Source organism: Paraburkholderia fungorum (assembly GCF_900099835.1).
Classification (GTDB): domain Bacteria; phylum Pseudomonadota; class Gammaproteobacteria; order Burkholderiales; family Burkholderiaceae; genus Paraburkholderia; species Paraburkholderia fungorum_A.
Map to the genome: position 1 here is coordinate 2,420,775 of NZ_FNKP01000001.1, position 230,686 is coordinate 2,651,460.

Annotated in this window: 192 protein-coding genes, 8 tRNA genes, 2 pseudogenes and 1 riboswitch (2 of these 203 only partly in view); of the genes and pseudogenes, 72 read left to right on the top strand and 130 right to left on the bottom strand. The window is 62.2% G+C overall.

Going from position 1 to position 230,686, the window contains the following annotated elements:
• The 4 genes in view from BLS41_RS10590 to tsaB are tightly spaced (each overlapping or abutting the next) and all read right to left on the bottom strand, a layout consistent with a single transcriptional unit that may run on beyond the window.
• On the bottom strand, positions 1–489 hold the 5' end (the start) of the coding sequence (locus BLS41_RS10590; RefSeq protein WP_074764267.1) for a DUF1853 family protein. Its footprint begins 570 nt before the window's first position; 489 of the gene's 1,059 nt are visible here — the first part of the coding sequence; the start codon lies at positions 487–489; its stop codon lies beyond the left edge, outside the window.
• On the bottom strand, positions 489–1,709 hold the full coding sequence (locus tag BLS41_RS10595) for a uracil-DNA glycosylase (RefSeq protein WP_074764268.1): 1,221 nt from the start codon (positions 1,707–1,709) through the stop codon (positions 489–491). Before BLS41_RS10595 ends, BLS41_RS10590 begins: the two co-directional genes overlap by 1 nt.
• On the bottom strand, positions 1,696–2,190 hold the full coding sequence (rimI, locus tag BLS41_RS10600; RefSeq protein WP_074764269.1) for a ribosomal protein S18-alanine N-acetyltransferase: 495 nt from the start codon (positions 2,188–2,190) through the stop codon (positions 1,696–1,698). Before rimI ends, BLS41_RS10595 begins: the two co-directional genes overlap by 14 nt.
• Entirely contained in the window at positions 2,187–3,089 is a 903-nt protein-coding gene (gene tsaB, locus BLS41_RS10605; RefSeq protein ID WP_083379956.1) for a tRNA (adenosine(37)-N6)-threonylcarbamoyltransferase complex dimerization subunit type 1 TsaB, read from the bottom strand. The genes rimI and tsaB overlap by 4 nt, the downstream gene beginning before the upstream one ends.
• A gap of 182 nt (positions 3,090–3,271) precedes the next feature.
• Here tsaB and BLS41_RS10610 point away from each other — a divergent pair, with 182 nt between their 5' ends.
• From BLS41_RS10610 to BLS41_RS38990, 4 genes are all read left to right on the top strand, one after another.
• Positions 3,272–3,541 carry an acyl-CoA-binding protein gene (locus BLS41_RS10610; RefSeq protein WP_074764270.1) on the top strand — a complete coding sequence of 90 codons (270 nt, stop codon included), beginning with the start codon at positions 3,272–3,274 and terminating at the stop codon, positions 3,539–3,541.
• 497 nt (positions 3,542–4,038) lie between these two features.
• Positions 4,039–5,682 carry a DEAD/DEAH box helicase gene (locus BLS41_RS10615; RefSeq protein WP_074764271.1) on the top strand — a complete coding sequence of 548 codons (1,644 nt, stop codon included), beginning with the start codon at positions 4,039–4,041 and terminating at the stop codon, positions 5,680–5,682.
• A 465-nt stretch (positions 5,683–6,147) separates the two neighbouring features.
• Positions 6,148–7,458 (top strand): isocitrate lyase, encoded by a 1,311-nt coding sequence (gene aceA / locus BLS41_RS10620; protein ID WP_074764272.1) that lies wholly within the window; start codon positions 6,148–6,150, stop codon positions 7,456–7,458.
• Between the two features lie 92 nt (positions 7,459–7,550).
• On the top strand, positions 7,551–7,712 hold the full coding sequence (locus tag BLS41_RS38990) for a hypothetical protein (RefSeq protein ID WP_171910219.1): 162 nt from the start codon (positions 7,551–7,553) through the stop codon (positions 7,710–7,712).
• Positions 7,713–7,718: 6 nt separating this feature from the next.
• Here BLS41_RS38990 and BLS41_RS10625 read toward each other — a convergent pair whose 3' ends face one another.
• Both BLS41_RS10625 and BLS41_RS10630 read right to left on the bottom strand, forming a co-directional pair.
• Positions 7,719–8,153: a universal stress protein gene (locus tag BLS41_RS10625; RefSeq protein ID WP_074764273.1), complete on the bottom strand. Its 435-nt coding sequence runs from the start codon at positions 8,151–8,153 to the stop codon at positions 7,719–7,721.
• A gap of 174 nt (positions 8,154–8,327) precedes the next feature.
• Positions 8,328–9,230, bottom strand: a complete 903-nt coding sequence (locus tag BLS41_RS10630; protein WP_074764274.1) for a LysR family transcriptional regulator — start codon at positions 9,228–9,230, stop codon at positions 8,328–8,330.
• Positions 9,231–9,371: 141 nt separating this feature from the next.
• Between BLS41_RS10630 and BLS41_RS10635 the strand changes: the two genes are divergently transcribed.
• Positions 9,372–10,232 (top strand): (S)-2-haloacid dehalogenase, encoded by an 861-nt coding sequence (locus BLS41_RS10635; RefSeq protein WP_074764275.1) that lies wholly within the window; start codon positions 9,372–9,374, stop codon positions 10,230–10,232.
• Between the two features lie 103 nt (positions 10,233–10,335).
• Entirely contained in the window at positions 10,336–11,949 is a 1,614-nt protein-coding gene (aceB, locus tag BLS41_RS10640; RefSeq protein ID WP_074764276.1) for a malate synthase A, read from the top strand.
• Positions 11,950–12,105: 156 nt separating this feature from the next.
• On the opposite strand, the gene BLS41_RS10645 is transcribed toward aceB, so the two are convergent.
• Complete coding sequence (locus tag BLS41_RS10645; RefSeq protein ID WP_074764277.1) at positions 12,106–12,507, bottom strand: gamma-glutamylcyclotransferase family protein; 402 nt, start codon at positions 12,505–12,507, stop codon at positions 12,106–12,108.
• 67 nt (positions 12,508–12,574) lie between these two features.
• Positions 12,575–13,069 (bottom strand): ribonuclease E activity regulator RraA, encoded by a 495-nt coding sequence (gene rraA / locus BLS41_RS10650; protein ID WP_074764278.1) that lies wholly within the window; start codon positions 13,067–13,069, stop codon positions 12,575–12,577.
• A gap of 188 nt (positions 13,070–13,257) precedes the next feature.
• Between rraA and BLS41_RS10655 the strand changes: the two genes are divergently transcribed.
• On the top strand, positions 13,258–14,124 hold the full coding sequence (locus BLS41_RS10655; RefSeq protein ID WP_074764279.1) for an AraC family transcriptional regulator: 867 nt from the start codon (positions 13,258–13,260) through the stop codon (positions 14,122–14,124).
• Positions 14,125–14,162: 38 nt separating this feature from the next.
• Here BLS41_RS10655 and BLS41_RS10660 read toward each other — a convergent pair whose 3' ends face one another.
• The 7 genes from BLS41_RS10660 to gltX form a co-directional block, all read right to left on the bottom strand.
• Entirely contained in the window at positions 14,163–14,627 is a 465-nt protein-coding gene (locus BLS41_RS10660) for a GNAT family N-acetyltransferase (protein WP_074764280.1), read from the bottom strand.
• A gap of 177 nt (positions 14,628–14,804) precedes the next feature.
• A tRNA-Asp gene (locus tag BLS41_RS10665) sits at positions 14,805–14,881 on the bottom strand.
• Positions 14,882–14,973: 92 nt separating this feature from the next.
• Positions 14,974–15,049, bottom strand: a tRNA-Glu gene (locus tag BLS41_RS10670).
• A gap of 61 nt (positions 15,050–15,110) precedes the next feature.
• Positions 15,111–15,187, bottom strand: a tRNA-Asp gene (locus tag BLS41_RS10675).
• A 99-nt stretch (positions 15,188–15,286) separates the two neighbouring features.
• Positions 15,287–15,362, bottom strand: a tRNA-Glu gene (locus tag BLS41_RS10680).
• A gap of 181 nt (positions 15,363–15,543) precedes the next feature.
• Positions 15,544–15,619, bottom strand: a tRNA-Ala gene (locus BLS41_RS10685).
• A gap of 124 nt (positions 15,620–15,743) precedes the next feature.
• Positions 15,744–17,153, bottom strand: coding sequence for a glutamate--tRNA ligase (gltX, locus tag BLS41_RS10690; protein ID WP_074764281.1), 1,410 nt, complete (start codon positions 17,151–17,153; stop codon positions 15,744–15,746).
• Positions 17,154–17,634: 481 nt separating this feature from the next.
• Here gltX and BLS41_RS10695 point away from each other — a divergent pair, with 481 nt between their 5' ends.
• Positions 17,635–18,582 (top strand): patatin-like phospholipase family protein, encoded by a 948-nt coding sequence (locus BLS41_RS10695; protein WP_074764282.1) that lies wholly within the window; start codon positions 17,635–17,637, stop codon positions 18,580–18,582.
• A gap of 178 nt (positions 18,583–18,760) precedes the next feature.
• Here the strand turns inward: BLS41_RS10695 and BLS41_RS10700 are convergent, their stop codons facing one another.
• The 5 genes from BLS41_RS10700 to BLS41_RS10720 all read right to left on the bottom strand — a co-directional run bounded on the left by BLS41_RS10700 (position 18,761) and on the right by BLS41_RS10720 (position 25,352).
• Positions 18,761–19,426 (bottom strand): C40 family peptidase, encoded by a 666-nt coding sequence (locus tag BLS41_RS10700; RefSeq protein ID WP_074764283.1) that lies wholly within the window; start codon positions 19,424–19,426, stop codon positions 18,761–18,763.
• 137 nt (positions 19,427–19,563) lie between these two features.
• Entirely contained in the window at positions 19,564–21,204 is a 1,641-nt protein-coding gene (locus tag BLS41_RS10705) for an ABC transporter ATP-binding protein (protein WP_074764284.1), read from the bottom strand.
• Entirely contained in the window at positions 21,201–22,307 is a 1,107-nt protein-coding gene (locus tag BLS41_RS10710; RefSeq protein WP_074764285.1) for an ABC transporter permease, read from the bottom strand. The genes BLS41_RS10705 and BLS41_RS10710 overlap by 4 nt, the downstream gene beginning before the upstream one ends.
• Positions 22,307–23,344: a microcin C ABC transporter permease YejB gene (locus BLS41_RS10715; protein WP_074764286.1), complete on the bottom strand. Its 1,038-nt coding sequence runs from the start codon at positions 23,342–23,344 to the stop codon at positions 22,307–22,309. The genes BLS41_RS10710 and BLS41_RS10715 overlap by 1 nt, the downstream gene beginning before the upstream one ends.
• 40 nt (positions 23,345–23,384) lie before the next feature.
• Positions 23,385–25,352 carry an extracellular solute-binding protein gene (locus BLS41_RS10720; RefSeq protein ID WP_083379957.1) on the bottom strand — a complete coding sequence of 656 codons (1,968 nt, stop codon included), beginning with the start codon at positions 25,350–25,352 and terminating at the stop codon, positions 23,385–23,387.
• A 123-nt stretch (positions 25,353–25,475) separates the two neighbouring features.
• Between BLS41_RS10720 and BLS41_RS39545 the strand changes: the two are divergent.
• Positions 25,476–25,730, top strand: a pseudogene (locus BLS41_RS39545) (SDR family oxidoreductase); the annotation flags it as partial.
• A 76-nt stretch (positions 25,731–25,806) separates the two neighbouring features.
• On the opposite strand, the gene BLS41_RS10730 reads toward BLS41_RS39545, so the two are convergent.
• A complete protein-coding gene (locus BLS41_RS10730; RefSeq protein WP_074764287.1) occupies positions 25,807–26,154 on the bottom strand; it encodes a hypothetical protein in 348 nt (115 codons plus the stop codon).
• A gap of 653 nt (positions 26,155–26,807) precedes the next feature.
• Between BLS41_RS10730 and BLS41_RS10735 the strand changes: the two genes are divergently transcribed.
• From BLS41_RS10735 to BLS41_RS10745, 3 genes are all read left to right on the top strand, one after another.
• Positions 26,808–28,097, top strand: a complete 1,290-nt coding sequence (locus tag BLS41_RS10735) for an MFS transporter (protein WP_074764288.1) — start codon at positions 26,808–26,810, stop codon at positions 28,095–28,097.
• A gap of 19 nt (positions 28,098–28,116) precedes the next feature.
• Positions 28,117–30,537 carry a glycoside hydrolase family 31 protein gene (locus BLS41_RS10740; RefSeq protein ID WP_074764289.1) on the top strand — a complete coding sequence of 807 codons (2,421 nt, stop codon included), beginning with the start codon at positions 28,117–28,119 and terminating at the stop codon, positions 30,535–30,537.
• A 68-nt stretch (positions 30,538–30,605) separates the two neighbouring features.
• Entirely contained in the window at positions 30,606–31,793 is a 1,188-nt protein-coding gene (locus BLS41_RS10745) for a porin (RefSeq protein WP_074764290.1), read from the top strand.
• Positions 31,794–32,824: 1,031 nt separating this feature from the next.
• On the opposite strand, the gene BLS41_RS10750 is transcribed toward BLS41_RS10745, so the two are convergent.
• The 6 genes from BLS41_RS10750 to cysS all read right to left on the bottom strand — a co-directional run bounded on the left by BLS41_RS10750 (position 32,825) and on the right by cysS (position 39,857).
• Positions 32,825–32,918, bottom strand: a tRNA-Ser gene (locus BLS41_RS10750).
• Between the two features lie 179 nt (positions 32,919–33,097).
• Positions 33,098–34,348, bottom strand: a complete 1,251-nt coding sequence (locus BLS41_RS10755) for an aspartate kinase (protein WP_074764291.1) — start codon at positions 34,346–34,348, stop codon at positions 33,098–33,100.
• A 387-nt stretch (positions 34,349–34,735) separates the two neighbouring features.
• Positions 34,736–36,205, bottom strand: a complete 1,470-nt coding sequence (tilS, locus tag BLS41_RS10760) for a tRNA lysidine(34) synthetase TilS (protein ID WP_074764292.1) — start codon at positions 36,203–36,205, stop codon at positions 34,736–34,738.
• 48 nt (positions 36,206–36,253) lie between these two features.
• On the bottom strand, positions 36,254–37,225 hold the full coding sequence (locus BLS41_RS10765) for an acetyl-CoA carboxylase carboxyltransferase subunit alpha (protein ID WP_074764293.1): 972 nt from the start codon (positions 37,223–37,225) through the stop codon (positions 36,254–36,256).
• A 125-nt stretch (positions 37,226–37,350) separates the two neighbouring features.
• Positions 37,351–38,412, bottom strand: a complete 1,062-nt coding sequence (locus BLS41_RS10770; protein ID WP_074764294.1) for a DNA-3-methyladenine glycosylase family protein — start codon at positions 38,410–38,412, stop codon at positions 37,351–37,353.
• A 47-nt stretch (positions 38,413–38,459) separates the two neighbouring features.
• Positions 38,460–39,857, bottom strand: a complete 1,398-nt coding sequence (gene cysS / locus BLS41_RS10775; protein ID WP_074764295.1) for a cysteine--tRNA ligase — start codon at positions 39,855–39,857, stop codon at positions 38,460–38,462.
• 247 nt (positions 39,858–40,104) lie between these two features.
• Between cysS and BLS41_RS10780 the strand changes: the two genes are divergently transcribed.
• From BLS41_RS10780 to BLS41_RS10795, 4 genes are all read left to right on the top strand, one after another.
• Positions 40,105–40,908, top strand: coding sequence for a tetratricopeptide repeat protein (locus BLS41_RS10780; RefSeq protein WP_074764296.1), 804 nt, complete (start codon positions 40,105–40,107; stop codon positions 40,906–40,908).
• 112 nt (positions 40,909–41,020) lie between these two features.
• Entirely contained in the window at positions 41,021–41,602 is a 582-nt protein-coding gene (locus BLS41_RS10785; protein ID WP_074764297.1) for a peptidylprolyl isomerase, read from the top strand.
• Positions 41,603–41,780: 178 nt separating this feature from the next.
• Positions 41,781–42,275, top strand: coding sequence for a peptidylprolyl isomerase (locus BLS41_RS10790; RefSeq protein WP_074764298.1), 495 nt, complete (start codon positions 41,781–41,783; stop codon positions 42,273–42,275).
• A gap of 47 nt (positions 42,276–42,322) precedes the next feature.
• The gene (locus tag BLS41_RS10795; RefSeq protein ID WP_074764299.1) at positions 42,323–43,120 is read left to right on the top strand and encodes a UDP-2,3-diacylglucosamine diphosphatase; all 798 of its coding nucleotides are present in this window, start codon (positions 42,323–42,325) and stop codon (positions 43,118–43,120) included.
• 266 nt (positions 43,121–43,386) lie between these two features.
• Here the strand turns inward: BLS41_RS10795 and cysE are convergent, their stop codons facing one another.
• Both cysE and BLS41_RS10805 read right to left on the bottom strand, forming a co-directional pair.
• Positions 43,387–44,235 carry a serine O-acetyltransferase gene (cysE, locus tag BLS41_RS10800; protein ID WP_074764300.1) on the bottom strand — a complete coding sequence of 283 codons (849 nt, stop codon included), beginning with the start codon at positions 44,233–44,235 and terminating at the stop codon, positions 43,387–43,389.
• A gap of 192 nt (positions 44,236–44,427) precedes the next feature.
• Positions 44,428–45,264 carry an RNA methyltransferase gene (locus tag BLS41_RS10805; protein WP_074764301.1) on the bottom strand — a complete coding sequence of 279 codons (837 nt, stop codon included), beginning with the start codon at positions 45,262–45,264 and terminating at the stop codon, positions 44,428–44,430.
• Positions 45,265–45,748: 484 nt separating this feature from the next.
• Between BLS41_RS10805 and BLS41_RS10810 the strand changes: the two genes are divergently transcribed.
• The 4 genes from BLS41_RS10810 to BLS41_RS10830 all read left to right on the top strand — a co-directional run bounded on the left by BLS41_RS10810 (position 45,749) and on the right by BLS41_RS10830 (position 52,317).
• Positions 45,749–46,552 carry an inositol monophosphatase family protein gene (locus BLS41_RS10810; protein ID WP_074764302.1) on the top strand — a complete coding sequence of 268 codons (804 nt, stop codon included), beginning with the start codon at positions 45,749–45,751 and terminating at the stop codon, positions 46,550–46,552.
• Between the two features lie 280 nt (positions 46,553–46,832).
• Positions 46,833–48,131 carry a lysophospholipid transporter LplT gene (gene lplT, locus BLS41_RS10820; protein WP_074764306.1) on the top strand — a complete coding sequence of 433 codons (1,299 nt, stop codon included), beginning with the start codon at positions 46,833–46,835 and terminating at the stop codon, positions 48,129–48,131.
• A 147-nt stretch (positions 48,132–48,278) separates the two neighbouring features.
• Entirely contained in the window at positions 48,279–50,960 is a 2,682-nt protein-coding gene (gene mutS, locus BLS41_RS10825; protein ID WP_074764308.1) for a DNA mismatch repair protein MutS, read from the top strand.
• Positions 50,947–52,317, top strand: coding sequence for a hypothetical protein (locus tag BLS41_RS10830; protein ID WP_074764310.1), 1,371 nt, complete (start codon positions 50,947–50,949; stop codon positions 52,315–52,317). The genes mutS and BLS41_RS10830 overlap by 14 nt, the downstream gene beginning before the upstream one ends.
• On the opposite strand, the gene BLS41_RS10835 is transcribed toward BLS41_RS10830, so the two are convergent.
• Complete coding sequence (locus BLS41_RS10835; protein ID WP_074764312.1) at positions 52,297–52,839, bottom strand: FKBP-type peptidyl-prolyl cis-trans isomerase; 543 nt, start codon at positions 52,837–52,839, stop codon at positions 52,297–52,299. The two genes, BLS41_RS10830 and BLS41_RS10835, sit on opposite strands and share 21 nt — an antisense overlap.
• Positions 52,840–52,871: 32 nt before the next feature.
• Between BLS41_RS10835 and BLS41_RS10840 the strand changes: the two genes are divergently transcribed.
• Entirely contained in the window at positions 52,872–54,113 is a 1,242-nt protein-coding gene (locus tag BLS41_RS10840; RefSeq protein WP_074764314.1) for a cupin domain-containing protein, read from the top strand.
• Between the two features lie 244 nt (positions 54,114–54,357).
• Complete coding sequence (locus tag BLS41_RS39550) at positions 54,358–54,633, top strand: hypothetical protein (protein ID WP_074764316.1); 276 nt, start codon at positions 54,358–54,360, stop codon at positions 54,631–54,633.
• Between the two features lie 194 nt (positions 54,634–54,827).
• Here BLS41_RS39550 and BLS41_RS10855 read toward each other — a convergent pair whose 3' ends face one another.
• From BLS41_RS10855 to BLS41_RS10865, 3 genes are all read right to left on the bottom strand, one after another.
• The gene (locus BLS41_RS10855) at positions 54,828–57,089 is read right to left on the bottom strand and encodes a DNA repair helicase YoaA (RefSeq protein ID WP_074766458.1); all 2,262 of its coding nucleotides are present in this window, start codon (positions 57,087–57,089) and stop codon (positions 54,828–54,830) included.
• A 64-nt stretch (positions 57,090–57,153) separates the two neighbouring features.
• A complete protein-coding gene (locus BLS41_RS10860) occupies positions 57,154–57,372 on the bottom strand; it encodes a DUF465 domain-containing protein (protein ID WP_074764318.1) in 219 nt (72 codons plus the stop codon).
• A 127-nt stretch (positions 57,373–57,499) separates the two neighbouring features.
• Positions 57,500–58,363, bottom strand: coding sequence for a hypothetical protein (locus BLS41_RS10865; RefSeq protein WP_074764320.1), 864 nt, complete (start codon positions 58,361–58,363; stop codon positions 57,500–57,502).
• Positions 58,364–58,800: 437 nt separating this feature from the next.
• Between BLS41_RS10865 and BLS41_RS10875 the strand changes: the two genes are divergently transcribed.
• The gene (locus tag BLS41_RS10875; protein ID WP_074764324.1) at positions 58,801–61,155 is read left to right on the top strand and encodes a Tex family protein; all 2,355 of its coding nucleotides are present in this window, start codon (positions 58,801–58,803) and stop codon (positions 61,153–61,155) included.
• 129 nt (positions 61,156–61,284) lie between these two features.
• Here BLS41_RS10875 and BLS41_RS10880 read toward each other — a convergent pair whose 3' ends face one another.
• The 10 genes from BLS41_RS10880 to der all read right to left on the bottom strand — a co-directional run bounded on the left by BLS41_RS10880 (position 61,285) and on the right by der (position 72,533).
• Positions 61,285–63,171: a potassium transporter Kup gene (locus BLS41_RS10880; protein WP_074764326.1), complete on the bottom strand. Its 1,887-nt coding sequence runs from the start codon at positions 63,169–63,171 to the stop codon at positions 61,285–61,287.
• 298 nt (positions 63,172–63,469) lie between these two features.
• Entirely contained in the window at positions 63,470–64,060 is a 591-nt protein-coding gene (locus BLS41_RS10890; RefSeq protein ID WP_074764330.1) for a phosphoribosyltransferase, read from the bottom strand.
• Positions 64,061–64,063: 3 nt separating this feature from the next.
• Entirely contained in the window at positions 64,064–65,410 is a 1,347-nt protein-coding gene (locus BLS41_RS10895) for an adenylosuccinate synthase (RefSeq protein ID WP_074764332.1), read from the bottom strand.
• A gap of 224 nt (positions 65,411–65,634) precedes the next feature.
• Positions 65,635–66,786 (bottom strand): ATP phosphoribosyltransferase regulatory subunit, encoded by a 1,152-nt coding sequence (locus tag BLS41_RS10900; protein ID WP_074764334.1) that lies wholly within the window; start codon positions 66,784–66,786, stop codon positions 65,635–65,637.
• 190 nt (positions 66,787–66,976) lie between these two features.
• Positions 66,977–67,168, bottom strand: coding sequence for a DUF2065 domain-containing protein (locus BLS41_RS10905; protein WP_074764336.1), 192 nt, complete (start codon positions 67,166–67,168; stop codon positions 66,977–66,979).
• Between the two features lie 43 nt (positions 67,169–67,211).
• Complete coding sequence (gene hflC, locus BLS41_RS10910) at positions 67,212–68,114, bottom strand: protease modulator HflC (protein ID WP_074764338.1); 903 nt, start codon at positions 68,112–68,114, stop codon at positions 67,212–67,214.
• 12 nt (positions 68,115–68,126) lie between these two features.
• Positions 68,127–69,521 carry an FtsH protease activity modulator HflK gene (gene hflK, locus BLS41_RS10915; RefSeq protein WP_074764340.1) on the bottom strand — a complete coding sequence of 465 codons (1,395 nt, stop codon included), beginning with the start codon at positions 69,519–69,521 and terminating at the stop codon, positions 68,127–68,129.
• A 49-nt stretch (positions 69,522–69,570) separates the two neighbouring features.
• Positions 69,571–70,785 (bottom strand): GTPase HflX, encoded by a 1,215-nt coding sequence (gene hflX / locus BLS41_RS10920; RefSeq protein WP_074764342.1) that lies wholly within the window; start codon positions 70,783–70,785, stop codon positions 69,571–69,573.
• Positions 70,786–70,815: 30 nt separating this feature from the next.
• Positions 70,816–71,052, bottom strand: coding sequence for an RNA chaperone Hfq (gene hfq, locus BLS41_RS10925; RefSeq protein WP_006051315.1), 237 nt, complete (start codon positions 71,050–71,052; stop codon positions 70,816–70,818).
• 143 nt (positions 71,053–71,195) lie between these two features.
• Complete coding sequence (gene der / locus BLS41_RS10930; protein WP_074764344.1) at positions 71,196–72,533, bottom strand: ribosome biogenesis GTPase Der; 1,338 nt, start codon at positions 72,531–72,533, stop codon at positions 71,196–71,198.
• An 80-nt stretch (positions 72,534–72,613) separates the two neighbouring features.
• On the opposite strand from der, the gene BLS41_RS38325 reads away from it, so the two are divergent.
• Positions 72,614–72,970: a hypothetical protein gene (locus BLS41_RS38325; RefSeq protein ID WP_143026242.1), complete on the top strand. Its 357-nt coding sequence runs from the start codon at positions 72,614–72,616 to the stop codon at positions 72,968–72,970.
• 19 nt (positions 72,971–72,989) lie between these two features.
• Here the strand turns inward: BLS41_RS38325 and bamB are convergent, their stop codons facing one another.
• From bamB to ndk, 7 genes are all read right to left on the bottom strand, one after another.
• On the bottom strand, positions 72,990–74,135 hold the full coding sequence (bamB, locus tag BLS41_RS10935) for an outer membrane protein assembly factor BamB (protein WP_074766460.1): 1,146 nt from the start codon (positions 74,133–74,135) through the stop codon (positions 72,990–72,992).
• A 98-nt stretch (positions 74,136–74,233) separates the two neighbouring features.
• Positions 74,234–74,863, bottom strand: coding sequence for a YfgM family protein (locus BLS41_RS10940; RefSeq protein ID WP_074764346.1), 630 nt, complete (start codon positions 74,861–74,863; stop codon positions 74,234–74,236).
• A gap of 66 nt (positions 74,864–74,929) precedes the next feature.
• Positions 74,930–76,270, bottom strand: a complete 1,341-nt coding sequence (hisS, locus tag BLS41_RS10945) for a histidine--tRNA ligase (RefSeq protein WP_074764349.1) — start codon at positions 76,268–76,270, stop codon at positions 74,930–74,932.
• A 21-nt stretch (positions 76,271–76,291) separates the two neighbouring features.
• Positions 76,292–77,608 (bottom strand): flavodoxin-dependent (E)-4-hydroxy-3-methylbut-2-enyl-diphosphate synthase, encoded by a 1,317-nt coding sequence (ispG, locus tag BLS41_RS10950; RefSeq protein ID WP_074764351.1) that lies wholly within the window; start codon positions 77,606–77,608, stop codon positions 76,292–76,294.
• Positions 77,609–77,694: 86 nt separating this feature from the next.
• Positions 77,695–78,807 (bottom strand): helix-turn-helix domain-containing protein, encoded by a 1,113-nt coding sequence (locus BLS41_RS10955; RefSeq protein ID WP_074764353.1) that lies wholly within the window; start codon positions 78,805–78,807, stop codon positions 77,695–77,697.
• A gap of 209 nt (positions 78,808–79,016) precedes the next feature.
• Positions 79,017–80,168, bottom strand: a complete 1,152-nt coding sequence (rlmN, locus tag BLS41_RS10960) for a dual-specificity RNA methyltransferase RlmN (RefSeq protein ID WP_074766462.1) — start codon at positions 80,166–80,168, stop codon at positions 79,017–79,019.
• A 160-nt stretch (positions 80,169–80,328) separates the two neighbouring features.
• The gene (ndk, locus tag BLS41_RS10965) at positions 80,329–80,754 is read right to left on the bottom strand and encodes a nucleoside-diphosphate kinase (protein ID WP_074764355.1); all 426 of its coding nucleotides are present in this window, start codon (positions 80,752–80,754) and stop codon (positions 80,329–80,331) included.
• A 302-nt stretch (positions 80,755–81,056) separates the two neighbouring features.
• On the opposite strand from ndk, the gene BLS41_RS10970 reads away from it, so the two are divergent.
• On the top strand, positions 81,057–81,755 hold the full coding sequence (locus BLS41_RS10970) for a Bax inhibitor-1/YccA family protein (protein ID WP_074764357.1): 699 nt from the start codon (positions 81,057–81,059) through the stop codon (positions 81,753–81,755).
• Between the two features lie 122 nt (positions 81,756–81,877).
• Here BLS41_RS10970 and BLS41_RS10975 read toward each other — a convergent pair whose 3' ends face one another.
• The 10 genes from BLS41_RS10975 to BLS41_RS11020 all read right to left on the bottom strand — a co-directional run bounded on the left by BLS41_RS10975 (position 81,878) and on the right by BLS41_RS11020 (position 91,083).
• On the bottom strand, positions 81,878–82,651 hold the full coding sequence (locus BLS41_RS10975) for an MBL fold metallo-hydrolase (protein ID WP_074764360.1): 774 nt from the start codon (positions 82,649–82,651) through the stop codon (positions 81,878–81,880).
• Between the two features lie 7 nt (positions 82,652–82,658).
• A complete protein-coding gene (gene bamC, locus BLS41_RS10980) occupies positions 82,659–83,798 on the bottom strand; it encodes an outer membrane protein assembly factor BamC (protein ID WP_074764362.1) in 1,140 nt (379 codons plus the stop codon).
• A gap of 129 nt (positions 83,799–83,927) precedes the next feature.
• The gene (dapA, locus tag BLS41_RS10985) at positions 83,928–84,845 is read right to left on the bottom strand and encodes a 4-hydroxy-tetrahydrodipicolinate synthase (protein WP_074764364.1); all 918 of its coding nucleotides are present in this window, start codon (positions 84,843–84,845) and stop codon (positions 83,928–83,930) included.
• Positions 84,846–84,888: 43 nt separating this feature from the next.
• Positions 84,889–85,491 (bottom strand): class I SAM-dependent methyltransferase, encoded by a 603-nt coding sequence (locus tag BLS41_RS10990; protein WP_074764366.1) that lies wholly within the window; start codon positions 85,489–85,491, stop codon positions 84,889–84,891.
• Positions 85,492–85,511: 20 nt separating this feature from the next.
• Positions 85,512–86,714: a tryptophan--tRNA ligase gene (locus BLS41_RS10995; protein WP_074764368.1), complete on the bottom strand. Its 1,203-nt coding sequence runs from the start codon at positions 86,712–86,714 to the stop codon at positions 85,512–85,514.
• Positions 86,715–86,719: 5 nt separating this feature from the next.
• On the bottom strand, positions 86,720–87,382 hold the full coding sequence (locus BLS41_RS11000) for a site-2 protease family protein (protein WP_074764370.1): 663 nt from the start codon (positions 87,380–87,382) through the stop codon (positions 86,720–86,722).
• Positions 87,383–87,429: 47 nt separating this feature from the next.
• Complete coding sequence (locus BLS41_RS11005; protein ID WP_074764372.1) at positions 87,430–88,065, bottom strand: L-threonylcarbamoyladenylate synthase; 636 nt, start codon at positions 88,063–88,065, stop codon at positions 87,430–87,432.
• Between the two features lie 203 nt (positions 88,066–88,268).
• Positions 88,269–89,099: a 3',5'-nucleoside bisphosphate phosphatase gene (locus tag BLS41_RS11010; RefSeq protein ID WP_074764374.1), complete on the bottom strand. Its 831-nt coding sequence runs from the start codon at positions 89,097–89,099 to the stop codon at positions 88,269–88,271.
• A gap of 110 nt (positions 89,100–89,209) precedes the next feature.
• On the bottom strand, positions 89,210–90,094 hold the full coding sequence (locus BLS41_RS11015) for an alpha/beta fold hydrolase (protein WP_074764376.1): 885 nt from the start codon (positions 90,092–90,094) through the stop codon (positions 89,210–89,212).
• Between the two features lie 95 nt (positions 90,095–90,189).
• Entirely contained in the window at positions 90,190–91,083 is an 894-nt protein-coding gene (locus tag BLS41_RS11020) for a ferritin-like domain-containing protein (protein ID WP_074764378.1), read from the bottom strand.
• A 432-nt stretch (positions 91,084–91,515) separates the two neighbouring features.
• On the opposite strand from BLS41_RS11020, the gene BLS41_RS11025 reads away from it, so the two are divergent.
• The 3 genes from BLS41_RS11025 (at position 91,516) to BLS41_RS11035 (ending at position 93,699) form a co-directional block, all read left to right on the top strand.
• Complete coding sequence (locus BLS41_RS11025; protein ID WP_074764380.1) at positions 91,516–92,040, top strand: gamma carbonic anhydrase family protein; 525 nt, start codon at positions 91,516–91,518, stop codon at positions 92,038–92,040.
• 62 nt (positions 92,041–92,102) lie between these two features.
• Entirely contained in the window at positions 92,103–93,053 is a 951-nt protein-coding gene (gene hslO, locus BLS41_RS11030; RefSeq protein WP_074764382.1) for an Hsp33 family molecular chaperone HslO, read from the top strand.
• Between the two features lie 241 nt (positions 93,054–93,294).
• Positions 93,295–93,699 carry a hypothetical protein gene (locus tag BLS41_RS11035; protein ID WP_074764384.1) on the top strand — a complete coding sequence of 135 codons (405 nt, stop codon included), beginning with the start codon at positions 93,295–93,297 and terminating at the stop codon, positions 93,697–93,699.
• Between the two features lie 148 nt (positions 93,700–93,847).
• Here the strand turns inward: BLS41_RS11035 and ftsB are convergent, their stop codons facing one another.
• The 10 genes from ftsB to BLS41_RS11085 all read right to left on the bottom strand — a co-directional run bounded on the left by ftsB (position 93,848) and on the right by BLS41_RS11085 (position 106,063).
• On the bottom strand, positions 93,848–94,285 hold the full coding sequence (gene ftsB, locus BLS41_RS11040; protein ID WP_074764386.1) for a cell division protein FtsB: 438 nt from the start codon (positions 94,283–94,285) through the stop codon (positions 93,848–93,850).
• A gap of 107 nt (positions 94,286–94,392) precedes the next feature.
• The gene (eno, locus tag BLS41_RS11045) at positions 94,393–95,676 is read right to left on the bottom strand and encodes a phosphopyruvate hydratase (RefSeq protein ID WP_074764388.1); all 1,284 of its coding nucleotides are present in this window, start codon (positions 95,674–95,676) and stop codon (positions 94,393–94,395) included.
• A 224-nt stretch (positions 95,677–95,900) separates the two neighbouring features.
• On the bottom strand, positions 95,901–96,755 hold the full coding sequence (gene kdsA / locus BLS41_RS11050; RefSeq protein ID WP_074764390.1) for a 3-deoxy-8-phosphooctulonate synthase: 855 nt from the start codon (positions 96,753–96,755) through the stop codon (positions 95,901–95,903).
• Positions 96,752–98,425, bottom strand: coding sequence for a CTP synthase (locus BLS41_RS11055; RefSeq protein WP_074766464.1), 1,674 nt, complete (start codon positions 98,423–98,425; stop codon positions 96,752–96,754). The genes kdsA and BLS41_RS11055 overlap by 4 nt, the downstream gene beginning before the upstream one ends.
• Before the next feature lie 311 nt (positions 98,426–98,736).
• Positions 98,737–99,540: an alpha/beta fold hydrolase gene (locus BLS41_RS11060; protein WP_074764392.1), complete on the bottom strand. Its 804-nt coding sequence runs from the start codon at positions 99,538–99,540 to the stop codon at positions 98,737–98,739.
• Positions 99,541–99,735: 195 nt separating this feature from the next.
• A complete protein-coding gene (locus BLS41_RS11065; protein ID WP_074764394.1) occupies positions 99,736–102,489 on the bottom strand; it encodes a DNA internalization-related competence protein ComEC/Rec2 in 2,754 nt (917 codons plus the stop codon).
• A gap of 111 nt (positions 102,490–102,600) precedes the next feature.
• The gene (locus BLS41_RS11070) at positions 102,601–103,389 is read right to left on the bottom strand and encodes a TatD family hydrolase (protein ID WP_074764396.1); all 789 of its coding nucleotides are present in this window, start codon (positions 103,387–103,389) and stop codon (positions 102,601–102,603) included.
• Positions 103,390–103,425: 36 nt separating this feature from the next.
• Positions 103,426–104,169 carry a lipoprotein-releasing ABC transporter ATP-binding protein LolD gene (lolD, locus tag BLS41_RS11075; protein ID WP_074764398.1) on the bottom strand — a complete coding sequence of 248 codons (744 nt, stop codon included), beginning with the start codon at positions 104,167–104,169 and terminating at the stop codon, positions 103,426–103,428.
• Positions 104,162–105,415, bottom strand: a complete 1,254-nt coding sequence (locus BLS41_RS11080; protein WP_074764400.1) for a lipoprotein-releasing ABC transporter permease subunit — start codon at positions 105,413–105,415, stop codon at positions 104,162–104,164. The genes lolD and BLS41_RS11080 overlap by 8 nt, the downstream gene beginning before the upstream one ends.
• A 402-nt stretch (positions 105,416–105,817) precedes the next feature.
• The gene (locus BLS41_RS11085) at positions 105,818–106,063 is read right to left on the bottom strand and encodes a hypothetical protein (protein WP_074764402.1); all 246 of its coding nucleotides are present in this window, start codon (positions 106,061–106,063) and stop codon (positions 105,818–105,820) included.
• Positions 106,064–106,218: 155 nt separating this feature from the next.
• Here BLS41_RS11085 and BLS41_RS11090 point away from each other — a divergent pair, with 155 nt between their 5' ends.
• From BLS41_RS11090 to BLS41_RS11110, 5 genes are all read left to right on the top strand, one after another.
• Positions 106,219–107,367, top strand: coding sequence for a regulator (locus tag BLS41_RS11090; RefSeq protein WP_074764404.1), 1,149 nt, complete (start codon positions 106,219–106,221; stop codon positions 107,365–107,367).
• Between the two features lie 7 nt (positions 107,368–107,374).
• The gene (recJ, locus tag BLS41_RS11095) at positions 107,375–109,081 is read left to right on the top strand and encodes a single-stranded-DNA-specific exonuclease RecJ (RefSeq protein WP_074764406.1); all 1,707 of its coding nucleotides are present in this window, start codon (positions 107,375–107,377) and stop codon (positions 109,079–109,081) included.
• 186 nt (positions 109,082–109,267) lie between these two features.
• Positions 109,268–110,372, top strand: a protein-coding gene (gene prfB / locus BLS41_RS11100) for a peptide chain release factor 2 (RefSeq protein ID WP_143026243.1) whose coding sequence is annotated in 2 segments (ribosomal slippage) — positions 109,268–109,348 and positions 109,350–110,372 — 1,104 coding nt in all. Because the reading frame shifts where the segments join, the coding sequence is not laid out codon by codon here.
• A gap of 156 nt (positions 110,373–110,528) precedes the next feature.
• Positions 110,529–112,085, top strand: a complete 1,557-nt coding sequence (gene lysS / locus BLS41_RS11105) for a lysine--tRNA ligase (protein ID WP_074764408.1) — start codon at positions 110,529–110,531, stop codon at positions 112,083–112,085.
• A 312-nt stretch (positions 112,086–112,397) separates the two neighbouring features.
• Positions 112,398–113,108, top strand: coding sequence for a glycine zipper 2TM domain-containing protein (locus BLS41_RS11110; RefSeq protein ID WP_074764410.1), 711 nt, complete (start codon positions 112,398–112,400; stop codon positions 113,106–113,108).
• A gap of 147 nt (positions 113,109–113,255) precedes the next feature.
• Here the strand turns inward: BLS41_RS11110 and iscX are convergent, their stop codons facing one another.
• From iscX to BLS41_RS11160, 10 genes are all read right to left on the bottom strand, one after another.
• Complete coding sequence (gene iscX, locus BLS41_RS11115) at positions 113,256–113,453, bottom strand: Fe-S cluster assembly protein IscX (RefSeq protein ID WP_074764412.1); 198 nt, start codon at positions 113,451–113,453, stop codon at positions 113,256–113,258.
• A gap of 18 nt (positions 113,454–113,471) precedes the next feature.
• Positions 113,472–113,813 carry an ISC system 2Fe-2S type ferredoxin gene (fdx, locus tag BLS41_RS11120; protein ID WP_074764414.1) on the bottom strand — a complete coding sequence of 114 codons (342 nt, stop codon included), beginning with the start codon at positions 113,811–113,813 and terminating at the stop codon, positions 113,472–113,474.
• A 150-nt stretch (positions 113,814–113,963) separates the two neighbouring features.
• The gene (hscA, locus tag BLS41_RS11125) at positions 113,964–115,835 is read right to left on the bottom strand and encodes a Fe-S protein assembly chaperone HscA (protein ID WP_074764416.1); all 1,872 of its coding nucleotides are present in this window, start codon (positions 115,833–115,835) and stop codon (positions 113,964–113,966) included.
• Between the two features lie 132 nt (positions 115,836–115,967).
• Complete coding sequence (gene hscB, locus BLS41_RS11130) at positions 115,968–116,495, bottom strand: Fe-S protein assembly co-chaperone HscB (RefSeq protein WP_074764418.1); 528 nt, start codon at positions 116,493–116,495, stop codon at positions 115,968–115,970.
• Positions 116,496–116,613: 118 nt separating this feature from the next.
• Positions 116,614–116,937: an iron-sulfur cluster assembly protein IscA gene (gene iscA / locus BLS41_RS11135; protein ID WP_074764420.1), complete on the bottom strand. Its 324-nt coding sequence runs from the start codon at positions 116,935–116,937 to the stop codon at positions 116,614–116,616.
• Between the two features lie 199 nt (positions 116,938–117,136).
• Positions 117,137–117,550, bottom strand: a complete 414-nt coding sequence (gene iscU, locus BLS41_RS11140; RefSeq protein WP_028199493.1) for a Fe-S cluster assembly scaffold IscU — start codon at positions 117,548–117,550, stop codon at positions 117,137–117,139.
• Between the two features lie 70 nt (positions 117,551–117,620).
• Positions 117,621–118,844, bottom strand: coding sequence for an IscS subfamily cysteine desulfurase (locus tag BLS41_RS11145; protein WP_074764422.1), 1,224 nt, complete (start codon positions 118,842–118,844; stop codon positions 117,621–117,623).
• 91 nt (positions 118,845–118,935) lie between these two features.
• Positions 118,936–119,466, bottom strand: a complete 531-nt coding sequence (gene iscR / locus BLS41_RS11150; RefSeq protein WP_074764424.1) for a Fe-S cluster assembly transcriptional regulator IscR — start codon at positions 119,464–119,466, stop codon at positions 118,936–118,938.
• Positions 119,467–119,608: 142 nt separating this feature from the next.
• Positions 119,609–120,106: a low molecular weight protein-tyrosine-phosphatase gene (locus BLS41_RS11155; RefSeq protein ID WP_074764426.1), complete on the bottom strand. Its 498-nt coding sequence runs from the start codon at positions 120,104–120,106 to the stop codon at positions 119,609–119,611.
• A gap of 235 nt (positions 120,107–120,341) precedes the next feature.
• The gene (locus BLS41_RS11160; protein ID WP_074764428.1) at positions 120,342–120,581 is read right to left on the bottom strand and encodes a hypothetical protein; all 240 of its coding nucleotides are present in this window, start codon (positions 120,579–120,581) and stop codon (positions 120,342–120,344) included.
• 251 nt (positions 120,582–120,832) lie between these two features.
• Between BLS41_RS11160 and BLS41_RS11165 the strand changes: the two genes are divergently transcribed.
• Positions 120,833–121,375, top strand: coding sequence for a hypothetical protein (locus BLS41_RS11165; protein ID WP_074764430.1), 543 nt, complete (start codon positions 120,833–120,835; stop codon positions 121,373–121,375).
• 239 nt (positions 121,376–121,614) lie between these two features.
• Here BLS41_RS11165 and BLS41_RS11170 read toward each other — a convergent pair whose 3' ends face one another.
• Together BLS41_RS11170 and BLS41_RS11175 are read right to left on the bottom strand one after the other, a co-directional pair.
• Positions 121,615–123,030 (bottom strand): lactate utilization protein B, encoded by a 1,416-nt coding sequence (locus tag BLS41_RS11170; protein WP_074764432.1) that lies wholly within the window; start codon positions 123,028–123,030, stop codon positions 121,615–121,617.
• A 142-nt stretch (positions 123,031–123,172) separates the two neighbouring features.
• Complete coding sequence (locus tag BLS41_RS11175; protein ID WP_074764434.1) at positions 123,173–123,895, bottom strand: (Fe-S)-binding protein; 723 nt, start codon at positions 123,893–123,895, stop codon at positions 123,173–123,175.
• A 178-nt stretch (positions 123,896–124,073) separates the two neighbouring features.
• On the opposite strand from BLS41_RS11175, the gene BLS41_RS11180 reads away from it, so the two are divergent.
• Positions 124,074–124,889 (top strand): IclR family transcriptional regulator, encoded by an 816-nt coding sequence (locus BLS41_RS11180; RefSeq protein ID WP_074764436.1) that lies wholly within the window; start codon positions 124,074–124,076, stop codon positions 124,887–124,889.
• A gap of 118 nt (positions 124,890–125,007) precedes the next feature.
• Here BLS41_RS11180 and pbpG read toward each other — a convergent pair whose 3' ends face one another.
• Entirely contained in the window at positions 125,008–126,192 is a 1,185-nt protein-coding gene (gene pbpG / locus BLS41_RS11185) for a D-alanyl-D-alanine endopeptidase (protein ID WP_074764438.1), read from the bottom strand.
• A gap of 781 nt (positions 126,193–126,973) precedes the next feature.
• On the opposite strand from pbpG, the gene BLS41_RS11190 reads away from it, so the two are divergent.
• The gene (locus BLS41_RS11190; protein ID WP_074764440.1) at positions 126,974–127,546 is read left to right on the top strand and encodes a phasin family protein; all 573 of its coding nucleotides are present in this window, start codon (positions 126,974–126,976) and stop codon (positions 127,544–127,546) included.
• Between the two features lie 375 nt (positions 127,547–127,921).
• Here BLS41_RS11190 and lpdA read toward each other — a convergent pair whose 3' ends face one another.
• The 3 genes from lpdA to aceE all read right to left on the bottom strand — a co-directional run bounded on the left by lpdA (position 127,922) and on the right by aceE (position 134,413).
• A complete protein-coding gene (gene lpdA, locus BLS41_RS11195) occupies positions 127,922–129,709 on the bottom strand; it encodes a dihydrolipoyl dehydrogenase (protein WP_074764442.1) in 1,788 nt (595 codons plus the stop codon).
• Positions 129,710–129,964: 255 nt separating this feature from the next.
• Positions 129,965–131,632 carry a dihydrolipoyllysine-residue acetyltransferase gene (gene aceF / locus BLS41_RS11200; protein ID WP_074764444.1) on the bottom strand — a complete coding sequence of 556 codons (1,668 nt, stop codon included), beginning with the start codon at positions 131,630–131,632 and terminating at the stop codon, positions 129,965–129,967.
• A gap of 84 nt (positions 131,633–131,716) precedes the next feature.
• Entirely contained in the window at positions 131,717–134,413 is a 2,697-nt protein-coding gene (gene aceE / locus BLS41_RS11205; RefSeq protein ID WP_074764446.1) for a pyruvate dehydrogenase (acetyl-transferring), homodimeric type, read from the bottom strand.
• A gap of 276 nt (positions 134,414–134,689) precedes the next feature.
• Here aceE and fixL point away from each other — a divergent pair, with 276 nt between their 5' ends.
• The 3 genes from fixL to folD all read left to right on the top strand — a co-directional run bounded on the left by fixL (position 134,690) and on the right by folD (position 139,095).
• Positions 134,690–137,206, top strand: a complete 2,517-nt coding sequence (gene fixL / locus BLS41_RS11210; RefSeq protein WP_074764448.1) for an oxygen sensor histidine kinase FixL — start codon at positions 134,690–134,692, stop codon at positions 137,204–137,206.
• Entirely contained in the window at positions 137,203–137,847 is a 645-nt protein-coding gene (gene fixJ, locus BLS41_RS11215) for an oxygen response regulator transcription factor FixJ (protein ID WP_074764450.1), read from the top strand. The genes fixL and fixJ overlap by 4 nt, the downstream gene beginning before the upstream one ends.
• Before the next feature lie 387 nt (positions 137,848–138,234).
• A complete protein-coding gene (gene folD, locus BLS41_RS11220) occupies positions 138,235–139,095 on the top strand; it encodes a bifunctional methylenetetrahydrofolate dehydrogenase/methenyltetrahydrofolate cyclohydrolase FolD (RefSeq protein ID WP_074764452.1) in 861 nt (286 codons plus the stop codon).
• A gap of 234 nt (positions 139,096–139,329) precedes the next feature.
• On the opposite strand, the gene BLS41_RS11225 is transcribed toward folD, so the two are convergent.
• Positions 139,330–140,463 carry an acyltransferase family protein gene (locus BLS41_RS11225; protein ID WP_074766466.1) on the bottom strand — a complete coding sequence of 378 codons (1,134 nt, stop codon included), beginning with the start codon at positions 140,461–140,463 and terminating at the stop codon, positions 139,330–139,332.
• Positions 140,464–140,867: 404 nt separating this feature from the next.
• Here BLS41_RS11225 and BLS41_RS11230 point away from each other — a divergent pair, with 404 nt between their 5' ends.
• On the top strand, positions 140,868–142,976 hold the full coding sequence (locus tag BLS41_RS11230; protein WP_074764454.1) for a M3 family metallopeptidase: 2,109 nt from the start codon (positions 140,868–140,870) through the stop codon (positions 142,974–142,976).
• A 130-nt stretch (positions 142,977–143,106) separates the two neighbouring features.
• Here the strand turns inward: BLS41_RS11230 and BLS41_RS11235 are convergent, their stop codons facing one another.
• Positions 143,107–144,426 carry an amidohydrolase family protein gene (locus tag BLS41_RS11235; RefSeq protein ID WP_074764456.1) on the bottom strand — a complete coding sequence of 440 codons (1,320 nt, stop codon included), beginning with the start codon at positions 144,424–144,426 and terminating at the stop codon, positions 143,107–143,109.
• 229 nt (positions 144,427–144,655) lie between these two features.
• Between BLS41_RS11235 and BLS41_RS11240 the strand changes: the two genes are divergently transcribed.
• Positions 144,656–145,354, top strand: coding sequence for an aspartate/glutamate racemase family protein (locus BLS41_RS11240; RefSeq protein ID WP_074764458.1), 699 nt, complete (start codon positions 144,656–144,658; stop codon positions 145,352–145,354).
• 143 nt (positions 145,355–145,497) lie between these two features.
• Here the strand turns inward: BLS41_RS11240 and BLS41_RS11245 are convergent.
• Positions 145,498–145,574 (bottom strand) — tRNA-Met (locus BLS41_RS11245).
• Between the two features lie 93 nt (positions 145,575–145,667).
• The gene (locus tag BLS41_RS11250) at positions 145,668–145,955 is read right to left on the bottom strand and encodes a hypothetical protein (protein WP_074764460.1); all 288 of its coding nucleotides are present in this window, start codon (positions 145,953–145,955) and stop codon (positions 145,668–145,670) included.
• A 329-nt stretch (positions 145,956–146,284) separates the two neighbouring features.
• Here BLS41_RS11250 and xth point away from each other — a divergent pair, with 329 nt between their 5' ends.
• A complete protein-coding gene (xth, locus tag BLS41_RS11255) occupies positions 146,285–147,061 on the top strand; it encodes an exodeoxyribonuclease III (protein ID WP_074764462.1) in 777 nt (258 codons plus the stop codon).
• Between the two features lie 67 nt (positions 147,062–147,128).
• On the opposite strand, the gene BLS41_RS11260 is transcribed toward xth, so the two are convergent.
• The 4 genes from BLS41_RS11260 to glnA form a co-directional block, all read right to left on the bottom strand.
• Complete coding sequence (locus BLS41_RS11260) at positions 147,129–149,246, bottom strand: prolyl oligopeptidase family serine peptidase (protein WP_074764464.1); 2,118 nt, start codon at positions 149,244–149,246, stop codon at positions 147,129–147,131.
• 149 nt (positions 149,247–149,395) lie between these two features.
• On the bottom strand, positions 149,396–150,913 hold the full coding sequence (gene ntrC, locus BLS41_RS11265) for a nitrogen regulation protein NR(I) (protein WP_074764466.1): 1,518 nt from the start codon (positions 150,911–150,913) through the stop codon (positions 149,396–149,398).
• A gap of 35 nt (positions 150,914–150,948) precedes the next feature.
• Positions 150,949–152,091 (bottom strand): nitrogen regulation protein NR(II), encoded by a 1,143-nt coding sequence (glnL, locus tag BLS41_RS11270; protein ID WP_074764468.1) that lies wholly within the window; start codon positions 152,089–152,091, stop codon positions 150,949–150,951.
• 231 nt (positions 152,092–152,322) lie between these two features.
• Positions 152,323–153,738, bottom strand: coding sequence for a type I glutamate--ammonia ligase (gene glnA / locus BLS41_RS11275; protein WP_074764470.1), 1,416 nt, complete (start codon positions 153,736–153,738; stop codon positions 152,323–152,325).
• Between the two features lie 439 nt (positions 153,739–154,177).
• Here glnA and BLS41_RS11280 point away from each other — a divergent pair, with 439 nt between their 5' ends.
• On the top strand, positions 154,178–154,642 hold the full coding sequence (locus tag BLS41_RS11280; RefSeq protein ID WP_074764472.1) for a rhodanese-like domain-containing protein: 465 nt from the start codon (positions 154,178–154,180) through the stop codon (positions 154,640–154,642).
• A gap of 216 nt (positions 154,643–154,858) precedes the next feature.
• On the opposite strand, the gene BLS41_RS11285 is transcribed toward BLS41_RS11280, so the two are convergent.
• From BLS41_RS11285 to BLS41_RS11305, 5 genes are all read right to left on the bottom strand, one after another.
• The gene (locus BLS41_RS11285; protein WP_074764474.1) at positions 154,859–157,804 is read right to left on the bottom strand and encodes a GH92 family glycosyl hydrolase; all 2,946 of its coding nucleotides are present in this window, start codon (positions 157,802–157,804) and stop codon (positions 154,859–154,861) included.
• Between the two features lie 448 nt (positions 157,805–158,252).
• The gene (locus tag BLS41_RS11290; RefSeq protein ID WP_074764476.1) at positions 158,253–159,098 is read right to left on the bottom strand and encodes a competence/damage-inducible protein A; all 846 of its coding nucleotides are present in this window, start codon (positions 159,096–159,098) and stop codon (positions 158,253–158,255) included.
• Between the two features lie 25 nt (positions 159,099–159,123).
• Positions 159,124–159,957 carry an EI24 domain-containing protein gene (locus tag BLS41_RS11295; RefSeq protein WP_074764478.1) on the bottom strand — a complete coding sequence of 278 codons (834 nt, stop codon included), beginning with the start codon at positions 159,955–159,957 and terminating at the stop codon, positions 159,124–159,126.
• A 159-nt stretch (positions 159,958–160,116) separates the two neighbouring features.
• Complete coding sequence (locus BLS41_RS11300; RefSeq protein WP_074764480.1) at positions 160,117–161,124, bottom strand: sterol desaturase family protein; 1,008 nt, start codon at positions 161,122–161,124, stop codon at positions 160,117–160,119.
• Between the two features lie 60 nt (positions 161,125–161,184).
• A complete protein-coding gene (locus BLS41_RS11305; protein WP_074764482.1) occupies positions 161,185–162,201 on the bottom strand; it encodes a YVTN family beta-propeller repeat protein in 1,017 nt (338 codons plus the stop codon).
• Between the two features lie 585 nt (positions 162,202–162,786).
• On the opposite strand from BLS41_RS11305, the pseudogene BLS41_RS40285 reads away from it, so the two are divergent.
• Positions 162,787–164,359 (top strand): annotated as a pseudogene (locus BLS41_RS40285) (YadA family autotransporter adhesin).
• Between the two features lie 82 nt (positions 164,360–164,441).
• Here the strand turns inward: BLS41_RS40285 and BLS41_RS38345 are convergent.
• Together BLS41_RS38345 and hrpA are read right to left on the bottom strand one after the other, a co-directional pair.
• The gene (locus BLS41_RS38345) at positions 164,442–164,744 is read right to left on the bottom strand and encodes a hypothetical protein (RefSeq protein ID WP_143026246.1); all 303 of its coding nucleotides are present in this window, start codon (positions 164,742–164,744) and stop codon (positions 164,442–164,444) included.
• 55 nt (positions 164,745–164,799) lie between these two features.
• Complete coding sequence (gene hrpA, locus BLS41_RS11325) at positions 164,800–169,275, bottom strand: ATP-dependent RNA helicase HrpA (protein WP_074764489.1); 4,476 nt, start codon at positions 169,273–169,275, stop codon at positions 164,800–164,802.
• Positions 169,276–169,298: 23 nt separating this feature from the next.
• Here hrpA and argA point away from each other — a divergent pair, with 23 nt between their 5' ends.
• From argA to proP, 3 genes are all read left to right on the top strand, one after another.
• Positions 169,299–170,687 (top strand): amino-acid N-acetyltransferase, encoded by a 1,389-nt coding sequence (gene argA, locus BLS41_RS11330; protein ID WP_074764491.1) that lies wholly within the window; start codon positions 169,299–169,301, stop codon positions 170,685–170,687.
• 57 nt (positions 170,688–170,744) lie between these two features.
• A complete protein-coding gene (locus BLS41_RS11335) occupies positions 170,745–171,017 on the top strand; it encodes an oxidative damage protection protein (protein WP_007181244.1) in 273 nt (90 codons plus the stop codon).
• 902 nt (positions 171,018–171,919) lie between these two features.
• On the top strand, positions 171,920–173,422 hold the full coding sequence (proP, locus tag BLS41_RS11340) for a glycine betaine/L-proline transporter ProP (protein ID WP_253189676.1): 1,503 nt from the start codon (positions 171,920–171,922) through the stop codon (positions 173,420–173,422).
• 166 nt (positions 173,423–173,588) lie between these two features.
• Here proP and BLS41_RS11345 read toward each other — a convergent pair whose 3' ends face one another.
• The 7 genes from BLS41_RS11345 to BLS41_RS11380 all read right to left on the bottom strand — a co-directional run bounded on the left by BLS41_RS11345 (position 173,589) and on the right by BLS41_RS11380 (position 180,929).
• Positions 173,589–174,077, bottom strand: a complete 489-nt coding sequence (locus BLS41_RS11345; protein WP_074766470.1) for a metallophosphoesterase family protein — start codon at positions 174,075–174,077, stop codon at positions 173,589–173,591.
• 91 nt (positions 174,078–174,168) lie between these two features.
• Entirely contained in the window at positions 174,169–174,744 is a 576-nt protein-coding gene (locus BLS41_RS11350) for a TMEM175 family protein (RefSeq protein WP_074764493.1), read from the bottom strand.
• A 160-nt stretch (positions 174,745–174,904) separates the two neighbouring features.
• Positions 174,905–175,258, bottom strand: a complete 354-nt coding sequence (locus tag BLS41_RS11355; RefSeq protein WP_083379988.1) for a cupin domain-containing protein — start codon at positions 175,256–175,258, stop codon at positions 174,905–174,907.
• A 20-nt stretch (positions 175,259–175,278) separates the two neighbouring features.
• The gene (locus tag BLS41_RS11360; protein WP_074764497.1) at positions 175,279–176,679 is read right to left on the bottom strand and encodes an FAD-containing oxidoreductase; all 1,401 of its coding nucleotides are present in this window, start codon (positions 176,677–176,679) and stop codon (positions 175,279–175,281) included.
• 132 nt (positions 176,680–176,811) lie between these two features.
• On the bottom strand, positions 176,812–177,000 hold the full coding sequence (locus tag BLS41_RS11365) for a hypothetical protein (RefSeq protein WP_074764499.1): 189 nt from the start codon (positions 176,998–177,000) through the stop codon (positions 176,812–176,814).
• A gap of 254 nt (positions 177,001–177,254) precedes the next feature.
• Positions 177,255–179,576, bottom strand: a complete 2,322-nt coding sequence (locus BLS41_RS11370) for a putative bifunctional diguanylate cyclase/phosphodiesterase (RefSeq protein WP_074764501.1) — start codon at positions 179,574–179,576, stop codon at positions 177,255–177,257.
• Between the two features lie 507 nt (positions 179,577–180,083).
• Complete coding sequence (locus BLS41_RS11380) at positions 180,084–180,929, bottom strand: SH3 domain-containing protein (protein WP_074764506.1); 846 nt, start codon at positions 180,927–180,929, stop codon at positions 180,084–180,086.
• Between the two features lie 337 nt (positions 180,930–181,266).
• Between BLS41_RS11380 and BLS41_RS11385 the strand changes: the two genes are divergently transcribed.
• The gene (locus BLS41_RS11385; protein WP_074764509.1) at positions 181,267–181,881 is read left to right on the top strand and encodes a lysozyme inhibitor LprI family protein; all 615 of its coding nucleotides are present in this window, start codon (positions 181,267–181,269) and stop codon (positions 181,879–181,881) included.
• Positions 181,882–182,141: 260 nt separating this feature from the next.
• Here the strand turns inward: BLS41_RS11385 and BLS41_RS11390 are convergent, their stop codons facing one another.
• Together BLS41_RS11390 and BLS41_RS11395 are read right to left on the bottom strand one after the other, a co-directional pair.
• Positions 182,142–182,690 carry a nucleoside deaminase gene (locus tag BLS41_RS11390; RefSeq protein ID WP_074764511.1) on the bottom strand — a complete coding sequence of 183 codons (549 nt, stop codon included), beginning with the start codon at positions 182,688–182,690 and terminating at the stop codon, positions 182,142–182,144.
• Between the two features lie 41 nt (positions 182,691–182,731).
• Positions 182,732–183,874 (bottom strand): BMP family ABC transporter substrate-binding protein, encoded by a 1,143-nt coding sequence (locus BLS41_RS11395; protein WP_074764513.1) that lies wholly within the window; start codon positions 183,872–183,874, stop codon positions 182,732–182,734.
• A gap of 287 nt (positions 183,875–184,161) precedes the next feature.
• Here BLS41_RS11395 and BLS41_RS11400 point away from each other — a divergent pair, with 287 nt between their 5' ends.
• Positions 184,162–184,911, top strand: a complete 750-nt coding sequence (locus BLS41_RS11400; protein ID WP_074764515.1) for an SDR family oxidoreductase — start codon at positions 184,162–184,164, stop codon at positions 184,909–184,911.
• Between the two features lie 72 nt (positions 184,912–184,983).
• Here BLS41_RS11400 and BLS41_RS11405 read toward each other — a convergent pair whose 3' ends face one another.
• Together BLS41_RS11405 and BLS41_RS11410 are read right to left on the bottom strand one after the other, a co-directional pair.
• Positions 184,984–185,292, bottom strand: coding sequence for a helix-turn-helix domain-containing protein (locus BLS41_RS11405; protein WP_074764517.1), 309 nt, complete (start codon positions 185,290–185,292; stop codon positions 184,984–184,986).
• A gap of 46 nt (positions 185,293–185,338) precedes the next feature.
• Positions 185,339–186,775, bottom strand: coding sequence for an aminotransferase-like domain-containing protein (locus BLS41_RS11410; protein ID WP_074764519.1), 1,437 nt, complete (start codon positions 186,773–186,775; stop codon positions 185,339–185,341).
• A gap of 168 nt (positions 186,776–186,943) precedes the next feature.
• On the opposite strand from BLS41_RS11410, the gene BLS41_RS11415 reads away from it, so the two are divergent.
• Entirely contained in the window at positions 186,944–189,265 is a 2,322-nt protein-coding gene (locus BLS41_RS11415; protein WP_074764521.1) for an FdhF/YdeP family oxidoreductase, read from the top strand.
• A gap of 49 nt (positions 189,266–189,314) precedes the next feature.
• Here the strand turns inward: BLS41_RS11415 and BLS41_RS11420 are convergent, their stop codons facing one another.
• The 3 genes from BLS41_RS11420 to BLS41_RS11430 all read right to left on the bottom strand — a co-directional run bounded on the left by BLS41_RS11420 (position 189,315) and on the right by BLS41_RS11430 (position 190,753).
• Positions 189,315–189,818: a M48 metallopeptidase family protein gene (locus tag BLS41_RS11420; RefSeq protein WP_074764523.1), complete on the bottom strand. Its 504-nt coding sequence runs from the start codon at positions 189,816–189,818 to the stop codon at positions 189,315–189,317.
• Between the two features lie 2 nt (positions 189,819–189,820).
• Positions 189,821–190,471: a hypothetical protein gene (locus BLS41_RS11425; protein ID WP_074764525.1), complete on the bottom strand. Its 651-nt coding sequence runs from the start codon at positions 190,469–190,471 to the stop codon at positions 189,821–189,823.
• Positions 190,472–190,668: 197 nt separating this feature from the next.
• Positions 190,669–190,753, bottom strand: a tRNA-Leu gene (locus BLS41_RS11430).
• 194 nt (positions 190,754–190,947) lie between these two features.
• Here BLS41_RS11430 and BLS41_RS11435 point away from each other — a divergent pair.
• The 6 genes from BLS41_RS11435 to BLS41_RS11460 all read left to right on the top strand — a co-directional run bounded on the left by BLS41_RS11435 (position 190,948) and on the right by BLS41_RS11460 (position 196,891).
• Entirely contained in the window at positions 190,948–192,030 is a 1,083-nt protein-coding gene (locus BLS41_RS11435; RefSeq protein ID WP_074764527.1) for a LacI family DNA-binding transcriptional regulator, read from the top strand.
• A 72-nt stretch (positions 192,031–192,102) separates the two neighbouring features.
• Positions 192,103–193,173 (top strand): ABC transporter substrate-binding protein, encoded by a 1,071-nt coding sequence (locus BLS41_RS11440; RefSeq protein WP_074764529.1) that lies wholly within the window; start codon positions 192,103–192,105, stop codon positions 193,171–193,173.
• Complete coding sequence (locus tag BLS41_RS11445; RefSeq protein WP_074764531.1) at positions 193,170–193,994, top strand: ABC transporter permease; 825 nt, start codon at positions 193,170–193,172, stop codon at positions 193,992–193,994. The genes BLS41_RS11440 and BLS41_RS11445 overlap by 4 nt, the downstream gene beginning before the upstream one ends.
• A 52-nt stretch (positions 193,995–194,046) precedes the next feature.
• Positions 194,047–194,952, top strand: coding sequence for an ABC transporter permease (locus BLS41_RS11450; RefSeq protein WP_074766472.1), 906 nt, complete (start codon positions 194,047–194,049; stop codon positions 194,950–194,952).
• Positions 194,949–196,019 (top strand): ABC transporter ATP-binding protein, encoded by a 1,071-nt coding sequence (locus tag BLS41_RS11455; protein WP_074764533.1) that lies wholly within the window; start codon positions 194,949–194,951, stop codon positions 196,017–196,019. Before BLS41_RS11450 ends, BLS41_RS11455 begins: the two co-directional genes overlap by 4 nt.
• Before the next feature lie 44 nt (positions 196,020–196,063).
• The gene (locus tag BLS41_RS11460) at positions 196,064–196,891 is read left to right on the top strand and encodes a phosphodiesterase (RefSeq protein ID WP_074764535.1); all 828 of its coding nucleotides are present in this window, start codon (positions 196,064–196,066) and stop codon (positions 196,889–196,891) included.
• A 16-nt stretch (positions 196,892–196,907) separates the two neighbouring features.
• Here BLS41_RS11460 and BLS41_RS11465 read toward each other — a convergent pair whose 3' ends face one another.
• Entirely contained in the window at positions 196,908–197,393 is a 486-nt protein-coding gene (locus BLS41_RS11465) for a DUF2569 domain-containing protein (protein ID WP_074764537.1), read from the bottom strand.
• 322 nt (positions 197,394–197,715) lie between these two features.
• On the opposite strand from BLS41_RS11465, the gene BLS41_RS11475 reads away from it, so the two are divergent.
• The gene (locus tag BLS41_RS11475) at positions 197,716–198,918 is read left to right on the top strand and encodes an MFS transporter (protein ID WP_074764541.1); all 1,203 of its coding nucleotides are present in this window, start codon (positions 197,716–197,718) and stop codon (positions 198,916–198,918) included.
• 151 nt (positions 198,919–199,069) lie between these two features.
• On the opposite strand, the gene BLS41_RS11480 is transcribed toward BLS41_RS11475, so the two are convergent.
• The 5 genes from BLS41_RS11480 to BLS41_RS11500 all read right to left on the bottom strand — a co-directional run bounded on the left by BLS41_RS11480 (position 199,070) and on the right by BLS41_RS11500 (position 201,394).
• Entirely contained in the window at positions 199,070–199,498 is a 429-nt protein-coding gene (locus BLS41_RS11480) for a response regulator (RefSeq protein WP_074766474.1), read from the bottom strand.
• 20 nt (positions 199,499–199,518) lie between these two features.
• Positions 199,519–200,151, bottom strand: a complete 633-nt coding sequence (locus tag BLS41_RS11485) for a response regulator (RefSeq protein WP_074764543.1) — start codon at positions 200,149–200,151, stop codon at positions 199,519–199,521.
• Positions 200,152–200,317: 166 nt separating this feature from the next.
• A complete protein-coding gene (locus tag BLS41_RS11490) occupies positions 200,318–200,863 on the bottom strand; it encodes a ferritin-like domain-containing protein (RefSeq protein WP_074764545.1) in 546 nt (181 codons plus the stop codon).
• Positions 200,864–200,960: 97 nt separating this feature from the next.
• Positions 200,961–201,122, bottom strand: coding sequence for a DUF1328 domain-containing protein (locus tag BLS41_RS11495; RefSeq protein ID WP_006052455.1), 162 nt, complete (start codon positions 201,120–201,122; stop codon positions 200,961–200,963).
• Between the two features lie 95 nt (positions 201,123–201,217).
• A complete protein-coding gene (locus tag BLS41_RS11500; RefSeq protein ID WP_074764547.1) occupies positions 201,218–201,394 on the bottom strand; it encodes a DUF1328 domain-containing protein in 177 nt (58 codons plus the stop codon).
• A gap of 227 nt (positions 201,395–201,621) precedes the next feature.
• Here BLS41_RS11500 and BLS41_RS11505 point away from each other — a divergent pair, with 227 nt between their 5' ends.
• Positions 201,622–203,091, top strand: coding sequence for a sensor histidine kinase (locus tag BLS41_RS11505; RefSeq protein ID WP_074764549.1), 1,470 nt, complete (start codon positions 201,622–201,624; stop codon positions 203,089–203,091).
• 244 nt (positions 203,092–203,335) lie between these two features.
• Positions 203,336–203,470 carry an entericidin A/B family lipoprotein gene (locus tag BLS41_RS11510; protein WP_074764551.1) on the top strand — a complete coding sequence of 45 codons (135 nt, stop codon included), beginning with the start codon at positions 203,336–203,338 and terminating at the stop codon, positions 203,468–203,470.
• A 221-nt stretch (positions 203,471–203,691) separates the two neighbouring features.
• Here the strand turns inward: BLS41_RS11510 and BLS41_RS11515 are convergent, their stop codons facing one another.
• Complete coding sequence (locus tag BLS41_RS11515; RefSeq protein ID WP_074764554.1) at positions 203,692–204,486, bottom strand: DUF4397 domain-containing protein; 795 nt, start codon at positions 204,484–204,486, stop codon at positions 203,692–203,694.
• A 328-nt stretch (positions 204,487–204,814) separates the two neighbouring features.
• On the opposite strand from BLS41_RS11515, the gene BLS41_RS11520 reads away from it, so the two are divergent.
• Positions 204,815–206,848, top strand: coding sequence for an NADPH-dependent 2,4-dienoyl-CoA reductase (locus BLS41_RS11520; RefSeq protein ID WP_074764556.1), 2,034 nt, complete (start codon positions 204,815–204,817; stop codon positions 206,846–206,848).
• Between the two features lie 68 nt (positions 206,849–206,916).
• Here BLS41_RS11520 and BLS41_RS11525 read toward each other — a convergent pair whose 3' ends face one another.
• Positions 206,917–207,846, bottom strand: coding sequence for an EamA family transporter (locus BLS41_RS11525; RefSeq protein ID WP_074764558.1), 930 nt, complete (start codon positions 207,844–207,846; stop codon positions 206,917–206,919).
• Positions 207,847–208,397: 551 nt separating this feature from the next.
• A complete protein-coding gene (locus BLS41_RS11530; RefSeq protein ID WP_074764561.1) occupies positions 208,398–208,859 on the bottom strand; it encodes a hypothetical protein in 462 nt (153 codons plus the stop codon).
• 528 nt (positions 208,860–209,387) lie between these two features.
• Here BLS41_RS11530 and BLS41_RS11535 point away from each other — a divergent pair.
• The 6 genes from BLS41_RS11535 (at position 209,388) to BLS41_RS11560 (ending at position 216,566) form a co-directional block, all read left to right on the top strand.
• The gene (locus BLS41_RS11535; RefSeq protein ID WP_171910222.1) at positions 209,388–209,798 is read left to right on the top strand and encodes a GreA/GreB family elongation factor; all 411 of its coding nucleotides are present in this window, start codon (positions 209,388–209,390) and stop codon (positions 209,796–209,798) included.
• A gap of 254 nt (positions 209,799–210,052) precedes the next feature.
• Positions 210,053–210,171: riboswitch (TPP riboswitch) on the top strand.
• A gap of 138 nt (positions 210,172–210,309) precedes the next feature.
• Positions 210,310–212,241, top strand: a complete 1,932-nt coding sequence (gene thiC, locus BLS41_RS11540) for a phosphomethylpyrimidine synthase ThiC (RefSeq protein ID WP_074764565.1) — start codon at positions 210,310–210,312, stop codon at positions 212,239–212,241.
• 278 nt (positions 212,242–212,519) lie between these two features.
• Entirely contained in the window at positions 212,520–212,732 is a 213-nt protein-coding gene (locus tag BLS41_RS11545; protein WP_074764567.1) for a glycine zipper 2TM domain-containing protein, read from the top strand.
• Positions 212,733–212,906: 174 nt separating this feature from the next.
• Complete coding sequence (locus BLS41_RS11550; RefSeq protein ID WP_074764569.1) at positions 212,907–213,401, top strand: hypothetical protein; 495 nt, start codon at positions 212,907–212,909, stop codon at positions 213,399–213,401.
• 311 nt (positions 213,402–213,712) lie between these two features.
• Positions 213,713–215,311 (top strand): L-lactate permease, encoded by a 1,599-nt coding sequence (locus BLS41_RS11555; protein WP_074764571.1) that lies wholly within the window; start codon positions 213,713–213,715, stop codon positions 215,309–215,311.
• A gap of 328 nt (positions 215,312–215,639) precedes the next feature.
• Complete coding sequence (locus BLS41_RS11560) at positions 215,640–216,566, top strand: DMT family transporter (RefSeq protein ID WP_074764573.1); 927 nt, start codon at positions 215,640–215,642, stop codon at positions 216,564–216,566.
• A gap of 558 nt (positions 216,567–217,124) precedes the next feature.
• Here BLS41_RS11560 and BLS41_RS39000 read toward each other — a convergent pair.
• Together BLS41_RS39000 and bamC (BLS41_RS11565) are read right to left on the bottom strand one after the other, a co-directional pair.
• Complete coding sequence (locus tag BLS41_RS39000) at positions 217,125–217,292, bottom strand: hypothetical protein (RefSeq protein ID WP_171910223.1); 168 nt, start codon at positions 217,290–217,292, stop codon at positions 217,125–217,127.
• A 186-nt stretch (positions 217,293–217,478) separates the two neighbouring features.
• A complete protein-coding gene (bamC, locus tag BLS41_RS11565) occupies positions 217,479–218,708 on the bottom strand; it encodes an outer membrane protein assembly factor BamC (protein WP_074764575.1) in 1,230 nt (409 codons plus the stop codon).
• Positions 218,709–219,155: 447 nt separating this feature from the next.
• On the opposite strand from bamC (BLS41_RS11565), the gene BLS41_RS11570 reads away from it, so the two are divergent.
• The 3 genes from BLS41_RS11570 (at position 219,156) to BLS41_RS11580 (ending at position 223,015) form a co-directional block, all read left to right on the top strand.
• Positions 219,156–219,668 carry a DUF2844 domain-containing protein gene (locus BLS41_RS11570; protein ID WP_074764577.1) on the top strand — a complete coding sequence of 171 codons (513 nt, stop codon included), beginning with the start codon at positions 219,156–219,158 and terminating at the stop codon, positions 219,666–219,668.
• Positions 219,669–219,696: 28 nt separating this feature from the next.
• Positions 219,697–221,013 (top strand): DUF3443 domain-containing protein, encoded by a 1,317-nt coding sequence (locus tag BLS41_RS11575; protein ID WP_074764579.1) that lies wholly within the window; start codon positions 219,697–219,699, stop codon positions 221,011–221,013.
• 136 nt (positions 221,014–221,149) lie between these two features.
• The gene (locus BLS41_RS11580) at positions 221,150–223,015 is read left to right on the top strand and encodes a glycosyl transferase family 1 (RefSeq protein ID WP_074764581.1); all 1,866 of its coding nucleotides are present in this window, start codon (positions 221,150–221,152) and stop codon (positions 223,013–223,015) included.
• A 252-nt stretch (positions 223,016–223,267) separates the two neighbouring features.
• Here BLS41_RS11580 and BLS41_RS11585 read toward each other — a convergent pair whose 3' ends face one another.
• Positions 223,268–223,801: a hypothetical protein gene (locus BLS41_RS11585; protein WP_074764583.1), complete on the bottom strand. Its 534-nt coding sequence runs from the start codon at positions 223,799–223,801 to the stop codon at positions 223,268–223,270.
• A 319-nt stretch (positions 223,802–224,120) separates the two neighbouring features.
• Between BLS41_RS11585 and BLS41_RS11590 the strand changes: the two genes are divergently transcribed.
• Entirely contained in the window at positions 224,121–224,762 is a 642-nt protein-coding gene (locus BLS41_RS11590) for a cadmium resistance transporter (RefSeq protein WP_074764585.1), read from the top strand.
• Between the two features lie 113 nt (positions 224,763–224,875).
• Here the strand turns inward: BLS41_RS11590 and BLS41_RS11595 are convergent, their stop codons facing one another.
• Positions 224,876–225,208 carry a hypothetical protein gene (locus tag BLS41_RS11595; protein ID WP_074764587.1) on the bottom strand — a complete coding sequence of 111 codons (333 nt, stop codon included), beginning with the start codon at positions 225,206–225,208 and terminating at the stop codon, positions 224,876–224,878.
• Positions 225,209–225,524: 316 nt separating this feature from the next.
• On the opposite strand from BLS41_RS11595, the gene BLS41_RS11600 reads away from it, so the two are divergent.
• Positions 225,525–226,424, top strand: coding sequence for a class I SAM-dependent methyltransferase (locus BLS41_RS11600; RefSeq protein ID WP_074764589.1), 900 nt, complete (start codon positions 225,525–225,527; stop codon positions 226,422–226,424).
• Positions 226,425–226,681: 257 nt separating this feature from the next.
• On the top strand, positions 226,682–228,400 hold the full coding sequence (leuA, locus tag BLS41_RS11605) for a 2-isopropylmalate synthase (protein ID WP_074766476.1): 1,719 nt from the start codon (positions 226,682–226,684) through the stop codon (positions 228,398–228,400).
• A 160-nt stretch (positions 228,401–228,560) separates the two neighbouring features.
• Here the strand turns inward: leuA and BLS41_RS11610 are convergent, their stop codons facing one another.
• A complete protein-coding gene (locus BLS41_RS11610) occupies positions 228,561–229,343 on the bottom strand; it encodes an amino acid ABC transporter substrate-binding protein (protein WP_074764591.1) in 783 nt (260 codons plus the stop codon).
• Positions 229,344–229,530: 187 nt separating this feature from the next.
• Positions 229,531–230,686 carry the 3' portion of a dihydropyrimidinase gene (hydA, locus tag BLS41_RS11615; RefSeq protein ID WP_074764593.1) on the bottom strand. 296 nt of this gene lie beyond the right edge of the window, so only the last 1,156 of its 1,452 coding nucleotides appear in the window; its start codon lies beyond the right edge, outside the window; its stop codon occupies positions 229,531–229,533.

Below are 230,686 nucleotides of genomic sequence, written 5' to 3' on the forward strand. Positions count from 1 at the left end.
CGCATCGCCCGCGTGCAGATAGCACTTCACCGCCAGCTCCCAATGCAAGCGCGCGCCCTGTTGCGTCTGCAGAAGGAAATCGCATTCGCCGAGCGTGACGCCCGCGCGCCGCAACGGCACACCGGCCGCGATCAGCCGCGCCGCCGGGCCATGTTGCAGAAACCAGCCGAGCAGCCACTCGGCATAGCGGCCAAGACGGGTCATGCGGGTCGCCGCCAGATCGCGATGCAACGCGTGCGGCGCGGCGTCGAGAGTGCGTAGCCAGTCGGCGGTGGCGTGAAGTTGCTGGGGTGTTTCAGATGCACTCGCGAGTGCGCCAGTCGGCGGTTGCGGACGCAACAGGTCGGCGCTGAGAAGCAGCCACGCGAGATCGCGTACGACCTTATCGCGCAACCTGGCAAGCAGCGTATCAAGCAGCGCGCCCGGATAAGCGGACGTGGCGGGCGTATCGACACCCGCCGCCTCAGTTCTGGTCCCGCCGCCGCTCATCACTCTGACTGGTTCGACGCTTCGCCGCCCGCTGCGCGCCATGTATCGCGGGCGAGACACAGGTCGGCCCATGCCTTGGCCTTGTCGGGCAGACTGCGCAGCAGATACGCCGGGTGATAAGTGACGATCACCGGGACGCCTTCATACTCGTGCACACGGCCGCGCAGCGACGAAATGCTGGCGGTGGTCTTCAGCAGACTCTGCGCGGCAAAACGGCCGAGCGCGACGATCAGCTTCGGCTTGACCAGCGACACCTGGCGTTGCAGATACGGCTCGCAACGCGCGACCTCATCGGGCTCGGGATTGCGGTTGCCGGGCGGCCGGCACTTGATCACGTTTGCGATGTACACGTTGGTGTCGCGCGCGAGGGTCAGCGAACGCAACATGCTGTCGAGCAGCTTGCCCGCCTGGCCGACGAACGGCTCACCCTGACGATCCTCGTTTTCGCCCGGCGCTTCGCCGATCAGCATCCAGTCGGCACCACGATCGCCTACGCCGAACACGGTGTTCGTGCGCTTTTCGCACAGACGGCAAAGCTGGCAGTTTGCGACACGCTCGCTCAACGCATCCCAGTCGAGGGTCTGGATGGCGGGCAGCGCCGGCTTTTCGGCTCGCGCTTCCGACTGCGGATGGGCGGGGAGATCGTCGAACCACGCGAAATCGTCGTCCGGCGGAGCGTCGAAGGATGACGGTTCGGGCTCGGGTGAACGGGATTGCGGTGCTGGCTGCGACGAGGTTTGCGACGGCGAAGCGGCTCGCTGCTGCTGAATGGTTTGCGGCTCGGGAACTGCCTGACGTGGTGCTGCGGGTTGAACCTGTTGCTGCGCCTGGGTGGATTCCGCTTCCGGTCGAGATTCGCGTGCGGGCTGAGACTCGGGTGCAGGCGAATGTTGAACCGGTTGCGCAACTTGGTGTTCAGACTCCGACGGCAGAGGACGCCCGGACACAGTGCGATGCTCAGCGGACGTCTGAATGTCGGACGCAGCCTGAATCCGCTGCGCGGGTTGCTGCATCGGCTGCGACCCGGCAGCTTGCACCTGCCGCACGTTACCGGGCGCCTGCGTCACCGCACGCTCAACTCCAGCGTCGTCAGCCTGCGCCACCTGAGCGGCTACGGCGCCCTCTCCGGCTTCGTCGCCCGCCTGCTGCGCAGCCATCCCGCGACGCACCCACAGCGGGGCCAGCCCGAACTCTTCCAGTACCGATTCATGCAGCGCCATCTGCGCCCTCCGTGGCAAACGAGAAACGCATCACGATGGCGTCCTCCCGGCTGCGATGCCGCGCCGGATAGTAGTTCTTGCGCCGGCCGATCGATGCAAAGCCAAAGCGCTCATAAAGCCGGATCGCCCGATGATTGGACGGCCGCACTTCCAGCAGCAGCCCTTCGAGTTTTTCCGCGCGCGTGATGCGCACCGCCTCACGCAGCAGCGTAAGCCCCGCGCCCGCCCCCTGCGCATGCGGCGCCACGCACAGATTCAGCAGATGCATTTCATCGACGACCGGCATCAACACGCAATAGCCGATCAGGCTCCCCGTGACGTGTCGCAGACAGACGCCGAAATAGCCGTTGCGCAGCGAATCGCCGAAATTGCCGCGGCTCCACGGAAACTCATAAGCGATTTTTTCGATGGCCGCGACCTCGTCCAGATCGCCTTCGGTCATCGGCGACATGTAGCGGTCGGCGAGCAGCACGCCGCTCATTGCCCGCCCTCGCCGCCCGGTGCCACATGCGATGCCCCTTGAGATGCCGCCTGCGGCGCTTCATGAGGTACACGGTGATCCGGCGCGCGAGGTGCAGTTTGGGGCGCTTCCTGGACCGATCCGGCAGCCAGCGCGGCCTGTTCAGCCTTGGCGGCTTTGTCCGCCATCCGCTCCGCCGTGGTTTGCGCGACTTTGTCGCGCACATACTCGGGCGCCGCCTGATGGGCCGGGACCGTGCGGCCGGCGCGAAACGCGCGCAGCGCGGCGTGCGCGAGCGGCAGCGCATGCGGCAACGCCTCGGCATCGACCGTTCGCGCGGCGGCGACCGCCGGCAAACGCGCGCCGAAAGCCGCCGCCGCGTTGCCGGCCAGCGTAAAGGGCACGCCGGGCAATACCAGCTTGTCAGGTGCATCGAGGGAGGCCGATTGAACCGTCCGCCATTCGCGTTGGGTGGCGTCCCATTCGTAGTCGGCCCAATAGATTTCGTCCATGCGCGCATCGAGCGCGGCAAGCACGCGCGTCGCGGACGGATCGCGCAGGCGGGCGCTCTCCGCACAAGCCAGCAGCGTGCTGACCGGCACCACCGGCAGATTCAGGCCGAACGCGAGGCCCTGAGCGACACCCGTTGCCGTCCGCAAGCCGGTAAACGAGCCGGGACCGGAACCGAAAGCGATCGCATCGCAATCGGCCAAGGCAAGGCCGGCTTCGTCGAACAGTTCGCGGGTGGCGGGCAGCAGGCGCGTGCTGGAGACTGCGCCGGTCCGCTCGTGACGAACCCAGATGCGAGGTTCGGCGGAAGTCACGCCGGCAGCGTCGGCGTTGGCGGCAGTGACGGACAGAAGCGCCACCGAACAGAATTCGGTCGACGTATCGAGGGCAAGGAGCACAGTTTGAGTCATGGACGATATTGTAATCGGCACGGCGCGTGCAAATGTGGTTTGGCTCGCCCTCGCGTTGAAACCCGGCGGCCGATGTCTGGCGATGTTTGGAATAGGCTCTCGGCCCGCCAGCGGCGTCCAGTTGTTATGATCGTCAACCCGATCTCAACCAACCCGATCCCGCCCGGCGGGCGAAAACGACAATGACAGACATCGATACCCAGTTCGCAAAAGCCCACGAAGAAGTCCAGCAATTGCCGGAGCGTCCGGGCAACCTCACGTTGCTGCGCCTGTACGCGCTCTACAAACAGTCCACCAAGGGCGACGTGCATGGCGACAAGCCGGGCTTTACCGACATCGTCGGCAAATACAAGTACGACGCGTGGGCCGCCCTCAAGGGCACCGATCAGGACGCCGCGAAGCAGCAATACGTCGAACTCGTCGAATCGCTGAAAAGCGGTACCGCAGCCTGAGCAGGCCCAAGCCTGATTAGTGCCGGCACGCTCGCCGCGGCAGCCGCCGCGAGCGTGCGACCAGCTGACGCAGCTGTCCGCCCAGGCACCCGCCCCGCTGGCAGCCGCCGCGCCACCCTATATGTCTTTTTCGTTAAGAAAACTCCTAAGAGTGGCGCAGTGCAACAAAAGCCTATACAATGCTGCCTGCGCTTCACTGCTTTGCCCCGCTTTCTTTAGCGGCCTTTGCGGCGCAGCGCCTCGTAGCGTTTAGCTCCAATCCAGTTTAGAACCTGTCCCCTCCTGCCTAGCCCCCTACGGGCGATCATGTCCCAGGCTGGCGGCACGCCGTGTTGGCATGTCGCATCCGATACAGCTTCTAACAAAAAGCTCGCCTTCATTGTCGCGAGCTGCCCCCGTTTTTCGATTTGCTCGCTGCTTCTTTGCTCGCTGAATCCGACGACTTGGGTATGCCGATTGGCGCCGACGTTTTAATTCCCTGTGTACCAAGGATTCTCATGACTTCGAGCAACACCTCCAGCCCGTTGAACGCCATCGCCGATCAGGCACTCGGTCTCGCCGACGCTCCCGAACAAGCAGCAGCCGCTGCTGTCGCTCCGGAAGCCGTTGTCGCTGAAGCCGCAGTCCCGACCGGCCCGACGTTCGCGTCGCTTGGTCTCTCCGCGGATGTCGTCTCCGCGCTGACCGCAGCTGGTTACCAGAACCCGACGCCGGTTCAGCAACGCGCTATCCCGGCTGGTATCGCCGGCCGCGATCTGCTGGTGTCGAGCCCGACTGGTTCGGGTAAGACCGCTGCGTTCATGCTGCCCGCTATCGAACGTTTCTCGCAACTGCAAAAGGCGCAAGCCAGCCAGCCGCGCGAGCCGCGTCCGGCCGACGGCGCCCGCAACACTCGCCGTCCGCAACCGGTTGCACGTCCGACCATGCTGGTTCTGACGCCGACCCGCGAACTCGCGATGCAGGTCACGACCGCTGCTGCCACGTACGGCAAGCACCTCAAGCGCCTGCGCACCGTCAGCATTCTGGGCGGCGTCGCTTACGGTCAACAGCTGATGCTGCTGGCGAAGAACCCGGAAATCCTGGTTGCTACGCCGGGCCGTCTGATCGACCACCTCGAACGTGGCCGTATCGACCTGTCGCAACTGCAGATTCTCGTGCTCGACGAAGCTGACCGCATGCTCGACATGGGCTTCATCGAAGACATCGAAACGATCGTCGCCGCTACGCCGGCTACCCGTCAAACGATGCTGTTCTCGGCCACGCTCGACGGCAAGATCGGTTCGCTGACGGGCCGTCTGCTGAAAGATCCGGAACGTATCGAGATCGTTCAACGCCTCGAACAACGTACCAACATCGCGCAAACCGTTCACTACGTTGACGACCGCGATCACAAGGATCGTCTGCTCGACCATCTGCTGCGTGACGAAGGCCTCGACCAGGCTATCGTCTTCACGGCAACCAAGATGGACGCCGACCAACTGGCAGGCCGTCTTGCCGACGCCGGTTTCGAATCGGCTGCCCTGCACGGCGATCTGCCGCAAGGCGCGCGTAACCGCACCATCAAGGCACTGCGCGAGCGTCGCGTTCGCGTGCTGGTCGCAACGGACGTCGCGGCTCGTGGTATCGACATTCCGGGCATCACGCACGTGTTCAACTACGACCTGCCGAAGTTCGCTGAAGACTACGTGCACCGTATCGGCCGTACCGGCCGTGCTGGCCGCTCGGGTATCGCAGTGAGCCTCGTGCATCACGCCGAGCAAGGCGCGCTCAAGCGCATCGAGCGTTTCGTGCGTACCCCGTTGCCGGTCAACGTCGTTGAAGGCTTCGAGCCGCGCAAGTCGGCTCCGTCGGGTAATGGCCGTCCTGGCTTTGGCGGCCGCGGCCGTCCGGGCGGTGGCAATGGCGGTGGCCGTCGCTTCGGTAGCGGTTCGGGCAAGCCGGCTGGTAACGGCGGCGGTGCGCGCAGCGGTAGCGGCGGTGGCAATGGCGGCGGCTGGGCTGGCAAGTCGGCTGGCGGCGGTTCGCGTGAAGGCGGCGGCGGCTTCGGCGGCGGTTCGCGTGAAGGTTACGGCGGTTCGCGTGACGGCGGCTACGGCGCACGCCGCAGCGACGGCCCGCGTACGGCTCGTCGCGGCAGCTAAGTGACGTAGATGGCACGCATGCCCTCGCGGCGTGCGGCATGTTGCGTAGCAGTACAGCAATCAGCCAGAAAATGACCCGGACGGCCTCTTCGCCGTCCGTCAGTCGGAAGAAACCGGTGCTCAGGCGCCGGTTTTTTTTCGTCTGTACTCGCCGTCGCGCCGGCCAACCGTGAAATTTCACGATGTGGAAAATTTTTTTGCGTCGTAAAAAATCGTGCTGCACGGCACAAGACGACCTATTGCAAGATGGAAAAAGTCGTTTCTTAATGCGAAATGATATCCGCAAACCATTGATTTAAAACATAAATAAATATTATAAAAGCGCGTTCCCGCGACTATTGCGCACACCTCTATTTGCCTAGACTCTTATACAAGACTTCACGAAACGAAACGCCAAACCGGCCGGCAGCTTCGACGAAGATTACCGAGTCACCTATCCATTTCAGGCAAATCAAGGAGAACAACATGACTGCATCCCGTCAGGAACAAGCCAGGCAACTCCAGCAGCAATGGGACACCGATCCGCGCTGGAAGGGCATCAAGCGCAGCTACTCGGCGGAAGACGTGATCCGTCTGCGCGGCTCGGTGCAGGTCGAGCACACGCTCGCGAAGCGCGGCGCGGAAAAGCTGTGGGCCAGCGTGAACAGCGAGCCGTTCGTCAACTCGCTTGGCGCGCTGACCGGCAATCAGGCGATGCAGCAGGTGAAGGCCGGCCTCAAGGCGATCTATCTGTCGGGCTGGCAGGTGGCGGGTGACGCGAACGTCGCCGGTGAAATGTACCCGGACCAGTCGCTGTATCCGGCGAACTCGGTGCCGCTCGTCGTCAAGCGCATCAACAACACGCTGACGCGCGCCGACCAGATCCAGTGGTCGGAAGGCAAGAATCCGGGCGACGAAGGCTACGTGGACTACTTCCAGCCGATCGTCGCCGACGCGGAAGCCGGTTTCGGCGGCGTGCTGAACGCGTTCGAACTGATGAAAGCCATGATTGAAGCCGGCGCTGCGGGCGTCCACTTCGAAGACCAACTCGCTTCGGTGAAGAAATGCGGTCACATGGGCGGCAAGGTGCTCGTGCCGACGCGTGAAAACATCGCCAAGCTGACGGCCGCGCGCCTGGCCGCTGACGTCTCCGGTACGCCGACCGTGCTGCTGGCCCGCACCGACGCGGAAGCCGCCGACCTCGTCACGTCCGACATCGACGATAACGACAAGCCGTTCCTGACCGGCGAGCGCACGGTGGAAGGTTTCTATCGCACGAAGCCGGGCATCGAGCAGGCCATTTCGCGGGGTCTCGCCTACGCGCCGTACGCCGACATGATCTGGTGCGAAACCGGCAAGCCGGACCTCGAGTTCGCGAAGAAATTCGCCGACGCGATCCACAAGGAATTCCCGGATCAACTGCTGTCGTACAACTGCTCGCCGTCGTTTAACTGGAAGAAGAATCTGGACGACGCGACGATCGCCAAGTTCCAGCGAGAACTCGGCGCGATGGGCTACAAGTTCCAGTTCATCACGCTGGCCGGTTTCCACGCGCTGAACTACTCGATGTTCAACCTGGCGCACGGTTATGCCCGCAACCAGATGACAGCCTTCGTCGAAATGCAGCAAGCCGAATTCGCGGCTGCGGACAAGGGTTTCACCGCGGTCAAGCATCAACGCGAAGTCGGCACCGGCTACTTCGACGCCGTGACGCAAACGGTCGAACGCGAAGCATCGACGACCGCGCTGCACGGCTCGACGGAAGACGAACAGTTCTTCGACAAGAAAGTCGCGTAACTGGCCGCAACCGGCCCCGTGGCCTGAGCGAACGACGACGCAGAAGACGAAAAAGCGGCTCCGTCAGAGAGCCGCCGTCACAGGGAGGAGCCGTGCCGCTGGAATCGATGTGCGCAATCTGTTTTGCGGACAATCGACCCGGCGGCCGGAATCCGGTAGAAAAAATCGCAGCAGCGGAGAAAGAACCGGCACAGCGGATCGCGCCGGTTAATCAGGGACGCGGCGGACTTAAAATCCGCCGCGTTTTTTCATGATGCCGCTCAGCGATACACGATCACTGGGATCTTCGTATGTGTGAGCACGCGTTGCGTTTCGCTGCCGATCAGCAGGCTGCCCAATCCGCGCCGCCCGTGCGAAGCCATGAAAATGACGTCGCAGCCACCCCGCTCCGCCGCTTCGATAATCCCGAGATAAGGCGCGGGATGCACGCTGGTGTGACTCTCGACAACCACGCCTACCCGCCGCCCCGCCATTTCCACTTCCCGCAGATGCACCCGCGCCTCGCGCTCGCTGCGTTGCAGGAACTCGGACGGCGGTTCGACCACCACGTCGGAGAAAGGCGAATACGGATATTGAGGCAGGCACGCGTAAGCCGTGACGCGCGCGCCGACGGCCTGCGCCAGATCGATCGCGCCGTTTATCGCCTTGCGCGACAGCTCGGAACCATCGGTCGGAACCAGGATGTGCGTGAACATAAGGCCCTCCGTCGCCGGCTATGCACGAGCGGGCGTGCGCACCTGCGCTCAGCATCGAATGTGGACTGGCGTGCCAGCCGCTCAAACGATTGTAGTTCGCACAAGTACAGGTTTGGAGAGCTTGAAGGGTCTGTCCGCATATCGGAAACCCCGGGTCGACAACCCGTTCGACGTTTAGCCCCAGTAACCGGGATGGCTATACGTATGCTTGAGAAAATCCAGAAACAGCCGCACCCGCAACGGCAAATGGCGACGCTGCGGGAACACCGCGTGGATGCCGATCGGCGGCGCAGCGAATTCGTCGAGCACCGTGACGAGCCGCCCCGCTGCGATCTCCGCGCCAACCTCCCACCACGAGCGCCAGGCAAGACCGTGGCCTTCGAGACACCACTCGTGCAGCACCGCGCCGTCCGAACATTCCATCGTGCCGGACACCTTGATCGACACGACCTTGTCGCCCTGCTGGAACATCCAGCCGCGTTGCTGGTTGGCGCTCGCGCCGAGCGCGAGGCAATTGTGATGCGCGAGATCGGCGAGGTTGTGCGGCGCACCGCGTCGGCTCAGATACGCGGGCGACGCCACGCACACGCGCCGGTTTTCGCCGAGCCGGAGCGACACCAGCGACGAATCCGGCAACTCGCCAAGACGCACTGCGCAATCAAAACCTTCGTTGACCAGATCGACCAGGCGGTCGGACAGGTCGAGCGTGATCGATACGTCGGGATGCGCGACCGTGAAAGCCGGGACCAGCGGTGCGACGTGCCGGCGGCCAAAACCCGCCGGGGCGGACAGCCTCAAATGGCCGCTCGCTTTTACGCCACCCGCCGACACACTGGCTTCGGCGTTCTGCATGTCGTGAATGACGCGCTGGCAGTCTTCGAGAAACGCCGAGCCTTCGAACGTCAGCGTGATCTTGCGGGTTGTGCGCACCAGCAGTTTGACGCCGAGGCGCTCTTCCAGTGCGTCGATACGGCGGCCGATGATCGCGGGCGCGACGCCCTCCGCCATGGCCGCCGCAGACAGACTGCCCTTGGCCGCGACGGTGACGAAAGTCTCGATCTGCTTGAATCGGTCCATGAACGAGATGGGGAGAGTGAAGGTTCGAAGCGGGCAAGATTAGGTGGATAAAAGTAAAAGATCAAGTGATGTTTAGCCTCTTTTTTAACGTCAATCATCACTAATACAATTCATCCTGACCTCTGACTGGAGTGCACGGCAATGTCGGCCATAACGACACTTCCCCCTAAAGCAGTGATTTTCGACGCATACGGCACGCTTTTCGACGTGCATTCGGTGATCGCTGCCGCGGAGCAGCTGTTCCCCACACACGGCGACGCGCTGTCGTATTTGTGGCGTCAGAAGCAGATCGAATACACGCAACTGCGCACGCTGGCCGCTCCATCGGACGCACCTGGCGCGCATTACCGTCCGTTCTGGGACATCACGCTCGATGCACTGCGTTTCGCCGCGAAAAAAATCCAGCTGACGCTGGGGCGCGCGGCCGAGAAACGTCTGATGGACGAATACGCGTGCCTGTCCGCGTTTCCTGATGCAGTGCCGGCGCTGCGCGCGCTGCGCGATGCGGGTGTCAATGCGACGGCAAGCGCTCAATCCAGCAGCAAAAAAGCTTCTGCGTCAGGCGAAAAAGTTCATCGCCTCAATCTCGCGATCCTTTCGAACGGCAATCCGCAAATGCTCGACATCGCCGTGAAAAGCGCGGGCATGAACGGCCTGTTCGACCACGTTCTTTCCGTCGACACCGTGCGCGCCTACAAGCCCTCGCCGGCCGCGTATTCCCTCGGCACGCAGGCGTTCGGCGCGCAGCCGCGCGAACTTGTCTTCGTGTCGTCGAATGGATGGGACGTGGCGGGCGCGACGTGGTTCGGCTTCACCACTTTCTGGCTCAACCGGCAAAACGCACCAGCCGAAGAACTGGGCGTCGCGCCACATGGCACCGGCGAAGACATGAACGATCTGCTCGTTTTCCTGCAGACGCTCGCTTCGCCCGGCCGCAGCAGCACACCGGGAAGCTCCGGCAAGTCCGCTGGCAACCGTACGCGCCACAGCCCTGGCGCATGACGGCAATCAACGGACCCGCAATACGCATGCATTACACACGCCGCACACGTTCATCGCTCAACAACATTTGCATCATTGCAATCTGACCGACCAAGGAGAAACCATGGCGAATTCGCTGTCATCGTCGTCGCTGCCGCAGGGCATGGAAATTTCGGCTGAGATCAAGCCGGGCTACGAAGCAATCCTCACGCGCGAAGCGCTCGAACTCGTCGCCGCGCTGCATCGCACCTTCGAACCGCGCCGTCAGCAGTTGTTGCAGGCGCGCGTGGAACGCACGAAGCGGCTCGATGCCGGCGAGCGTCCCGATTTCCTCGCGGAGACGAAGCACGTCCGTGAAGGCGACTGGAAAATTGCGCCGCTGCCGCAGGATCTGCAATGCCGCCGCGTGGAAATCACCGGCCCGGTCGAGCGCAAGATGATCATCAACGCGCTGAATTCGGGCGCGGATTCGTACATGACCGACTTCGAGGATTCGAACGCACCGAGCTGGGATAACCAGATCGGCGGCCATATCAATCTGAAGGACGCGGTGCGCCGCACGATTTCGCTCGAGCAGAACGGCAAGTCCTACAAGCTGAACGACAAGGTCGCCACGCTGATCGTGCGTCCGCGCGGCTGGCATCTGGATGAGAAGCACGTGAAGGTGGACGGCAAGCGCGTGTCGGGCGGTATTTTCGACTTCGCGCTGTTCATGGTGCACAACGCGAAGGAACTGGTCGCGCGCGGTTCGGGCCCGTACTTTTATCTGCCGAAGATGGAGAGCCATCTGGAAGCGCGTCTGTGGAACGACATTTTCCTCGCGGCGCAGGAAGCCGTCGGCGTGCCACGCGGCACGATTCGCGCAACCGTGCTGATCGAAACGATCGTGGCCGCGTTCGAGATGGACGAAATCCTGTACGAACTGCGCGAACATAGCTCGGGACTGAACGCGGGCCGCTGGGACTACATCTTCTCGGCGATCAAGAAGTTCAAGGCCGATCGCGACTTCTGTCTCGCCGACCGCTCGCAGATCACGATGACCTCGCCGTTCATGCGCGCGTATGCGCTGTTGCTGCTGAAGACTTGCCATCGACGCAACGCGCCCGCGATTGGCGGCATGAGCGCGCTGATCCCTATCAAGAACGATCCGGCGGCGAACGACAAGGCCATGGGCGGCGTGCGTTCGGACAAGGCACGCGATGCGGGCGACGGCTACGACGGCGGTTGGGTCGCTCACCCGGGCCTCGTGCCGATCGCGATGGAAGAATTCGTCAAGGTGCTCGGCGACAAGCCGAACCAGATCGGCAAGCAACGCGACGACGTGCTCGTGACGGCCGCCGATCTGACGGACTTCCGTCCCGAGGCGCCGATTACCGAAGGCGGTTTGCGCAACAACATCAACGTCGGCATTCACTACCTGGGTTCGTGGCTCGCGGGCAATGGCTGCGTGCCGATTCACAACCTGATGGAAGACGCGGCGACGGCGGAAATTTCGCGCTCGCAAGTGTGGCAGTGGATTCGCTCGCCGAAGGGCAAGCTCGAGGATGGCCGCAAGGTGACGGTCGAACTCGTGCGCGAGTTGTCGGCGCAGGAGTTGGCGAAGGTGAAGCAGGCGGTGGGCGGTACGGCTGGCGCGGATACGAAGCCGTATGAACGGGCCGCGCAGATCTTCGAGGAAATGTCGACGTCGGAGCAGTTCACCGACTTTCTGACGCTGCCGCTGTATGAAGAGATTTGAGGCTGAGCTTTTTTATGCGTCGTGAAGTCGGCCCCATGAAGCCTGCCGGGACGGCACACGTCGTATGAAAACAGCCTGACTCGCAAGACTGACCGACCGGATGGCCCGACAGGTGTATGCCTGCCGGGCCATTTTTTTGTGCGGGTTTTCGAGTGGTCAGCGAGTGCTGCGATAACCGACCCAATCGCCCGATTTGATTTCGGGTAGCCCCTTCACTGCACTGGGCGCGACCGGATAGAAGCGGCAATTCACCACGTTGCCGTCCACTTTCAGCATCACCTCGCGCGCAAGAAAACGATCTTCGACGCCCGGATAAACCGCTTCGATTTCATCGAGCACCGCGACGAGCGCGTCGTCGATTTCGTAGACGTCGCCGATCACGTCGATACCCGCTTCGTCGACCACCAGCCCCGGGTACAAACCGAAGTCGAACAGATGACCGCGCACCGTGGCCGTGCCAAGCCGGTTCGGCTCGGCGATCTCGTTACGCGCCGCTGCTTCGTGGATGTCGTTCACTTCACCGGCGCGCAATGTGCCGTAAATAAAGACGGTCTGCATCGTCGTTTGCTCTCCTGGAAAATAAGGAATGGGTGGCTTCGGTTCGAGCCGGGGTTCCGCTGACGCTTCAAGTCAGTGCGGTGTTCGCGACGAGGACGCCGTCAAGGTCCGCGTAGATCCAGTCGCCGGGACGCACTAATGCGCCGGGTAACTGCACGGGGACATCACGCTCGCCGGCGCCGAGCTTCGGCGAGCGTCGCGGACAGGTTGCCAGCGCCGCCACGCCAACATTGGCGTCGTTCAATTCGAGCGTATCACGCACGCAGCCGTTGATAACCACGCCCGCCCAGCCGTTCTGCTCCGCGATTTGCGCGAGATTTCCGCCCAATAGCGCGCAACGCAGACTGCCGCCGCCGTCGATCACCAGCACCCGGTTTTCGCCTTGCTCTTCGAGCGTGGCACGCACGAGCGCATTGTCTTCGAACACTTTCAGCGTCACCGCCGCGCCGCTGAAACACTCGGGGCGGCTGAACAGATGGAAGACCGGTTCGAGCACGCGCAGCGTACCGAGCGCCAACTGGTCTTCATGTGCATCGCACAAATCCGCTGTAGCAAAGCTCATGGGATTCTCCTCGGGACCGGACAATCGGGACATTATGCACGCCGTATCGCGGTCAACCTCTACAATGAGAGGCCGACTGCGGTTTGGGGCTTTGAATCCGCGCGGTTTTTCGACTCACGACTCAAGCCTTTGGCGCGTGAACATGACAGCCCCACCTGCGGCATTCGCTCTCTGGATCGCTCTTCGCCATGACTTCGTCCGCCGACTCAGACCTGTTGAGCTTCGTACGCTTCGCCGACATTCCGCCCGAGCATCAACCCACGAACGAACATCCGATTCGTGTGCGCTCGCGGCCCATGCCGATGGGTTCGCGCATCGCCAGGCATCGGCATGCGTGGGCACAAGTGGCTTACGCGTCGCGCGGCGTGCTGCGAATCGCAACGACCGGCACTACGTGGATGGTGCCGCCGTCGCGCGCAATCTGGGTGCCTCCGCATGTGACGCACGAAGTGGTCGCCGTCGAGGATGCGTTTCTGCGCACGCTGTACATCACCGAGAATACGGTGCCGGCCGGACTGGATACGCCGCGGGTGGTGGAGGTCTCGGATCTGCTGCGGGAAGTGATTGCCGCGCTCGACACGCCCGGCATTTCCGTCACGCGCGAACAGCTACTCGGCGCGCTCGCACTCGACGAATTGACGCGTTCGGAGCCTTTGCCGCTTTCAGTGCCGATGCCTAACGAGAAGCGCCTGCGTGCGCTTTGCGAAGCCGTGATCGAAGATCCGACGCATGGCGAATCGCTCGAACAATGGGCGTCGAGCGTCGGCGCGAGTACCCGTACGATCGCGCGGCTGTTTCGGCAGGAATTAGGGGTGAGTTTTTCGCAGTGGCGTCAGCAGGCGATTCTGGCTCGTGCCATTCCGCTGTTGAGTCAGGGGCGGCCGCTTTCGCATGTGGCGCAAGAGCTTGGCTACCAGAGCCAGAGTGCGTTTTCCGCGATGTTCCGGCGTGCGTTCGGCGAGAGTCCGCGTGCGTTTATCGAGCGCGGTTCGGAGCATCGTCCGGAAAATCATGTCGCGCGTTCACAGGATGATGAAACGGCGCGGGAAGTGTAGGCGTATCGGGCAGCAACGACCGCTGGGCCTCGCTCTCATCAGACCCGTCGCGCCAGATGACGGATCGCGCCAAGCTGGGCGAGACGCGGTCCCGCCAGTTTGTAGCCTTTACGTTGATAGAGCCGCGCGGCAGGATTGTCGACGAACACACGCAATTGCAATTCGCGCAGCCCGCGCTCCCGCGCCCACTGATGCGACGTATCCAGCAGATACGTGCCCGCTCCCAACCGCCGATGTCCCTCGGCAATCTGCACGTCGCGGATATGCAGCGAATCGCCCTCTTCCGTGATGCGCAGCACGCCGATCGGCTTGCCATCCACCTCAAGAATAAAATTCTCCGATTCGCGCCAACTGCCGAGAAAAAGATCACCGCGCCAAACCAGGTGATGCCGGTGATAGTAGCCACCCATGTTGTTGCGAGTCAGCGCCTCGGCGAACTCGAAATCGTCCATGCTGGCAATGCGCAAATGAAACGGTGAGGTAGCTTCGGTTGGATCGAACATGGCGAAACGACGAAGATAGGTGACGCAGATGAGCGACGAGAATGAGTGGGGTCAACGGTAAAACAGGGGAAGCCTGCTGGCAATGGCTGTTTGTCCCGAGCATACCCAGGCGAGCTACGTTGCTGAGCAGCGGAAATAAAAAAAGCCCACTTCTTTCGAAGTGGGCTTTCTAAAATCTGGCGGAGCGGACGGGACTCGAACCCGCGACCCCCGGCGTGACAGGCCGGTATTCTAACCAACTGAACTACCGCTCCAGATTTTGCACCGCTGGCTTATGAGCTACGCTCACTTACCTTCAGCAACCTACTGCACCGTTCAAACTTCCAACCGAACGACGCCGACGTTTTGGCGTCCCCTAGGGGATTCGAACCCCTGTACTCACCGTGAAAGGGTGATGTCCTAGGCCTCTAGACGAAGGGGACAACGTACTGCTTACAACTTTAATGAAAAAGCCCGTTCATGTTCGTGCGAACGGGCTTTAACTGGCGGAGCGGACGGGACTCGAACCCGCGACCCCCGGCGTGACAGGCCGGTATTCTAACCAACTGAACTACCGCTCCAGTTTTCCACCTACTTGCGAGCGTTGGTTTTTCTCTGCAAGCTGCGCTGCTTTACTGCCAATCGAGCATTAACTCGAACACTAAAGCGACGCTTATGTTTGGCGTCCCCTAGGGGATTCGAACCCCTGTACTCACCGTGAAAGGGTGATGTCCTAGGCCTCTAGACGAAGGGGACATAATCTTTTCAGATCTGTCTTTAACTCGCTGCCAACTCGCCGGTAACTGGTGCTATCTCGTTACTTCGTTTCATCAACTGCGAAGACCGCTACTATAACAACGTTTCGGTCATTTGTGAAGTCTTTTTTACTACAACTTGCTGACTTCTCAACAACTTTCTACTACTCGCTCTGCTGTGTTGGTGGAGGTAAGCGGGATCGAACCGCTGACCTCTTGCATGCCATGCAAGCGCTCTCCCAGCTGAGCTATACCCCCGCGGCACATCAGAGAAACGAGATTCTAGAGGCCAATTTGCGTCTTGTAAATACCCTTTGAGCAATTGCATGCGACTTTTTTCGCAAGTCGCATGCAAACCCTCTCAACGCAGGCGCGAACGCGCTTAAGCAAGCGCCTTTTCAATGCGGCCGACAACGACATCGCGACCGAACAACATCAAAACGCTGTCGATAGACGGCGTATGTGTCGTACCTGCCACCAGCAACCGCACCGGCATCGCCAGTTGCGGCATCTTCAGCTTGTGCGCGCCTAACGTCGCCTTCAATGTGGCGGCGATTGCTTCCTTGGTCCACTCGACCGTCTTGAGCGCGGCGGCGAGATCGGCCAGCGCCGGACGCACCGCGTCCGTCACGTGTTGCGCCAGGGACTCCGCATCAGGCGCAGGTACGCGATAGAACATCGCGGCGTTTTCAGCGATTTCCTTCACCGTCGACGCACGATCCTTCAACAAACCCACCACCGCCGTCAGATCAGCGCCTTGAGCGAGTGCGGCTTCATCAACACCCAACTCCGCGAAGAACGGCTTAGCCAGTTCGGCGAGGCGCGCGTTATCCGCTTCCTTGATGTAGTGAGCGTTCAGCCAGTTCAGCTTGTCGTGGTCATATTGAGCCGGCGACTTGCCGAGGTGATCCAGATCGAACCATTCGACGAACTGCTCGCGCGTGAACACTTCCGCGTCGCCATGTGACCAGCCGAGTCGCGCCAGATAGTTGACCACCGCTTCCGGCAGATAACCGGCGTCGCGGTAACCCACCACGCTCATCGCGCCGTGGCGCTTGCTCATCTTCTCGCCCTGCTCGTTCAGCACGGTCGGCAAGTGCGCGTACACCGGCGGCTCGCCACCCAGCGCACGCAGAATGTTGATCTGACGCGGCGTGTTGTTCACGTGATCGTCGCCGCGAATCACGTGGGTGATCTTCATGTCGAGATCGTCGACGACCACGCAGAAGTTGTACGTCGGCGTGCCGTCCGGGCGCGCGATCACGAGGTCGTCGAGTTCTTCGTTCGAGATCTCGATACGCCCCTTCACCGCGTCGTCCCAGGCGACCACGCCGGTCAGCGGATTGCGGAAGCGCAGCACCGGTTGCACGCCCTCGGGCGGCTGCGGCAGGACCTTGCCGGGTTCCGGGCGCCACGTGCCGTCATAGCGCGGCTTTTCGCCGGCTTCGCGTTGACGCTCACGCAACGCATCCAGTTCTTCCGTCGACATGTAGCACGGGTACACGAGGCCGGCGTCCTGCATCTGCTTGAGCACTTCGCGGTAACGGTCCATGCGCTGCATCTGATAGAACGGACCTTCGTCGAAATCGAGGCCGAGCCAGTCCATGCCTTCGAGAATGGCGTCGACGGATTCGCTCGTGGAGCGCTCGACGTCGGTGTCTTCGATCCGCAGCACGAAGGTCCCTTTCATCTTGCGCGCGAACGCCCACGGATAAAGCGCGGAGCGAATGTTGCCCAGGTGGATAAAGCCGGTGGGACTCGGTGCAAAACGGGTACGAACGGAGGTGGTCATTAGCGGTTACTCGGAAGACAGGCGCCGGCGCCCCGGCAGACTTCAACCGTCGGGCGCGGCAGCGGAACGCGCTCATGCGGCAGACAACGCCGTGCACGAGCACGAAGGAATTAAATACGAGAGCCGAATTATACCTTCCGTAGGTGTATCGCCAGGCCTCGGCCGAATGGCCAGGGCTGGCGTTCAGGGCGCATGCGCGCGGCTGAAGGGCAGGTTTCCTTCGACGTTAGCGAGGCTCGCCCGATAGCCGCATTTGTGCTCAGGCTCCCCCACGAACCTCTTCCGGAAAATCCCCTGAGCCACTCTCTGCAACGTTTCATTACCAGGCCGCCGCGCGCCCGATCCTTTGATTTATGATGTGCGCGCGCTGCGGCAAGAGTCGGATCCACAGCGTGGAAAATGCCTGTCCGTCTGACTATGCGCCTGATCGCGGCCTGTAGCGACGCTGATTGCGTCGTCCGCGCCGTTGCTGGAGAACTCGTTGAAATCGTCATCGCCCCGCCTCGCCCGCCGCAACTTCTCATTGGCAGCCGCCTCCGCTGTGCTTGCCGCCTGCACCACAACTGGCGGCAGAATCGATAACGCGCCGATCGCCGCGACGCCCGCCGTCAAGCCGCCGCCCGTCGACAAAACCGAACGGCCGATCCGGGTCGCACTGGCGCTAGGCGGCGGCGCCGCGCGCGGGTTCGCGCACATCGGCGTGATCAAGGCGCTCGAGGCGCGCAATATTCAGGTCGATCTGGTGGCCGGCACCAGCGCCGGCTCGGTGGTTGCCGCGCTTTATGCGTCGGGCATGAACGGCTTCGCGCTGAACAAGCTCGCGCTCACCATGGACGAAGCGTCGATCAGCGACTGGGCTATGCCGTTCCGCACGCGCGGCTTCCTGCAAGGCGTCGCGCTGCAGAACTACCTGAACACGACCCTCAACAACCGTCCGATCGAAAAGATGGTGAAGCCGCTCGGCGTGGTCGCCACCGATCTGAAGACGGGTCAGCCGATTCTGTTCCAGCGCGGCAACACGGGCATCGCCGTGCGCGCATCGTGCAGCGTGCCGTCGATTTTCGAGCCGGTGAAGATTGGCGGCCATGAATATGTAGACGGCGGCCTGGTGAGTCCGGTGCCGGCATCGTTCGCACACAAGATGGGCGCGGATTTCGTGATCGCCGTGGATATCTCGCAGCGCCCGGAAACCGGCCTGACTTCAAGCTCGTTCGACGTGTTGATGCAAACCTTCACGATCATGGGCCAGACGATCAAGGCTTATGAACTCGACAAATATGCCGACGTGGTGATTCGTCCGAATCTTGCCGCCATGAGCGGCAGCGATTTTTCGCAGCGCAACGCGGCGATCCTTGCGGGCGAGGAAGCGGTCGCGAAGATGATGCCGGAGTTGCAGCGCAAACTGGCGGCGAGCCGCGCTGCGGCGTAAGACGACGCCAATCGCGCATTGATATAGCGCAGGCGCCTGGATAAGTCGTTCAGGCGTCCACTGGTACCTTAACCGTCAGGCATTCCGCTGAGCGATCGCTCAAACGCAAAAAAGCCTGCTTCGTTCGAAGCAGGCTTTTTTATAACTCGACAACCGCCGATCGGCGATTCAGGCAGGATTAATTGTTCCCGCCCATCGTCGCATTCACGCGTTTGCGCAGATCTTCGCCTTCCTGATACGACGTCTCGATCCGGCGAGCGCCCGTGAAACGCTTTTCCCAGTAACCGTCGTCCATATCGTCAACGCGGATCGTGCTGCCTGTGGAAGGCGAATGCACGAATTTGTTGTCGCCAATATAGATGCCGACGTGCGAGAACGTGCGACGCATCGTATTGAAGAACACCAGATCGCCCGGCTTCAGGTCGCTAACGCGAACCTTCTCGCCGACCCGGCTCATTTCTTCAGCACGACGCGGCAGCGCCATACCGAGCGTGTCCTGGAACACGTAGCGGACGAATCCGCTGCAATCGAGCCCGGAATCGGGTGTATTTCCACCCCAACGGTAGCGAACGCCGATCATGTTCAACGCGCCGACGACCACGTCGCCCGCTTTTCCAGCCATGCCGGAAAGGAACGATTTGGCGCCGCCGTCGCTATTCGAAGCAGCCGGTTGCGAATTGGAGAGGGACAAAGGATTCGACCCGGTGGAGGTCGAATATGAGGCATTCTGATTGAAACTGCTTACTTCGTCGGCGAAAGCGCCGGGAGCTGCTGCCATCAAGACGCCAATGAACATCCCGGCGACGACGCGCGTGCAAGCCTGGGTTAGGTTTCTGTGCTGCATTGGTCGGTAGTTTTTGCCTAGAAATCAGTGGTCTACGGAAAAAAGTTTGGTCGATACTAACCAGTAGGTATTCATGTGTCAAAACAAATAGAAAAATTCAATCGAGATACGCACCCAATTGGTGAAAGGGTGAAAAATCAATGGTCAAGCGCTGCTTTCAGCAGCTTTCGCGTGTAAGGATGAGACGGCTTCGCAAAAATCTGCTCAACGTCACCGCTTTCAACGATCGAACCGTTTTGCATCACCGCGACACGGTGCGCCATTGCCCCGATAACGGCCAGATCGTGACTGATGAAAACGAAGCCGAGGTTGTACTTCTGTTGCAACCCGGCGAGTAATTTCAGCACTTGCTGTTGAATCGAAACGTCGAGCGCGCTGGTTGGTTCGTCGAGGATCAGGATGCGCGGCTCCAATACCAGCGCGCGAGCAATCGCAATCCGTTGCCGCTGGCCGCCGGAAAATTCATGCGGATAACGATAAAGCGCCGTCCGGTCGATACCGACCTCGCGCAGCACCGAAATCACTTTGTCGCGGCGAGCCTGTTCGTTCATTTGCGGACGATGCAGCGCCAGCCCCTCGCCGACGATCCGCTCAATGGTCTGACGCGGCGAAAGCGAACTGAACGGATCCTGAAAGACAACCTGCATATTCGACCGTAAGGTGGTCTGTTCGGCGCCGCGATAGCTGCCGAGCGCCCTGCCCTGAAACTCGATCTCGCCGTGCACGGTGCGTTGCAGACCGAGCAGCGCCATCGCAAGCGTCGACTTGCCCGAACCCGACTCGCCGACAATGCCCAGCGTCTCGCCCTGCCGCACCGAGACATTCGCCTCAGCGACCGCGCGAAAACGCCCGGCGCGGAACCAGCCGTTGAAGCCCGGCAGCTTCGTTTTGAAATCGACGGAGACTTCACGGGCTTCGAGCAGCACCGGCGAGATCGGCAGAACCGGAACCACCGTGCGCTCAGGGCGGCTCGCCAGCAGCCGCTGCGTGTACGGATGCTGCGGCGACTCGAACACCTGCTCGACGGTCCCGCTTTCCACCAGCACGCCCTTTTCCATCACCGCGACGCGCTGCGCGAAGTGACGCACCAGATTCAGATCGTGCGTGATCAGCAGCACGGCCATGCCGCGCTTTTCCGCTTCGTCGCGCTGCAATTCCAGCAGCAGCTCGACGATCTGCGCGCGGATCGTCACGTCGAGCGCGGTGGTCGGTTCGTCGGCGAGCAGCAAACGCGGGCGGCACGCGAGCGCCATCGCAATCATCGCGCGCTGCCGTTGCCCGCCCGACAGTTGATGCGGATAGCGGTTCACGCGCTTGCCCGGCTCGGCGATGCCTGTGCGCCCCAGCAAAGCGACCGCGCGTTTGCGGGCCTCGTTCGCCGACACGCCGTCATGCACGACGATAGTCTCCGCGATCTGGTCGCCAACCGTGTAGAGCGGATTGAGCGCGGTCATCGGCTCCTGGAAGATCATCGCGATATCGGAGCCACGCAGGCCGCGCATCTCGCGCTCGCTTTTCGCGAGCAGATCTTCGCCGTCGAAACGGACCGAACCGCTGATGTGCGCATCGCTCAAGAGCCGCAGGATCGACAGTGCGGTCACGCTCTTGCCCGAGCCCGATTCGCCGACCAGCGCCACGCGCTCGCCGCGCTGAATCGCGAGCGTCACGTCGCTCACGGCAACCGTGTCGCCGAACGTCACCTGCAAATGATCAAGCTCCAGCAGCGGCCCCGACGACCCGTCACCCTGCCCCGCGTTTTTCCCCAACGTCGCGCTCATTGATTGCCCCCGGCGCGCATCGCATCGGAGATACGGGTGTCGAGCGCGTTGCGCAGCGCGTCGCCCATGAAAGTCAGCAGCAACAGCATCGCGACCAGCACGCCGAAGGTAGACAACGAAATCCACCACGCGTCGAGATTCGCCTTGCCTTGCGCGAGCAGTTCGCCAAGGCTCGGTGTCGGCGACGGCACGCCAAGGCCAAGAAAATCGAGGCTCGTCAGCGCGAGAATGGCGCCGCTCATTCTGAACGGCAGGAACGTGATCACCGGCGTCAGGCTGTTCGGCAACACGTGCCGCCACATGATCTGCCAGTTCGACAAACCCATCGCGCGCGCCGCCCGCACGTAGTCCTGGGTACGATTGCGCAGAAACTCGGCGCGTACGTAGTCGGACAAACCGATCCAGCCAAACAGCGACAGCAGCACAATCAGCAGAATGAACCCCGGCTCGAAGATCGACGAGAAGATGATCAGCAGATAAAGCTCGGGCATCGCACTCCAGATTTCGATCAGCCGCTGTCCGACTATGTCGGTGCGTCCGCCGAAATACCCTTGCACCGCGCCCGCCGCGATGCCGAGCACCGTGCCGATCAAGGTCAGCACGAGCCCGAATTCCACCGACACACGAAAGCCGTAAAGCAGCCTCGCGAACAGGTCGCGGCCGCGATCGTCGGTGCCGAGCCAGTTATCGCGCGACGGCGGCGCCGGGTTCGGCAACTTCGAGAAGTAGTTCAGCGTGTCGTAGTAATAGCGGTTCGGCGGATACACGGCGAAGTTGCCGGGCGCGTCGAAGCGATGCGCCACATACGGATCGAGATAGTCGGCCGGCGTGGGAAAGTCGCCGCCGAACGTAGTCTCGGCGTACGTCTTGAACAGCGGGAAATAGAACTGGCCGTCGTAGCGCACTACCAACGGCTTGTCGTTCGACCACAGCGGCCCGGCGAGACTCGCCGCGAACGCGACGACGAACACGATCAGGCTCCAGTACCCGAGACGCTGCCGGCGAAACCGCTGCCACACGCGACGCGCGGGCGAAGGCGAAACGAACGCGCGAGCCGGTTCGGTACGCGCCGATGCATCGGCGGAAAGGCGGGCTCGATTCATCAGCGCTCCAGTTGTTCGAATTGGATGCGGGGATCGACCCACACATAGCAGAGGTCGGAAATCAGCTTGGTGGCGAGACCGATCAGCGTGAACAGATACAGCGTGCCGAGCACGACCGGATAGTCGCGCCTGACCACGGATTCATACGACAGCAGCCCGAGCCCGTCGAGCGAAAACAGCGTTTCGATCAACAGACTGCCGGTGAAAAACGCGCCGATGAACGCAGCCGGAAAACCGACGATCAGCGGCAGCATCGCGTTGCGAAACACGTGCTTCCACAGCACACGTCTCTCGGACAACCCTTTCGCGCGCGCAGTCAACACGTATTGCTTGCGGATTTCGTCGAGGAACGCGTTCTTGGTCAGCATCGTGACGACCGCGAAACTGCCGACCACCGACGCCGTGATCGGCAACGTGATGTGCCACAGATAGTCGACGATTTTGCCGCCGAAACTCAACTGCGCCCAGTTATCCGACGTGAGATTGCGCAGCGGGAACAGTTGCAGGAACGAGCCGCCGCCGAACAGCACGAGCAGCAGCACGCCGAGCACGAAGCCAGGAATCGCGTAACCGATCAGTACAACAAGGCTCGTGACCAGATCGAAGCGCGAGCCGTTGCGCACCGCTTTCGCTATCCCTAAAGGCACCGATATCAGATACGTCAGGAAGAAGGTCCACAGCCCGATGCTGATCGACACCGGCAGCTTCGAGACGATCAGCGACCACACGCTCTGATGGCGGAAATAGCTCTGACCCAGATCGAACGTGGAGAAACGCTTGAGCATCAGCACGTAGCGTTCGAGCGGCGGTTTGTCGAAGCCATACAGCTGCTTGAGTTGCGCGATCTGCTGCGCGTCGACCCCGCTATGCGCACGCAGACCGAACGGCGCGCCGTTCTCCGCGCCCTTGCGCAGTTCGTGCTGCATCTGCTCGACCGGTCCGCCGGGCACGAACTGGATCACGACGAAGGTCAGCGTCAATACGCCGAGCAAGGTCGGAATCATCAGCAACAGACGTTTGACGATGTAGCTCCACATAAGCGGCGTTCCGGTGCTAAGGCGGTGAATGAATGACGTGTCAGTGCGAAGACGAAGGCGGCTGCTTGTGCGTCGGCTCCTGCCACCATGTCGAGGTGATCCAGCCTTCCGCGCCATAGTACAGGGGCAGGGTTTTCGGCCACGCCAGGCCGCGCCTGAACGCCACCCGATGCGTGCCGCTGTACCACTGCGGCACGACATAGTAGCCATGCATCAGCAGACGGTCGAGCGCATGCGTCGCGTCGACCAGTTGCTCGCGCGTTTGCGCATGCACGAGCGCGTTCAGCACGGCATCGACGACAGGCGACTTCACACCGATAGCGTTGTCCGAGCCTTGCGTATCCGCCGCCTTGCTGCCGAACCGCTCGATCTGCTCCGAACCCGGCACCTGCACGTCGGGCATGCGGATCGTCGTGACGTCGAACTCGAAAGCGTCCAGACGCTTCTGATAGACGGCGAAATCCGACACACGAAACGTCGCGGTAATACCCAGCTTCTGCAGATTGCGGATGAAGGTAGCGACGATCGGCTCCATCGCCGCCGCCGAGCCGGAGTCGTCGAGAATCTCGAACTGGAACGGCTCGCCCTTTGCGTTACGCAACGCGCCGTCGCGATAGGTCCAGCCCGCTTCCTGCAACAACGCGCGCGCCTGCAACAGGTTGGCTCGCAACGAGCCGGGCGGATCGGTATCGGGCTGCTTCGGCGGCGGACCGAACACCGCCGGATCGAGTTGCGCGCGCCACGGTTCGAGCAGCGCAAGCTCACCCGGGGACGGCAGCCCCTTCGCCTGCAAATCCGTATTGGCAAAGAAGCTGTCGATACGCGTGTACTGGTTGAAGAACAGTTGCCGGTTCAGCCACTGAAAGTCGAGCGCGAGATCGAGCGCCTTACGCACGCGCACGTCCTGGAACAATGGCCGCCGCGTATTCAGCACGAAGCCCTGCATGCCGGTGCCGTTATGTTGCGGGAATTCACGCTTGATCAGCTCGCCGTTATCGAATTTCTTGCCGACATCGCGCCTCACCCAGTTGCGCGCCACGTACTCGACCAGCGCGTCGTACTCGCCCGCCTTGAATGCTTCGAGCCGCGCGGTGGCATCCGAATACAGCTTATAGACGATGTGATCGAAGTTGTTCGTGCCGACCCGCACCGGCAACGCCGCGCCCCAATAGTTTGGGTCGCGCCGATACGTGATGGTTCGGCCGTTATCGTACGAATCGATCAGATAGGGACCGCTCGCAATCGGCTTTTCGAACGCCAGTTGGTCGAACGGAATGCGGGTGCCGTCCGGCTTCAAGCCCCACTTGCGCGAGAACACCGGCATGCCGCCCGCAAGCAGCGGCAATTCGCGATTGCGCTGATGGAACTCGAAGCGGATCGTGCTCGGATCGACCACGACCGCGCGCGTGATCTCGCCGAAAATCGACGCGAATTGCGGCGCGGCTTGTGGGCTTTTCAACGTGTCGAGCGAGAACTTGACGTCTTCCGCCGTGACCGGATCGCCGTTCGAAAAACGTGCTTTCGGGTTGATGTGGAAAGTGACCGACAAGCCGTCAGGTGCGATCGCGATGTCGTCGGCGAGCAATCCGTACGCGGATGCCACTTCGTCGCTGCTGCCGGTGGTCAGGCTTTCGAACATCAGGTCGACGCCGGGTGCCGTATTACCGCGCAGCGTGAACGGATTGAATTTATCGAAGCTCGTGAGACGGCTCGGATTCGCCAGCACCAGCGTGCCGCCTTTGGGCGCATCAGGATTGACGTAGTCGAAGTGCTTGAAATCCGCCGGATATTTCGGCTCGCCGTATTGCGCGATCGCGTAGACCGCTTGCGCTTGCGGCGCTGCAAGCAAAGCGGCCACGGCGACCAGACCGCCCAGCAGCGACGCACACGCCGAACGCCACGGCCGCACGATTCGCGGCACAACCGCCTGACCGACACGCGAGGGTCTATGAATCACGCTGCATTCAAGTGCACGAGGCGTTTGATCCCGTCGCGAGCCAGATGTCATAGGGGCCTTGTTGGTCAGTGGGCAAGATTCGATGTTGGGGAATTCTACCGAATAAAGCTGTGCTCTCCGCGCGGTCGTCACGCGCAATGTGCGGGTGGATTTCTAGCTGCGCGGCGCACGAACCCGATCGGGAAACTGGCCGCAGGCGGCTTTCAAGGCTTCGGAACAATTCCCGATTTCGTCGAGCAGATGCGTCCTCTCAGACGCAACGTGACGATCAAGCCGATGGGCAACACCGCAACGTTTCTGTTGTCGGATCTGGCGGCAAGGGTGACGGCGGCAATCGTGCACGCCGATAGTGGATTCAGTGCGGTGGTGGGCGGAATGGCACCCGTGGGCGGAGTCAATATCCACCCAGCGTTTCGCTCGATGGAATAAAAAAACCGCCTTTTTCAAGGCGGTTTTTTGAACCTGCTGAATGAGCTCAGCGATGAACTCATCGACGCATCACAGCTTAGTGCCAGCCGCGGTGATTGTCGTAGTGGTCGCGGCCGTAGTCGGCGCGGCCCGGGGGATGATGACGATACCAGTCGTCACGCGCCCAGTAGCGGCGGCCGTCCCAGTAGCGGTCGCCATGCCAGCCAATCACGATGGCCGGGCCGCCGTAATACACCGGAGCCGGTTGATAAACGACCGGCGGCGGGGGCGGCGGAGGCGGTGCGTAGACCGGCGCGGGTGCAACGTAGACCGGCGCGGGAATACCGATATTGACCCCGACGTTGAGACCCGAGGCCATTGCTGCGCCTGATGCACCCAACGTCAAAACCCCGATAAGCAGTGGAACAAGACGAGCGGACTTCATCGATCACCCTTTGGAAGAACCTGTTGTGGCCGAAATATAGCGCAAGGGATTCCCTCGCGTATTTCAACTTTGTAATAACTGATGCATAACATCGCGCACCTGCCCAGTGGGTAACTTCTGGTTACATCGGACAAGGTTTCGGCGAAAAAGCAGCGGGATTGTAACTGAGCTGTCTGTCGGCCTGCCTTGCACATCACTCACGATCCGGGCATTGGGATAGCGTCGCAATGTGTGCTCGTGAGATCCGACTGTGCCGCCCTCTTCTTTTGTCCATCTCGCCCCCTCTTCTACGCAAGGCGCGCACGGCGGCTGGGGACGGCTGTCGGCGGCACAAGTCCGTCGCGACGGACGCACATACGAAAACAGCACCCCCGGATAACCACAAAAACGAACATTCAACGTTCGAAAGAACATTTAATCAAAATTGACGATGTGCGCCGTCGTCAGATGACCTCTCAAACCATTACGCAAATTTAATAATATTTGCTCATGAAACAGGCATTTTTTTCAAATGACCCATGGTTTTCCCTAGTGTTTAGCAGCCATCCAGGTGATACGATGACTGACGCTGAAAATCTGAAAAATGTTCGAATTCGCGCATGGACCTCTGAGCAGCATCGAAGCGGCGGACCCATGAGCCACGGAGACCGATTTTGAAAACAATCGCTGGACTGCGCTGGTGGATCATCGCGCTCGTATGCGCGGGAACGATCGTCAATTACCTGTCGCGCAACTCGCTCGGCGTGATGGCGCCGCAGTTGATGACGCTGTTGCACATGAGCACGCAGCAGTATTCATACGTAGTCGGCGCTTTCCAGATCGGCTACACGGTGATGCAGCCGGTCTGCGGCGTGATCATCGATCTGATCGGTTTGCGTTTGGGCTTCGCGCTATTCGCGTGCCTGTGGTCGATGACCGGCGTATTCCACGGTTTCGCGAGCGGCTGGCTGTCGCTCGCCGCGTTGCGCGGGCTGATGGGGTTGAGCGAAGCCGTCGCGATTCCGGCCGGTATGAAGGTGGTCGCCGAATGGTTTCCCGATCGCGAAAAATCCGTGGCCGTCGGCTATTTCAATGCGGGCACGTCGCTTGGTTCGCTGCTCGCGCCGCCGCTGGTCGTGTTTCTGTCGCTGCGCTATGGATGGCAAAGCGCCTTCGCGGTAACCGGCGCGCTCGGCTTCGTATGGGCCGCCGCATGGTACGTGCTGTACCGCTCGCCGGCTGAGCACAAGCTGATCGGCAACGCCGAGCGCGAGACGATCACGAGCGGGCAGGCACCGGCCGCCACGCACCGCCGCAGTATCCGCGAAGTGCTGCGCACGCGCCGTTTCTGGGCGATCGCGCAGGCACGCTTCTTCGCCGAACCCGCGTGGCAAACCTTCAGTTTCTGGATTCCGCTTTACCTCGCCACACAGCGTCACATGGATCTGAAGCAGATCGCGCTGTTCGCGTGGCTGCCGTTTCTCGCGGCCGACCTCGGCGGACTGTTCGGCGGTTACCTGTCGCCGTTCCTGATGAAACACCTGCGCGTGCCGCTGGTGTGGTCGCGTATCTCGGGTGTGGTGCTCGGCGCACTGATGATGCTCGGACCGGCTTGCATCGGCCTCGTCGCGTCGCCGTATCAGGCGATTGCCCTCTTCTGCGTCGGCGGCTTTGCGCACCAGATGATTTCCGCACTCGTGAACACCCTCGCCGCCGACGTATTCGACCCGAGCGAAGTCGGCACGGTAGCCGGTTTTGCGGGCATGGCCGCGTGGGTCGGCGGCCTCGGCTTCTCGCTAACGGTCGGCGCGCTCGCCGACTCGATCGGCTACACCCCGCTATTCGGCGCCCTCGGCGCTTTCGACATCATCGGCGCGACGCTGCTGATCATCCTGATGCGCGGCGTGCCGCCCGACGGCCGTCCGCGTCAGGTCGCCAGCCACGGCGCAAGCTTCCCTGCGTGACCTCATTCGAAGACCCATCATGCGCTCACTGAATCTGAAACATCCGCCCCGTTTTGCGTTGTCGTCGCAAGCCGACAACCACCTCGTTCTGACCGCGCAGGAAAACTGCCGGATCGAACTGTTCGTTCTCGCCGAGGACATCATCCGCGTGCTGGTGCTGCCCGACGGCGAAACGCACGGCCCGCGCACCTGGGCGATTGCGCCCGGCGCCGAAGATGTCGCGCTCGAAGGGCGTGAGCGTCGCGATATGAGCGGCTTCGTGCCGCCGCCGTTCAAGCTATCGAACGGCGCGGATCAGGTCGTGATCGAAACGGCGCGCGTGCGTCTGACCGTGACGCTCGAAGGCGGCTTCTGTGCGTGGGACATCCTGCACGACGGCACCTGGCATCGCGTGATGAGCGACCGCAAGACGCAGGCGTACAACTTCGGCTGGTGGGACAAGCGCGCGTATCACTACATCGAGCGTCGTAAAGACGAGATGTATGTCGGTCTCGGCGAGCGCGCGGGTTCGCTGGATCGCGCGCATCAGAGCTACGAGATGCGCAATATCGACGCGATGGGTTACAGCGCACGCACCACCGATCCGCTCTACAAGCACATCCCCTTCTACGTGACGTGGCAGCCGGAGACGTCGACGGGCTTCGGCCTGTTCTACGACACGCTCGCCGATTGCCGCTTCGACATGGGCCGCGAGCTGGACAACTACCACGGCCACTACCGGCATTTCGTCGCCGAGCATGGCGACCTGGATTACTACTTCATCGCGTCCGCTGCCACGCCGCTGAATGCCGTGCGCCGCTTCACGTGGCTCACCGGCCGCCCTGCGTGGATGCCGAAGTGGGGCCTCGGCTATTCCGGCTCGACGATGAGCTACACCGACGCGCCCGACGCGCAGCAGCGCATGGGCGAATTCATCGACAAGTGCCGTGAGCACGACATGCTGTGCGACTCGTTCCATCTGTCGTCGGGTTATACGTCGATTGGTCCGAAGCGTTACGTGTTCAACTGGAATCACGAGAAGTTTCCCGATATCGACGGCTTCGTGCAGGGCTACCTCGAACACGGCGTGCGCCTGTGCGCGAACATCAAGCCGTGTCTGCTGCAGGACCACCCCGCGTTCGACGAAGTCGCGAAGGCCGGCCTGCTGATCGAATCGAAAGACGGCGACCCGGCGTGGGTTCAGTACTGGGACGAAGTGGGCGCGTACCTGGACTTCACGAACCCCGACACCATCGACTGGTGGAAGGCGCGCGTGAAAGACGCGCTGCTGAAGTACGGCATCGCGGCGACCTGGAACGACAACAACGAGTTCGAGATCTGGTCGCCGGACGCGATCGCTCACGGCTTCGGCAAAGCGTTCCCGGCGCTCCAGGCGAAGGTATTGCAAACGCATCTGATGATGCAGGCGTCGCACAGCGCGCAGCGCGAGCACTCGCCTGAGAAGCGCCCGTTCCTCGTGTCGCGCTCGGGCGGCGTCGGCATGCATCGTTACGTGCAGACGTGGTCGGGCGACAACTACACGTCGTGGGAAACGCTGCGCTTCAATCTGAAAATGGGCCTTGGGCTCGCGATGTCGGGCGTGTCGAACAGCGGCCACGACATCGGCGGCTTCTCGGGTCCGGCGCCGGGCCCGGAACTGTTCGCTCGCTGGGTCGCGTTCGGCATCTTCCTGCCGCGCTTCAGCATTCACTCGTGGAACGACGACGGCACCGTCAACGAGCCGTGGATGTACCCGGAAGTCACGCAGCAGGTAGCCGACCTGATCAAGCTGCGCTACCGGTTGATCCCGTATCTGTACGAATTGCTGTGGCAGTCGCACAGCGCGTACGAGCCTGTGTTGCGTCCGCTGTTCGCCGAGTTCCCGCACGACCCGCGCTGTCTCGTCGACGGCGACGACATGATGCTCGGCTCGTCGATGCTGGTCGCGCCGGTGGTCGACGCGGGCCAGTCGACCCGCGACGTCTACCTGCCGGCAGGCACGCGCTGGGTCTCGTACTGGAGCGGCGAAGCATTCGACGGCGGTCAGACGGTGACGTTGCCCGCACCGTACGAGCGCCCGGTGTTCCTGCTCCGCGAAGGCAGCGTGGTGCCGTTGAACATCGCCGAACAGCACTTCTGCCGTCCCGCCGACGAGCGCGCATTCATCGCGGTGCCGCCGGGCGGCGTGGGCAGCGCGCACGGCACCTGTGTCGAGGACGACGGCGAAAGCCAGGCGTGGCGCAACGGCGAACAAGGCCGCTGGAACGTCACGCTCAGCGGCGACACAAACACGTTGAGCGTGTCGGTCGAACGCGAAGGTTGGGTCCAGCAACCGCAGACGCAAGTTCGCGTCTATGTGCCGATGCATGAGACACGCAACGTGGAATGCACGAACGGCACGCTCGCATCCGACCAGACCGCCGATGGCTGGCGCTGCCTGACGATCAATCTGGCGCAGTAAAAAACACGCAGCAACACCGGCCTGAACGATCGCTTCAGGCCGGCAATTCAATCCGGAGACCAGTACCCATGAACGCATTCAAGCGCGCGCGGACTCGCGCGTTCGTCCTCTCCTGCCTGCCGCTCGCAGGCGCAGCATTGTCGGCCAATGCGTCGGCGCAAAGCAGCGTCACGCTGTACGGCGTCGTCGATAACGCGCTGACCTACGCCAGCAACCAGAAAGGAAGTTCGAACGTCTACATGAGCCAGGGCAACCTGCAGGCGAGCAAGTTCGGCCTGCTCGGCTCGGAAGATCTCGGCGGCGGCACGAAGGCGATCTTCCGCCTCGAAAGCGGTTTCAACTCGCTGACCGGCGCGCAAAGCAGCGCGGGCTACATGTTCAACCGGCAAGCGTACGTCGGACTCAGCAACGACCGCTACGGCACGCTGACGCTTGGCCGTCAGTACACGCCGTACTTCCAGATGGTCGGCGCACTCGGACCGACCGGCGTGCTCACGGGCGCGACCGGCGCACATCCGGGCGATATCGACGCACTCGACACCACGCTGCGTTTCAACAATTCGATCACCTACTTGTCGCCGACCATTTCCGGCTTGCAGATGAGCGCGCAATACGGTCTGGGTGGCGTGCCGGGCAGCGTTGCAAACGGTAGCCATTTCAGCGCGGCACTCCGCTACGACTACAAGCCGTTCGCGATCGCCGTGGGTTACGTGAAGCTGAAGGACATTGCGACGAGCGCAGCGCTCGGCAGCTTCGCGATCAACTCACCGGTGAACAGCGGCTATGCGACCGCGCGCAGCGCGCAGTTGTTCGCGGCGGCGGCCCGCTATAACTGGCAGGATCTGATGGTCGGCGTCAACTATTCGAACGTGCAGTACGCGCCGGGACACGACTCGCTGTTCGCGAGCCAGGCCGTGTTCAACACGTATGGGCTGATCTCGACTTATCGCGTGACGCCTAGCGTGATTGTGGGCGGTGGTTATAGCTATACGCAGGCCAGCAAGGCGAATGGGATCAGCGATCCGGCGCGCTATCACCAGATTTCTCTGGAGCAGACGTACAACCTTTCGCAGCGTACGACGGTGTATCTGCTGGAAGCGTATCAGCACGCAAGCGGCAAGACGCTGGTGAGCAGCGGCACGGGCACGACGGCGATTACCGATGCGGTGGCGGTGGTCGGTGACTCGCAGAACACGACGCCGTCGTCGGGACCTTCGCAGTTTGTCGGCATGGTGGGGTTGCGGCACGCGTTTTGAAGTGAGCGCGGCTGATTGAACCGAAGGGGACGTGCCCGCGTTCCGACTTAAAAGTAGTGGCGAGCCGTGCGATTTGAGCGGCTCGCCTTGGTGATCACAATGGGCGTAACGGTATGGCTTTGCAGACTTTTGTCGTCTGCGGAGCCATACCGTTTTTGTTTTTGCGGCAGGCGAATGAGCGTGTGCGCATCGATTGGCGGAATGCGCCACCTTGTTCGCTCGCGATGAAACTATCCGAGTGCTCCTACGAGTTGCGGCGAGGTCTGCGGGTAGCATCGGCGGGACAAATTTGCTTCGGCTTTTGCTTATGGCTTTTGCCACTTATCAATTATCTGGTTGGGCGAGTGGTAGCTATCCGCCGAACCTTTCTCCCCCGTTCCTCATCATCTAATTGCGCGCCGCCGCTTCGCGCGCTGTCTTCCGGAGGCTTTAATCCGCATGCCCGTGATTCTGTATGGCCGCCTGGTTTATAGCTATGCAGTTTCAGGCGCATTCGCAAAGATTGGCGACCAGGCGTTCTCTTATCGTGGCCCGGTTCACCCGAGCGAGAAGCCGGGCGCGGTCGCGTTCACTCTTCAGCGAGTGGAGGGGCATCTGTCAATAACGCAGCAGACTGAGCCGCCTGACCGATGGCTGATGATAAGGGTTCATGGCTGTAGTGCTTGAGAACAGCGTGTGGGGCGTTTTCGACGCTCTGAGACTGATCTGACTGTGTGTGATGTCGCGTTTTTCTCGGGCAGCATGAGGTCATGCTTGTAGCACTCCGCCTACTTCCCTCACCTCAATCCACCTCACGTGCTCATAAAATCAGGCTGATTCAATCGCACTTTTTCACAAGTCAAATATTCACTGAAGCTCGTGGTGTGGCGCTTCTTCTTTGTCCCAACCTGTTTGTATCTGCGGTAAGTTCTCTTGCACCTTGCCTCTCGCGAATCACAGCGACGAAGCCGCTTGCTGCTACAGATAAAGTGGAGCCGCAAAAACAAAAACCCCGCAGAGCCTAGACTCTGCGGGGTTCTCTCTACCACTTCTGGCGGAGACGGAGGGATTCGAACCCTCGATCCAGGTTTTGGCCCAGATGCTCCCTTAGCAGGGGAGTGCCTTCGACCTCTCGGCCACGTCTCCCAAACTTTCTGTTGCACAGGGAGTCAGTGCAACGAAGCCAAGATAATAGCGGGCCAAACTGCGAAGGTCAATGTCTAACGAACATTTTTTGTGCCAACTTTGTCTCTGGCGACGCAATTTGTTCACATTGCATGCAAAAAAAAACGGGGCGCTCTTGAGCGCCCCGTGATTCAGCAGAATTACGCCTGGTCCAGCTCGAATGCTTTATGCAGCGCGCGTACCGCGAGCTCCATATACTTCTCGTCGATCAGCACCGAAATCTTGATTTCGGAGGTCGAGATCATCTGGATGTTGATACCCTCTTCCGACAGCGTGCGGAACATCGTGCTAGCGATACCCACATGCGAACGCATGCCGACGCCGACCACGGAAACCTTCGACACCTTCGGATCGCCCAGCACCTTTTCGGCCTGCACGTGACCTTGCACCTGGCCCGTGAGGATGTCCATTGCGCGCTGGTAATCGCCACGGCCAACCGTGAACGTGAATGCCGTTTTGCCTTCGACGCTCTGGTTCTGGATGATCATGTCGACGTCGATATTCGCGTCCGCCACCGGGCCGAGAATCTGATACGCAATGCCCGGCTTGTCGGGCACACCCATCACGGCGATACGAGCTTCGTCGCGCTGGAACGCGATGCCCGAGATGACTGCTTTTTCCATGGTCTCGTCTTCTTCAAAAGTAATCAGGGTGCCCGACTTCATTTCAGTCTCGAGCGGGATGAGCGGATCGGTCAGGCTCGACAGCACGCGCGTCTTGACCTGATATTTGCCGGCAAATTCCACCGAGCGGATCTGCAACACCTTCGAACCCAGGCTGGCCATTTCCAGCATTTCTTCGAACGTCACGCGATCGAGGCGACGGGCCTCTTCGACCACGCGCGGGTCGGTCGTGTACACGCCGTCGACGTCGGTATAAATCAGGCACTCATCGGCCTTCAGCGCGGCAGCGACCGCAACCGCCGACGTATCGGAACCGCCACGGCCGAGCGTGGTGATGTGGCCTTCCGGATCGACACCCTGGAAGCCGGTGATCACCACCACCTTGCCCGCGTCGAGGTCGCGCAACACGCGCTCGCCGTCGATTTCGCTGATGCGCGCTTTCGTGAACGCGCTGTCCGTCTTGATCGGCACTTGCCAGCCGGCATAGCTGACCGCGTCGACACCTGCGTCCTGCAGCGCGATGGCCAGCAGGCCCGAGCTCGCCTGTTCGCCGGTGGCAGCGATCATGTCGAGTTCGCGCGGGCTCGGCTGGGAAGTGATTTCTTTCGCGAGACCGAGCAGGCGGTTGGTTTCGCCGGACATCGCCGACGGCACGACGACCATCTTGTGGCCGGCCTTGTGCCATTTCGCGACGCGCTTGGCGACGTTCTTGATGCGCTCGACCGAGCCCATCGAGGTGCCGCCGTATTTATGTACGATGAGTGCCATTGTCGTTCTGAACTGGAAGAGAAACCGCGCTGGCGCGCTGGTGACGACCGCACAAAAGCACAGGAGCGCAACGTCTTGTGAACGGCGGCAAAGTGTGTGGCGGCGTAAATGCAGCACGCGTGCAGCACGCGCGGATTTGCCCGGAAATGATCGCTAATGGCTAAACGGGGAAACGACGGATCACGCTCGCAAACCGGCGACAGCGACAAAAGCGATTGGAGAAATCGGGTCGGGCAAACAAGTTAACGTACCCGATCGGGCGCAAAAAGACAAGCCGAAAGGACCAAAGAAATGCGCGGAATCGCGGCTGGAAAGGCTTATTGCGTGCGGCTTTGCGCCCTTTTTACGGTCTTTGCGGCGACGCAGGCCGGATAGCCGAACGGCCGGTCAGGCGATCAGCAGATCCTCGCGCCACGAGATCCTGACGCGCGGTTCGCTCGAACTCGCCGATGCGGCCGCCGTTGCGCGATTCACGCCGAGCAAGGGCACGAACAGCAGTTCATCGCCGATAAAAAGCAACGGGACGTCGCGCTTCCACGCGGGAACGCCGCGCTCCTGGAACAGGTTCTTCAACGTACGGGCCGGTGCGTCGGGGGAAGCGGAGGTGCGCATCCGTTCGCCGCCGCTACGCGATCGCGCGCTTAGCAATGCGCGCTTCAGGACGCTGAGGGATACTGTATCGAGGTCAAGCGTGTCATCAGAAGCCGCATCACCCTCGCTGCCCGCAATCGCAGCCACCTCAGCAAACACGAACGTCCCGCGCCATTGCGGCAAGCGCCATACTGGTTCGCCCTGCCACGCAAGCTCGCTGATTTCACGCGAAGCGAGCGCGGTTTCGTCGGCGGGGTCGCTACTAGCTCCCGCTTCCCAATACACCAGGCCGCGATAACTACGAAGCGCCTGCCCCGCATGATTGATTCGCAGACGATGCCCGTCCCCGGTAGCCCCCACCTCGCGCAACTGACGCAACGCATCGGTCAGCCGCGCGCTCGACGCCGCGACCAGGCCAGCACCTCGCATCCAGTAACGCAGCAGATTCAGCGCGCGATCGTCGTCGAGTGCGAGCAGCGCCTCGTGCGCCAACGCTCGCCCTTCGTCTCGCGACACGGCTGCCATATCGATACGCGCCAGTTCGTCGAGCAAACGCTGCGCCGACGCCGCGTGCGCCGCCGTCCGCGCAAGTGCGTCGCGAAAACCCGGAAAGTGGACCGCCAAGGCCGGCGTCACCTCATGGCGCAACGCATTGCGCGCGTAGCGTGTATCAGCGTTCGAATCGTCGTCGATCCAGCTCAGGTTGCGCGCGCTCGCGTACTGCTCGAGTTGCGCACGCAACACCTGAAGCAACGGCCTGACGCGCGTCGTCGCCGAACCCGCCGGCACATATTCGGGCGCCATCGCCGCGAGCCCAGCGAGCCCGGCGCCACGAAGCAATTGCAGCAGCACGGTCTCCGCCTGGTCGTCCGCATGTTGCGCGAGCCACAGCGTGCGAATGCCGCGCGCCGCACTCATCGCGTCCAACGCGCGATAGCGCGCGTCACGCGCCGCCGCCTCGACGCTCACGCCCGCCGCGCGCGACACGTCGACGCGCACGGCGTCGAACTCGACCCCACGCTCCTGCGCAAAAGACCGGCAGTGCGCGAGCCACGCGTCGGCGTGAGGACTCAGCCCATGATGCACATGCAGCGCGACACAACGCGAGGCGTCCACCACTCGCACCACGGCATCGAGCAGCACGCTCGAATCGACGCCGCCGCTGAACGCCACGGCAATACGCTCATGCGCAGGAACAGCGGACAGCGCCAAGCCGAGCGCCTCGATAACGAGGCGCTCGGCTGGCGATTCTGCGGAAGTGGTCACGTCGCTAGCGCGTGGTGCGCCGATGGACGAAAGAGAACGCGCGCGGGCTTACGCACCCGGCGTCGTTTCCTTGAACTTGCCGTACGACATCAACCGGTCGAAGCGGCGTTGACGCAGGTCGTTGATGCTCATGCCCTGGAACTGACGCAGCGAATCGGCGAGTGCACGGCGCAGCATGGCGGCCATGCCCTTCGGATCGCGATGCGCGCCGCCAAGCGGCTCGTTGACGATCTTGTCGATCAGACCCAACGCCTTCAGACGATGCGCGGTCAGCCCGAGCGCTTCCGCTGCTTCAGGCGCTTTCGCGGCGCTCTTCCACAGAATCGACGCGCAGCCTTCCGGCGAAATCACCGAATAGGTCGAGAATTGCAGCATCAGCACGCTGTCGCCGACAGCGATGGCGAGCGCACCGCCCGAGCCGCCTTCACCGATGATCGTCGCGATCAGCGGCGTCTTCAGCTCGGCCATCACGTACAGATTGCGACCGATCGCTTCCGACTGACCGCGCTCTTCAGCACCGATGCCAGGATAAGCACCCGGCGTATCGATGAACGTGAAGATCGGCAGGCTGAATTTCTCGGCGAGACGCATGAGGCGCTCGGCCTTGCGATAGCCTTCCGGGCGCGGCATGCCGAAGTTGCGCAGCGCGCGCTCCTTCGTGTCGCGGCCCTTCTGATGGCCGATCACCATGCAAGCCTGGCCGTTAAAACGCGCGAGGCCGCCGACGATCGACAGGTCGTCCGCATAGTTGCGGTCGCCGTGCAGTTCGTGGAAATCGGTGAACAGCTCGCTCACGTAGTCGAACGTGTACGGGCGTTGCGGATGACGGGCGATTTGCGAAACCTGCCACGGGGAGAGGTTCGCGTACAGGTCTTTAGTGAGCTGTTGGCTCTTCTTGGACAGCCGCTCGATCTCTTCCGAAATATCGACGGCCGAATCGTCCTGCACGAAGCGCAATTCTTCGATCTTCGCTTCGAGTTCAGCGATCGGCTGTTCGAAATCCAGAAAGGTGGTCTTCATTGGTTGGAATCCTTGGACTTACCGGCAGCGCGTATTCTAACCGCGCTCGCCGATGTCAAAACCATTTCTCAACTATCGAATCGAGAAAATCGATAGTTTTTCAATGGAATCGCTTTCTTTTTCTTTCAGTAGTCGACCGGCAACGGATCAAGACTACGCCACATGTACCAGGTCGCGACAGTACGCCACGGCTCCCAGTTCGCGGCCACCTCACGCGCTTCGCTGCGCGTTACCGGCTCACCGCTGAAATAGTTGACGCTGATCGCACGGATCAGGCCGAGGTCGTCGAGCGGCAGAACGTCGGGGCGCGACAGATTGAAGATCAGGAACATCTCCGCGGTCCAGCGGCCAATGCCGCGAATCTGCGTGAGTTCGGCGATCACCGCCTCGTCTTCCATCGACGTCCATTTACCGACGTGCAACGCCCCCGACACGAAATGCTCGGCAAGGTCGAGCACGTACTCGGCCTTGCGTTTGGACAGGCCGCACGCGGTGAGCTTTTCCTGACCGAGCTTGATGAACTGCTGGGGCACGAGTTTCGGGCACGCGGCCTCGACCTTCGCCCACACGGCCTGCGCGGACGCGACCGAAATCTGCTGCCCGACCACCGAGCGCGCGAGCGTGACGAACGGATCGCCACGGCTCAGCAAATGCACGGGGCCGAATTTCGGAATCAGCTTCTTGAGGATGCGATCACGCTTGACGAGGTCGGCGCACGCTTTGTCCCAGTAGTCGGGACGCGTGACTTCGGGCGTCAGGCCGGCAATCTGCACCGGCACCGCGACTTCGCTCGAACTGGAGCCTTCGCCGCCCGCACCTGCCGACGCGCGCGTCTTGCGCACGACTTCGCCCTGCCCTTCGCGTGCCAGTTCCTGCACGTCGCCGGCCAGGTCGGCGGACAACGCACCATTACCATTGGCCTTCACACGCGACGCTTTGACGCGCTTCGCAACCGGAGCAGGCGCGTGCGCAGACGCGCCGTTGAGCGCGCGCTTCACGGTGGTCTTCGCGGGGGCCTTCTTCGCTGCGCCCGCTGCGGTCTTGGCCGCCACCCCGGCAGCTTTCGACGATGCTTTCTTCACCCCGCTGCTGCCAGTGCGAGCCGACGTTCGTGTCGACTTTGCTGCGGCAGCCGCGTTTGTTTGAGACGTGGCTCGTTTAGCCGGCGTCTTCGTGGCCGTTGCCATCCTGCCTCCTGCCTGGCGAGTCGATCAAAGGGAATTGCGAGGTGCGCTCACACGCGCCGCCACTCGGTCAACCCGCCGGGTTTGTCTTCAAGTGCAACGCCGGCCTCGAGCAATTCGGCCCGGATCCGGTCTGCTGCCGCATAGTCCTTCGCCTGCTTGGCCGCCACGCGCGCTGCGATCTTCGCTTCGATCGCGGCGGGCTCGAGCGCGCCTTGTGCTGCGCTGCCCGCGGCCTGCTGCAGATACGCACGCGGCTCGCGGCCGAGCAGTCCGAGCACCGCGCCCAGCGAGCGCAACTGACGGGCCAGCGCGGGGTCGCGCGTGCGGTTCACTTCTGTTGCCAACTCGAACAGCACCGACACTGCAACCGGCGTGTTGAAGTCGTCATTCATCGCTGCCTGGAAACGCTGCGCATGCGCTTCGTTCCAGTCGAGTTCCGCGGTGTCCGGCGTGACGTCTTTCAACGCCGTGTACAGACGCGCGAGTGCATTGCGGGCATCGTCGATATGCACGTCGCTGTAATTCAGCGGCGAGCGGTAATGCGCACGTGCGATGAAAAACCGCACGACCTCGGCATCGTACTGCGCCAATACTTCGCGGATCGTAAAGAAGTTGTTCAACGACTTCGACATCTTCTCATTGTCGATCTGCACGTAGCCGTTGTGCATCCAGTAATTGACGAAGGTTTGACCGGTAGCGGCTTCACTTTGCGCAATTTCGTTTTCGTGGTGCGGAAACTGCAGGTCCTGCCCGCCGCCATGAATGTCGAAATGTTCGCCGAGCAGCGAGCAGCCCATCGCCGAACATTCGATATGCCAGCCCGGACGGCCGCGACCGTACTTCGATTCCCAGCCGGTGTCAGCCGGTTCTTCGGGCTTGGCTTTTTTCCATAGCACGAAGTCGAGCGGATCCTGCTTCGCGTCGTTCGCCGCGACGCGTTCGCCCGCACGCAGATCTTCGAGCGACTTGCCCGACAGCTTGCCGTAGCCCGCGAACTTGCGGACCGCGTAGTTCACGTCGCCGTCGGTGGCCTGGTATGCATAGCCGTTCGATTCCAGCGTCTCGATCATGCCGAGCATCTGAGGAATGAAATCGGTGGCGCGCGGCTCGAGGTCGGGACGCTCGATACCGAGCGCGTCCGCGTCTTCATGCAGCGCGTCGATGAAGCGGTCGGTCAGCGACTTGATCGTCTCTCCGTTCTCGACGGCGCGACGAATGATCTTGTCGTCGATATCGGTGATGTTGCGCACGTAGGTCACGTCGTAGCCGAGCGTGCGCAACCAGCGCTGCACGATGTCGAACACGACCATCACCCGCGCATGACCGACGTGGCAATAGTCGTATACGGTCATGCCACAGACGTACATCCGCACAACACCCTCTTGCAGCGGCACGAAAGTTTGCTTGTCACGCGCGAGCGTGTTGTAGATGCGCAGTGATTCCATAGAGAACGGTGCGTGGGCCGAAAGAAATCCGCAATGTGTTTCATGCGCGCCGCCCCGCCGATCACAACAGGACAGCGGGTGCATTGCATGCAGCAGAACCGGTGCAGCTGGTGCGGCGCTCAGGCTGCGCTCAGTCTGCAATCAAGGCGGAGACGACCACGAGTGGCGAAAAGACAGTTTGCGGTTCGACGGAACGCGCAGACCTTTTGTTAGAATGGGTCGGAGTATAACATCCAGACCTGAGCCTATGAAACCTTCCAGCGGCCGCGCGCGCAGCGCTGCGACCCTCACCGCGACGGCCTTCGACGGTGTTGCCCACGGCATCACGCGCGGCGCTTCCTCCCGTGTTGCCCGCGCGCTCGCGTTGCGCGTCACCATGGCCGTCGCCCTTGCGGCACTGCCGGTTGCGGGCGCCTACGCACAGAAGGCCGCGGTCATGCCGCAGGGTCCGGCAACACGCGACAACACGCCGGACATCGACACTGCGATCACGCAGAAAAACTGGCAGTCGTCGCTCGCGCAGCTCGACGAGCGCATCGCGTCGAATCCGCGTGACGCCCAGGCTCGGTTCAAGCGCGGCACCGTGCTTGCCCACCTGAATCGCGACGACGAAGCGATTGCCGCCTTCGTCGAACTCACGCAGATGTACCCCGAATTGCCCGAGCCGTATAACAACCTCGCCGCGCTGTACGCGAAACAGGGTCACCTGGTCGAAGCACGCGCCGCGCTCGAAACGGCTATCAAGGTGAATCCGAACTACGGTCTCGCGTTCGAGAATCTCGGCGACGTGTATCTGCGGATGGCCGACCAGGCGTACCGTCGCGCGCAGAGCCTCGGCAAGGCGAGCGCCACGACCACGCAACGTATCGCGGACATCCAGAAGATCGTCTCGCCGTCCAAAGCGCCGGCGGCTCCGGCAAAGCAGGCTGTCGCGCCAACCGACAACTACACGGCTCGCGCCACGTCGAACATGACGCAGTCACCGAGCTTCCAGTTCGGCGGTGCGAACGGCTCGCTCGCCATGCCGCCTTACATGGCGCCGTCGAACTGAAGCACGCGGCGCGCTGTCATGACGTCCGGCGCGCACGCACGCTTGTTACGCTCGGTCCACGCACAGTCATCACGATTCCGGCACCCGGTTTTTTCCACCCCTGAGGATCTTCATGAAATGGTTGATGTTGGCGCTCGGCAGCGCCGCCCTGATCGCAAACGCACCCGCCTTTGCCCAGTCCGGTTCGCAAGCCACGCATCCGTCCGTCCTCCTCAAGACATCGGAAGGCGACATCCGCGTCGAGTTGTATCCTGAGAAAGCGCCGAAGACGGTCGCCAATTTCCTCGACTACGTGAAGTCCGGCCAGTACAGCGGCACGATTTTCCATCGCGTGATTCCCGGGTTCATGATTCAGGGCGGCGGCTACACGCAGAGCTTCGCCGAGAAGCCGACGCGCGCGCCGATTCCGCTTGAAAGCCGCAACGGTCTGAAGAACGCTGCTGGCACGCTCGCGATGGCGCGCACCAGCGATCCGAATTCGGCCACCGCGCAATTCTTCATCAACACGGTGGACAATACCGGTCTCGACTATCCGAATCCGGACGGCAACGGCTACGCGGTGTTCGGCAAGGTCACGAGCGGCATGGACGTCGTGAAGAAGATCGAAGGTACGCCCACCACGTCGCGCGGTCCGATGAGCGACGTGCCGCAAAAGTCGATCGTGATCGAGTCGGCCACGGTGGTCGGCAAGTAACCAGGCGAACGCAGATGCGCACGGCTCCCGAAGCGCAACCTGCTGCCTGAACATGCATTAAAGAAGCCGCGCGCCCCACCGCGCGCGAGCGCAAAATCCACGCCCCGGCGCGGCCCGCCGTCGCTTCATGACGACTCGCCGCGCTTTTTACCCACCCCGTTCATCAAAGGATTCCATCATGGTTGAACTGCACACAAACCACGGCGTCATCAAACTCGAACTGGACGCTGAGAAAGCGCCGAAGTCGGTTGAGAACTTCCTCAACTACGTGAAGGCCGGTCACTACGACAACACGGTGTTTCACCGCGTGATCGACGGCTTCATGATTCAGGGCGGCGGTTTCGAACCCGGCATGAAGCAGAAGCCGACGGCCGAGCCGATCACCAACGAAGCGAACAACGGCCTGAAGAACGTCAACGGCTCGGTTGCAATGGCTCGCACGAACGACCCGCACTCGGCTACGGCACAATTCTTCATCAACGTGAACGACAACGACTTCCTGAACCACTCGTCGCCGACGCCGCAGGGCTGGGGCTACGCCGTGTTCGGCAAAGTCGTCGAAGGTCTGGACATCGTCGAGAAGATCAAGAAGGTCAAGACGGGTTCGAAGGGCTTCCATCAGGACGTGCCGGCTGACGACGTCGTGATCGAAAAGGCTGTGATCGTCGACTAGGTTCGCGCTTCATGCCGACTGGCTTCAACTGATATCAGGCACCTTCAATGCTGCAAGAAACGCCGCTGCGAAGCGTCGCCGCGGGCGTGCCTGGCGAGGGCAAACGCCCGCACGCCGCACGCCCGTTTTTTTTCCTCTCCGACATTCATTTGAGCGAGGCGATTCCGCACACGGTCGCCGCGTTCGAACACTTCATTCGCGTCACCGCCGACCAGGCTGATTCGGTTTTCATTCTCGGCGACCTGTTCGAATACTGGGTCGGCGACGACATGCTCGTCGAGCCATTCGTCGCGCGCATGGCGGCGTTGCTGCACACGCTGACGGAGCGCGGCATTGCGCTTTACATCATGCACGGCAATCGCGACTTTCTGCTCGGCAAGCGCTTCACGAAAGCGGCCGGCGCGATCTGGCTGCCCGATCCGTTCGTGATCACCGCATTCGGCACGCGCATTGCGCTCGCGCACGGCGACGGCTTGTGTACCGCCGATCGCGGTTATCAGATTTTCCGGCGATTTGCCCGCATCCGTTTCGCGCAGATGCTGTTTCTGGCGTCGCCGTTCCGCTGGCGGCGCAAGCTCGCGGAGAACATGCGCTCGAAGAGCGAGCACGGCCGCATGCGGCCCGTTTCGATGAAATACGATGTGACGCCAAAGGCGGTCGCTGCACTGTTCAAGAAGTCGAAAGCGGCAACGATTATTCACGGGCACACACATCGGCCCGCGCGGCACCGCGAGCCGGGCGGCACGCGTTGGGTTCTGCCGGATTGGGATCTCGATCACGGCGAGCCGCGAGGCGGCTATCTGCGGATCGATGCCGAAGGGATTCGGGCCTTGCCGTTGGGGTAACGTACCCAGGACGGCGTGACGCTGCGGGCGTCACACCGACATTCGAGCCCAATAGCTGTGATTGAAGCAACTGGATTCAGAGCGACCAGTCCGGCGAAGCTACGTCGAAGCCGCAATGGCCGGGAATTCAGAGAAGCGATGAATCTCCAGACTGACGGGCTTCGATCTGATGCGAGCGACTTCGAAACTGCGGCGCCCCTCGATTCAAGCGTACCGCGTACGTCGATCGCCATTCACCGCCCGCCGACCGACACGCGCTTCAAACCTCAACGCTCCGCCGCCGCCCCTTCCACTTTCCCCGCAATCGCTGCCGACAAGCGTCGCAGATCGAGCAACGCGGCATCCGCGCCTTGCAGGCCTTCGAGGCTCGTGCCCAACCGCTCCAGCGCACCGACGATTTCATCGATGCGCTTTGATTGCGTGGCCGCATGATCGATCAAACCGTGAATAGCCAGCGACACCGGGTCATCGGCATTCGGCGTGATGCCGTACGCGCAGAACGCGCTGCTTTCCGTCGAACATTTCGTGTCGCGCGTGGTGCCGCCCGAGCCGACGTTGGCGCCAGCCGGAACCGTCGCCGTCGAAGCCACGGCCGACGCTGCCGGCACGATGATCCGAGCCGGATTGCCGACCGCCGTGCCCCGCGCGGGCACCGGCTTGGTCACCACGGCATTCGAGCCGATCTTCGCTTCCATGCCGATCGTGAAGCCGCCGAGCACCTTCGCGCCCGCACCGACGATCACCCCGCGCTCGAGCGTCGGGTGCCGCTTTGCGCCGCGCGTGAGCGACGTGCCGCCGAGCGTCACGCCCTGGTAGATCGTGCAGTCGTCGCCGATCTGCGCGGTTTCGCCGATCACCACACCCATGCCGTGGTCGATGAACACGCGCCGCCCGACCGTCGCGCCCGGATGGATTTCGATGCCGGTAAGAAACCGCGCCATCTGCGAAACGAAGCGCGCGAGCCAGCGTCGCTTTGCCTGCCAGCACGCGTGCGCGAGCCGGTGCAGCACAAGCGAGTGCAAACCGGGATAACACGTGATGACTTCCCATGCGCTGCGGGCGGCGGGGTCGCGCTCGCGGATGGTGGCGATATCTTCGCGAAGTCTCGTGAACATGGCAGGGTCTGGACTGTGTCGTGGGAAAAAGCCGCCCGCGTTTCAGGCCGCAAGGGCCACGCGTGACGGCATCGCTGCCGCATAGCACGGCGGCAGCTTTGCTTAGAACGTTTCGAGGATTGTAGGGCGATTGCGCGAAAACTGCCGGAAGTCCACGCTGCCCGCAAGGTCGTCAGAGGAATGCGCGCGGATTCAGGACGCGTCGCTACCCGGATGCTTCGCCTTCAGCAAAATGTGCTTGGCGATGCCGCGTACGATGTTCACTTCCTCGCGCTCCAGGCCCGAACGGGCAAAGAGCCGTCGCAGGCGCGACATCAGCTTTTTCGGATTGGCGGGGTCGAGAAACTCCAATGCGACCAGCGCGCTTTCGAGGTGCGCGAACATGCTCTCGATTTCGTCGCTCGCCGCACGCGGACCGGCCGGCTCGCTCAGCCCTGCTCCAGCGGAAGCGGCGAGCGCTGCGGCACCGGCCTGGTCGTCCGCCGACAGATACCGCGTGCGTAACTCGTAAGCCAGCACCTGCACGGCCTGCGCGAGATTCAGCGAGCTATAAGCGGGATTCGCCGGAATATGCGCGAGCGCACTGCACCGTTCGACGTCCTCATTCGACAAACCCGTGCGCTCGTTGCCGAACACCAGTGCAATTTCGCCATGCACCGCCTGATCGTGCGCGACATTAGCGGCGGCACGCGGCGTCCATTGTGGCGGCCCGTATTCACGCAGACGCGCGGTCAGCGCGATCGACCAGTGCACGCCGGTCAACGCGTCGGCAAGCGTCGGGACAACGTGCGCGGAAGCCAGCACGTCGTCTGCGCCGGAGGCCATCGCAATCGCTTCCGGGTCGCTCTGCACATGTGGCACGCGCGGCGACACCAGCACGAGCCGCGAAAAACCCATGGTTTTCAGCGCGCGCGCCGCCGCGCCGACATTACCGGGATGGCTCGGCTCGACGAGCACGAAGCGGGTCGACGTGAAGCCGCCGCGCACGTCGGCCACGGCCGGATCGGAGGAATTGTGGGGGTGGTCCACGATGAAAATCCTGCAAGCTAAAGACGCGTATGGTAGCGCCAACCCTCGACGGGTTCAGAATTTTGAGTAAGGCCGAGGCGCCGGGACCGGACATGAAAGCGCTGAATACGCTGAAGGCGTGCGCACGGCGTAAAGTTTCGTCTCGAGGTCCAGGGCTTGCGAACCGTCGCCTGCCCGCCCTCCGATGCGCGTCCCATGGCGCAAAAGCCTAACCCGCCGCACGAACGCTGCCAGGCCGCCCGGACTCAGGTAAAATACCGATATTCGCGACCGGTTTTTCTTCCAGGCCAAGCCGGGCGCCTCGTTCTTATTCAATTCGTCTCCGTCGGCGGAATGCGCACTGGTTTATTGCCAGGCGGGCGTTCCGTGCTGTTTCCGCGCCTCTTCGGGGCGCCAGTTAGCGCAGGTGTAGCGCGCTCGTTTGCGCCTCGTTTGCACATTTACCGGCCAGCAGCCGTGCTGCCCCGGCACAAGGATCCGTCTCATGCATCCCATGCTCAATATCGCTGTGAAGGCCGCGCGCCGCGCAGCACAGATCATCAACCGCGCGTCGCTCGACCTCGATCTGATCCAGGTCAGCAAAAAACAGCACAACGATTTCGTCACGGAGGTCGACAAAGCGTCTGAAGCGGCGATCATCGACACGCTGAAGACCGCCTACCCCGATCACGCGATCCTCGCCGAAGAATCCGGCAAGTCGGACAACGAGTCCGAATACCAGTGGATCATCGATCCGCTCGACGGCACCACCAATTTCATTCACGGCTTCCCGTACTACTGCGTGTCGATCGCGCTCGCCCACAAGGGCATCGTGACGCAAGCCGTGGTCTACGATCCGACCCGCAACGACCTGTTCACCGCTTCGCGCGGCCGCGGTGCGTTCCTGAACGATCGCCGTATCCGCGTGGCCAAGCGTGACCGCCTGGCAGACGGCCTGATCGGCACGGGCTTCCCGTTCCGCGAAAAAGACGGTCTCGAAGCGTACGGACGCCTGTTCGCCGAAATGACCGAAGCCTGCGCGGGCCTGCGCCGTCCGGGCGCGGCTGCGCTCGATCTGGCGAACGTCGCCGCCGGCCGCATGGACGGCTTCTTCGAACAGGGTCTGAATCCGTGGGACGTCGCTGCGGGCAGCCTGCTGATCACCGAGGCCGGTGGCCTGGTGGGTAATTACACGGGCGACTCGGACTTCCTGCACGTCGGCGAAATCGTCGCGGGCAACCCGAAGATCTACGCACAGATGATTCCGGTTCTGTCGCGCTACAGCCGCACCCGTCAGCAGGCCGACTAAGCCCGACGGAGCCTGCCTCGGCCGGATGCCGTCTCGCGTTGCTTCGGCATCGAGTTCGGCGAGCGGCTTTCCTCGCGGCAAATAAAATGCAAAAAAAAGCGGCTTCGGCCGCTTTTTCGTTGGCGGCCCTGCATCTCACGGGCGTTCGTGCTACAAAGCAAAATGCCGCGCCGGTGGCGTTGCGACATCTTGCAACGCGTCGCTTCACCGGCTGCGTTTCGCGCGTTTTTTCTGCGCCCTGCTTGCCGCCGGATCTGGCGCGCAGCTTCCAATCCGCTTCATGAAAAAAGGCTTCTACACAATCATTGCGGCGCAGTTCATTTCGTCGCTCGCGGACAATGCACTGCTGATCGCCGCCATCGCGTTGCTCTCGGTGATTCGCTCCGCCGCCTGGGTCACGCCGCTGTTGCAGATTTTCTTCACCGTCTCCTACGTGCTGCTTGCGCCGTTCGTCGGCGCGTTTGCCGACTCGATGCAAAAGCGCCACGTGATGTTCATCTCCAACGCGTTGAAGGCAAGCGGCTGCCTGATGATGATCGCGGGCGTTCATCCGATGATTGCCTACGGCGTGGTCGGTTTCGGCGCGGCGGCGTATTCGCCGGCCAAGTACGGCATCTTGACCGAACTGCTGCCCGCCGACAAACTCGTCAAGGCGAACGCGTGGCTCGAATCGGCAACGGTTCTGTCGACGATTGTCGGCACGATGGTCGGCGGTGCGCTGATCAGCACGCTGGCCGACCGCTTCGTCGCGCACGCTCATTTGCCGCTGATCCGCTCCGCCGCCGATCTCGCGATGTTCGCCGTGATGATCACGTACGCGATTGCCGCCGCGATCAACATCTTCATTCCCGACACCGGCGCGCGGTATGAAAGCCGGCTGAACGAACCGAAAAAACTGATCGGCGACTTTTATCACTGCTTTAACGTGCTGTGGGCCGACAAACTCGCGCAGATCGCGTTGTGGGTCACGACGCTGCTGTGGGGCGGCGCAGTCACACTGCAACTGCTGGTGCTGAAATGGGCGAATGTGAATCTCGGGCTATCGCTGTCTAAAGCGGCGGTCATGCAAGGCGTCACCGGGCTGGGCATTGCCGTGGGCGCGTCGGCGGCGGCTGCGCTGATTCCGTTGCGCAAATCGCTGCGCGTGCTGCCGGTCGGCATTCTGATGGGCCTGGTGGCGATCGCGGTGGCCTTCTACAACAAGGACCTGTTCCCTGCGGGCGCGGGCATTCGAATTGGCTCGTTCGTCGCACCGCTCTACATCCTGCTCGCCTATCCGCTAATGATCCTGCTCGGCGCGTTATCGGGCTTTTTCATCGTGCCGATGAACGCCATTCTTCAGCATCGCGGCGCGACGCTACTGTCGGCGGGACACTCGATCGCCGTGCAGAATTTCAACCAGAATCTGGCCGTGCTGCTGATGCTTGGTGTGTACGCGCTGCTGCTCACCGCAAAAATGCCTGCGCAATGGATCATTGTGGTGTTCGGCAGTTTCATTACGTTCATGATGTGGCTCGCAAAACGGCGTAGCGCAGTGAACGAGCGTACGGTGGATATGCGGGCGATGGTGGAGGAGTAATCCTCCAGACGGCCCGCATTGGCTTCGATTACCCGAACGCGGGCGGATGCGACCTGCTGCAAGGATTGGCCATCCGGCCAGGGTCCGTTCGACACGCTGGCGGGTTAAACTCACGCCCTGAACAGCTTACGCAAGAGAACACCAAGGATGGGCATTCAAACCGCAGCGGCCAACGACGTCGCACAACATACTCCCATGATGCAGCAGTACCTGCGCATTAAAGCGGAGCATCCCGGCACGCTGGTGTTCTACCGGATGGGCGACTTCTACGAACTCTTTTTCGACGATGCGGAAAAAGCCGCGCGTCTGCTCGACCTGACGCTTACGCAGCGTGGCGCGTCGGGCGGCAATCCGATCAAGATGGCGGGCGTACCGCATCACGCGGCGGAACAGTATCTGGCGAAGCTGGTGAAGCTCGGCGAATCCGTCGCGATTTGCGAACAGATCGGCGACCCGGCTACATCGAAGGGACCGGTCGAGCGCAAAGTGGTCCGCGTGGTCACGCCGGGCACGCTGACCGACGCCGCGCTGCTGTCCGATAAAAACGATGTGTACCTGCTGTCGCTGTGCGTGGCGCACAACCGCCGCGGCGTAGCGACGAGCGTCGGCCTCGCGTGGCTGAATCTGGCGAGCGGCGCGCTGCGCCTTGCCGAAGTCGCACCCGACCAGGTCGCCGCCGCCCTCGAACGAATTCGCCCCGCTGAAATTCTGGTTGCCGATACGCTCGCCGAATCGGCCGGCTGGACACCGCCCGTCAATGCAGGCGCGCTCACCCGTGTTCCGAGCTGGCATTTCGATATCGCGTCGGGCACCCAGCGTCTTTGCGACCAGCTCGAAGTGGCCGGTCTCGACGGTTTCGGCGCGCATTCGCTGACCTGCGCGTGCGGCGCTGCCGGCGCATTGCTGCTGTATGCAGCGGCGACCCAAGGCCAGCAACTGCGCCATGTGCGCAGCCTGAAGGTCGAGTACGAGTCCGAATATATCGGCCTCGACCCCGCTACGCGCCGCAATCTCGAACTGACGGAAACGCTGCGCGGCACCGAGTCGCCTACGCTGTGTTCGTTGCTCGACACCTGCTGCACGACGATGGGCAGCCGCTTGCTGCGCCACTGGCTGCATCATCCGCCGCGTGAATCTGCGGTCGCGCAGGCGCGTCAGCAGGCTATCGGCGCGCTGCTCGACGCGCCGCCGGCTGCGAGCGTCGACGCATTGCGTGGCTCGTTGCGGCAGATTTCAGACATCGAACGGATTACAGGGCGCCTCGCGCTGTTGTCGGCACGTCCGCGCGATCTGTCCAGCCTGCGCGACACGTTCATCGCGCTGCCCGAACTGCGCGCGCAGATCGCCGCTGTGTCGTCGAATGCGGATTCGCTCGCGCGCATCGATGCGTCAATGGAACCGCCTCAAGCCTGCGTCGAATTGCTTACCCGTGCTATCGCTCAGGAACCCGCCGCGATGGTGCGCGATGGCGGCGTGATCGCGCGAGGCTACGATGCGGACCTCGACGAACTGCGCGATATTTCGGAGAACTGCGGGCAGTTCCTGATCGATCTCGAAACACGCGAACGTGCGCGCACTGGCATTAACAACCTGCGCGTCGAGTACAACAAGGTGCACGGCTTCTATATCGAAGTCACGCGTGGCCAGACCGACAAGGTGCCCGACGATTACCGCCGCCGTCAGACGCTGAAGAACGCCGAGCGCTACATCACGCCGGAACTGAAAACGTTCGAAGACAAGGCGCTGTCTGCACAGGAACGTGCGCTCGCCCGCGAACGCGCGCTTTACGACACGTTGCTGCAGGCGCTGCTACCGTTTATTCCAGATTGCCAGCGGGTCGCGTCCGCACTGGCCGAACTCGATCTGCTGGCCGCTTTCGCCGAACGCGCCCGCGCGCTCGACTGGGTCGCGCCGACGTTCTCGCCCGACACCGGCATCGAGATCGAACAGGGTCGGCACCCGGTCGTCGAGGCGCAGGTCGAGCAGTTCATCGCCAACGACTGCACACTCACGCCCGAACGCAAATTGCTGTTGATCACCGGCCCGAACATGGGCGGTAAATCAACTTTCATGCGGCAAACCGCGCTGATCGCCCTGCTCGCCTACGTGGGCAGCTATGTGCCGGCACGGCGCGCGACGTTCGGACCGATCGACCGCATCTTCACGCGAATCGGTGCAGCGGACGATCTGGCCGGCGGCCGCTCGACCTTCATGGTCGAGATGACCGAAGCCGCTGCGATCCTGAACGACGCGACACCGCAAAGTCTCGTGCTGATGGATGAAATCGGCCGTGGCACCTCGACCTTCGACGGCCTTGCGCTGGCTTGGGCGATCGCGCGTCATCTGCTCGCGCACAACGGCTGTCATACGCTGTTTGCCACGCATTACTTCGAATTGACGCAGTTGCCCGCGGAATTTCCGCAGGCGGCCAACGTGCACCTGTCGGCGGTCGAACACGGCCATGGCATTGTGTTCCTGCACGCGGTCAACGAGGGTCCGGCCAATCAGAGCTACGGTTTGCAGGTCGCGCAACTCGCGGGCGTGCCAAATGCGGTGATTCGCGCGGCGCGCAAGCATCTCGCACACCTGGAACAGCAATCCGCCGCGCAACCCGCGCCGCAGCTCGACCTGTTTGCTTCGCCTCCACCGATGCTGGCCGAAGACGCAGACGACGAGCGCGATGCTCAGGCGCAGGTATCGTCGCCGTCCGTGCAGGAACTCGTCGAGCGTTTGCGCGGCATCGATCCGAACGATCTGCGTCCGCGCGAAGCACTCGACCTGCTGTACGAACTGCACGAACTGGCCGCCGCGCCGGATGCGGATCATTGACGCATACAAGCCCCCGCAGCGTCCGCGCCCCTTTCGCGCGGCGCTGAGCCTTGCATTCACACGTGGTCTGATAGCGGTTCTGGCGGCGTCGGCGGCCCTCAGCACCAGCGAGGCTTACGCCGACACGCCGCGTTTTTCATTCGCAGTGATCGGCGACACGATGCGCGGCCCCGCCGACGAGCCCGCAGCGCAACGGCTAATCGATGCGATCGGCCGCGAACGCGACATCTCGTTCATCGTCTATAACGGCAACCTGAAGGGTGCGAAAGAGGCGTGTCGGGACGGGCTGTATGAACGACGCCATGCAGTGCTCGAAGCTTCGCGGCCGGCTTTATTCTTTATTCCCGGCCAGCATGACTGGATCGATTGCAGCACCACCGAGGCAGGCAGCTTCGATCCGGTCGAACGGCTCGACCAATTGCGTCAAACCATATTCGCCGATGCTACGTCGATGGGTCAGAACCCGATTGCGCTGACGCGGGAGAGCGAAGTCTCACGGTTTCGGCCGTATCGGGAAAACGTTCGATGGATGGTCGGCGATACGGTATTTGTCGGCCTGAACGCGCCGAGTCCGAACAATCACTATCTGATTGCCGGGGGCCGCAACGGGGAATTCGAAGACCGCGTGATTGCCAATGCATTCTGGCTGGAGCATGCCGGCGAATATGCGAAACGTCGCGACGCGCGCGCGATAGTCATCATCATTCAGGGCGATCCCGATCCAGAACGTTACGAGCGGCCCGACCGTTTTGCGTGGCTGCGCTTCGCGCACAGCACACGCCGCGACGGTTTTCTGGAGTTCAAACGCAGCCTCGTCAAACTCGCGGAGATTTTTCGCGGGCCCGTGCTGGTCATTCATCACGACGACGAACGCGCGAACGGCGGCTTCGTGATCGATCAGCCGCTACGCAATGACAAGGGGATGCTGGTGACGAATCTCACGCGGGTCGCATTAGCGCCGCATGACCGTCTTAACCAGTGGGTACAGTTCGATGTGAATCCCGGCAGGAAACCGCCGTTCCGCGTGAGCCTGCGCGATGTGCCGAAGCAAATGCCGATGCCCGCCATGCAAACCGTGGTGCCGCGCGACGAACCGTCAGCTTCGATGCCAGCGGTGCCGGCGTTAGGGCCGGCCTCGGAATTGCCGCCGCTGTTGCCAATTCCCGGCGAGTCACAGTCAGCCTCGCAGCCAGGTACGCAGCTCAATCAGCAACCGCACATACCCGCCGACCAGGGCGGTGGTGAATACGGGCCGGCCACTTCGATACCGCCCGCATCGGCAGTACAGCCGCATATGCCGGGCGCCGCCTCAGGCGCGCCCGGCACTCCGGCAAGTTCAGTGCAGGGTGGGTCCTGACTTGCTGTCGTCTTCCTCGTCATCGTCCTCATCGAGAACTTCGAGGCCGTCGGCACCGTGCGCATGTTCGTGCTGGATTTCGTCTTCGGTAGCAGGACGCACGTCTTTCACCGTCAGCGCAAAACGCAAGGCCATACCCGCGAGCGGGTGATTGCCGTCGAGCACCACCTTATCTTCCGCTACGTCGGTCACGACGTAGACGAGCGAGTCGAGATCCTCGTCGCCCTCTTCCGGCGTACCCTCGAATTGCATGCCGACTTCGAGCGGTTCCGGGAAACGATCGCGCGGCTCGATCTTCACGAGATCGGGGTCGTACTCGCCGAACGCATCTTGCGGCTCGAGCTGAATCGATGTCTCGAAGCCGGCCTCGTGGCCGTCGAGCTCTTCCTCGATCTTGGGGAACGTGCCATCATAGCCGCCGTGCAGATAGACCATCGGCTCGTCGCTTTCTTCAATCAGATTGCCCTGCGCATCCGATAGCTTATAAGCGACCGACACGACGGTGTTCTTTGCGATTTTCATTCGATTCTCCAGAATACAACTCACATTATACGATGCCCAAACGGCCAACTGACCACCCGGCCGACGCAGCTTCGGCACGGAATTCGTCGCCGGCTTCCACGCCGGTTCTTCCGCCCTCGCCCGATACCCCGATCGCGTTGCTCGGCAATCTGTCGCCGTCGCAATTCATGCGCCGCTACTGGCAAAAGAAGCCATTGCTGATTCGCCAGGCCATTCCGAACATCGAAGCGCCGTTGTCGCGCGACGAATTTTTCGAGCTGGCCGATCAGGACGAAGTCGAAGCGCGTCTGATCACGCATTTCCGCAACAAGTGGCAACTCGAACACGGCCCGTTCGCGCCCGACGAACTGCCGTCGGTCAGGCAGCGCGCATGGACGCTGCTCGTGCAGGGCGTCGATCTTCACGACGACCGCGCACGCGCGTTGCTCGACCGCTTCCGCTTCGTGCCGGACGCGCGTCTCGACGACCTGATGATCTCGTATGCAAGTGACGGTGGCGGCGTTGGCCCCCACTTCGATTCCTACGATGTGTTTCTTTTGCAAGTAAAAGGCAAGCGCCGCTGGCGTATCAGCGCGCAGAAAGATCTGACACTGCAGCCCGGTTTGCCTTTGAAAGTTTTACAGAACTTCCAGTCCGAAGAGGAATGGGTGCTCGAACCAGGCGACATGCTTTACCTGCCGCCGCACATCGCCCACGACGGGATTGCCGAAGGCGAGTGCATGACGTGCTCCATCGGTTTTCGCGCGCCCTCCACCGATGAGCTGACCGCACAGTTTCTCTACCATCTGGCCGAGCGCGGCGAGTCGACGGGCCGCACCGGCAGCCTTTATCGCGACCCGCGCCAACCGGCTGTGGACCGTCCGGCGGAGTTGCCCACGGCGCTCGTCGAGCGAGTGGGTGCGATCCTTGCTCAGATCAAATGGAAAGAGCAGGATATTGCGTCGTTCCTTGGCACGTATCTCAGCGAACCGAAGCCGAGTGTCGTCTTTGATCCGCCGCAAAAGCCGCTCAATGAAGCGCGTTTTATCGATCAGGCATCGAAGTCCGGTGTCCGGCTGCACCGCAAGACCAATCTGTTGTACAACCGCCGTTTTTTCTTCCTAAATGGAGAAGAAACGCCATTTGATGGCGCAAAAAAGTGGCTGACTGACCTCGCGAATCACAGGTCCATGAGTGGGAAACGCTTTGTAACACTATCACACGATTCGTCGGTGACAGCACTGCTGCACGAGTGGTATTGTGCGGGCTGGATAGAAGTGGGCGAGTCTGCGTGACTGTTTGCGTAACTCTGCCTACCTGCTATACCGTACAGTGAAATTTTGTATGAGAAAGACAACGTATTGACCCCGGATTTATCGACTGTCAGTACGAAAGTGCATATAATTTCCGCCCAAGCCGTAGGGAAGATTCCAGCTCGTCATAAGAGCGTCTCCACCAGCGGCCCAGGTCGGTGTTGGAGCACATTACCGGTTTTATTTTGCGCTGTTGCTTACCTTTAAACCATAAAAGGACGTGATCATGAAGAAATCCCTCCTCGTAGCATCCCTGTTGGCAGCTGTGGCACTGGCTGCATGCAACAAGAGCAACGATCAAGCCGCTGCACCGGCTAGCGACGCAGCTGCCGCTTCGGCACCTGCTGCTGCAGCTTCGGATTCGGCTACGGCTGCTTCGGGTGCTGCTGCTGCTGCGAGCGATGCTGCTGCTTCGGCTACGGCTGCTGCTTCGGACGCAGGCGCTGCTGCTTCGGACGCTGCTGCTTCGGCTGCAGCTCCGGCTTCGGGCGCAAGCCAGTAAGCTGTCGCATAGGGTTCGCCTCTGGGCGAAAACTGCATCGGGAAATCATTGCGATTTCCCGGGCAGTAAAGCAAAACGCCACGAATTCACATTCGTGGCGTTTTGTCATTTACGCGCCCTTTTTTACAACGACGCCATTTTATTAGCGTCGCTTTTTACAGCATTATTCGCGACGCATTCAATCAACCGGCATATCACGCCGGTGTCGCGTTCTCTTCGAAAAATTCACGCACCACTTCTATTTCACGTGTGCGCTTGAACGGCGGCAGGCTTTGCCAGATACGACGTCCATACGGTTTGTCGACGAGACGGGTATCGCAGATCATCAGCACGCCACGATCGGTCTCAGCACGAATCAGACGGCCTGCGCCCTGCTTCAGTGTGATTACGGCCTGAGGCAACTGGTGGACCGCAAACGGACTCAAGCCCTTCTTCGTGAGCGCATCCAGCCGCGCCGACAGAACCGGGTCGTCGGGCGGCGCAAATGGCAGCTTGTCGATCACCACCAGCGACAGCGCATCGCCGCGTACGTCCACCCCTTCCCAGAAGCTCTGACTACCCACCAGGATCGCGTTGCCATACGAGCGGAAACGGTCGAGCAATTCGGTGCGGCTCGCATCGCCCTGCACGAGCAGCGGATAGTCCCAGCCACGCGCGTCGATCACGTCGCGCAATTTGGACGAGATGCGGTCCACTGCGCGCAGCGTCGTGCACAACATGAACACGCCGCCACCGGACGCTTCGATCGCGGGCAAAGCGGCGTCGAAGACAGCGTCGGTGAACATCGGCGACGATGGTTGCGGCAAATTGCGCGGCACATACAGCAGACCTTGCGTCGGATAGTCGAACGGGCTGGGCAAGGTCATCGAGCGCTTCGCGTTCAGGCCCATTTGCGCGGCGTAGTGTGTGAAGTCGCCACGCACCGACAACGTCGCCGACGTGAAAATCCACGCGCGTGGCACACCGGCGCGCTGCTTCGCGAAAATCGGCGCGACCGAAAGCGGCGTTTCGTGCAACTGCACCGTATGCGAGAAGACTTCGATCCAGCGCACCTTTTCATTCGGATCGGCGCGCTCGGCCTTGCCATCGGCGGAAGCGGTTTGAGCGATGTCGGCGGCGTTGCGCTCGGTTTCGGTAGGCGGCGTGGTCCAGCCACCGAGCACGCCCTGCAATTCGCGCGCGCGCCGCAAACATGCGCCGATCGACTCGGCACGCTCCGCCTGGCCAGCCAATGCCGTGGCCAACGCGTCGAGTTCAGTTTCGAGCGTTTCCAGAGCGGGGAACAGCGGATGGTCATCCGGCAACTGGCCGATCGACAGGCGCACCGAATCTTCCTTGAATGCGAGCCGCACGTCGCGCGCCGCACGTTCCAGCGTTGCGCCGAGCTTGACCCAATCGACGGTCTCACGCGCGTGGCTCAGACCTTCGGCGACCGAATCGCGTGCCAGTTCGAGAAACTGCGTGGTAGACAGCGTTTCGCCGAAAAACAGCGTGGCGGTTTCAGGCAGTTGATGCGCTTCGTCGAAGATCACCGTATTCGCCGTGGGCAGCAGTTCGGCCATGCCCGTGTCGCGCAGCATGATGTCGGCGAAGAAGAGGTGGTGATTGACCACCACGATATCGGCCTGCTGCGCTTCGCGACGCGCCTGCATGACGAAGCATTCCTTGTACTGCGGGCACTCCTGGCCAAGACAGTTTTCGCGCGTGGACGTCACCATAGACCACACCGCCGCTGTCTCCGGCACGCTCGCGAGTTCGGCCTTATCGCCGGTGCGCGTGATCTTCGCGAAACGAATGATGTCCTGCAGATACGACGTTTCCTGACGGGACGGCAAGCGGCCGTTATCTGCGGTGCGTTGCAAGTAGTAGTGGCACAGGTAATTGGCGCGGCCCTTGAGCATCGCTACCGACACCGGTACGGCGAGCGCATCGCGAACGGTCGGAATATCGCGCTGAAAAAGCTGATCCTGCAGGTGCTTCGTGCCGGTGGAGACGATCACCTTTCCGCCCCACAACATGGCCGGCACGAGGTACGCATAGGTCTTGCCGGTGCCCGTACCCGCTTCGACGATCAGCGTGTTTTCGCTACCGTCGAGTCCGCCCGATTCGGCGCTTTCTGCGGCGTCCGCAGCGGCATCGCCACCGGGTGACTGCAGGCGCCGCGCCGGACGCTTCTGCGCTTCAAACATCGCGGGCTCGGGCATCGCGCGGCCGGACGCTTCCATCGCGGCTGCGACGGCGCGCGACATCTCGATCTGCGACGCCCGCGAACGATAGCCGTCGATCTGACGGGCCAGCAGGCCGTTGTCGGCGAAGATTTCGTCCAGTTCGGCAACGCGCCGGGGATTCAGCGACGCGCTCAACGCAGACGCGGCAGGCCGCGTCGCCGGCACGCCGGTCGCGGAGGTGTCGTCGCCCGAGGGAGCGCGGGAAGAGGTTTCAAGCGGTGAATTCAAGGCAAGCGTTTCCTGCAAAGTCCGGCTCGCGCGATGCGCGCCCGGCGCCCGCCAGGCCGCGAACTCAGGCGCGTGCGTCCGGTTCGAGCTGCAATTGCAGCAAGATGATGGTGTCCTTGACCTTGAGTTTGCGCTTTTTCAGGCGCTGCAACTCGAAGTCGTCGATGCCGGGTTCGTCCGACATTTTATCGATCAACCGGTCGAGCCCGCTGTGCTCCGATTCCAGTTGCAGAATGCGGTCGCGCAGAGTGTCCGCGGTGATGACGTGGTGTTGATCGCGCATGCTCGCCTCCTCTCGTCTACGGCGCGGGCTGCGTGCGCAGTTCGTGCCGGAGGTTGCTGTACGGCTTAAAACGCGTTACGGCGACTACGGCCCTGGCCAGAACCCGCCAGGGCCCACTACAGCACACTTACTGTTGCTGCTGTTGCTGTTTTTGCTGCTCTTCGAGTTGCTGCTGCTTCAGCGCGTCCTGCCGCTTCTGCTCGGCTTTTTCGGCCGCCTGCTTCTGACGCGCTTCCACGTCGGCCTTGTGCTGCTCGGCAGTGGCCTGCTTCCGCTCGAAGGTTTCCTGCTTTTCGACGCGTTCCTGAGCCTTTTGTGCGCCCTGCTGACGCGCTTCGTCGAGCTTGCGCTGGAAGTCGCCCTGTTTCTGGTCATACGCCTGCTGGTTGGCCGCTGCCTGCGACGGGATGACGCCGCGCTGCGCCTGATCCAGCGTGTGCTGGCGCTGTTTGTCCTGGTAGGCTTGCGCGTTGGCGGCTCGTTGCGGCGCCTCGGCGGCACGCTGCGTCTGATCGAGTTGATGCTGACGCTGCTTGTCCTGATAAGCCTGCTCGTTACGCGCGTCTTCAGCGGCGCGTTGCGGCGCGTTCGCGTCGTCCTGCGCGCGACGGAGCGCTGTCCGCTCGTCGCGATCGCGGGCGCGCTGCACGCGCTGTTCGCCGTCGAGCGCGAGCTGTTCCTTGCGGATGTCCGCCTGCACCGCGCGCATCTTGTCGCGGGCCCGGTTCAGGCAGTAATTGACGAAGAAGCGGCTGTAGCAGTTGTGCTGGGCAACGGCGTAGTTGTAGTTGTTCTCGTCGCTGCGCTGGTTGAGCACGCGTTGCCGATCGTCGAACGACTGGTCCCGCGTGGCTGCATCGCTGGCGCTGGTGGCGTTGGCCGTATTTGCGCCAACTGTTTCGTCGAGTTTCTCCGCCGATGCCGCGACCGGCGCGGACGCCACCGGCGTTTGCGCCGCGGCCGTTCCGGAAAACGCCAGCGCCGCAGCCATCACACATGACGCACACGATGCGGCGATGATCCGGCTGGCAATTCGACCGCAGGCCGACGCGAGGTCAGACGACACTCCGGCTGACGGGCTGAAAGGCGAAACAGACGACGAAATATGCGACCAGCGAAGTGACCGACGCGATGACAGGCGAGAGACCAAGCGGGAGCCCAGAGGGTTGAGGGACAAGGAGGTTGGCAACGTCGTAGAGGGTCAACGGAAGATGCCCGAAATTCTATCACCCTGCGGTTGAGCCCTTTGGCATTTATGGCAAAATGCCCCGCTCTAGCCACCTGGTCGCAGCGCGCACGCCCGGCGTGCCCTCGTGCCCCGACGTGCCCTAACGTGCTCCACGTATTTCACGCGCTTCGCGTGCACATTTACCTCACGAGCCGTTAGCGCGCGGCCCCTGACCGAGTCCGCAGGAACACCAAGACCTTATGACGGAAACCGTAGCACTCAAGATCGTACAGCGCATCGCCGCCGAACTGTCCGTCCAGCCGCGCCAGGTCGCGGCCGCGGTGCAACTACTCGACGAAGGAGCGACTGTTCCGTTCATCGCCCGCTACCGTAAGGAAGTGACCGACAATCTCGACGACACGCAACTGCGTAATCTCGAGGAACGCCTGCTGTATCTGCGCGAGCTGGAAGACCGGCGCGCGACGATCATTGCGAGCATCGACGAACAGGGCAAGCTCACCGACGAGCTGCGCACCGCGATCGAAGGCGCAGACAGCAAGCAGGTGCTGGAAGACCTGTATCTCCCGTACAAGCCGAAGCGCCGCACGCGCGCGCAGATCGCCCGTGAGGCCGGTTTGCAGCCGCTCGCCGACGCGCTGCTCGGCAACCCGCTGCTCGACCCGCAAACCGAAGCCGCCGCCTATGTGGACGCCGAAAAGGGCGTCGCCGACGTGAAGGCCGCGCTCGACGGCGCGCGTGACATCCTCTCGGAACAGTTCGGCGAAACAGCCGATCTGCTCGGCAAGCTGCGCGACTACCTGTTCAACCAGGGCGTGGTGTCGTCGAAAGTGGTCGAGGGCAAGGAAAACGCGGAAGAAGAGAAATTCCGCGATTACTACGACTACGCGGAAACCATCCGCACCGTGCCGTCGCATCGCGCGCTGGCGCTGTTCCGCGGCCGCAACGCGGGCGTGCTGATGGTCAAGCTCGGCCTCGGCGAAGAACTCGACGCGCAGGTGCCGCATCCGGGCGAAGCGCTGATCGCGCGCCATTTCGGCATCGCCAATCAGAACCGTCCTGCCGATAAATGGCTCTCCGACGTGTGCCGCTGGTGCTGGCGCGTGAAGGTGCAACCGCACATCGAAAACGAACTGCTGACCAATCTGCGCGACGAAGCCGAACACGAAGCAATTCGCGTGTTCGCGCGCAATCTGAAGGATTTGCTGCTGGCGGCTCCCGCAGGCCCGAAGGCCGTGATCGGTCTCGATCCTGGCATGCGTACCGGCGTGAAGGTGGCTGTGGTCGACCGGACCGGCAAGGTGCTCGCCACCGACGTGATCTATCCGCACGAACCGCGCCGCGACTGGGACGGCTCGATCGCGAAACTCGCGCGTATTTGCGCGCAGACGCAGGCTGAGTTGATCAGTATCGGCAACGGCACGGCGTCGCGTGAAACGGACAAGCTCGCAAGCGAACTGATCGCGCGGCACCCGGAATTCAAGTTGCAGAAGATCGTCGTGTCCGAAGCAGGCGCGTCGGTGTACTCGGCGTCCGAACTCGCGGCGAAGGAATTCCCGGACATGGACGTGTCGTTGCGCGGCGCGGTATCGATTGCGCGTCGTCTGCAAGATCCGCTCGCCGAACTCGTGAAGATCGAGCCGAAGGCGATCGGCGTCGGTCAGTATCAGCACGACGTGAATCAGCGTGAACTGGCCCGCTCGCTCGACGCAGTGGTAGAAGACTGCGTGAACGCGGTCGGCGTGGACGCGAACACCGCGTCGGTCGCGTTGCTCGCTCGCGTGTCGGGTCTGAACGCAACGCTCGCGCGCAATATCGTCGACTATCGCGATGCAAACGGCCCGTTCCCGTCGCGCGAACATTTGCGCAAGGTGCCGCGTCTCGGCGACAAAACCTTCGAGCAGGCCGCCGGTTTCCTGCGTATCAACAATGGCGAGAACCCGCTCGACCGCTCGTCGGTTCACCCGGAAGCGTATCCGGTCGTCGAACGGATGCTTGCGAAGATCAGCAAGCATGTCGGCGAAGTGCTCGGCAATCGTGAGGCGCTGCGCGGTCTGTCGCCAACGGAATTCGTCGACGACCGTTTCGGCCTGCCGACCGTGCGCGACATTCTGCTCGAACTCGAAAAGCCGGGCCGCGATCCGCGCCCCGAATTCAAGACGGCGACATTCCGCGAAGGCGTCGAAAAGGTCAGCGATCTGACGCCGGGCATGGTGCTCGAAGGCGTCGTGACGAACGTGGCCGCGTTTGGCGCGTTCATCGACGTAGGCGTGCATCAGGATGGTCTGGTGCACGTGTCGGCCCTGTCGACGAAGTTCATCAAGGACCCGCACGAAGTGGTCAAGGCCGGCCAGATCGTCAAGGTGAAGGTGCTGGAAGTCGACGTGAAGCGCCAACGTATCGCGCTGACCATGCGCATGGACGACGAAGTCGGCGCGGCCGGTGTGCGTAGCGGTGGTGGCGCGCAGCAGGATCGCGGCGGCTCTGGCGGTGGACGTTCGGGCGGCGGTGGTAATCGTGGCGGTCAGCAGCGTTCGCGCGAGCCGGAAGCCGGTGGTGCAATGGCTGCCGCGTTTGCGAAGCTCAAGCAGAAATAAGCCGGGTTCGCGAGGGTCGGCGCGCGTTAGCTCGAACACCGCCCCTCGCTGCACGGCCTCAACGCCCAACAAAAAGCCCACGCAATGCGTGGGCTTTTTGTTGGCTAGCGCCCGACTACGGCGCCAGGATCAGATCTCGATCTTGGTCCCCAACTCCACCACCCGGTTAGCCGGGATGCTGAAGAAGTCGGTCGGCTTCGCGGCGTTCTGGTGCATCCATGCGAACACGCGTTCGCGCCATACGGACATGCCTGGCAGCTGTGTCGGCACCACCGTTTCGCGCGCGAGGAAAAACGACGTGTCCATCAACTCGAACGTCATGTCCTGCGTGCGTCCCACCTCCAGCAGAACCGCCTTCACGTCCGGCGTTTCGTTAAACCCGTACGCGGCTTTCACGAGATACAAACCACCGTCGATATCCTTCACCGTCACGCGCTCGGCGTCTTTCACGTAAGGAATGTCGCGGGTCACGAAGGTCAGGAAGATGGTGCGCTCGTGCAGCACCTTGTTGTGCTTGAGGTTGTGCAGCAGGCTCACCGGCACCAGCGAATCGCTGCCGGTCAGATAGATCGCCGTACCCGACACCCGGTGCGGCGGATGTGCGAGCAGGCCCTGCAGGAATGGCATCAGCGGAATACCGTCGGCGGCGGTACGTTCCTTGACGATCATCCGCCCCTTGAACCATGTCATCAGCAGGAAGAACAGCAGCGCGCCGATGCCGAGCGGCAGCCAGCCACCCTCCTCGACCTTCAGCAGATTGGCGCCGAAAAAGCCTAGATCGACCGTCATGAACACGCCGATGATCAACGCCACCAGCAGCTTGTTCCAGTTCCACACCTTCACCATCACGACGCACGCGAGGATCGTGGTAATGACCATCGTGGCCGTCACCGCGATACCGTAAGCGGCGGCGAGATTATCCGAACTCTTGAACGCGATCACGATGCACAAAATGATGAACAGCAGCATCCAGTTCACGACCGGCACGTAGATCTGGCCGATCGCCAGCTCGGACGTATGCAGGATCTTCATACGCGGCACATAGCCGAGCTGGATCGCCTGGCTCGTCAGCGAATATGCGCCCGAAATCACTGCTTGCGACGCGATCACCGTCGCCACCGTCGACAGCACGACCAGCGGCAGCAACGCCCAGTCGGGCGCGAGCAGGAAGAACGGATTTTCGATGGCCTTCGCGTCGTGCATCAGCAGCGCGCCCTGGCCAAAATAATTTAACACCAGCGACGGCATGACCAGGATGTACCACGCCATCCGGATCGGCTTCGCGCCGAAGTGGCCCATATCGGCATACAACGCCTCTGCGCCAGTCAGCACCAGCACGACCGAGCCGAGTACGACATAAGCCTGCAACACGTGCGCGGCCATGAAGGTGTACGCGTAGTACGGGTTCAGCGCGCGGATCACGGTAGGCGCCTGCACGATGTGCCACAGACCGAGCGCGGCGAGCACCACGAACCACAACACCATGATCGGACCGAACAGGCGGCCGACCATCGCCGTGCCATGCCGCTGGATCCAGAAGAGCAGGATCAGGATGACGATAGTCAGCGGCAGGACCAGATGCGACAGGTGTGGCGCGGCGATTTCCAGCCCTTCGACCGCCGAGATCACGGAGATGGCCGGCGTGATCACCGCGTCGCCATAAAACATGCAGGCGCCGAAGATGCCGAGCATCACCAGCAGGCCGGCGAATTTCGATTTTTCTTCGAGCGAGCGCAGCGCCAATGCCATCAGTGCGAGCACACCGCCCTCGCCGTTATTGTCCGCGCGCATCACGAACAGCACGTACTTGACGCCGACCACGATCACGATTGCCCAGAACAGCAGCGAGATCACGCCGAGAATCGATTGTTCAGTCAGCGGAATGCCATGTGACGGACTGAAAGCCTCTTTCAGCGAATACAACGGGCTCGTGCCGATATCGCCGAAGACCACTCCGATCGCGGCAATCGCGAGGGAAGGCAGTGGCTGTTTGTGCACGTGATTGTTATCTGTCATAGACGCGAGGAGATCTGTTCCCTGAGCGGAAAAAACGACCGCTATTCTAAACTGCCCGTCTGACGCCGCCAGGCCTGTTGTGGATAAGCCACGTGGATTGTCCGCGCAGTGTAGCACTGCGATTTGGGCGCGTCTGCCAGGTTGGCTGGATCGTCGGCATGGGTGTTGCACGGCTTGCAAAGCGCGTCGACGGCGCCGTCGAACACGGTGCGCGGGCAAAAAAAACGGAGCCCAAAGGGCTCCGTTTCACGGGCACTGCGATGATTACGACGCGATGTGTAAAGCGCCGAAGTCAGCATCACTCCCCCGACGACTCCTGCGCCTGCGCGATACCGCGCTTGATCCACGCACCGAGGTTATGTGGACGAACCGTGTCCCACTCCTCGAACGGCTGGTGAATCCACGGATTGGTCGGCAGGTATTGCACGTGGTAGTCGGGCTTCACCTTCGAGCAGCCCTTGTACCAGAGCACCGCCGAACGCACCGCCGTGATGGCCGGATAGCGGTCTTTCAGATGCTGCTGAACGCGCGCCAGCGTGACGCCCGAATCGACCAGGTCGTCGACCAGCAGCACGTTGCCGTGCAGCTCGCCGCGCGTCATCGTGATGTATTGCGCGATGTCGAGTTCGCCCTGCTCCGTGCCGGCTGCTTCGCGGTACGAACTCGTGGCGAGAATTGCCAGCGGCAGATCGTAAATACGCGAAAGCTGATCGCCGACGCGCAGGCCGCCTCGCGCGAGACACAGAATCTGGTCGAACTTCCAGCCCGAGTCGTGCACGCCCAACGCCAGCAGTTCGATCAGACGGTGATACTCGTCCCAACCGACCCACAGGTTTTTCTCATCATTACGCGGATCTTTCATCGCGATCATGGGTACACCTTGAACCATGGCTTAAACCTTGAACGGATGACGAAGAAGAATGGTTTCGTCACGATCCGGACCGGTCGACACCATGTCGATCGGAATGCCCGCAACTTCCTGCACGCGCGACAGATACGCACGCGCATTGGCCGGCAGCTTGTCCCATTCCTTGATGCCGACGGTGCTTTCCTTCCAGCCCGGGAAGGTTTCGTACACCGGCACGCAACGCGCGACTTCCGACGAACCGCGCGGCAGCAGATCGATGCTCTGACCGTCGACCGTGTAGCCGACGCACAGCTTCACTTCTTCGAGGCCGTCGAGCACGTCGAGCTTGGTCATGCAAAGACCCGACACGCCGTTGATCTGGATCGAGCGACGCAGAGCAGCCACGTCGAGCCAGCCGGTGCGGCGCGGACGGCCGGTGACCGAGCCGAATTCCTTGCCGACCGTAGCCAGTTCAAGGCCGATCGGCTCCTGACGAGCAGCGTTGTCCGCGTCGTACAGCTCGCTCGGGAACGGACCCGAACCAACGCGCGTGCAATACGCCTTCGTGATGCCGAGAATGTAGTTCAGCTTTTGCGGACCCACGCCCGCGCCTGCCGTTGCCGCACCCGCCACGCAGTTGCTCGACGTGACGTACGGATACGTGCCGTGGTCGATGTCGAGCAGCGTGCCTTGAGCGCCTTCGAACAGCAGGTTGCTGCCCGCAGCGTTCGCGTCGTACAGACGGCGCGACACGTCGGTAACCATCGGCTTCAGACGGTCGGCGTAGCTGAGCATCGTGTCGAGCGTTTGCTGGAAGTCGACAGCGGCGACGCCCAGGTATTGCGTGAGCACGAAGTTGTGGTAATCGAGGTTTTCGCGCAGACGTGCGGCGAAAGTTTCCGGCTCGAACAGATCCTGCACGCGCAGACCGCGGCGTGCGACCTTATCTTCGTAAGCCGGGCCGATACCGCGGCCGGTCGTACCGATCTTGCCCGCGCCACGGCGCGCTTCACGGCCCTGGTCGATCGCAATGTGGTACGGCAGGATCAGCGTGGTGGCTTCGGAAATGAACAGGCGGTTCTGGACATCGACGCCTGCGGCTTCGAGTTCGCCGATTTCCTTGAACAACGCTTCCGGCGACAACACGACGCCATTGCCGATATAGCATGCGACGCCCGGATGCATGATGCCCGACGGGATCAGACGCAAGATGGTTTTCTTGCCACCGATGATAAGCGTGTGGCCGGCATTGTGACCGCCCTGGAAGCGAACGACGCCTTGAGCGTGGTCCGTCAGCCAGTCGACGATCTTGCCCTTGCCCTCATCACCCCATTGGGTTCCCACGACGACGACGTTGCGTCCGGGGTTCACATTCACTGCGCTGGCAGACATGTTGTTTCGTAAGCTGGTTAAAAACGTATTCTACCTATGTTCGCGGAACCTTCCGAATTTTTCCGTTTCCGCTCAACGGTATGCACGTTATGGTGAGTATGAAAAGGATGGCGCGGCAGTTGGCCGCGCCGTGTCCTGCGAGACTTCGGCGATAGATTCGTGACACTCTCGTCGCCGTATGACAGGTGCGAGGGGAAGCCCCTTGCAGGTCGGCAGGAACGCGCTCAGGAGCGCGGTTCGACGACCCATGCACCGTTGCGCTCGACCAACACGCGGTCGAACGCGAATTCATCCAGGCTGTGTTCGTGACCCGGCAGCGCCTGGATCACTACTTCGCCGGCATCGCGCAATGCGGCCACGCTGACGCGCAACGCGTCGTCGTGTTGCCACGGCGCGAGAATCGCGCTGCTGCGCGCTTCGACCGGCGAGATACGCGCCACTTCACGCAGATCCAGCGAAAAGCCGGTTGCCGCGCGAGCCCGGCCATAGGCCTGGCCGACATGGTCGTAACGGCCGCCGCGCGCCACCGCATTCGGCACGCCGTCGACATAGGCCGAAAACATCACGCCGCTGTGGTAAGCATAGCCGCGCAGGTCGGCAAGGTCGATCATCACTTCGGCGCCGTCGACCTGGCTCGCGAGAAACGCGAGATCGTCGAGTGCGCGGGCGATGGCCGGCGTATTCGGCAAACGTGCGCGGGCTTCTTCGAGCACCGACGCGTCGCCATAAAGCGAAGGCAGCGCGCGCAACGCATCGCGGATGACCGGCGTGAGTCCTTCGGTGAGTTCCGCGAGACGCGGCACATCTTTGCCCGCCAGCGCGTCGTAGAGCGACTGACCATGGTCTGCGGCGGCCGGTTCGGATTCGATCAACGCAGCGAGCACACCCGCGTGACAGAGGTCGAGACGAACCTTGGAAAGACCCGCCAGACGCAGTGCGTCGAGCATCAGTTGCTGGATTTCCAGGTCGGCTTCGAGGCCAGCATGACCATAGATTTCCGCGCCGATCTGGATCTGCTCACGCGTGGCGTGCAAACCGCGCGGACGCGTGTGCGCAACATTGCCCGCATAGCAAAGACGCGTCACGCCCTGACGGTTCAGCAAATGCGCATCGATACGCGCGACCTGCGGCGTCATGTCGGCGCGCAGACCGAGCGTACGACCGGACATCTGGTCGACGAGCTTGAAGGTGCGCAGATTCAGATCGTGACCGCCACCGGTCAGCAGCGACTCGAGGTATTCGAGCAGCGGCGGCATCACCATCTCGTAGCCATACGAGCGGAAACGGTCCAGCAGACGGCGCCGCAATTCTTCGATCTTGCGGGCTTCCGACGGCAGCACGTCGGCGATATTTTCGGGGAGTAACCAGGTCGACATCGATACAGTCCTACGACGTTGAACACGGCGGCTGGGGCGCCGGTGAGTGAGTTTTAATGGCGGGCGGCGACTCGATTCTGGCGGCTATCGCAGACGCCCTGACGCCCGTGCACCTCATGCCGGCTCGCGTCGGCAGACATCAGCAGCACAGACACCACAGGCGAGGCATCTACGGCCCGAGCCGGACCCGTCAGGTCACGATAAACAGCAGAATCAGTCCGAGCGCCATCACGATCAACCCGCCAATGCGGATCTGATGCGCGGGACGTTCCGCAATTTTACGGAACGTGTCGCGCCAGGCCGCCGGAAAAACGAAGGGAAACATCCCTTCGATAATCAGCATCAATGCGATCGCGAGCAGTAACGAGCCGGCTATATCCATGCGATGAAAAGCCGCGATGCGAATGCCGCGGCGGTTCCGGTTATCAGTGTTTGCGCGGTGCCGCGGGAGCGTCCGGGGCAGCGCCGCCGGTCGGGCTACGCATGAAGCGGAAGAACTCGTTATTCGAGTCGACGACAACGATGTCGCCCGGCTTGAAGGTGTTCCGGTATGCCTGCATGCTTTGATAAAACTGATAGAACTGCGGGTCTTTGCCGAAAGCGTCTGCAGCAATGGCCGCAGCCTTCGCATCGCCGTCGCCACGAATGCCCTGCGCCTGACGATAGCCGTCGGCGAGAATCTCCTGCTGCTTCGCGATGGCATCGGCCTTGATCTGGTCAGCCTCGGCCGCGCCCTTGGCGCGTTCGTCGGCGGCAACCTGGTTGCGCTCGGCAATCATCCGCTTGAAGACCGAATCGGTCATCGCTGCGGGGAAATCGACGCGCGTCAATTGCATACCGACCACCGACACGCCCAGCGACGCCGCCGCCTTGTCCATCGAGTCGCGCGCTTCGTCCGCGACAGCCTGCTGTTTGGCAAGCGCGTCGGACAACGTGACCTTGCCAAACGCGTCGCTAAGCGCGGTGCGCGACAGCAGAGCCAGCCGGTCCGGCAGGCTCTGGACATCACCCTTTGTTTCAGCGAGCAATTTCAGCGGATCGGTGACGCGGAACCGGACGACCGGATTCACCAGTAACTCGGTTTTGTCCGACGTGACGTAATGATCTTCGTCTGGCGCGTCGAGCGACTGCACGCGGTTATCCACCAGCGTGACGGTTTGCAACGGCGGCGGCAGTTTGACGTGCAGCCCCGGCCCGAGCAACGTGGACGGCGAGTCGCCACGCGACGACAGCACGGCCATATGCCGCTGATCGACGACGAACACCGTCGACGACGCGGCGAACAGCACGATGACAATAGCCACGACGAGCGCAATGATCTTGTTCATGTTGTGCGCTCCTTATTGAACGTCGTCTTCACGCATGCGATTGCGGAAGGCGTCGCGTGAACGGAGCGAGTCGCTGCTTGCCGCGGCCTGGCTGGCCGGCGTGCTGACGGCGGCCGGTGCCGAAGCCACGACTCCCGGTACAGCGGCAGCCGCGTTGTCGGAAGCCGCCGGAGCCGCTGCACCGCTCGCCGCTTGCGGAGCTGCAGCTGCCGAAGCGCCCGACGGGCTCACGCCTGCTTCCGCGAGCCGCTGACGATTCTGTTCGATCAGCTTGTCGAGCGGCAGATACATCACGTTATTGCCGTTCTTGTTGTCCACAAACACCTTGGTCGCCGTCGAATAGATGTGCTGCATGGTTTCCATGTACATGCGCGTGCGGACCACAGCGGGCGCTTTCGAGTACTGCTCGTAGACCTGATTGAAGCGCTCAGCGTCGCCCTGCGCCTGAGCCACGGTCTTGTCGCTGTACGTTTTCGCGTCGGCGATCTGGCGTGCCACATCGGCTTGCGCATGCGGCAGCAAATCTGCGACGTAGGCCTGCGCGTCGTGCTTCGCGCGTTCGTTTTCCTGGCGTACTTTTGCGGCGTCGTCGAAGGCGGCCTGCACCTGGTCGGGCACCTGCACCCCTTGCATCGTCACCCCGGTCACAACGAGACCGGACTGGTTCGCGTCGAGGGTCTGCTGGATCGATTCCATCAGCTGCTGACGAATTGTTTCGCGATCCTGATCGAGAACATCGCTGGTGCTGCGCGTGCCGACGATGCTGCGCACCGCCGCCTGAGCGGCCTGCATCACGCTTTGATCGGGATCGACGCTGCGGAACAGATAATCGGTCGGCTTGCGCACCTGGTATTGCACCGCGAAACGCACGTCGACGATGTCCGCATTCTGCGTGAGCATCGACGCGTCTTTCACGTTCGCGAGACGCACGACGTTATTGCGGCCGATCTCCACCTGGCGGATCTGCCCGATATTGACGACTTCATGCGCTTCGAACGGATACGGCAGACGCCAGTGCACACCCTGCCCCGCGGTGTAACGATATTTGCCGAACTGCATCACGACCGCCGCCTGACCATCCTGCACGACGAACACGCCGCTGCCGAGATAGATAGCGATCAGCACGCCGATCACGATGCCCACGCCGATGCGCGCGCCGCGTCCGTTATCGGGTTTGCCGCCACCGACACCACCGCCCTTGCGTCCAAAAATCCGGCTCAGGCGACGATTGAAATCACGCCACATCTCGTCGAGATCGGGCGGCCCTTCACCGTCTTTGGGTGGGCGCTTGGGATCGTTCGGCCGTTGCCGGTCTCCATTGCCATCGCCCCGGCCCCAGCGCGGATCGTTCAGTGACAGCATGGCGCGCATGCGCAGCCAGATACTCCGCTCGTTGTAATCGTTCACCTGTGTTCGTTCACCAGAGTAGACAGCGGGTCAGTGCAATTGGGACGGGTCAGTGCCCGAGTTCTGGGACCTTGCGGTCGTCGTGCGGTGCTGCCGTTCCGTTTTCTTCCGACGGCTCGATCAGCACGTCGCCAAGAGGTTCGGCAGTAGCGATTTCAGCGATGGCAGCGCGCAATGTATCCAGCCCTTGCCCGGTGCGCGCGCTCAAAAAGACGCGCGAAATATTACCATACTCATCCCGCTCAACCGCGTCCCCACGGGCCGCCAACTCGGGCACCGCGTCGATCTTGTTGAATACCAGCACCTGCCGGATCGTGTCCGCGCCGATAGCGTGCAACACCTCGTTCACCTGATCGATCTGATCGAGGCGCACTGCGCTCGATGCGTCGACCACATGCAGCAGCAGATCGGCGTGAATGGTTTCTTCGAGCGTGGCACGGAATGCCGCGACCAGCTGGTGAGGCAACTCGCGGATGAACCCGACCGTATCGGACACCACCACCTGCCCCGCTTCGTCGCCGAGATACACGCGGCGCGACGTTGTGTCGAGCGTCGCGAACAGTTGGTCGGCAGCATACGCCTGAGCTTTAGTGAGTGCATTGAACAGCGTGGATTTGCCCGCGTTCGTATAGCCGACCAGCGACACCGACATCGTCTGATTCCGGCTGCGCGCGCGACGCTGCGTGCCATGCTGACGACGCAGCTTCTCAAGCCGCGTCTTGAGCGCCTTGATGCGCTCGCCGATCAGGCGGCGGTCGGTTTCGAGCTGCGTTTCACCAGGACCGCGCAAACCGATACCGCCCTTCTGACGCTCGAGGTGAGTCCACGCACGAATCAGCCGGGTCGACAGATACTGCAACTGCGCGAGCTCCACCTGCAGCTTGCCTTCGTGGCTGCGGGCGCGTTGCGCAAAAATATCGAGGATGAGACTGGTGCGATCAATCACACGGCGATTAAGCGCCTGCTCCAGATTGCGCTGCTGCGCAGGTGCCAGAGCGTGATTGAAAATGACGAGTTCGATGTCGTTCGCCTCACACGCAAGACGCAATTCTTCGGCCTTGCCGCTGCCGACGAACATCTTCGCGTCGGGGCTGGACCGGCGTCCGGTGAGGGTAACTAACGGATTGGCACCCGCGCTTTGCGCGAGCAGGCTGAGTTCTTCGAGACTGGCTTCGAAATCGATCTTACCGAAGTCGATGCCGACAAGCGCTGCATTGATCAAATTGGAGGGTATCAAGATAAGGCGGCCGGGAGTAATCGCCAACGGGCGACGCTACGCCGGCCGCGACAGGGGTTAGGACTGTTCAGAATCCGGGTGGAAATTCACCGGACGGGCTGGCACGACTGTCGAGATTGCGTGCTTGTAGACCATCTGGGTGACCGTATTCCGGAGCAACACGACGTACTGGTCGAACGATTCGATGTTCCCTTGAAGCTTGATGCCGTTGACCAGGTAGATCGACACCGGCACATGCTCTTTACGCAGTGCGTTCAAAAACGGGTCTTGTAACAATTGCCCTTTGTTGCTCATAGCAAACTCCGTATTTTTTTGCAGGTTGACTAAATTGACGACGAAGGAAAAAGAGATCCGCCATCAACCGCTACACTATAGCCGATTTTCGTTTTTGCGCGAGGGCATGGCCTAAGCGGCCAAACCCAGCACACACGCGGGTTTCAGCCTTTATCCGCGTAAGGGTTCGTCGATGATCTGAACTCTATGCGCAATGGAGTCCCAACCAGCTTGAAAGTTTCCCGGAAGCGGTTTTCGAGGTAGCGTTTATACGTTTCGGTGATTGCATCAAGTGCGTTGCCGTGAATCACGATGACCGGCGGATTCTGTCCACCCTGGTGGGCATAACGCAGTTTCGGGCGCACCGGACCACGTCGGCGCGGCTGCTGGAATTCAACAGCGTCGATCAATGCGCGCGTCAGCTTCGGCGTCGGCAGCTTGGCCATTGCCGCTGCGTACGCGTCGTCGACCGAGCGCATCAGCGGCCCAATCCCGCTCTTTTCCTGTGCGGAAATGAAATGGAATTTGGCAAAGTCCAGAAATTTTAGTTTGCGCTCGAGGTCGGCTTTGGTGCGGTCGCGCACATGCGAATCAAGACCGTCCCATTTGTTCACGCCAACGACCAGCGCGCGCCCTTGTTCCACGACGAAACCGGCAATGTGCGCGTCCTGTTCCGAAATGTCCTGGCGCGCGTCGAGCAGCAGGATCACGACGTTCGCGTCGGAGATCGACTGCAGCGTTTTCACCACCGAAAATTTCTCGATCGCTTCGAACACCTTGCCGCGACGGCGCAAACCAGCCGTGTCGATCAACGTGTACGGTTTGCCTTGACGCTCGAAGTCGACGTAGATCGAATCGCGCGTAGTGCCTGGCATGTCGAACGCGATCACGCGTTCTTCGCCGACCAGCGCATTAATCAGCGTCGACTTACCAACGTTCGGACGACCGACGATCGCGATCTTCACGCCACGCGCTTCTTTCTCGTCGTCGCTCTCTTCCGGCTGACCGGCGTAGGCAACACCGAGCGCCTCGTTGATCATTTCCGTGACGCCGTCGCCGTGCGCTGCCGAAATCGCGCGCGGGTCGCCGAGACCAAGTTCGTAGAAGTCGGCGGCGACATTCGAGTACTTCATGCCCTCCGCCTTGTTGACGACCAGGAAAATCGGCCGGCCGACCTTGCGCAGATAATCGGCGATGGTCTTATCTTGCGGCGCGAGCCCATTGCGACCGTCGACGATGAACACGACGATGTCGGATTCCTCGACCGCCTGGCGGGTTTGACGCGCCATCTCGTGCAGGATGCCTTCTTTGGCGACCGGCTCGAAACCACCGGTGTCGACGACCAGATACGGCCTGTCGCCAGCGCGTCCTTCGCCGTAGTGGCGATCGCGCGTGAGACCGGGCAAGTCGGCAACCAGCGCATCACGCGAACGTGTGAGACGGTTGAATAGCGTGGATTTCCCCACATTGGGGCGCCCAACAAGGGCAATAACGGGTTTCATCAGATGTTGTTCACGGTGAAACGCGGGATCGAAATCGACCGCCCGCGTAGCGACGCCATGCGGCCGCTACACGGCAGCGTTTGACGAAAATTATCACGAATTCGACCGGCCCCGGATGTGCTGTCGATATGCGCAACCGGGCGGACGGGGGTTTGGCTGTATGGGCGGCGCCTGAGGGCCGCCAGATTCAGTCTTTCTTGCTCGACGGCTTGCAGGCCAGTTCGATTGCAGATTCTCTGCGTGCCGCCGACGGTGGCGCCGCAAGCAGCCACCGGTGGCCACGTGGGCCGTTCCTGATCCGACTTGCCGGACCAGCCAGTCCGGCGGAATTTCTCTACTCTTTGCTCTGCGTGACTAAGGAAGCTCTACAAAAACTCGACTCAAAACTAAAACCAGCAAAAACGCGCGCGGCCGGCGAAGCCGGCCTGCGCGCCTGACAACGATCAACCTGCGCGATTAGCGCGGGCGGAAACCGTACAGACCACCGTCGCTCGTTTGCACGACGAGCGTGTCACCGGCCAGTACCGGAGCTGACGTGATCGCGCTGCCATCGGTCTTCATGCGTGCGACCAGCGCGCCATCTTCGGCCGACAGGAAGTGCACGAAGCCCTGGTAGTCACCGAGAACAGCCGCACGGCCCAACAGGAACGGCACGCCGAGTGCGCGGTTCTTCAGCTTGTCGTTTTTCCACAATTGCGAACCGGTGTTCACGTCGAATGCCGACACGACCGACCAGTCGTCAGCCGCCACGGCAACGCGGTCGTCCTGAGCCAGACCACTCGAACTCGAGAAAGCCTTTTCCCACAACGCACGACCCGAATTAGCATCGAAACAGCCAATCTGGCCCTGGAACGTCACCGCGCAAGTTTGCGAACCGACCAGCGTAGGCGGACCGGTCACGTCGTTGATGCGCTCCACTTCCGTCACGCCCTTCGGATACGACACCGGGGTCTGCCAGTAGCTGTCGCCCGTTTGCAGGTTGATCGCGGCAAACGCGCCGCCCGGGAAACCGGCCAGCACAGCGGCATCGCCCGCGAACGTCATGCCCGACGACACACGCAGATTGAGCGGCACCGCGCGGTTACGGTAGTTCCACTTCTGCTCGCCCGTTTGTGCATTGAACGCGACGATCTGGCCGTCGACGGTACGCACGACCACCAGGCCGTTGCCGACCAGCGGCGGCGAAATGATTTCGCCCGGCGCCTTTGCGGTCCAGAGCTGCTTGCCGTCCGCGCCGAGCACGTAGACATCGCCCTTCAGGCCGCCGACTGCGGTGAGCGTGCCGTCGCTGCCGACGCCTGCCGACAGGTCGTCGCGCAGCTTGACGCGCCAGATGTCTTTACCGGTTTGTGCGTCGATCTTCGCAACCGAGCCGTTTGCGCCCGCTGCGTACACCGCGTTGCCGACCGCAACCGGCGAGAACAGATAACGACCCGACTTGCCGATGCTCGCCGTCCACGATTGCTGCACGTCGAGCACGGGTTTGAACTCGGTGAGCGGCGTTGGCTCGCGGCGCTCGTCTTTCGTGGATGAGCAAGCCGCCATGGTAAGGACGGTCATCGCACAGATAACGGGCACAGCGTAACGTTTCAGCAGATTCATCGGTGGACGAAGCATTCAGGAATTAGTTAAAAGAGACCGGTTGATCGTTGCGCGAAACGTCGCACGCAGCACTGCATGCGACGCATTGCAAGTCACGATTAGCCGCCCAGCGCGTCGAGTTTGAACTGAATCAGCTGACGTGCCGAGCTATCGTTTTTCGACAGCGAATCGAGCGCGAACTTGTAAGCACCGCGTGCGTCGTCGCGCTTGCCCTGGGCGGCAAGCAGGTCGCCACGGGCATTCGCCACGATGCCCTTGAACGCGTCGGATTGCGGTTCGGCGAGCAATGCGAGACCCTGGTCGTAAGCCTTGTCGTCGAGCAGCAGCGAGGCCATGCGCAATTTGGCGATCTGCTTGAACTCGTCGTCCTTCGCGTGATCGATCGTCCATTGCAACTGGGCCTTCGCGCCTGCTTCGTCGCCCGCGCCGTACAGCGCCTTGGCGGCGCTCAGCGCGGTCATCTGCGCGTAGGCGGTGCGGCTGAACCTGTCTTCCATGTCGGTGGCGACGCGCGTGACTTTCGCTTTGTCACCCGACGCCACGGCCTGCTGCACCTGGTCATACAGCACAGCGGCTTCTGCCGCCTGACGCCGCTGCCAGAAATTCCAGCCGTTCCAGCCGGCTGCTGCAACCAATGCCACCAGCACGATCCATGTGGTCGCATTGCCCCACTGCGCCCACCATGCCTTCAGACCTTCAATCGATTCTTGTTCGTCGTGGTAACTCATTGCCCGGCGATTTCCTCTTTCTTGCTATATGTGCAGGTCGAGCCAACCGGCCCGACGACATCGCGATCAGTCGTCGCCGTCTTCGGCGGTTGCAACCATCGCATTGATTAGAAATTCGGTCAAGTCTTCAGCGGGCACGTTATGTTGCTCGCTTTTACCACCGTTAGAATTTGTATCGCGCAACGGCTTCACGCCCACCGTGCCGTTGGCGATTTCGTCTTCGCCGAGCACCACCGCAAATGCCGCACCGCTTGCGTCAGCGCGTTTCATCTGCGACTTGAAGCTGGCGGCCTGGCCGTCGGCGCTGCAATGCAGGATCACGTCGAGACCCGTATCGCGCAGACGTTCGGCGATGATGAAAGCCTGCTCGCGCGCCGCGTCGCCCTGATGGACCACGTACACGTCACAGCCTTCGGCTTCCGGCACGAGTTGCTCTTCCTTTAGCAATTCGAGAATACGTTCGACGCCCATTGCCCAGCCACAGGCTGCCGTTGCCTTACCGCCGAGCTGTTCGATCAGCGGATCGTAACGGCCGCCCGCAGCGACGGTGCCCTGTGCGCCGAGCTTGTCCGTCACCCATTCGAACACGGTCAGATTGTAATAATCGAGACCGCGCACAAGACGCGGATTGATCGTGAACGGAATGTTGTTCGACTTCAGGATGCGCTGCAAACCTTCGAAGTGCGCACGCGACACGTCGCCGAGAAAATCGATCAGCTTCGGTGCGTTCTGCGCGACTTCCTGCATGGCCGGATTCTTCGTATCCAGCACGCGCAGCGGGTTCGTGTAGAGACGGCGCTTCGCTTCTTCGTCGAGCACGTCCATGTGCTTTTCGAGGTACGCGATCAGTTCGACGCGATGCGCCGCACGCTCTTCCGCGAGACCCAGCGAATTGATTTCGAGCTTGATACCCATCAGGCCGAGGTCGTCCCACAGCCGCTGGCACATCATGATGATTTCAGCGTCGGCGTCCGGACCCGAAAAGCCCAGCGCTTCCACGCCAACCTGATGGAATTGACGATAACGCCCGCGTTGCGGACGCTCGTGACGGAACATCGGGCCGATGTACCACAGGCGCTTCGGGCCGTCGTACAGCATGTTGTGCTCGATCGCCGCGCGCACCACGGCCGCCGTGTTTTCCGGGCGCATGGTCAGGTTTTCACCGTTCAACGCGTCGGTGAAGCTGTACATCTCTTTTTCGACGATGTCGGTCACTTCGCCGATACCGCGCTTGAACAGCTGCGTATGCTCGACGATCGGCGTACGAATATTCTGGTATCCGTACGAACGCAGCATCGACTTGACGGTGGTTTCGAAAAATTCCCACAGCCCGGCTTCCTGCGGAAGGATGTCATTCATGCCCTTCACACCGGACAGCTTTTCGAGCTTTTTCTTCTGTTCAGTCATCTGTCTTTCGATAGCCGATGTTTAGTTGAGCGCGTCAGCGCGACCATAGGTGCGCTCGACATAGTCACTCACGATTTGCTGAAATTCTTGCGCAATGTTCTCGCCGCGCAGCGTCTTGACCTTCTCGCCGTCGATAAACACCGGCGCTGCCGGGTTCTCGCCCGAACCCGGCAAGCTGATGCCGATGTTCGCCTGCTTCGATTCGCCCGGACCGTTGACGATGCAGCCCATCACCGCGACGTGCATTTTCTCGACGCCAGGATACTGGTCGCGCCACACCGGCATTTGCGTGCGCAGATAGGTCTGGATTTGCGACGCGAGCTCCTGGAACAGCGTGCTGGTGGTACGGCCGCAACCCGGACACGCGATCACCATCGGCGTGAACGAACGCAGGCCCATGGTCTGCAGAATTTCCTGACCGACGATCACTTCGCCGGTACGCGACGCGCCCGGTTCCGGTGTCAGCGAAATACGGATCGTGTCGCCGATCCCCTGTTGCAACAGAACGGACAACGCCGCCGTCGACGCCACGATGCCCTTCGAACCCATGCCCGCTTCGGTCAAACCGAGGTGCAGCGCAAAGTCGCAACGGCGCGCGAGTTCGCGGTACACGGCGATCAGATCCTGCACGCCGCTCACCTTGCACGACAGAATGATCTTGTCGCGCCCGAGGCCGAGTTCGACAGCGCGTTCCGCCGAGCCGATAGCCGACTGGATCAGCGCTTCGTACATCACGCTTTGCGCTTCCCAAGGCGTGGAACGCGCCGCGTTCTCGTCCATCATCTTCGCGAGCAGGTCCTGATCGAGACTGCCCCAGTTGACGCCGATACGCACCGGCTTGTCGTACTTCGCCGCCGCTTCGATCATCTGCGCGAACTGCGTGTCGCGCTTTGCACCGTGGCCGACGTTGCCCGGATTGATCCGGTACTTCGACAGCGATTCCGCGCAGGCCGGGTAGTCGCGCAACAGCAAATGGCCGTTGTAATGAAAATCGCCGACCAGCGGCACCGACACGCCCATGCGGTCGAGTTGCTCGCGCACAGCCGGCACGGCCGCAGCCGCTTCCGGCGTGTTCACCGTGATACGCACCAGCTCCGAACCGGCTTGCGCCAGCTCCTTGATCTGGATCGCGGTGCCGATCGCGTCCGCAGTGTCGGTGTTGGTCATCGACTGGATGCGTACTGGCGAGTCGCCGCCAATGGTGACGAGCTGGCCGCCCCATCGGACGTCGACCGCGTGCGACTTGCGTCGCGCAGCCTGGCCGCCGAACACCGGCTCGTTAGAAACGATCTTGCTACTGGATTGGGATTGAGCTTCGGATTGCATCGAAAAACCCATTTACGCCGCATGCGCCACACAAAAGACGTCGCGCCTGAATTGAAAAAGCGCCGCGGCCCGGTAGGCCGCGGCGCATACCATATCTGTCAGGGCAGCGCGAAACGCGCCACATTACCCTTGGCCGCCGAATATTTCGACGGATCGACCGGTTGACCGTCGAGTGTCAACGATTCGAGACCAGCCTTATTGCCGAGCGTGACCTTGAAAGGCGCCGTACCCGTCACTTCTTTGGTATCGCCCGCGTGGACGAGGCCGGAAAACACTTCCTTGCCGCTTTTATCCCGCACGCTGAACCAGCTATCCTGCGTGACGCGCACCGCGACGATTGCCTCGCCCGCGTCAGGCGCCGCTGTGACCGCTGCAGAAGCTGCTGCCGCTACGGCAGGCGCACTCACGCTTTGTGCCGCCGCAGCCTGCGAGCCCGCCTTGGGCGTTACCGCCGTCATTGCCGTCACCGCAGGCGCCGACGAAGGCGCGCTATCCGTACCCAGCGGCGCCGGCATCGGCACGGCCGAAGCCGGGCTGCCCTCTGCCGCCTGCGTATCAGGAGCCGATGCACCTTCCTGAGCCACCACTGCGTCGGAAGCTGCCGGTTGCCCCTGAACCACCGCGCCCGATGCAGCGGTCGCACTACCCGCCGCCCCGTTTGCGCTCGCCTTCAAACGTGCCAGCCACGCCGACGAATCGCCGCCGTTGGTATGCCACATGGCGAGCGCGATCACAGCAACCACGACCGCCGCCACGCCCCACAGCCACGAACGGCTTTTCTGACCACTACCGCCGAGCGACAACGACACCTTGCCACGCGGCAAATCTTTACCCGACGACGCCGGCATCGACAGATCCGGTGCAGGTACGCCCTTCTCGCGACGCAACGCCTGAGTGAACGGCGCGGGATCGGCGCCGAGCATCTTCGCATAGCTGCGCACCACGCCGAGCGCGAACGTCGTGTCCGGCAAATGGCTGATGTCGCCCGACTCGAGCGCGCGCAACTTGACGACCGATACTTTCAGGCGCGCCGATACATCTTCGATCGTCCAGCCCTTCGATTCACGCAACTGGGTCAAGCGCGCGCCAACTGCCGCCAACGAATCCATACCCGGCTGCACAACAGGCTGCACCACCGCCCGCGCGACCGGCGCCGGATGGCCTTCGTGTGTCTCTGTGTCCTGCGGCTGCGGGTGCTGCGGCTCACTCATCCCAAATCCTTTCGCGTCGATTCTTCTTTACGTGCAACCCGGACGGACTAAAGCCTCGCGCCCGAATCGCAGACCGTTTATAACAAAATGTGCGGCCTTGTGTGCCGCTTCCGATCGCTTCTGCAAACTTTCTTTTCAATCGACGCAGGCATGAAGGGCTTTTGCGCGCCCGTGAAGTCATCACGACCGCCCCCTTCCATACCGCGCGATTACACGGCGCGAACCTCGATAACCTTCGCTGCCTTCCCGGTGCGTTCAGCAAGGCGTGTGCGGTCTTGCACCGCACCAGCCAGCTGACCGCAGGCAGCGTCGATATCATCGCCGCGTGTTTTACGCACTGTGGTGACGACGCCCGCGTCCATCAGCACCTGCGCAAACCGCTTGATCTGTTCGTTCTTCGAGCGGAGAAGGCCCGACTCGGGGAACGGATTAAACGGGATCAGATTGAATTTGCACGGCACGTCGCGTGTAACGGCCAGCAGTTCGCGCGCTTGCGCTTCGCTGTCGTTCACGCCGTCGAGCATGCAATATTCAAACGTAATGAAATCGCGTGGCGCAACTTTGAGATAGCGCTGACACGCCGCCATCAATTCACGCAACGGATACTTCTTGTTCAGCGGCACCAGCATGTCGCGCAGCGGATCGGTAGGCGCATGCAGCGAAACCGCAAGCGCTACCGGCAGATCTGCGCCAAGACGATCCATCATCGGCACGACACCCGATGTGGACAGCGTGACGCGCCGGCGCGACAGGCCGTACGCGTTGTCGTCGAGCATCAGTCGCATGGCCGGCACGACCGCGTCGTAATTGAGCAGCGGCTCGCCCATGCCCATCATCACGACGTTCGTGACGACACGCTCACCCTTGCCGTCGCCGCCATTGGCGCGACCGCCCGCCAGACCGCGCGACGCACGCAGCGCAAATTCGGCCATGCGCAATTGGCCAATGATTTCGCCAGTGCTGAGATTACGGGAGAAGCCCTGCTTGCCGGTGGAACAGAAACGGCAATTGACCGCACACCCCGCCTGCGACGACACGCACAACGTACCGCGCGTTTCTTCGGGGATGTAAACGGTTTCAACCGCGTTACTGTTACCGACGTCGACCAGCCACTTGCGTGTGCCGTCGGAAGAAATATTGTCGCTGACAATACCCGGCATCGAGATCGTGGCGCGCCCCTTGAGCTTTTCGCGCAAGGACTTCGCGAGATCGGTCATGCCGTCGAAGTCGGCAGCGTTGTACTGGTGAATCCAGCGCTGCAATTGCTTGGCGCGAAACGGCTTCTCGCCCAGGCTGTCGCAGTAGGCGACAAGCCCTTGGGCGTCGAGGTCGAGAAGGTTGACGGTTGGACTGCTCGTCATATCGAATCCTGCCATTTCAGTGCGAGACTACGTTCATGCAACAAGCTGCATGAACGCAATGCCGTTCGCGCCCATTCCTGCTGCTTTTACCTTACTACTTTGCCAGGCGATTCGTGCGATAAAACGACTCGGCTACACGAACCGCCGGGCAAAAAACGGCTTAACGCGAGTAGACGTTCACTTCCGGGAAGAAGAACGCGATTTCGACTGCTGCCGTTTCCGCTGCGTCCGAACCGTGAACAGCGTTTGCATCGATGCTGTCGGCGAAGTCAGCGCGGATCGTGCCCTTTTCCGCCTTCTTCGGGTCGGTTGCACCCATCAGGTCGCGGTGCTTCAGGATTGCGTTTTCGCCTTCCAGAGCCTGAATGACGACCGGGCCCGAGATCATGAATTCGACGAGGTCCTTGAAGAACGGACGTGCAGCGTGCACAGCGTAGAACTTCTCTGCGTCAGCGCGCGACAGTTGAACCATGCGCGATGCCACGATCTTCAGACCAGCGTTTTCGAAACGGCTGTAGATCTGGCCGATCACATTCTTGGCCACTGCGTCCGGCTTGATAATCGACAGGGTGCGTTCGATCGCCATAAAAACTCCAAAAAATTAAGAGGTTACAGATTCAAATGAATCCGCTATTGTAGCATGTTCCCGTGTATGATTGCGATTGAACCCTTTCAATAATGAAAGGTGTCCAGCACGAGTTTCAAAATACTGGTAGCGTAGGCCTTGTAGACATTTTCAGGGTATTGAAACTCCCTGCTTCCGCACTAATCTTAGGTTTGAACGGCCCGCGCCTTGCGGCGCAAGATTCCGGCCAACGCTACACAAAAATGCTGCACAAGTCGCTGTACCACTGTCACGCAACACGCTTCCTGAGGTAAGGAGAAACCATGAACGATCATCCGTACAGCTTTGGCCGCAATGGCGCGGTCAGCACGGCCGAAACGCGCAACCGTGTGCTACGGAACACCTACTGGCTGCTCGCACTGTCGATGATTCCGACGGTACTCGGCGCATGGGTCGGCCTTGCCACGGGCTTCTCGCTGTTCGCTGCCACCAGCCCGGCAATGAGCATGCTGGCGTTCTTCGCCATCGCTTTCGGTTTCATGTTCGCAATTCAGAAAACCAAAGACAGCTCCGCCGGCGTCTTCGTGCTGCTTGGCTTCACGTTCTTCATGGGCCTGATGCTGTCGCGCATCCTGAGCTTCGTGCTCGGTTTTTCGAACGGCCCATCGCTGATCATGCTCGCGTTCGGTGGCACTGGTGTGATCTTCGCGTCGATGGCAACCATTGCAACGGTCAGCAAGCGCGACTTTTCAGGTCTCGCCAAGTGGCTGTTCATGGGCGTGATCGTGCTGATCCTCGCGTCGGTTGCGAATATCTTCCTGCAATTGCCGGCGCTGATGCTCACCGTGTCGGTCATGGCGATCGTGATTTTCTCGGCGTACATCCTGTTCGACGTCCAGCGCGTCGTGAACGGCGGCGAGACAAATTACATCACCGCGACGCTCGCGATTTATCTGGATCTGTATAACGTGTTCGTCAACCTGCTCGCGCTGCTCGGCATTTTCGGCGGCAACCGCAACTAAGTTTTATCCGGCGTGGCGCGCAATGCGCCAGCCAGCCGAAAAAAAGCCCATAACGATTGCTCGTTATGGGCTTTTTTTATGTCGCTCACGCTCGCGGCATAGACACACCGATCAGCCGATTTCTACACGCTCAGCCACGCAAACCCGTCATCCTGCGATGCGATCACGACCTCAGTGGGCGCGGCGCCCAGCACTCCCGCCATTGCAGCCTGCGCCAGTTCCGGCAGATTGTTCTGCTGACTCAAATGCGCCGCAACCAGATGACGCAATCGCGAACGATCGAGCGAAGCCAGAATTTCAGCGGCAGCTTCGTTGTTCAGATGCCCATGATTACCGCCAATGCGCGCCTTCAACGATTGCGGATAACGGCTGCCGGCCAGCATCCGCACATCGTGATTGCACTCGAGCACCAACGCGTCGCAACCGCTCAACACTGTGCTGATATGTGGCGTGGACGTGCCGACGTCGGTCAACACGCCGAGCCGGCTCGCACCATTCGAAAACACGTATTGCAACGGTTCGCGGGCGTCGTGAGGGACGGTGTAGGGAAGAATGCTGAGGTCGCCGATCGACACCGCCTCGTCGCCCCACAGCACTTGCAGATCGACATCGGCTTCGTCGGCACCCACCGCGCGGGCGGTGCCCCAGCTCATGTAAAGCGGAATCGACCACTTGCGCGCCAGCGTCAGCGCGCTGCCAATGTGGTCGCTATGTTCATGCGTGATCAGAATAGCGTCGAGACCTTCGACGCTCGTGCCGAGCCGCGCAAGGCGCCGCTCGACTTCTTTGCCCGAAAACCCGCAATCGAGCAGAACGCGCGTGGTGGTCGCGCCGCTTTGCGCTTCCACCAGCAAAGCATTACCTTCACTGCCGCTGCCGAGACTGGCGAACCGCACGGCTCGCTTAGTTCAGTTGAGCGTGAAGCAACGACACGATGCGCTGCGCGTCGGACGAATTATCGACCTGACCGTTCGCGTCGAGCACCGCCACCTGCGTCACAGCGTCGCCCTTGGAGCGCACGTTGACGAGGAATTCCTGAGCCGGCTTCTTCGCCGTATTGCCGCTGTAGAACAGCTTGCCGAACAGGCCTTCCTTCTTCAGTTCCTGCATGGAATCGGCGTAGCGCACGTAATAGATGCCCTTCGCGCGATCGCGGTTGTCCACCGTGAAGTTGGTGCGGTCGAGCGCGAGGCCAACACGCAGCCACGCACGGTCAAACGACTCCTGCAGATCGAGCGTCGACGTACCCGCGCTCTGGTCGATCGTGGCCGGAGCGGCAGCCGGATGCGCATCCGTCAGCAGTTGCTTCGATTGCGTTTCGGTCAGACCGAACTTTTCCATCAGCTTGGCGAGGAACAGGGCTTCAAGCGCCGGATCGCGCGGACGCTCTTCCCACTTCGACGACGTCTTGTCCTGGCCCGTCAGCATTTCTTCCATCGCGCTGTGCGTGATGGAGATGTCGGTCGTGCCGGCCGCGCCGCGCGACACCAGCGTGCGGAAGCTGTCTCGCGTGCCCGACGAATACGCAAAGTCGATCACCTTGCCTACCGTGCGGCGGAACCAGTCGTCCGGAATGTTCGCGCGGTTTTCAGCCCAGTCGGTCGTCATGATGCCGGTAGCCGGCGCATCGGTTTTCAGCGCAAAGCCGTTCTCCTGCCAGAACTCCTGCAGTTGCGGCCAGAGTTGTTCCGGCGTACGGCCGTCGACCACCAGCCAACGGCGATCGCCGTCACGCTCGACGTGCATGCCGAGCGGGTCCTGCGCATTCGGCTGACCTTCGGTCGCATTGCCGGCGGCCGTGACGGCACGGGTGGGCGCGCCGCCCAATGCCAGATTGGCCGGCGGTGCGACGTAGCGCTGGTCGGTCGGGCTCGTGCTCAGGTCGTTCGGAACAGCGAGCGGCGGAGCGCTGCCCGCGCCCTTGTAGTTGACGCGATCCGACGCAAACCAGTCGTTCAGCGTGTCACAGCCGGCGAGCGTCGTCAGGGCAAGCGCCAGCGCCGCCATGCGGGTTGCGTGGAGGGAAAGTGCGGAACGTTTCATGAGGTCCTTCGTGATGCTGGAACGCGGTGCCTGGTTCTGTGTGCCGGGAACGTGGGCTGGATCGACGTCGGTTAAGGGAATGCCGGTGGCAGGCTATCGTAGTGCTGGAATGTGTCGCGGTGAATCCGCTTAACCCAGCAGACCCGCTTCGCGCAGCGCGCCGCGCACCACTTCGTGGTATTTCGCGTCGAGCGGCGTGAGCGGCAGGCGGATTCCGCCCTGCACACGACCCAGTTGCTGCAATGCCCATTTCGCCGGAATCGGGTTCGATTCGATGAACAGGTTCTTATGCAGCGACAGGAGTTTCAGATGAATCTCACGCGCGGTCTTTGCGTCTGCGGCAAGGGCTGCCTTGCACAGATCGCTCATCGCGCGCGGTGCGACGTTTGCGGTGACCGAGATGTTGCCGTGGCCGCCGAGCAGCATCAGCGCGATCGCAGTGGGATCGTCGCCGCTGTAGATGCCGAAATGCGCGGGCGCCGACTTGATCAGATGCGCGGCGCGGTCGATGTTGCCCGTCGCTTCCTTCACGCCGACGATGCCCGGCACCTGCGCGCAACGCAGGATGGTTTCGTTGCTCATGTCGGCAACGGTGCGGCCCGGCACGTTGTACAGAATGACCGGCAGGTCGACCGTTTCGGCGATCTTCGCGAAATGGCGATAGATGCCTTCCTGGGTCGGCTTGTTGTAGTAAGGCACAACCTGCAGCGTCGCGTCTGCGCCGACGTCTTTCGCCTGCTGCGTGAGCTCGATGGCTTCGGTGGTGGAATTGCCGCCCGAGCCCGCGATCACCGGAATCCGGCCCGCTGTGTGCTCGACTGCGGTCTTGACCATCAGCACGTGTTCCTCGACCGACAACGTGGCCGACTCGCCGCTCGTGCCGACCACGACCAGCGCGTTCGTGCCTTCGTCGATATGCCAGTCGATCAGTTTGCGGAACGCCGGCAGATCGAGGCTGCCGTCTTCGAGCATCGGGGTGATGATGGCAGGAATGCTGCCGCGAATCTGAACGCCGTCAGTGGTGCTGCTTTGGTTGCCGTTAGTCATGAAACGCCATGAATTTGATCAGGTAAACCGCGATTGTAGCGGATTAGCCAGCCAACTCGTAACAAGGCAAAGGGAGTGCCTGTAGAGGGTCGTCTGGGTGCTCCGCCTCCCGAATGGCGCAGATCCGCTGGACGTAGGCCGGGCGCGGCTGCGCGAGAAAACCATCCTGAAATGCGACCACCCGAAGCTGGCCGCGGACCCGGTCGAGAAGCTCGCCGGGAGCGAGTAAAAACGAGGGATTGGAAGGTTTGCCGACTCTTTCGTTTCCTTGCGCGAAGGTCTCGTAAACCAGTACGCCGCCGGGGGCGAGCGAGCGCAAAAGACGAGGAAAGAGCGGGCGGTGCAAGTAGTTCGTCACGATGACCGCGGCGAAGCGAGCGTCGCCGGCGAGCGGCCATGCGGCGCCTTCGAGATCGGCGGCAAGCGTGGCGATGAGCGGCTCGTCGCGCAGCGTGTCGAGCGCAGCCGCGTCGCGGTCGAGCGCGGTCACCGGATGCCCCCGCGACGCAAAAAAGCGTGCATGCCGCCCCGCTCCCGACGCGACATCCAGCACCGCGCCGCCCGCCGCGACGAGATGCGCCCATTGGCGCACCCACGGCGAAGGCTCGCCCAATCCATGCATGGCGGCGGCAACAGTCGTATTCATTGCAGACACAGGACGCCGCCTCAGGTGTACGACAGGCCCATGGCCTCGCGGACGTCGCGCATCGTTTCCATCGCGAACCGGCGGGCCTTGTCGCAGCCGTCCGCGACGATCGCGCGTAAAAGCGACGGGTCGTCCATGTACTTCTGCGCGCGTTCAAGCATCGGCTGCTGTTCGCGCAGAATGCCCTCGATCACGGGCTGCTTGCAGTCGAGGCAACCAATGCCCGCCGTGCGGCAGCCCTTCTCGACCCATTCATGGGTCGCTTCGTTCGTATAGACCTGGTGAAGCTGCCAGACCGGGCACTTGTCCGGATCGCCCGGATCGGTGCGGCGCACGCGGGCCGGGTCAGTCGGCATGGTGCGCACCTTCTTCGTGATGGTTTCCGCGTCTTCGCGCAGGCCGATGGTATTGCCGTACGACTTCGACATTTTCTGGCCGTCGAGGCCTGGCATGCGCGACGCCTGCGTCAGCATCGCCTGCGGCTCGACCAGAATGATTTTGCGCGAGCCTTCGAGGTAGCCGAACAGACGCTCGCGGTCGTTCATCGACAGGCTCTGCGATTCCTGCAACATCGCGCGCGCCTGCTCGAGCGCTTCGTCGTCGCCTTCCTGCTGATAGGCGTTGCGCAGTTCGTGGTAAAGCTTCGAGCGCTTGCCGCCGAGCTTCTTTGCGGCGTCGTTCGCTTTCTGTTCGAAGCCTGGTTCCCGGCCGTACAGATAGTTGAAACGGCGGGCGATTTCACGCGTCATTTCGACGTGCGGCACCTGATCTTCGCCGACCGGCACGAGCGAGCCGCGATACAGCAGAATGTCCGCCGCCATCAGCACCGGATAGCCGAGAAAACCGTACGTGGACAGGTCCTTGTCCTTCAGCTTTTCCTGCTGCTCCTTGTAGGTCGGCACGCGTTCGAGCCAGCCGAGCGGCGTACTCATGCCGAGCAGCAGCGCCAGTTCCGCGTGCTCAGGCACCTTGCTCTGGATGAACAGCGTTGCCTGCGCCGGATCGATGCCCGACGCGAGCCAGTCGATCAGCACGTCCCACACGTTCTTTTCGATCAATTCGGGCGTTTCGTAGTGCGTCGTCAGTGCGTGCCAGTCGACCACACAGAAAAAACACGGATATTCCGACTGCAAACGCACCCAGTTCTTCAGCACGCCGTGATAGTGGCCGAGGTGCAGCGAGCCGGTAGGCCGCATGCCGGAAACGATACGATCAGGGAACATGGTTGTCAGAAAAGCGAAACGAGAGGAGTCAGCACGGCAGTAATCGCGCCGTAGCCGAGCGTCACGAGCGGATTGAGCCAATAGCGCGTCAGCGTCCCCGTCATGACCAGCGCCATCACGATGAAAAAGCCGTATGGCTCGAGACGCGACAGCGCGATCGACTGCTTCGGCGGCAACAGCGCCATCAGCACACGGCCGCCGTCGAGCGGCGGCAGCGGAAACAGGTTCAGCACGCCGAGCACGAGGTTCACACCCACGCCTGCCGCAGCCATTCGCGTGAAAAACGGTTCCTCGACGCCGAGTACCGCAAGCGCCACGCCGAACACACCCCAGATCAGCGCCTGAATGAAATTACACGCCGGACCGGCGGCAGCGACCCACAAGCTGCCCCAACGCGGATTGCGAAGATTGCCGAACGCCACCGGCACCGGCTTTGCGTAACCGAACATGAACGCGCCGCTGGTCGCGAAGTACAACAGCAGCGGAATGGCGATCGTGCCGAGCGGGTCGATGTGCCGCATCGGATTGATCGACACGCGGCCGAGCACATAAGCGGTGTTGTCGCCCAGCCAGCGCGCGACATAGCCATGAGCGGCTTCGTGCAACGTGATCGCGAAAATCACCGGCAGCGCGTACACCGCAATGGTTTGTATCAGGGAAGAATCCATAGCTCACTATTGTAACAACGCGGTTGCGGGCGTCTGTCCGCTTCCGCTCATGCCGTCTCTTCGAGACCAAAGGGCGCGAGAGAACCGCGCCCTGCCCGCACCAGCACCGGCTCCGCGCCGGTCAGATCGATCACGGTGGACGGTTCGCACACACAGGCACCGCCGTCGATCACCAGATCCAGTTGCTTCTCCAGCCGCTCGCGAATCTCTTCGGGGTCGTTCAGCGGTTGCGTTTCGCCCGGCATGATCAGCGTGGAGCCGAGCAGCGGCTGACCCAGTTCCTCGAGAATCGCCAGCGTGATCGCGTGATCCGGCACCCGCAGGCCGATGGTCTTGCGCGACGGATGCGACAGGCGCCGCGGCACTTCCTTGGTGGCCTGCAGCACGAACACATAGGGCCCCGGTGTCACCGATTTGATCAGCCGGTATTGCCGGTTATCCACCATAGCGAAGTTCGACAGTTCGGACAGATCGCGCACCAGCAGCGACAGCAGTTGCTTTTCGTCGAGCCCGCGAATGCGCCGCAGACGCTCCACCGCGTCCTTGTCGTCGAGCTGACAGGCTAGCGCATAGCTCGAATCGGTTGGCAGCGCGACCACGCCGCCGTCCTTGATGATCTGCACCGCCTGCTTGACGAGGCGCGGCTGCGGGTTGTCAGGGTGAAGCCGAAAGTATTGGGACATGATGTCTAACAATGGCTACAGATGAACGGCGACGGAACAACGAAACGCGTTGCGATACTTGCGATATGCAACGGAGCGGAAGACCGGACGAAAAGTCCGATCGCGAGGAAACGAGAAATCAGAGGTGCAGCAGGACGAAAAACCGCACGCGGCGTGCCCGAACGGCTCTCGCGCGCAACGTGCCGGCGTGGCACGGCGCGCGATCACAGCCAGCGTTCCCAGACGGGCTTGAGATCGGAAGGCAGCGGCGGCAGCGTGCCGAGGTCGACGCGGCCTTCGCCGGGTGCGTGGAAATCGGAGCCGCGCGACGCTTCGAAACCGAAGCGGCGCGCGACGTCCGCGTATTCGCGGTACTGATCGGGCGTGTGGCTGCCTGTGACGACTTCGATCGCCTTGCCGCCGAGATCGATGAATTCGGCGAAAAATGCATCGAATTCGACCGGCGAGTATGCGTAACGGCCCGGGTGCGCGACGATCGCTTCACCGCCCGACTGCTGGATCCAGCCGACCGCGTCGGCCAGTTTGGACCAGCGGTGCGCGATAAAACCGGGTTTGCCGTCGCCGAGATAGCGGTTGAACACATCTTGCGTGGAACTGCAGTGACCGCTTTCGACCATGAAGCGCGCGAAGTGCGTACGCGAAATCATGTCGGGATTCGACACGTATTGGAGTGCGCCTTCGTAAGCGCCGGGGATGCCGAGCGTGGCCAGCTGCTCGCCGATCGCCTCGGCGCGCGCCGCGCGGCCGTCGCGTGTGCGAGCGAGGCCGTCGATCAGGATCGGGTTGGTCGGGTCGATGCCCAGACCGACGATGTGCACCGTACGCGAAGCCCACGTCACCGAAATTTCGACGCCGCTCAGGTAGCGCATGCCGAGTTCCTCGGCAGTGCGGCGCGCTTCGAGCTGGCCGCCCACTTCATCGTGATCGGTCAATGCCCAAAGGGTCACGCCGCCCGCATGTGCGCGGCGTGCGACGTCGGCGGGAGAAAACTGGCCGTCGGAAACAGTGGAATGGCAGTGCAGGTCGGCGTTCATCGTGGTCGCAAAAAGGTTCTGTACTCATTTTACTGCAACGCAGTAAGCGACCCCAGAGCTATCTCGCGTCCACGTCCGGCGAAGCGCGCCGTTTCCGGTAGGCCGAACACTCACGCGCAAAACCCTTCGATCAGCGCTGCGATCTGCTCGGGCTGGTCGTGATGCACCATATGTCCCGCTTCGTCGATGATCTTCTCGCGCCAGTTCGGGAACGCCTCAAAACGCGCCTTGAACTCGGCCAACGGAATTTCGCCTGCGATAGCCGCAAGCGTCGGCGAATTAGCGGCTTCCACATGCAGCACTTTCGCGCTCACCTTGCCCCACACGGCCATCACCTCGTCCAGACGATACAGCGTCGGTCCGCGCACCTTGTGGGCCGGATCGGCCAGCAGCATGTAGCGCCCTTCGCCGTCGGGCTTCGACCAGTGCTGCGCGAGAAACTGCGCACGCTGCGGAGCGAGGCGCGGATTGGTCTTGATCAGACGCGCGGCGACCGCTTCGAGCGACACATAGCGCTTCAACTGCGGCGGGTCGCGCAATTCGTCGAGCCACGTGAGCAGGCGCCGGGGCGCTTGAGCCGCGTGCGCCGGGGCGAGACCAAATCCTTCCAGATCGACCACCCGGCGCACCCGTTCGGGCCGCACGCCCGCGTACAGACAGGCGATGTTCGCGCCCATGCTATGCCCGACCAGATTCACCTGGCCGCCCGGCGCGTAGTGATCAAGTAGCACGTCGAGATCGGCCAGATAGTCCTGCATCCAGTAATTGCCGCCGCCCCGCTCGGCCACCGGCCAGTCCGACAAACCGAACCCGCGCATGTCCGGCGCGATGATCTGCCAGTCGCCGCCGAGCGAATCGACGACAAACTGGAACGACGCCGAGACGTCCATCCAGCCGTGCAGCATGAACAGCGCGGGCGCATCCGGATTGCCCCAACGCCGCACATGCAGACGGATGCCGCGCACGGCGATGAAGTCAGATTGGGAAGTGTTCATGAACGCGCGCCCCGAAAAAAGAATGGTCGTTCGATTATAACGAGATAGCCGGACGATGCGAGGGGCCAGATCGTGGAATCAGGTCTCGGCCGGCTTCAGTCGCTGCGGGCCGGCGGGACCGCTTGCTGGAGATCGAGACCGGCCAGCGCAGCCAGTTCGGCCTCGTCGAAACCGGCGTCACGGCGCGCTTCGAAATTGAACGGCCCGCGCAATTTCGGCGCGTGATACTGATCGGCGAGACGGGTGTAGGTCGTGTGCGGATCGAGGCCGTTCTTGTTGCATAGGTGACGAAACCAGTGGTTGCCGATCAGCACGTGGCCGATCTCGTCGCGCAAGATTACGTCGAGAATCGCTGCGGACGCGTGGTCGCCGGCCTGTTGCAGTCGCGCGCGGATCGGCGGCGAGGCGTCGAGTCCGCGCGCTTCGAGCGTGCGCGGCACCAGCGCCATACGCGCCAGCACGTCGCCGCGGGTGCGCTCGCACATGTCCCACAGGCCGTCGTGCGCGGGGAAATCGCCGTATACGTGGCCGTATTCCGCGAGCCGGGCGGTGAGCAGCGAGAAGTGATACGCCTCTTCGGCCGCGACTTTGAGCCAGTCGGCGTAGAACGCGGCAGGCATCGCGGGAAAGCGCCAGACGGCGTCGAGCGCAAGGTTGATCGCGTTGAATTCGATGTGCGCGAGCGCGTGCAGCAGCACCGCGCGGCCTTCGGGCGATTGCATGCCGCGCCGCTTTAACAGACGCGGATCGACCAGTTCCGGCTGCGCAGGACGGCCCGGCAGGTTGGGCGGCTCGTCGAGTTCGGCGTCGGCGGAACAGGTCATCTGCGCGTCGAGCACGGCGGCGTAGAGCGAGCGGGCTGCCGCCGCTTTGGTCACTGGATCGCTCTCGCGCAACGCGGCAAGCGCGGCAGTTCGCGCGCAGTCGGGGGAGCTGCGGTTGGCGGCGACAGGGGCGGCAGACAGGTTGGACGAAGCGGCGAACGTCATGGCAAGCGGGCTGGTAATGGCAGCGATGCTGGGAACGGGTTTCAGGTAGGACAAGGAGTAAGCGGGAGCAGGCGCGGCAAAGGAGCGAGCCGCAGGCGCCGCACAGGGCGCAACGGTGCTCAGTTCGGCGATACGCTTGCACCCGCCCATTCGCTCAGCGGCCACCGCCCGATTGCAACCCGCCCGCCCCTCGCAGAACGGTGCTCGCGCTGCACGCGCCTCGATAGCAGGCAGGAGATCAAACCCGCACCGACCGCCGCTACACCAGGAGCCCCAACCACACAACCGTTTACAATACCCGATTCGACCATCCGGCGCGCCGATCGCGCCGGCCAGGCGGCACATCCCGCGGCAACCCCGGCCACGCTTCATCTGCCGGGCCATTCCCCGCCCCATTTCAGCGTCAGCAGCGACTGATCAAGAGGAGACATTGTGACGATTTACAAGCTTGGCGAAGCCGCCCCGACCATTCACGAGAGCGTGTTCATCGCGGATACGGCGACTATCATCGGCAATGTGACGATCGAGGAAAACGCGAGCGTCTGGTTCGGCGCGACGATTCGCGGCGACAACGAGGCGATCACCGTCGGCGCGGGCAGCAACGTGCAGGAAAGCGCCGTGCTGCACACCGACCCCGGTTTTCCTCTGACGATCGAGCCGAACGTGACGATTGGCCACCAGGTCATGCTGCACGGCTGCACGATCAAGGAAGGTTCACTGGTCGGAATTCAGGCCGTGGTCTTGAATGGAGCGGTAATCGGCCGCAACTGTCTGGTCGGAGCGGGCGCCATCGTCACTGAAGGCAAGGTGTTTCCCGACAATTCGCTGATTCTCGGCGCGCCCGCCAAAGTGGTGCGCGAGTTGACCGAGACGGATATCGCCAATATGCAGCGCGGCACGGCAAGTTATGCCGAGCGCCGCGAATATTTCAAGGCGCAGCTCGTACGCATCGGCTAACCGCCGACGCGCGGGGCGCGCAAGGCGCGGCATCAGCCGCGTCATTCCACCGAGGAAAAGTTGTGAGCGACCAGTTGCAAAAATTCATGTTCAGCGCGGCGCCAGTGCGCGGCGAGATCGTTTCGCTGCGCAATACGTGGCAGGAAGTGCTGACGCGCCGCGATTATCCGGCGCCTGTGCGGACGATTCTGGGCGAAATGATGGCCGCGTGCGCACTGCTGTCGGCGAATCTCAAGTTCGACGGCACGCTCGTCATGCAGATTTTCGGCGACGGCCCGGTCAAGATGCTGGTGGTCCAGTGCAGCTCCGATCTGTCGATGCGCGCCACCGCCAAGCTTTCCGGCGACACGGCCAATACCATCGGCGACACGGCTTCGATGATCGAATTGCTGAACGCGAGCGGTCACGGCCGCTGCGTGATCACGCTCGATCCAGCCGACAAGCATCCGGGCCAACAGCCGTATCAAAGTATCGTGCCGCTGTCGGGCGTGGACGGCCCGCTCAACTCGATGGCCGAAGTGCTCGAGCACTACATGCACCACTCCGAACAACTCGACACGCGCCTGTGGCTCGCGGCGAACACCGAGCGCGCGGTCGGCATGCTGCTGCAGAAGCTGCCGGGCGACGGCGGCATCGTCCCGCATCCGGGCGAGCTGGACGCGGATACCTGGGAACGCGTTTGCACGCTGGGCGGCACGCTGTCGCAGGACGAACTGTTGAAAGAAGAACCGGAAACGGTTTTCCGGCGCCTTTTCTGGCAGGAAAACGTCCAGCATTTCGAGCCGGCCACGGCGCGCTTCGAATGCACGTGTTCGCGCGAGAAAGTCGGTGGAATGCTGAAGATGCTGGGCCGCGAAGAGGTGGACGGCGTGATCGAAGAACGCGGACATGTGGAAATTCATTGCGAGTTCTGCAACCAGCGGTACGAATTCGATCCGGTCGATGTGGCGCAACTTTTCGTCGCCGACGCACTCTCACAGGGTGTGACGCCCGCTGCTGATCAACGGCATTGAGACGACCGGTGAAGCGGGTTTCAGGCTCGCCGATCTGGAGCGGATAGTAGTCGTTTCACGGTGGTTGTTATCGCGCCGCCCATCGTCACTTTGTGACTCGGGCGGCGCGAATTGCTTCAGCATTACCTGTCGCTGGTTCCGTTTGCTTGCGTGTGGTTTCGTCTGGTTGCGTTGATTCCTGGCGGCGGACGTTGTGCATTTTTACTTAGGCATCCGACCGACTGATTGCTGGAGATCGAACATGATCCGCACTGTTTCGTCGACCCGCTATGCCCTTGCCCTTCGCCACACGCGCTTGTTTTCGGTCCTCGTCGTGGTTGCCGGCACCGCCGCGCTAGCCGGCTGCGCGATCGATCCGCCAGGGCCGTCGCCGATCCTGAGCCGTTTGCCGGCCGATCAGACCGACACCGTCAACTCCACCACCGCGCCGCCACTTACGCCGCAAGAACGCGCACGCTATGACGCGATCGACCGGCAGGTGCTGTTCGAACAGGATCAGGCGATTGCCGCCGAAAATGCCGCTCAGGCCTGGTCGCGTTATTACTCGCCACCGGTCAACGTCTGGGGAGGTTATTCCAGCGGCGGTTGGGGACGCGGCTGGGGCTCCGGGATTGGCGTGGGTTTTGGACCAAACTGGGGTTGGTAGAACAAAGCGTGGGGCGTATCGCGCGGTAGCGCACTCAACCTGAAGGGCCAAAAGAAAAAGGAGCGGTTCATTGCTGAACCGCTCCTTTTTTCGTCCCCCGTATCTTGCCGGCCTGGCGCAGCTAACGCGCTACACCAACACGCAACGTTCAATGCGTACCAGCGGCCTTCTTGTCCTTCGCCGCCTTGCCGCCGTGCTTGCGATCCGGCTTCGCACGCGACTCCGGATTCGGCACCACATGCAGCGGTGCCGCCGACACTTCACCCCGCGTCGAGGTTGTCACCGAAGGCGTGTTTGCGGTCGGCAACGGCGCGTTCGGCGACACGAATTGCACGAACACTTCGCCATCCTTGACCATGCCCATTTCGTAGCGCGCCCGCTCTTCGACAGCGGCCGTGCCGTTCTGCAGATCCTGCACTTCGCCCTGAATACGCTCGTTGCGCAGCTTCGAATCGTTGTTCTTCTGCAGTTGCTGCGCCAGTTGCTGCTGCAACTCGTGCACACGCAACCAGCCCCCATGGCCCCACCAGAGCGGGTACTGGATCAGCGCCAGCAGAACGATCAGGACAGCAGTGACGAGCCGCATGAAGTAAGCACAATAAATACGCGCCGCCCTGCGCTATACGCAGGGCGGCGAGGTCAATCAGAAACGGGGGATAACCGGCTCATCGGTTAGCGTAGACATCAGCCAACTTAGCGCAGGTTGTAGAACGCCGACTTGCCCGGATAGCTGGCGATATCGCCGAGATCTTCTTCGATACGCAGCAACTGGTTGTACTTCGAGATGCGGTCCGAACGCGACAGCGAACCCGTCTTGATCTGACCGGCATTCAGGCCGACCGCGATATCGGCGATCGTCGAATCTTCGGTTTCGCCCGAACGGTGCGAGATCACAGCCGTGTAGCCTGCGCGCTTCGCCATTTCGATTGCCGCGAAGGTTTCCGTCAGCGTGCCGATCTGGTTGATCTTGATCAGGATCGAGTTGGCGATGCCCTTGTCGATGCCTTCCTTCAGGATGCGCGTGTTGGTCACGAACAGGTCGTCGCCGACCAGCTGGACCTTCTTGCCGAGCTTGTCGGTCAGCGTCTTCCAGCCTGCCCAGTCGCTTTCGTGCATGCCGTCTTCGATCGACACGATCGGGAACTTGTCGGCCAGGTTTGCGAGGTAATCCGCAAATTCCGTCGACGACAGTTGCAGGCCTTCGCCAGCCAGCTGGTACTTGCCGTCGTGGTAGAACTCGCTCGCTGCGCAGTCGAGTGCGAGCAGAACGTCTTCACCGGCGCGGTAGCCTGCTTTCTCGATAGCTTGCAGGATGGTCGACAGGCACTCGTCGTTGCTGCCGAAGTTCGGTGCGAAACCGCCTTCGTCGCCCACTGCCGTGCTCATGCCGCGGTCCGACAGGATCTTCTTCAGCGCGTGGAACACTTCGGCGCCGCAGCGCAGTGCTTCGCGGAAAGTCGGCTGGCTAACCGGAACGATCATGAACTCCTGGATGTCCAAGCTGTTGTTCGCGTGCGCGCCACCGTTGACGATGTTCATCATCGGGACCGGCAGTTGCATTGCGCCCGAGCCGCCGAAGTAGCGGTACAGCGGCAGGCCGGCTTCTTCAGCAGCGGCCTTCGCGACGGCCATCGACACAGCCAGCATCGCGTTTGCGCCGAGGCGCGACTTGTTGTCGGTGCCGTCGAGTTCCAGCAGCGTCTTGTCGAGGAAGGCCTGCTCGGAAGCGTCGAGGCCCATGATCGCTTCGGAGATTTCAGTGTTGATGTGCTCAACGGCCTTCAGCACGCCCTTGCCGCCGTAACGGCCGGTTTCGCCGTCGCGCAGCTCGATGGCTTCACGCGAGCCGGTCGATGCACCCGACGGCACCGCAGCGCGGCCCATCGTGCCCGACTCGAGCAGCACGTCGCATTCGACGGTGGGGTTGCCTCGCGAATCGAGAATCTCTCGACCGATGATATCTACGATAGCACTCATGGTTTCCTCAAGAAATGACGTTGAATTCTTTACTGTGACACTGTATCGCGCGTGTCGATCGGAGTTGGCGCGTTAGCGCTGACTCCGATCTCAAGAAGAGCGCCGGTCTCCCCGACGAACCACTCGCGCGCCGATACGTTCGACGACCATTGCGTTACTTTCGCCGCGCGTCGACGACTGCGCCCATTATGCAAGCGAGTCGTGACACGCGGAAAACGTATGAATCAGTTGAAATCGCTTTCGAGGAACGGCGCGCGCTTGACGGCCTGATCGAGCGTTACCAGCGTCTCGAGCAGGTCGGCCATGCGGTTCAGCGGCACGGCATTCGGGCCGTCCGACTTGGCCTGCGCCGGATTCGGGTGCGTTTCCATGAAGAGGCCGGAGACGCCCACTGCCACCGCGGCACGCGCCAGCACCGGCACGAATTCGCGTTGACCACCCGAGCTCGTGCCCTGACCGCCCGGCAACTGCACCGAGTGAGTCGCGTCGAACACGACCGGCGCGCTGGTTTCGCGCATGATCGCGAGCGAACGCATGTCCGACACGAGGTTGTTATAGCCGAACGACACGCCGCGCTCACACGCCATGAAGCGGTCTTCCGACAGACCGGCTTCACGCGCTGCGTCACGCGCCTTGTCGATCACGTTCTTCATGTCGTGCGGTGCGAGAAACTGGCCTTTCTTGATATTGACCGGTTTGCCCGAACGCGCACAAGCGTGAATGAAGTCCGTTTGACGGCACAGGAAAGCAGGCGTTTGCAGGACATCGACCACCGACGCAACCTGCTCGATTTCGTGTTCGGCGTGAACGTCGGTCAATACTGGCAGACCGAGCTGACGCTTCACTTCCGACAGGATGCGCAAACCTTCGTCCATGCCCAGACCGCGGAACGACTTGCCGCTGCTGCGGTTAGCCTTGTCGTACGACGATTTGTAGATGAACGGAATGTTCAGCTTCGCGCAGATTTCCTTCAGCCGGCCAGCCACGTCGATCGTCATCTGTTCGGATTCGACGACACAGGTGCCGGCGATCAGGAAAAACGGCTTGTCGAGCCCGATTTCGAAATCGCCCAGTTTCATGCTTTCTCCCCAACTGCGTTCGTTGCACCCGCCTGATGATGCGCGAGCGCCGCTTCGACGAACGACTTGAACAGCGGATGACCGTCACGCGGCGTGGACGTGAATTCCGGGTGGAACTGCACGCCGACGAACCACGGGTGCATGCTGCGCGGCAATTCCATCATTTCCGGCAGATCTTCACTCGGGGTACGCGCGCTGATGATAAGGCCACCGGCTTCGAGCTGGGGCACGAAGCGGTTATTGACTTCATAACGGTGACGATGACGCTCGTTCACGTCCTTGCCGTAGATCTCTTCGGCCATCGTGCCGGGCTTGATCGGGCAACGTTGCGAACCGAGGCGCATCGTGCCGCCCAGATCCGATTCTTCGGTACGCTTCTCGACCTTGCCTTCACGGTCGTACCACTCGGTGATCAGTGCGACCACGCGGTTTTCGGTTTCCTGATCGAACTCGGTGCTGTTCGCGTTTTTCAGGCCGACCACGTCGCGGGCGAATTCGATCACGGCGAGCTGCATGCCGAGGCAGATGCCGAGGTACGGCACCTTCGCTTCGCGCGCATAGCGGATCGCCGCGATCTTGCCTTCGGTGCCGCGACGGCCGAAGCCACCCGGAACCAGCACGGCGTCAAGATGCTTGAGGCTGTCGACGCCTTGCGTTTCGACCTCTTCCGAATCGATGTACTCGATGTTGACTTTCGTCGCCGTGTGCATCGACGCATGGCGCAGCGCTTCGATCAGCGACTTGTACGACTCGGTCAGATCGACATATTTGCCGACCATGCCGATCGTGACTTCGTGCTTCGGATGCTGAAGCTTCTCGACCAGATCGGACCACATGGACAGATCGGCCGGCTGCGGCGAGAGCTTGAGCTCTTCGCAGATGATCGCGTCCAGACCCTGGTCGTGCAGCATCTGCGGAATCTTGTAGATGCTGTCTGCGTCCCACACCGAAATCACGGCGTCTTCGGGCACGTTCGAGAACATGGAGATTTTTGCGCGCTCGTCGTCCGGGATGCGACGGTCGGCACGGCACAGCAGCACGTGCGGCGAGATGCCGATTTCACGCAGCTTCTGCACGCTGTGTTGCGTAGGCTTGGTCTTCAGTTCGCCGGCCGTGGCGACCCATGGCACCAGCGTGAGATGCACGAAGCACGCGCTGTTGCGGCCCATGCGCAGGCTCATCTGACGTGCGGCCTCGAGGAACGGCAGCGACTCAATGTCGCCCACCGTACCGCCCACTTCGACGATAGCGACATCCGGCTCGCCGCACGTAGCCGAAGCTGCGCCGCGTTCGATAAACGCCTGGATTTCGTTCGTGATGTGCGGGATGACCTGCACCGTCTTGCCGAGATAATCGCCCCGGCGTTCCTTGCGGATTACCGATTCGTAAATCTGGCCAGTGGTGAAGTTGTTGGCCTTGCGCATCTTCGTGCTGATGAAGCGCTCATAGTGGCCAAGGTCGAGGTCAGTCTCTGCTCCGTCTTCCGTGACGAACACTTCACCGTGCTGAAACGGGCTCATCGTGCCGGGGTCGACGTTGATGTACGGATCGAGCTTGAGGAGGGTGACTTTAAGACCGCGCGATTCGAGGATCGCGGCGAGGGAAGCGGCGGCAATACCCTTGCCGAGGGAAGATACTACGCCGCCGGTGACGAAAACATATTTGGTCATCGCTGGATGCTCGCGGGAAAAACGGATTATACCGTAAAGCAGGGCCCCAACCCAGCAAAATCCGAGCGACATCTGCACGCACGTGTGCCACGGCGGCAGCGATTGCCCTGCGCCGATCATGTACCGTTTTTTGCGGCGCGGTCTGGCCATGCGCGCGCAAGGTGGCGGCGGGAGCTTCCGGTCGCCGGGAAGCGGAGGCGGCCCGTTTATGCAACGCAGGACTTTTGCCGCGCGTTTTGGCGAGCGCCCGCGGAAGCATCATCGCGCCGCCGTATTTCTTCGCTGCTTTACTGCCGCTCTACCCTACCGCGTCAACCCCGCTGCTCCAGTTCGCGCAACATGCGCTGCACCGCGCGCGCGGTTTCGATCGGTTTTTCCATCGGATAAAGATGGCTGCCTTCGATCCACTCCAGATGTCCGCCGGTCACGCGGCGGGTTGCATCCAGCCCGGCCTGGCGAATTTCCTTCGAGCGCGTGCCGGCGATAAACCCGACCGGCACCGCCGCGCCGCGAGCCAGTCGCGAGCCGAGCGTATGCGGCAAGGTTTTATATATCTGATATTCGGTGCGGCGGTCGAAGGCGAGCGAACGCGAGCCGTCGGCCGAAGTCTGCGGAATACCGAAGTCGATGTAGTCGGACAGCATGCGCTCGTCCCAGCGCGCGAACGCGGGCTTCGAATGAAAATGCCGCCACGTTTCGTCGCGGCTCGCCCAATGAGTGCGTCGCATGCGGGTGGCGGCCGCGGGCGAGAGGCGCTCGTCGAGGCCAGTCCATTGCGACACGCGCAGCATGCTGCTGCGCCAGCCGGCGATGACCGGCGAATCCAGCATCACCACGCCCCGGACCCATTGCGGCTTCTTGAGCGCGGCCATCAACGACAGATAGCCGCCTAGCGAATGCCCCACCAGCCAAACCGGCTGTTCATACGCACGGCCAATATCGTCGAGCAACTGTTCGACCAGATGCGGCCAGTCCTGGGTCACCGGGAAACGCGCGTCGTGGCCGATGCGCTCGATCGCGCGCAGTTCGTAGTCGTCGGACAATTCGGCAAAGATCGTCCGGTAGGTCGACGCCGGGAAACCGTTCGCGTGCGAGAAATGAATGACGTTTTTCAACTGCGGCTATCTCCGTTCTGTTTGTGTTTTTTAGTGCCGGGCCGGGGCTGCGGGTACGGTTGCGTGGGGCACTTCTTTCGCGGACACATTCTGGGGCCGTCGCGGGCTCGTGCTCCTCCAGGGCAATCGCCATCCCGCAGCACGGCTCCATTTTTATGCGGGCTCGCAATTTGCCACTGTCGCGTCACCTTGCAGTCAGCGATCCATCCAGTAACGACGCTGCGTATCGCGGTAGCGTTCGAGCGTCAGCACGGCGCCGTTCGTCTCCGCGCCCGCCTGCGCTGAATAACCCGGATCGACGTCGACCCGCACCGCGCCATCCACATCGCTACGCCCGAGTTCGATATGACGCGCCTTATAACGCTCGAACACGCCGGCATTCGGATGATGAAACCGGTTACGGTAGCCTACCTGAAATATTGAGATAGACGGATCGATAGAGTCGAGGAACGGCTCGGTCGACGACGTCTTGCTGCCGTGATGCGGCACGACCAGCACCTGCGCGCGCAACGCGTCACGATCGCGCGCGAGCAGCACGCGTTCGGTGGGCGCCTCGATGTCCGCCGTCAGCAAAGCCGCGATGCGAGGCGGGATCGTTTTAGTGCGGTTCTCCGGGCCGCTCGCGATGGCCGGGATCGTGCTCACGCGCAACACGCAGCAATGCTCGTTTGGCTTGCCTCGCAGCGGGCCGGCGTCCGGCCACAACATTGCGAATTCGACGCCGTCCCACTGCCAGCGCTGGCCCGCCGCGCATGGCAAGGTGCGCGCGCCGTGCTGTTTCGCACTCGACCAGAGCGCATTGGACGGCGGCAACGCGGCCACCATCTGCTCGACGTGGATCGCGTCGAGCACGGCCGGCGCCCCGCCCGAGTGATCGGAATCGGCATGGCTGACGATCAGCGTGTCGAGCGATCTCACCCCATGCGCCTGCAGAAACGGCACGACCACCCGCTCGCCCGCGTGGGTCGATTCCGGGCCGGGCCCGGTATCGAACAGCAACGTATGATGCGCGGTCTCGATCAGCACCGAGGTACCCTGCCCGACGTCCAGCGCGGTCAGGCGAAAAGTGCCGTGCGGCGGACCGGGCGACGCTGGCATCAGCAGCGGCAACCACGTGAGCGGCGCAGCCCACCGGAGCGGCCAGCCGCGTGGCGCCAACAGCCAGAACACACCCACCGCCGCGGCGGCCAGCGCCCAGGCGTTGGGTTGCGGCAGCCACCAGAGCGTCGAGCCGGGGCCGGACAAAAGATGCAGGAACTCGCCCAGCAAAACGAGCAGGCCATGCGCGGCGTGGAAGGCCAGCGCATCGACGGGCGCGGGCAGTGCAACGCCAGCCAGCACGGCGGGCGTGACCAGCAGACTCACCCACGGAATCGCGAAGGCATTCGCGAGTGGGCCGATCAGTGGAATTTGCGAGAACCAGTAGACGGTGAGCGGTGCGAGAGCGACGGTTACCGCGATCTGGACGTGGGCGGCGCTGTACAGCCGGTCATTGAGAGCAATGAGCCGGCGACGCAGCGACCCGCGGAAATTGGTGAAGGTGGGACGGGCGTCGTTGTAGTTGTAATCGTCGAGGCCATCGCGGTTATCGGTATCACGATGGCAGCGGCTGGTACCGTTGCTGTTTCGCAGACCACCGCCGTTGCCGTTGCCACGATCGCTATCGCCGCGACCGGCATCCCCCTCCTGGCTCCGGGCCTCCCGACCGCCCTCGCGCCGCCAACGAACTCGCCCCGACATCGCGAACAGAATCGCCGCCACCGCGCAGAACGAAAGCCAGAATCCCGCCGACACCACCGCCCACGGATCAATCAGCAGCACCAGCCCCAGCGCCCAGCACATTACCGTCGAACGAGCGAGATTGCGTCCGCTGACAAACGCGAGCGCAACCACTCCCGCCATCCACAACGCCCGCTGTGCCGGCACATTGAAGCCCGCCAGCGCCGCATGCAACGCGGCGAACGCCGCGCCGCCCGTCACCGCGACGATTTGCGCGGGCAGGCGCAGCGGCCAGTTACGGCCGATCCACCCGGAGCGCCGCCACACAGCTCCCGCGAACCACGCGGCAAGACCGGCAACGAAGCCGATATGCAAGCCCGAAATCGCCACCAGATGGCTCGTGCCCGTGCTGCGCATCAATTGCCAGTCGGCGGCAGTGACTTCGTCCTGCGCGCCGATGGCCAGAGCAACGACAATCCCGCGATGCGGCGCATCCGCGAGTACCGTGTCGATCCGCGCGCGTAACGCCGCGCGCCAGCGGTCCACGCTCACGCGGATGTCTCGAACCTGCCCAGGCAAACGCCGCGCGTGAGACGGTGCGCTCACATAACCGGTGGCCCGCACATTGCGCGCTAGCAGAGTGGCTTCGGCATCGCGCACGCCGAAATTCCTGTTGCCGTGAGGCCGCTTCAGACGCACGGTCAGACGCCAGCGTTCGCCCGGCTGGAGCAACGGCGCCGGGGCATCGTCGGCGATCCAGGAAAGTTGTAGAACATGGGGAAAAGCCGCGACCGGCGCGTCGGCCGATTCGACTTCGAACAGAAAGCGCACGCCTTTTTCATCATGCGCCGCCAAGCCTTTGATGCTGCCGACGACCTCGATATCGCGCCCTTCCCACGCCTGCGGCAAGCCCACCGCGAGCCGCATCTCCGCGCGCACGGCGGCATAGCCGAAACCCATGCACGCCGCCGCACACCACACGGCGATCCAGCCGGCGAACCCTCGCAAACGCGAATCAAACCGGAAATGGCGCGACCACCAACGCCACGACGACGATGTCGTCGACCGCGCCGCAGCAAGCATGGAGTCGCCTCGCAAACCCCACGCCGCGACACCAATCGCCACGATGCCGAGCACCACCAGCCCGAACCAGCCGCCCCACCCCGGCAACGCAGCCTGCCGCTGCAAGCCGATCACGCCCAACGCAAATCCGCACCATCCTGCCCGCATCCGCCCTCCGTCCACCTGGCGCGGGACGAAACGACGCGCGACGAACAGGCGTCAGCGAGCCCGCCGGGCATGGGTTTCGCCCGACGCGAACCACAAGATCAACGAGATTGATTATGCAGAGGAAAGGGCCAGCCGGGGCAGTGCTGCGAGCGCGTTGGCCGTTGTGCCTAAGGCGGCTTCGTCGGCGGTCATTCCGCGCAGGTCCGCGAGGCCCGCGCCGATCGCCGGAATCTGCTCGGGCGAGTTGCGCTGCTTATACATCCACGACGGCGCGATGTCGGGCGCGTCGGTTTCGACGACCAGCGCGTCGAACGGCAATTGTTCGGCGAGACGGCGAATCTGCCGCGCGCGCTCGAACGTCAGATTGCCGCCGAAGCCAAGATGCATCCCCTGGTCGATATAGGCCTGGGCCTGCTGGAAACTGCCATTGAACGCGTGCGCGATGCCGCGATGAATCTGATGCCGACGCAGCCCTTTGATCACCTGATCCTGCGATTTGCGCACGTGGCAAATCACCGGCAGATCGAATTCGCGTGCGAGTTGCAGCTGGCCGTTGTAGAAGAACTGCTGACGCGCATCGTCAAGACCGTCGACAAAATAATCGAGCCCGATCTCGCCGATACCGACGAACAGTGGATCGTCCAGACTCGCCTCGATCTCCATGCGCAGCAGATCGAGATCGCCGTCTTCGGCACCCGGCGTGAACAGCGGATGAATGCCGAGCGCATACGCCCCGCCCTCCACTTGATGCGCCAGTTCACGCACCGCCTCGAAGTTCTGCCGGCCGATCGCCGGAATCACGATGCGGCCAACGCCCACGCGATGCGCCGACGCCGCAACCTCGGCGCGATCGGCATCGAATTCCGACGCGTCGAGATGACAGTGCGTATCGATCCACATGACGGGCCTCGCTAGCGGCGGCGCAACGATTCGCGCTTAGACCGGAACCGGCGGCTCTTCGTAAAGCACGCCGTCGCGCAAACGCATGATGCGGTCGCAGCGGCCTGCCAGTTCGGGATCGTGCGTGACGATCACAAAGCTGGTTTCGAGCGTTTGCGACAGTTCGAGCATCAGGTTGAAGACCGTGTCCGCGGTGCCGCCGTCGAGATTGCCGGTCGGCTCGTCGGCCAGCACGCAGGCCGGTTTGGTGACCAGCGCCCGCGCGATGGCAACGCGCTGACGCTCGCCGCCCGACAACTCGCCCGGACGATGTTTCGCCCGATGCCCCATACCGACACGCTCGAGCACGTCGAGCGCTTCCTTGCGCGCGGCTTCGGTGGTCATCCGGCGAATTCGCAGCGGCATCGCGACGTTGTCGAGCGCGGTGAATTCGGGCAACAGATGATGGAACTGATACACGAATCCCAGCGCGCGATTGCGCAGGTCGTTGCGCTCACGCTCGGAGAGTTTCGTGAACGGCTTGCCCATCACCGAGACATGGCCGGCGCTCGGATCGTCGAGCCCGCCGAGCACGTGCAGCAGCGTGCTTTTGCCCGAACCCGACGCGCCGACGATCGCCAGCTTTTCGCCGCGCCGCACGCTCAGTTGCGTGTTGTTGAGCACCTGTACATTCAGACCGCCCTGCACGAACGCTTTGGAAATACCGGAGGCTTCCAGCACGTAGGGGTACGGGGTGTTATCGACAGAGGCCATGGATAGATTCGCGGAACGGTCATTCATAACGCAGTGCCTCCGCAGGACGGACTTTCGCACCGCGCCAGCTCGGGTAAAGCGTCGCCAGCGCCGACATGACGAACGCGATGATGCCGATGCGCGCGACGTCGGCGGGAATCAGTTCAGACGGCAATTCGCTGATGAAGTACACCGACGGCGGCAGGAACTGCACGCCGAGCAGGTGCTCGATCATCGGTACGAGCCACGGAATGCTCCACGCGATCAGGCAGCCGAGCGCGACGCCGGTCGCCGTGCCGATAAAGCCGATCGTCACGCCCTGCACCACGAAAATTTTCATGATCGAGCCGGGCTGCGCGCCGAGCGTGCGCAGAATCGCGATGTCGGCCTGCTTGTTGGTCACCGTCATCACCAGCGACGACACGAGATTGAACGCCGCCACCGCGATGATCAACGTGAGGATGATGAACATCATGCGCTTCTCGATCTGCACGGCGGAGAACCAGGTCTTGTTCTGCTGCGTCCAGTCGCGAATATAGAGATCGCCCGACAATGTGCGTGCCAGTTGATGCGCGACTTCCGGCGCGCGCTGCATGTCGGTCAGACGTAATCGCACGCCGGTTGGCGCGGGCAGCCGGAACAGCGCCTGCGCGTCCTTGATGTTGATCAGCGCGAGCGTGCTGTCGTATTCGTAATGCCCCGATTCGAAGATGCCGACCACGGTGAACTGCTTCAGCCTCGGCAGCATGCCCGCCGGGGTGATGGTGCCTTCGGGGGCGACGAGCGTGATCTTGTCGTTGACCTGCACGCCGAGGTTGGTCGCGAGGTCTGCGCCGAGCACGATGCCGAAATCGCCGGGCACGAGGTCGGACAGCTTGCCGCCTTTCATTTCCTTGCCGATATCCGACACTTCCGGTTCGAGCGACGGCTCGACGCCGCGCAGCGCCACGCCGCTCACGGCGTCCTGGCGCGTCAGCAGCGCCTGTGCTTCGACATAGGGCGCCGCGCCGATCACTTCCTTGTTCTGACGCGCTTCCTTGGCGGTCAGTTGCCAGTCGGGCATCGACCCGGTCGGCGAAAAAATCTCGACGTGCGCGAGCACCGACAACATCCGGTCGCGCACTTCTTTCTGGAACCCGTTCATCACCGACAACACGACGATCAGCGCCGCGACGCCGAGTGCGATGCCCGACATCGACACCAGCGCGATGAACGAAATGAAGCCGTTACCGGTCGTGCGTTTGCCGGCGCGGGTATAGCGCCAGCCAATCTGCCATTCGTAGGGAAATTTCAAGCGAATCCTTTTCTGCGTTTTTCCGGCCCGTGGTCCGGGCCGTTTTTCGACCTTGTAGTGCGCGCGGGAGGCGTGGAACGCCCGACGCGCGGCCCGAGCGTCGTGATCGTTGGTGTGGCGGCGACGCGGATGGTTCCGGCGTTGCGCGCTACGTCGTAGCAAGGCGCGCGCCACCGTATTCCGACGCATGGTGTGCGGCTGCGATTGCCGTCACAGTTACCGATCAAGCGCGAAGTTTGCCATACAATGCCGCCCGCTCGCGCAAACGCCGTCTGAATGAGGTGGCTTGCGGAATGGCTGGATCGGCCCTCGGCACGGGGAGTTTTTCGGCGCGGCAATCGTCAGGGCTTCGCTGACCAGCCGAACGCCGATCGCAGCAGTCCTGCACCGTCTACAAGACGCTTACCGCAAGTTGTACCGCGCCCGCAACCCGTTGATAACGCCTGCCGCCGCAGTATTGGCGACATCGCGTTTATCCGCGTCCTTACGGTCCCGGTGCAGATGGCTGATGTCCCAGTTGCAGCCCGTTTCATCCTCGACGGTTTCGTGGAAACCCGTCGGTATCCAGCCGGCCGTCGCCGGGTTTGCATCGAGCGCTTTCACGACCAGTTCGAGCAATTCCTGCTCGGTTTTGAGTTCACGCGACATGCCGGTCTCCCTCGTCATGTGCGCGGTGCCGCCGCGCGCGGCTGCTATTGCTGCGACGCCCCGCCGGCCAGGCGACCGGCAGGTGCGCCGGCCACCGCCGCGTTTTGCCGGGCGGATAGCCGATGGCGGAATACTCGCACACTCTTTGCCCTACAATGCGCAGCATCATGCTCGCCAACCGTCTCCATCTGCTCCTGCCCTTCGCGCTGCCTGCCGCAGCGGACGCCTCCACCGCCCTTCACGACATTCGCAGCCCCGCCCTCGACCGCCTGATCGCGCGCGCGACGCTGGTCGAACGGGTGATCGGCGAAGATTTTCAGCGCACGCTGCCGCACGAGCGCTGGGTGGCGCGGCAATTCAGCGCGCTGCCCGGCAACGCAGCCGCCGCCGACGAAGCCCCGCTCGCGCCGTACATGCTGCGCGCCGACGGCGGCGAACCCGGCGAGGCGACCTGGGCCTGCGTGCAACCGGTGCACGTACGTATCGCACATGATCATCTGGTGCTGATCGATCCCGCGTCGCTCGAACTCTCCGACGCCGACGCCGCTGCTTTGCTGGCAGTAGCCCGTCCGCTGATCGAAGAACTCGGCGTGCGTATCGAAGCACCGAAACCCGCGCGCTGGTATCTGTCGGGCGACGGTTTCGGCACGCTGGCGGGCGCGTCGCCGTTGCGCGCGAGCGGGCGCAACATCGAAATCTGGCTGCCGCACGAAGCGCATTCCGGCGAGCGTTCGCGCGCGTGGATGAAGCTGCAGAACGAAGTGCAGATGGCGTGGTTCGAGCATCCGGTGAACGAAGCGCGCGAGGCGCGCGGGCTGCCGGCGGTGAACTCGATCTGGTTTCATGCGCAAGGCGCGGCGCAAACGGTGCGCAGCCCGTTCGGGCAGGTTTTCTCGGATGCCGCCGCCACGCGTGGGCTGGCCATGACAGCCGGTGTCGAAACGGCTGCACCGCCGGCATCGTTTGCCGCATGGTCCGCGCGGGAAGGCGCCGGGCACGGTGCAAATAGCGCAAGCGCGGCCCGAAACCCAACCGCAACCGCCGCATCAAACCCCACGCTCGTCGAACTCGACCCCTTCTCCGCGCCCTACATCGAGCAGGACTGGGCACGCTGGAACGACGCCTTCGCGGCGCTGCAAAGCGACTGGTTCGAGCCCGCGCTCGCCGCGCTGCAATCCGGCCGGCTCGCCGAACTCGGCCTGACCTTATGCGGCGACACCGGCTCGGTCACGCTGACCGTCACGCGCGGCGATCTGCGCAAATTCTGGCGACGGCGCGTGCTTGCCTCGCTCTTCATCGAATAATTCCCGAATGACCCAAATCGTTACGCGCGCCTGTTCTCCCGTCGACGCCGAAATCCTCACTCGCCACGGCCTGCATCCGGTGCTCGCGCGCCTTTACGCCGCGCGCGGCGTGTGCCTGCCCGATGAGATCGAAACCGGCCTTGCGAAGCTCGTGCCGCCGGTCGCGCTCAAAGGCTGCGAGGACGCAGCCGTCCTGCTCGCCGACGCGATCCAGCAAAAGCGCCGCATGCTGGTGGTCGCCGACTACGACTGCGACGGCGCCACCGCCTGCGCGGTCGCGGTGCGCGGGCTGCGCATGTTCGGTGGACAGATCGACTATCTGGTGCCGAACCGTTTCGAATACGGCTACGGCCTGACGCCGGAAATCGTCGCGCTGGCGGCCCGCAATCCGTCGGGCAAGCCGGAACTGCTGATCACGGTCGATAACGGCATCGCCAGCGTCGACGGTGTCGAAGCGGCTAACGCGCTCGGCATCGACGTGCTGGTCACCGACCACCATTTGCCCGGCGACGAACTGCCCGCCGCGCGCGCGATCGTCAATCCGAACCAGCCGGGCTGCACGTTCCCGAGCAAATGCCTCGCGGGCGTCGGCGTGATGTTTTACGTGCTGCTCGCACTGCGGGCGGAATTGCGCCGCCGCGGCGCCTTCGGCGACGCGTTTCCCGAACCGCGTCTCGATGGCCTGCTCGACCTGGTCGCACTCGGCACGGTCGCCGACGTGGTCAAGCTCGACGGCAACAACCGCGTGCTGGTCGCGCAAGGTTTGCAGCGCATCCGCAAGGGCAAGATGCAGCCTGGCATCGCCGCCCTCTTTCGCGCCGCCGCGCGCGACGCCCGCAACGCGTCGGGCTTCGACCTCGGCTTCGCGCTCGGGCCGCGCCTGAACGCGGCGGGCCGTCTGTCGGACATGTCGCTCGGGATCGAATGCCTGACGACCGACGACATCGGCCGCGCCTGGGATCTCGCGCAGCAACTCGACACGATGAACCGCGAGCGTCGCGAGATCGAAGCGGGCATGCAGCAACAGGCGCTCGACGACCTGTCGTCGATCGACCCCGCAGGCGCGACCACGATCACGCTGTTCAATCCGGGCTGGCATCAGGGCGTGATCGGGATTGTCGCCGGACGGCTGAAGGAGAAATTCCACCGGCCGTCGTTCACGTTCGCTTTGGCCGACGACAGCGGCCAGACCGTCAAGGGCTCGGGCCGCTCGATTCCCGGCTTCCATCTGCGCGACGCGCTCGACCTGATCTCGAAGCGCGAACCGAACCTGATCGTCAAGTTCGGCGGCCACGCGATGGCTGCCGGCCTGACGCTCGCCGCCGCCGACGTGCCCCGCTTCACCGCCGCGTTCGAAGCGGTCGGCCGCGAATGGCTGTCTGAAGACGCGCTGTCGCGCACCGTGGAAACCGACGGCGAACTCGAAGACGCTTATTTCACGCCGCAATTCGTCGAAATGCTCGACGCCGCCGTGTGGGGCCAAGGCTTCCCTGCGCCGGTGTTTTCGGGCGAATTCGAGGTGGCGTCGCAGGCGCTGGTGAAGGACAAGCACCTGAAACTGCAACTGATGCGCGGCCGTCAGCGCTTCAACGCGATCTGGTTCAACCATACCGATACGCTGCCCGCCCGCACCATGGTCGCTTACCGGCTGGCGAGCGATACGTGGAACGGGGTGTCGCGGGTGCAGTTGATCGTCGAGCACGCGGCGAGTTGAATGAGCCGTGTTTGACGTAAGCGGGGCCGTCTGAAGCAGAAAACCGTCAGCCCCGCTTTCACCGTCCAGGCATCGAAAATCTCCGCAAAATCAACCCCAAACCCGCGCCGGATCGCTCAAGAGCCTCCGGCGCGGGCCGCCGATCGGCTATAATTTCGTCTTTTTACGAAGCTATAAAAGATCGACATGGAAGCGGAACGTCTCAACGCGATCGAAGCCTCACTGGCGGACCTGCGCACTCGCGCAGACTCGCTACGGGGGTATCTTTGACTACGACGACAAAGCACTGCGTCTAATCGAAGTCAACCGGGAACTTGAAGACCCGGACGTCTGGAACGACTCGAAACACGCCCAGGCCCTTGGCCGGGAAAAGAAACTGCTCGACGACACGGTCGGCAAGCTCACGTCGCTCGATAACGACCTGCGCGACGCGCAGGACCTGTTCGACATGGCCCGCGAAGAAGCCGACGACGAAACGCTGCTTGCCTGCGAATCCGACGCGCAAGGCATCGAACAACGTGTCGCCGACATGGAATTCCGCCGGATGTTCGCCAACCCGGCCGACCCGAACAACGCGTTCCTGGACATCCAGGCCGGCGCGGGCGGCACCGAGGCGTGCGACTGGGCGTCCATGCTGCTGCGCCAGTACCTGCGCTACTGCGAACGCAAGGGCTTCAAGACCGAAGTGCTGGAACAGACCGACGGCGACGTCGCGGGCATCAAGAACGCGACGATCAAGATCGAAGGCGAATACGCTTACGGCTTCCTGCGCACCGAAACCGGTGTGCACCGCCTCGTGCGCAAGTCGCCGTTCGACTCGTCGGGCGGCCGTCACACGTCGTTTTCGTCGGTGTTCGTGTACCCGGAAATCGACGACTCGATCGAAGTGGACGTCAACCCGGCCGATCTGCGTATCGACACCTACCGTGCTTCGGGCGCGGGCGGTCAGCACATCAACAAGACCGACTCCGCGGTGCGTATCACGCACATGCCGTCGGGCATCGTCGTGCAGTGCCAGAACGACCGTTCGCAGCACCGCAACCGCGCCGAAGCGATGGCCATGCTGAAATCGCGTCTGTACGAAGCGGAAATCCGCAAGCGTCAGGAAGAGCAGGACAAGCTCGAAGCCGGCAAGACCGATGTGGGCTGGGGTCACCAGATCCGCTCGTACGTGCTGGACAACAGCCGCATTAAAGATCTGCGCACCAACGTCGAAATCAGCAACACGAAGAGTGTGCTCGACGGCGACCTCGATCCGTTCATCAGCGCGAGCCTGAAACAGGGCGTTTAAGCGCGAACCGCGAGCGAATCCGGGCACAACCGGCGCGGCCTTGAATCAACGCCGCGCCGTATCTTTTTACCGCCTGAGGTTTTTACACTGACTGGCTTCCCGCATCCGACGCACCCCGGTGCATGCCGATGCGGGCCACCGAACACCAAATTCACCATGACCGAACCGACCCAGCCTGATGCGGCCCAGCCCAATGCGGCCCAGCAAAATGTCGCGCCCGAGGTGGACGACAACAAGATCATGACCGAGCGTCGCGAAAAGCTGCGCGAGTTGCGTGAGCAAGGCGTCGCCTATCCGAACGACTTCCGTCCTACGCATCACGCCGAAGATCTGCAAACGCAATACGAGCAGTCCGACAAGGAAGCGCTCGAAGCGAATCCGCTCGAAGTCGCGATTGCCGGCCGCATGATGCTCAAGCGCGTGATGGGCAAGGCGAGCTTTGCGACCGTGCGCGACGGTTCGGGTCAGATCCAGTTCTTCATCACGCCCGCCGACGTCGGTCAGGACGTGTACGACGCGTTCAAGAAGTGGGACATGGGCGACATCGTCGCGGCGCGTGGCGTGCTGTTCCGCACCAACAAGGGCGAGCTGTCGGTGCGTTGTACCGAACTGCGTCTGCTGTCGAAGTCGCTGCGTCCGCTGCCGGACAAGTTCCACGGTCTCGCCGATCAGGAAATGAAGTATCGCCAGCGCTATGTCGATCTGATCGTCACGCCGGAAACGCGCAAGACTTTCGTCGCGCGGACCAAGGCGATTTCGTCGATCCGCAAGTTCATGGCCGACGCCGAATTCATGGAAGTCGAAACGCCGATGCTGCACCCGATTCCGGGTGGCGCGGCGGCCAAGCCGTTCACCACGCACCACAACGCGCTCGATATGCAGATGTTCCTGCGCATCGCGCCGGAGCTGTACCTGAAGCGGCTGGTCGTCGGCGGCTTCGAGCGCGTGTTCGAGATCAACCGTAACTTCCGTAACGAGGGCGTGTCCGTACGCCACAATCCGGAATTCACGATGATCGAGTTCTACGCCGCGTACACCGATTACAAGTGGCTGATGGACTTCGTCGAGCAGTTGATCCGCCAGGCGGCCATCGATTCGCTGGGCACGGCCACGATCACCTATCAGGGCCGCGAACTGGATCTGGCGAAGCCGTTCCATCGTCTGACGATCACGCAGGCGATCCAGAAATACGCGCCGCAATACACGAACGAGCAACTCGCCGACAGCGCATTTTTGCGCACCGAATTGAAAAAATTCGGCGTCGATGCGTCGCAGCCTCAGTTCCTGAATGCGGGCGTGGGTTCGCTGCAACTGGCACTGTTCGAAGAAACCGCCGAGTCGCAATTGTGGGAGCCGACGTACATCATCGACTACCCAGTCGAAGTGTCGCCGCTGGCGCGCGCATCGGACGCCGCGCCGGGCATCACCGAGCGTTTCGAGCTGTTCATCACCGGTCGCGAGATCGCTAACGGCTTCTCGGAGCTGAACGATCCGGAAGACCAGGCCGCCCGCTTCAAGAAGCAGGTCGATCAGAAAGACGCCGGCGACGAAGAAGCGATGTTCTACGACGCCGACTATATTCGCGCGCTCGAATACGGCATGCCGCCGGCCGGTGGTTGCGGTATCGGTATCGACCGTCTGGTGATGATGCTGACCGATAGCCCGAGCATCCGCGACGTGATTCTGTTCCCGCATCTGCGTCGCGAAGACTGATTGTTTTTGCGCTGTTTGTGTCGCACGAAACGCCCGGCTCGATGCCGGGCGTTTTTCTTGCTGCGTGCTCATGGAAGTCGTCCTCGACTGCCGGGCGGCTTGTAACTATCGGTAAAAGCTACGCCAGGCCGATCATGCGCGCACGCCGTGTCAATTTCGGCGGATGCTGAAGATTGCTCGGCGCGGCCGCGATTCAGGCGTCGGCACCTGGAAACCGCCGCCCACATGCGGTTACAAATTGAAACGTCGCCGGGATCGTTTTGCCGGACACTCGATCTCAATAACAGTCGACTCTGCAAGACGGAGGCCAACATGGACAATCCACTCGATAAACCCACGCAACAACGTCGTCTTCATCCGCTGGTGGCCGTGGCTGCCGGTGCGGTCATCATCGCCAGCCTTGCCGCAACCGCTGCGGTGACGGGCCTGTTTCCGAAAGCGTCGAGTACCAGCGCTCAATCCGATCAGTCGCAAGCCGCGCAGGTGACGACCCAGCAGCCGGGGGTGGTCGATTCGGCCGCTCCGGTCAATGCTCAGAACGCTCCGGCGAATGCGGAGGCAATGCAGCCGCAGCCATCCGCCCCGCCCGCTCCCACCCCGGCGCAGCAGCAACAGTACGCGCAGCAACAGCAGGCTCAGGCACAGCAAGCGCCGCAATATGCACAGCAGAGCGCGCAGCAACCGGCCTATTGCTCGACTTGCGGCACGGTAGTCGGGATTTCAGCGGTGCGTCAGGAAGGCCATGGCACCGGTATTGGCGCTGTCGGCGGCGCAGTGGCAGGCGGTGTCGTCGGTAACCAGTTCGGCGCGGGCGGCGGACGCACGGCGATGACGCTACTCGGCGCGCTCGGCGGCGGCCTCGCCGGCAATTCTGTCGAAAAACACATTCGCAGCACGACGTCGTATTCGGTGCGCGTGAGGATGGAAAGCGGCAAGACGCGCTACTTCACCTACCATGAGACGCCGCCGTTCCAGCAAGGCGAGCATGTGCGGATCGAAAACGGTTCACTGGTCGCGGGTTGAGTTGCGACACCTCGCCTTGGCCGACATCCTGTCGCGATGAAAGCAAAGGCGATAAAAAAGGCGATTCCAAGGAATCGCCTTTTTATTTGCCGCCGACGCTGCGCCGATTACCAGCCAACGACAGCGCACCAGAAAAACACCACGCGCTCAGTAATCCGCGTCTTCAATCCATGCAGCCTGAATTGCCTCAAGAATCTTCTCGTTCGAGCGCTCGGGATCGTCGTCGAATCCTTCCAGCTCGGTGACCCAGCGGTGCAAGTCGGTGAAACGCACTTGCTGCGGGTCGATGTCCTGGTGCTTGTCAGTCAGGGCCATCGCGATGTCTTGCGTATCGGTCCACTTCATGGCTGCATCCTCCTGCTGTTAGTGATTTTCCTTCGCGTGATTGATCGTGTATCGCGGAATTTCCACGACCAGATCCTGCTCGGCCGGCACCAAAGCCTGGCATGACAGACGCGAGGCCGGTTCGAGACCCCACGCCTTGTCCAACAGATCGTCCTCGTCTTCCTCGGACGGCGTCAAGGCGGCGAAACCCTCACGCACGATCACGTGACAGGTTGTGCACGCGCACGACTTCTCGCACGCGTGCTCGATCTCGATGCCGTTTTCCAGCAGCGCATCGCAAATGCTCATGCCGGGTTCGGCTTCGAGCACCGCGCCTTCCGGGCACAGTTCGACGTGGGGCAGCACAACGATTTGAGGCATACATTTTCCGTTTGGGTCTGCGGCACGGCAGCCGCAAACTGGCTCCGTACCATTTTACTGGCGCATCACGGACTTTTTAAGTCCGCGATGCGCTGTGGTTTTTCGCGGCGCGCGTCAGGCAGTGGACCGCCCGACGCGTTCGCGCCACGCTCAGATTTCGTCGAGCTTGCGGCCCGCGAGCGCGCGGCGAATGCCCTTGTTCATGCGGCGGGCGGCAAATTCGTCGGTGCCTTCGGCAAGCGTTTTGGTCGCGGCTTCGATCGCGTCGGCGTCATCGCTTTGCGCGATGTTGCGCAATGCATCGAGCAACGTGTCGAGATCGGCGCGCTCGCTGTCGTCGAGCAGTTCGGCGTCGGCGGCAAGTGCAGCGTCGGTCGCTTCGACCAGACGGCGCGCTTCGACCTGCGCCTCACGCAACGCACGGGCGCGCATGTCGACTTCGGCGGTCGAGAAACTGTCTTCGAGCATTTTCGCGATGTCGTCGTCGGCGAGACCGTAGGACGGCTTCACCACCACCGACGCTTCCACGCCCGAACCCTGCTCACGCGCGAACACCGACAGCAGGCCGTCCGCGTCCACCTGGTAAGTCACGCGAATCCGCGCCGCGCCGGCGGCCATCGGCGGAATGCCGCGCAGCTCGAAACGCGCGAGCGAGCGGCAGTCGCTAACCAGCTCGCGCTCGCCTTGCACGACATGGATCGCCATCGCCGTCTGGCCGTCCTTGAAGGTCGTGAAATCCTGCGCGCGCGCGACCGGAATCGTCGAATTGCGCGGGATGATCTTCTCGGTCAGCCCGCCCATGGTTTCGACGCCGAGCGACAGCGGGATCACGTCGAGCAGCAGCCATTCGTCGCCATCCGCGCCACGGTTGCCCGCGAGCAGATCGGCCTGGATCGCCGCGCCGAGCGCGACGACCTGGTCCGGGTCGAGGTTGATCAGCGGCGGCTGGCCGAAGAAAGCCTCGACCGCACGGCGGATCACCGGCATGCGCGTTGCCCCGCCGACCAGCACGACGCCCTTGACTTCTTTGGTCGCAACCTTCGCGTCGCGGAGCGCTTTCTTCGTCGGGCTGAAGGTTCGTTGCACCAGATCCTTCGTGACGGCCTCGAAAGCAGCCTCGCCGATCGTCAGATCGAGCGCTGTGCCGTTCGACAGCGTGACCGCGACACGAGCCTCGGCCGCGTCCGACAAAGCCTCCTTGGCCTCGCGTACGTTGTCCAGCAGCAAGCGGACGTCTTCCGGTGCGAGCGTGTTCGGCGCGATGCCGGCCTGCTCCAGCACGTGGCGATACAGCGCGTGATCGAAATCGTCGCCGCCGAGCGCGGAATCGCCGCCCGCCGCGAGCACTTCGAAGACGCCCTTGGTCAATTTCAGGATCGACAGGTCGAAGGTGCCGCCGCCGAGGTCATAGACCGCGTACAGGCCTTCCGAGCCGTTGTCGAGACCGTAGGCGATCGCCGCTGCGGTCGGCTCGTTCAGCAGACGCAGCACGTTCAGACCAGCCAGACGCGCAGCGTCCTTCGTAGCCTGGCGCTGCGCTTCGTCGAAGTAAGCCGGCACGGTGATGACCGCGCCGACCAGTTCGTCGCCGAGCGTATCTTCGGCGCGCTGGCGCAGCGTCGCGAGAATTTCCGCAGACACTTCGACGGGGCTCTTCACGCCGTCAACCGTACGAATCTGCACCATGCCGGGGGCGTCGACGAAATCGTACGGCGCGTTTTCGGCGCCTTCCACTTCCGCCTTGCCACGCCCCATGAAGCGCTTGACCGACACGATCGTGTTGCGCGGATCGCTCGCCGCTTCGGCTTTGGCTTTGCGGCCGATCCGGCGGCCGCCCTTTTCCAGATAACGCACCACCGACGGCAGCAGCGCATGGCCGTCTTCGTCGGGCAGCACGTCGGGCACGCCGCTACGCACGGCCGCGACAAGAGAATTGGTGGTGCCGAGGTCGATACCGACGGCCAGGCGCCGTTGATGAGGCGCCGGCGCCATGCCGGGTTCGGAGATTTGCAGTAGGGCCATCTGGATCTTCTCGGGGCCGTGTGGCCCCGTCCTGAAATTTTCGCGTTACTGGGTGTGCTGCGGCCGCCGTGTGCCAACTGCCGACAGCGTGTGCCGCCTGACCGGCTGAATGGCGGGGCGCGCCCTGAAAGACTAGTTGTCGAGCCGGTCGATCTGCGCGCTGATTTCCGACGCCACTCGTTCGATGAACATCAACTGCCGGACCGCCTCGCTCGCCGCCTGATTCGCGCCGCTGTCGAGCGATGCACCGAGCTTGTCGAAACGCATCCGTTCTTCGTCACGCAACTCGGTGAGCAACGCGTCAAGCGCGTCGACATTTTTCGCCGCGGCCGCGTCTTCGATATTTTCGCGCCACTCCATTTGCTGCATCAGGAACGCCGGCTCCATCGCCGTATTGTTCTCCGCGCCGACGTCGATGCCGCGCAGCGACAACAGATACGTCGCGCGCTTCAACGGATCGCGCAACGTCTGATACGCCTCGTTGGTGCGCGTAGCCCACTGCATCGCAATACGCTTTTGCGCATCGCCGGCCGCTGCGAAGCGGTCCGGATGCACTTGCGCCTGCACCGTGCGGTACGCGTGATCGAGCGAGCCCGAGTCGAGCGCGAATTGCGCCGGCAGATCGAACAGGTCGAAGTGGCTGTCGTTCAGCGATGCCATCGGATAAAAGGAGTCCGTTCAGGAAAGCGCACCGGAGTGCAGTCAGAAATATTCGCGGATCAAACTAAAAAGGCGGCCCGCGCCGCCTTTGATCCGCTGCACGCGGAAAATGTCGATCCTAGACCCGGAACGACTCGCCGCAGCCGCATTCGTCCTTCACGTTCGGGTTGTTGAACTTGAAGCCTTCGTTCAACCCTTCGCGCGCGAAGTCGAGTTGCGTGCCGTCGATATAAGCGAGGCTCTTCGGGTCGACAATGATCTTCACGCCGTTGCATTCGAACACTTCGTCTTCGGGCGCGAGTTCGTCCACGTACTCGAGCTTGTAGGCCAAGCCGGAGCAACCGGTGGTGCGCACGCCAACGCGCAGTCCGACGCCTTTACCGCGACGGGTCAGATATTTCTGGACGTGCTGTGCTGCCTTGTCGGTCAACGTAATTGCCATAGCGTTTCTCATTGCGCAGAGCGTGCCGGGCGCCCGGGTTTATCACCGTTTGCCTTTCGCGCTGCGACCCTGCCTGCATCAAATATCGCTCATGCTGGACGGCGCAATTCAACTTCAACGGCACCGTCCGCTTCGATTTGCTACTCAACTTGCGGCCTGACCTCATAAGAAGGTCGTGCCGCAACCGCATGCTTTAACTTCAAGCGTGCTGCTTGTCGCCTTCGACTACCGCTTCGCCATGACGCTGCTTGTAGTCGGCGACCGCTGCCTTGATCGCGTCTTCCGCGAGGATCGAGCAGTGGATCTTCACCGGCGGCAACGCCAGTTCTTCGGCGATCTGCGTGTTCTTGATCGACATGGCCTGATCGAGCGTCTTGCCCTTCACCCATTCGGTGACGAGCGAGCTCGAAGCAATTGCCGAACCGCAGCCGTACGTCTTGAACTTCGCGTCTTCGATGATGCCGTCTGCGCCCACGCGAATCTGCAACTTCATCACGTCGCCGCATGCCGGTGCGCCGACCATGCCGGTGCCGACCGCGTCGTCGTCCTTCGCGAAGGAACCGACGTTGCGCGGGTTTTCGTAGTGGTCCAGAACCTTGTCGCTATAAGCCATGATTTAACTCCTTGATCCGTTTCAACCTGCAATTGCAATTCGATGAATTCGACTCTTTGCCAACGGCGCGTCAGTGCGCAGCCCACTGGATGGTCGAAATATCGATCCCGTCCTTATGCATTTCCCACAGCGGCGACAAGTCGCGCAGCTTCGAAATCTTGGTCTTCAGCAGGTTGATCACGTAATCGACATCCTGCTCGGTCGTGAAGCGGCCCACCGTGAAGCGGATCGAGCTGTGCGCGAGTTCGTCGTTACGACCCAGTGCGCGCAGCACGTACGACGGTTCCAGCGAAGCCGACGTACACGCCGAACCCGACGACACCGCCACATCTTTCACCGCCATGATCAGCGATTCGCCTTCGACGAAATTGAAGCTGATGTTCAGGTTGTGCGGCACACGCTTTTCCATGTCGCCGTTCACGTACGTTTCTTCCATTTCCGACAGGCCCTTCAGCAGCCGGTCGCGCAGCATGCGGATACGTTCGTTTTCCGTCGCCATCTCTTCACGTGCGATACGGAATGCTTCGCCCATGCCGACGATCTGGTGCGTAGCCAGCGTGCCCGAACGCATGCCGCGTTCGTGACCGCCGCCGTGCATCTGCGCTTCGATACGGATACGCGGCTTGCGACGCACATACAGCGCGCCGATGCCCTTCGGGCCATACGTCTTGTGCGCCGAGAACGACATGAGGTCGACTTTCTGCTTCTGCAAGTCGATCACGATCTTGCCGGTGGCCTGAGCTGCGTCGACGTGGAAAATGATGCCCTTTTCACGGGTGATCTCGCCGATCGCGTCGATGTCCTGAATCACGCCGATCTCGTTGTTCACCGACATCACCGACACCAGGATCGTGTCCGGGCGGATCGCAGCCTTGAACACATCGAGGTCGATCAGACCGTCGTCCTTGACGTCCAGATACGTGACTTCGAAGCCTTCGCGCTCGAGTTCGCGGCAGGTGTCGAGCACGGCCTTGTGCTCGGTCTTCACCGTGATGATGTGCTTGCCCTTGCTCTTGTAGAAGTGCGCAGCGCCCTTGATGGCCAGGTTGTCCGACTCCGTTGCACCCGACGTCCAGATGATTTCGCGCGGATCGGCGTTCACCAGCGCGGCAACGTTCTCACGCGCTTCTTCGACTGCGCGCTCCGCGTCCCAGCCATACGAGTGGCTGCGCGATGCGGGGTTACCGAACTGCTCGCGCAGGTACGGAATCATCTTGTCCACCACGCGCGGGTCGATCGGCGTCGTAGCGCTGTAGTCCATGTAGATGGGCAGATGGAGAGAGTCGTTGTTCATCAGTTGCTCCGGGGACGTCATGTGCTCTGGCTTGTGGGTTCTTTATCTATCAGGCTGCGGCGGGGCTCTTCGTATTACCTGTTACCGCGCCTCACGAACCGGCCATGTTGAAAACGGAATTCGGCCCTTTTGGCGCGACGCGCACGGGCTCGACCGTCGCCGCTTCGTTCCGCCTGTCGCGCAGAACTGCGGGCGCGCCTTCGCGTGAACGTTGCTGATCGACGAGATCTTTCAGGGAAACCGAATCGAGGTACTCGACCATTTTCTGGTTCAGCGTGGACCACAATTCGTGGGTCATGCAGTGGCCGTCGTGCTGTTTGGTGCCTTCGCACGAGCCCTTGCCGCCGCATTGGGTGGCATCGAGCGGCTCGTCGACCGCGATGATGATGTCGGCCACGGTCACGTCTTCAGCGCGGCGGGCCAGATTGTAGCCGCCGCCCGGTCCGCGCACGGACTCGACGATTTCGTGACGACGCAGCTTGCCAAACAGCTGCTCGAGATAGGACAGGGAGATATGTTGGCGCTGGCTGATTCCTGCCAGCGTCACCGGGCCCTGCTCCTGGCGCAGTGCCAGGTCAATCATCGCCGTGACGGCGAAACGGCCTTTCGTGGTGAGTCTCATATAGTGTGGGACCGCAATTCTCGACAAGTTTTGTCAAGTATAAATACATGAGCGATTTAGTCAAGTATCCCTATTGCGATTTGGGTCATTTGCTTAATTACCGACTTTGCCTGAAGGGGGCGTCGCTCAAACGCCGCCCGGCCTATGCCGGCAACTGGGGACGCAACGCGGCGATCAGACCGCGGCAGGCTGCTTCGCACTGATCGAGCACCTGCTCAAAACCTTCCGCGCCGCCGAAGTACGGATCGACGACTTCGCGGGCGCCGCCCCAGCGGCTATCCGACTCGGGCACGAATTCCATCAGCAGGCGGATCTTGTCGCGCTGCGCCGGAGGACAGATCTGACGTAATGCGGCGATGTTCTTGTCGTCCATTGCGATCAGCAGGTCGAAGCGCTCGAAGTCGGCTGCAGCAATCTGGCGTCCACGCAATGCGGCCAATTTGTAACCGCGCTGCCCGGCGGCACGTTGTGCGCGCTCGTCGGGAGGCTCGCCGATATGCCAGTCGCCCGTGCCCGCCGAATCGATCAGGATGCGCTCAGCCAGCTTGGCCTCGCCGACCAGATGGCGCATCACGCCCTCCGCAGTCGGCGAACGGCAAATGTTCCCCAGGCACACGAAGCAGACGGACACAGTTTTCATCAGGAGTTTTCCGGCGCTTCAGGACGCCACGCGCGAGACTGACGGTTAGCAAAGAGTGCCGCGATTATACAAAGCTGCACAAAATCTCGCCTGGTGCCGCGCCGGTGGTGCGAAGTCAGGCTAAATCCCGGCTGTTGCACTGTTTGTGTTTGCGCGCGATGCCCCACACTTGCAAACCCGATGCTGTGCGACTTTTTTCGCGCTCCATTCGATTAGCCTGCGTTTGAACCTGCGCTCAGGACGCGTCGGCCAACGGTATCGCGGTGGCAGCCCGCATGGGTTTGGCCGGCAGCGACGACTCAGCGTCAATCATTCCGTACGAGACAGCACGCGCGAGTTCGGCGGTCAGTTGATCTGCGCCGAGGGGAGCCTGCGACACGGGCGATGCGGCATTCCCGCAAATATGCAGATAAGCAACGGCAGCAAGGGGCACAACAATGGCAAGGGGCCAGTACACCGATATTGTCTTTTTCATGATGTTTTTCCGTTTAGGGGCGCATGAGCTTGTGACCCACTATGCCCAGTCGAAATCCTATAGGAATTCGCAATCGGGAAAAACCCACCTATTCGAGATACAGCGTTGCTCCAGATAGAACAGTGAATTGACGGATATAGGCAACGCCGTCGCTGAGAAAAATAAATCCTTACAAAGACATACAAAGCTCTTGCGACGGATGGCGATAATAGCGGTCTTACAGATGTAATCCACTCGCACTGGTCTATGACATGAAACGTTTTGCACCACTCGCCGCCGTCGCGTTCGCCGCTCTGCTCGGTGGCTGCGCGGTCTATCCGGACGGCACGCCGATGTACAGCAACGGTTATGGCGGCGGCTACTCCGGCTATGACGGCTACGCGCCAGGCGCTGCAGTCGTACCGCAGACCAACGTCTACCTGGGGTATGGCAACTACTCGGAACCCGGCTATTACGGCGGACCGGGACGCTACTACGGGCCAGGTCCCGGCCCTCGTGGATATCCCGATCGGGGTCACCCAAACAATGGCAACTACGGCAACCACGACAATCGCGGCGACGACAACGGTCACCGCGGGCCGCAGAACGGCGGGCCGCCGCCGCAGGGTGCAGTGGGTGGGCCTCGCGGACCGGGCGGAGCACGACCAGGCGCGGGTGGACCGCCGCCGTCGCAACCGCAGCAGCAGGCCGGGAATGGTGGTGGGAGGGGTAACGGCGGCAATGGTGGCGGTGAGTCGAGACGAGGCTCGGGCGGCTCCAATCGCCAATCAGGTGGACAGAATGGTGAGCACTAAGTTGAGTGTGGCGGCCGCTGGGCACTAGGCACGCTTGACAGGATACGCGGCGAGTTGCCTGCACGTCGGAGACCACCGTGCAGGCTCACCGGTCAAAGCAATTATCGGCAGCTTTGTAAATCGCCGCTCGGCCCCATGTGCCTCTGCAGCGCAAGCGCTATTTTCAGTTGGTTGCGGAGCACCTACCTGCCAACTTGCGCACTCTGCGCAAAAACGGCCCTCGAACGTAAACAGCCGCATCAGCCAATGTGACTACGCTGCGCCGCGTACAACTCCCTGAACGTACGACCCACCGGCGCCGGCATGTCGCGGGTATTGGTCCAGCCCGCGCCGCCCAACGGCAATCTGGCAATCGACCGATTCCGGCCACCCATCTGCTCCAGCACCCGCACGGCCAGCTTGGTGAAAAGCGCATAAGCGTCGGGATGGAGCGCCAGAAAACCCCAAACGGCAAACCCCACCCGCTCCTTCCACGGACGCAGTCGCCGCTCGACCTGCTTCTCGCGCAACTTGCGCAGCAGATCCGACAATGGAATCCCCACCGGGCAAACGCTGTTGCACTCGCCGCATAGCGTTGCGGCCTGTGGCAAATCGAGCGCCTTGTCGATGCCGACATAGCTCGGCGTCAACACCGATCCCATCGGGCCGGGATACACCCACCCATACGCATGACCGCCCACCTTCTGATAAACCGGGCAATGGTTCATGCACGCACCGCAGCGGATGCACCGGAGCATCTCCTGGAAATCGCCGCCGATCAGACCCGTGCGCCCACCGTCGACCAGTACGACATACATATGCTCGGGTCCGTCCTGATCGCCCTCGCCGCGCGGCCCGGTCAGCATCGAAAAATAGTTCGACGTGGCCTGCCCGGTTGCCGAGCGCGGCAACAGACGCATTGCCGTCGCCAGGTCTTCCAGCGTGGGCAGCACTTTCTCGATACCGGTGACGGCCACATGCACTCGCGGCATGACCGTGCACATGCCCTCGTTGCCTTCGTTCGTGACCAGCACGACCGAACCGGTTTCCGCGACCACGAAATTGCCACCCGTCACGCCCATGTCCGCGCTCATGAAATGCGGACGCAGCATCTCCCGCGCCTCGCGCGTCATATCGGGAATCTCTGTCAGACGCGGCCGGCCATGCGTCTTCGCGAACAGGTCCGCAATCTCGTCCTTATCTTTATGGACGACCGGCGCGATGATGTGGCTCGGCGGTTCGTTATCGTTGATCTGGAGGATGTACTCGCCCAGATCGGTTTCGATCGACTGCACGCCCATTTGCCCGAGCACTTCGTTCAGACGCATTTCTTCGGTGACCATCGACTTGGTCTTGATCACCTTTTTCACGTCATGCTTGCGCGCAATGTCACCGACCAGCCGCGCGGCTTCCTGAGTCGTTTCGGCGAACAGCACGGTCACGCCGCGCCGGGCGGCCTCTTGCTCGAAGGTTTCCAGCCACACGTCGAGATTTTCCAGCGCGCGATTGCGGCGCTCCTTGAGCGCGGCGCGGGTGACGGGGAAATCGATCGCGGTCATCGCCGACGCGCGGGCCGACACGAACTTGGTGGAAAGCTTGGTCAGGTTCTGCTGCAAACGCTGGTCGGCGAGTTTCTGACCGGCGCGAGCCTTGAACTGCATCGTTTGAATCTGCATGGCGGCCTTTTGCGTAATCGGACACTAGGCGAAGACGACGCGCGCGAATCAGAACGCGCGAAATGAGATGCTGGAAGCGCCGGCTATTGCAGTTGCGCGAAGCAGCCCGCGCCGACACACCAACGGCATACGGCCAACGCGGCTAGACGTCGCCGGCCAGCACTTGCGCGATATGCAACACCCGGGTGGTGGAATCCCCCTGACGGCGCAAACGCCCCTCGATATTGAGCATGCAGCCGAGATCGCCGAGCACCACTGTACCTGCCCCGCTCGCGCTGATATTCGCGCATTTTTCGTCGACGATCGCCGTGGAAATGTCGCCGTACTTCACCGCGAACGTGCCTCCGAAACCGCAGCAGTGCTCGCAGTCCTTCATCTCGGTGACCGGCACGCCCACCTGGGCAAGCAACGCGCGCGGCTGCGCCTTCACGCCGAGTTCGCGCAACCCCGAACAGGAGTCGTGATATGTGACTTCTCCAGTGAACTCGCCCGGCTGCAACTGCACCTTCGCCACGTTGACGAGGAAATCGGTCAACTCAAACACCTTGGCGCGCACGCGGCCGAAGCGGTTCATCAACTGGGGATCGTCAGCGAAAAGGTCGCCGTAGTGCGAGCGGATCATGCCGCCGCACGAGCCGGACGGCACCACGATGTAGTCGAACTGCTCGAACTCGCGTACGGTTTTCTCGGCCAGATCACGCGCGATACTGCGCTCGCCCGAGTTATAAGCGGGCTGTCCGCAACAGGTTTGCGCGGGCGGCACAATCACCTCGAAACCGGCGCCTTCGATCAGCTTGATGACCGAAAAACCGATTTCGGGACGCATCAGGTCGATCAGGCAGGTGACGAACAATCCGACTCGCATGAGCCCTCCTTCGGGAAAACGTCCCTGATTATCCGCTGTTTGGCGGACAATACCAACGGCCAGAAGGCGTAGGACGAATAGTCTGCAAATTCGAATACGCCTTCGAACCGCGTTCGCTTTTTTCACCATACGAGATACAATCAATTTCCGCTGTTTGACGCGTCAACCGATTCCTCCCATGAGCGATACGAACCCGGATCCCAAAACATCGATCCAGGTGATCGAACGCATGATGCGCCTGCTCGATGCCCTCGCCGCGCATAGCGACCCGGTCAGCCTGAAAGAACTTGCCATCCGCACGGAGCTGCATCCGTCCACCGCGCACCGCATCCTGAACGATATGGTGATGTGCCGGCTGGTCGACCGCTCGGACCCCGGCACTTATCGGCTCGGCATGCGCCTGCTCGAATTGGGCAATCTGGTGAAGGCGCGTCTGTCGGTGCGCGACGCGGCGCTGACGCCAATGCGCGAGTTGCATCGCCAGACTGGCCAGACGGTGAATCTGTCGGTCCGTCAGGGCGACGAGATCGTCTATATCGAACGCGCTTATTCCGAACGCTCGGGCATGCAGGTCGTGCGCGCTATTGGCGGACGGGCGCCGCTGCATCTGACTTCCGTCGGCAAGCTGTTTCTCGCCGCCGACGAATCGACCCGCGTGCGCGCCTACGCTACCCGCACCGGTCTGTCCGGCCATACGCAGAACAGCATCACCGATCTGACGAAACTGGAACGGGAGTTGTCGCACGTGCGTCAGCAAGCCTGCGCGCGCGATAACGAAGAACTCGAACTCGGCGTGCGCTGCATAGCAGCCGGAATTTATGACGACACCGGCAAGCTGGTCGCGGGTCTGTCATTGTCGGCACCGGCGGATCGGTTGCAGGATTCGTGGCTGGGCCAAGTCAGTCAGACAGCGCTGATGATTTCGGAATCGCTGGGTTATCGGCCGCCTGCGCCGCATGATCATTCGCACGGCGGCCATAGCCACCATACGTAAGATCCACGCCCGATTTCCAGCACCGCTCAGGCGCAATAAAAAAAGCCTCGCAACGATTGCGAGGCTTTTTTCAATTTAGCCGGTCATCACACCGGCTATTAAACTCATTCAAGCTGCTTCAGGTGCCCGCGCCACCAGCGTCCGCACTGGTAATACGCGGCTGGTCGCCACCATTATCCAGCCACGTGCGAAGACGCGTAGCGTCCGCGAAACGCGAGTACTTGCCCGACGAATCGAGCAGCACCAGGATCATCGGACGGCCATGAATGGTCGCCTGCATCACGAGGCACTCGCCCGCTTCGTTGATGAAGCCGGTCTTTTGCAAACCGATGTCCCACGTCGGATTACGCACCAGCGCATTGGTGCTGTTGTACGCCAGCGAACGCTTGCCGGTGTACACCTCGTAGCTGTGATCGGTCGAGAACTTGCGGATCAGCGGATATTGATATGCCGCGTTGACCATCTTCACCAGGTCGCGCGCGCTCGACACGTTCTGGCTCGTCAAACCCGTGGGGTTTTCGAAGTGCGTATCGGTCATGCCGAGTTGCTTGGCCTTCGCGTTCATCGCGGCCAGGAACGCCGGACGCCCACCCGGGAAGTAACGCGACAACGCTGCGGCCGCGCGGTTTTCCGACGCCATCAGCGCGATATGCAGCATGTCTTCACGCGAGAGCACCGAACCGACCGACAGACGCGAACCGGTGTTCTTCTCGTAGTCACGGTCTTCGTCGGTGACTTCGATCTGGTCGGTCATCGGCTCTTTCGAGTCGAGCACCACCATCGACGTCATCAGCTTGGTGATCGACGCGATCGGCACCACAGCGCGCGAGTTCTTGTCGAACAGCGACTCGCCGGTGTTCTGGTCGATCACGTACGCAACGCTTGAGCGCAGCATCAGCGCATCTGGTGTTTCGTGCAGACCGAAAGCCTGACCGACGGTCGGTTGACGCGGTTCATACGCGACACGGCGCACGACCGAATGGTGACGGCCGTTGGCCGCAAAGGTCACGCGCTTGCGTTTGACGTTCGCGCGCGGCGCATCGTCGTCGGCAGCGGCGGTTTTTGCGACCGCGCCTTTGCCGGCCTTAACCGACTTGCTCGACACCTTGGCGGTGGTGGCAGCCGGCTTTTTGGCAGCTTTGGCGTGTTTGGAGGTTTTTGCAGTTGCAGCAGGCGTGGCGGCAAAAGTGGAGACGGGCGTGGCGAACGCCGCTGCGACGACCAAAGAGACGGCCACCGACAGAGCGGTGCTGCGGGCCGCGCCGTGGATCACTTTTAGCGACGAAAACATGTCGGTTTTCATGGGTGTTCGGTAGGGAGCGGCGAGAGGTTTCCGCAAGTGTAGTAAAACAACGAAAAATTAGCAATTTGAAGCACTTATAAGCGCTCCTTAAACCGGCTTGTAAGCTCCGATCGCAAAAACACGAATAAGTGCCGCGCATCGATCGAAAAAAACGATCGCTAGCGCGCTACGTCTCACTATTGCCGCCGCTCGCCAGAATCGAGTTGATTCTTCCAGCATAACGGCAATTTCGAGACAACCTTGATCAGGGGAAATACGGTTGATGCATGGGGCAAATACAGCGCCACCTGTGCGAGGAAACAACGTCAGGGTCTCGCCGCGTTGACTGTTAAACGCTTGCAGGAAACCACCGACGCGCGTTCGACCGGTACTCAGGATTAACGTTCCATGACACTTTCCGGTTTACATCGAATCCAGAATTGATGATTTTTTTCCCGGCTCAAGGAGTTACCGAATCACGCTGGTAAACCCTGAGCGACCGGTAAAAATTCCTCGCACCATTTCAATACATCAGCGTTTTTTCCGCACCAGCACGGTGCTACCGGTCAAATCGACTGACGTCATATGGATGTCATGCCCACTGCATAACGTATTGTTTTATCAGCACTTTCTTAATATTGTGCGACGCACAAAAAGCACTTGACATTCATTGTGGCCATCCTAAAATGGGAACCATTGCTGCGATGCACAATACATTGCGGCCCGGGGAGACGATCCACTGCGTCTCGCCACCAACCCAATGCGGTCCGCACAGACAGACCGCAACCCAGGAGCGTAAACCATGACTCTGCTGACCCCTGAGCAATTCGCCGCAGCCCAGAAAGCCAACTTCGACACTCTGTTCGGCCTGACGACCAAAGCATTTGAAGGCGTCGAAAAGCTGGTTGAGCTGAACCTGCAAGTTGTGAAATCGACGCTCGCCGAAAGCCAGGAAAATGCTCAACGCGCGCTGTCGGTGAAGGACGCGCAAGAATTGCTGGCGCTGCAAGCTAGCCTGGCTCAGCCGGTTGCTGAGAAGGCGCTGTCGTACGGCCGTCACGTGTATGAAATCGTTTCGGCAACGCAAGGTGAATTCACCCGCGTCGCAGAAGCTCAATTCGAAGAGCAGAACCGCAAGGTCCAGTCGCTCGTCGAAAACGTCGCGAAGAATGCACCGGCTGGCTCGGAAACCGCTGTCGCCGTGATCAAGTCGGCTATTACCGCCGCTAACACGACGTACGAAACGGTTCACAAGGCAACGAAGCAAGCTGTCGAAATCGCTGAAAGCAACTTCAATGCGGCTGCTACGGCTGCGTCGAAGGCAGCTTCGCAAGCCGCTGCGCAGGCATCGCGCTCGGCCAAGAAGGCAGTTTAAGTTTCACGCAGCAGCATCACGATTTATTTTGCAGCACGTCGGGTAGCACTTCTGCTGTTACCTATTACGCCGGCACAGCCCACCCGCTGTGCCGGCGTTGTCGTAAGCAACAGCGTCGTGCCGTTGCCGCTCACACGGTTTGATTGGCCGAACGCTCCGATACGTTGAAAACGTATCGTTTGCCCGGCGAAGTAGCCGGGATTTTTTTTGGCCGGGCTGACGCGGCCCCGCTGAAGCGCGACATGCGCCCTGCCCTGCCTCGCAGCCAAAGAAAAACGGCGCGCCTTTTTAAGGGACGCGCCTTTTTTTTCGCCTGTGCTTCCGCGAACCCGCCTGCGCTTACAACACACACGCAGACAGATTCTCGGGACAGCGTTACTTCTTCTTTTGCGGCGGCAGGTCGGTACAGACGCCTTCGTACAACTCCGCGGCCATTCCGATCGATTCGCCGAGCGTCGGGTGCGGGTGGATCGTTTTACCGATATCCGTTGCATCCGCGCCCATCTCGACTGCGAGACAGACTTCGCTGATCAGGTCGCCCGCGTTCAGACCGACGATCCCGCCGCCGATCACTCGATGCGTTTCCTCGTCGAACAGCAGCTTCGTGAAGCCTTCGTCGCGGCCGTTGGCGATCGCGCGGCCCGAAGCGGCCCACGGGAACACTGCCTTGCCGTACTTGATGCCCGCGGCCTTCAACTGGTCTTCCGTCTTGCCCGCCCATGCCACTTCCGGATCGGTGTAGGCCACCGACGGAATCTGCAGCGCGTCGAAGTATGCCTTCTCGCCATGAGCGGCTTCCGCAGCAACGTGGCCTTCGTGCACAGCCTTGTGCGCGAGCATCGGCTGACCGACGATATCGCCGATCGCGAAGATGTGCGGCACGTTCGTGCGCATCTGCTTGTCGACGTCGATAAAGCCGCGATCCGTCACCGCGACGCCGGCCTTGTCCGCGCCGATTTTCTTACCGTTCGGCGTACGGCCGACGGCGACCAGCACGAGGTCATAGCGCTGCGCTTCGGCCGGAGCCTTTTCGCCTTCGAACGACACGTAGATGCCGTCGTCTTTCGCTTCGGCGCCGGTCGTTTTGGTCTTCAGCATGACGTTGGCAAAACGCTTGCTGTTGTACTTCTCCCAGACCTTGACCAGATCGCGGTCCGCGCCGGCCATCAGACCGTCGAGCATTTCGACTACGTCGATCTTCGCGCCGAGCGTGGCATACACGGTCGCCATTTCCAGACCGATAATGCCGCCGCCGATCACCAGCATGCGTTGCGGAATCTGACGCAGTTCGAGCGCGCCGGTCGAATCCACCACACGCGGATCTTCCGGAATGAACGGCAGCTTCACCGCTTCCGAACCCGCGGCGATGATCGCCTGCTTGAACTTGACGACTTTCTTGCCGCCTTCGGTCTGCACTTCCATGTGATTCGGATCGACGAACGCGCCGGTCCCCGTCACCACTTCGACCTTGCGCGCCTTGGCCATACCGGCGAGACCGCCGGTAAGCTTCTTGACGACGCCCGACTTGAAGTCGCGCAGCTTGTCCAGATCGATCTGCGGCTTGCCGAACGTGATGCCGTGCGCGCCGAGCGCTTCAGCTTCATCGATCACGAGCGCGGTGTGCAGCAGCGCCTTCGACGGAATGCAGCCCACGTTCAGACAGACGCCGCCGAGTGTCGAGTAACGCTCGACCAGCACCGTCTTCATGCCCAGGTCGGCCGAACGGAACGCAGCCGAATAGCCGCCGGGGCCCGAACCGAGCACGAGCATGTCGCATTCGATGTCCGCGCTGCCGGAGAAACTGCCGGCTTGCGGAGCAGGCGTTGCCGCCTTCGATGCAGCAGCAGGTGCGGGAGCCGGAGCAGCCGCTTGCGCGGGTGCCTTCTCGGCAGCTTTCGGTGCCTCTTTGGCCGGAGCCGCTTCCGCCGATGTTTCGACGAGCGCGATCACCGTGCCTTGTGAGACTTTATCGCCGGCCTTGACGCGAACTTCCTTGACGGTGCCAGCGGTATCGCTGGGCACTTCGATGGAAGCCTTGTCGGACTCGAGCGTCATCAGAGCCTGTTCGTTCTCGATGACATCGTCCGCCTTGATATTGACTTCAATGACATCGACGTCCTTGAAGTCACCGATATCCGGTACTTTTACTTCGACGAGACTCATAGTGTCCCCTTCTCTTATTGATCGTGATGACGAAGAACCCACCGCAAGGACCTAAAAGCTGGCAGCGTCCCAAACAGAATCAGCCTTTGCTGTCCGCCAAAGGACGCGCCTTTCTTTTGCTTACTTTTCTTTGGAAGACAAAGAAAAGTAAGTGCCGCCCCGCACAGGGGCGACGCTAATAGACCGACATGAAAGCAGGTTCTACAGAAGTGCGCGGATCACAGACAAAAAACCAGCGCCCCGCGCAACATCACATCAAAGAATCACACGCCGGAAATCGGCAAGAAGCGCCCCAAGATACGCATTGAAGCGCGCAGCTTCAGCCCCATCGATAACACGGTGGTCATAGGACAACGAAAGCGGCAGCATCAGCTTCGGCACGAACTGCTTACCGTCCCAAACCGGCTTCATCGCGCCACGCGACAGACCAAGAATCGCCACTTCAGGCGCATTGATAATCGGCGTGAAGTTCGTGCCGCCGATCCCGCCCAGCGACGAAATCGAGAAGCAGCCACCTTGCATCTGATCCGGCTTCAGCTTGCCGTCACGAGCAGCCTTGGAAAGATCGGTCATTTCCTTCGCGATCTCGACCAGACCCTTCTTGTCCGCGTCACGAATCACCGGAACGACCAGACCGTTCGGCGTATCCGCAGCAAAACCCACGTGGAAGTACTGCTTGAACACGAGGTTGTCGCCGTCGAGGCTCGCGTTGAACGTCGGGAATTTCTTCAGGGCCGACACGACAGCCTTGATCACGAACGCCAGCATCGTGATCTTCACGCCAGCCTTTTCGTTTTCCTTGTTCAACTGAACGCGCAGCGCTTCGAGCTCGGTGATGTCCGCTTCGTCGTTGTTCGTGACGTGCGGGATCATGACCCAGTTGCGATGCAGGTTCGCGCCCGAAATCTTCTTGATGCGCGACAGCGGCTTCGGATCGACCGGACCGAACTTGGCGAAGTCGACCTTCGGCCACGCCAGCACATTCAACCCGCCACCTGCGGCAGCCGGTGCAGCAGCACCTGCCGGCGCAGCGCGCTGACCCGTCATCACGCCCTTGATGAACGCGGTCACGTCGGCTTGCGTTATGCGGCCCTTCGGACCCGTGCCCTTCACCTGCGTGACGTCGACGCCGAGTTCGCGTGCGAACTTGCGCACGGACGGCGACGCGTGGCTTGCATGACGCGCGCCGCCTTCACCCGCCGGAATCGACGGAGCCTGGGCGAGTGCGGACGGTTGTGCCGGTGCGGGCGACGGGGTCGCCGGCGCGTCCGACGGCTTTTCAGCAGCCGGCCGGGCCGCAGCGGGAGCGGGAGCAGCCGCCGGCGCAGCAGCACCACCCTCGGCCTCGACCACCACGATCACCGAGCCTTCCGACACGTTATCGCCGACCTTGACCTTCACTTCCTTGACGACACCGGCGACCGAGCTCGGCACGTCCATGGTCGCCTTGTCGGATTCGAGCGTCACCAGCGACTGCTCTTTCTCGACGCGATCGCCGACCTTCACCGAGATTTCGATCACGGGAATGTCTTTGTAGTCGCCGATATCCGGCACTTTGACTTCCTGCAGGCCACCGCCTGCAGCAGGCGCCGCAGCGGGTGCGGGTGCAGCGGCCGGAGCCGGTGCAGCAGCAGGCGCCGGAGCGGGAGCCGCCGCAGGCGCTGGCGCAGCCGCACCACCTTCAGCCGCTTCCAGCACGACGATCAACACGCCTTCCGACACGTTGTCGCCAACCTTGACCTTCACTTCCTTGACCACGCCGGCTGCCGAACTCGGCACGTCCATCGTGGCCTTGTCGGATTCCAGCGTAACGAGCGATTGCTCTTTCTCGACGGTATCACCCGCCTTGACCAGCACCTCGATCACAGGAATATCCTTGTAATCGCCGATGTCCGGCACCTTGACTTCGATCGCTTGACTCATTGTTAGTGTCTCCTGGGCCGCGCACGCGGCCTGCCCTTCAATTAAGGGCAGGCGCGCACGCCGTGGCACACGGGGAAGATGTCCTTAGACGGTCATCGGGTTGGGTTTGGCGGGATCAAGGTTGTACTTCTTGAGCGCCTCGGCGACGACCTTGCGTTCGATCGTGCCTTCATCTGCCAGTGCATTCAACGCGGCAACCGTGACCCAGTAGCGGTCGACTTCGAAGAAGTGACGCAGCTTTTCACGCGTGTCCGAACGGCCGTAGCCGTCCGTGCCCAGCACGACGAATTTCTGCGGCACGAACGCGCGGATCTGCTCGGTCAGCGCGCGCACATAGTCGGTCGATGCGATGACCGGACCTTGTGCGTCCTTCAGCAGCTTCTCGACGTGCGAGAGCTTCTTCTCTTCGGTCGGGTGCAGCAGGTTCCAGCGCTGCACTTCGTGGCCTTCGCGAGCCAGTTCGGTGAAGCTCGGCACGCTCCAGAGGTCGGCAGCGACGCCCCAGTCGTTCTTCAGCAGCTCGGCGGCGGCGATCACTTCGTTGAAGATCGTACCCGCGCCCATCAGCTGAACGCGCGGCGCCTTCGCATCGGCCTCGGCCTTGCTGAACGCGTACATGCCCTTGATGATGTCGGCCGCTACAGCTTCGCCCTGCGGAATCGCCGGGTGCTCGTAGTTTTCGTTCATCACCGTGATGTAGTAATAGACGTCTTCCTGATCCGCCACCATGCGACGCAGACCGTCCTGCATGATCACCGCGAGTTCGTAACCGAACGTCGGGTCGTAGCTGATGCAGTTCGGCACCGAAGCCGCCCACAGCAGCGAGTGGCCGTCTTCGTGCTGCAGACCTTCGCCGTTCAGCGTCGTGCGGCCAGCCGTGCCGCCCAGCAGGAAGCCGCGCGAACGCATGTCGCCTGCGGCCCATGCCAGGTCGCCGATACGCTGGAAGCCGAACATCGAGTAGAAGATGTAGAACGGGATCATGATCTCGCCGTGCGTCGAGTACGACGTCGCGGCTGCGATCCAGTCCGACATACCACCGGCTTCGTTGATGCCTTCCTGCAGGATCTGACCGGTTTCCGACTCACGGTAGAACATCAGCTGGTCGGAATCTTCCGGCACATACTTCTGGCCTTGCTGATTCCAGATACCGATCTGACGGAACAGGCCTTCCATACCGAAGGTACGCGACTCGTCCGGCACGATCGGCACGATGCGCTTGCCGAGTGCCTTGTCCTTCAGCAGGATGTTCAGGATCCGCACGAACGCCATCGTCGTGGAGATCTCGCGGCCTTCGCCCGTACCCTTCAGCAGCGGCTCGAATGCCGACAGTTCCGGCACCGGCAGCGAGTCGGCCTTCTGGCGACGCGCCGGCAGATAGCCGCCGAGGTCCTGACGGCGGGCACGCATGTACTCGAGTTCCTTCGAGCCTTCTTCGAACGTCAGGTACGGCACGTCGACGATCTGCTCGTCGGTGATCGGCAGACGGAACTGGTCGCGGAAATTCTTCAGCTGCTCCACCTGCATCTTCTTCTGCTGGTGGGTGATGTTCATCGCCTGACCGGCTTCGCCCATGCCGTAGCCCTTGATCGTCTTCGCGAGAATGACGGTCGGCTGGCCCTGCGAATTCGACGCTTCCGTGAACGCTGCGTAAATCTTGTGCGGATCGTGGCCGCCGCGATTCAGGTTCCAGATGTCGTCGTCGGACCATTCGGCGACCAGCGCCTTCAGTTCCGGCGTATTGAAGAAGTGTTCGCGAACATACGCGCCCGACTCCGACTTGTACGTCTGGTATTCGCCGTCGACCACTTCCATCATCCGGCGCATCAGCGCGCCCGACTTGTCGCGTTGGAACAGCGCATCCCAGCGGCTGCCCCAGATTACCTTGATGACGTTCCAGCCGGCGCCGCGGAATTCGCTTTCGAGTTCCTGGATGATCTTGCCGTTACCGCGCACCGGGCCATCGAGGCGCTGCAGGTTACAGTTGATCACGAACACCAGGTTGTCGAGACGTTCGCGGCCGGCCATGCCGATCGCGCCGAGCGATTCCGGCTCGTCCGTTTCGCCGTCGCCGAGGAAAGCCCAGACCTTGCGGCCGTCGGTCTTCGCAATGCCGCGCGCCTGCATGTACTTCATGAAGCGCGCCTGGTAGATCGCCATGATCGGGCCGAGGCCCATCGACACGGTCGGGAACTGCCAGAAGTCCGGCATCAGCCACGGGTGCGGGTACGACGAGATGCCCTCGCCGCCCACTTCCTGACGGAAGTTGTCGAGTTGCTTCTCGGTCAGACGGCCGAGCAGGAACGCGCGCGAGTAGACGCCCGGCGACGAGTGGCCCTGCACGAAGATCAGATCGCCGCCATGTTCGGCGGACGGCGCGTGCCAGAAGTGGTTGTAGCCGACGTCATACAGCGTGGCAGCCGACGCGAACGACGCGATGTGGCCGCCGACGTTGGTTTCCTTGCCAGCGCGCAGCACCATCGCCATTGCATTCCAGCGGGTGTACGAACGGATGCGGTGTTCGATGTCCTGGTCGCCGGGGTTCTTCGCCTGACGCGCGACCGGAATCGTATTGATGTACGGAGTGTTTGCCGAGAACGGCAGGTGTTCGCCATGAACGCGTGCGAACTCGATCTGTTTTTCGATCAGGTAGTGGGCACGGTCGGGGCCTACTGCAGAAATCACGCCATCCAGCGCTTCCAGCCATTCGCCGGTTTCCTGCGGATCTTCATCTTTTTCAGCGGCGACGTATTTCATGACTTCGTCGGGTACAGCGGACATGCTCGTCTCCTGGATATAGAGGAACGCTCTTTGAACAGACGACGCGGACGAAGCACGGCCGCGGCAGCTTCGGCCAGATTGTAATGAGGGTCCCGACGTCCGCGCAACAAAATTTTCGAATTACGATATCGATTCTCACAATGCGAAAAATTGCTGCGGCGCAACCTGATTTGACTGCCGATCAGCGGATACGTCGGCTAGTTTGCGCCGAATAACGTGTCTTTCCGTGCTTTTTTGCGTCATTTGCGAGGGACGCGCTGCGCTACAATGCCACGCATGTTGACCGAACGGCTTTTCGCTCGCTCGGCGCGCACCGCCGGTTCTCCGGCGGATTCGACGCCGCCCTCCCGCTGGCACCATGGACCATGGTGGTCGAATTCCTATTTGCTGACGCCGCTTCTGTCGATCCTGGTTTTCCTGGTCGTCATGAGCCTGATTCTGTGGAGCCTGAACCGGCGCGAACAGCAGCAGCAGGAAGACACGCTCTACCGTAACGTCGCATGGGCGCAGCAGCAGATACGCCTGTCCATGACTGGCGCGCAGGAACAGATCCAGGCGCTTGCCCGCGATCTGGCTGCCGGCCATGCCGATCCAAATTCATTCCAGACGTCCACCACGGACATCATGCAGGGGCATCCCGAAATCCTCTACATGAACTGGTACACGAGCGCACAGCAGCCGCGCTGGCCCAATACGGCGTTGCCGGTGTTCGGGCAACGGCTTGCCCGCCCGAACGACGCGCAGATGGACGAAGCCGTCAAAGCCGCGTTCAACGAAGCGCGCACCACGCGCCGCCAGGTCTACTCGCCGCTCATTTACGACGACGTCGGCAATGGCTATATCACGCTGCAAACGCCGGTGTTCCGTGACCGCGACTTTCTGGGTTCGATCGCCGCCGTGTTCTCGGTCGAAGGCATTCTGAAGCGCGACATACCGCCGGAGTTGTCGGCGAAGTACAAGATTTCGATCATCGACGTGAACAACCGCGAGTTGACCACCACGTCGACCCGCCCGCGCCTGCCGCGCGACATGTTCTACGACCTGCCGCTCGATCCGCCGGGCCAGGGCATCTCGGTGCGCGTGTACGCGTATCCGCAGATGACCAACTTCACCAACAACACGCTCGTCTGGCTGGTCGCCGGGTTGTCATGCTTCGTGCTGTGGAGCTTGTGGAGTCTGTGGAAACACACGCGGCAACGCTTCGAGGCGCAGCAGGCGCTGTACGCCGAAGCGTTCTTCCGTCGCGCGATGGAAAACTCGGTGCTGATCGGCATGCGCGTGCTCGACATGCATGGCCGGATCACCCACGTCAATCCGGCGTTTTGCCGCATGACCGGCTGGGACGAAAGCGATCTGGTCGGCAAGAACGCACCGTTCGCGTACTGGCCGAAAGACTCGTATCCAGAGATGCAGCGTCAGCTCGACATGACGTTGCGCGGCAAGGCGCCGTCGTCCGGCTTCGAATTGCGGGTGCGTCGCAAGGATGGCTCCACGTTCCACGCGCGTCTCTACGTGTCGCCGCTGATCGACAGTTCGGGCCGCCAGACCGGCTGGATGTCGTCGATGACCGACATCACCGAGCCGAAGCGCGCGCGCGAAGAACTCGCCGCCGCGCACGAACGCTTCACGACCGTGCTCGAGAGCCTCGACGCCGCCGTGTCCGTGCTCGCCGCCGACGAAGCCGAGCTGCTGTTCGCCAATCGCTACTACCGCCACCTGTTCGGGATTCGCCCGGACGGCCATCTGGAATTGGCGGGCGGCGGGTTCGATAGCGCACAGGCGTCGTCCGATTCGATCGATATGGTGGACACCTACGCCGGCCTGCCCGCCGCCGCGTTGACCGAGAGCACAGCCGACGCGCAGGAAATCTACGTGCAAAGCATCCAGAAATGGTTCGAAGTGCGCCGCCAGTACATTCAGTGGGTGGACGGCCATCTCGCGCAGATGCAGATCGCGACCGACATCACCACCCGCAAGCAGGCGCAGGAGCTGTCGCGCCAGCAGGACGAGAAGCTGCAGTTCACCAGCCGTCTGATGACGATGGGCGAAATGGCGTCGTCGCTCGCGCACGAGCTCAATCAACCCCTCGCCGCGATCAATAACTATTGCTCTGGAACCGTCGCGCTGGTTAAATCCGGTCGGACGACGCCTGACAATCTGCTTCCGGTGCTGGAAAAAACTGCGCAGCAGGCCGTGCGGGCCGGGATGATCATCAAGCGGATTCGCGAATTCGTGAAGCGCAGCGAGCCGAAGCGCCAGGCGACGCGCGTCGCCGATATCGTCGCGGACGCCGTGGGTCTGGCCGAACTGGAAGCACGCAAGCGGCGCATCCGCATCGTCACCGATCTGCGCTCGCGTCTGCCGGTGATCTACGTCGATCCGGTGCTGATCGAGCAGGTGCTGGTCAACCTGCTGAAGAACGGCGCCGAAGCGATGGCCGACGCGCGGCCGAATGCGGTCGATCCAGTGATCCGCGTCGTCGTGCGTCTGGAGAGCGGCTTTGTCTGCATCAGCGTCGTCGATCAGGGACCGGGCGTCGACGAAGCAACCGCCGAGCGGCTGTTCGAACCGTTTTACAGCACCAAGTCCGATGGTATGGGCATGGGGCTGAACATCTGCCGTTCGATTATCGAATCGCACCGCGGTCGTCTGTGGGTGGTGAACAACGTCGAGTCTGACGGCCACATCACGGGCGCCACGTTCCATTGCAGTCTGCCTATTGGAGAGCCTGACGGCCCGAGCAACGGCGGGTCAGAGGCGCCGACACCACAAACCGTTACGGGAGAGCTATGAATACCCCAGTCACCACACAGGAAACTGTCTTTGTCGTCGACGACGACGAGGCCGTGCGCGATTCGCTGCGCTGGCTGCTGGAGGCAAACGGCTATCGCGTGCAATGCTTCTCCAGCGCCGAGCAGTTCATCGACGCATGGCAGCCGCACCAGCATCCAGGCCAGATCGCCTGCCTGATCCTCGATGTGCGGATGTCCGGTATGAGCGGACTCGAGTTGCAGGAACGCCTGATCGCCGACAACACGTTGTTGCCGATCATCTTCGTGACGGGTCACGGCGATGTGCCGATGGCCGTGTCGACGATGAAAAAAGGCGCGATGGACTTCATCGAAAAGCCGTTCGACGAAGCCGAATTGCGCAGGCTGGTCGAGCGCATGCTCGACAAGGCGCGCAACGAAAGCAGCAGCGTGCAGCAGCAACGCGCCGCCGCCGAGCGTCTGGGCAAGCTGACCGCGCGTGAGCATCAGGTGCTGGAGCGCATCATCGCCGGCCGCCTGAACAAGCAGATCGCCGACGACCTCGGCATCAGCATCAAGACGGTCGAAGCGCATCGCGCGAACATCATGGAAAAGCTGAACGTGAACACGGTCGCCGACCTGCTGCGTCTGGCGCTGTCGAACAAGCCGCAAGCGGCACAATAAAAGCCAAAGCGGCGCAGGTTGCGCCGCCAGAGAGTTTTCGAGGGCAACGGCCGGACTGGTGAAAAGTCCGGCCTGTCTGCGCGATGTGCCCCACTTGCACCTGCCTGTACCGCTCCACACCCGCCTTCTTCTGTTTCGCCCCCGTCCCCGCTTCCCCCCTGCGGCAAATAACGAATCGCATCGTCACCCGGGCCTGATCGACCGGGCGGATAAGCCCGTCCGTGCCGGTATAATGTCGGTCTTTGCAGAGGCGCCTGGCTTGAATTGGCGCCACGCGCTTTTCACGTGCCGACCTGGTTTCGTTGAAAAACGCCATCGCGCGAATCGTGCACAAAGCCGACCGCCCGCGCCTGCCCCCGCTTTCCAAACTGCCTATCTCGACCGACCATGACTGCCAAACTGATCGACGGCCTCGCCCTCTCCAAGACCCTGCGCGCCGACGTCGCCTCGCGCGCCGCCGCCCTGACAGCCCGCGGCCATCAGCCGGGCCTCGCCGTGGTGCTGGTCGGCGACAATCCGGCCAGCGAAGTGTATGTGCGCAACAAGATCAAGGCCTGTCATGACAACGGCCTCGGTTCGTCGTTCGACCGCTATCCGTCCGACCTGCCGGAAGCCGATCTGCTCGCGCGTATCGACGAACTGAACCACGATCCGCGTATCCACGGGATTCTGGTGCAGTTGCCGCTGCCGAAGCATATCGACAGCCACAAGGTGATCGAGGCGATCGCGCCGGAAAAGGACGTCGACGGTTTTCACGTCGCCAATGCCGGCGCGCTGATGACCGGTCAGCCGCTGTTCCGTCCGTGCACGCCGTACGGCGTGATGAAGATGTTCGCCGCCTACAACATTCCGCTGCAAGGCGCGAACGCAGTGGTGATCGGCCGCTCGAACATCGTCGGCAAGCCGATGGCGCTGTTGCTGCTCGAAGCGGGCGCGACGGTCACGATCTGCCATAGCAAGACGCGCGACCTGGCCGCCCATACGCGTAACGCCGACGTGGTGGTCGCCGCAACCGGCCTGCGCAACATCCTGACCGCCGACATGGTGAAGCCGGGTGTGGCGGTGATCGACGTCGGCATGAACCGCGACGACGCAGGCAAGCTGTGCGGCGACGTCGATTTCGCGGGCGTCAAGGAAGTGGCCGGTTACATCACGCCGGTGCCGGGTGGCGTGGGTCCGATGACGATCACGATGCTGCTGGTCAACACGATCGAAGCGGCCGAGCGGGAAGCGGACGCGAAGGCGTGAATCTCTGAGGGACGTGGCGGCTGAACGCGTGGTGGGCGGCGGTTGAATCTTCACCGCCTGCTATTGGCAGTCAGCGGTCCGAAAAAGGCCGGCGAGTATGATTCGCCGGCCTTTTTTCTGGAAGTCCGCGGATGCACGGCGACGCCCAACCCGCCCATCAAACGCGCGAAAAAACGGAGTGAGCGAGCGCAACGCAGCAGCGCGAAATACCCTTCGCCATCTGCACGTTCGCGCTCACCGCACCATCCGGTCCCCCGTCGCCACACCGGTTGCCAGCGGCATGCTCCGGGGCGCAAGACGCGCCCGGCACCACGTCAACACCGGTCGCTCGACCCAGTGCCAGGACAACGCCGCGCACAGCCAGATAAACGGTGCGGCGACCAGCAGCGACATCCCGTGCCCCAACTGCGGCGCAAGACTGGCGACGCATTGCTGCACCACGAATCCGTACAGATAAATCCCGTACGAGTAATCGTGACGCGGCACGAAGCGCCGCAGCAGCGGCGTCGTCCCGATCCACAGCACGCCGTACACGAAGGTCAGGTAAAACAGCGGCTGGCCGCCCGCCGTATCGCGAAAGACCAGAAACACCATCGCGAACGCGAGCGCCGTCAGACCGTTGATATCGATCCGCTCACGCCAGCCGTACAGCAGCATCCCCAGCATGAAGAACGGCTCCGGCCAGAACGAATGCCCGGGCGTCAACGCACCGGACGCCTCGCTGAAATCGTGCATACCGAACTGCAATTGCGGCACGTGCAGGCCCAGCAGAAACACCGCGCATCCGAGCAGCGCCGACAACGCCACGCCGCGCGCGCTGGACAGCAATCCCAGCATGCCCGTCACCAGCACCACGACGTAACAGCGGATCTGCAGTGGCAACGTCCACAGCGGCGCGGCGATATCGACGGGGAAGTGGTTGTGTTCGAAGACGCCCGGCAGCGCCCAGCCCGGTTTCAGCGCGATGGTCGACAGGTTGTCGAGATTGGCCCACGTCATGCCGGACGCGAAGTATTCGCGCAGCGGCAGCGTCGTAAAAAGCGGTCCGACGATGAACACCGTCACCAGCGAGCCGACCGCCAGCGCCGGCCACACGCGGGCGATGCGCAGCGCGGCGAAGCGTGGCGCCGAGCGTTGCCGGTCGAAGCTGGCGGTCACCAGCAAACCGCTCAGCAGAAAAAAGGCGTAGACGGCAAGCGCGGCGAGACTGTCGAAGCCGAGCGCGTCGTGTACCCAGTCGATCGCGCCATCGGCGTGGGGCGCCTGCAGCAGGGTCGAGTAGCCATACACCACGGCCACGGCAGCCAGCAGCCGCACGAGGTCGAAGTTGTTGCCCTTGCGCGATAGAGCTTGCGAAAGCGGGTTCATCGATACCTCTGACAGAAAGCGCCGCCGTCCGACAGCGACGCTCAACATTGCGGCATAGCAGCAATTTGCTCCGTGCGCTTTCGCACAAACGCGCGACGGCTCGGCGCGGCTGCGCCATGCTGCGCTTCCGTCGATTGACGCGCGGCTGCCGGACTGTACAGACGCTCACGTTCGCATCTCAGCGCCCTGCTCCCATCCTGCCATGCAAATCACCCCACGCCGCCGCGTCCCCCTCCCCGCCGCGCCTCTCGGTCCCCGACATCTGATAATTTGTGTCCCGACCGATTGGAATTGGCGCTCCCCGCCCCAATAATGTCCGTATCGGGCGAATGATCCGCACGGCGCGCAGCGCGCGTGCGCCACCCCGCCGATTACCCGTTCACCCGCGTCAGACAGGAAGCCTTATGTCCACTACCCCCTCGAATCACGACAATCCGCTCCTCGATTTCTCCGACCTGCCGCGCTTTGGCGAAATTCGCCCTGAACACGTCACCCCCGCCCTCGATGTCCTGCTCGCCGACGCAGCCGCCGCTGTCGAACGCGCGGCGTTGCCGATCACTCCCGCGTCATGGGCCGACGTGGTCGAGCCGGTCGAGCGCGCCACCGAACCGCTGTCGCGAGCATGGAGCGTGATCGGTCATCTGAACGCCGTGGCCGATACGCCCGAACTGCGTGCCGTCTATGGCGAAAACCTGCCGCGCGTCACCGAGTTCTGGTCGAGCGTCGGACAAAATCTCGCGCTGTACGAAAAGTACAAGGCACTTAACGCGAGCAGCGATTTCGCATCGCTGACCGGCGAGCGCAAGAAAATCCTCGGCAATGCGTTGCGAGATTTCCGCCTGTCCGGCGCGGAATTGCCCGAAGACAAAAAGCCGCGTTTCGCTGAATTGCAGGAACAGCAGGCCGCGTTGTCGAAGGCGTTTTCCGACCATGTGCTCGATGCGACCAACGCGTATGCGTACGTCGTCGAAGCCGGCAGCGAAGCGCAACTCGCGGGGCTGCCCGAAGACGTGATCGAAGCCGCGAAAGAGGCCGCCGAACGCGAAGGCAAGACCGGCTACAAATTCACGCTGCACTTCCCGTCGTATTTCCCGGTGATGCAGTATTCGGAAAATCGTCAGATGCGCGAAGCGATGTATCGCGCGTACGTGACGCGTGCTTCCGAACTGGGGACGCAATACGGCAACGGCAAAGCCGAATGGGACAACACGTCGGTACTCGCCGACCAGTTGAAGCTGCGCGCCGAAGAAGCGCGCATGCTGGGCTACAACAACTTCGCCGAAGTGTCGCTCGCGCCGAAAATGGCCGAGTCGCCAGCGCAGGTCATGGCGTTCCTCGAAGACCTCGCCACCCGCGCGCGGCCGCACGCCGAGCAGGACTGGAAGGAGTTGCGCGAGTTCGCCGCGAACGAACTCGGCATGACCGACCTGCAACCGTGGGATACGACGTTTGCCGCCGAGCGCCTGCGTCAGAATCGCTATTCGTTCTCCGAGAACGAAGTCAAACAGTATTTCCCTGAAGACACCGTATTCCAGGGCCTTTTCAAGGTGACCGAGACGCTGTTCGGCGTGCGCATCCGTCGCGACGACGCGGCTGTGTGGCATCCCGATGTGCGCTTCTTCCGCGTCGAGAACCAGGACGGCGGTCTCGTCGCCCAGTTCTACCTCGACCTGTACGCACGCGAAGGCAAACGCGGCGGCGCCTGGATGGACGACGCGCGCGGCCGTCACAAGCACACGCACGGCAGCGTGCAAACGCCGGTCGCGTATCTGACCTGCAACTTCTCGGCACCGGTCGGCGGCAAGCCAGCCTGTTTCACCCACGACGAAGTCATCACGCTGTTCCACGAATTCGGCCACGGGCTGCATCACATGCTCACGCGTGTCGATGAACTCGGCGTGTCGGGCATCAACGGCGTCGAGTGGGACGCGGTCGAACTGCCGTCGCAATTCATGGAGAACTTCTGCTGGGAGTGGGACGTGCTGTCCGACATGACTTCGCACGTCGAAACCGCGAAGCCGCTGCCGCGCGACCTGTTCGACAAGATGCTGGCCGCGAAGAATTTCCAGAGCGGTTTGGGCACGCTGCGTCAGATCGTGTTCTCGATGTTCGACATGCAGTTGCACACCGGCTTCGATGCAAGCGGCACGAAGAGCGCGACCGAACTCGCGAACGAGATCAACGAGCGCTTCCACGTCGTGCCGCAGGCCCCGTTCTCGCGCTGGCCGAACACGTTCAGCCACATCTTCGCGGGCGGCTATGCGGCGGGTTACTACAGCTACAAGTGGGCCGAAGTGCTGTCCGCCGACGCGTACGCGGCATTCGAAGAAGCCGCGCAGGCGGCGAGCGGCAGCGTGCTCGATCAGGCGACCGGCATGCGTTATCGCAAGGAGATTCTGGAAGTGGGCGGCAGCCGCCCGGCAATGGAATCGTTCAAGGCATTCCGCGGACGCGAGCCGAATATCGACGCCCTGCTGCGCCACAACGGCATGACGCCGGGCGCGGCGCATTGAGCGGTCGATGAAAATGTTCGCGCGTTGATTTTCGCGCGCGCTTAACAAAAAGCCGGTGCCTGTTCGTTCAGGTCACCGGCTTTTTTATGTCACTCACGCACACGCGCCGTCGCGGCAGACACGCTTTAGCTCAGCCGCGATGCAGCTTGAAATCCACCTGCTGCGGCCGACCTTCGAGCGACAACGCCGCCCGCGCCGCCGGCGCGCGACTCACCACTTTCCCGCGACTCACCACGGCTAACCGCGCGGCGCGCAAACGGATCGCCTCGACCGGATCGCGTGCGTCGAGCAGCACGAGATTCGCCGCGCAACCCGGCGCGATGCCGTAGCCTTCGAGGCCGAGAATGCGCGCGGCATTCACCGTCACCGCATCGAAACAAGCGTGCATCGCATCGACGCCCGTCATTTGCGCGACGTGCAAACCCATGTGCGCGACTTCGAGCATATCGCCCGAACCGAGGCTGTACCACGGGTCCATCACGCAGTCGTGGCCGAACGCGACGTTGATACCGGCCGCCATCATCTCCGGCACGCGGGTCATGCCGCGCCGTTTCGGATAGGTGTCGCTGCGGCCCTGCAACGTGATGTTGATCAACGGATTCGCAATCGCCGATACGCCGGCCTCGCGGATCAGCGGCAATAGCTTGCTGACGTAGTAGTTGTCCATCGAATGCATCGACGTCAGATGCGAACCCGTCACGCGGCCATGCAAGCCGAGCCTGTGTGTTTCGGCGGCGAGCGTTTCGATGTGCCGCGACATCGGATCGTCCGATTCATCGCAATGCATGTCGACGCGCAAGCCCTGCTCCGCCGCGTACTCGCACAGCATGCGCACGGATTGCGCGCCATCGGCCATCGTGCGCTCGAAATGCGGAATGCCGCCGACCACGTCGACGCCCATTCCGATCGCCCGCTTCAGATTCTCGAAAGCGCCTGGGCTGCGCAGCACGCCGTCTTGCGGAAACGCCACCAGTTGCAGATCGAGATACGGCGCGACGCGGCGCTTCACTTCGACCAGCGCCTCGACGGCAAGCAGGCGCGGATCGCACACATCGACGTGGCTGCGAATCGCCAGCAAGCCGCGCGCGACCGCCCAATCGCAATACTGCAACGCACGATCGATCAACGCCTGCTGCGTCAATTCAGGTTTCAGTTCGCCCCATAGCGCGATGCCCTCGAGCAGCGTGCCCGATGCGTTCACGCGCGGCAAACCGTACGACAGAGTGGCATCCATGTGGAAGTGCGGATCAACGAACGGCGGCGTGACGAGCGAACCGGCGGCGTCGATTTCTTCGCGTGCGGTCGCGGCCAGATTCGGCTCGACGGCCACGATGCGCCCCGCATCGATGCCGATATCGACGTGTTGCCCGGCATGTCGGGACTGCGCCTGTTGCACCTGTAGTGGCGAGACGCCAGGCGGCAGCACTGCGCGGCGGATGATCAGATCCATATGTCGCTCCCTGTTGATCGCTTGCGGGTCGCTTGTGGGTTACTTGCGGGGTGCCTGATTTGCGCTTGGGCCGCGCCCGCCTGAGTACGATTCTATCGATGCCAGAAAGTCGGCGCCCGCGTTTTCTCGACGTGCCGTACCGGCAAGCGGCACCTAATCCGTACCGGCTGCGCGTAGTGCTGCGCGCCTATACTCGACCTTCGGCGAGTCATTGGCAAACGGAGACAGTATGAAGACGATCGGCGTGATAGGCGGCATGAGCTGGGAGTCGTCCACCGAGTATTACCGGTTACTCAATCGCCATGCGAAGGCGCGCCTCGGCGGCCACCATAACGCACGTAGCCTGATGCTCACGGTCGACTTCGCGTCGATCGAAGCCAGTCAGCGAGCCGGCGACTGGACCACGCTCGGCCAGCAGATGGCCGATGCCGCGCGTCAACTCGAACGCGGCGGCGCCGATCTGGTGATGCTCGCGACCAACACGATGCATCGCGTGTATGAGTCGATCGAGCAGGCAATCGACGTGCCGTTTCTACATATCGCCGATCCGACGGGTGAAGCACTGCGCGCTGCGGGAATCGAGCGCGTCGGCCTGCTCGGCACGCGCTATACGATGGAGCAGACGTTCTACACCGGCCGCCTGCGCGAGCGCTACGGTCTGGACACGGTGATTCCCGACGAGGCCGAACGCGCGGACGTGCATCGCATCATTTACGACGAGTTGTGTCACGGCAAGGCGCTCGATGCGTCGCGCGCGGTGTATCGAAGCGTGATCGAATCGCTGGCCGCGCGTGGCGCGCAGGCGGTGATTCTCGGTTGCACGGAAATTACGTTGCTGATCGCGCAGGAAGATTCGGCGCTGCCGGTGTTCGACACGACTGCATTGCATGCGCAAGCGGCAGTGGAATGGGCGATTGAATCGGAATGAGGTTGAAGCGTGCCGAGGTGTGTGATGCACGCTCTGCCTGACATTCGAAATGTCGCGCTTGGTACGCGATAAAGACACGACAAGCACGCGCTAAAAATCGAAAAGCCCGCATGGCTTGCGCTATGCGGGCTTTCAACAATACTTGGTTGCGGGGGTAGGATTTGAACCTACGACCTTCGGGTTATGAGCCCGACGAGCTGCCAGACTGCTCCACCCCGCGTCAGAGAAAAAGAGTATAGCCTGCTGTCATCCAAACGTCAAACACTTGCGCGAATTATTTCTCGAATACGCTGGACGTGCACGTGAATCGGTATCAAAGATCCTGCACAGTCGCGCCTTCCACCTTGCCGTCGATGATGTCCGCGCCGTACTGGCTTGCACTACGTTTTGCGACGCCAAAATCGGAAATGGTGGCTGGCAGCACGAGACGGAATACGCGGCTCGCCTTCGATCCGCTGATCGCGCCAGGCCGGCACACTCGCACCGCGACGTCGTAACCTTCGGAATGACGCTTATGGCCGTCGAATTTGTCGAAGGCACGCGAAAACACCAGCGGGTGCACTTCGAAGTCCTTATAGAGCGCGGGATAAAGTTCGGCCATGATGACTCTCCAACTCGCGAGAGCGAGTGACTGTGTGGACCCACTATACGCTGTGGCATGAGGCGTCCGCGCTTTTATTTTCCGGCCCGCGAACAGGCAATTTTCACAGTCGCCTGTGTCGCGCGATAAGATGCTGGGCTAATGGAATCGCACGCAAAAATCCGCTGTGCGACTGGCCGCATGATCGCCGCTTCGTTTCCTGTGCGACCGTATAACCCGCCGCCGTGCCGTCGACCGATACGCGCGGCAGGCCGGGATGGTCGGGCGAAATCAGAAGATCGGGATCGAGGCCACGATAAAACCTTGCCCCGCAAGAATGTGAGAATGTCATGAAAATCGCTACGTGGAACGTCAACTCTCTCAAGGTGCGCCAGCAACACGTGATCGACTGGCTCGGCACCAGCGGCACCGACGTGCTGTGTCTCCAGGAACTGAAGTTGACCGACGATAAATTCCCGCGCGCCGAGCTCGAAGAGAAAGGCTACCGGAGCTGGTTCGCCGGTCAGAAAACCTATAACGGCGTCGGCATTCTGGTGCGCGACGGACTCAGCGTCGACGAAAGCAGCGTGGTGCGCAACATCCCTGGCTTTGAAGATCCGCAGCAACGCGTGATCGCCGTGACGGTAGAAGGCGTGCGCATCATTTCCGCCTATTTCCCGAACGGTCAGGCGCCGGGCACCGAGAAGTTCGCGTACAAATTGCGCTGGCTCGACGCGCTGCACGACTGGGTCGCGATCGAAATGGCGCAGCATCCGAAGCTCGCGCTGCTCGGCGATTACAACATCGCGCCGGACGACCGCGACGTGCACGATCCGAAAGCGTGGGAAGGTCAGAATCTGGTGTCGCCGGAAGAGCGCGCAGCATTCGTGCGCCTGATCGCACTGGGTCTGCTCGACGCGTTCCGTCAGTTTGAACAGCCCGAAAAACTCTACTCGTGGTGGGACTACCGGATGATGGCATTCCGCCGGAATGCGGGCGTGCGCATCGACCATATTCTGTTGTCGAAGGCACTGGCCGACGTGTGCACGTCGTGCGATATCGACAAGGTGCCGCGCAAGTGGGAACAGCCGTCGGACCACGCGCCGGTCTTCGCGCAACTCGGCTGAGTATTCAACGTAGTAGCCAACGTAGTAGCGCGCCGCGTCGAATCCCGTGCAGCGCGCCAAGCGTTTGTCATCCTGCAGACAAGCTGGAGCCGTTCAACACGCTCCACAGAAACTCGAACACCATCGCATCGTGCTCGGCCTGCTCCAGTTCATCGGAGCCGCCGTGGCCGCCTTCCGTGTTCTCCTGGTACCAGACCCTGTCCGCCCTCTCCGCGCTCAACGCCTGCATGCGCGCAGCCATTTTGCGCGCGTGACCGGGATGCACGCGGTCGTCGGCAGTCGAAGTCGTGAACAACACTTGCGGATAAACCACGTCCGCCGAAACCAGGTGATACGGTGAATAGGCAGCAAGCGCACGCGCGTCGTCAGGGTCGTCGGGGTCGCCGTATTCGTCGATCCACGACGCGCCCGCGTGCAGCAGATGGAAGCGGCTCATATCCAGCAACGGCACTTCGCAGACCACCGCGCCGAACAACTCGGGACGCTGCACCATGCACGCCGCGACCAGCAGGCCGCCATTGCTGCCGCCCTGAATGCCGAGTTGCGCGGCACTGGTCACGCCGGTGCTCACGAGCGCTTCAGCCACCGCGATGAAATCGTCGAAAGCACGCTGACGGTGTTCGCCTTGCGCCGCCGTATGCCAGCGCGTGCCGAACTCGCCGCCGCCACGAATATGCGCGACCACGTAGACGCCGCCGCGTTCCAGCCAGCCGATGCCCTGCCCCGTCAAATAACTCGGCAGCAACGGAATCGCGAAGCCGCCATAGCCGCTCAGCAAACACGGACGCGGACCGGGCTGCGTGGAACCCGCACGCGGCGCAATCACCGTGTACGGAATCTGCGTTCCATCGGCCGATAAAGCATGCCCATGCGTGACGGCAAAGCGCGTCGCGTCGAACTGCGTCGGCCAGCGATCGAGCAACTCCCACTCGCCCAGATCATCGCGCGCGAGATCGGTGAGCCAGTATGCAGGCGGCTGCAGATAGTCATCGGTATCGACGAATACTTCGTCGTTCAGCGTCGATTCGATCGGCGACACATCGGCCTGGGTATCGTCGCGCGATGGAAACACGCGCTGCTGCCAATGCCACTGCTGCTGCGCATCCTGCGATGCCGTCCACAGCACGGTCCGGTTCTGCACATCTTCGAGATACGACACGATCAGATGATTGCGCGTATGCGTCCACTCGCATGCCGAGGTTTGGGAAGTGGGCGTGAACAGCGGCACCACGTCGCGTTCACCGCGCAAAAATGCGTCCTCGCGGATCGCCAGCAACGAGCCGCCCGGATAGCACGCGCCCTCATGTTCCCAGTCGAGGCGCGGTTCGAGCAGCAGCCAGCCGTGCCAGCCGCCGACCGCGACGTGCGCGGACAAATCGTACTTGCGCCAGGCGTCGCGGGCACCATCGGCGGTATCGAGGTAATACGTGTGCGAATCGAAAAAGTCGATGCTGCTGATCACCGAATGCCGGCGTTCGAGCGGATCGTAATGCGCCTCCACGCCGATATCGCCGAACGCGCCCCTGAACACCACCGGCGCATCGGCCAGCGCCGTGCCGCGCGTCCAGCGCCGCACTTCACGCGGATAACCGGAGCGCGTCAGCGTCTTGCGGCCATTGTCCCAGCCGATATAAAGCGTGTCCCGATCGATCCACGATGCGGTGTGCTTGCCGGCCTTCGCGATCGCGAAGCCGTCGTCGACGAAACGCTGTGCGTCGATATCGAACTCGCGCACGACCAGCGCATCGGAACCGCCCGGCGACATCGTGATCAGCGCGCGATCGCCATCGGGATAAAGAATGTCCAGTTCGACGCAAACCCACGGCGTGCCTTCAGCCGCGCCCAGCGCGTCGAAGTCGAGCAGGGTCTGCCAGACCGGCGCACCGCTGCGCCATGCCGCCCACGTCGTACGACGCCAGATGCCTTTGGGATTGCGCTCGTCCTGCCACAAGTCGTACGCCCAATCCATCCAGCGGTCGGGAATCACCGGGCGTTCGCGCGGCAGGTAGGCATCCGCGAGACGCTGCCGCAGCAGTTCGAATGGCGGACTGCTGCACCACGCGGCGCGCGTTCGGGCGTTCTGCTGCTCGACCCACGCGAGCGCATCGGGGGCGTCGAGCGCTTCGAGCGATAGGAAAGGATCGGGGGAAAGCGGCCAGGAAAACTGAGTGGGAGATGCGGGCATCGTCGGCTGTCGAATGAAAACAGCGTTGATTATGCCTTGTGATGCAGGAAGGCCCGCTCGACGCGCGATCTTCGAGTCCACAATGGAAAACGGACCGGGGACGCCTGCGCGCCAGTCCGGTCCGTCAATATCGCGCGAGTCAACGCCAATCAGGGCTCGAGATTCAACTCCTGAATCTTGCGCGTGATCGTATTGCGACCGATACCGAGACGCTCGGCCGCTTCGACCTTGCGTCCGCGCGTGAAGTCGAGCGCCTCGCGAATCACCGCCGCTTCGAAACGACGCGCGAGTTCGTCCATCACGTCGGCGGCATTTTCGCGCAGCATCCGCGCGACTTCGGTGCGCAAACCGCCTTCCCATGCACTGACGGGCGTCGCGACCGGCATGCCGGTCGAACCCGCGGGCAGAGTCGCCGCGCTGGTGCCGTTGATCGGCGCAATGCCGGTCAAATTGCCGTCGCCCGCAGCGGCCACACCGCCGCCTGCACCGCTCAGATCGCTGACGCCGGCCTGCGCCGGTCCGAGATCGGGCGGCAAGTCCTTGATCTCGATGGTCTGCGCGGGCGCCATCACCGTGAGCCAGTTGGCGAGATTCTCCAGTTGACGCACGTTGCCAGGAAACGGCAGCGAAGCAAGATGCGCGAGCGCCTCTTCCGACACACGCTTCGGTTCGACGCCGAGATCGCGCGCGCTCTTCTGCAGAAAGTGTCGCGTGAGCAGCGGAATATCTTCGCTACGTTCGCGCAGAGCCGGTAGGCGCAAACGGATCACATTGAGCCGGTGATACAAGTCCTCGCGGAACAGGCCCTGACGCACGCGCGATTCGAGATTCTGGTGCGTCGCTGCAATCACGCGCACGTTGGCGCGCAGCGGGTTATGCCCGCCGACGCGATAGAACTGCCCGTCCGACAGCACACGCAACAGACGCGTCTGCAAATCGAATGGCATGTCGCCGATTTCGTCGAGGAACAGCGTGCCGTTCTCGGCCTGCTCGAAACGCCCCTGACGCATGGCCTGCGCGCCGGTGAACGCGCCGCGCTCGTGGCCGAACAATTCGGATTCCAACAGATCTTTCGGAATCGCGGCGGTGTTCAGCGCAATGAACGGACCGTTCGCGCGTGGGCTATGTCGGTGCAGCGCGCGCGCGACCAGTTCCTTCCCGGTGCCTGATTCGCCGGTAATGAGCACGGTCGCCGCCGAATGCGACAGGCGTCCGATCGCGCGGAACATGTCCTGCATCGCCGGCGCCTGGCCGAGCATCTCGGGCGCTTCGGCCGGACGGTCGTCCCACGTCTGCTCGCCGCGCATGCTTTCGTCCACCGCGCGGCGGATCAACTCCACCGCCTTGTCGACGTCGAACGGTTTGGCGAGGTACTCGAACGCGCCGCCCTGGAATGCGGCGACCGCGCTATCCAGATCCGAGAACGCGGTCATGATGATGACGGGCAAGCCCGGCACCTTGTCGCGTACGGTTTGCAGCAATTCGAGGCCCGAGCCGCCCGGCATCCTGATGTCGGACACCAGCACCTGTGGGCTGTCGTGATCGAGCGCGGCCGATGCCTCGCGCACATTCGCGAAGCTGCGGGTCGCGAAGTTCTCGCGTGCGAGCGCTTTTTCAAGCACCCAGCGAATCGATTGGTCGTCGTCTACTATCCAGATCGGCTTCATATAGGTCGGTCAGAAGTCTTGAAATGCGTGTGGTGTTAGCAGTCGAGCGGCAGCAAAATCTGAAACTCGGTGTGGCCCGGCCGGCTTTCCACTTCGATCAGACCGTCGTGCTGCTGCACAAAAGTCTGCGCGAGCGTCAGACCGAGACCGCTACCGTCCTCGCGCCCCGACACGAGCGGATAGAAAATGCGGTCACGGATTTCCTCGGGAATGCCAGGGCCGTTGTCAGTGATATGCAAGTCCAGTGCCAGCTTACATAAGCGTTTCGACACGGTGATCTTGCGTGCAATGCGGGTGCGCAATTCGATGCGCGCGTCGCCTTGCGAAATACGTTCGCGCAGTGCTTCGGCTGCATTGCGCACGATGTTCAGCAGCGCCTGGATCAACTGTTCCTTGTCGCCGCGCAGGTCGGGCACGCTCACGTCGTAATCGCGCTCGATGGTGAGGCCGCGCGGAAACTCCGCGAGAATCACCTGACGCACGCGCTCGCATACTTCATGAATGTTCACGTCGCCGACGATATGCGGATGACGGTGCGGCTCAAGCAAGCGGTCGACCAGTGTCTGCAGCCGGTCCGATTCCTTGATGATGACCTGCGTGTACTCGCGCAATTCGTCGCGCTGACGCTCGCCGAGTTCGAACTCCAGCAGTTGCGCCGCGCCGCGAATGCCGCCGAGCGGATTCTTGATCTCGTGAGCGAGATTGCGGATGAGTTGCTTGTTGACCGCCGTGAGGTCGTTGATGCGCTCTTCACGATCGGTACGCAGATGCCGCTCGTTCTCGAACAGTTCGAGCAGCACATAGTCTTGCGCGCTTTCCAGAAAGCCGACGATCGCGTGCACGTGCAGCGGTTCGTGGCCGGGACGTTCGAGCACGGCGTCCAGATGGGTCGCGTGAAAACGGTGGGCGGCGATCGCGGTGATGGTCGCGACCAGTTCGTCCGCATTCGAGAAGATGTCGGGCCACGTCATCTGCGTCAGTTGACGTCGCGACATCTCCAGCATCGACTCCGCCGAAGGATTCGCGAACGCGACGCGCAGCGAGCGTTTTTCGAGCACCAGCACGACGGTGGGCAGCGTCTCGAAGCCCGGCAGCAGACCGGAACTGACGAGCTGCGCATCGTCCGACAGTGACTGCTCGTGCCCTTTCCTTGCCTTGATCAGATTCTTGAGAACCATCTTGCAGTCTGGCCGATAGGAGATGGTGATAAATCAGGGAGTGCCGCTTCGGTGATACCTGGCGTAGTGCCTTCTGCTCCCTCATTGCAAACAAAGGCATCGCAAACGAAGGCATCGCCAAACGTTCGGTCTGGTCCAACAAAAAAGGGACGGCGCCGCCGTCCCTTCGTGACCGATCGCGAGCGTCGGGCAGAGTGCTTCGCCGTTTGAAGGGCGAAGCACCATTGCCGCTTACAGCGAGTAGTACATTTCGAATTCGATCGGGTGCACCGACTGACGATAGCGTTGCAGCTCGCCCGTCTTCAGTTCGATGTACGCGTCGAGCATCGAATCCGTGAACACGCCACCGCGCGTCAGGAACTCGCGGTCGCCGTCGAGTGCGTCCAGAGCCTGGTCGAGGCCGGCACACACGGTCGGGATCTTTGCATCCTCTTCCGGCGGCAGGTCGTACAGGTTCTTGTCGGCAGCTTCGCCCGGGTGAATCTTGTTCTGCACGCCGTCCAGACCCGCCATCATCAGCGCGGAGAAGCACAGGTACGGATTCGCCAGCGGATCCGGGAAACGCGTTTCGATACGACGGCCCTTCGGGTTCGACACGTGCGGAATACGGATCGATGCCGAACGGTTGCGTGCCGAGTAAGCCAGCTTGACCGGTGCTTCGAAGTGCGGCACGAGACGCTTGTACGAGTTCGTACCCGGGTTCGTGATCGCGTTCAGCGCGCGAGCATGCTTGATGATGCCGCCGATGTAGAACAGCGCGAATTCCGACAGACCTGCGTAACCGTTGCCTGCGAACAGGTTCTGGCCGTCTTTCCAGATCGACTGGTGAACGTGCATGCCCGAACCGTTATCGCCGACAACCGGCTTCGGCATGAACGTTGCCGTCTTGCCGTACGTGTGCGCGACGTTGTGGATGATGTACTTCATTTGCTGCAGCCAGTCGGCGCGCTGAACCAGCGTCGAGAACTTCGTGCCGATTTCGTTCTGGCCTTGACCAGCGACTTCGTGGTGGTGCACTTCGACCGGGATGCCGATCTGTTCGAGCAGCAGACACATTTCCGAACGGATGTCCTGGAACTGGTCGACCGGAGCAACCGGGAAGTAGCCGCCCTTCGTGCCCGGACGGTGGCCGGTGTTGCCGCCTTCGAATTCCTTCGCCGACGACCACGGTGCTTCTTCCGAACCGATCTTGATGAAGCAGCCCGACTGATCCGTGTTCCACTGGACCGAGTCGAAAATGAAGAATTCGGGTTCCGGACCGAAGAAGGCGGTGTCGCCGAGGCCCGTGCTCTTCAGGTACGCTTCAGCGCGCTTTGCCAGCGAGCGCGGGTCGCGCTCGTAGCCCTTGCCGTCTGCCGGTTCGACGACGTCGCAGGTCAGCACGAGGGTCGATTCTTCGTAGAACGGGTCGATGAAAGCCGTGTTTGCGTCCGGGATCAGCAACATGTCCGATGCTTCGATGCCCTTCCAGCCGGCAATCGACGAACCGTCAAACGCATGGCCGCTTTCGAACTTGTCTTCATCGAATGCCGACACCGGCACCGAAACGTGTTGCTCTTTACCGCGCGTGTCGGTGAAGCGAAAGTCGACAAACTTGACGTCTTCGTCTTTGACGAGTTGAATGACGTCGGCCACGGATTTACTCATAACCTATCTCCTGATTAACGAATTCGGCGGATTCAGCCGCCGCCCAATCTAGCTGACCCGTCCCGGCACGTCCACCCCTGAATCGAGGGAGTGAGACAGAAACTCTTGTCAGGACAAATCGATCGGCACCAATAAAGCAGCTTCTGTGCCACCTCTGCGCCAACCCGGCGCAATTCCTGACTGCACGCTCGTTTGCGGGGAATCTCCCGATCGAACGACGTGCATTGTCCAAATCTTCGAGCGCCATCAAGCACCATTTCTGTGCAGTCACTATGCGCGAGAAGTTCGATAGTTCCATTCTGGTGCATTTATCCTTATTTGCACCAGAATAAAGCATCGACGCAGCGAGTCTGGGTCCGCGTAGCACGGTCAGCCGGGCGCGCGGCGGCGGGTTACCCCGCGCTAGAATGTTCATTTGGTCCGAAGGAGACAGGCACTCATGAGCACGCTCGAACAGCTGTACGCCCAGGCGGAAACCCGCCGCACCGAGAACCAGTTGCCGTACGCCGGCGCGCTGTCGCCCGCCGAAGCATTCGAACTGTTGCAACTCGATCCGCGCACGCGCCTGGTCGACGTGCGCACCCGCGCGGAACTCGACTGGGTCGGCCGGCCGGTGATCGGCGACGGGCAGTACGCGCACGTCGAGTGGACCCGCTACCCGGGCGCGGTGCCGAATCAGGAATTTCTCACGCAGTTGGGCCAGATAGCGTCGTCCGATACGCCGGTGCTGTTCCTGTGCCGCAGCGCTGCGCGCTCGAAGCTCGCCGCGATCGCCGCTACCCAGGCCGGCTTCACGAAGGCGTACGACCTGCTGGAAGGCTTCGAAGGCGACAAGGACGGCCAGGGGCATCGAAAGACGGTCTCGGGATGGTGTTTTCGCGGCTTGCCGTGGCTCGGTGCGTGAGGCTGCGTAGCAGCGCGACTCATGAGCGCGTTTGGGGAACCGCTGAAGAACCCAGTGGCGGTTGCCTAAGCCCACTGAAATAGAACGCGCCGACGACACATTGACTGCATCGTCGGCGCAGGGTGTGACACTGCGATGTCGGGGCGAAGGCTTCTGCTCGCGACCGGCAGCCACCTATTTATCGGGCGTCGCCGCCCGATCACCCCACCGCTGCGCTTACTGCGCCGCGGCAATCCCGAACACGTGCAACTTGCCGGCGCTAACCTGCTTCGGCAACGTGACGCTCGCCACCGTCTTGCCGGGAGTCAGCGGCACGGTCTGCGCGAACAGATAAGTCTTGACGGCGTTGTTCGTGCCGTCGCCACTGTTGCGGTACGTCGTGGTCAACGCGATCGGGTTCACGGGTGCTGCGCTGCCGCCGTTGAGCGTCCAGTCGTCGAACGAGAGCGTGAAAGGCGTGGTCGTGCCGTCGGCGTAGGTCACGAGCGCCGCGCCCGAACCCGGCCCATTGTTGGCCGAACCCAGCAGAACCAGCGAGCTGCCTCTCGTACCGCGCGGCATCGCGATGGTCTGCCCGACTGCGACGGCGTTATCGAGCGGGCCGCCTGACAGCATGAAACTCGCGCCGTCGAAAACGAACGGCTTACCAGGCGCCGCACCCGCGCTCGCCAATGCCTGCGACGAGTAGCTGTAAATCGAACCGTCGAAGTCCGCACCCTGGCCGTCGGTATTCGTGCTGCCGTCCGTGCTGATGCCGTGGTTGTTGAATGCATCCGCGACGTTGCGTGCGACCGGCACGCCGTACGACGGCGGCGCATCGGCGGCATCCGTTCCCCACTGCGACGGCGTCGAGCCCATCGCGAAGTTCAGCGTCGCCCCGCGCGACAGCGCGTCGATGTCGAGCCACGAACTGTGATGGGCCGCACCATTCACGGTCAGACTTTGCACGTACGTGGCGCTGGGCGCGCCCGGCGCATTGATGCGCAACGTCTTGCCATTGCCCAGATGCACCGTGATCGACGAGAACTGCGGGCTGCCGATCGCGAAGCCGCCCACCCCCGGAATTTCCGGATACAGACCCAACGCGCCCCACACATACCAGCCGGATACCGCGCCGAGATCGTCGTTGCCCGGCAAACCGTTCGCGTCGGTGCTGAACGCGCTCGCCATGATCTGCTGGACGGTGCTCTGCGTACCGGACGGCGAACCGGCCCAGTTGTACAACCAGGGCACCTCGAAAGTCGGCTCGTTGCCCATATAGAAATTGGGCAGGCTCATCCCTGCATTCAACACCGTGAAAAACGTATTCAACCGCGATACCACGGTCGTGTTTCCGCCAAGCTGCGCGAACAGTCCGGCCGGGTTGAACGGCACCATCCACGTGTATTGCTCGGCGTTACCTTCCACGTAGTTGTCGGTGCTGGACGGCGTTTCGGGGATCCAGCTGCCGTCAGCGTTGCGACCTGCGTTCAGAGGCGGCGTCAACGATGTGTTGAGCACGTTCTGCCAGTAAGCCGAGCGGCTCAGCATCATTTTCTGGAAGGTGGAATTGCCCAGTTCGCCGGCAAACTGCGAAATGGCGAAATCGCTGCTCGCATATTCCAGCGTGGACGATGCCTGCCCCCACTCGCCGCTCGTGATGTAGCCGGTTTGCAGATAGCTGGCGCGGCCGCCGTTGGTGGTGACCCCGTTGCACGCAGTGCCGGGAATGTTGGCCATCCTGATCATGTGATTCAACGCGCCCGACGTATCGAAATTGCGCGCGCCGAATCCGTACGCGCCTGCCAGGATCAGCGACCCGGCGTCACCCGGCATCACGCCGTCTTCGACGTTGTCATTGACCCAGTGCGGGATCGCGCCGCACTGATCCGCGTCGTTAACGAGGGACTGCGCCATGTCGCTGGTTTCTTGCGGATACAGCACGGCCTTGAGCGGAATCAGCGAGCGATAGATGTCCCAGCCCGAAAAACTCGTGTATTGCGCCGCATGTCCCGCGCTCACCTTATGGACTTTCTGGTCGAAGCCGACGTATTGACCGTTGATGTCGCTGAATACGCTCGGTGCCCACGACGCATGGTAGAAGGCGGTATAAAACTTGGTCAGCGCGGTGGTGTCCTGACTGGTCACCTGAATGGTATTGAGGCGCTGATTCCATATCGCATCGGCCACTGCCTTTACACCATTGAAATCCCACGAAGGATTTTCTTTTTCCAGATTATCTTTTGCATTCGCGACACTGACGTATGAAATACCGATTTTCATCAGCACCGTTTCACCTTTACCGAAATTCATTACCGCACGGCCATTGGTAAAGGAGGAATTCGTTGCAAACGGCTGATTGAATTGCGCGTAGAAATACACCGGGACATTGGTGGAATTTCCGCAGAAATGTCCGCCGGTGGTATTACCCGAAATAGTCTTTGCATCTACCTGCGTGACCGAGCCCGCCACGCCGGTTGCCGTGTTCGTATAAGTGGTATCGAGCACGAGCGCCGCGCCCTGCTGATCCGGGTAGATGAAGCGGCCGAAGCCGGTGCGCAGGGTCGCCGTCAGTTCGACCTTGATCTGGTTGTCGAGCAGCACGGAATAGGCGCCCGCCACCGATTTTTCGTTGGCGTGACTAAAGGTTTGTGCGAGCGGTTTGGTAGCATCCAGCGTCGGCATGACGGGGAATTCGCCGTCGTTACCCGAGCAACCTGCGCCGCTCATATGCGTGAGGCTGAAGCTCTGGATCGAATTGATGTCGTAGTAGTAACCGGCCGGAGAACCAGGCTCCGCGCTGTTTGCCGGAGCCGACGTGGTGTTCGTGTCGGGCGCCCATTGCACCATGCCGTTCGGCAGACCCGCCGCCGGCACCACGCTGCCGGCCTGCCCGGCTGGGACGGGGTTCGGAGAGTTGCTGGCCAGTGTGCCGATGAGCGGATTGACGTATTGGGTCAAACGCTTCGTGGCGCGATCGGAGCCCGGCGATTGCTGGCTGTTGTCGGTTGCGCTGGCGTTCGACTGACTGGAGCCGGCTGCTGTGCCGCCCTGACTCGTTCCCTGAAGCTGGTTCGCGGCGACCGCAGCAGAGCCGGCCTGGCTGCCCGGACTATCTCCTCCACAACCGGTCAACGCGCCAATGAAAATCAACGCAACCGAAAGACGGCGTAAATCTGGCATGGCTGTCTCCTGAGTGTTTTTAAGTCATGCCCAATTATTGATTTTTCAATTGAGGTCAATGACTGAAAGCCATGCTATACGACGCTTTCGAATTGCGTCAATCAATTATCCATTAGCCATTTATGTTTATTTTAATTTACTAAACAAACTAAAAACCTATCAAATCTTTCAATAACCATTAAAGAGAGATGTATTGCATTGCCAGACACGATCCAGTCATGCGCGGCGAATTTTATTTATGAAAATAAATAGAATCTATTGCAATGCCGCAATAGCGGCGAATGATGATTTATGAGGATTGACGCGAAGCGATGAGGAATCGGCTCCGGCTCGCTGGAAATGACCGTCACAAGCCGCGCGATAAGAATGGGATGGAAGCCGGACCTGCCGCGAGCGGCATTGTCCGGCCTTGCGCAGCCCGTCAGCCAGGCGCGGGCCGCGCGTGCGCCTAGCCGCGCGGTTTGCCCGCAGCCGCTGCGGCGGCCGCCGCTTCCGGCTCGACAATATCGCCGCCCAGCAGATGCACGCCTTCCCGCAGCTTGACGAACGCCGCCGCAACGGCTTCCGGCTCGCCCTTCACGCCCAGGTCGATGTGATGTCGCGCATACACACCACCGCGCTCCGCGTCGCCGACACTCGGCAGACTGAATACCCGCACACCCGGAAAATCGTGTTCGATTTTCTCCATCAGCGGCGTGATGCGCGACTCCGGCAACTCGAACACCAGCAGCGACTTTTCCGCATGCGGCATCGCGTGATGCAGGTGCGCGTAATGCGTATCCAGCACCCACTCGATCATCGGCCACGCCATCACCGGAAAGCCCGGCACGAAATGGTGTTCGCGGATCGAAAAACCGGGAATCTTGTTGTAGCCGTTCGGGATGATCGACGCGCCCTGCGCATACGTGCCCATATTCAGCCGATGCCGGTTCTCCGGCGACTCCAGATCGAGCGGCGCCGCGGCATTCGCCGGATGCATGTCGCGAATGCGCTCCTGAATCAGCTTCGCGGCTTCAGGATGCAGTTCGAGCGGCACGCCGAGCGCGGCCGCCGCGCATTGCCGCGTGTGATCGTCCGGGGTCGCGCCGATGCCGCCCGTCGAGAACACGATGTCGCCGGAAGCGAACGTGCGCCGCAGCGTGGCCGTGATCCGCTCGGGGTCGTCGCCGATGTACTCCGCCCAGCCGAGCGACAGTCCACGCGCGCCCAGCAACTCGATAACCTTCGGCAGATGCTTGTCGACACGCCTGCCCGACAGAATTTCATCGCCGATGATGATGACGCCAAATGCCATTGTCGCCTCTTTCACTCAATCAATATCAATAGGGAACCGGCGCCGTGTGACGCACGCCGCCATGCTCTTCCGCGCGCATGCGCTGCAGCGCGCGCAAACAGTAATAGCCGAACCACAAAGCCGAAAACACGAGGATGAACGCATAGATCCAGATCGTCACCGCAGTGATGACCGGGAACAGAACGATCAGCCAGACCGACGACGCCCAGATCAGCGTCGGCAGCGAACCGAGCAGGCCGCTCGCGATACCGATCAGCAGCAACGGCAGCCGGAAGCGCTTCACCAGCGCGCGACGCTCGTCGGCGCTTGCATGCAGCGCGAGCGCGTCGTACGTCATCACGCGGTAGGTGAGCCAGCCCCACAACAGCGGCGGAATCAGCGCGAAGAATGGAGGCACCAGCCACAGCGGCAACGTCACGATTAGCAGCACCAGACACACCAGCGTCGTCCATAGCGCCTGCCCGAGGCTACCGTACCACGTTCCGCCACGACGCATTTCCAGGGCGGGAAACTGCCGCGCGGACAGAAAACGGATCACGGCTGGCATCGACAGCGTGGCGATCAGCAGCAGCACCGTGACGACGATCAGCGGAATCGCGATCGCGATCACGAAGAACGGCGCCATGACCGCATGCAGCGCCGAAAAACCGAGCCAGTCGAACAGGTGATAAAGCGTGACCGTGAACGACCAGTTGTCGAGCCAGCCGCGCGTCGCGCCGATCAACGTCTGCCAGGAAAACCACAGGAGCACGCCCCAACCGATCGTCGCCGCGAGAAACGGCATCAAGGTCAGCCAGAGCATGCGCGGGTGGAGCGCGCTGGCGAGCGCGCGCCCGAACGAGCGCAAAAGATCATTCATGCGAGCCAGTGCCCTTGAACGGAACGACGGAATAAAAGGAAACGCGCGACGATCCGGCGATAAAGCCGGAAGCGCGCGAACGGACGTGCACAGGATAAACCACGCGACGCGCCGCCGGGGAAACCGGCGGCACACGAGAAAAGAGACGAGAAAGGAGACTCAAACGGCGGCAGTGTCGCTGCGTTCGCCCGGGGCGGTATGGTTCTTCGATGTCAGGCGTTTCGCGATGCGCACGAACGCGAGCCAGTGCTGCGCCCAGAAACCGTCGCCGTAACGGCGGCCGTCCAGCTGGTCGGCGATGCCGGTCGGTTCCATTTCGCGGCTCCACGAGACGCTACGGAACAGCATGTCCCACCACGGGAACAGCACGCCGAAGTTGCAGCCGTATTTCAGCCCGTCATGGCCGTAACCGATTGCATGGTGACGTCGATGAAAAGTCGGACTGACCAGCAGCCGCTCGCCAAGCCAGCCGAAGTACAGGCGAATATTGGCGTGCTGCACGCTCTGCGCGAGGTTGGTGATCGCCACCAGCACGACGAATTGCGACGGCGGCACGCCGATCACCAGCGCGATCACAGCGAAAAACGACGCCTGCATCAGATCGTCGAGCAGATGATTGCGGTCGTCGGCCCACAGCGACATCTGCTGCTGGCTGTGATGCACCGCGTGCAATTCCCACCACACGCCGATCCGGTGTTCCCAGCGGTGATACCAGTAACCGGCAAAATCGAGCACCAGCAGATACATCACGAACGTGACCAGCGGCTGCGTCGTGACACCGGGCCACAGATTGTCGAACTCGATGTTCGCGATGTTGTGCATCCGCAACCAGCTCTGCACGCTGTCGAAAAACGGCTGCAGCGCGAAGAAAAAGAACAGGTTGAGAATGCCCAGCTTGGCGATCCACGTGTACAGCACGTCGACCCGCACCGCCTTGCGGTTTTCCCACTGCTCGACCGGACGCAGCGCCTCCAGCGGGCGCAGCACCGCATACATGGCGAGCACCTCGAACACGCCCACGATCACCCAGTACAGCGCGTCGTACGTGTCTTCGTCGTAACCCATCAGGTCGAAGCGGAACAGCAGCGGCTGCACCACGTTCACGTACAGCAAGGTCTGCACGGTTGAAACGAAGCTGTCGAGCGATGAAAAAATCAGATGGAACATGGAACTGACCTGGTGACTTCGTCCGTCATGGCTTGCCGCGACGCCGTATTGCTACGGCGCTCAGGCGCCATTCGGCGCCGTAACCGGCGCACGATTGAAGAAATAAATACCGTGTGGCGAACGGCCGACGGCAATCGTCTGGATCAGCTTGCGCGTAGTCAGATCGATGATGCCGATGTGCTTCGCGAAACGGAACGTAACCCACAGATAGCGTTTGTCTGCAGAAAGTTCCATGTCGTCCGGCCCCGGCATCAGACCGGTGATGTCGCCGACATTGGTCAACGATTCTTCGTCGATGATGCTGATCGTGCTCGCCACGCGGTTCGACACCGCGACGTGTTTGCCGTCGGCGAGCGAACGGAAATTGTGCGCGCCCTTGCCTGTCGGGATGGTCTTGACGATTTTCTGGTTGCGCCAGTCGACCACGGCGACGTAATCCGCGCCGGTCATGCCGATCAGCAGATATTTTTCGCCCGGCGTCATCCACAGGCCGGCCGGCACCTTGCCGACCTTCATCTTCCACTTCACGGTTTGCGTGGCCAGATCGATCGCGGCGAGTTCGCCCGACACCTGCAGCGTGACGAACACCGTCTTGCTGTCGCTCGTGAACGCCATATGGCTCGGCATGACCGCGAGCGGCAGGCGCGACGCCAGCGTCATCTGGTTCTTGCTGTCGTAGTGATAAATGTCGAGGCGGTCCAGACGCAGACCCGTCGTGACGAGCCACTTACGGTCGGGCGAAAAACCGATCTGATACGGGTCTTCGATATTTTCGACCCATCGTTGTACCTGACCCGATTTCGGGTCGACGAACATCAGGTTGTTCGATACCGAATTCGCGACGATCAACGACGAATTGTCCGGCGTGGCCATCAGGTGATGCGGCTCCTTACCCGTTGGCACCGTGCCGACGACCTGGCGGCTGGCCTCGTCGATCAGGCTCAACGTGGCTTCGCCGGAATTGAGCACGATCACGTTATTGGCGAAAGCCGCCGGAGAAAAAAAGCCTGCGGTGGCTACCAGAGCTACGCCCGCTGCGAACGTGGCAGTCAAGCCGGGAAGAAGAAATTTGCGCATGAAAACTCACTTCGGAGAACAACTGTCATTGTAGAACGTTTGCTGGTGCCTAAGGTTGACCCAGATGGCCCCTGATGCAGAGTAAATGACGGGCGCGTTGATTTAAAACAGCCGCCGCGCGGCAGCGCGCGCCGCGCTGTCGAGAAGTGCTTACGGCGTGGCAAAGGAAGAAAAAGGGTGCGCCGTTTCGCGCTATAACTTCGGCACGCGCTCTCAAAAATCCAAATGCTTGAATTATTTTTTATAAGAACAATCACGAATATTAAAGACCCTAATTAATAAAACTCAAATTCACGAAACATATATTCAGATCGAAATTTCGCGTTATTTTTATTTAGGATTTTACTGATATAACGCTGCGAAAGCCTGCCAGAGAATCCCTTTAGCTCATCGCCAAAACAGTTATTCGGCGGACTTAAGAGCGTAATGTGGGTGTCTCGAACGTACCTGAAAACAAAAGCTCCAGCGCGTGACGACCGCGGTTCATTTGCCATTTATTTCGCGCGTTTTATAAGGGCGATGACGCCTCTGCGATTCCCTGCATTCGCACGCTGTCCGCAAAAGTACCGTGGAGACTCTCACACAATGAATAGAAGTATTTCAATCGTTCAATGCAAAACGACCAGAATCCGGCTGACTGCTCATAAAAACGTTGGCGGCAAAGAGACTCTCGCCACGGCGCGGAAAAAGGCCGTCGTTCGTGCCGTGCTGGCTGCGGCGGCGTTGGCGGGAGGAACATCGGCCTCACACGCTTCCGACGATCTCACCGGTACCGGTATCGGCTCGATTCAGGCCGGTCCAGAAGCTAGTGCATTGAGCGACCACACAATCGCGCTCGGTCAATTTACGACCGCGACCGGCGAAAGCTCGGTTGCACTCGGCGCGCAAGCCCGGACGGAATCCGAAGGCGCGGTTGCGGTTGGCCTGAACGCCCGTGCGTCGGGTGCCGGCGCATTGGCTATAGGAGCGGGATCGGTCGCCTCCGAGAATGCCGCCTCGGCATTCGGCTCGCTCGCGACGGCATCCGGCTTCGTGTCCGCCGCGCTCGGCTATGGTGCAACGGCCAGAGGTGCCGCAGCCTTCGCCGCGAGCGCGTGGGCCACCGCAATGGCTGACAACAGTATCGCAATCGGCACCTATTCAAACGGAGCCGCCACTGGCGCGGTGGCGCTCGGCGCGTTCACGGAGGCCGGCGGCGTCAATTCCGGCGCATTCGGCTTCCAGGCAACCGCGACGGGCGCCGATTCGATCGCATTCGGTAGCTACGCCAAAGCCAGCGCCAACAACAGCATTGCATAGGGTGCCAATTCCACCACCACGGCCAATCCGGCTCTGCACGGCTTTGTCCCGTCCGGTGCGGACACAACCCTGATAGCGGCACCGGACGCGAAAGGCGAAGTCTCGCTCGGCTCGTCGAGCAACGAGCGGCGTTTGACTAACCTCGCAGCAGGAGCAGCGCCGACCGACGCAGTCAACGTCAGCCAGTTGAGCGCGGTGGACGGCAAGGTCGACGCGCTTGCTCAAAGCGGCACTCAACGTTACTTCAAGTCCACCGGCAACCATGCCGACGACGCCGTGGCAAGTGGCGAGCATTCACTCGCTGCGGGCGCCGGCGCTGAAGCCACCGTCGACAACGCGGTGGCGGTCGGGGCGCAGGCGAGCGCGAGTGGAACCGGCTCTGTCGCGCTCGGGGCCGCAGCAAACGCTGGCGCGGACAATTCAGTCGCGCTAGGTCAAGGCTCGGTCGCGGACAGGGCGAACACGGTGTCGGTCGGTACGGCAGGACAGGAGCGTCAGATCACCAACGTCGCCGCGGGCATTCAAGGCACCGACGCGGTCAACGTCAACCAGTTACAGCAGAGCGTCGGCAGTGCGGTTAGCCAGGCCAACAGCTACACCGACGATCAGATCCGCTCGGCTCGCCTTGACGCCAACGGGGGTACGGCATCCGCGTTAGCGATGGCGGGCTTGCCGCAGGCTGTACTGCCGGGTCGCGGAATGGTTTCGATGGCAGGCGGTACATTTGGCGGCCAATCCGGCTTTGGCAATCGGCGTGTCGCAGCTCTCTGCCACCGGCAAGTGGGTCTACAAGATGCAAGGCACTACCGACTCCCGTGGTCAATTCGCCGCGTCGATTGGCGCGGGGATGCACTGGTAAGCGCAATCTATCTGGCCACAGTTCGCCCTTTTGAAGTTACGGTCAAGATAGTTAGAACTTCGTGCTGGAGAAGCGGGCTGGGCTAACAAAGCCTGGTCTCTCGTTCGGTAACGTCGTTCGCATAAGGAATGACGTCCCGCTCTGCGTTCAGCCACTCGAACACGCATCCGGCGGCGCTGAAGCTCTTGCAGCCGAAGCCGAAGCCGAAGCCGAAGCCGAAGCCGAAGCCGAAGCCGAAGCCGAAGCCGAAGCCGAAGCCGGCAGAGTTTAAGCGGTTGGCGGTCGGCGGTTGGCGGTTGGCGGTTGGCGGTCGGCGGTTGGCGGTTGGCGGTTGGCGGTTGGCGGTTGGCGGTTGGCGGTTGGCGGGTAGCAATTTACCCTTCATCACAAACACCCCCAATCAACCACTAACCCCCAAACGCAAGAACCACGCCCCACCCTCACCGCTGCATCGACTCCCAAACCTTATACAACCGCTTCACCGAAACCGGCATCGGCGTACGAAGTTCCTGCGCGAACAACGAAACGCGCAACTCCTCCAACAGCCAGCGAAACTCCGACAAACGCGGATCAAGCACGCCGCCGCGTTGCGCAACCGCCCGCTGATAGTTCTGCAACAGCGGTTGAAACTCCGCGAACTGCCGGGCATCGCGTGCAGAATCGGCCTTCAGTTTGTCGACGCGCAACGCAATCCCCTTCAGATAGCGCGGGAAATGCGCCAACTGGGCATACGGCGTATCGACGACAAAACGCTTGCCGATCAATCCGTCAAGCTGACTCTGCATGTCAGCATGTGCCGCCGTGAACGACTTGGCCTGCACCAGCTTCTTCGTCACGCCCGCGTATTCGGTGAGAACCTGCCCGACCAGACGGGCGATTTCCTGCGCCAGCAACGTCAGACGGCTGCGTCCTTCGTCACGTCGCGTGTGGAAACTGACATCGTCGGCGGGAAGCGGGTCTTGCAGACAGGCCCGATCCAGCGCTGTGTCGATCAACTGATCGCGCAACTCCTCCTGCGTACCGCGCGGCATGAACTGCATCGCCATTTCACGCAGGCCCGGCAGATTTTTCTCCAGATACTTGATCGGCTCTTTCAACTGCAACGCGAACAGCCGGCGCAATCCCGCGCGATGAATCCGCGCGGCTTCGTCCGGCGAATCGAACACTTCCACGTCGCAATGGGTGCCGCGATCCACCAACGCCGGATAGCCGAACAAGGTCTGGCCGCCACGGCGAATTTCCAGCAACTCGGGGAGCTTGCCGAAATTCCACGTCGTCAGTTTTTCATACAGCGCCGTGCCCGCCGCGCCTTCCTGCGACGTGGCTTGCGGACCTGACGCAGCGGCTCCCTTGCCGCGCTGTGCAGCACCGCCACTTGTCGCGCCGCCAGCCTGCGAAGGCGGTGCGACGCCACCGCCGCCGCCCGCATCCGCCAATGCCGCGCCCGCCGCACTCGACGCAATTTTCTGAAAATGCTGCTGCGCCTGGCCGCCGAGTTCGGCTCGCAGTTGCGACATATTGCGGCCCATCGCGAGCTGTCGTCCGTGCTCGTCGATGACCTTGAAATTCATGAACAGGTGAGCCGGCAACGTCTCCAGCTTGAAGTCCGACTGCTTCATCGCGACCTGGGTCTGCTCGCGGATATCGGCGATCAACGACTCGAGCAAACCGCCCGCGCCAAATCGCGGACCGCTCTGCCGCTCCACGAAACCTGCCGCGAATTCGGGCAGCGGAACGCAGTGCCGACGCAACTTTTGCGGCAGCGACTTCATCAGCAGTTGCGCCTTTTCCTTCAGCATGCCGGGCACGAGCCATTCGCAGCGGCGTGCGTCGACCTGATTCAACGCGTACAGCGGCACGGCGAGCGTGACGCCGTCGCGCGGCGAACCCGGCTCGAAGTGATACGTGAGCGCCATTTCGACGCCCGCCATCGTCATCCGTTTCGGGAACAGATCCGTCGTCACGCCGGCGGCTTCGTGGCGCATCAGATCGTCGCGCGACAGATACAGCAAACGTAGCTTGTCCTCGCTCTGTCCGCTCTTTTTCACCTCATCGCGATACCAGCGCTCGAACGACGCGCCGGTATAAATGCCATCCGGCAGCGCCTGATCGTAAAACGCAAAGATCAACTCGTCGTCCACCAGCACGTCCTGGCGACGCGACTTGTGTTCCAGTTGCTCGATATCGGCGAGCAGCTTGCGGTTGTGCGCGAAAAACGCGAGTTTCGTATCGAATTCGCCTTCGACCAGCGCGCCGCGAATGAACAACTCACGCGCGCGCGACGGGTCCTGCTTGCCGAAGCTCACGCGTCGACGGTGATAAATCGGCAGGCCGTACAGCATCGCGCGCTCGAACGCGGACACCTGCGCGGCGCGCTTCTCCCAATGCGGCTCGGAAAGCGACTTCTTCAGCAGATGCGCGCCAACCGTCTCGACCCACTCCGGCTCGATCTTCGCGATGCAACGCGCGTACAGCCGGCTCGTCTCGACCAGTTCGGCGGCCATCGCCCACTTGCCCGCTTTCTTCACGAGCGCCGAGCCCGGCCACAAATAGAACTTGATGCCGCGTGCGCCGAGGTAATACGGCTCGTCGTCGGCTTTGAGGCCGATGTTGCCGAGCAGGCCGGTCAGCAGCGCCAGATGGATCTGCTCGAACGTGGCTTCCGCTTCGTTCACGCGCCAGCCGTGCTCGCGCACCACCGTCAGCAATTGCGAGTGCACATCGCGCCATTCGCGCAGACGCAATTGCGACAGGAAGTTCTTGCGGCACTCCTCGTGCAACTGCTTGTTCGACTTCTTGTGCGCGATCGCTTCTTCGAACCAGTTCCAGATTTTCAGCCACTGCAGGAACTCCGAACGCTCGTCGGCGAACCGCTTATGCGCCTGGTCGGCCTGCTCCTGCGCCTCGATCGGCCGGTCGCGCGGGTCCTGCACCGACAACGCGCTCGCAATGATCAGCACTTCCTTCAACGCCTGCTGATCGCGCGCGGCCAGAATCATCCGGCCAACCCGCGGATCGAGCGGCAAGCGAGCGAGTTCGCGGCCGAGCGGCGTCAACTGGTTGTCGTCGTCGACGGCGCCGAGTTCGTTGAGCAACTGATAACCGTCGGCAATCGCGCGACCCGGCGGCGGCTCGATGAACGGGAAAGTTTCGATCGCCGTCAGGTGCAGCGACTTCATCCGCAGAATCACCGACGCGAGCGACGAGCGCAGAATTTCCGGATCGGTAAAGCGCACGCGCCCCTGGTAGTCGCTTTCCTCGTACAGACGAATACACACGCCATCGGCGACACGGCCGCAACGCCCCGCCCGCTGATTCGCGGCGGCCTGCGAAATGGACTCGACCTGCAACTGCTCGACCTTGTTTCGATACGAGTAGCGCTTCACGCGCGCGAGGCCCGTGTCGACCACATAGCGAATGCCCGGCACCGTCAGCGAGGTTTCGGCGACGTTGGTGGCGAGCACGATCCGGCGCGCGTTCGATATGCGGAACACGCGCTCCTGCTCGGCCGCGGATAAACGCGCGAACAGCGGCAGAATTTCCGTATGCGGCGGATGATGCTTGCGCAGCGCCTCGGCGGCATCGCGAATTTCGCGCTCGCCCGGCAAAAACACCAGCACGTCGCCGGGGCCTTCGCGGCAGAGTTCGTCGACCGCGTCGACGATGGCGTCCATCAGATCGCGATCGGTTTCGCGCTGGGTTTTCGGGCGTTCACGCGACGACGCAGCCGTCGACGTGCCCTGCGCCGCCTTCACGGCCGGGCTGTCTTCGACGACCGGCCGGTAACGGACTTCGACCGGATACAGACGCCCGCTCACTTCGATCACCGGCGCGGGCTTTTCCTCGCTGCCGAAGTGCCGCGCGAAGCGATCGGCGTCGATGGTCGCCGAGGTCACGATCAGTTTCAGATCGGGACGCTTGACGAGGATTTCCTTCAGATAGCCGAGCAGAAAATCGATGTTCAGGCTGCGCTCGTGCGCTTCGTCGATGATCAGCGTGTCGTACGCCTTGAGCAGCGGATCGGTCTGCGTTTCGGCGAGCAGAATACCGTCGGTCATCAGCTTGACGGACGCGCCCGGCGACAGGTTGTCGGTAAAGCGCACCTTGTAGCCGACCACTTCGCCGAACGGCGTGCCGAGTTCTTCGGCGATCCGGCGGCCGGTCGCCGACGCGGCGATCCGGCGCGGCTGTGTATGGCCGATCAGACCCGCGCCGCCGGCACCGAGGCCGCGTCCGAGCGCGAGGCAGATTTTCGGCAACTGGGTGGTCTTGCCGGAGCCGGTTTCGCCCGACACGATCACCACCTGGTTTTCGGCGATCGCTTTGGCGATCTCGTCGCGGCGGCCGGAAACCGGTAGCGCTTCGGGGAACGTGATCGGCGGAATCGGGTTGGGTTCGACGATGCGTTGCGCGCGTGGCGGACGCTGGTCGCGCGGCGGGCGTGGTTCGCGCGAGCCGCCTGTTGCGCCCGTTTGTCGCGACTCCTGTCCGGCGGTCCCGCGTCGCTCCTCGCCACGCTGCGGCCCTTCACCGCCGACCCGCGCGGCCCGCTGACCGCCCGCGTCACCGCCACCCTGCCGCCGCTCGCCATGCCCCGCATTCTGCTTGCCGCCCCGCTCATCGCGTGAATGGCGGCCGTTCTCGCCACGCGCAGACGATGATCGCAAATCACCGCCGCTCACATTCGCCGACGCACCAGCGTCAGCGCCTGAAACGCGCGAAGCCTCCGGCACATTTTTCTGTTGCTCCGACGCGCGCGCGCCCTCCACCGCACGGCGCGTTTCGCGCGCCGTGTCCGGCGGGTTGCTTTGAGCGTCCTGCGCAGGGCGGCGATGGGCGTCGCCGGAGTTCTTTGGATCGGCGGCCGAAGCCGGATTCTCGTTCGCCGCAGCGGGACTTTTGGGTACATTCGACATGGGGGCGCATTATAATCCCCGGCATGAATTCCCAAACCGACCTCGTCCCCGCGCCTGCGAGCGTTCCGGCCCCCACCGGAACACCGGAAGATCTCGCACAGCATGCGCAATTCGTCGACTGGATGCGCTCAGTCGCCCCTTACATCCATGCGTTCCGTAACAAGACATTCGTTGTCGGTTTCGGCGGCGAAGTGGTGCATCAGGGGCTCCTGAATGCGCTCGTGTCCGATATCGCGCTGCTTCAGGCCATGGGCATCCAGATCGTGCTGGTGCACGGCTCGCGACCGCAGGTCGAAGAGCAGATGAGTCTGCACGGCGTGGAGTCCGAGTTCTCGCACGGCATGCGAATTACCGACGCGCGCGCGTTGGAATCCGCGAAAGAGGCGGCCGGTGAAGTGCGTCTGGATATCGAGGCGGCGATCAGCCAGGGCTTGCCGAATACGCCGATGGCGCACGCGCACATCAGCGTGGTTTCTGGCAATTTCGTGACAGCACGGCCGGTCGGCATTCTGGACGGCGTCGACTTTGCGCACACTGGCGTGGTCCGCAAGATCGACGCGGATTCGATCCGCCATTCGCTCGCGAGCCGCAAACTGGTGCTGCTGTCGCCGCTCGGCTTCTCGCCCACCGGCGAAGCATTCAATCTGTCGATGGAAGACGTGGCTTCGGCCGCGGCCATCGCGCTGCGCGCCGACAAGATCGTGTTCCTGACCGAAACGCCGGGCCTGATGGAAGTCGGCGAAGAAGGTCCCGAGCTGGTCCGCGAACTCTCGCTCGACGACGCGTACAAGCTGCACGAAAGCGGCGAAGTCACCGGCGACGCAGGCTTCTATCTGAAGCATTCCATTCGCGCGTGCCGAGGCGGGGTTGCGCGGGCGCACATCATCCCCTATGCGCTCGACGGCAGCCTGCTGCTCGAACTGTTCCTGCACGATGGCGTGGGCACCATGATCTCGTACGAGAACCTGGAGAGCCTGCGCGAAGCCACACCGGACGACGTCGGCGGCATTCTCTCGCTGATCGAACCGCTCGAATCGGACGGCACGCTGGTGCGGCGCGGACGTCACCAGATCGAACGCGACATCGACCACTTCTCGGTGATCGAGCACGATGGCGTGCTGTTCGGCTGCGCGGCGCTGTATCCGTACACGCAGGAACGCATCGGCGAAATGGCCTGCCTGACAGTCGCGCCAGAAGCGCAAGGCACCGGCGACGGCGAACGCCTGCTCAAACGCATCGAGCAACGCGCACGGGCGCGCGGCCTGACGCGCATTTTCGTGCTCACCACGCGCACCGAACACTGGTTCCTCAAGCGCGGCTTCGTCAAGGTCACGGTCGACGACCTGCCTGAAGACCGCCGCCGGCTCTATAACTGGCAGCGCAAATCGCTCGTGCTGATGAAACAGCTCTGAGCGTCGCCCTATCAAGCGACTGTCCGCCCCCAATACCGATTAAAGGAGAAGCACAGCATGACTCGTATGGTTCAATGCGCGAAGCTCGGCAAGGAAGCCGAAGGTCTCGATTTCCCGCCGCTGCCGGGCGAACTTGGCAAGCGGATCTACGAAAGCATTTCGAAGGAAGCCTGGCAGGCCTGGTTGAAACAGCAGACCATGCTGATCAACGAAAACCGCCTGAACATGGCCGATCCGCGTGCACGTCAGTATCTGATGAAGCAGACCGAAAAGTTCTTCTTCGGCGAAGGCGCGGATACTGCGCAAGGGTATGTGCCGCCGTCCGCCTGATTGGCGCACGAGCCGCGTTCTCGCGGTAGAAGCTGAAAAATCCGCGCCTTGGGTGCGGATTTTTTTTGCCCGCGGCGGCAGGTCGCCGCCAATTTTTATCGCTGATTTCGCCGCTGCCGGTTCTCGCTACCGGCTTTCCGCCGCCTTCGCGCCGGCTCCTGGTCGCACTTTCACCCTGCTTTTTGCCCGTTTTCTAGCGCGTATATTCGCCACGCACACCCCTCGTCTTCGCGACGATCGCCGCTCCATCAGCTGCCATCAACTCCGCCGGAAAACCCACCTCAGATCCACTCCAAAAATTAACCAAACAGTTCATTTCACCTGCTTTTAAGCCCCCTTTCCAAACCTTCTCAATCCGCCTGAATCCCCCACCCCACAAGGGCTTGAGCGTCCTCGACCCACTCCCCGCCGGACACCGGGTTTGCACGATCCTCCGTCATCGTGCTATCATGTGCATCGTTCCAACAGCAATTTACCTTCATTCACGTTCGTTTCAACATGGCGCGCAACGCGTGTGCCAACCCGGATCGAACAGTTTTTATACAAGAAGGCTCGTCGGTCGCATCACCGCTTCATGTCATTTCAATGTCACTGCGTGGCATTGCATGAGCGGCGAATAAAGCAACCGGCCTTTTTCGTTTCAAGCCTTCCAGCGGCGCGTGGGCCAGCTTCCAGCCACCCCAGCGTCCTCATGCATCTGCCCCCCTTCCACGGCCACGCAGGTGCAACAGCAAGCACAATCTAGACGAGTGTTTTTTCGCGACATGTCTCGCGAGGCACGGGCGTTCTGTTTTTTCCTTTGCGCCCACCCATCTCATCGCCGGCTTTGGCGAGGAGTTGCCGTCGCCTTGCTCGCGAAATTGCACTTCCCCAGCACCCGTGGCGGAACGTTCATGCGCAACATGAGTTTCGTCGCAGTCATTGGAGTTTTCACCTTGACCGCTTCCAGCAACGGCTTCTGGCGACACCACAAAGAAGAACAACGCCTCTCCCTCGACGACATCACCGTGGTCGACAAATCCCTCCTCAAGCGGGCCGTCGGCGCGATGGCGCTCGGCAACGCGATGGAATGGTTCGATTTCGGCGTGTACAGCTACATCGCTGTCACGCTGGGCAAAGTGTTCTTCCCGTCGGCGAGTCCGGCTGCGCAGTTGATCGCCACGTTCGGCACGTTCGCCGCGGCGTTCCTCGTGCGCCCGGTCGGCGGCATGGTGTTCGGGCCGCTGGGCGATCGCATCGGCCGTCAGCGCGTGCTGGCGATGACCATGATCATGATGGCGCTCGGCACGTTCGCGATCGGTCTGATTCCGAGCTACGCATCGATCGGCATTTTCGCGCCGGTGCTGCTGCTGGTCGCGCGTCTGGTGCAAGGCTTCTCGACCGGTGGTGAATACGGCGGCGCCGCGACCTTCATCGCCGAATTCTCGACGGATAAGCGCCGGGGTTTCATGGGCAGCTTCCTCGAATTCGGCACGCTGATCGGCTACGTGCTCGGCGCGGGCACGGTCGCGGTGCTGACCGCGACGCTCTCGCACGACGCGCTGCTGACGTGGGGCTGGCGTGTGCCGTTCCTGATCGCGGGTCCGCTGGGTCTGGTGGGTCTGTATATCCGGATGAAGCTCGAAGAAACGCCCGCGTTCAAGAAGCAGGCTGAAGAGCGTGAAGCCGAAGACAAGGCCGTGCCGAAGCAGTCGTTCCGCGAATTGCTGATGCAGCAGTGGAAGCCGTTGCTGCTGTGCGTCGGCCTCGTGCTGATTTTCAACGTGACCGACTATATGGCGCTGTCGTATCTGCCGAGCTACCTGTCGGCGACGCTGCACTTCAACGAAACGCACGGCCTGTTCCTCGTGCTGCTCGTGATGGTCCTGATGATGCCGATGACGCTCGCCGCCGGCCGTCTGTCGGACACGATCGGCCGCAAGCCGGTGATGCTGTTCGGTTGCGTGGGTCTGTTCGCGCTGTCGATTCCCGCGTTGCTGCTGATCCGTATGGGCACGGTGCTGCCGGTGTTCGGCGGCCTGATGATTCTCGGCATGCTGCTGTCGTGCTTCACCGGCGTGATGCCGTCGGCGCTGCCGGCGCTGTTCCCGACCAAGATCCGCTACGGCGCGCTCGCGATCGGCTTCAATATTTCGGTGTCGCTGTTCGGCGGTACGACGCCGCTGGTGACCGCATGGCTGGTCAACAGCACCGGCAATCTGATGATGCCCGCGTACTACCTGATGGGTGCGTCGCTGATCGGTATCGTGTCGGTGCTCGCGCTGCGCGAAACGGCTCGCAAGCCGCTGCTTGGCTCGGGTCCGTCTGTGGCCACGCGTGCCGAAGCGCATGCGGTGCTGCGCGGCGTGCGCGAGGCGGCGGAGATGGATGAGGTTTATGCGGCGGCCGCTACGGCGCGTGCGTGATCCTGAAGGATTGAAGCCGCGCGATTGGCTGAGAGTTCGCGTTTTAGTTTGACGCTTCGGCGCTGACTCCAAGGCGCTTTCAGGCGCTTCGGCATCCAGCCAGAATCAGCAGCCTCAAAAAAAACGGGCCGGCAAATTTATTTTGCCGGCCCGTTTTGCTTTCAACTCACGTCAACAGCGAATCGAAGTTTGCCCTCACCTGCGCACCGTCGACGATCAGCATCCCCGCGCTCACCGGCAGCTTGAAACGCCGTGGCCCCGCACTGCCAGGATTGACGAACAGCACGCCGTCTCGCTCGACGATCGACGGCTTGTGCGAGTGACCGCTCACCACCACGCCGACACCCTCACCGCGCGGATCATCGCCCAGATCGGCGATATCGTGAACAACGCGGATCTTCACCTGCTGCACGGTCAGAGTCGCATGCGTCTGCAGCGACGCGGCCCAGTCGCCGGTATCGTTATTGCCGCGCACTGCCGTAACCGGCGCTATCTGTGTCAACGCATCGAGCACGGCCTCGTTGCAGATATCGCCCGCGTGAATGATCGCGTCGCAACCCGCCAGATACGCCAGCGCTTCGGGACGCACGAGATTGTGCGTATCGGAGATCAACCCGATTCGCGTGATTGAAGAAGCTGGTTTGAGAGCTGTCATGCTGTCATGTTGGTCGGGCATTGCGATCCGAGGGCTGCACGCAGTACATCGCGCATCGGCCGGTGTACCCGGCAGCTCACGCCGACGCGCATCATTCCTTCATCAGAGTCTCGATCCGCTGGTCGGGTACCAGCCACCATGCGGCGGCGAGCGCGTACAACACAGCCGAAGCCCACGGCGCCACGAACGCAAGCCCGACGCCCACGAGATAGATCACCACCGACACCTTGCCCTTGAAGTCGTTGCCCAGCGCTTTGGCCAGCGTGGAGTTCTCGCCGTGGTTGCCGATCAGCGTGCGCGTCAGAATGAAGTACGCAATCGCCGACATGAACAGCACGATGCCGTACAACGCGGTCGGCCACGCCGCCATATGATTTTCGCCGACCCAGTGCGTGACGGCCGGCAGCAGCGACAGCCAGAACAGCAAATGAAGATTCGCCCACAACACCGAGCCGTTGACCTTCTGCACCGCGTGGAACATGTGATGGTGATTGTTCCAGTAGATGCCGACGTAGATAAAGCTCAACACGTACGCGCAAAAAACCGGGATCACCGGCCGCAGCGCCGCGAGATCGAAGCCTTCCGGCACTTTCAATTCGAGCACCATGATCGTGATGATGATGGCGATCACGCCGTCACTGAAGGCTTCGACACGTCCCTTGCCCATCGTTGGTTTTCCTGATGATGAATGCGGTTGGGCGCACAACCCGGCCGCGTCTGCCTGACCAAACGCACGAGCCGCGCCGCCGCCGATTATCCGCGATGCTGTCGGGCTTTGTCGATCCGCTTGCAGCGCGCTTTCAATGCTTTTAATCCGCTCGACACGTTCAGCGCCCGTGGCCGCCGGGGTAGTAAACCGCAAGCCACACACTCGGCTCGCTGTCGCTGGTCCAGGCCACACGGTGTCGGCAATGCGCGTCGATCAGTACGTGATCGCCGGGCTTCATCTGACGTAGTTGATCGTCGCCTTCGAACTCCAGCGTGGCCGCGCCGCTCAGCAGGACCACCCATTCGGCGCGCGGGCTGTCGTACCAGAAGTCCGGCGGACTCGCGTGCCCCATCGAGACAATGCGCTCGATCGTCATGCCGCCCTGCTCGACGAGCGTATCGACCTGTTCGTCCGCGGATTTCGGCGCGAGCGCGTCGAACAGGTTGCCGCCGGGAACCGGGCGTTTGGTCATGGGTGAATTCGGCTGATCGCTCATTTCATCGGCTTGAGGCCGTCGAGCAAAGTCGGCACCAGTTCGCTGATGGTCGGATGAATGTGCATCGCGTATTGCAGCGTCGGATACGGCGCCCCGGCGGTCATGATGTCGATGAACGTGTGGATCGCTTCGTCGCCTTCGACACCGTGAATCGCCGCACCGAGAATCTTTTTGCTCTGCGTGTCGACCATCACCTTCATGAAGCCGTCGGTTTCCCCGCGCTCGCGGGCACGGCCCACGCGCGACATCGGCATGGTGGCGATCAGCGCGTCCTTGCCCGCCTTGCGCACGTCGGCTTCGGAAAGGCCGACGCGAGCCAGCGGCGGATCGACGAAAACTGCGTACGCCATGATTCGTGTATCGACGCTGCGATCGCCGCCGCCCAGCACATTGGCCGCGACGATCTGGAAATCGTCATACGACGTGTGGGTGAACGCACCGCGCCCGTTGACGTCGCCGATCGCCCAGACGCCGGGCACATTGGTACGCAACTGACCGTCGACTGGAATCGTGCCGTGTTTGTCCACGGTGATGCCGGCGGCGTCCAGGCCGAGATCGTCGGTATTCGGCTCGCGGCCGGTGGCGAATAGCAGGTGCGACGCTTCCATCGCCGGAATGTTCTGCTCGAAGCCCACGCATACGTCGTTCTCGCGATGCGGATGCGGCTCGACCCGCGACGGCTGCACGCCGAAGCGGAACTCAACGCCTTCGCGGGCGAGCACCTTCTGCACCGACTCCGCGAAATCGGCATCCTCGCGCGTGAGCACGCGTTCGCCGCGTACGAGCACGGTCACGCGGCTGCCGAAACGTCGAAAGATCTGCGCGAATTCGAGCGCGATATAACTGCCGCCGACAATCACCAGATGCTCCGGCAATTCCGTCAGTTCGAGCAGATTGGAGTTGGTGTAATAACGAATCCGCTCGATACCGTCGAGCGGCGGCACGACGGCGCGCGTCCCAGTGTTGATAAAGATTTCATCGGCGCTGATCTGGTCGGTCACCGAACCGTCCGCGCCGCTGATAGCAAGCTCGTGTGCGCCCGTGAAGCGCGCGTGTCCGTTGAAGACGGTGACATTGGCCGTGTCGCGCAGCCATTTCTCGACGCCGTCGCGCGACTGTCCGATGATTGTGTCTTTACGCGCCTTGACCGCCGCGAGGTCGACGCTGACCGAACCGCTCACCTGCACGCCCAGTTCCGCGGCATGGCGCGCGACATGTGCCGCGCGGGCACTGGCCACATACGACTTGGTCGGCGTGCAGCCGACGTTCACACAGGTCCCTCCGAACGCCGCGCGTTCGATCACTGCGGTCTTACGACCGCTTTCACCTAGCCGGACCGCGAGCGGCGAGCCGCCTTGTCCGGTACCGATCACAACTGCGTCGAAGTGCTGTGGCATGGCAACTCTCCCCGGGCTGGGATGCAGGTCGTAGCATCTTACGCTCAGTGCTTCGCGCCGTTATTCGTTTACCGTGCGCGCCGTGAAGTTGCGATGTCTTTGAACAGTAGCCGAACCGGCTCCCGTTTTATTTCAGACCTGGCAATGCGCGGCGCAGATCAATTCGCGCGAACGTTGCAGCGCGACCCGCGCGCCACGTGCGGCGACCACCCAGCCGACCTGCCCGAGATTGAAGTCCTGCGACACCATTACCTGCATGAGCGCGACCATCGGCAGGACCACCGAAGGCCGGTATAGCTGATTCCTGATCAAGTCCGGCATGACTGCTCCCATCGCGCGCCGCCGCTTTGGCCACGCGCTCCACTTACATTGTCGATGGGTGGATTCTAGAGAGAGAGCGCGCGCGGATAAATACCGCGAACGCGAAGGCACTTGTTTGGGAAACTGAACAATCGGATTGTCGAATCTGTGCGGAACCGCCACCGCAAAAGGGCTGCGGCTATGGCTGCCGCCGCCTACGGTTGCGCCTCTCAGGCAGGCAACATGCCCGGAAGATACCCATACGCCGGCCGGGGCTAATCCGCGTTGGCCATGCCCATCTGCGGGTCGCACAAACTGCGTGCATATGCGCTCGCTCCAACCGGCCGGCTGTACAGATACCCCTGCTGCTTGTCGCACGCGATCGCCCGCAGGAAAGCCGCCTGCTCGGCCGTCTCGACACCTTCGGCCGTGACGTTCATCCCCAGCGAATGCGCCATCGCGACCACCGCCTGCGTGATCGCGATCGAATCGCGATGATCCGGCAATCCCGCGACAAACGAGCGGTCGATCTTCAGGTTATGCAGCGGAAAGCGCTTCAGATACGACAGCGAGGAGTAGCCGGTGCCGAAGTCGTCGACGGAAATGCGCACGCCCATGGCGCTCAGCGCGGCCAGCATGGGGAGCACGGATTCGCTGTCGCTCATCAGCAGCCGCTCGGTGATCTCCAGCTCCAGCGCCGACGGTTCGAGCCCGGATTGCTTCAGACAGCGTTCGATCCGCTCCAGCAGCCCGTCGTTGAATTGCCGTGGTGACAGGTTCACCGCGACGATCAGATCCGGCGCCAGCTCGCGCCGCCATTGCGCGACCTGCTCGCACGCGCGCGCGAGCACCCAGTCGCCGATCTCGATGATCAGACCCGCGTCCTCGGCCACCGGAATGAACTCCGCCGGCGACACGTTGCCCAACTCGCTGTTGTACCAGCGCAGCAGCGCCTCTGCGCCGATCGTCCGGCCGTTCTGACTGTCGACGATCGGCTGGTAGACGAGGCTCAGTTCGTTCGAAGCGAGCGCGCGCCGCAGCGACTGCTCGATCGTGAAGCGGCGTTGCAGATGCTGGTTCAGCTCCGCCGTGAAGAACTGGAAGTTGTTCCGGCCGCGCTGTTTCGCGTGATACATCGCCGAGTCCGCATTGCGCAAAAGCGTGGCGACGTCCTGGCCGTCGTCGGGAAACAGGCTGATCCCGATCGACGCGCCGAGGTAATACTCGTTGCCCGCCACCGCGAACGGCACCGCGATCATGTCCAGAATCCGGTGCGCGAGACCGATCAGATGGCCGGTGTTGTCGTAGTTGCTGTTCACGATCACGAACTCGTCGCCGCCCACCCGCGCGAGCGTGTCGTCGCGGCCGATGCACGCGGAAAGCCGGTCGGCGACGCTGCATAGCAACGCGTCGCCGGCCTCGTGACCGGCGGTGTCGTTGACCTTCTTGAAGCCGTCGAGATCGACGAACAGCACGGCGACGCTGAGCAGTTCGCCGGTGCGGTCGACGCGGCCCGGCTCGACCAGTTCGCGCATCCGCTCCGTGAGATAGGCGCGGTTGTAGAGGCCGGTGAGCGAGTCGCGGGTCGCGAGGAATTTGAGTTGCCGCTGCGCCTCGCGTACCGGGCCGATGTCGGAGAACGAGATCAGCACCGACTCCGGCTGCGTGTCGCCGGGCCGGAAAATCGGCACGATATTTTCAGTGATCCAGACGATGTCGCCGTCGATCAGCTCAAGCCCGATCGTCACGCCGAGCATTGGCTTGCCGGATGCCAGCACCACCTCGGTCGGGCGGCTGGACTCGGTCACGGGCGTGCCGTCCTCGTAAAAAGCGCCCGACAACACCGTGGCGATACTGCGGCCGATGATCTGCGGCGTAGTGCGCAACATGCGCTGCGCACTCGGATTGCAGGCCATCACCACGCCGTCGCGCGACTGCACGATGATGCCTTCGCGCAGGTGATCGACGACTAGCCGGTAATGCTCCTCGCTGTGCGCGAGACGCTGCGCCATGGTGTCCTGATGAACCGCGAGACCGACGCTGCTGCCGATGTCGCGCAGCATCGCTTCTTCTGCGGGGCTGGGGCGCCGGCCGGTGCGGTAATAGACCGCGAATGCGCCGAGCACGGTGCCGGCGTCGTTTTCGAACGGCACGGACCAGCACGCGCGCAAACCGATGGACAACGCGATGTCGCGGTGGCCGGCCCACAGCGGATCGGTTTCGATATCTTCGACGACGACCAGGCGGCGCTCGTACATCGCGGTACCGCACGAGCCGGCTTGCGGACCGATCAGAAGGCCGTTGATGCTGGCGCTGAAATGCGGCGGCAGCGATGGCGCGCCGCCGACTCTGGCGTGTACGCCGTCGGCGTCGAGCAGCAGGATCGAACAGGACGCACCGACGCCCAGCAGCGCTTCCGCGCGCCGGCAGACTTCGTCGAGCAATTCCGGCAGCGGCGTGTTGCGGGTAATCAACCGCAATACGCTGCGCTCCGACGCCAGCATCTCTTCGGCGAGATGCTGGCCGTAGCGTGTGCCTTCCGGCGTTGCTTTGATCGTGCCGTCTATCGTGCCATCTGATGTCGCTTCGCGATTCATAGGTGCGCCCCCCAACCCAACATCGGCAAATCAGTGTAATCGGCGTAGCCGGGTTTACGCTAAGCCAGTGAAGAAAACTCGAGATGCATGACGAACGGCTGGTGTGGCATGTGATGACACGATAGTTGCTGGCGCAGGGTTGTCTGGTTCTGCTGCTCGATGGCTCTGTGCTTCATCGGCGGAGTTGCTGGATTGTCCCCGACGAAGGAAATGGCTTCGACGATGGATTGCGTCAGCTCCGGCATCGTCGCCGACAGGTGGCTCGTCGGTTTGAGCCCGCCTTGGCCGCGTTTGCGAGGCGGGCTCGCAGCCTTGAAGCATGCAGGCCGGTCGATGATGGAAGCTGTTTGAGGCGGTTGTTTGAGGCGTTTGATCCCCGCGGCTTATTCGCTTGCCCGGTCAGGTCATGCAAGCGATCGAACCGGGCACCGTGTTTGGACAGCCGGGGTTAGCCCAAGCTCTCCCACGAGCCGGGACGGCTTTTCCAGCCGTCCCGGCTCGCGAGTATCAACTTCCCGGCGGCCTGCCTCCACCGCCGCCCCCACCTCCACCACCGCCGCCTTGAGAACCGCCACCCTGAGGACGATTGCCGCCACCGCCCTGTCCACCTCCTCCAGGCGGACGCCCGCCGCCGCCATGCTCACCACCTTGCGGCGGACGACCACCCGCATTCCCCGGCTGCTGTCCGCCCGGCGGACGACCACCCGCATTCCCCGGTTGCTGACCTCCCGGTGGACGACCACCTTCGTTCCCCGGCGGACGGCCGCCCGGCGGACGACCACCCGCATTCCCCGGTTGCTGACCTCCCGGCGGACGACCACCTTCGTTCCCCGGCGGACGGCCGCCCGGATGCCCACCGTCATATCCCGGATGCCCACCCGGCGGACGTCCCCCCGGATACCCGCCGCCCGGCGGCCGCCCCGCGCCAGGTCGCGGCGGCGGTGGCGGCGGATGGTGCGACCAGCGCGACTGCTGGTTATACCAGGGCCGGCCGCGATAATAATTGCCCCAATACTCGTTGATCGAAAAGCCGAGAATCGGCAGTCCAAGCATCCCGCCATAGGTCATCAGCGGGACGTTGTTGCCTTGATACGGAGAAGTGAGCCGCGACGCATAAACCCAGCCGCGCAGATTCGGGCCAGCGACATCGCACCACTGAAAATTGCTGATGCAGCCCATCACCGTCACCGGAACGCCGCCGGGCAATTGCTGCACGATCGGGTAATCGGAGGCGGGGCCCGCCCGCACGTTGACGACACTATTGGTATAAGCCTGCGACTGGGCGTTGGCCGCAGCGGGCAGCGCGAGCAAACCGGCCGCCACGTAAAGACATCGGACCAGGTGTTGTTGCATTCTTTCTCCCGTTTTAAAAGGCGGCATTCAAGCTGCCGCCTTGCCTGCATGGTGACTAGTCGTTAGGAATAGTTCGGAGCGTTTCGAATTCTGCTTCATGCCTCTGAATCGAAGACCTTTGCCTTCGCCCATGCTTCATCGTGCTCCGGTCGCACGGCGCATGCCTGAAAGCGCCCAGTCAACATTTCCTCTGATACCTCGGTGCGCTCGCGCCGACCTCGTGCGAGGCAATATCTGGTAACAACCTCGCCGAAGTCACGCGTTTTCCGGGCGTCTGCGTTTCGACATTACGGCGATCATCCTTGGCATCGAAAACCCTCGCACTGCCGGGACCGCCATGAAAATCTTCCGTCCACTCCTGATCGCCGGCCTGATGCTCACGCACCTGGCTGCCCACGCCACCAGCTTCGACTGCAACCGGGGACGCTCGCTCACCGAAAAAATCATCTGCAACGATCCCGCGCTGTCAAAACTCGACGACACGCTGGGGCAACTTTACTGGAAAGCGCGTCGGCGGGTCATCAACCGTCGCGCCTTTCTCACTGACAGCGATAGCAAGTGGAGCTGGCGGGAAGAGAACTGCCGCGACGCGGCATGTCTGGGGACCTGGTATGCAACGCGGATCGATCAGTTGCAACGGCTGATCGAAAGCATGCAGACAGGGGAAGCGGCGGAGCAGCCGGAGGTGCAGCCGATCAGGACACAGCCATCGCCGGAACCGGCTATTCAGCGCAAAACGTCACTAGCGACAGCGCGCCCGATTGAAGCGGCGTTGCTTCAGTGCACAGCCGCGAATCCTGGGCTGGTGGTCAACGATCAATGCTCCACGGTGCTGAAGCAGGCGGGTGCGGGTGGTCAGTGGAAATATCAGCCGCGCGGCGGCGACTGGTTCTGCGGCGTCGCCACGCTGCCGCAGCCGTCGATGCAAACGCAGGTGGATGCGGCGCAGTGAGATCGTAAGCGCCGATGGATGAACGGGCGACGTCAGCAGGCTCGTGGCGTCGTCGTGTTCAGTGAACCGTCTTAGGGGGATGTGGCGGAGCGCGGCAATGACGCGGCCTGTGCAACATGCAATGACTCAACAGTCCGGTGCGGTCGTGATTGCACCGTCTTGTACATCATGGCGGCATGAAATCTCCTTCATGTCCGCTGCATGCAGTTCGACGTGTCGAGAGCGCCCTCGCTCGCAAAAGTGCCGCGGCGAAGGGCACGCTATCTGCCGCTCCAGAACCTTCGCTGAACCTCCATCACCTCGGCTTCCACTTCCGCAACCGGCCCGATCACCTCGACCGGCTTCTGGCAATGATCGAAGACATAGCGGCAATCCACGCTCATCGTCGGATTCTCCGAATGATCGCCGGTTGCCTCCAGCAAACGCTTCTCGGTCATCCCGAATACGACCCGGCCGATGTTCGCCCAATACATCGTGCCCGCGCACATGCAACACGGTTCGACCGACGTGTACAGCGTGCAGCCCCACAAATACGCCGGCGTGAAGTTCAACGCCGCCACGCGAGCCAGCACCGATTCGGCGTGATTGACCGTATCGACATTGCCCTGCTCCATCAGCACGGTCTCCTGATCGGGGCCGACCAGCACCGCGCCGAACGGATGATGACCCAGCAAGGTCGCCCGCTCGGCCACCCGGCTCGAATGCCGCAGATGCCGGACGATCTGCTCGGGCGTCGGCGTCAATCCCTGCGGCGGATAGCCCTCCGGCACACCTGCGCCAGCGGCATCGTTCGAAACGGTCAGACTCACGGGCGATCTCCTTGTCGTGATGTAGTCAGGCAGTCACGCACTCACTTCGGCAGCGCACCGTCGACACCCTGCACGAACCAGTTCAGACGCAACAACTCCGCGTCGCTCAAAGACTGGCCCGCGGCGACCTTCACCGCACCGGACTGATCCGCGATCGGGCCCGCGAACGGGTTGAACTTGCCGGAGATGATGTCGTCGCGCTTCTGGCTCAACGCCTTCTGCGCAGCCGGGGAAACCGCTTGCGTGTTGATGTCGGCGAGATCGATCGCGTGTTCTTTCAGGCCCCACCAGACCGGCGCGTTATTCCACGAACTCGACATCACCTGATCCACCAGATGCGTGTAATACACGCCCCAGTTGCTCACGCACGCACCCAGTTGCGCGTTCGGGCCGAACTTCTTCATGTCGGAATCCCAGCCGAATGCATGCACTTTCTTCTGCTCGGCGGTTTGCATCGTCGCGGTCGAATCGGTGTTCTGGATCAGCACGTCCGCGCCCTGGCCGATCAGCGTTTCGGCGGCCTGCTTTTCGCGGCCCGGATCGAACCAGCTGTTGATCCACACCACCTTCACGCGCGCGTTCGGATTGACCGAGCGCGCGCCCATCGTGAATGCGTTGATGTTACGCACCACTTCCGGCACCGGCACCGAGCCGACAAAGCCCAGCGTGTTCGACTTGGTCGTATAGCCCGCGACCAGTCCGGCCAGATAGGCGCTCTGATAAGTGCGCACGTCGTAGGTGGCGAAGTTCGCGGCTTTCTTGTAGCCGGTCGCGTGTTCGAACACGGTGTCCGGGAAATCCTTCGCGACCTTCAGCTCGAAGTCCTGGAAGCCGAAGCTGGAGCCCACCACGATCTTGTTGCCCTTGGCCGCGAGATCGCGGAACACGCGCTCCGAATCTGCCGATTCCGGCACGTTCTCGACGCGCGTCACCTTGATCTTGTCGCCGAACTTTGCCTCGACTTCCTTGACGCCCTGCTCGTGCGCATAGGTCCAGCCAGCGTCGCCCGGATTGCCGAGGTAGACGAACGCGATGCCGACCGGTTGCGTGGCCGCTGCCGACGCCGTCGCGGCGCCGAACGCGAGAGACACGCCGACGCCCGCGCCGATGGCAGCAGCGAGCACGGTACGGACAGTTTTGATGCGCAACGAACGATGCAGCGCACGCGCCAGCTTTGTTTTCATGGACTCTCCGAAGTGATTTGAAGGCGCCCGCCACGGTATTCGAGGTTCCGTGGATCAGGCTCCGGCATAGGGGTCATATTCGAAGGCCAAATTCATAGGAAAAAATAGTATTCGTTATCCCCTTCATAACGGATCGCGTATTCTGGTCGCGCCCTGATGACTCGAGCGGTCGCCAGAAACATGTTCGATATCTTCGAACGAGTACATCGGCAAAGTGGTACGGCAAGCGTCCCTGAGAAGCGCACTATCCCAATCACCAACCCGCAACACTCTTTCGGAGAAACAACATGACTCGCTTTCAAGGTAAATCGGTTCTCGTCACCGGCGGCAGCAGCGGCATCGGTTTTGCAGCGGCAAAGGCATTCGCCAGTGAAGGCGCACGCGTCGTCATCACCGGACGCGATGCGGATGCGCTCGAAACCGCGCGGGCCGCTCTGGGCGCGAATGCCGTAGCGGTGCGCAACGACGCGGGCTCGGTCGCGGCAGCTCGCGAACTGGCCTCGGCCATCGATGCCGCAGGCATCCGGCTCGATGCGTTGTTCGTCAACGCGGGCACGGCGAAATTCGCATCGTTCGCGGACGTGGACGAAGCCTTCTGGGACGCCACCTTTAACACTAACGTCAAGGGCGCGTACTTCCAGATTCAGGCACTGCTGCCGCTGTTCAACAAGGGCGCGTCGATCGTGATCAACGGATCGATCAATGCGCATATCGGCATGCCGTCGTCGTCGGTGTATGCGGCGAGCAAGGCCGCGGTGATCTCGCTGGCGAAGACGTTGTCGGCGGAATTGCTGCCGCAGGGGGTGCGTGTGAACGTGGTCAGCCCCGGTCCGGTTCAAACGCCGCTGTACGGCAAGCTCGGACTCGACGCCGCCCAACTCGAAGCCACCGCCGCGCAGATTCTCACGCAGGTGCCAGTGGGCCGCTTCGGCACGCCGGATGAAATCGCGTCGACCGTGCTGCATCTGTCGGCGCCGGAATCGGCGTTTATCGTCGGCACCGAAATCATCGCGGATGGCGGGATGAGCCAGCTTTAACGTGTGAGGCGAAGGGCGTGGTTCTCATGTCGCCGCGCATCGGCAGCGACGCGAGAACGGCCCGCGTCGATCTCAATGAATGCTTGGCGGCGGCTCGACGCCGCCGTCTTCGTCCGGTTCGTCTTCGGCGAACAACTCCGCGCACAGCCCCTGGCCGATCTCGCTCAGGCGCGCCGACCCGGCGCCCTCCTCGTTGAACGAGGTTTCCACGAAACCGTTATCGACCAGCGCCGTCAACTGCCGCCGCAACCCGCTCATCGGCACGCCCGCCTGCTTCGACAGCTTGGCGAGCGACCACGTGCCGCCCGGCTTCTCCTGATGCGCGCGCCAGAGTTGCGCGAGCACGGCGACCAGAACCGGGTCGATGTCATCGTCATCCATGGGTCTCTCCCTTGTATCGTGTTGCGTCGTCGTGTTGCGTCCTGCGTCACGCCATCTGCGTGACCAGCTCGCCCAGGGTCCTCAGCGCCGCCTCACTTTGCGCGGTCCACGGGTAGCTGTAGTTAAGCCGAATAAAATGACGGAAATCGTTTCGAGTAGAAAACATCATGCCCGGCCCCACGGTAATGCTGCGTGCAAGCGCCGCCTGATAAAGCCGCATCGAATCGACACTCGCGGGCAACTCGACCCATAAGACATAGCCGCCCTGCGGCGTCGACATCCGCGTGCCGACCGGGAAAAACCGCTGCACCAGCGCCATCATGATGTTCGCCTGCTGCCGGTACACCTTGCGCACGTGCCGCAAGTGGCGATCGTAGCCATCCTGCCGCAAATAATCGGCGACGGCGACCTGCGGCACCGACGGCGTAGTCAGCGTATTCAGGAACTTCAGTTTCTCGACCTGCGCCCGGTAACGGCCGGGCATCGCCCAGCCGATCCGATACGACGCGGTCAGGCTCTTCGAAAACGACGCGCAGTGGAGCACCAGGCCTTTGCTATCGAAGTTCTTCAGCGTCGACGGCCGCGTGTCGCCGTAATACAACTCCTGGTACACATCGTTTTCGATCGCCGGGATCTCGTGCGCAGCGAGCAGTTCGACCAGTTGCCGCTTGCGTTCGTCAGGCATCTGAAAACCGAGCGGATTCTGGAAGTTCGGCATCACCATGCACGCGGCGATTTTCTGCTTGGCGATGACCTGCGCAAGCGCATCGATATCGATGCCGTGGACCGGATGCGTCGCCACTTCGATCGCGCGCATGCCGAGCCGCTCGATCGCGTGCAGCATCGCGTAATACGTCGGCGATTCGACCGCGACCGTATCGCCCGGTTTGGCGACCGCCTGCAAGCTGAGGTTGATGGCCTCGGTCGCGCCGAGCGTGATAACGATTTCATCGGGATCGACCGGCACGCCGTTCTCGGCATAACGGCGCGCGATCTGCCGGATCAACTCCGGGTTGCCCGGCGGCAGATCGTCGATCAGATTCCAGCTTGCATGGCGTCGCGCAATCGCGTTTGCATACTGGTTGATGCGCCGCCACGGAAACAGCGAGGGATCGGGATACGGCGAGCCGAACGGCACAGCGTCGTGCGCGCGGATGCTGCGCAGCGTGGACAGCACCAGCCGGCTCACGTCCACCTCGGCGGCGACCGGCGGCGTTTCGCGCGCGGCTTTGCGGCCGGCGGATGGAATCGCATCCGCCGCGAGCGCCTTCGCCGCCGCCTCGCGCACGAAATAGCCGGACTGCGGACGGCTTTCGACGATCCCCCGGCTCTCCAGCAACGCATACGCGTGCAGCACCGTCTTGATGCTGACGCCGTGCTGCTGGCTCGCCTGCCGCACAGACGGAATCCGCTCGCCCGACGCGAACACGCCGCGGCGTACGGCTTCGGTCATCTCATCGGCGAGTTTTTCGTACAGTTTCAAGGACTTGGCTCAGGCAAATCGCGGCTTGGAGCGCCAGTGTATGCCGAAATCCGCCAACTGTATCCCTCCCTTTTCCAAATTTCTGTATGCAGCGCACCATTTGGAACACAGTAGGCTGGCACTTATTGGCATAAAAGCCTCGTCCAGACCGTCTCCAGCGGCATCGTCATGAAGAAACCTGAAGCTCGCATCGAACCGTACACGCACCCGGCCGCGGGCTGGGGCGCCCTGAAGTACGTCGCCATCAACCTGATCAAGGAGAAGGTGACGGGCGGCAACTACCGCACGCTGCTCAAGCAGAACCAGCCGGACGGCTTCGACTGCCCCGGCTGCGCATGGCCGGATCGCGAACACGCGTCGACCTTCGAATTCTGCGAGAACGGCGTCAAGGCCGTGGCTGCCGAAGCGACCAGCAAGCGCGTCACGCCCGCGTTCTTCGAACAGCACACGGTCGAAGAACTGATGGCGCAGTCCGACTTCGAACTGGAACAGCACGGCCGCCTGACCGACCCGCTCGTCTACGACGCGCTGCGCGACCGTTACGTGCCGATCGGCTGGGACGAAGCGTTCGATCTGATCGCGCGTCACCTGAAGCAACTCGACGACCCCGACCGCGCCGCGTTCTATACGTCGGGCCGCGCGAGCAACGAAGCCGCCTTCCTGTACCAGCTGTTCGTGCGCATGTACGGCACCAACAACTTCCCCGACTGCTCGAACATGTGCCACGAAGCGACCAGCCGCGGCTTGCCGGGCACGGTCGGCATCGGCAAGGGCACGGTTACGCTCGACGACTTCGAACACGCGGACACGCTGCTGATCTTCGGCCAGAATCCGGCCACCAACCATCCGCGCATGCTCGGCGAATTGCGCGAGTGCGCGAAGCGCGGCGCGACCATCGTGTCGATCAATCCGCTGAAGGAGCGCGGGCTCGAACGCTTTGCGAGCCCGCAGCACGCGCTCGACATGCTGTCGCCGAAGGGCACGAAGATCAGCTCCGTGTTCATCCGTCCGAAGATCGGCGGCGATTTCGCGTTGATCAAGGGCGTCGCCAAGCGCGTGATCGAACTCGACGACGAAGCGCTCGCGTCCGGCCTCGAACGCGTGCTCGACCTCGGCTTCATCGCCGAACACACGGTCGGCTTCGATGCGTTCGCCGACGACCTGCGCGCCGAGAACTGGGACACCATCGTCGCCGAAGCGGGCGTGCCGTTCGACGACGTGCTGAAGCTCGCCGACATCTACGTGAAAGGCCGCGCCGTCATTTCGACGTGGGGCATGGGCATCACGCAGCACAAGAACTCGGTGGCGACCGTGCAGCTGCTGTCGAACCTGATGATGATGCGCGGCAATATCGGCCGCCGTGGCGCGGGGCTGTGCCCGGTGCGCGGACATTCGAACGTGCAGGGCGACCGCACGGTCGGCATCGAGGAAAAGCCGACTCAGGCGTTTCTCGACCGCCTCGGCAAGGCCTACGATTTCGAGCCGCCGCGTGAACACGGCTACGACGTGGTCGAAACGATTCACGCGATGCTCGAAGGCAAGGTGAAGGTGTTCATCGGCCTGGGCGGCAATTTTTCGATTGCGACGCCGGATACGCCGCGTACGTGGGAAGCCATGCGTTCGTGCGATCTGACCGTGCACATCACGACCAAGCTGAACCGCAGCCACCTGATTCACGGCCGCGACGCGCTGATTCTGCCGACGCTCGGCCGCACCGAAATCGATCTGCAGAACGGCGTCGCGCAAGGCGTGACCGTCGAAGACTCGATGAGCATGGTGCACATTTCGTACGGCATGAACAAACCGGCGTCGGAGAATCTGCTGTCGGAAATCGCGATCGTCGCGCGGATGGCGCACGCGACGCTAGGCAGCGACAAAGTGGACTGGCTCGGGCAGGCGGCCGATTACTCGCTGATTCGCGACGGCATCGAGAAAGTATTCGACGGGTTTCAGAACTACAACGAGCGGTTGAAGAACCCGGGTGGTTTCCACCTGGGTGTCGCGTCGCGCGATCGCGTGTGGAAAACGCCGACCGGCAAAGCGCAATTCATGGTCCACGCCATTGCTCTCGATACGCCGATTCACCAGGCGCGCAACGAACATGGCGAACGCCTGCTGACGTTGATGACCACGCGCTCGCACGATCAGTACAACACGACGATTTACGGCCTCGACGATCGCTATCGCGGCGTCTACGGTCAGCGCCGCGTGCTGTTCGCGAACCGGGACGATCTGGCGATGCTGGGTTTCGCCAACGGACAGTGGGTCGATATCACCAGCGTGTGGGCGGATGGCATTGAGCGTCACGCCGACGGCTTTCTGCTGGTGGAATACGACATTCCGCGTGGCTGCCTCGGCGCTTACTATCCGGAGACGAATCCGCTGGTGCCGCTCTCGTCCATTGCGGACGGCGCGGGTACGCCGACTTCGAAGTCGATTCCGGTGTTGCTGAAGGCGTCGGCGGTTCCGCTTCAGGCAATCGCGGCCTGATTACAGGAGGACGTCGAGCGCCTCACGTCACCCGTGAAGCGCTCGATTTTCAACTCTGGTTCTTCGTCAAATCGCGATGCGTCAGATAAAGACGCAGGTCGAATTCGATCTGATGGTAGCCCGGCTGCATGAACTCGCAGAGCCGGTAGAAAGCCTTGTTGTGATCGCTTTCCTTCAGATGCGCAAGTTCGTGAACGACGATCATTTTCAGAAACTCCGGTGCGGCCGCCTTGAATAGCGACGCAATGCGGATTTCCTTCTTCGCCTTCAGCTTGCCGCCCTGCACGCGGGAAATGCTCGTGTGCAGACCCAATGCGTGACGCACCACGTCGAGCTTGCTGTCGTAGGTGACCTTGTCGATCTGCTCGGCGCTGCGAAGATGTTCGCGCTTCAACTCCGCGCAATACGCGTAGAGCGCGCGGTCCGTTTGCACGTCATGCGTGGCCGGATATTTCGACGAAAGATAGGAACCCAGTTGCTCGTCGGCGATGAGCTTCCTCACCTTCTCCTGCAAGGTCGGCGGATAACCGGTCAGGTATTTCAGTTGGGACATGATCAGGCGATGCAGTCTTCCCAATACCGCAGCGGATCGCGATGGTCGGGGAATTTCTTGTCGAGCCAGTCGGAAACGACTTTCCACTGCGGATGATTCGGGCCGCTGCGGGTATCCCAGAACGAATCCTTGAGCACCGCGTTTTTACTCGCGCGATCTCGCACGACGATCCGGCAGTGATCGTCGGAATCGTGGAACTCGGCTTTCAGGTAGTAGCGCGGCAGAATCTGCAACGCGGCGCCTTCGACCAGCCGCCCTTCGGCGCGCACCACGCCGCCGCGCTCGATCCGCAGCACACCGTCCACCGATTTATCTGCGCGCCAGCCGACCGGCAGTCTCACCACGCATTCATCCTTGCCGATCTTGATCCAGTCCATCCGCCAGATGCGGGCCAACGCATCGCGCATCGCCGCGACATCTTCGTAGCCAGGCGGCAGTTCGATGTCGGGCGGCAGTTTCACCAGTTCGTCGTCGAACGGCGAATGGCTGGCCGACCCTTTGAACGGATCGTCACCGAACGGATTCGCGGGACGGCTCGCCGATGTGCTGCTCCTGCTGCCCACATTGCCCTTGCTGCCCGTGGCCGCGCCGGGCGGGTCTCCGAACAGGCTTTCGGCCGCAAGACGTGCGCGCTTCGATTTTTCGGTGGCCATGAGTTCTCCGTGGGATGGGGTGTGCGGCAGGCAGATAAGAGATTTATACACTGATCCGGCGGCAGCCCGACGCCGTCAGTTCGCAGCCCGGGATACCGATGGCCGCGAGGCGGTCCGCGAATAAAAAAACCCGCACAGACGCATCTGATGCGGGTTTTCGCTGTGTTTCCAACGCCATGCAATATGCAACGGGAACCTGGTGCCGGGGACCGGACTTGAACCGGCAAGCCGTGAGGCGGCGGATTTTAAGTCCGCTATGTTTACCAATTTCATCACCCCGGCAGGGGTCGCAATCGCGCGTGGTCGCGAATTCTACCACTGCCCGGCAGACGCACCAAACTGGTGTGAACGGCCACCCTTTCCCACCCTCGCCTGCTCGTTGCGCCGATAAAAAAGGAGCTCGCCCGGAGTCATCTGGAAGTCACAGAGCTTCCCGATAATCCGCTCACGAAAACGTTTACAGCAGAGCGGAAACCATGATCCCGACGATCAAAGATGTCGCCGCCCACGCGGGCTTTTCCATTGCCACGGTGTCGCGCGCGATCAATGCGCCGCACACCGTGAACCCTGTCACGCTCGACAAGGTGCGCCAATCAATCGACGCGCTGAACTTCCGCCCGAGCCCGCTCGGCCGTCAATTGCGCGGCGAGCGCACGCGTCTGATCGGCGTGGTGCTGCCCACGCTCGCCAATCCGGTATTCGCGGAATGTCTGCAAGGCATCGACGAACTCGCGTCGGCGCAAGGCTACCGGTTGATGCTGATGACCACCCAGTACGACGCGGACCGCGAACGCCACGCCATCGAAACGCTGCGCGAGCAACGTGTGGAAGGGCTGATCCTGACCGTCGCCGATGCCGACACGCATCCGCTGCTCGACGATCTGGACCGCGCCGGCCTGCTCTACGTGCTGATGCACAACGACACGGTCCGTCGCCCATCGGTGTCGGTCGACAACCGCCTCGCCGCGTACGACGGCGTGCGTCAACTGATCGCGCACGGGCATCGCCGTATTCTGATGCTGGCGGGCACGCTGGCCGCATCGGATCGCGCGCGTCAGCGGCATCTCGGCTACACGCAGGCGATGCAGCAAGCCGGCCTCACACCCGCGCCCGCGCTCGAAGTCGATTTCAACGCGGCCGAACTGTCGCCGTCGGTACTCGCGCATCTGACCAGCGGCCCGAACCGTCCCACCGCCCTTTTCTGCAGTAACGACCTGCTGGCGATGGTCGTGATGCGCGGCCTGCGTCGCGCGCGTTTGCAGATTCCGCACGACATGTCGATTCTCGGCTTCGACGGCCTCGCGATGGGCGAGCTTTTGTCGCCGCCGCTTGCAAGCATCTGCGCGCCGAATCGCGAGATTGGCTGCGCGGCGTGGCGGCGTCTGCTCGCACGCGTCACGGGGAATTACGAGGCGCTCGGGGAAACGTCGCTCGCGCTGACGTTGCCGCACAGCTTGCGCGAGGGCGCCACCATCGCGGCGATTTCGAATCGCGATGAAACCTCGACGCCGCCCAAGGAAGCCAATTCTGAAAATACCTACGCGCGCAATGTCGCGTGAATTTCAGCGCATCGAGCTTTTAACCAGACACACTTCGAACCACCCGCTCTCTTCTTCTCCAGGAGACCCGCAGTGATCCGCTCTTCTTCACACTTTGATTCGTCATCCAGATCATTATGGCGACGAGTCGTTCACTCGACACAAGCCGCGCTCGTGATCGTCGCCACCGCGCTGACCGTGCTCGCACCGCAAACCGCGCACGCCGATGAAACCGCGATCTGCTACAACTGCCCGCCCGAATGGGCCGACTGGGCAAGCCAGATCAAGGCAATCCAGCAGAAGACCGGGATTCGCGTGCCGTTCGATAACAAGAACTCCGGCCAGTCGATTGCGCAACTGATGGCCGAGCAGAAGAGCCCCGTCGCGGATGTGGTGTATCTCGGTGTGTCATCGGCCTTCCAGGCGAAAGACAAAGGCGTGATCCAGCCGTACAAGCCCGCGCATTGGGACGACATTCCCGCGAACCTGAAGGACCCGCAAGGTTACTGGTTCGCGATTCACTCGGGCACGCTGGGCTTTTTCGTCAACAAGGACGCGCTCGAAGGCAAGCCGGTGCCGCGTTCATGGGCCGATCTGCTGAAGCCCGAATACAAAGGCATGATCGGTTATCTCGATCCGTCGAGCGCGTTTGTAGGCTATGCGGGCGCGGTCGCAGTGAACCAGGCGCTCGGCGGCACGCTCGATAATTTCGAACCTGGCCTCGACTGGTTTCGCAAGCTGAAAGCAAATGCGCCGATCGTGCCGAAACAGACTGCGTACGCGCGCGTGATGTCCGGTGAAATTCCGATTCTGCTCGACTACGATTTCGACGCCTATCGCGCGAAATACAAGGATCACGCGAACGTCGAATTCGTGATTCCGAAGGAAGGCACGATCTCGGTGCCGTATGTGATGAGCCTGGTGAAGGGCGCGCCGCATGACGCGAATGGCAAGAAGGTGCTTGATTTCGTGCTGTCCGACGAAGGTCAGAAGCTGTGGGCCGAGGCCTATCTGCGTCCCGTTCGTGCAAGCACGATGAGCGCGGAAACCGCCGCGAAATTCCTGCCCGCGAGCGACTATGCCCGCGCCAAACCGGTCGATTTCGGCAAGATGGCCGAGAAGCAGTCGAGCTTCGGCGAGCGCTATCTACAGGTGATGCATTGAACGACATCACGTTCCCGCTGCGCTGGCGCATCGCGTTGATCGCGCCGGCACTCGCGGTTTTCATCGCATTCTGGCTGCTGCCGATGGCCGCGCTCGCGCAAATCAGCGGCGACGGCCACGCGCTCGCCACCTATCGCGCGATGTTGACGAATCCGCGCTACATGTCGAGCCTGGGCGCAACGGTCGTGATATCCGCAGCGGTCACGGCGACAACGCTGGTGCTGTCGGTGATCGCCGGTTTGCTGCTGGCGCGCCGCGAGTTTCCGCTCAAGCGTACGCTGCTCGCGTTGCTCACCTTTCCGCTCGCGTTTCCCGGTGTGGTGGTCGGCTTCATGGTCATCATGCTCGCGGGACGCCAGGGGTTGATCGGCGCGTTGTCGCTGAAACTCACCGGCGACCGCTGGGTGTTCGCGTATTCGATGAGCGGTCTCTTTCTCGGCTACCTGTACTTCTCGATTCCGCGCGTGATCGTCACCGTGATGGCGTCGGCGACCAAGCTCGATGCATCGCTCGAAGAAGCCGCGCGTTCGCTGGGCGCATCGCCGTGGCGTATTACGCGCGACATCGTGTTGCCCGCGCTTTCGCCCGGTCTGATCGCGGCGGGTGCCGTGTGCTTCGCGACCGCGATGGGGGCATTCGGCACCGCGTTCACGCTGGCCACCGACATCGACGTATTGCCGATGACCATCTACACCGAGTTCACACTCAACGCGAACATGGTGACGGCTGCGGGTCTCTCGATCGTGCTCGGCATCGTCACGTGGGCCGTGCTCGCACTGGCGCGCAACGTGAGCGGTTCGGCGGTGGCGGCGAGTGCCTGACATGAAAGCAGCTTCACGACCCGGCCTCTCCAATCCGGATGACGACAACACGATGAATTCCATTCCTCGCGCCTTGCATGAAGCGACCACACCGCGAGCGCGGCTGCGTTTGCCCGACACGCGAACCTGGCTAGCAGTCGGTCAATGGTGCGTGACCTTGCTGCTGTGTGCGTTTCTGATCGTGCCGGTGATCATGTCGATCATGGCGGGACTGACGGTCAATTACTTCAAGGGCATTTCAAGCGGACTGACGTTACGCTGGCTCATCGAAGTGTGGACCCAGTATCACGATTCAGTGTTTCTCTCACTCGAAGTCGCGGCGGCGACACTGTTCATCACGCTGCTGATCGGCGTACCCGCAGGCTATGTGCTCGCGCGCAGCAAGACGCGACTGTCGCGTGTTATCGAGGAATTTCTGGTGCTGCCGATCGCGCTGCCCGGCCTCGCGTCGGCGCTCGCGCTGCTGGTGGTGTACGGCGGCTTTACAGCCTTCCGAATGAGCGTCGCGTTCATCGTCGTGGGCCATGTGGTGTTCACGCTGCCGTTCATGGTGCGCGCGGTCGCGGCCGTGTGCGCGAGCAGCGATCTTCGCACGCTCGAAGAAGGCGCGGCGAGTCTCGGCGCGAGTTTCTTCCAGCGCTTCGTGACGATCGTGCTGCCGAATGCGCGGCCGGGTATCGTCGCGGGCGCGCTCGCCGTGCTGACGCTTTCGATCGGCGAATTCAATCTCACGTGGATGCTGCATACGCCCGACACGAAAACCCTGCCGGTCGGTCTCGCCGATACGTACGCGTCGTTGCGGATCGAAATCGGCAGCGCGTACACGATCCTGTTTTTCATCATGACGATGCCCTTGCTCGTCGCCATGCAATGGCTCGGCGTCGATGCAACCGGCCAGCGTAGCGCCGCGAAAAAGCGCGCTGCCGCTTCCTCTTCGACCTCCATCAAGACGCCATGAAACTCGCTTCTTCCCTGGTTCCCGCTTCTGTTCCTATCACGCTGACGCAATGCGCGAAAACGTTTCGCGGCACGCGTGTGCTCGAACCGCTCGACCTGAAGATCGATGCCGGTGAAACGCTGGTATTGCTCGGGCCGTCCGGCTGCGGCAAGACCACGACGCTGCGTATGATCGCGGGACTCGAAACACCCGACGCGGGCGGCCGCATCGCATTCGGCGACGACGACGTCACTACGTTGCCGATAGAAAAGCGCCAGGTCGGCATGGTGTTTCAGAGCTACGCGCTGTTTCCGAATCTGACGGTGCGCGGCAACGTCGGCTATGGATTGAAGATCAAACGCGTGGCTGCCGATACCGCACGCAAGCGGGTCGACGAATTGCTCGACATGATGCGCCTGACCACCCACGCCGATAAACCCATCGATCAACTCTCCGGCGGTCAACGGCAACGAGTCGCGCTGGCTCGCGCGCTCGCCGTGCAGCCGCGCGTGCTGCTGCTCGACGAACCGCTCACGGCTCTCGACGCACGTTTGCGCGACACGTTGCGCAGCGAGATGAATACGCTGCTGCGCGAGTTGGGCATCACGACCATCTACGTCACACACGACCAGGCCGAGGCGATGGAACTCGGTGACCGCATCGTCGTGATGAGCGCGGGCCGTATCGAGCAGATCGGCTCGCCACGCGATATCTACTACCGCCCCGCCAACCGGACGGTCGCGCAGTTCGTCGGCACGATCAACCGGCTGGCGGGCGAACTTCACGACGGCATGCTCAAAACCACGGGGGGTGCCGTGCCCGTGCCCTCACGCACCGCTACCTCAGGAACGCTTTCGTCACACGAAATTTTCTTCCGGCCCGAGGATGCGTGGCTCGCCGATCCCGCTGATGCGCAATTGCGCGGCCGCGTCGAAAGCACTGCGTTTCTCGGTGAACGCACGCGTCTGACTATCGGCGGCGCAGCACCGGACGCGTTGCTGATCGATGTCGCGGGCCGTGTCGAACTGGCGCGCGGCACGCCCGTCGGCATTTCGATCGCGCAGGACGCGCTGATTGCACTATTGTAAAAACGCCGCGCTGTGTTTTTAGCGCGCAACAAAAGGACTTCCCCATGCTGCTGGCTCAAATTAGCGATCTGCATATCAAGCGACCCGGCGCGCTCGCTTACCGGCGCGTCGACACCGGTGCGTATCTCGCGCGTTGCGTCGCCGCGCTCAATGCGCTCGAACCGCGCCCCGACGCAATCATCATGACGGGCGATCTCGTCGATCAGGGTGACCCCGAGCAATACGAGTACCTCAAAACGCTGCTCGCACCGCTTGAAATCCCCTACTTCCTGTTAGTGGGCAATCACGACGAACGCAACGCGTTGCGCGCGGCATTCCCCGATCGCGCGGAATTGCGCAGCGGTGGCGAGTTCGTGCAATACGCGGTCGATGTCGGTCCGTTGCGCGTGATCGCGCTCGATTCGATGGTGCCGGGACAAAGCGCAGGCAATCTGTGCGAGTCGCGCCTCGCGTGGCTCGCGGCACAACTCGATGCGGCTCAGGGCAAGCCGGCTATCGTGGCGCTGCATCACCCGCCGTTTGTGTGCGGCATCGGACATATGGACGAATTGCGGCTCGACCCCGTCGCCGCCGACAAACTCGCCGCGTTGATCGCGCGTTATCCGAATGTGGAGCGCGTGATTTGCGGACACGTGCATCGGCCGATGTTCGTGCGCTTTGGCGGCACGATCGCGTCTGCAGTGCCCTCACCCGCTCACCAGGTCGCGCTCGATCTGCGCGACGATGCACCGTCGGCATTTATGATGGAACCGCCCGCGTATGCGCTGCATCGCTACGATCCGGCGACCGGCATCGTCACACATCACGCGTATGTCGATGCGGCGGACGGCCCGTACCCGTTCTACGAGCCCGAAGGCGATCTGATCGATTGAATACGCAGACGCGAATTCACGCGTCGATGAATGTCTGCTGCACGCGCCGGGACCATCTGAAATACGGTATCCCGAGCGCGGCGGCGACAGCGGCCTGAGCAAGACCGTCTAGCGGCACGGCGATGTCGATACCGATAGCGCCCGTCATATAGCCGCCCACCAGAAACGCGCCGGTACGCATCAGCAGAATCATCAGAAGCCAGGCCTGCACCTGGGTCCTGAAACGCGCCGACTTGCGCGATACCAGCAGCGCCAGCCAACCCGCTCCGGCAACAACAAACACGCTGACGATCACGTCGAGGCCGACCATGGTTAATACCGTGCGATACCAGCCATGCGTCTCATGACGGATGAACACCGCCAGCAACTCCCATTCGAGCATCAGCTTCAGCGGTTCCCGTACCAAAAACGCGGTGACTAGCGCCCATGCGGCGAGACAGATCAGGACGAACATCAGGCTGCCGCCGATTGGGCGGGATTCGCGTTGAGGGGTCGATATCATGTTATTCGCTCGCGCGATCGCTGCTGATGGGCGCCGATTCTACGAACTAAATCCAGAAGACCATCTCAATTTGACAGCGGCGCGTTCGGTCGATGGACAGGCGAATCAGGCGGGCTCCATGCAGGCAGCCGAAGCGTTGAAGGATCGTTATTGCTGGCATCGACCTCCCAGCAACAGTGACAGCGATAGGCACTCCCGGCACACATTCCGCCATTCCCGCGAATTGCGCCCCCGTAGCGGCCATCAGCAGGAACCGCCCCGCTCCGGTATGATCGGCACGCTCGAGACCGCGCATGGGCCGGTCCGCCGATCCTCCTCTCTCATGGCCACTCCCGACGCTTCCTCCCCCGCTTCCGCCGACCGGTCGTTGCGCGGCCTGCTGTTTCTGCTCGCCACCATCGCCGGTGTGTCGGTCGCGAACATCTATTACAACCAGCCGCTGCTGGATAACTTCCGCTCGTCGTTTCCCGCCAGTGCGTCGTGGGTGGGCGCGGTGCCGGCCGTCACGCAACTCGGCTACGCGGCCGGCATGCTGCTGCTCGCACCACTCGGCGACCGCTTCGACCGGCGTCGTCTGATCCTGCTGCAGATTGTCGGCATGTGCGTCGCGCTGATCGTCGCGGCCACCGCGCCGACGCTGTTCGTGCTGATCGCCGCGAGTCTCGCGATCGGCGTGCTCGCCACCATCGCGCAACAGGCGGTGCCGTTCGCGGCCGAACTCGCGCCGCCTTCCGAGCGCGGCCACGCGGTCGGCATGGTGATGAGCGGTCTGCTGCTGGGCATCCTGCTGGCGCGGACCGCATCGGGCGTAATCGCACAATATCTCGGCTGGCGCGCGGTGTTCGGCGCGTCGGTGGTGGCGCTGCTCGCGCTGGCCGTCGTCATCATCCTGCGTCTGCCGAAAAGCCAGCCGACTTCGACGCTGCCGTACGGCAAGCTGATGGTGTCGATGTGGCATCTGATCGTCGAGCATCGCGCACTGCGTGAAGCGTCGCTGACGGGCGCGGCGATGTTCGCCGCGTTCAGCATCTTCTGGTCGGTGCTTGCGCTGCTGCTCGCCGGTGCGCCATTTCATCTCGGGCCGCAGGCGGCGGGGCTGTTCGGTATCGTCGGCGCGGCGGGTGCAATGGCCGCGCCGCTTGCCGGCAAGTTTTCCGACAAGCGCGGACCGCGCGCGATCATCACGCTATCGATCGCGCTGGTGGCTATTTCGTTCGTCGTGTTTGGCGCGTCGGCAAAGAGTATCGCGGGCCTGGTGGTCGGCGTGATCATTCTCGACATCGGCGTGCAGGCCGCGCAGATTTCGAATCAGTCGCGCATTTACGCACTCAAGCCCGATGCGCGCAGCCGCGTGAATACGGTGTACATGGTCGCGTATTTCATCGGCGGAGCGCTTGGCTCGGGCGTCGGCGCCGTGGTCTGGCCGATGTTCGGCTGGCTGGGCGTGAGTGCAGCGGGCGTGGTGTTCGCGGGGCTTGCCGCGTGGAATCATTTACGGCTTCCGGCACGGATTGCCGCGCAATAAAGCCGTTGGGTATGAATGTGGTCTGTTGTCGGGCGCGTGGCGAGGATGGGATAAGGCGCTAATAATGGCCCGCTCGCTGCGGCCTCGACAGACCATCCGCCTCCGTCACGTCACTGATGGTCGACCCGAACGACGAACGCCCACGCGCCGCTCAATGCCCGCTTCTCGCCGACGCATACTCATGCAGCGCGTCAAGCACCCGGTCGAATTCGAACGACTTGTCGTAGAAGTGGCGCACGCCATATTGTTCGCAGCGTTCCCGATACGCGGGCAATGCATGGTTGGTCAGCACCGCCGCGAACACCGAATCGATCAGCCCTTCTCGCTGCAAATAAGCCAGCACCGGCACGCCCGACCCCTGCTTCAATTGCAGATCGACGATCACCGCGTCGAACGCTTCGTCGTTCAGCAGCGCGATGGCCTGATCGGCGGAATCCGCGTAAGCGGCCACCCGCAGCAGGCCGGAGGAATCGATTGCTTCCACCAGGCTGCGGCGGATCAGCGGCGAATCCTCGATCAGCAACACGCGCAACGGTGCGCGGCCGGCTCGCTCGTCAACGGTGTTCGGTTCGCTGTTCATCAGGATTTCTCGATCGTCCATTATTCGATCAAGCCGTTCTTGATCGCGTAATAAGTCAGATCGGCATTGTTCGCCAACCGCATCTTTTCGAGCACGCGTGCGCGGTACGTGCTCACCGTTTTCACGGACAAATGCAATTCCTCCGCGATGTCAGTGGGAATCTGCCCCGCCGCGAGTTTGCAAAAAATCTGGAACTCGCGCTCGGACAGCGCTTCATGCGGCCGCCCCGCTGCGGGCTTGTCGAGATTGTCAGCGAGCGTGTCGGCAACCGCCTCCGACAGATAACGGTGACCGCGCGCCACCGAGCGAATTGCCCGCACGATTTCGTCGGGCTCGCAGTCCTTGTTCAGATAACCGTTCGCGCCCGCGCGCAGGAGGTTGATCGCGTACTGGCTCTCGGGATAGCCCGACAGAATCAGCACGCCCTGCTCGGGACGCACCTGCTTGATCACGCGCAACGTGTCGATGCCGTTCTTGTCCGGCATCGCAATGTCGAGCAGTACTACGTCGAACGCCTGCTCGCGCACGAGGCTGATGACCTGGTCGCCGGTCGCGGCTTCGGCAGCGACGCACATATCCGGTTCGTCGGCGACGAACTGTTTAAACCCGCCCCGGACGATCGCATGGTCGTCGGCTATTAACACTCGAATCATCGGCTTGGTGTCCGTGCAATGGAATCGGAAGCGCTCCAGAGCAGACATTGTAATGACCTCCGGCAGGTTTTTAACCGGAGAGTCCCGAACCGGGCGACGCCTGCCCACGCGGACCCATCAACCTGCAGACCCGCCCGCGCCCGCCGCGTCGCCCGAATTGCCGTTCTCACTCGCGACCTTCGAGCAGATCCGCCATATCGTCGGCATGCTCTTCTTCGACTGCGAGAATTTCTTCGAACAGACGGCGCGTGGTCACGTCCTTCTCGCCGATATAGCGAATGATCTCGCGGTACGTGTCGATCGCAATGCGCTCGGCGATCAGGTTTTCCTTGATCATGTCCGTCAGATTCTCGCCTTCCTGATACTCGGAATGCGAACGCGCCACCAGGCTGTCAGGCGCGAAATCGGGCTCGCCGCCGAGTTGCACGATGCGTTCGGCGATGCTGTCCGCGTGGCCCTGCTCTTCGTTCGCGTGCTCCAGAAACTCCGCGGCCACGGCTTCCGAATTGATGCCCTTTGCCATGAAGTGATGGCGCTTGTAACGCAATACGCAGACAATTTCCGTCGCCAGCGAGTCGTTGAGCAACTTCAGCACCGTCTCGCGATCGGCACCGTAGCTCGGCGTGACCGGGCCGTCGGACATATGCTTGCGGGCGTCTTCGCGAATCTTTTTAAGGTCCATCACGAACGGATCTTTGGTTTGAGCCGACATTGAACTTCTCCTTTAACCGGTATAGGGGAACTGCGCATCCCGCACGAATCGCGCCTGATGCGCCGGTAGAGGGATTGGCGCGATTACGTTCGCGCCGTTATGTTCGGAACACGCCGAGCAGCAACGTGACGACGAACACGACCAGGAAAATGTAGAACAGGATCTTCGCAATTTCTGCCGCCCCCGCCGCAATGCCGGTAAAACCGAACACGGCGGCAATGATGGCGATCACGAAAAAGACGATGGCGTAGTGAAGCATGGCGACTCTCCCTGCTTGAGTGATTGACCGGGTACCTGCCTGTCGTTATTACCCTGAATGAATATCAGGAGAACACGCATCCGCACGGGCCGGCGCTAATCGACGATTTTCTTCGTCACCACGAATCCGAGCACGAGGAACACCACGCACAGAATCACGAACACGACGAACAGGAATTTCGCGATTGCCGCTGCGCCGGCGGCTATGCCGGTAAAGCCGAGAAGGCCGGCAATCACCGCCACGACGGCGAATATCAACGCCCACTTCAACATGATGGCTTCCTCCGAAACGATGGTTTAACGATCAGACACATCGTATCGATCGACGCCGCCGCGCGCATTCCGACGCACGCCGGTTTTCGTGTGAGAATCCGCTGACATTGGATTACGGTGACGTTACGCCGGGTCGTGGCGCACTGCGATCGCCCCGCTCGTTCCATGACGCGAACCTGCATCGAAGCCGCGGACGTTACACTGGTGCCCCACTTCAGGAGCCGAATGTGCCGAATGTTCAGAACGTGTCGACCACGCAGAATCCCGGGGCCGCAGCGCGTCTGAGCGACTGGATGCGCAACCGGAGCTGGGCGATCGCGATGACGGTGGCGATCGTCATCACCGTGGGCGGTCTCGTGATTCTCGAAACCGCGCGCGAGCGCATCGCCGCCGAATACGAAACTGCGCTCGGCGCGCGCGACGTCACCGTGCAACTGAGCACGCTCGCGAGCTTGCTATCGCGTCTGAGCGCCCAGCAGAACCATTTTCTTCTGACAAAGGAAGAGGCCTCGGCGAACGACTTCTGCGCGACCGTCGCGCGGATCCGCCAGGGCAAACAGCAGTTGAACCAGTTCTACCGCAGCGGCAACGCAGACAGCGCCGAACTCGCGAGCTTCACGCAGATTTTCGCGCTGATCGAAGGGCGCATCGGCGCGGGCGCGGCCGCAATACAACGCGCGTCGCCGCATCCGCTCGATCTCGGCGCGTGCGGCAGCACCCGCGAAGTGAATGCCGCCGATGCATCGCTGATCGACAGCACGCTCACGCTGCTGCGCGACAACGAGGAGCGCCGCGCGCAACACGCGCTCGCCGCGAGCCGCGCCGATCAGCGCATTTCCACGCTCGCGGCGGCGGGGTTGTCGGCGCTGAACATCGTGCTGTTCATTCTGCTGTTCCGCAACCTGGGCATTCAGATCGACCGGCAGGCGCGCGTGCAGCGTCAATTGATCACGCAGCAGGAAGAACTCGACCAGCTCGTCAACGAGCGCACGCGTCAGCTCGAAGCGCTCGGCTGGCACCTGCAGGCGGTCAGCGAGAACGAGAAGACGCAGCTCGCGCGCGAACTGCACGACGAACTCGGTGCGATTCTCACCGCCAGCAAAATGGACGTGGCCTGGGCCAATCGCAAACTGAAGGACAGCGAGCCCGATATCTCCGACAAACTGAAACGCGCGCTCGCCAATCTCGACCAGGGCATCGCGCTGAAGCGGCGCATCATCGAAGACATGCGACCTACCGTGCTGGCGAATTTCGGCCTGGTCACCGCGCTGCGCACACTCGCCGACGAAGCCGCGCAACGCAACAGCTGGACGCTCGAACTGCACCTCCCCGCCGACGACATCAAGCTCGACGAACAGACGGAGATCGCGCTGTTCCGCGTCGCGCAGGAGTCGCTGACGAATGCGGCCAAGTATGCGCGGGCGTCGAAGGTGTCGATCGCGCTGCAGGTCGGCGACGGCCAGGTGGCGCTGCATATCGCCGATAACGGCGTCGGCATCATGCCCGCCGATCTGAAGCGCACGCACACGCACGGGCTGCTGGGCATGCGTCAGCGGGTCGCCGCGCATGGCGGACGGTTCGATATCCGGCGCGGCGTGCCGAACGGCACCGACATCGACGTGGTCATGCCGAGCGTGAGCACTGCCACGCCGTCGGTCGATCTGCCGCCCGCTACGCCGTCGCGAACGCCCGTGTAGAGGCGCGTCGCGGCTCGCTCGCGACGCGCGGAAAAAACCCTTGTAGGAGTGCGCCGACGCAAACACCGGCATGCGCCTACACGAAAATCGCAGCACAGCCGACAGCGCCGCCTCCGCCCTTTTTTTAACATGCAGTCAGACCGGTCGACTGTGTACAGGCTCAAGGCCCCGGTCGGACGATAGCTAGCGCGTGCCGTAAAACACGGACACGTCAACCGATGCACTCTCGACAAGGAGAACTTTCATGACTCGACTGATCGCTTTGCTTCTCATTGCAGGGACGGCCATGCTTGCCGGTTGCAATACGATGGCCGGCGCCGGCCAGGATATTTCGAAGGGCGGCGACGCGCTGACGAACTCGGCGGACAAGGCCAAGTAAGTTCGCGATGGCAGCGCGCAGATTGGCGTGCTGCCATGTAGGAGAAAACGAAAAACCCGTCGCGGGAAACCGCGATGGGTTTTTTTATGGGGTTTTATCGATCGGGCTTGGGCTCACGTCTAATTGCGAATACAAAACCAGAAACAAAACGGCGACCCACTCACGTGGATCGCCGCTCCGTCCTCCCCAGGACTTACCGCTTTTTGCGCAAACTCGCGGACTTAAACGCCCGTCAACGTATTCGTCAACTCGATGCTCGGCGTGCTCGTATTGCCGTTCTGCACGACCAGCAGATGGATCTGGCCCGGCAGAAGCTGCGACAACGTACCGGCGATCGGCACCGACGTCACGATCCAGTCGGCGTTATTGCCGAGCGCGAACGAAGCCGACTGGAAGATCGGTGTCTTGCTGCCGGCCGCGGTCGCGATCAGCACGTACTGGCCGCCGGATACGTAGAGCGAGTCCGCGCCGCTTGCCGGCACGGCGTTATTGAACGCGAGACCGGCCATGGTCGGCGATACGTTGGTGATGTCGGTCGCGTTCGCCTGGACCAGGTACAGGTCGAGGTTGGTCGCATTCGCCGACGCGTTGAAGCCGCGTACGCGCGCGCTGTTGGACAGCAGCCCCTTGTCGAACGGATCGTCGATCAGGCCGATACCCGAGCCGGTCAGGCTCGGCAAGCCGATCACCGTGTATTCATGACCGTTCGCGGCATCCGGGAAATTACCGCTGGCAAGCGCAGTCGTCGTGCCGGTGAGCGCATAGCCCACGTTGGTGTTACCCGACTTGATATTGGTGAGATTCGTCACGCCCTTGTAGCTGACGTTGGTTTGTCCCGAAGGCGCACTGCCGTTCACGAGAAAGTCGACTGCCGGGCTGCTCGGAACGGCGTTGACGAAGTGGATCTCCGGATCGGTCAGCCCCAGTTCCTTGGCCGCGTCGTCGCTGCCGCCACCGCACGCGCTCAGAACAGATGCAACCGCCGCTACAGCCGCCATGGTTCGGATCATTTTCATTGTGTTCACCTATATCGATACTGGGCTCTCAACCCAATTGGTTTTTGTGAGCGCTCTGCTTCGGACAGCGGTTTCAAGCGCTCTCCCAAACAGGCACTCCCTCCTATCCCTGCCGCACATTGCGCCGGTTTTTTCAACCGACGCTGTCCGTGTCGATGGACGCTCGCTATGAGCAATGCGTGTGCCGCAGGCGTTCGATATGGCTGACGACGGCTAATGAATGTCTTACGGAGTAAAGAATTGCGAGGTTTAGAATTTTTCCTCGGCGGATTGGCACAGGTACGCGGTGTATTGTTCGTGCGCACCCAATAATTACACGGCTCCCTGCATGTCTTACCAACACTTACTCGCCGAACTCGACCTGGGGTTCACCCGTCTGCGCAATTGCGTCGTGATGGGTTCGATGCATACCGGCATGGAAGACCGCTTCTGGAATTACCCGAAGCTGGCCGCGTATTTCCGCGAGCGCGCGAAAGGCGGCGTCGGTCTGATCGTCACGGGCGGGATTTCGCCGAACCGACAGGGATGGCTGCTGCCGTTCGGCGGCACGCTGAACTCCGTGTTCGATCTGCGCAATCACCGGTTGCTGACTGAGGCTGTGCATGCCGAAGGCGGCAAGATCGCCTTGCAGATCCTGCACGCGGGCCGCTATGGCTATCAGCCGTTCGTCGTGTCGGCTTCGGCGCTCAAGTCGCCGATCTCGAAGTTCAAGCCGCGCGCGCTGAGCATCGGCGGCATCAGGAAGACCGTGCGCGACTATGCGCGCTGCGCGCGGCTCGCTCAACGCGCGGGTTACGACGGCGTCGAGATCATGGGCAGCGAGGGTTATCTGCTCAACCAGTTCCTGTGTCCGCGCACCAATCGCCGCGACGATCAATACGGCGGCAGCATCGAGAACCGCATGCGGCTCGCGCGCGAGATCGTCGAACAGGTTCGCGCGACGTGCGGCGAGCGCTTTATCGTCGTATACCGGATTTCGTTGATCGATCTCGTTGAAGGCGGCAACACCTGGGAAGAAACCGTGCAGGTCGCGCAAGCGCTCGAAGCGGCCGGCGTCACGATCTTCAATACGGGAATCGGCTGGCACGAAGCGCGTGTGCCGACCATCGTGACCTCCGTGCCGCGCGCCGCCTTTGCTGAACTGAGCGCGCGTCTGAAGGCGGCGGTCAGGGTGCCGGTGATCGTGTCGAACCGGATCAATACGCCGGAAGTCGCCGAAGAACTTCTTGCGCAACGCGCGGGCGATCTGGTTTCGATGGCGAGACCGCTGCTCGCCGATCCCGATTTCGTCGTGAAAGCCGCTGAGGGGCGCGCGCAGGAAATCAACACCTGTATCGCGTGCAATCAGGCTTGCCTCGATCACACGTTCAAGAATCAGCGCGCAAGTTGCCTCGTGAATCCGCGCGCGGGACGTGAGACCGAACTGGTCTACCGCCCTGTTTCCGGCGCGCAGGCGGTGCGCTCAATCGCGGTGGTCGGCGCGGGACCGGCGGGCCTGTCTGCGGCGACGGTCGCGGCGTCGCGCGGGCATCGCGTGACCCTGTTCGATGCGGGCGCGGAGATCGGCGGCCAGTTCAATCTGGCGATGCGCGTGCCGGGCAAGGAAGAGTTCAGCGAGACGATCCGCTATTTTCAGAGCCAGTTGCAGCGTCACCGGGTCGACGTGCGGCTCAATACGCGCGTCGATCCGGCGTTGCTCGCGGCGGGCGGCTACGACGACGTGATCGTCGCGACCGGCATCGTGCCGCGACGGCCGTCGATTGCGGGCATCGACGGGCCGAATGTGCTGTCTTACGTCGACGTGCTGCGTGGTGCGCCGGTCGGAAAACGCGTCGCGGTGATTGGCGCGGGCGGTATCGGTTTCGACGTGAGCGAGTTTCTACTGCATCGCGCGGATGAACCGCTGCCCACGCCGCGCGATGCGTGGCTCGACGAATGGGGTGTCGATCTGACGGTACGCGAACGCGGCGGGCTGAAGCCGCCGGCTGCTGCACATCCTGCGCGCGAAATCTGGCTGTTGCAGCGCAAGGCGGGCAAGCTCGGCATGGGGCTTGGGAAAACGTCGGGCTGGGTGCATCGCGCGACGCTGGCGAAAAACGGCGTGAAGATGCTGGCCGGCGTGTCGTATCTGGAGATCGGCGCGCGCGGTCTGAAAATCGCGCGTGACGGAGCCGAGGAATGGCTCGAAGTCGATTCGATCGTCGTGTGCGCGGGACAGGAGTCGCTGCGGGATCTGCATCCGGGCGACGCGGCTAGCGCTGCCGGTCCGCGTTTTCATCTGATTGGCGGAGCGAAGGTCGCGACCGAACTAGATGCGAAACGCGCGATTCGCGAAGGCGCGGAGGTGGCCGCGTCGCTCTGAAGGGAACGGCCCGCGCTCGCGGGGTGAACTGTGAGCGCGGCTCGGTGGCTTAGGCTCTGCGGTTCAACTCAGGCCAGCCCCTTCTTCCGGTAATCGAACCAGAACGACAAACCGACGCTCGCCAGAATCACGACAGTCGCGATGACCGTCGAATGCGTAACCGGCTCCCCCAGCAGCAGCGCGCCGAGCGCGACGGCGACCACCGGGTTCACATACATGCAGCTGCTGGCGATGATCGGACTCGTATGGCGGATCAGGAACCCATACGCGACATACGCGGCCATCGTCCCGATCAGCATCAGGTAGAGAAACGCCAGCAAGGGCAGGAAGTGCATCTCGAGCATCCGTTCGCCCGACACCCACGCGACCAGCGTCGACATCACGCCGCCCAGGCCGATCTGCAAGGCAGTCGACAGGAACAGGTCCGAAGGCAGCTTCAGACGCCCCGCCAGATGCGCGCCGCCCGCCCAGAACAGCGCGCCGCACAGAATCGCGAGACTGCCACCCGCCGACCCAGGCGCGCTGTCGCCGTGGCTGAGAATCGCGATACCCACCAGCCCCAGCCCGACCGCGAACCACTCGCCCCGCCCGATCTTACGGCCCGCGACCGCTGCGATCACCGTGGCGAACAGCGGCACGGTCGCGACCATCACCGCCGCGGTGCCGGTGCCGACAGTGCGCATCCCGTAGGCCAGCATGCCGCTCGACAACCCCACCAGCATCGTGCCGACGATCCCGGCATTGCGGACCTCGGCGGCAGTCGGCCAGACCGGCTTGCGGCGCGCGGCGAACACGAACAGCCCGATGCCGGCAAACAGGTTGCGCAGCCCGGACATCAACAGCGGCGGGAACGAGCCGAGCGCGACATGCACGGCGAGATACGTCGAGCCCCAGACGAGATAAACGACGGCGAGAGCCAGCGCGATCTGACCGTTACGCGATTGCGGCAAACGGATCGGGAAACCACGCGAAAAACGGTTTGGGAATTGCAGCGACATGGTTCAACCCGCCCATGCCGCTCGAGGTGCTGCGCCCCCGCTGAAAACCCTGTGGCGGGATGGCGGATACCGCATCGGCGATGCGGTCTGACGGGCGAGGCTGGCGGACATGTCGGTGGAACGGAAAGACGATAGATGGCCAATGGGGCCACACCGCCGCGGCAAACGGGAGAATCCGGGCCTCGGCGAACACGCGCCTAAAGGTTGGCGCGCACGGCATTATGCAGTAAGCGCCCACCGCGTCGAGCGAAAGAATCGTAACTTTTTTGCGTGGTTACAACAGGGAATTTGGGGCGCGTGTTGCGGCGTTTTTTCGGGATGCCGGCGCGGGTTTGCTTTAGTTATCCCGATTGCATTTAAACGGCGGCGGATGGCCACCGGTTGTATTCAGGGCCGTGAAAGCGCAGGCAGCATTTTCCGCCTGACCGGCTTTCGTCAGCAGCGCTTGAGTATGAAATTGCAGACGTCGATGCACCGCCGTTCGCACGCGCCCGCGTCAATCGCAATCCTGACGATTAGCCGGCCGCACGGCCGGCTAGCGGCCCGCCCATTCAGTCATAACTCATGACGACGATCACCGGCGTAGCCGAACCGGCCCGCTTCGGCGATAACGACAACACCCCACCGTCGCGGCCAACCCGGTAGTGCCCGTCGTGTGCAGCGCCTACCCGGCTCCCGGTATCGACGAAACGCGCCGCCACGGCATCACGCGACTTCCCGGCGCCGACAACCTGCAGTGCGACATCTGCACCCGACACCACACCCGGCGACGAGTTGAAAGTCAGGGCAATGCCGCCTTCCTGACGCGCCGCTTGCGCATTGGCCGTTTCCAACCGCATCGTGGGAGCAACCGGCAACGAGGTTATCTGCAACAACGGCGCTGTGATCGCGCCGACAAACCGGATCGTCCCGCCATCGGCCGCCAATGCGGTCAACGGCGTCGCCAGCAGCACCATCGTGACTGCAGCGACTGCCCGAGCCGACACCCGCCATTGCCCTGTTCTCGAAGTCATACTCATCTCCTGTGCCGCTTGTGCTACTCACGCGCCACCCAGCGCCCCCTCTCGCGATACTGGATGACAGCCTCTCCCAAACCTGCTTTAACGGCATCGCCGCAACGAGCTTGAATTGCCGCGCGATCCGGGGCTGGGCATCAAAGCGGGGATAAACCGAGAGCCGTTCGCCGCCATGCCGAATAAAGATACAAACGCCCCGTGCTAACATTCACCTTTCGATCGCGCTGCCTTATTCGTTGTCCGCGCGTGAATCACCCTCCTCTTTTCGACATTCCGGCTATCACGATGCGCTCTCCGACTTCCCGTGTGTTCACCCGCTTGCGCCTGCGCCGCGCAACCGGTTGCGCGCGCGCGGATCTCGCACCGCGTCGCGCCTGCAAGCCGTCCCGAACGCTCCCGCTTCACGCCGCCCGGCGCCCGATCTAACGCTGTTCGCTCCATCACCCGAGCCGCGTTTGTCAGGCTCCGGGCCGATCTCATTCGCACGCAGTTCCCTTATATGCAGATCGAATTGGAGTATCCATCGTGAAAAAGACGAAAACCTGTTACCTCACCGAACTCGACGTCGCCCGCCTCGAGAAGCATGCGGCCGCGCCCGGTGCCGACGCCCGTCTGCAGGACATGCTTGACGACGTGCTCGAACGCGCCGTGATCGTCGACGCGCGCGAGATTCCGGCCAACGTCATCACGATGAATTCGCAAGCCACGCTGATCGACGAAACCAGCGGCGAGCAGATGACGTGGACCGTGGTCTATCCGCCCAATGCGGACTTTGGGCAAGGTCGGCTGAACGTGTTCTCACCGGTCGGCCTGGCGCTGCTCGGCGCGAAGCGCGGCGAACGCATCCGCTTTACGCCACCGAGCGGCACGGAGAAGGTGCTGAAGCTCGACAAGATCCTCTACCAGCCCGAAGCCGCCGACGACTTTTCGTTGTGATTTTTGCTGTTTTTTCGCTGCAATTCGTAGCGCATAAGACACGAAATAACCCATGACGACACATGGATTCGCTCGCAAAAATCGTCGTGAATCCGCTATCAAAGACGCGCGCCTACGGCATTGAAAACACCGCCCCGCGCGTCGTTCCGCCCGCTTCGAAACCGGCATAAAAGCTCGCCCGGGCTTTGCCTGACAACTCGCTGACTTCTCCTGCACAGGTTGCCAAGCCCCCGGCAGCCGGTGTATCGTGTGCGCTGCTAACGCGGGGGTCCTGCGTCGCACGGAGGTTGGAGGTCCGTGCCGCGCGGGTGAGAAATACCCTTTGAACCTGATCTGGATAATGCCAGCGCAGGGAAGCGTACGGATTTCGCACCCAAGCTTTATTGCCTCATTTCCTCGCGATTTCCGACAACTTCCGTCTCGTCTCCTGCTTAGCCGCCCCACATTGCATTTGCAAGCGGCCAGAGTGAGACGTCAACGCGTCAACTCCGGCCGACACACGGAGATACGCATGAACGCCAACCCGAAGTTTCTTTCCGCCGACGCCCACGTCGATGAAGCCGCCGTCGCGCCGCTGCCCAATTCCCGCAAGATCTACGTGACCGGTTCGCGTGCGGACATTCGCGTGCCGATGCGCGAAATTTCGCAAGCCGACACGCCGGACAGCTTCGGTGGTGAAAAGAATCCGCCGGTTTATGTCTACGATACGTCGGGTCCGTACTCGGATCCGGACGCGAAGATCGACATTCGCGCAGGTTTGCCCGCGCTGCGTCAGGCGTGGATCGAAGAACGCGGCGACACCGAAGCGCTGACGGGTCTGTCGAGCGATTTTAGCCGCGAACGTGCCGCCGACACCGCCACCGCCGACCTGCGTTTCCAGGGCCTGCACCGCACGCCGCGCCGCGCGATCGCCGGCAAGAACGTGTCGCAGATGCACTACGCGCGTAAGGGCATCATCACGCCGGAAATGGAATACATCGCGATTCGCGAGAACCAGCGCCGCGCGGAGTATCTGGAGACGCTGAAGACGAGCGGCCCGAACGGCGAAAAGCTCGCCGCGATGATGGGTCGTCAGCATCCGGGCCAGGCGTTCGGTGCAAGCGCGTTCGGTCCGAACGGCCTCACCGCGATTACGCCGGAATTCGTGCGCGAAGAAATCGCACGCGGCCGCGCGATCATCCCGAACAACATCAACCACCCGGAAAGCGAACCGATGATCATCGGCCGCAATTTCCTCGTGAAGGTCAACGCGAACATCGGCAACTCGGCGGTGACGTCGTCGATCGGCGAAGAAGTCGACAAGATGACGTGGGCGATCCGCTGGGGCGGCGACACGGTGATGGATCTGTCCACCGGCAAGCATATTCATGAAACGCGCGAGTGGATCATCCGCAATTCGCCGGTGCCGATCGGCACGGTGCCGATCTATCAGGCGCTCGAAAAGGTCAACGGCAAAGCCGAAGATCTGACGTGGGAAATCTTCCGCGACACGCTGATCGAACAGGCCGAGCAAGGCGTCGACTACTTCACGATTCACGCGGGCGTGCGTCTGCAATACGTGCCGCTCACCGCGAAGCGGATGACCGGCATCGTGTCGCGCGGCGGCTCGATCATGGCGAAGTGGTGCCTCGCGCATCACAAGGAAAGCTTCCTGTACGAGCATTTCGAAGACATCTGCGAAATCATGAAGGCGTATGACGTGGCCTTCTCGCTCGGCGACGGCCTGCGTCCCGGTTCGATCTACGACGCGAACGACGAAGCGCAGCTCGGCGAATTGAAGACGCTCGGCGAACTCACACAGATCGCGTGGAAGCACGACGTGCAGACGATGATCGAAGGCCCGGGCCACGTGCCGATGCAGTTGATCAAGGAGAACATGGACCTGCAACTGGAATGGTGCGACGAAGCGCCGTTCTACACGCTGGGACCGTTGACGACCGACATCGCGCCCGGTTACGACCACATCACGTCGGGCATCGGCGCGGCGATGATCGGCTGGTTCGGCACGGCGATGCTCTGCTACGTCACGCCGAAGGAACACCTGGGCTTGCCGAACAAGGACGACGTGAAGACCGGCATCATCACGTACAAGCTCGCCGCGCACGCCGCCGATCTCGCGAAGGGTCACCCCGGCGCGCAGGTGCGTGACAACGCGTTGAGCAAAGCGCGCTTCGAATTCCGTTGGGAAGACCAGTTCAATCTCGGCCTCGACCCGGACAAGGCTCGCGAATTCCACGACGAAACGCTGCCGAAGGACTCGGCGAAGGTCGCGCATTTCTGCTCGATGTGCGGCCCGCATTTCTGCTCGATGAAGATCACGCAGGACGTGCGCGAATTCGCGGCGCAACAAGGCGTGACCGACGACGAAGCGCTGAAGAAAGGCATGGAAGTGAAGTCGATCGAGTTCATGAAGAAAGGCGCTGAGATCTATCAGCGGCAGTAAGGTAGGGATCGCGGGCCGGCTATCTTTTTTACGCCAGCCGGCCCGCCAGGTCACTGCGTTGCAGCATCGAAGCCCGCCTCCGGCGGGCTTTTCCGTTTGTGGCGGGGCGGGCACGTCACATGCTTGAACAGGGGAAACATTTGATTACGAAACCGTCAGTCCGCTGACAAGCGCACACATCCGGATACGGACTGCGCCGCTAAGATCAAATGCATAGGGGACATGGTTATCTGTCCATTTCGACGACTGCTTCCAACGACATAAATGGAGTCAACATCATGAAATCGATTCGAACCCTCGGCACGCTTGCGGCTCTCGTTGCGCTCGTTGGGAGCCTCTCGGCATGTGACGGTATGAGCCGTCAGGGCCGCGACACGGCAATCGGCGCAGGTCTGGGTGGCGCAGCGGGCGCGGCGCTCGGCGGTAGCGCGCTGTCGACAGTAGGCGGTGCGGCGGCGGGCGGCATCATCGGTAATCAGGTGGGTAAGTAAGCGGGCTTTGGTGATGCGGTGACTGCTGCCTCGACCTCGGCCGCGCGCTTCAGTTCGCGCTTTGCAATGACGCGAAATACGCAGTTACGCTTTTGCAATCGTGTTCGCGTAGCGGGAGCGTAAGCTCGGAAAACGACGCCCCGGTACCGGCGTCGATTTAACCAGGAGCGCGTCATGAAGTCCCGCGTCATCAACACGGATCGCGCGATGAGCCTTTGGCCATCGCGCGGTCTTTCACGTTGCTTTTCAGATTTTCCGCGAGCAAGGCGTGCAGGTCTTGCCGTCGGCGCCGCCATTTGCGCGATGACGCTGTCGGGTTGTTATTACCCGTATGGATACTATCCATCCGGCTATTACGCACCGGCCTATGCCACGCCACCTGCTCTGCCCCTGCAGCAAGCCGCCGATCAGGCCGATTCGGCGGACACGCAGCAGCAAGTCCAGGCTCAGGCACAAGTTCAGCCAGTCCAGCAGGTCCCGCCGCCAACGTACGCCGTCGCCGCGCCGCCGCCCGTCTATGTGGCGCCGGCTTATCCCGCGTACTATCCGCCGCCGGTGTATCCGGCCTATTACGGATACGGCTATGGCTACCCCGGCTATTACGGACCGTCGGTTTCGATCGGTATCGGCGGATATTGGGGTGGTGGCTGGGGACATCATTGGCATTGAATTTTTACGGCGTTTAACGGCTCGCGTTACGTCACATCACGCCGCATCACGTCACATCACGCCACGCGGATCTACTTCACCCAGGATGCAGATCCGCAACGGCAGCCGCTCCGCCCCCTCCGGTAGTTTCCCTTCTTGACGCGCCCGGCCAGCGCTCTATGCTTCGAAAGTCACACACAGTATCTGCTTAAAAACGACGCGATTCCCCGTGCGCGTCGAGGATGCTCATCCACACTGCCATCGCGACGCGCCCTGCCCAGCGTAGCTCCGCGTCGATTCGGATAACAACGAACAACAACGAAGGAGACGTGATGTTTCACCAACTACTCACTCCTGTCGGCAACTCGCTACTGCCGTCGTTTCTCGTCGCTGCCCTTCCCATCTTCGTCGTGCTGCTTCTGCTCGGCTGGGCCCGCAGACCGGCCTGGCAGGCGTCGCTCGCCGGATTGATCGTCGGCCTGGTGGTCGCCGTTTTCGTGTGGCAGTTTCCGGTCGGGCTCGCGATCAACTCGGTATTCGCGGGTGCGGTGTTCGCGTGCTGGCCGGTCATGTGGATCGTGTTCACAGCGATTCTGCTCTACAACATCGCTCAGCGCTCGGGGCGCTTCGCGGCCTTCCGCATGTGGATGATCGACAATCTGCCGAACGACCGGCGCGTCGTGCTGGTCGTGATCGGCTTCTCGTTCGGCGCGCTGCTCGAAGGGATTTCCGGTTTCGGCACGCCGGTCGCGATCACCAGTTCGCTGCTGATCCTGCTTGGCTTTCCCACGCTCGAAGCACTCACGTTCACGCTGATCTTCAACACCGCGCCAGTCGCCTTCGGCGCGCTCGGCGTGCCGATTACCGTGCTCGGCGCGGTCACGCATCTGCCGTCCGATCAGCTCGCCAAAATGGTCGGCCGTCAGTTGCCGTTCTTCGCGTTCCTGCTGCCGTTCTACGTGATCGGCGTGTACGCGGGATTTCGCAACATGCTGCGCGTGTGGCCGGTGCTGCTGGTGTCGGGTGCGAGCTTCGCGCTGACCCAGTTCGTCGCGTCGAATTACGTGAACTACAGCCTGACCGACGTGCTGTCGTCGATGGTGTCGCTGATCCTGACCATCGCGTTCCTGCGCGTCTGGAAACCCGCCACCGATCCAAAGTTCGCGATCAACATCGACCGTGTGGGTGAAGTGCGCGGGAAGATCGGCGGAGCGCAGGGCTGGTATCCGTGGATCATCGTGTCGGTCGTCGTGATCATCTGGACGGTGGCGAAGGTGTTCACGATCGGCGATATCAAGGTGCCGTGGCCCGGCCTCGACAAAGCGGTGTTCATCACGCTGTACAACACGCCGTACGGCGCGATCTGGGACTTCCAGCCGCTTGCCACGGGCACCGCAATCCTGGTCGCGGCGCTCATCACGACAGCCGTAGTCGGCCTGAGCGCGGGTGAATTCGTCAAGGCCATCGGCGATACGTGGGTACAGACGCGGATCGCCATTCTCACGGTGGCGACGATCGTCGGCCTCGCCTATCTGATGAATTACTCGGGACTGACCTACACGCTGGGGCTCGGCGTGGCGTCGGTCGGACCGTTCTTTCCGCTGGTGTCGGCGTTCCTCGGCTGGGTCGCGGTGTTCCTGTCCGGCAGCGATACGTCGGGCAATGCGCTGTTCGGCAATCTGCAGGTGGTCGCGGCCAACCAGCTCAATCTCAATCCTGTACTAATGGCGGCCACCAATTCGTCGGGCGGCGTGATGGGCAAGATGATCTCGCCGCAGAACATCTCGACCGGCGTGGCGACCACCGAACTCAAGGGCAAGGAAGGCGTCGTGTTCGCGAAAACCTTCAAGCACTCGATTCTGTTGACGGTGCTGCTCGGCGTGCTGGTCTGGCTGCAGCAGAATTATCTGCAATGGATGATTCCGCACTAACCGTGGGCGGTGCGTGCGGCGGGTTCGGCCCTCTCTGAAAGGCCCCCGCTACGTACGCACTGCTGCAAAATAACTCACGATTTTCCAGGTACGCGCCCTCGGAGATTGGGCGCAACACCTCTGCGCAATGCATTTGATCGTAATTTTTCTCACATCAGCGTGAGAATTGCTCGCTTTGCAACCGAACCGCCGCAGCCTACGATCACGATTAGCCAACGTCCCCTCATCTCCCGAAACTTGCCGTTTCATTCCAGACTGAAACGTTTCGCGTAGTCGCGCTGTTACGATGCGCGGGCGTCTCGACTCAACCGTGCGCGGCGCCACCTCAATGAAACCTGCCAATCTCGTCCAACTGTTGATTCTCGCTGCCCTGTGGGGCGCGTCGTTCCTGTTTATCCGCGTCGGCGTGACCGACTTCGGCGTCGCCCCGCTGATGGCGCTGCGAGTCGGCATCGGCGCACTCTTTCTGCTGATCGTGCTGCTCGCGCGACGCCCGCTCAGGCAATCGGCGACGATCCTGCGCACGCACGCGTTCCCGCTGCTGGTGGTCGGCATTCTGAATTCGGCGGCGCCATTCTGCCTGTTCGCGTATGCCGAGTTGACGCTATCGGCGGGCGTTACGTCCGTGATCAACGCGACCACGCCGCTGTGGGGCGGACTGGTCGCCTTTCTCTGGCTGCGTGACCGGTTGAGCGCAATGCGTACGCTCGGTCTGGTGATCGGTTTCCTCGGCGTACTGATGCTGGTCTGGGACCAGATCGCCGCGCCAAACGGCTCCGCCGCCACGCCGACGACCACCGCGCTCGCTGCCGCCGCCGCGCTCGGCGCGACGCTGCTGTACGGCATCGCTGCCAACTACACCAAGCGCTACCTGACCGGCGTCGATGCGTTGACCGTCGCCGCCGGCACGATGACCGGCGCAACGATCGTGCTGCTGCCGCTCGCGGTGATTTTCTGGCCGTCCGCGCCGGTGTCGCTGCATGCGTGGGGCGCGGTGATCGCGCTCGGCGTCGCCTGCACGGGCGTTGCGTACATGCTGTTCTTCCACCTGATCGCGGTAATCGGACCGGCGCGCGCGATTACCGTGACCTTCGTGATTCCGATCTTCGGGATTCTGTGGGGCGCGCTGTTCCTCGGCGAAGGCGTGTCGCCCGGCATGCTGCTCGGCTGCGGCGTGATTCTGGTCGGCACCGCGCTCGCTACCGGCGTAGTCAAACGTCTGCCGGGGATCGGCACGCGCCACGCCGATACCTGAACAGCCACGCTTTTCCGCGCGACGCCTCCCCGGCGTCGCCGGCTTCAGTCCCCCGAAGTTTCATCGACCTTCGTGGTTTCCGTGGCCGCTTCTGGTGGCCGCCCCCACTCCCCCAGTCGCAAACTCCCGCCACAAAAAAAATAGCCCGCACTCCAATCGGAGTGCGGGCGAAACCGTCGCCCTACGAGGATAGGCGACGGGGCCACCGGGGCCGCGCGCAACGCGCGCAGGCCAACATCGGGTACGGCACCGGCTGGTCGGCCGCTGCCAGAAATGCCTGGGAACCGTTTGAGCGCGGATTCGCTGCAAACTCAGGTCGGCTGATTCAATCCGGCCCCATGAGTCTTTAAAAGCAGCTTGTGTGCCAGTTTCGAAAAATTCTCAGGATATTTTATTAACCCATTGATTTTTATGAGAATTTATCTTTAAGGCAGAGAACGAAACGAGGGGAATTGAGGCGCTTAGGAAGGTTTTGAAAGTTACGTCACCGGGGTAACGTCACGTTACGTACGCCGCACAGAGCGGCGATACGTAACGACGATTCACGCGAATCGCATATCAAACACGACGAGCCGGCCACTTCGCGCGCGAGTGAGCGCCGTGGACATCCCGTGCCAGCAATCTCGCCGGCTTCCGCGATTCGCGCGGATTCAATGCTGCGCCGCACACGAGCGCGAGGACGAGGAGACTCGCCGCCCACATCCAGTAAGGGATCACGTCGAACATGGCCAACTCCGCTGGTTCAGGTTAGTACCGCTCAGCGGGTGTCAAGCAAAACACGTGCGCGTTTCGTGCGGCCATAAAAAAACCGTCCGGGATATATCCCGGACGGTTTTTCGTGACTGCGATTCTGGCTGACGGAGCCTCGTCACCAAGGCAAAAACGCCGAAGCCTCGCTGCCAGTGGCCTCGCTCAGTGCAGCTGATCGACCATCAGACTCATGATCTGCTTGGCCTGCGAGCTTTCGTCGATCGCACCCTTGTCGTCGACCACTGCGACACGCGTCTGGTCAGGCGTCACCGCGCGCACATTCACGCGATATTGCTTGGCAACTTTTTCCTTCTTGCCGTGGAAAACCTGGTTCCAGAAGCCCTGTTCCGCCGACGACAGATCCTTCGGATCGACGTAACGGACGAAATAGAGACCACGGCTCAGATCGCGGTCGTCGACCGTGAAATTGCTGCGGTCGAGCGCGAGGCCCACACGCAACCATGCGCGATCGTACGGCTCGCCGAGCGTGACTTCGGTCGACGTCACCTGCGCCGGCTGATTACCCGCGTCCAGATCCGGGATGGGTTGCTGTGCCGACAGCGACACGTTGCGCGCCGCGTTAGCAGCCGCCGCCGAGTTGGCACCCGCCGCCGCGTTCGGCGCGACCTGCGCACCGGCCGGCGACAGAACGGCGTTCTGCGTATCGCCCGACGCGCGCGAATCGGCTTGCGACAGCGCCACCATCAGGCGCTTCAGGTATTCCTGCTCGAGGCCCGGATCATTCGGCTTCGGTTCCCACTTGCTCGAATCGTTGTTCGTACCGGTGAGCGCTTCGCGCATACCTTTCTGGCTGACGAACACGTACGTGCCGCCGTTGGGCGCCGCTTCGAGGCGCGTGCGGTACTTGTTGCGCTCCGACGTGACGTAGCTCGTGCCCATCGCCTTGGACAGCGTGTTGCGGAGCAGGCCGTCATTGATCTGCGCGTGCGACTCGTTCCAGTCGGTTTCCATCACGCCCTTGTCGCGCTGGTCGACCACCAGCAGGAAGCCTTGCTCCTGCCAGAAACGGCGAATCTGCGCCCACGCCTGTTCGGGCGATTTATTGTCGATGACGAGCCAGCTTTCCGTGCCGTCACGCTGGATGTGCATGTTGCTGACCTGCGGGACCACCGTCAGCGTGTTGCTGCCGGCCGGCGCCTGCGCCTGAACCTGCTTGAGCGCGGACAGCGAGGTTTCGCCGCCTTGCGGGGGCAACGAACGCTGATCGGACGTCTCGTCGATCATGTTCGGCGGAACGGCAAGCGACACCTGCTTGGATTTGGAGTCGCTCTTGTAGTCGATTTTGGTCGGCGACGAAGTACCGCAGCCGGCGACCAGCCCGCCCGCCATCAGCATTACTGCGAACCGCTTGGTAAGACGAAGATCAGTCATGTTCGGGGAATCCTTCCGCTACGTACGCCACGGCAAGTTTCCGTGGATCAACCCAACATTTTACCGATCCCGGCGGGTCATGTGCAAAAACCGGGGTTTGTCGGCGAAATGAGTCGCGTCGGGGACGGCCGGGACGCGCTGTGGCGCGGCATCCGGCACGGTATCGGCGGATTTCTTCCACGCCATTTTCCGACGACGAACACCCCCTGCTTATTGCTCCACGAGCCCCTCCCCGATCCGCGGATTTAACATTTCCAGACATTTCCCAAATAGCTGTAGGACTAGTAAGAAAATTCAGCGTAAGCGTTGTTTTAAAACGGACTTCCCGATTCCGCCGCAGGTCGTTTTTGAGATCGGCATACCCCCGGAGAGGCGCACCAGGTAACGATCTGGACGCCTCGCTGCTATCTTGAATTCACCCTTTCAACCACTGTGAGCGGCCTCATCATGAAATCCATCGACCTTCCCAGATTCTCCCTTTCGACCGCCTTCGCCGCGACCTTCATCGCACTTGCCACGCTGACTGCCAGTCGCCCTGCGCGTGCGGAACTGGACGGCGCGATGCCGGCCCAGACCACCCGAACTGTTCAGGCGACTACAGCGTCCCAGCCCTCCGCCTCCATGGTGCAACCGACCCTGATGAACGGCGCGATCCGCCTGCGCACGCTGACCGACGCCGGCGGCACGACCCTCAACGAGTACGCGACGAGCACGGGCCGGATCGTCGCCTACACATGGGAAGGGCCGACCATGCCGGATCTGCGCGCACTGCTGGGCGGCTACAACGCGTCCTATCTCGCGGGCGCGGCGGCAGCGCCGGCGGACAGCAACCTGCATTCGTCGAGGGTCGTCCGTTCCGACGTGATCGTGGAATCCGGTGGCCCGATGCGCGGTTATGTGGGCCGGGCGTGGCTGCCTGCGGCCTTGCCGCCCGGCGTCGCCATCGACGATCTCCAGTAACCCGCTGTGCCACCTGGACACCATTGCCATGACAGACCATCAAGCAACCCATTCCGCAGCCCAGCTGCACACCCTGCTCCTCGTCTGCGCGATCCTCGCCGGTTGCGGCGGCGGAGGGGGCGGAGACGGCACGGTCGCAAGCGCTTCTCCGAACACATCGGCGTCTTCCACGACACCCGCGAGCGGTGCGGGCACGTCCGTCACTTCAGGCCTATCCGGCACGGCAGGCGCGCCGCCGGCCAGTTCGTCCCCGAGCGTGCCGCAATCGACCATAGCCAATATCCAGCCGATCTCGGTGACCACAGCCCCCGGCCTGACCCGCAACATGCTGACGACGAGCGTCACCGTCTGCCAGTCCGGCACCAGCAACTGCGCGACGATCGACGATATTCAGGTCGACACCGGCTCGAACGGTCTGCGGATTCTGGCCTCGGCGCTGCCGGCGAGTCTCGCGCTCCCCGCCATCAGTTCGGGCAGCGGCGTCACCGGCGAGTGCGCCGTGTTCGGCGGCGGCTATGCGTGGGGAGCCGTGCGCAGCGCGGACGTGCGCATGGCAGGCCAGGTCGCCGCATCGCTGCCGATTCATGTGATCTCCGATCCCACAGTGCCCACCGTTCCCGCCGATTGCGCGAGTTCCGGGCCGGCCATGCTGCAGCTGTCAACCCTGCGCGCCAACGGCATTCTCGGCATCGGCCTGTTCGCGACCGACTGCGGCAGCGGTTGCGCAGCGACCGCGCTGCCGCGCTGGTACTACAGGTGCGACGCGAGCGGCGCCTGCACCGCCAGCACGCAGTCGCTGGCGCAGCAGGTGACCAATCCGGTCGGCCGCTTCCCGCTCGATAACAACGGCGTCGTGATCGACCTGCCGGCCATCGCCGACGCGGGCGCCGCCAGCGTGACCGGATCGCTGACTTTCGGCATCGACACCCAGGCGAACAACACGCTGGGCGCCGCCAGCGTCATCAGGACGAATGCCTCGAACGGCTACATCACCACGAACGCGGCGGGCTACACGAACACCTATAGCTACATCGACAGCGGCTCGAACGGCATCTTCTTCCGCAACAGCCAACTGCCGCAATGTGGCTACTGGTACTGCCCCGCCTCTGCGCAGGCGACGACCGCCACGATTTCCGGCAGGGACGGCGCGTCGAGCACCCTTTCGTTCTCGATCGCCAACGCAAGCTCACTGTTCGCGTCGTCGAATAACGCGTTCAACAACCTCGCCGGGGTTGCCAGCCGAAGCTTCGGCTGGGGCTTGCCCTTCTTCTTCGGACGACGCGTCTACACCGCCATCGCCGGGCGCGAAACATCGGCCGGACAGGGACCCTACTACGCGTTCTAGCCGCGCCATCGCCTTCCACGCGGAAAATTCGCAAATTCGTCGAAGCGGAAATTCTGGTGTCCTGAGGCTGCGATAATCGCGGGCTTTTCGACCGACCTGATTTTGGTTAGTCATGCATATCTTGAAAAGCGGCCCGATGGAACAACCCACTTTTTCGCTCGACGATTTCGAGCAGCTCGTTTATACGCGGCAGTATGTGAAGGCATCGCTCCAGTTCATCGCCGCGCTCGCGCTGCTCCAGCAAAAGCGCGGCGAACTGGACGAAAGTTTCCTGGCCTCGGGCATGACCGGCCTGTCGTCCGCGGAGCAGCAACGGCGCTTTTTCACACGCCTCGCAAGCGCCGCGTCGACGCTGTTCGCCGACCCGCAATTCGAATTACCCCCCGGCTGCCTCGATCTGCTTCTGACGCTGCACGAATGGATCGGCCTGATGTTCGGCGCCACGCCGTTCGGCAATGCCGATCACGTCACGCGTCATCTGAATCCGCGTGGGCCGCACGACACGCAGTTTCTGGCCGGCGACCGTTTTGTCGAAAAACTCTGTGTGCTGTATTCGACCGATTCCGAACTCGAACTCGACCTCGCCGCGCTGTGGATGTACGACAAAACGCTCGCCGCGAGTCTCGCTCTGGTGCTGCTGTCGCCGGTGTTCAAGGGTTCGGCGAATGCGCATCTGAAGCGCGAGGCGCTGATCGAGTGGCTGCCCGGCAAGCTGCAACAGATCGACGACCTCGACGATCTGCCGAGCGCGCTGCTGCACAACGCCTACATGTTCTGCAGTTACGCGGATACGCCGCGGCGGCACGAGATCAAACGCGATATCAACGTGCTGGTGCGCCGCAAGCTGAAGCGCCTCGGCCTGACCGACCTCCCCGCGCGACAGCCGGAAACCGTCGGCGGCCACGCGCAACGCGGCAAACCATCCGGCAGGAAGCCGCTGATGATCGTCGTGCTCGAATGGTTTGGCGGCGCTCATTCGATTTATCGCACGCATTCGCGCACGCTCGAAGCGGCGCGCGAGCATTTCGAGTTGGTGGGCTTCGGTTTCGGCTACGCAGTCGACGACGCCGGGCGAGCGGTGTTCGACCGGTTCATCGAACTGGAGGACCCCACTTACATCGGTGAATGCCTGAAAACGATTCGCGACTTTGCCGACGCGGAACAGCCCGATGTGTTGTATATGCCGAGCGTCGGCATGTTCGTGCTGACCATCTTCATGTCGAACCTGCGGGTGGCGCCCGTGCAGATTGCCGGAATCGGCCACCCGGCCACGACGCATTCCGACCGGATCGACTATGTCAGCGTCGAGGAAGATTATGTCGGCGACCCCGGTTGTTTCAGCGAGCGCTTGCTGAAATTGCCGAAGGACGGCCAGCCTTACCGGCCATCGGTTGCGCTGCCGGATATCGCTGCCAGTATTCCGCCGGCGCGCGAACGGCTGGCGATTGTGATCACAGCGAGCGCGATGAAACTCAATCCAGGTTTTCTCGATACATGCCGCGAGATCGCCGCACGCGCGACGACGCCGGTCGAGTTTCACTTCATGAGCGGCGTGCCGCGAGGTGTGCGGCTGGAGCGGATACGCGAAGTGATCGGCGCAACGGTGCCTGGCGCGACCGTGCATGGCTTCCACGGCTATGGCGCGTATCTGGCGCGGGTCAATTGCGCGGATCTGTTCCTCAGTCCGTTTCCGTTCGGGAATACCAACGGGATCGTCGACGCGTTGACGATGGGCTTACCTGGCGTCTGCAAACGAGGACCGGAGGTGTTCGAGCGGATCGACGGAGCGCTGTTCGAGCGTGTGGGAATGCCGGCGTGGGCAATCGCGGATAGCGTCGACGAGTACGTGACGGCTGCCGTACGGATGATCGATGGGCATGCTGAGCGGGTCGAACTGCGGCAGCGTTTGATCGATACGAAGGCTGTAGAGCGATGCTTTGAAGGCCGGGCGGAGGCTTTTGGGGAGAAGGTGTTGGGGTTGGTGGTAGGCAGGGTGTATTAGGCTTGGGCTTGGGCTTGGGCTTGGGCTGGCCTTAGAGCGGCTCGGGCGGAGTTGCCCTTTGGTTAAGGCTCGGGGCCGCGTGATTTTTCCAACTCGCTCTAACCCGCCAAAGCGTCGTGCCAAGAACCTGCGCGGCCTGATCAATGAGAAACAAGCCCGGTACGCGACAACGCGTAATCAAGGAACACGTGTAGCGAAGCGCCCCCCGCTCATCTGAAGTCGCAACGACGCGTGTTATCGAAGTTATGCAGGTTAGCCAGATGTCGCGCTGGCCGCTTCGTCGGCGGGTGTTACAAGCTTTGCCGGTGCGAGCCAGCGGAACACGTTCAGATCCGGGCCGTGAAACGTGCATTCGGCGGCCGTTGCGGTAACGACCGTGGTTGGTTTAGCCGGTTTCGTCGAGACACTTTTGGCTTCCGAAGCGCTTGAAGCAGCCGATGCGTCCACCGATACAGCCGAGGCCGGCGACGTCGCCGACACTGCCGACGCGACGCCCACACCCGATGCTCGCGTCGCCGATACCCCCGAAGCCCCGTGCGCCGAAGCCGCCGTCGCTGCCGCTTCCGACGCCGTCGTCACATGCTCGATCGAACCTTCGATCACCACTCGCGAGCCGTGGATGCCCGCGCCCCGATGGGCGACCTTCAAGGTATCCGCCGATGTATCGGCCAGCTTGCCACGCATCAACTGCTCGCACGCGTCCGAGTTCCTGAACGTGGCCGTGCAGGCCGCGAGCAAGGCGACAGCGGCCGTGATGCAGGCGATAGAAAGAATCCGAATCTTCATTGATGTTCCGTTTTTCAAGCCGTCGGGAATTGTAGCTTACGGGGTCCTCACGCGACGATGGATTGGGGCCGGTGCGACCTCTCCTTTCTTACGTCGGCTCAAACAGCGCAAACATGCGCCGTTTGCATAACCCAACGCGCTCGTCGCTTCCGGCATTCCCAACCTTCCAGCCGTAAGAAAACGTAATCGCTTGACCTCGGCGGCTCGCGTCGGCATCGTGTTGCCCGGCGATGTCTCCGTCGATCCGCCGCCGCTCCTGTCGCGGCCATCAAGATGACGCGCCGCCATCCCTCATTTTGCATCGACAGGCTTTTTCCGCATGCTCAGCCTTGCCCTGCTCGCCATCGCGGCCTATGCCGCGACCAACGTCGACAACCTGTTCGTCCTGCTCGCCTTTCTGGCGGAAGCGGGGGCTGAGCGGCGTCGTGTGGTCGTCGGGCAATATGCGGGCTCGCTGGTCCTGATCGCAGGGTCGCTGATGCTTGCGGCACTGCTGACGCATTTGCCCGCCGGTTATGTCGGCCTGCTCGGCATCCTGCCGATATGCGTGGGTCTGAGCAAAGCGTGGGAACGCTTCGGTCCCCGCCACGCGCGTAGTCAGGACGACGACTTGCCTGAATTCGTCAGCAAATCTGGATCCGCCAGATCCGGCGCGCCGGCCAGCAGCGGCTCTTCATGGTGGACGGTTGCGTGCGTGGCGCTCGCCAATGGTTCGGATAACGTCGCCGTCTACGTGCCGTTGTATGCGAGTCATTCACACGGAGATCGCGCGTTCATCTCGCTGGTGTTCGTCGCGATGATCGGGCTGTGGTGTGTCGCCGCCGTGCAACTCGTGGAGCACCCGCTGCTCGGCGCGCCGATCCGGCGCTACGGTACGGCCTTGCTGCCACCGATCCTGCTGACAATCGGCGCGTCGGTGATCGTTCAGAACGATACGCTGCGAATCGTGTTCGGGATGTGAATCGGCGAATCGGCGGGCGAAGAAAGGCATTGGCCACGGTCTGTGTCAGGATGCGCCGCCGTCAGGCGAGCGATGCGGCAACGACCGTCGTTTGCTTCAAATCGTCAAAATCGTCAATTGGCCGGAGCCTGCGGCTGCACGTAAGTACGCACACCGGCAAGCGGGGCGCCGTATCCGCCCGCGTTGGTGTGGTTCGGCAAACCGTTGACCAGCTGTGCACGCGGATCGGTCGGATTCAGATTCAACTCGCCCGCCTGCTGATTGCCATGCGTCGGATATTCGCTGCCGCGCGCCGCGTTCGGCATGAGCCGGGTGCTGTTTTGCGGCGCGTTCATGTCGTCCTGCGGACTCAAACCCTGCGCGTGCGCCTGTGCGGCGAGCCCGCACAGCGCCGCTGCGCACAGCAGAATCCGCGTTGCTCCCGATGTCCTCGATATTCGTTTCATACCTGCCTCCGGCAAAGTGAAATGAAGCGATCGCGTCCGCGCTTTCGTGCGATTGCATCAAATGCGGCAAACGCTGATCACTTCATCTATACGCACGACGACGTGCTTCGGTTTCGGCGAGTTCGGGGTTTGGTTCGATGAAGCGGAGGCGCGTACCCGCGACACCCGCGACACCCGCGACACCCGCGACACCCGCGACACCCGCGACAAAATGCAAATCCATGCCGCCCTCCGCTGCCTTGTCCCGGGGCAAATTCACCTGCTGCCTATCCTTATGCCTATTGGCGGCTTCCGTCCGTCACGATCGCGCCCGATAATGGGCGTCATGAACGCCCAACCCAAATCCAGCCGACGCGCGGTGCGCACGACCCTCGCGACATTGGCTGTAGTCTTGCTAATGGCCGCCTGCGCCGCCCCGGGAGCATCGACAAGGCCGTCGGCATCGACCATATCGTCAACCGCCAGTTCAGCCTCCCTCGACGCCGCAATTTCCGGACCGCAACGTGACGCGAAGGCGCGGCAGCGCGACATCTACCGCCATCCGAAAGAAACCTTGCAGTTCTTCGAGCTGACGCCGTCGCAAACGGTGCTCGAAATCGCGCCCGGTGGCGGCTGGTACACGGAAATACTCGCGCCTTATCTGCATGACCACGGCACGCTCTACGAAGCGGAATACGACGGCCCGCAGGGTGCGCCTTCCGCGGAAGCCCAGGCCGGACGCGCCGCGTTCGCCCGCAAACTGGCAGCCACGCCCGACGTCTACGGCAATGTTGTGGTCGGCACATTGCATAAGGGCCAATTCACCGGCTTTCCCGCCGACGCCAGCGTCGATCGCGTGCTGACGTTCCGCAACATCCACAACTGGATCAAGGACGGCGAAATCGATGCGAATCTGCGCGCCTTCTATGCGGCGCTCAAGCCAGGCGGCATCCTCGGCGTCGAGGAACACCGGGCCGCGCCGGGCACATCGCTGCAACAGACCATCGACACCGGCTACGTCACCGAAGACTACGTGATCGCCCACGCCAAAGCTGCGGGCTTCGAACTGATCGGCGAAAGCGAGGTGAACAGCAATCCGCGCGACACGAAAAATTACCCGCATGGCGTGTGGTCGCTGCCGCCGAGCTACGAAGGCGGAGATGCCGATCGGGCGCGGTTTGCGGCCATCGGCGAGTCGGACCGCATGACCCTGCGCTTCGTCAAACCGGCCCATTGAACACGGACGGCGCTTGACGCCGTCCCGATAATATGTTCCTATTGCGCTCTATGTACCGCGCCCAGACCATCCTATCGCTACTACTAGCCCCCTCTTCCGGGCTAGGTCTGCTGCTGCGCGCTTCCATCTGATACACCGAAGCATCGCTTGATTCCCCAGTAACTGACCCAGCCCCGGTTCCCGACCGGCGGCCCAGCATCACATCTTCGTCGTCCGGTCGACACCAGCCTTCTGGTTCCAACTCACGGATGATGAAAATGTTGAAAAACCCTGCTACCAAATACCGTTCGTTCAAGCCGATCAATTTGACGGATCGCCAGTGGCCGTCGCGCGTCATCGAGCGTGCGCCGATCTGGATGAGCACCGACCTGCGCGACGGCAATCAGGCATTGTTCGAGCCGATGAACGCGCAGCGTAAGATGCGCATGTTCAAGACGCTGGTGCAGATCGGTTTCAAGGAAATTGAAGTCGCGTTTCCGTCCGCATCGCAGACCGACTTCAATTTCGTGCGTGAACTGATCGAAGGCGGCCACATTCCCGACGACGTCACGATCGAAGTGTTGACCCAGGCGCGCGACGATCTGATCGAACGCACCTTCGAATCGTTGAAGGGCGCACCGCGCGCCATCGTCCACCTGTACAACGCGACCGCGCCGGAATTCCGCAAGATCGTGTTTGGTCTCGATCAGAACGGCGTGAAAGAACTCGCGCAGAAGGCCGCACGCACGATGAAGCGTTTCGCCGATGCCGCGCCGGAAACGCACTTCACGTTGCAATACAGCCCGGAAGTGTTCAGCGGCACCGAACTCGAATTCGCGAAGGAAGTCTGCGACGCGGTGTTCGACATCTGGCAACCGACGCCGGAACACAAGGCGATCGTCAACCTCCCCGCTACCGTCGAAATGGCGACGCCAAACGTCTACGCCGACCAGATCGAATGGATGCACCGCAACCTCGCGCGCCGCGATTCGCTGATCGTGTCCGTGCATCCGCATAACGACCGCGGCACCGCTGTCGCGGCGGCAGAACTCGCGGTGATGGCCGGCGCGGACCGCGTCGAAGGCTGCCTGTTCGGCAACGGCGAGCGTACCGGCAACGTCGACCTCGTCACGTTGGCGTTGAATCTGTACACCCAGGGCGTCGATCCTGAACTCGACTTCTCGAACATCAACGAAGTCGCGCGTACTGCTGAAGAATGCACGCAGTTGCCGGTGCATCCGCGTCATCCGTATGTCGGCGATCTGGTGTTCACCGCGTTCTCGGGCTCGCATCAGGACGCGATCAAGAAGGGCCTCGCCGTCCAGAAGCCGGACGCGATGTGGGAAGTGCCGTATATGCCGATCGATCCGAACGATCTCGGCCGCACGTACGACTCCGTGATTCGCGTGAACAGCCAGTCGGGTAAAGGCGGCATCGCGTATCTGCTGGAGCAGAGCTATGGCGTCGTGTTGCCGCGCCGCTTGCAGGTGGATTTCAGCTCGGCCGTGCAGCACTTCACCGACGACAGCGGTGGCGAAGTGACGCCGTCGCAGATCTTCGAACTGTTCCAGCAGGAGTACGTGCAGAACGTCGAGCCGATTCGCTATATCGGCCACAGCCTGTCGGAGAATGACGGTCGCGAACACATCAAGCTCAAGGTCGAAATCAACGGCACGCCGCGCGTGTTGAACGGTGCAGGCAACGGTCCGCTCGACGCGCTGATGCACGCAATCGGCGCACCGGTGCGCATTCAGCATTATGAAGAACGCGCATTGACGCAAGGCGCCGATGCCCGCGCAGTGGCGATCGCAGAAATGGCCGGCGCCGATGTGACCGGCAGCGCGTTCGGCGTCGGTATCGACGCGAATCTGGTGACGGCGTCTATCCGCGCCGTGATCAGCGGCGTCAACCGTGCTTATGCTCGCGCCAACGCAAATGCGAAAGAAAGTTTCTTTGACGCTGCATTGAACGATGCAGCGGAAAGTGCGGCGGTTTAAGGCCTTACAAGGGCATTGACCGGGGCCTCGCCCAGACCCTACCCGGGTGTTCGATGAGGCCGATTTGAAGTTTCAATAGGCTTGAGCCAACGCTGCCGATCCAGCGTATTGAAAAAAAGGGGAGCGTTTTTAACGCTCCCCTTTTTCATTTGTCAGCCACTCAGTGAAGCACATCCTCGCCGAAGTACTTCTGCGAAATCTTCTGATACGTACCGTCTTTCCTCATGCCCGCGAGCGCCGCATTGATCGCCGCGCGCAATCTCGGGCTTCCCTTGCGCATCAATACGCCTGACTCGTCGTTGCTGCCGGGCGCGTTATCGAATGCGACGATTTTCACGTGGGCATCCGGCCGCCGTTTGATGAAGTAAAAAAACGATAGCGAGTCGTTCACGGTTGCATCGACCCGTCCCGAGATCAGCAGATCGAGCGCTTCGTTAAAGCCCTGCACGGGTATCACCTGCGCGCCATAGGCGCTTGCAACCGCGCCGAAGTGACTGGTCAGCGAATTGGCGGACTTCCTGCCTTTCAGATCGCCGAACGATCTGATCCGGCTGTTGCTCGACGCGACGATCAACGCCGGATATGACGTGATGTACGGGTCGGAGTAATCGTATTTGGCCTTGCGCGCCTCGGTGATCGACACCACGTTGATCACCACGTCGTAGCGATTCACGTCGAGGCCCGCGATCAGACCGTCCCACTGACCTTCAATGAATTGCGGCTTCGCGCCGAGACGCTTCGCGATTGCCGTGCCGATCTCGACGTCGAAACCTGTCAGCTTGCCCATTTCGTCGTGATACGTGAACGGCGCATAGGTGCCTTCGGTGCCGATCCTGAACACCCCGGAGGATTTGATTCTATCGAGGTCGTCGGCTGCGAAAAGCGGGCTGATCGTCACGGCCTGCAATAACGCGATCAGCAGAATGCAACGAATCGACTTCATCAGGAGGCTCCGTCAGTGTGCTACGTCATAGGCGAGTTCTGCCGACGCTCAGGATCGGCAGAATGGGCGGACTGTAGCAAACCGGACGGAGTTTGACAAAAAACCGGTAGTTGGATCGATAGGCGCACAGCGGATAAAGACAAGCCGCGACGCCAGAGGCGCTGCGGCTCGATAAACCTCAAACCCTCTACCGCTCCACCGGATGCGGCTCCTTGCGCTTGTTGGCAACGCGGATCGCGTCGAAATAAGCCGGGTTCGGCGGCCGTTTCAGATAGCGGCCCGCGCCGCGCTCCGCGCGCAATTCGCCGTTGGTCCACGCGAGCGCGCCACGTGTGAGCGTATGCATCGCGACGCCCTGCACCGTCATCCCTTCGAACACGTTGAAGTCGACTTTCTGATGATGCGTCTTCACCGAAATCGTCTTGCTGGCGTTCGGGTCCCACACCACGAGGTCGGCATCCGCACCAACCTGCACCGCGCCTTTACGCGGATACAGGTTGAAAATCTGCGCAGCATTCGTCGACGTAATGCGCACGAATTCATTCGGCGTGAGGCGTCCTGAATTCACGCCGTGATGCCAGAGCACCGCCATCCGGTCCTCGACCCCGCCACAACCGTTTGGAATCTTCGTGAAGTCTTCGCGGCCCATGGCCTTTTGCGACGCGCAGAACACGCAGTGATCGGTTGCCGTGGTATGCAACTGGCCGGCCTGCAAACCTCGCCACAGCGCCTCACGATGCTCGGCAGAACGGAACGGCGGGCTCATCACATGCGCAGCGGCACGGGTCCAGTCGGGGTCGCGATACACCGCTTCGTCGATGACCAGATGGCCTGGCAATACTTCGCCGAACACGCGCAAGCCTTCGCTGCGAGCACGCGCAATCGCGTCGACGGCATCTTTCGCGGACACGTGCACGATATACACCGGCACACCCAGCACCTGTGCGATGCGGATCGCACGATTGGCCGCTTCGCCTTCGACCTCAGGCGGGCGGGATAACGGATGCGCCTCTGGACCCGTAAATCCTTTGGCCAGCAACTGACGTTGCAACTGGAACACCAGTTCGCCATTTTCCGCATGCACGGTCGGCAGCGCGCCGAGTTCGAGCGAGCGCGAGAAGCTGTTCACAAGCACTTCGTCATCGGCCATGATCGCGTTTTTGTAGGCCATAAAATGCTTGAAGCTCGACACCCCGTGTTCGTGTACGAGCGTCCCCATGTCGCGATAAACCGAGTCATCCCACCAGGTGACTGCAACGTGAAAACCATAATCGGCCGATGCCTTTTCCGCCCAGCCGCGCCACTCCCTGAACGCTTCCATCAGCGGCTGCTTCGGACTCGGA

Bases quoted from the DNA above. Each gene is read 5' to 3' on its own strand.
- BLS41_RS11090 (WP_074764404.1), top strand. From the start codon at position 106,219: ATGCGCAGCATCATGCTCGCCAACCGTCTCCATCTGCTCCTGCCCTTC.
- BLS41_RS11280 (WP_074764472.1), top strand. From the start codon at position 154,178: ATGAGCACGCTCGAACAGCTGTACGCCCAGGCGGAAACCCGCCGCACC.
- BLS41_RS11400 (WP_074764515.1), top strand. From the start codon at position 184,162: ATGACTCGCTTTCAAGGTAAATCGGTTCTCGTCACCGGCGGCAGCAGC.
- BLS41_RS11580 (WP_074764581.1), top strand. From the start codon at position 221,150: ATGGAACAACCCACTTTTTCGCTCGACGATTTCGAGCAGCTCGTTTAT.
- BLS41_RS11450 (WP_074766472.1), top strand. From the start codon at position 194,047: ATGAATTCCATTCCTCGCGCCTTGCATGAAGCGACCACACCGCGAGCG.
- BLS41_RS10740 (WP_074764289.1), top strand. From the start codon at position 28,117: ATGCGCTCACTGAATCTGAAACATCCGCCCCGTTTTGCGTTGTCGTCG.
- BLS41_RS11010 (WP_074764374.1), bottom strand. From the start codon at position 89,099: ATGAACGCCGACCTGCACTGCCATTCCACTGTTTCCGACGGCCAGTTT.
- proP (WP_253189676.1), top strand. From the start codon at position 171,920: ATGAGTTTCGTCGCAGTCATTGGAGTTTTCACCTTGACCGCTTCCAGC.
- BLS41_RS10595 (WP_074764268.1), bottom strand. From the start codon at position 1,709: ATGGCGCTGCATGAATCGGTACTGGAAGAGTTCGGGCTGGCCCCGCTG.
- BLS41_RS11065 (WP_074764394.1), bottom strand. From the start codon at position 102,489: ATGCGGGCAGGATGGTGCGGATTTGCGTTGGGCGTGATCGGCTTGCAG.
- iscR (WP_074764424.1), bottom strand. From the start codon at position 119,466: ATGAGACTCACCACGAAAGGCCGTTTCGCCGTCACGGCGATGATTGAC.
- BLS41_RS11155 (WP_074764426.1), bottom strand. From the start codon at position 120,106: ATGAAAACTGTGTCCGTCTGCTTCGTGTGCCTGGGGAACATTTGCCGT.
- tsaB (WP_083379956.1), bottom strand. From the start codon at position 3,089: ATGACTCAAACTGTGCTCCTTGCCCTCGATACGTCGACCGAATTCTGT.
- rimI (WP_074764269.1), bottom strand. From the start codon at position 2,190: ATGAGCGGCGTGCTGCTCGCCGACCGCTACATGTCGCCGATGACCGAA.
- BLS41_RS11515 (WP_074764554.1), bottom strand. From the start codon at position 204,486: ATGAAAATGATCCGAACCATGGCGGCTGTAGCGGCGGTTGCATCTGTT.
- BLS41_RS11570 (WP_074764577.1), top strand. From the start codon at position 219,156: ATGAAATCCATCGACCTTCCCAGATTCTCCCTTTCGACCGCCTTCGCC.
- BLS41_RS11365 (WP_074764499.1), bottom strand. From the start codon at position 177,000: ATGCCGGACTTGATCAGGAATCAGCTATACCGGCCTTCGGTGGTCCTG.
- BLS41_RS11460 (WP_074764535.1), top strand. From the start codon at position 196,064: ATGCTGCTGGCTCAAATTAGCGATCTGCATATCAAGCGACCCGGCGCG.
- BLS41_RS11415 (WP_074764521.1), top strand. From the start codon at position 186,944: ATGAAGAAACCTGAAGCTCGCATCGAACCGTACACGCACCCGGCCGCG.
- recJ (WP_074764406.1), top strand. From the start codon at position 107,375: ATGACCCAAATCGTTACGCGCGCCTGTTCTCCCGTCGACGCCGAAATC.
- BLS41_RS10900 (WP_074764334.1), bottom strand. From the start codon at position 66,786: ATGTCGACCTGGTTACTCCCCGAAAATATCGCCGACGTGCTGCCGTCG.
- BLS41_RS11300 (WP_074764480.1), bottom strand. From the start codon at position 161,124: ATGTTCCATCTGATTTTTTCATCGCTCGACAGCTTCGTTTCAACCGTG.
- BLS41_RS11015 (WP_074764376.1), bottom strand. From the start codon at position 90,094: ATGAACACTTCCCAATCTGACTTCATCGCCGTGCGCGGCATCCGTCTG.
- BLS41_RS11560 (WP_074764573.1), top strand. From the start codon at position 215,640: ATGAAACCTGCCAATCTCGTCCAACTGTTGATTCTCGCTGCCCTGTGG.
- BLS41_RS11145 (WP_074764422.1), bottom strand. From the start codon at position 118,844: ATGAACAACGACTCTCTCCATCTGCCCATCTACATGGACTACAGCGCT.
- folD (WP_074764452.1), top strand. From the start codon at position 138,235: ATGACTGCCAAACTGATCGACGGCCTCGCCCTCTCCAAGACCCTGCGC.
- BLS41_RS10635 (WP_074764275.1), top strand. From the start codon at position 9,372: ATGTCGGCCATAACGACACTTCCCCCTAAAGCAGTGATTTTCGACGCA.
- ftsB (WP_074764386.1), bottom strand. From the start codon at position 94,285: ATGCGGCTCGTCACTGCTGTCCTGATCGTTCTGCTGGCGCTGATCCAG.
- BLS41_RS39000 (WP_171910223.1), bottom strand. From the start codon at position 217,292: ATGTTCGACGTGATCCCTTACTGGATGTGGGCGGCGAGTCTCCTCGTC.
- BLS41_RS11525 (WP_074764558.1), bottom strand. From the start codon at position 207,846: ATGTCGCTGCAATTCCCAAACCGTTTTTCGCGTGGTTTCCCGATCCGT.
- BLS41_RS10705 (WP_074764284.1), bottom strand. From the start codon at position 21,204: ATGAGCGCGACGTTGGGGAAAAACGCGGGGCAGGGTGACGGGTCGTCG.
- BLS41_RS11000 (WP_074764370.1), bottom strand. From the start codon at position 87,382: ATGGATTCTTCCCTGATACAAACCATTGCGGTGTACGCGCTGCCGGTG.
- BLS41_RS11035 (WP_074764384.1), top strand. From the start codon at position 93,295: ATGATCCGCACTGTTTCGTCGACCCGCTATGCCCTTGCCCTTCGCCAC.
- aceE (WP_074764446.1), bottom strand. From the start codon at position 134,413: ATGTCCGCTGTACCCGACGAAGTCATGAAATACGTCGCCGCTGAAAAA.
- BLS41_RS11545 (WP_074764567.1), top strand. From the start codon at position 212,520: ATGAAATCGATTCGAACCCTCGGCACGCTTGCGGCTCTCGTTGCGCTC.
- BLS41_RS10700 (WP_074764283.1), bottom strand. From the start codon at position 19,426: ATGCAGCACAGAAACCTAACCCAGGCTTGCACGCGCGTCGTCGCCGGG.
- BLS41_RS11250 (WP_074764460.1), bottom strand. From the start codon at position 145,955: ATGGCCGAACTTTATCCCGCGCTCTATAAGGACTTCGAAGTGCACCCG.
- BLS41_RS10655 (WP_074764279.1), top strand. From the start codon at position 13,258: ATGACTTCGTCCGCCGACTCAGACCTGTTGAGCTTCGTACGCTTCGCC.
- iscA (WP_074764420.1), bottom strand. From the start codon at position 116,937: ATGGCAATTACGTTGACCGACAAGGCAGCACAGCACGTCCAGAAATAT.
- BLS41_RS11490 (WP_074764545.1), bottom strand. From the start codon at position 200,863: ATGTCGGCTCAAACCAAAGATCCGTTCGTGATGGACCTTAAAAAGATT.
- BLS41_RS10610 (WP_074764270.1), top strand. From the start codon at position 3,272: ATGACAGACATCGATACCCAGTTCGCAAAAGCCCACGAAGAAGTCCAG.
- hflC (WP_074764338.1), bottom strand. From the start codon at position 68,114: ATGAACAAGATCATTGCGCTCGTCGTGGCTATTGTCATCGTGCTGTTC.
- aceF (WP_074764444.1), bottom strand. From the start codon at position 131,632: ATGAGTCAAGCGATCGAAGTCAAGGTGCCGGACATCGGCGATTACAAG.
- fdx (WP_074764414.1), bottom strand. From the start codon at position 113,813: ATGCCTCAAATCGTTGTGCTGCCCCACGTCGAACTGTGCCCGGAAGGC.
- BLS41_RS10995 (WP_074764368.1), bottom strand. From the start codon at position 86,714: ATGTTCCCTGATCGTATCGTTTCCGGCATGCGGCCTACCGGCTCGCTG.
- BLS41_RS11295 (WP_074764478.1), bottom strand. From the start codon at position 159,957: ATGAATGATCTTTTGCGCTCGTTCGGGCGCGCGCTCGCCAGCGCGCTC.
- BLS41_RS11485 (WP_074764543.1), bottom strand. From the start codon at position 200,151: ATGATTCGAGTGTTAATAGCCGACGACCATGCGATCGTCCGGGGCGGG.
- BLS41_RS11070 (WP_074764396.1), bottom strand. From the start codon at position 103,389: ATGTGGATCGATACGCACTGTCATCTCGACGCGTCGGAATTCGATGCC.
- BLS41_RS10785 (WP_074764297.1), top strand. From the start codon at position 41,021: ATGAAATGGTTGATGTTGGCGCTCGGCAGCGCCGCCCTGATCGCAAAC.
- BLS41_RS11170 (WP_074764432.1), bottom strand. From the start codon at position 123,030: ATGCAGATTCAAACGATGCAGTTCAAGGCTCGCGCCGGTCAGAAACTC.
- BLS41_RS11285 (WP_074764474.1), bottom strand. From the start codon at position 157,804: ATGCCAGATTTACGCCGTCTTTCGGTTGCGTTGATTTTCATTGGCGCG.
- BLS41_RS11595 (WP_074764587.1), bottom strand. From the start codon at position 225,208: ATGAAACGAATATCGAGGACATCGGGAGCAACGCGGATTCTGCTGTGC.
- BLS41_RS11555 (WP_074764571.1), top strand. From the start codon at position 213,713: ATGTTTCACCAACTACTCACTCCTGTCGGCAACTCGCTACTGCCGTCG.
- BLS41_RS11345 (WP_074766470.1), bottom strand. From the start codon at position 174,077: ATGACAGCTCTCAAACCAGCTTCTTCAATCACGCGAATCGGGTTGATC.
- BLS41_RS10615 (WP_074764271.1), top strand. From the start codon at position 4,039: ATGACTTCGAGCAACACCTCCAGCCCGTTGAACGCCATCGCCGATCAG.
- BLS41_RS11520 (WP_074764556.1), top strand. From the start codon at position 204,815: ATGTCTTACCAACACTTACTCGCCGAACTCGACCTGGGGTTCACCCGT.
- BLS41_RS11550 (WP_074764569.1), top strand. From the start codon at position 212,907: ATGAAGTCCCGCGTCATCAACACGGATCGCGCGATGAGCCTTTGGCCA.
- aceB (WP_074764276.1), top strand. From the start codon at position 10,336: ATGGCGAATTCGCTGTCATCGTCGTCGCTGCCGCAGGGCATGGAAATT.
- glnL (WP_074764468.1), bottom strand. From the start codon at position 152,091: ATGGTTCTCAAGAATCTGATCAAGGCAAGGAAAGGGCACGAGCAGTCA.
- bamB (WP_074766460.1), bottom strand. From the start codon at position 74,135: ATGAATCTGCTGAAACGTTACGCTGTGCCCGTTATCTGTGCGATGACC.
- der (WP_074764344.1), bottom strand. From the start codon at position 72,533: ATGAAACCCGTTATTGCCCTTGTTGGGCGCCCCAATGTGGGGAAATCC.
- BLS41_RS38345 (WP_143026246.1), bottom strand. From the start codon at position 164,744: ATGAAGGGTAAATTGCTACCCGCCAACCGCCAACCGCCAACCGCCAAC.
- iscU (WP_028199493.1), bottom strand. From the start codon at position 117,550: ATGGCTTATAGCGACAAGGTTCTGGACCACTACGAAAACCCGCGCAAC.
- BLS41_RS10990 (WP_074764366.1), bottom strand. From the start codon at position 85,491: ATGAATACGACTGTTGCCGCCGCCATGCATGGATTGGGCGAGCCTTCG.
- BLS41_RS11475 (WP_074764541.1), top strand. From the start codon at position 197,716: ATGGCCACTCCCGACGCTTCCTCCCCCGCTTCCGCCGACCGGTCGTTG.
- BLS41_RS10865 (WP_074764320.1), bottom strand. From the start codon at position 58,363: ATGGCTGCGGCGCTGGCGTTTTCCGGAACGGCCGCGGCGCAAACGCCG.
- BLS41_RS11260 (WP_074764464.1), bottom strand. From the start codon at position 149,246: ATGCCCGCATCTCCCACTCAGTTTTCCTGGCCGCTTTCCCCCGATCCT.
- BLS41_RS11465 (WP_074764537.1), bottom strand. From the start codon at position 197,393: ATGATATCGACCCCTCAACGCGAATCCCGCCCAATCGGCGGCAGCCTG.
- BLS41_RS10940 (WP_074764346.1), bottom strand. From the start codon at position 74,863: ATGAGTTACCACGACGAACAAGAATCGATTGAAGGTCTGAAGGCATGG.
- BLS41_RS11190 (WP_074764440.1), top strand. From the start codon at position 126,974: ATGACTCTGCTGACCCCTGAGCAATTCGCCGCAGCCCAGAAAGCCAAC.
- BLS41_RS10890 (WP_074764330.1), bottom strand. From the start codon at position 64,060: ATGGTTCAAGGTGTACCCATGATCGCGATGAAAGATCCGCGTAATGAT.
- argA (WP_074764491.1), top strand. From the start codon at position 169,299: ATGAATTCCCAAACCGACCTCGTCCCCGCGCCTGCGAGCGTTCCGGCC.
- BLS41_RS11290 (WP_074764476.1), bottom strand. From the start codon at position 159,098: ATGGCATTTGGCGTCATCATCATCGGCGATGAAATTCTGTCGGGCAGG.
- BLS41_RS10795 (WP_074764299.1), top strand. From the start codon at position 42,323: ATGCTGCAAGAAACGCCGCTGCGAAGCGTCGCCGCGGGCGTGCCTGGC.
- BLS41_RS11175 (WP_074764434.1), bottom strand. From the start codon at position 123,895: ATGCGAGTCGGATTGTTCGTCACCTGCCTGATCGACCTGATGCGTCCC.
- BLS41_RS10715 (WP_074764286.1), bottom strand. From the start codon at position 23,344: ATGTGGAGCTACATCGTCAAACGTCTGTTGCTGATGATTCCGACCTTG.
- BLS41_RS11085 (WP_074764402.1), bottom strand. From the start codon at position 106,063: ATGTCGCGTGAACTCAAAACCGAGCAGGAATTGCTCGAACTGGTCGTG.
- BLS41_RS11020 (WP_074764378.1), bottom strand. From the start codon at position 91,083: ATGACGTTCGCCGCTTCGTCCAACCTGTCTGCCGCCCCTGTCGCCGCC.
- glnA (WP_074764470.1), bottom strand. From the start codon at position 153,738: ATGAGTAAATCCGTGGCCGACGTCATTCAACTCGTCAAAGACGAAGAC.
- BLS41_RS11480 (WP_074766474.1), bottom strand. From the start codon at position 199,498: ATGAACAGCGAACCGAACACCGTTGACGAGCGAGCCGGCCGCGCACCG.
- BLS41_RS10830 (WP_074764310.1), top strand. From the start codon at position 50,947: ATGCGGATCATTGACGCATACAAGCCCCCGCAGCGTCCGCGCCCCTTT.
- ndk (WP_074764355.1), bottom strand. From the start codon at position 80,754: ATGGCGATCGAACGCACCCTGTCGATTATCAAGCCGGACGCAGTGGCC.
- kdsA (WP_074764390.1), bottom strand. From the start codon at position 96,755: ATGAAACTGGGCGATTTCGAAATCGGGCTCGACAAGCCGTTTTTCCTG.
- BLS41_RS11355 (WP_083379988.1), bottom strand. From the start codon at position 175,258: ATGACCAAACGCCCGGTTCCCGGCGGCAACCTGTTCGACGCGCTCGCG.
- BLS41_RS10660 (WP_074764280.1), bottom strand. From the start codon at position 14,627: ATGTTCGATCCAACCGAAGCTACCTCACCGTTTCATTTGCGCATTGCC.
- BLS41_RS11510 (WP_074764551.1), top strand. From the start codon at position 203,336: ATGACTCGACTGATCGCTTTGCTTCTCATTGCAGGGACGGCCATGCTT.
- BLS41_RS11455 (WP_074764533.1), top strand. From the start codon at position 194,949: ATGAAACTCGCTTCTTCCCTGGTTCCCGCTTCTGTTCCTATCACGCTG.
- BLS41_RS11350 (WP_074764493.1), bottom strand. From the start codon at position 174,744: ATGGGCAAGGGACGTGTCGAAGCCTTCAGTGACGGCGTGATCGCCATC.
- BLS41_RS11235 (WP_074764456.1), bottom strand. From the start codon at position 144,426: ATGGATCTGATCATCCGCCGCGCAGTGCTGCCGCCTGGCGTCTCGCCA.
- BLS41_RS10770 (WP_074764294.1), bottom strand. From the start codon at position 38,412: ATGGCAACGGCCACGAAGACGCCGGCTAAACGAGCCACGTCTCAAACA.
- dapA (WP_074764364.1), bottom strand. From the start codon at position 84,845: ATGACTAACGGCAACCAAAGCAGCACCACTGACGGCGTTCAGATTCGC.
- BLS41_RS11055 (WP_074766464.1), bottom strand. From the start codon at position 98,425: ATGACCAAATATGTTTTCGTCACCGGCGGCGTAGTATCTTCCCTCGGC.
- thiC (WP_074764565.1), top strand. From the start codon at position 210,310: ATGAACGCCAACCCGAAGTTTCTTTCCGCCGACGCCCACGTCGATGAA.
- BLS41_RS11110 (WP_074764410.1), top strand. From the start codon at position 112,398: ATGGACAATCCACTCGATAAACCCACGCAACAACGTCGTCTTCATCCG.
- bamC (WP_074764362.1), bottom strand. From the start codon at position 83,798: ATGAAACGTTCCGCACTTTCCCTCCACGCAACCCGCATGGCGGCGCTG.
- BLS41_RS11600 (WP_074764589.1), top strand. From the start codon at position 225,525: ATGGGCGTCATGAACGCCCAACCCAAATCCAGCCGACGCGCGGTGCGC.
- iscX (WP_074764412.1), bottom strand. From the start codon at position 113,453: ATGAAGTGGACCGATACGCAAGACATCGCGATGGCCCTGACTGACAAG.
- BLS41_RS10905 (WP_074764336.1), bottom strand. From the start codon at position 67,168: ATGGATATAGCCGGCTCGTTACTGCTCGCGATCGCATTGATGCTGATT.
- BLS41_RS11425 (WP_074764525.1), bottom strand. From the start codon at position 190,471: ATGGCCACCGAAAAATCGAAGCGCGCACGTCTTGCGGCCGAAAGCCTG.
- BLS41_RS10875 (WP_074764324.1), top strand. From the start codon at position 58,801: ATGACGGAAACCGTAGCACTCAAGATCGTACAGCGCATCGCCGCCGAA.
- BLS41_RS11500 (WP_074764547.1), bottom strand. From the start codon at position 201,394: ATGTTGAAGTGGGCGTTGATATTCGCCGTCGTGGCGGTGATTGCCGGC.
- BLS41_RS10840 (WP_074764314.1), top strand. From the start codon at position 52,872: ATGCCCAAACGGCCAACTGACCACCCGGCCGACGCAGCTTCGGCACGG.
- BLS41_RS10860 (WP_074764318.1), bottom strand. From the start codon at position 57,372: ATGCGCGATCAACACCACGTCATCACCGCGGACACTCTGCGCGACCGC.
- BLS41_RS11160 (WP_074764428.1), bottom strand. From the start codon at position 120,581: ATGAAAAAGACAATATCGGTGTACTGGCCCCTTGCCATTGTTGTGCCC.
- BLS41_RS10755 (WP_074764291.1), bottom strand. From the start codon at position 34,348: ATGGCACTCATCGTACATAAATACGGCGGCACCTCGATGGGCTCGGTC.
- BLS41_RS11435 (WP_074764527.1), top strand. From the start codon at position 190,948: ATGATCCCGACGATCAAAGATGTCGCCGCCCACGCGGGCTTTTCCATT.
- fixL (WP_074764448.1), top strand. From the start codon at position 134,690: ATGTTGACCGAACGGCTTTTCGCTCGCTCGGCGCGCACCGCCGGTTCT.
- hisS (WP_074764349.1), bottom strand. From the start codon at position 76,270: ATGACTGAACAGAAGAAAAAGCTCGAAAAGCTGTCCGGTGTGAAGGGC.
- BLS41_RS10955 (WP_074764353.1), bottom strand. From the start codon at position 78,807: ATGAGTGAGCCGCAGCACCCGCAGCCGCAGGACACAGAGACACACGAA.
- BLS41_RS11495 (WP_006052455.1), bottom strand. From the start codon at position 201,122: ATGCTTCACTACGCCATCGTCTTTTTCGTGATCGCCATCATTGCCGCC.
- BLS41_RS11385 (WP_074764509.1), top strand. From the start codon at position 181,267: ATGAAAATCTTCCGTCCACTCCTGATCGCCGGCCTGATGCTCACGCAC.
- BLS41_RS11610 (WP_074764591.1), bottom strand. From the start codon at position 229,343: ATGAAGTCGATTCGTTGCATTCTGCTGATCGCGTTATTGCAGGCCGTG.
- BLS41_RS11530 (WP_074764561.1), bottom strand. From the start codon at position 208,859: ATGACTTCGAGAACAGGGCAATGGCGGGTGTCGGCTCGGGCAGTCGCT.
- cysS (WP_074764295.1), bottom strand. From the start codon at position 39,857: ATGGAATCACTGCGCATCTACAACACGCTCGCGCGTGACAAGCAAACT.
- BLS41_RS11420 (WP_074764523.1), bottom strand. From the start codon at position 189,818: ATGTCCCAACTGAAATACCTGACCGGTTATCCGCCGACCTTGCAGGAG.
- hfq (WP_006051315.1), bottom strand. From the start codon at position 71,052: ATGAGCAACAAAGGGCAATTGTTACAAGACCCGTTTTTGAACGCACTG.
- BLS41_RS11360 (WP_074764497.1), bottom strand. From the start codon at position 176,679: ATGCCACAGCACTTCGACGCAGTTGTGATCGGTACCGGACAAGGCGGC.
- ntrC (WP_074764466.1), bottom strand. From the start codon at position 150,913: ATGAAGCCGATCTGGATAGTAGACGACGACCAATCGATTCGCTGGGTG.
- lolD (WP_074764398.1), bottom strand. From the start codon at position 104,169: ATGAATGACCGTTCCGCGAATCTATCCATGGCCTCTGTCGATAACACC.
- BLS41_RS11225 (WP_074766466.1), bottom strand. From the start codon at position 140,463: ATGAACCCGCTTTCGCAAGCTCTATCGCGCAAGGGCAACAACTTCGAC.
- BLS41_RS11590 (WP_074764585.1), top strand. From the start codon at position 224,121: ATGCTCAGCCTTGCCCTGCTCGCCATCGCGGCCTATGCCGCGACCAAC.
- BLS41_RS10630 (WP_074764274.1), bottom strand. From the start codon at position 9,230: ATGGACCGATTCAAGCAGATCGAGACTTTCGTCACCGTCGCGGCCAAG.
- rraA (WP_074764278.1), bottom strand. From the start codon at position 13,069: ATGAGCTTTGCTACAGCGGATTTGTGCGATGCACATGAAGACCAGTTG.
- BLS41_RS11585 (WP_074764583.1), bottom strand. From the start codon at position 223,801: ATGAAGATTCGGATTCTTTCTATCGCCTGCATCACGGCCGCTGTCGCC.
- BLS41_RS10645 (WP_074764277.1), bottom strand. From the start codon at position 12,507: ATGCAGACCGTCTTTATTTACGGCACATTGCGCGCCGGTGAAGTGAAC.
- BLS41_RS11335 (WP_007181244.1), top strand. From the start codon at position 170,745: ATGACTCGTATGGTTCAATGCGCGAAGCTCGGCAAGGAAGCCGAAGGT.
- BLS41_RS11005 (WP_074764372.1), bottom strand. From the start codon at position 88,065: ATGTCCCAATACTTTCGGCTTCACCCTGACAACCCGCAGCCGCGCCTC.
- pbpG (WP_074764438.1), bottom strand. From the start codon at position 126,192: ATGAAAACCGACATGTTTTCGTCGCTAAAAGTGATCCACGGCGCGGCC.
- hscB (WP_074764418.1), bottom strand. From the start codon at position 116,495: ATGGCATCGCTGAACGACAGCCACTTCGACCTGTTCGATCTGCCGGCG.
- BLS41_RS11230 (WP_074764454.1), top strand. From the start codon at position 140,868: ATGTCCACTACCCCCTCGAATCACGACAATCCGCTCCTCGATTTCTCC.
- gltX (WP_074764281.1), bottom strand. From the start codon at position 17,153: ATGACCACCTCCGTTCGTACCCGTTTTGCACCGAGTCCCACCGGCTTT.
- xth (WP_074764462.1), top strand. From the start codon at position 146,285: ATGAAAATCGCTACGTGGAACGTCAACTCTCTCAAGGTGCGCCAGCAA.
- BLS41_RS10895 (WP_074764332.1), bottom strand. From the start codon at position 65,410: ATGTCTGCCAGCGCAGTGAATGTGAACCCCGGACGCAACGTCGTCGTC.
- BLS41_RS11395 (WP_074764513.1), bottom strand. From the start codon at position 183,874: ATGAAAACAAAGCTGGCGCGTGCGCTGCATCGTTCGTTGCGCATCAAA.
- ispG (WP_074764351.1), bottom strand. From the start codon at position 77,608: ATGGGTTTTTCGATGCAATCCGAAGCTCAATCCCAATCCAGTAGCAAG.
- BLS41_RS11305 (WP_074764482.1), bottom strand. From the start codon at position 162,201: ATGCGCAAATTTCTTCTTCCCGGCTTGACTGCCACGTTCGCAGCGGGC.
- BLS41_RS10810 (WP_074764302.1), top strand. From the start codon at position 45,749: ATGCATCCCATGCTCAATATCGCTGTGAAGGCCGCGCGCCGCGCAGCA.
- BLS41_RS10625 (WP_074764273.1), bottom strand. From the start codon at position 8,153: ATGTTCACGCACATCCTGGTTCCGACCGATGGTTCCGAGCTGTCGCGC.
- BLS41_RS11370 (WP_074764501.1), bottom strand. From the start codon at position 179,576: ATGAATCGCGAAGCGACATCAGATGGCACGATAGACGGCACGATCAAA.
- hscA (WP_074764416.1), bottom strand. From the start codon at position 115,835: ATGGCCCTACTGCAAATCTCCGAACCCGGCATGGCGCCGGCGCCTCAT.
- BLS41_RS10720 (WP_083379957.1), bottom strand. From the start codon at position 25,352: ATGACATCTGGCTCGCGACGGGATCAAACGCCTCGTGCACTTGAATGC.
- BLS41_RS10970 (WP_074764357.1), top strand. From the start codon at position 81,057: ATGAACGATCATCCGTACAGCTTTGGCCGCAATGGCGCGGTCAGCACG.
- BLS41_RS10730 (WP_074764287.1), bottom strand. From the start codon at position 26,154: ATGAAGTCCGCTCGTCTTGTTCCACTGCTTATCGGGGTTTTGACGTTG.
- BLS41_RS11380 (WP_074764506.1), bottom strand. From the start codon at position 180,929: ATGCAACAACACCTGGTCCGATGTCTTTACGTGGCGGCCGGTTTGCTC.
- BLS41_RS39550 (WP_074764316.1), top strand. From the start codon at position 54,358: ATGAAGAAATCCCTCCTCGTAGCATCCCTGTTGGCAGCTGTGGCACTG.
- BLS41_RS11405 (WP_074764517.1), bottom strand. From the start codon at position 185,292: ATGGATGACGATGACATCGACCCGGTTCTGGTCGCCGTGCTCGCGCAA.
- lysS (WP_074764408.1), top strand. From the start codon at position 110,529: ATGACCGAACCGACCCAGCCTGATGCGGCCCAGCCCAATGCGGCCCAG.
- mutS (WP_074764308.1), top strand. From the start codon at position 48,279: ATGGGCATTCAAACCGCAGCGGCCAACGACGTCGCACAACATACTCCC.
- bamC (WP_074764575.1), bottom strand. From the start codon at position 218,708: ATGACTGATCTTCGTCTTACCAAGCGGTTCGCAGTAATGCTGATGGCG.
- BLS41_RS10880 (WP_074764326.1), bottom strand. From the start codon at position 63,171: ATGACAGATAACAATCACGTGCACAAACAGCCACTGCCTTCCCTCGCG.
- BLS41_RS11240 (WP_074764458.1), top strand. From the start codon at position 144,656: ATGAAGACGATCGGCGTGATAGGCGGCATGAGCTGGGAGTCGTCCACC.
- BLS41_RS10835 (WP_074764312.1), bottom strand. From the start codon at position 52,839: ATGAAAATCGCAAAGAACACCGTCGTGTCGGTCGCTTATAAGCTATCG.
- BLS41_RS10765 (WP_074764293.1), bottom strand. From the start codon at position 37,225: ATGAAGACCACCTTTCTGGATTTCGAACAGCCGATCGCTGAACTCGAA.
- leuA (WP_074766476.1), top strand. From the start codon at position 226,682: ATGTTGAAAAACCCTGCTACCAAATACCGTTCGTTCAAGCCGATCAAT.
- fixJ (WP_074764450.1), top strand. From the start codon at position 137,203: ATGAATACCCCAGTCACCACACAGGAAACTGTCTTTGTCGTCGACGAC.
- BLS41_RS11165 (WP_074764430.1), top strand. From the start codon at position 120,833: ATGAAACGTTTTGCACCACTCGCCGCCGTCGCGTTCGCCGCTCTGCTC.
- BLS41_RS10710 (WP_074764285.1), bottom strand. From the start codon at position 22,307: ATGAATCGAGCCCGCCTTTCCGCCGATGCATCGGCGCGTACCGAACCG.
- BLS41_RS10790 (WP_074764298.1), top strand. From the start codon at position 41,781: ATGGTTGAACTGCACACAAACCACGGCGTCATCAAACTCGAACTGGAC.
- lplT (WP_074764306.1), top strand. From the start codon at position 46,833: ATGAAAAAAGGCTTCTACACAATCATTGCGGCGCAGTTCATTTCGTCG.
- BLS41_RS10780 (WP_074764296.1), top strand. From the start codon at position 40,105: ATGAAACCTTCCAGCGGCCGCGCGCGCAGCGCTGCGACCCTCACCGCG.
- lpdA (WP_074764442.1), bottom strand. From the start codon at position 129,709: ATGAGTCTCGTCGAAGTAAAAGTACCGGATATCGGTGACTTCAAGGAC.
- BLS41_RS11180 (WP_074764436.1), top strand. From the start codon at position 124,074: ATGAGCGATACGAACCCGGATCCCAAAACATCGATCCAGGTGATCGAA.
- eno (WP_074764388.1), bottom strand. From the start codon at position 95,676: ATGAGTGCTATCGTAGATATCATCGGTCGAGAGATTCTCGATTCGCGA.
- cysE (WP_074764300.1), bottom strand. From the start codon at position 44,235: ATGTTCACGAGACTTCGCGAAGATATCGCCACCATCCGCGAGCGCGAC.
- rlmN (WP_074766462.1), bottom strand. From the start codon at position 80,168: ATGACGAGCAGTCCAACCGTCAACCTTCTCGACCTCGACGCCCAAGGG.
- BLS41_RS11575 (WP_074764579.1), top strand. From the start codon at position 219,697: ATGACAGACCATCAAGCAACCCATTCCGCAGCCCAGCTGCACACCCTG.
- aceA (WP_074764272.1), top strand. From the start codon at position 6,148: ATGACTGCATCCCGTCAGGAACAAGCCAGGCAACTCCAGCAGCAATGG.
- hrpA (WP_074764489.1), bottom strand. From the start codon at position 169,275: ATGTCGAATGTACCCAAAAGTCCCGCTGCGGCGAACGAGAATCCGGCT.
- BLS41_RS10745 (WP_074764290.1), top strand. From the start codon at position 30,606: ATGAACGCATTCAAGCGCGCGCGGACTCGCGCGTTCGTCCTCTCCTGC.